The 230686-nt window shown below is 71.0% G+C and carries 195 protein-coding genes, 1 tRNA gene, 3 rRNA genes and 5 pseudogenes (2 of these 204 running past the window's edge); 83 read left to right on the top strand and 121 right to left on the bottom strand.

Annotated elements, in window-relative coordinates; genetic code table 11:
* From tatA to P8T65_RS38270, 9 genes are all read right to left on the bottom strand, one after another.
* Window positions 1–106: the beginning of a Sec-independent protein translocase subunit TatA gene (tatA, locus tag P8T65_RS38310; protein WP_316729909.1), read on the bottom strand. 185 nt of this gene lie to the left of the window's left edge; the window shows 106 of its 291 coding nt (coding positions 1–106); it begins with the start codon at window positions 104–106; its stop codon lies beyond the left edge, outside the window.
* A gap of 247 nt (window positions 107–353) precedes the next feature.
* Window positions 354–548, bottom strand: coding sequence for a hypothetical protein (locus P8T65_RS38305; RefSeq protein ID WP_316729908.1), 195 nt, complete (start codon window positions 546–548; stop codon window positions 354–356).
* Between the two features lie 22 nt (window positions 549–570).
* Window positions 571–831 carry a hypothetical protein gene (locus P8T65_RS38300; RefSeq protein WP_316731857.1) on the bottom strand — a complete coding sequence of 87 codons (261 nt, stop codon included), beginning with the start codon at window positions 829–831 and terminating at the stop codon, window positions 571–573.
* 192 nt (window positions 832–1023) lie between these two features.
* Window positions 1024–2022, bottom strand: coding sequence for a WYL domain-containing protein (locus P8T65_RS38295; RefSeq protein WP_316729907.1), 999 nt, complete (start codon window positions 2020–2022; stop codon window positions 1024–1026).
* A gap of 15 nt (window positions 2023–2037) precedes the next feature.
* Window positions 2038–2991, bottom strand: a complete 954-nt coding sequence (locus P8T65_RS38290) for a WYL domain-containing protein (protein ID WP_316729905.1) — start codon at window positions 2989–2991, stop codon at window positions 2038–2040.
* A 150-nt stretch (window positions 2992–3141) separates the two neighbouring features.
* Window positions 3142–3513 carry an FKBP-type peptidyl-prolyl cis-trans isomerase gene (locus P8T65_RS38285; protein WP_230218976.1) on the bottom strand — a complete coding sequence of 124 codons (372 nt, stop codon included), beginning with the start codon at window positions 3511–3513 and terminating at the stop codon, window positions 3142–3144.
* Between the two features lie 62 nt (window positions 3514–3575).
* Window positions 3576–4520: an FKBP-type peptidyl-prolyl cis-trans isomerase gene (locus P8T65_RS38280; protein WP_316729902.1), complete on the bottom strand. Its 945-nt coding sequence runs from the start codon at window positions 4518–4520 to the stop codon at window positions 3576–3578.
* A gap of 109 nt (window positions 4521–4629) precedes the next feature.
* On the bottom strand, window positions 4630–5991 hold the full coding sequence (pafA, locus tag P8T65_RS38275) for a Pup--protein ligase (protein ID WP_013004876.1): 1362 nt from the start codon (window positions 5989–5991) through the stop codon (window positions 4630–4632).
* Window positions 5992–6000: 9 nt separating this feature from the next.
* Window positions 6001–7260, bottom strand: a complete 1260-nt coding sequence (locus P8T65_RS38270) for an MFS transporter (protein WP_316729899.1) — start codon at window positions 7258–7260, stop codon at window positions 6001–6003.
* 66 nt (window positions 7261–7326) lie between these two features.
* Here P8T65_RS38270 and P8T65_RS38265 point away from each other — a divergent pair, with 66 nt between their 5' ends.
* Complete coding sequence (locus P8T65_RS38265) at window positions 7327–8394, top strand: LacI family DNA-binding transcriptional regulator (RefSeq protein ID WP_316729897.1); 1068 nt, start codon at window positions 7327–7329, stop codon at window positions 8392–8394.
* 99 nt (window positions 8395–8493) lie between these two features.
* Here the strand turns inward: P8T65_RS38265 and prcA are convergent, their stop codons facing one another.
* The 6 genes from prcA to arc form a co-directional block, all read right to left on the bottom strand.
* Window positions 8494–9237, bottom strand: a complete 744-nt coding sequence (prcA, locus tag P8T65_RS38260) for a proteasome subunit alpha (protein ID WP_316729895.1) — start codon at window positions 9235–9237, stop codon at window positions 8494–8496.
* A gap of 71 nt (window positions 9238–9308) precedes the next feature.
* The gene (prcB, locus tag P8T65_RS38255; protein WP_045557093.1) at window positions 9309–10154 is read right to left on the bottom strand and encodes a proteasome subunit beta; all 846 of its coding nucleotides are present in this window, start codon (window positions 10152–10154) and stop codon (window positions 9309–9311) included.
* Complete coding sequence (locus tag P8T65_RS38250) at window positions 10106–10684, bottom strand: endonuclease VII domain-containing protein (protein WP_316729894.1); 579 nt, start codon at window positions 10682–10684, stop codon at window positions 10106–10108. Before P8T65_RS38250 ends, prcB begins: the two co-directional genes overlap by 49 nt.
* 33 nt (window positions 10685–10717) lie before the next feature.
* On the bottom strand, window positions 10718–10933 hold the full coding sequence (locus P8T65_RS38245; RefSeq protein WP_005485230.1) for a ubiquitin-like protein Pup: 216 nt from the start codon (window positions 10931–10933) through the stop codon (window positions 10718–10720).
* A 188-nt stretch (window positions 10934–11121) separates the two neighbouring features.
* On the bottom strand, window positions 11122–12633 hold the full coding sequence (dop, locus tag P8T65_RS38240) for a depupylase/deamidase Dop (RefSeq protein ID WP_399101929.1): 1512 nt from the start codon (window positions 12631–12633) through the stop codon (window positions 11122–11124).
* A gap of 234 nt (window positions 12634–12867) precedes the next feature.
* On the bottom strand, window positions 12868–14634 hold the full coding sequence (arc, locus tag P8T65_RS38235) for a proteasome ATPase (RefSeq protein WP_033531660.1): 1767 nt from the start codon (window positions 14632–14634) through the stop codon (window positions 12868–12870).
* Window positions 14635–14903: 269 nt separating this feature from the next.
* Between arc and P8T65_RS38230 the strand changes: the two genes are divergently transcribed.
* The gene (locus P8T65_RS38230) at window positions 14904–15209 is read left to right on the top strand and encodes a ferredoxin (protein WP_184896119.1); all 306 of its coding nucleotides are present in this window, start codon (window positions 14904–14906) and stop codon (window positions 15207–15209) included.
* A gap of 90 nt (window positions 15210–15299) precedes the next feature.
* Here the strand turns inward: P8T65_RS38230 and P8T65_RS38225 are convergent, their stop codons facing one another.
* The 3 genes from P8T65_RS38225 to P8T65_RS38215 form a co-directional block, all read right to left on the bottom strand.
* The gene (locus tag P8T65_RS38225; RefSeq protein ID WP_316729890.1) at window positions 15300–15875 is read right to left on the bottom strand and encodes a hypothetical protein; all 576 of its coding nucleotides are present in this window, start codon (window positions 15873–15875) and stop codon (window positions 15300–15302) included.
* A 196-nt stretch (window positions 15876–16071) separates the two neighbouring features.
* The gene (locus P8T65_RS38220) at window positions 16072–16974 is read right to left on the bottom strand and encodes a tRNA (adenine-N1)-methyltransferase (RefSeq protein WP_045557089.1); all 903 of its coding nucleotides are present in this window, start codon (window positions 16972–16974) and stop codon (window positions 16072–16074) included.
* A gap of 59 nt (window positions 16975–17033) precedes the next feature.
* On the bottom strand, window positions 17034–18695 hold the full coding sequence (locus tag P8T65_RS38215; RefSeq protein ID WP_316729889.1) for a site-2 protease family protein: 1662 nt from the start codon (window positions 18693–18695) through the stop codon (window positions 17034–17036).
* 219 nt (window positions 18696–18914) lie between these two features.
* Between P8T65_RS38215 and P8T65_RS38210 the strand changes: the two genes are divergently transcribed.
* Both P8T65_RS38210 and P8T65_RS38205 read left to right on the top strand, forming a co-directional pair.
* The gene (locus P8T65_RS38210; protein WP_316729888.1) at window positions 18915–19838 is read left to right on the top strand and encodes a RecB family exonuclease; all 924 of its coding nucleotides are present in this window, start codon (window positions 18915–18917) and stop codon (window positions 19836–19838) included.
* 15 nt (window positions 19839–19853) lie between these two features.
* On the top strand, window positions 19854–20525 hold the full coding sequence (locus P8T65_RS38205; protein ID WP_184896114.1) for a response regulator: 672 nt from the start codon (window positions 19854–19856) through the stop codon (window positions 20523–20525).
* 97 nt (window positions 20526–20622) lie between these two features.
* On the opposite strand, the gene P8T65_RS38200 is transcribed toward P8T65_RS38205, so the two are convergent.
* From P8T65_RS38200 to metH, 4 genes are all read right to left on the bottom strand, one after another.
* Window positions 20623–22206, bottom strand: coding sequence for an ABC transporter substrate-binding protein (locus tag P8T65_RS38200; RefSeq protein WP_316729887.1), 1584 nt, complete (start codon window positions 22204–22206; stop codon window positions 20623–20625).
* 91 nt (window positions 22207–22297) lie between these two features.
* Window positions 22298–23902: an ABC transporter substrate-binding protein gene (locus P8T65_RS38195; protein WP_316729886.1), complete on the bottom strand. Its 1605-nt coding sequence runs from the start codon at window positions 23900–23902 to the stop codon at window positions 22298–22300.
* Window positions 23903–24308: 406 nt separating this feature from the next.
* A complete protein-coding gene (locus P8T65_RS38190; protein WP_316729885.1) occupies window positions 24309–25013 on the bottom strand; it encodes an HAD family phosphatase in 705 nt (234 codons plus the stop codon).
* A gap of 128 nt (window positions 25014–25141) precedes the next feature.
* Window positions 25142–28669, bottom strand: coding sequence for a methionine synthase (gene metH / locus P8T65_RS38185; protein WP_316729883.1), 3528 nt, complete (start codon window positions 28667–28669; stop codon window positions 25142–25144).
* A gap of 393 nt (window positions 28670–29062) precedes the next feature.
* Here metH and P8T65_RS38180 point away from each other — a divergent pair, with 393 nt between their 5' ends.
* The 4 genes from P8T65_RS38180 (at window position 29063) to P8T65_RS38165 (ending at window position 34217) form a co-directional block, all read left to right on the top strand.
* Window positions 29063–29827, top strand: coding sequence for an IclR family transcriptional regulator (locus P8T65_RS38180; protein WP_316729882.1), 765 nt, complete (start codon window positions 29063–29065; stop codon window positions 29825–29827).
* A 282-nt stretch (window positions 29828–30109) separates the two neighbouring features.
* Complete coding sequence (locus tag P8T65_RS38175; RefSeq protein ID WP_316729880.1) at window positions 30110–30907, top strand: MIP/aquaporin family protein; 798 nt, start codon at window positions 30110–30112, stop codon at window positions 30905–30907.
* A gap of 99 nt (window positions 30908–31006) precedes the next feature.
* Window positions 31007–32545, top strand: a complete 1539-nt coding sequence (gene glpK, locus P8T65_RS38170) for a glycerol kinase GlpK (RefSeq protein WP_316729878.1) — start codon at window positions 31007–31009, stop codon at window positions 32543–32545.
* A 55-nt stretch (window positions 32546–32600) separates the two neighbouring features.
* Window positions 32601–34217: a glycerol-3-phosphate dehydrogenase/oxidase gene (locus P8T65_RS38165; RefSeq protein ID WP_316729877.1), complete on the top strand. Its 1617-nt coding sequence runs from the start codon at window positions 32601–32603 to the stop codon at window positions 34215–34217.
* A gap of 148 nt (window positions 34218–34365) precedes the next feature.
* Here P8T65_RS38165 and P8T65_RS38160 read toward each other — a convergent pair whose 3' ends face one another.
* Window positions 34366–34563, bottom strand: coding sequence for a hypothetical protein (locus P8T65_RS38160; RefSeq protein ID WP_316729876.1), 198 nt, complete (start codon window positions 34561–34563; stop codon window positions 34366–34368).
* A 123-nt stretch (window positions 34564–34686) separates the two neighbouring features.
* Here P8T65_RS38160 and P8T65_RS38155 point away from each other — a divergent pair, with 123 nt between their 5' ends.
* Both P8T65_RS38155 and P8T65_RS38150 read left to right on the top strand, forming a co-directional pair.
* A complete protein-coding gene (locus P8T65_RS38155) occupies window positions 34687–35358 on the top strand; it encodes a FadR/GntR family transcriptional regulator (RefSeq protein WP_184896099.1) in 672 nt (223 codons plus the stop codon).
* A 158-nt stretch (window positions 35359–35516) separates the two neighbouring features.
* Window positions 35517–36533: a PAC2 family protein gene (locus P8T65_RS38150; protein ID WP_316729873.1), complete on the top strand. Its 1017-nt coding sequence runs from the start codon at window positions 35517–35519 to the stop codon at window positions 36531–36533.
* Window positions 36534–36654: 121 nt separating this feature from the next.
* Here P8T65_RS38150 and P8T65_RS38145 read toward each other — a convergent pair whose 3' ends face one another.
* From P8T65_RS38145 to P8T65_RS38125, 5 genes are all read right to left on the bottom strand, one after another.
* On the bottom strand, window positions 36655–37656 hold the full coding sequence (locus tag P8T65_RS38145) for a superoxide dismutase (RefSeq protein WP_316729872.1): 1002 nt from the start codon (window positions 37654–37656) through the stop codon (window positions 36655–36657).
* 406 nt (window positions 37657–38062) lie between these two features.
* A complete protein-coding gene (gene mshC / locus P8T65_RS38140; RefSeq protein WP_316729871.1) occupies window positions 38063–39292 on the bottom strand; it encodes a cysteine--1-D-myo-inosityl 2-amino-2-deoxy-alpha-D-glucopyranoside ligase in 1230 nt (409 codons plus the stop codon).
* 147 nt (window positions 39293–39439) lie between these two features.
* A complete protein-coding gene (locus tag P8T65_RS38135; protein WP_316729870.1) occupies window positions 39440–40297 on the bottom strand; it encodes an SCO1664 family protein in 858 nt (285 codons plus the stop codon).
* Window positions 40261–40851: a DUF3090 domain-containing protein gene (locus P8T65_RS38130; RefSeq protein ID WP_033531640.1), complete on the bottom strand. Its 591-nt coding sequence runs from the start codon at window positions 40849–40851 to the stop codon at window positions 40261–40263. Before P8T65_RS38130 ends, P8T65_RS38135 begins: the two co-directional genes overlap by 37 nt.
* A 97-nt stretch (window positions 40852–40948) precedes the next feature.
* Complete coding sequence (locus tag P8T65_RS38125) at window positions 40949–41635, bottom strand: histidine phosphatase family protein (RefSeq protein WP_316729869.1); 687 nt, start codon at window positions 41633–41635, stop codon at window positions 40949–40951.
* Window positions 41636–41750: 115 nt separating this feature from the next.
* Between P8T65_RS38125 and P8T65_RS38120 the strand changes: the two genes are divergently transcribed.
* Window positions 41751–42734: a magnesium and cobalt transport protein CorA gene (locus P8T65_RS38120; protein WP_316729868.1), complete on the top strand. Its 984-nt coding sequence runs from the start codon at window positions 41751–41753 to the stop codon at window positions 42732–42734.
* 98 nt (window positions 42735–42832) lie between these two features.
* On the opposite strand, the gene P8T65_RS38115 is transcribed toward P8T65_RS38120, so the two are convergent.
* Window positions 42833–43621: a ferritin-like domain-containing protein gene (locus tag P8T65_RS38115; protein WP_316729866.1), complete on the bottom strand. Its 789-nt coding sequence runs from the start codon at window positions 43619–43621 to the stop codon at window positions 42833–42835.
* Between the two features lie 280 nt (window positions 43622–43901).
* Window positions 43902–44957, bottom strand: coding sequence for an LLM class F420-dependent oxidoreductase (locus P8T65_RS38110; RefSeq protein WP_316729864.1), 1056 nt, complete (start codon window positions 44955–44957; stop codon window positions 43902–43904).
* A gap of 200 nt (window positions 44958–45157) precedes the next feature.
* Between P8T65_RS38110 and P8T65_RS38105 the strand changes: the two genes are divergently transcribed.
* Window positions 45158–46141, top strand: coding sequence for an aldo/keto reductase (locus P8T65_RS38105; RefSeq protein ID WP_316729863.1), 984 nt, complete (start codon window positions 45158–45160; stop codon window positions 46139–46141).
* Window positions 46138–48429, top strand: coding sequence for a helix-hairpin-helix domain-containing protein (locus P8T65_RS38100; RefSeq protein ID WP_316729862.1), 2292 nt, complete (start codon window positions 46138–46140; stop codon window positions 48427–48429). Before P8T65_RS38105 ends, P8T65_RS38100 begins: the two co-directional genes overlap by 4 nt.
* Before the next feature lie 156 nt (window positions 48430–48585).
* Here the strand turns inward: P8T65_RS38100 and P8T65_RS38095 are convergent, their stop codons facing one another.
* Window positions 48586–49272 (bottom strand): hypothetical protein, encoded by a 687-nt coding sequence (locus P8T65_RS38095; RefSeq protein ID WP_316729861.1) that lies wholly within the window; start codon window positions 49270–49272, stop codon window positions 48586–48588.
* 48 nt (window positions 49273–49320) lie between these two features.
* Here P8T65_RS38095 and P8T65_RS38090 point away from each other — a divergent pair, with 48 nt between their 5' ends.
* Window positions 49321–49509: a DUF5703 family protein gene (locus P8T65_RS38090; RefSeq protein ID WP_005485166.1), complete on the top strand. Its 189-nt coding sequence runs from the start codon at window positions 49321–49323 to the stop codon at window positions 49507–49509.
* A 70-nt stretch (window positions 49510–49579) separates the two neighbouring features.
* On the opposite strand, the gene P8T65_RS38085 is transcribed toward P8T65_RS38090, so the two are convergent.
* From P8T65_RS38085 to P8T65_RS38075, 3 genes are all read right to left on the bottom strand, one after another.
* Window positions 49580–50536 carry a chaplin gene (locus P8T65_RS38085; RefSeq protein WP_316729856.1) on the bottom strand — a complete coding sequence of 319 codons (957 nt, stop codon included), beginning with the start codon at window positions 50534–50536 and terminating at the stop codon, window positions 49580–49582.
* Between the two features lie 133 nt (window positions 50537–50669).
* Window positions 50670–50903, bottom strand: coding sequence for a chaplin ChpH (gene chpH / locus P8T65_RS38080; protein WP_316729855.1), 234 nt, complete (start codon window positions 50901–50903; stop codon window positions 50670–50672).
* 144 nt (window positions 50904–51047) lie between these two features.
* Window positions 51048–52373 (bottom strand): M20/M25/M40 family metallo-hydrolase, encoded by a 1326-nt coding sequence (locus P8T65_RS38075; protein ID WP_316729853.1) that lies wholly within the window; start codon window positions 52371–52373, stop codon window positions 51048–51050.
* Window positions 52374–52573: 200 nt separating this feature from the next.
* Between P8T65_RS38075 and P8T65_RS38070 the strand changes: the two genes are divergently transcribed.
* The 4 genes from P8T65_RS38070 (at window position 52574) to P8T65_RS38055 (ending at window position 58742) form a co-directional block, all read left to right on the top strand.
* A tRNA-Leu gene (locus tag P8T65_RS38070) sits at window positions 52574–52658 on the top strand.
* A gap of 282 nt (window positions 52659–52940) precedes the next feature.
* Window positions 52941–56816 carry a Pls/PosA family non-ribosomal peptide synthetase gene (locus P8T65_RS38065; RefSeq protein ID WP_316729852.1) on the top strand — a complete coding sequence of 1292 codons (3876 nt, stop codon included), beginning with the start codon at window positions 52941–52943 and terminating at the stop codon, window positions 56814–56816.
* Window positions 56817–56893: 77 nt separating this feature from the next.
* Window positions 56894–58276, top strand: a complete 1383-nt coding sequence (locus P8T65_RS38060; RefSeq protein WP_316729850.1) for a M1 family metallopeptidase — start codon at window positions 56894–56896, stop codon at window positions 58274–58276.
* Window positions 58277–58295: 19 nt separating this feature from the next.
* On the top strand, window positions 58296–58742 hold the full coding sequence (locus P8T65_RS38055; RefSeq protein ID WP_316729849.1) for a YchJ family metal-binding protein: 447 nt from the start codon (window positions 58296–58298) through the stop codon (window positions 58740–58742).
* 22 nt (window positions 58743–58764) lie between these two features.
* Here the strand turns inward: P8T65_RS38055 and P8T65_RS38050 are convergent, their stop codons facing one another.
* Window positions 58765–59490 carry a FadR/GntR family transcriptional regulator gene (locus P8T65_RS38050; protein WP_316729848.1) on the bottom strand — a complete coding sequence of 242 codons (726 nt, stop codon included), beginning with the start codon at window positions 59488–59490 and terminating at the stop codon, window positions 58765–58767.
* Between the two features lie 143 nt (window positions 59491–59633).
* On the opposite strand from P8T65_RS38050, the gene P8T65_RS38045 reads away from it, so the two are divergent.
* Together P8T65_RS38045 and P8T65_RS38040 are read left to right on the top strand one after the other, a co-directional pair.
* Window positions 59634–60152, top strand: coding sequence for a gluconokinase (locus P8T65_RS38045; RefSeq protein ID WP_316729847.1), 519 nt, complete (start codon window positions 59634–59636; stop codon window positions 60150–60152).
* A gap of 126 nt (window positions 60153–60278) precedes the next feature.
* Entirely contained in the window at window positions 60279–61676 is a 1398-nt protein-coding gene (locus P8T65_RS38040) for a GntP family permease (RefSeq protein ID WP_184896058.1), read from the top strand.
* 110 nt (window positions 61677–61786) lie between these two features.
* Here P8T65_RS38040 and P8T65_RS38035 read toward each other — a convergent pair whose 3' ends face one another.
* From P8T65_RS38035 to P8T65_RS38025, 3 genes are all read right to left on the bottom strand, one after another.
* Window positions 61787–62410 carry a cytochrome b/b6 domain-containing protein gene (locus tag P8T65_RS38035; RefSeq protein WP_316729845.1) on the bottom strand — a complete coding sequence of 208 codons (624 nt, stop codon included), beginning with the start codon at window positions 62408–62410 and terminating at the stop codon, window positions 61787–61789.
* Window positions 62394–63185: a molybdopterin-dependent oxidoreductase gene (locus P8T65_RS38030; protein WP_316729844.1), complete on the bottom strand. Its 792-nt coding sequence runs from the start codon at window positions 63183–63185 to the stop codon at window positions 62394–62396. The genes P8T65_RS38035 and P8T65_RS38030 overlap by 17 nt, the downstream gene beginning before the upstream one ends.
* A gap of 148 nt (window positions 63186–63333) precedes the next feature.
* Window positions 63334–64989: an FAD-binding dehydrogenase gene (locus tag P8T65_RS38025; RefSeq protein WP_316729843.1), complete on the bottom strand. Its 1656-nt coding sequence runs from the start codon at window positions 64987–64989 to the stop codon at window positions 63334–63336.
* 266 nt (window positions 64990–65255) lie between these two features.
* Here P8T65_RS38025 and P8T65_RS38020 point away from each other — a divergent pair, with 266 nt between their 5' ends.
* The 7 genes from P8T65_RS38020 to P8T65_RS37990 all read left to right on the top strand — a co-directional run bounded on the left by P8T65_RS38020 (window position 65256) and on the right by P8T65_RS37990 (window position 70348).
* Window positions 65256–65768 carry an NUDIX domain-containing protein gene (locus tag P8T65_RS38020; RefSeq protein WP_316729841.1) on the top strand — a complete coding sequence of 171 codons (513 nt, stop codon included), beginning with the start codon at window positions 65256–65258 and terminating at the stop codon, window positions 65766–65768.
* A gap of 30 nt (window positions 65769–65798) precedes the next feature.
* Window positions 65799–66191 (top strand): YidH family protein, encoded by a 393-nt coding sequence (locus tag P8T65_RS38015; RefSeq protein ID WP_184896047.1) that lies wholly within the window; start codon window positions 65799–65801, stop codon window positions 66189–66191.
* Window positions 66188–66520: a DUF202 domain-containing protein gene (locus tag P8T65_RS38010; protein ID WP_316729840.1), complete on the top strand. Its 333-nt coding sequence runs from the start codon at window positions 66188–66190 to the stop codon at window positions 66518–66520. The genes P8T65_RS38015 and P8T65_RS38010 overlap by 4 nt, the downstream gene beginning before the upstream one ends.
* Before the next feature lie 102 nt (window positions 66521–66622).
* Window positions 66623–66919 (top strand): hypothetical protein, encoded by a 297-nt coding sequence (locus P8T65_RS38005; RefSeq protein ID WP_316729839.1) that lies wholly within the window; start codon window positions 66623–66625, stop codon window positions 66917–66919.
* Window positions 66920–67019: 100 nt separating this feature from the next.
* Complete coding sequence (locus P8T65_RS38000; protein WP_316729838.1) at window positions 67020–67931, top strand: MBL fold metallo-hydrolase; 912 nt, start codon at window positions 67020–67022, stop codon at window positions 67929–67931.
* A gap of 150 nt (window positions 67932–68081) precedes the next feature.
* The gene (locus P8T65_RS37995; protein WP_316731855.1) at window positions 68082–69128 is read left to right on the top strand and encodes a phosphotransferase family protein; all 1047 of its coding nucleotides are present in this window, start codon (window positions 68082–68084) and stop codon (window positions 69126–69128) included.
* A gap of 5 nt (window positions 69129–69133) precedes the next feature.
* Window positions 69134–70348 carry an acyl-CoA dehydrogenase family protein gene (locus P8T65_RS37990; protein WP_184896037.1) on the top strand — a complete coding sequence of 405 codons (1215 nt, stop codon included), beginning with the start codon at window positions 69134–69136 and terminating at the stop codon, window positions 70346–70348.
* Window positions 70349–70639: 291 nt separating this feature from the next.
* On the opposite strand, the gene P8T65_RS37985 is transcribed toward P8T65_RS37990, so the two are convergent.
* Both P8T65_RS37985 and P8T65_RS37980 read right to left on the bottom strand, forming a co-directional pair.
* A complete protein-coding gene (locus P8T65_RS37985) occupies window positions 70640–71233 on the bottom strand; it encodes a TetR/AcrR family transcriptional regulator (RefSeq protein ID WP_184896035.1) in 594 nt (197 codons plus the stop codon).
* Window positions 71234–71373: 140 nt separating this feature from the next.
* Window positions 71374–72138, bottom strand: a complete 765-nt coding sequence (locus P8T65_RS37980) for an SDR family oxidoreductase (protein WP_316731854.1) — start codon at window positions 72136–72138, stop codon at window positions 71374–71376.
* A 239-nt stretch (window positions 72139–72377) separates the two neighbouring features.
* On the opposite strand from P8T65_RS37980, the gene P8T65_RS37975 reads away from it, so the two are divergent.
* A complete protein-coding gene (locus P8T65_RS37975; protein WP_316729837.1) occupies window positions 72378–73634 on the top strand; it encodes a DUF1343 domain-containing protein in 1257 nt (418 codons plus the stop codon).
* Between the two features lie 323 nt (window positions 73635–73957).
* On the top strand, window positions 73958–75277 hold the full coding sequence (locus P8T65_RS37970) for a serine-threonine protein kinase (RefSeq protein ID WP_316729835.1): 1320 nt from the start codon (window positions 73958–73960) through the stop codon (window positions 75275–75277).
* Window positions 75278–75362: 85 nt separating this feature from the next.
* Here the strand turns inward: P8T65_RS37970 and P8T65_RS37965 are convergent, their stop codons facing one another.
* Window positions 75363–78176 carry a penicillin acylase family protein gene (locus tag P8T65_RS37965; protein WP_316729833.1) on the bottom strand — a complete coding sequence of 938 codons (2814 nt, stop codon included), beginning with the start codon at window positions 78174–78176 and terminating at the stop codon, window positions 75363–75365.
* A gap of 355 nt (window positions 78177–78531) precedes the next feature.
* Between P8T65_RS37965 and P8T65_RS37960 the strand changes: the two genes are divergently transcribed.
* Window positions 78532–79134 carry a hypothetical protein gene (locus tag P8T65_RS37960; protein ID WP_316729831.1) on the top strand — a complete coding sequence of 201 codons (603 nt, stop codon included), beginning with the start codon at window positions 78532–78534 and terminating at the stop codon, window positions 79132–79134.
* Between the two features lie 73 nt (window positions 79135–79207).
* Here P8T65_RS37960 and P8T65_RS37955 read toward each other — a convergent pair.
* Window positions 79208–79730, bottom strand: a pseudogene (locus P8T65_RS37955) (hypothetical protein).
* A 264-nt stretch (window positions 79731–79994) separates the two neighbouring features.
* Between P8T65_RS37955 and P8T65_RS37950 the strand changes: the two are divergent.
* Window positions 79995–81071: an RNA ligase (ATP) gene (locus P8T65_RS37950; RefSeq protein ID WP_316729829.1), complete on the top strand. Its 1077-nt coding sequence runs from the start codon at window positions 79995–79997 to the stop codon at window positions 81069–81071.
* Between the two features lie 29 nt (window positions 81072–81100).
* On the opposite strand, the gene soxR is transcribed toward P8T65_RS37950, so the two are convergent.
* Complete coding sequence (gene soxR / locus P8T65_RS37945) at window positions 81101–81586, bottom strand: redox-sensitive transcriptional activator SoxR (protein ID WP_316729828.1); 486 nt, start codon at window positions 81584–81586, stop codon at window positions 81101–81103.
* 107 nt (window positions 81587–81693) lie between these two features.
* Between soxR and P8T65_RS37940 the strand changes: the two genes are divergently transcribed.
* Window positions 81694–82155 carry a MaoC family dehydratase gene (locus tag P8T65_RS37940; RefSeq protein WP_316729827.1) on the top strand — a complete coding sequence of 154 codons (462 nt, stop codon included), beginning with the start codon at window positions 81694–81696 and terminating at the stop codon, window positions 82153–82155.
* Between the two features lie 288 nt (window positions 82156–82443).
* Here P8T65_RS37940 and P8T65_RS37935 read toward each other — a convergent pair whose 3' ends face one another.
* The 5 genes from P8T65_RS37935 to P8T65_RS37915 form a co-directional block, all read right to left on the bottom strand.
* On the bottom strand, window positions 82444–83148 hold the full coding sequence (locus P8T65_RS37935; RefSeq protein WP_316729825.1) for a polysaccharide deacetylase family protein: 705 nt from the start codon (window positions 83146–83148) through the stop codon (window positions 82444–82446).
* On the bottom strand, window positions 83145–83843 hold the full coding sequence (locus tag P8T65_RS37930; RefSeq protein ID WP_316729824.1) for a glycoside hydrolase family 11 protein: 699 nt from the start codon (window positions 83841–83843) through the stop codon (window positions 83145–83147). The genes P8T65_RS37935 and P8T65_RS37930 overlap by 4 nt, the downstream gene beginning before the upstream one ends.
* 203 nt (window positions 83844–84046) lie before the next feature.
* Window positions 84047–84673 carry a TetR/AcrR family transcriptional regulator gene (locus tag P8T65_RS37925; protein ID WP_316729823.1) on the bottom strand — a complete coding sequence of 209 codons (627 nt, stop codon included), beginning with the start codon at window positions 84671–84673 and terminating at the stop codon, window positions 84047–84049.
* Between the two features lie 127 nt (window positions 84674–84800).
* Window positions 84801–85088, bottom strand: a complete 288-nt coding sequence (locus P8T65_RS37920) for a YiaA/YiaB family inner membrane protein (RefSeq protein WP_184896013.1) — start codon at window positions 85086–85088, stop codon at window positions 84801–84803.
* A 121-nt stretch (window positions 85089–85209) separates the two neighbouring features.
* Window positions 85210–86361 (bottom strand): acyl-CoA dehydrogenase family protein, encoded by a 1152-nt coding sequence (locus P8T65_RS37915; protein WP_316729822.1) that lies wholly within the window; start codon window positions 86359–86361, stop codon window positions 85210–85212.
* 73 nt (window positions 86362–86434) lie between these two features.
* Here P8T65_RS37915 and P8T65_RS37910 point away from each other — a divergent pair, with 73 nt between their 5' ends.
* Window positions 86435–87073 (top strand): TetR/AcrR family transcriptional regulator, encoded by a 639-nt coding sequence (locus P8T65_RS37910; protein WP_230218871.1) that lies wholly within the window; start codon window positions 86435–86437, stop codon window positions 87071–87073.
* Between the two features lie 97 nt (window positions 87074–87170).
* Here the strand turns inward: P8T65_RS37910 and P8T65_RS37905 are convergent, their stop codons facing one another.
* The 10 genes from P8T65_RS37905 to P8T65_RS37860 form a co-directional block, all read right to left on the bottom strand.
* The gene (locus P8T65_RS37905; protein WP_316729820.1) at window positions 87171–88496 is read right to left on the bottom strand and encodes an MFS transporter; all 1326 of its coding nucleotides are present in this window, start codon (window positions 88494–88496) and stop codon (window positions 87171–87173) included.
* Between the two features lie 237 nt (window positions 88497–88733).
* On the bottom strand, window positions 88734–89819 hold the full coding sequence (locus P8T65_RS37900) for a Zn-dependent alcohol dehydrogenase (RefSeq protein WP_316729818.1): 1086 nt from the start codon (window positions 89817–89819) through the stop codon (window positions 88734–88736).
* Between the two features lie 66 nt (window positions 89820–89885).
* Window positions 89886–91274, bottom strand: a complete 1389-nt coding sequence (locus P8T65_RS37895) for an aldehyde dehydrogenase family protein (protein WP_316729816.1) — start codon at window positions 91272–91274, stop codon at window positions 89886–89888.
* A gap of 193 nt (window positions 91275–91467) precedes the next feature.
* Window positions 91468–92001, bottom strand: coding sequence for a DUF3574 domain-containing protein (locus P8T65_RS37890; protein ID WP_316729815.1), 534 nt, complete (start codon window positions 91999–92001; stop codon window positions 91468–91470).
* A gap of 488 nt (window positions 92002–92489) precedes the next feature.
* Window positions 92490–93416, bottom strand: a complete 927-nt coding sequence (locus P8T65_RS37885; protein WP_316729814.1) for a class F sortase — start codon at window positions 93414–93416, stop codon at window positions 92490–92492.
* A 58-nt stretch (window positions 93417–93474) separates the two neighbouring features.
* Entirely contained in the window at window positions 93475–94101 is a 627-nt protein-coding gene (locus P8T65_RS37880; protein ID WP_316729813.1) for a hypothetical protein, read from the bottom strand.
* A gap of 100 nt (window positions 94102–94201) precedes the next feature.
* Complete coding sequence (locus P8T65_RS37875; protein ID WP_316729812.1) at window positions 94202–95485, bottom strand: MFS transporter; 1284 nt, start codon at window positions 95483–95485, stop codon at window positions 94202–94204.
* 78 nt (window positions 95486–95563) lie between these two features.
* Window positions 95564–97024: a CitMHS family transporter gene (locus tag P8T65_RS37870; RefSeq protein ID WP_399101878.1), complete on the bottom strand. Its 1461-nt coding sequence runs from the start codon at window positions 97022–97024 to the stop codon at window positions 95564–95566.
* A gap of 121 nt (window positions 97025–97145) precedes the next feature.
* Complete coding sequence (locus tag P8T65_RS37865; RefSeq protein ID WP_316729810.1) at window positions 97146–99401, bottom strand: molybdopterin oxidoreductase family protein; 2256 nt, start codon at window positions 99399–99401, stop codon at window positions 97146–97148.
* A 227-nt stretch (window positions 99402–99628) separates the two neighbouring features.
* Window positions 99629–100246 carry a TetR/AcrR family transcriptional regulator gene (locus tag P8T65_RS37860; RefSeq protein ID WP_316729808.1) on the bottom strand — a complete coding sequence of 206 codons (618 nt, stop codon included), beginning with the start codon at window positions 100244–100246 and terminating at the stop codon, window positions 99629–99631.
* A 381-nt stretch (window positions 100247–100627) separates the two neighbouring features.
* On the opposite strand from P8T65_RS37860, the gene hmgA reads away from it, so the two are divergent.
* Genes hmgA through P8T65_RS37845 form a run of 3 tightly spaced genes read left to right on the top strand, consistent with a single transcriptional unit; the run spans window position 100628 to window position 103946 of the window.
* Window positions 100628–101953, top strand: coding sequence for a homogentisate 1,2-dioxygenase (gene hmgA / locus P8T65_RS37855; protein WP_316729806.1), 1326 nt, complete (start codon window positions 100628–100630; stop codon window positions 101951–101953).
* Between the two features lie 28 nt (window positions 101954–101981).
* On the top strand, window positions 101982–102731 hold the full coding sequence (locus P8T65_RS37850; protein ID WP_316729804.1) for a GntR family transcriptional regulator: 750 nt from the start codon (window positions 101982–101984) through the stop codon (window positions 102729–102731).
* A gap of 12 nt (window positions 102732–102743) precedes the next feature.
* Window positions 102744–103946 (top strand): type ISP restriction/modification enzyme, encoded by a 1203-nt coding sequence (locus tag P8T65_RS37845; RefSeq protein ID WP_316729803.1) that lies wholly within the window; start codon window positions 102744–102746, stop codon window positions 103944–103946.
* Between the two features lie 27 nt (window positions 103947–103973).
* Here P8T65_RS37845 and P8T65_RS37840 read toward each other — a convergent pair whose 3' ends face one another.
* Window positions 103974–104681 carry a TetR/AcrR family transcriptional regulator gene (locus P8T65_RS37840; RefSeq protein ID WP_230218850.1) on the bottom strand — a complete coding sequence of 236 codons (708 nt, stop codon included), beginning with the start codon at window positions 104679–104681 and terminating at the stop codon, window positions 103974–103976.
* A gap of 63 nt (window positions 104682–104744) precedes the next feature.
* Here P8T65_RS37840 and P8T65_RS37835 point away from each other — a divergent pair, with 63 nt between their 5' ends.
* From P8T65_RS37835 to P8T65_RS37825, 3 genes are all read left to right on the top strand, one after another.
* Window positions 104745–105785 (top strand): ATP-binding cassette domain-containing protein, encoded by a 1041-nt coding sequence (locus P8T65_RS37835; protein WP_316729801.1) that lies wholly within the window; start codon window positions 104745–104747, stop codon window positions 105783–105785.
* Window positions 105782–106564, top strand: coding sequence for an ABC transporter permease (locus P8T65_RS37830; RefSeq protein WP_316729799.1), 783 nt, complete (start codon window positions 105782–105784; stop codon window positions 106562–106564). The genes P8T65_RS37835 and P8T65_RS37830 overlap by 4 nt, the downstream gene beginning before the upstream one ends.
* Window positions 106565–106671: 107 nt before the next feature.
* Window positions 106672–107895 (top strand): CaiB/BaiF CoA-transferase family protein, encoded by a 1224-nt coding sequence (locus P8T65_RS37825; RefSeq protein WP_316729798.1) that lies wholly within the window; start codon window positions 106672–106674, stop codon window positions 107893–107895.
* Between the two features lie 40 nt (window positions 107896–107935).
* Here P8T65_RS37825 and P8T65_RS37820 read toward each other — a convergent pair whose 3' ends face one another.
* The 3 genes from P8T65_RS37820 to P8T65_RS37810 form a co-directional block, all read right to left on the bottom strand.
* Window positions 107936–108202, bottom strand: coding sequence for a hypothetical protein (locus P8T65_RS37820; RefSeq protein ID WP_316729797.1), 267 nt, complete (start codon window positions 108200–108202; stop codon window positions 107936–107938).
* A 115-nt stretch (window positions 108203–108317) separates the two neighbouring features.
* Window positions 108318–109148, bottom strand: a complete 831-nt coding sequence (locus tag P8T65_RS37815) for an anti-sigma factor (protein ID WP_316729796.1) — start codon at window positions 109146–109148, stop codon at window positions 108318–108320.
* Window positions 109149–109182: 34 nt separating this feature from the next.
* Window positions 109183–109725: a sigma-70 family RNA polymerase sigma factor gene (locus tag P8T65_RS37810; protein WP_316729795.1), complete on the bottom strand. Its 543-nt coding sequence runs from the start codon at window positions 109723–109725 to the stop codon at window positions 109183–109185.
* Window positions 109726–109958: 233 nt separating this feature from the next.
* Here P8T65_RS37810 and P8T65_RS37805 point away from each other — a divergent pair, with 233 nt between their 5' ends.
* The 4 genes from P8T65_RS37805 (at window position 109959) to P8T65_RS37790 (ending at window position 117251) form a co-directional block, all read left to right on the top strand.
* Window positions 109959–111482 carry a DUF4331 domain-containing protein gene (locus P8T65_RS37805; protein ID WP_316729794.1) on the top strand — a complete coding sequence of 508 codons (1524 nt, stop codon included), beginning with the start codon at window positions 109959–109961 and terminating at the stop codon, window positions 111480–111482.
* A 139-nt stretch (window positions 111483–111621) separates the two neighbouring features.
* Complete coding sequence (locus P8T65_RS37800; protein ID WP_399101865.1) at window positions 111622–113631, top strand: tetratricopeptide repeat protein; 2010 nt, start codon at window positions 111622–111624, stop codon at window positions 113629–113631.
* Window positions 113628–115451, top strand: a complete 1824-nt coding sequence (locus P8T65_RS37795) for a nickel transporter (RefSeq protein WP_316729791.1) — start codon at window positions 113628–113630, stop codon at window positions 115449–115451. The genes P8T65_RS37800 and P8T65_RS37795 overlap by 4 nt, the downstream gene beginning before the upstream one ends.
* A 72-nt stretch (window positions 115452–115523) precedes the next feature.
* Window positions 115524–117251, top strand: a complete 1728-nt coding sequence (locus tag P8T65_RS37790; protein WP_316729790.1) for a serine/threonine-protein kinase — start codon at window positions 115524–115526, stop codon at window positions 117249–117251.
* Window positions 117252–117290: 39 nt separating this feature from the next.
* Here the strand turns inward: P8T65_RS37790 and P8T65_RS37785 are convergent, their stop codons facing one another.
* Window positions 117291–118097, bottom strand: a complete 807-nt coding sequence (locus P8T65_RS37785; protein WP_316729789.1) for an SGNH/GDSL hydrolase family protein — start codon at window positions 118095–118097, stop codon at window positions 117291–117293.
* A 315-nt stretch (window positions 118098–118412) separates the two neighbouring features.
* Between P8T65_RS37785 and P8T65_RS37780 the strand changes: the two genes are divergently transcribed.
* The 7 genes from P8T65_RS37780 to P8T65_RS37750 all read left to right on the top strand — a co-directional run bounded on the left by P8T65_RS37780 (window position 118413) and on the right by P8T65_RS37750 (window position 128250).
* Window positions 118413–119618 (top strand): S8 family peptidase, encoded by a 1206-nt coding sequence (locus tag P8T65_RS37780; protein ID WP_316729787.1) that lies wholly within the window; start codon window positions 118413–118415, stop codon window positions 119616–119618.
* Between the two features lie 205 nt (window positions 119619–119823).
* A complete protein-coding gene (locus P8T65_RS37775; protein WP_316729786.1) occupies window positions 119824–120213 on the top strand; it encodes a hypothetical protein in 390 nt (129 codons plus the stop codon).
* 3 nt (window positions 120214–120216) lie between these two features.
* Window positions 120217–121338 (top strand): GNAT family N-acetyltransferase, encoded by a 1122-nt coding sequence (locus P8T65_RS37770; protein WP_316729785.1) that lies wholly within the window; start codon window positions 120217–120219, stop codon window positions 121336–121338.
* A 352-nt stretch (window positions 121339–121690) separates the two neighbouring features.
* Complete coding sequence (locus tag P8T65_RS37765) at window positions 121691–122524, top strand: glycosyltransferase family 2 protein (protein ID WP_316729784.1); 834 nt, start codon at window positions 121691–121693, stop codon at window positions 122522–122524.
* Window positions 122521–123570: a glycosyltransferase family 2 protein gene (locus P8T65_RS37760; protein ID WP_316729783.1), complete on the top strand. Its 1050-nt coding sequence runs from the start codon at window positions 122521–122523 to the stop codon at window positions 123568–123570. The genes P8T65_RS37765 and P8T65_RS37760 overlap by 4 nt, the downstream gene beginning before the upstream one ends.
* Window positions 123567–124382: a polysaccharide deacetylase family protein gene (locus P8T65_RS37755; RefSeq protein WP_316729781.1), complete on the top strand. Its 816-nt coding sequence runs from the start codon at window positions 123567–123569 to the stop codon at window positions 124380–124382. Before P8T65_RS37760 ends, P8T65_RS37755 begins: the two co-directional genes overlap by 4 nt.
* Window positions 124375–128250 (top strand): lipopolysaccharide biosynthesis protein, encoded by a 3876-nt coding sequence (locus tag P8T65_RS37750; RefSeq protein WP_316729779.1) that lies wholly within the window; start codon window positions 124375–124377, stop codon window positions 128248–128250. Before P8T65_RS37755 ends, P8T65_RS37750 begins: the two co-directional genes overlap by 8 nt.
* A gap of 29 nt (window positions 128251–128279) precedes the next feature.
* Here the strand turns inward: P8T65_RS37750 and P8T65_RS37745 are convergent, their stop codons facing one another.
* On the bottom strand, window positions 128280–129695 hold the full coding sequence (locus tag P8T65_RS37745; protein WP_316731852.1) for a GH39 family glycosyl hydrolase: 1416 nt from the start codon (window positions 129693–129695) through the stop codon (window positions 128280–128282).
* A gap of 135 nt (window positions 129696–129830) precedes the next feature.
* Between P8T65_RS37745 and P8T65_RS37740 the strand changes: the two genes are divergently transcribed.
* Both P8T65_RS37740 and P8T65_RS37735 read left to right on the top strand, forming a co-directional pair.
* On the top strand, window positions 129831–130925 hold the full coding sequence (locus tag P8T65_RS37740; protein ID WP_184895950.1) for a DUF5925 domain-containing protein: 1095 nt from the start codon (window positions 129831–129833) through the stop codon (window positions 130923–130925).
* Window positions 130926–130973: 48 nt separating this feature from the next.
* Window positions 130974–131744 carry a DUF72 domain-containing protein gene (locus P8T65_RS37735; protein ID WP_316729776.1) on the top strand — a complete coding sequence of 257 codons (771 nt, stop codon included), beginning with the start codon at window positions 130974–130976 and terminating at the stop codon, window positions 131742–131744.
* Between the two features lie 221 nt (window positions 131745–131965).
* Here the strand turns inward: P8T65_RS37735 and P8T65_RS47480 are convergent, their stop codons facing one another.
* The gene (locus P8T65_RS47480; RefSeq protein WP_399101854.1) at window positions 131966–132121 is read right to left on the bottom strand and encodes a hypothetical protein; all 156 of its coding nucleotides are present in this window, start codon (window positions 132119–132121) and stop codon (window positions 131966–131968) included.
* Between the two features lie 76 nt (window positions 132122–132197).
* Entirely contained in the window at window positions 132198–132566 is a 369-nt protein-coding gene (locus P8T65_RS37725; RefSeq protein ID WP_316729775.1) for a GntR family transcriptional regulator, read from the bottom strand.
* A gap of 71 nt (window positions 132567–132637) precedes the next feature.
* On the opposite strand from P8T65_RS37725, the gene P8T65_RS37720 reads away from it, so the two are divergent.
* Both P8T65_RS37720 and P8T65_RS37715 read left to right on the top strand, forming a co-directional pair.
* Window positions 132638–133567 carry a GNAT family N-acetyltransferase gene (locus P8T65_RS37720; RefSeq protein ID WP_316729774.1) on the top strand — a complete coding sequence of 310 codons (930 nt, stop codon included), beginning with the start codon at window positions 132638–132640 and terminating at the stop codon, window positions 133565–133567.
* Complete coding sequence (locus P8T65_RS37715; RefSeq protein WP_316729773.1) at window positions 133548–134060, top strand: DUF402 domain-containing protein; 513 nt, start codon at window positions 133548–133550, stop codon at window positions 134058–134060. Before P8T65_RS37720 ends, P8T65_RS37715 begins: the two co-directional genes overlap by 20 nt.
* 20 nt (window positions 134061–134080) lie before the next feature.
* On the opposite strand, the gene P8T65_RS37710 is transcribed toward P8T65_RS37715, so the two are convergent.
* Entirely contained in the window at window positions 134081–134740 is a 660-nt protein-coding gene (locus P8T65_RS37710) for a class I SAM-dependent methyltransferase (protein ID WP_316729772.1), read from the bottom strand.
* A 137-nt stretch (window positions 134741–134877) separates the two neighbouring features.
* On the opposite strand from P8T65_RS37710, the gene P8T65_RS37705 reads away from it, so the two are divergent.
* Complete coding sequence (locus tag P8T65_RS37705) at window positions 134878–135012, top strand: hypothetical protein (RefSeq protein ID WP_268269884.1); 135 nt, start codon at window positions 134878–134880, stop codon at window positions 135010–135012.
* A gap of 107 nt (window positions 135013–135119) precedes the next feature.
* On the opposite strand, the gene P8T65_RS37700 is transcribed toward P8T65_RS37705, so the two are convergent.
* Entirely contained in the window at window positions 135120–135890 is a 771-nt protein-coding gene (locus P8T65_RS37700) for a dienelactone hydrolase family protein (RefSeq protein WP_316729770.1), read from the bottom strand.
* Window positions 135891–136144: 254 nt separating this feature from the next.
* On the opposite strand from P8T65_RS37700, the gene P8T65_RS37695 reads away from it, so the two are divergent.
* Window positions 136145–137191 (top strand): lytic polysaccharide monooxygenase, encoded by a 1047-nt coding sequence (locus P8T65_RS37695; protein ID WP_316729768.1) that lies wholly within the window; start codon window positions 136145–136147, stop codon window positions 137189–137191.
* Window positions 137192–137255: 64 nt separating this feature from the next.
* Here the strand turns inward: P8T65_RS37695 and P8T65_RS37690 are convergent, their stop codons facing one another.
* The 3 genes from P8T65_RS37690 to P8T65_RS37680 all read right to left on the bottom strand — a co-directional run bounded on the left by P8T65_RS37690 (window position 137256) and on the right by P8T65_RS37680 (window position 142827).
* Entirely contained in the window at window positions 137256–138125 is an 870-nt protein-coding gene (locus P8T65_RS37690; RefSeq protein WP_316729766.1) for an alpha/beta fold hydrolase, read from the bottom strand.
* A gap of 209 nt (window positions 138126–138334) precedes the next feature.
* A complete protein-coding gene (locus P8T65_RS37685) occupies window positions 138335–139303 on the bottom strand; it encodes a DNA polymerase thumb domain-containing protein (RefSeq protein WP_316729765.1) in 969 nt (322 codons plus the stop codon).
* Window positions 139300–142827 carry a DNA polymerase III subunit alpha gene (locus P8T65_RS37680; RefSeq protein ID WP_316729763.1) on the bottom strand — a complete coding sequence of 1176 codons (3528 nt, stop codon included), beginning with the start codon at window positions 142825–142827 and terminating at the stop codon, window positions 139300–139302. Before P8T65_RS37680 ends, P8T65_RS37685 begins: the two co-directional genes overlap by 4 nt.
* Before the next feature lie 175 nt (window positions 142828–143002).
* Here P8T65_RS37680 and P8T65_RS37675 point away from each other — a divergent pair, with 175 nt between their 5' ends.
* Window positions 143003–144070: a DUF3533 domain-containing protein gene (locus tag P8T65_RS37675; RefSeq protein ID WP_316729761.1), complete on the top strand. Its 1068-nt coding sequence runs from the start codon at window positions 143003–143005 to the stop codon at window positions 144068–144070.
* Between the two features lie 27 nt (window positions 144071–144097).
* Here the strand turns inward: P8T65_RS37675 and P8T65_RS37670 are convergent, their stop codons facing one another.
* The 5 genes and pseudogenes from P8T65_RS37670 to P8T65_RS37650 all read right to left on the bottom strand — a co-directional run bounded on the left by P8T65_RS37670 (window position 144098) and on the right by P8T65_RS37650 (window position 150165).
* Window positions 144098–145177 carry a S1 family peptidase gene (locus tag P8T65_RS37670; RefSeq protein WP_316729760.1) on the bottom strand — a complete coding sequence of 360 codons (1080 nt, stop codon included), beginning with the start codon at window positions 145175–145177 and terminating at the stop codon, window positions 144098–144100.
* A gap of 441 nt (window positions 145178–145618) precedes the next feature.
* On the bottom strand, window positions 145619–146458 hold the full coding sequence (locus tag P8T65_RS37665; RefSeq protein ID WP_316731851.1) for a slipin family protein: 840 nt from the start codon (window positions 146456–146458) through the stop codon (window positions 145619–145621).
* Window positions 146459–146656: 198 nt separating this feature from the next.
* Window positions 146657–147559 (bottom strand): S1 family peptidase, encoded by a 903-nt coding sequence (locus P8T65_RS37660; protein ID WP_316729759.1) that lies wholly within the window; start codon window positions 147557–147559, stop codon window positions 146657–146659.
* Window positions 147560–148148: 589 nt separating this feature from the next.
* Window positions 148149–148872, bottom strand: a pseudogene (locus P8T65_RS37655) (FMNH2-dependent monooxygenase); the annotation flags it as partial.
* Between the two features lie 42 nt (window positions 148873–148914).
* Window positions 148915–150165, bottom strand: a complete 1251-nt coding sequence (locus P8T65_RS37650; RefSeq protein ID WP_316729758.1) for a DUF5685 family protein — start codon at window positions 150163–150165, stop codon at window positions 148915–148917.
* Window positions 150166–150468: 303 nt separating this feature from the next.
* Here P8T65_RS37650 and P8T65_RS37645 point away from each other — a divergent pair, with 303 nt between their 5' ends.
* Window positions 150469–150912: a cell division protein SepF gene (locus P8T65_RS37645; protein WP_184895921.1), complete on the top strand. Its 444-nt coding sequence runs from the start codon at window positions 150469–150471 to the stop codon at window positions 150910–150912.
* A gap of 53 nt (window positions 150913–150965) precedes the next feature.
* Here the strand turns inward: P8T65_RS37645 and P8T65_RS37640 are convergent, their stop codons facing one another.
* Entirely contained in the window at window positions 150966–152135 is a 1170-nt protein-coding gene (locus tag P8T65_RS37640) for an acyl-CoA dehydrogenase family protein (RefSeq protein WP_316729757.1), read from the bottom strand.
* Between the two features lie 95 nt (window positions 152136–152230).
* Complete coding sequence (locus P8T65_RS37635; protein ID WP_316729756.1) at window positions 152231–153841, bottom strand: MFS transporter; 1611 nt, start codon at window positions 153839–153841, stop codon at window positions 152231–152233.
* A 325-nt stretch (window positions 153842–154166) separates the two neighbouring features.
* Here P8T65_RS37635 and P8T65_RS37630 point away from each other — a divergent pair, with 325 nt between their 5' ends.
* Window positions 154167–155384: a glycosyltransferase family 39 protein gene (locus P8T65_RS37630; protein ID WP_316729754.1), complete on the top strand. Its 1218-nt coding sequence runs from the start codon at window positions 154167–154169 to the stop codon at window positions 155382–155384.
* A 228-nt stretch (window positions 155385–155612) separates the two neighbouring features.
* Window positions 155613–156650: a phosphatase PAP2 family protein gene (locus tag P8T65_RS37625; protein ID WP_316729752.1), complete on the top strand. Its 1038-nt coding sequence runs from the start codon at window positions 155613–155615 to the stop codon at window positions 156648–156650.
* A 104-nt stretch (window positions 156651–156754) separates the two neighbouring features.
* Here the strand turns inward: P8T65_RS37625 and P8T65_RS37620 are convergent, their stop codons facing one another.
* Entirely contained in the window at window positions 156755–156970 is a 216-nt protein-coding gene (locus P8T65_RS37620) for an I78 family peptidase inhibitor (RefSeq protein WP_230218798.1), read from the bottom strand.
* Between the two features lie 384 nt (window positions 156971–157354).
* Between P8T65_RS37620 and ctaD the strand changes: the two genes are divergently transcribed.
* On the top strand, window positions 157355–159085 hold the full coding sequence (gene ctaD / locus P8T65_RS37615; protein WP_316729749.1) for a cytochrome c oxidase subunit I: 1731 nt from the start codon (window positions 157355–157357) through the stop codon (window positions 159083–159085).
* On the opposite strand, the gene P8T65_RS37610 is transcribed toward ctaD, so the two are convergent.
* The 5 genes from P8T65_RS37610 to P8T65_RS37590 form a co-directional block, all read right to left on the bottom strand.
* Window positions 158994–160004: a YafY family protein gene (locus P8T65_RS37610; RefSeq protein WP_316729748.1), complete on the bottom strand. Its 1011-nt coding sequence runs from the start codon at window positions 160002–160004 to the stop codon at window positions 158994–158996. The two genes, ctaD and P8T65_RS37610, sit on opposite strands and share 92 nt — an antisense overlap.
* A 56-nt stretch (window positions 160005–160060) precedes the next feature.
* Window positions 160061–160900 (bottom strand): hypothetical protein, encoded by an 840-nt coding sequence (locus P8T65_RS37605; protein ID WP_316729747.1) that lies wholly within the window; start codon window positions 160898–160900, stop codon window positions 160061–160063.
* Complete coding sequence (locus tag P8T65_RS37600; protein WP_316729746.1) at window positions 160897–162156, bottom strand: glycosyltransferase family 4 protein; 1260 nt, start codon at window positions 162154–162156, stop codon at window positions 160897–160899. Before P8T65_RS37600 ends, P8T65_RS37605 begins: the two co-directional genes overlap by 4 nt.
* A 172-nt stretch (window positions 162157–162328) precedes the next feature.
* Entirely contained in the window at window positions 162329–163621 is a 1293-nt protein-coding gene (locus P8T65_RS37595; protein ID WP_316729745.1) for an ABC transporter substrate-binding protein, read from the bottom strand.
* The gene (locus P8T65_RS37590) at window positions 163596–164174 is read right to left on the bottom strand and encodes a hypothetical protein (protein WP_316729744.1); all 579 of its coding nucleotides are present in this window, start codon (window positions 164172–164174) and stop codon (window positions 163596–163598) included. The genes P8T65_RS37595 and P8T65_RS37590 overlap by 26 nt, the downstream gene beginning before the upstream one ends.
* 131 nt (window positions 164175–164305) lie before the next feature.
* On the opposite strand from P8T65_RS37590, the gene P8T65_RS37585 reads away from it, so the two are divergent.
* From P8T65_RS37585 to P8T65_RS37575, 3 genes are read left to right on the top strand one after another with little or no spacing between them, the layout of a single operon-like run.
* Window positions 164306–164791 (top strand): hypothetical protein, encoded by a 486-nt coding sequence (locus P8T65_RS37585; RefSeq protein WP_316729743.1) that lies wholly within the window; start codon window positions 164306–164308, stop codon window positions 164789–164791.
* Window positions 164791–167604: a branched-chain amino acid ABC transporter permease/ATP-binding protein gene (locus P8T65_RS37580; protein WP_316729742.1), complete on the top strand. Its 2814-nt coding sequence runs from the start codon at window positions 164791–164793 to the stop codon at window positions 167602–167604. Before P8T65_RS37585 ends, P8T65_RS37580 begins: the two co-directional genes overlap by 1 nt.
* Window positions 167601–168242 carry an ATP-binding cassette domain-containing protein gene (locus P8T65_RS37575; RefSeq protein WP_316729741.1) on the top strand — a complete coding sequence of 214 codons (642 nt, stop codon included), beginning with the start codon at window positions 167601–167603 and terminating at the stop codon, window positions 168240–168242. The genes P8T65_RS37580 and P8T65_RS37575 overlap by 4 nt, the downstream gene beginning before the upstream one ends.
* An 80-nt stretch (window positions 168243–168322) precedes the next feature.
* Here the strand turns inward: P8T65_RS37575 and P8T65_RS37570 are convergent, their stop codons facing one another.
* A complete protein-coding gene (locus tag P8T65_RS37570) occupies window positions 168323–168991 on the bottom strand; it encodes a transglycosylase family protein (protein ID WP_316729739.1) in 669 nt (222 codons plus the stop codon).
* A 535-nt stretch (window positions 168992–169526) separates the two neighbouring features.
* Between P8T65_RS37570 and P8T65_RS37565 the strand changes: the two genes are divergently transcribed.
* Window positions 169527–170297, top strand: a complete 771-nt coding sequence (locus tag P8T65_RS37565; RefSeq protein WP_184895891.1) for a hypothetical protein — start codon at window positions 169527–169529, stop codon at window positions 170295–170297.
* A gap of 226 nt (window positions 170298–170523) precedes the next feature.
* A complete protein-coding gene (locus P8T65_RS37560) occupies window positions 170524–170892 on the top strand; it encodes a hypothetical protein (protein WP_316729738.1) in 369 nt (122 codons plus the stop codon).
* 95 nt (window positions 170893–170987) lie between these two features.
* Here the strand turns inward: P8T65_RS37560 and der are convergent, their stop codons facing one another.
* The 6 genes and pseudogenes from der to aroH all read right to left on the bottom strand — a co-directional run bounded on the left by der (window position 170988) and on the right by aroH (window position 175948).
* Window positions 170988–172448, bottom strand: a complete 1461-nt coding sequence (gene der, locus P8T65_RS37555; RefSeq protein WP_184895888.1) for a ribosome biogenesis GTPase Der — start codon at window positions 172446–172448, stop codon at window positions 170988–170990.
* Window positions 172449–172555: 107 nt separating this feature from the next.
* Window positions 172556–173305, bottom strand: coding sequence for a lysophospholipid acyltransferase family protein (locus P8T65_RS37550; RefSeq protein ID WP_399101826.1), 750 nt, complete (start codon window positions 173303–173305; stop codon window positions 172556–172558).
* Entirely contained in the window at window positions 173263–173940 is a 678-nt protein-coding gene (cmk, locus tag P8T65_RS37545) for a (d)CMP kinase (protein ID WP_316729737.1), read from the bottom strand. Before cmk ends, P8T65_RS37550 begins: the two co-directional genes overlap by 43 nt.
* 344 nt (window positions 173941–174284) lie before the next feature.
* Window positions 174285–174401, bottom strand: a pseudogene (locus P8T65_RS37540) (prephenate dehydrogenase); the annotation flags it as partial.
* A gap of 102 nt (window positions 174402–174503) precedes the next feature.
* The gene (locus tag P8T65_RS37535; RefSeq protein ID WP_316729735.1) at window positions 174504–175589 is read right to left on the bottom strand and encodes a prephenate dehydrogenase; all 1086 of its coding nucleotides are present in this window, start codon (window positions 175587–175589) and stop codon (window positions 174504–174506) included.
* Complete coding sequence (gene aroH / locus P8T65_RS37530; RefSeq protein WP_316729734.1) at window positions 175586–175948, bottom strand: chorismate mutase; 363 nt, start codon at window positions 175946–175948, stop codon at window positions 175586–175588. The genes P8T65_RS37535 and aroH overlap by 4 nt, the downstream gene beginning before the upstream one ends.
* 234 nt (window positions 175949–176182) lie before the next feature.
* Between aroH and P8T65_RS37525 the strand changes: the two genes are divergently transcribed.
* Window positions 176183–176611 carry a Rieske (2Fe-2S) protein gene (locus P8T65_RS37525; protein ID WP_316729733.1) on the top strand — a complete coding sequence of 143 codons (429 nt, stop codon included), beginning with the start codon at window positions 176183–176185 and terminating at the stop codon, window positions 176609–176611.
* A 22-nt stretch (window positions 176612–176633) separates the two neighbouring features.
* The gene (locus P8T65_RS37520) at window positions 176634–177374 is read left to right on the top strand and encodes a DNA polymerase beta superfamily protein (RefSeq protein WP_316729732.1); all 741 of its coding nucleotides are present in this window, start codon (window positions 176634–176636) and stop codon (window positions 177372–177374) included.
* A gap of 81 nt (window positions 177375–177455) precedes the next feature.
* Here the strand turns inward: P8T65_RS37520 and P8T65_RS37515 are convergent, their stop codons facing one another.
* The 12 genes and pseudogenes from P8T65_RS37515 to P8T65_RS37460 all read right to left on the bottom strand — a co-directional run bounded on the left by P8T65_RS37515 (window position 177456) and on the right by P8T65_RS37460 (window position 192078).
* The gene (locus P8T65_RS37515; protein ID WP_316729731.1) at window positions 177456–178229 is read right to left on the bottom strand and encodes a DNA polymerase beta superfamily protein; all 774 of its coding nucleotides are present in this window, start codon (window positions 178227–178229) and stop codon (window positions 177456–177458) included.
* A gap of 3 nt (window positions 178230–178232) precedes the next feature.
* Window positions 178233–179255, bottom strand: a complete 1023-nt coding sequence (locus tag P8T65_RS37510) for an ADP-ribosylglycohydrolase family protein (RefSeq protein WP_184895882.1) — start codon at window positions 179253–179255, stop codon at window positions 178233–178235.
* Entirely contained in the window at window positions 179255–179980 is a 726-nt protein-coding gene (locus P8T65_RS37505) for an NUDIX domain-containing protein (RefSeq protein WP_316729730.1), read from the bottom strand. The genes P8T65_RS37510 and P8T65_RS37505 overlap by 1 nt, the downstream gene beginning before the upstream one ends.
* A 240-nt stretch (window positions 179981–180220) precedes the next feature.
* The gene (locus P8T65_RS37500; protein ID WP_184895880.1) at window positions 180221–181369 is read right to left on the bottom strand and encodes a pseudouridine synthase; all 1149 of its coding nucleotides are present in this window, start codon (window positions 181367–181369) and stop codon (window positions 180221–180223) included.
* Entirely contained in the window at window positions 181369–182034 is a 666-nt protein-coding gene (gene scpB / locus P8T65_RS37495; protein ID WP_316729729.1) for an SMC-Scp complex subunit ScpB, read from the bottom strand. Before scpB ends, P8T65_RS37500 begins: the two co-directional genes overlap by 1 nt.
* Window positions 182031–182837: pseudogene (locus P8T65_RS37490) on the bottom strand (segregation and condensation protein A); the annotation flags it as partial. The gene scpB and the pseudogene P8T65_RS37490, both read right to left, overlap by 4 nt.
* Window positions 182838–183932: 1095 nt before the next feature.
* On the bottom strand, window positions 183933–184505 hold the full coding sequence (locus P8T65_RS37485; RefSeq protein ID WP_184895874.1) for a hypothetical protein: 573 nt from the start codon (window positions 184503–184505) through the stop codon (window positions 183933–183935).
* Window positions 184490–185626: a ParA family protein gene (locus P8T65_RS37480; protein ID WP_316729728.1), complete on the bottom strand. Its 1137-nt coding sequence runs from the start codon at window positions 185624–185626 to the stop codon at window positions 184490–184492. Before P8T65_RS37480 ends, P8T65_RS37485 begins: the two co-directional genes overlap by 16 nt.
* Window positions 185627–186028: 402 nt before the next feature.
* Complete coding sequence (gene ald / locus P8T65_RS37475; RefSeq protein ID WP_316729727.1) at window positions 186029–187153, bottom strand: alanine dehydrogenase; 1125 nt, start codon at window positions 187151–187153, stop codon at window positions 186029–186031.
* A 166-nt stretch (window positions 187154–187319) separates the two neighbouring features.
* Complete coding sequence (locus tag P8T65_RS37470) at window positions 187320–189419, bottom strand: tetratricopeptide repeat protein (RefSeq protein ID WP_316729726.1); 2100 nt, start codon at window positions 189417–189419, stop codon at window positions 187320–187322.
* Window positions 189420–189696: 277 nt separating this feature from the next.
* Window positions 189697–190323, bottom strand: a complete 627-nt coding sequence (locus P8T65_RS37465) for an NUDIX hydrolase (protein ID WP_316729725.1) — start codon at window positions 190321–190323, stop codon at window positions 189697–189699.
* A gap of 96 nt (window positions 190324–190419) precedes the next feature.
* Entirely contained in the window at window positions 190420–192078 is a 1659-nt protein-coding gene (locus P8T65_RS37460) for a CTP synthase (protein WP_184895866.1), read from the bottom strand.
* 575 nt (window positions 192079–192653) lie between these two features.
* On the opposite strand from P8T65_RS37460, the gene P8T65_RS37455 reads away from it, so the two are divergent.
* From P8T65_RS37455 to P8T65_RS37445, 3 genes are all read left to right on the top strand, one after another.
* Entirely contained in the window at window positions 192654–194456 is a 1803-nt protein-coding gene (locus tag P8T65_RS37455; RefSeq protein WP_316731850.1) for a glycoside hydrolase family 15 protein, read from the top strand.
* Between the two features lie 252 nt (window positions 194457–194708).
* Window positions 194709–196091: an FAD-binding oxidoreductase gene (locus tag P8T65_RS37450; RefSeq protein WP_316729724.1), complete on the top strand. Its 1383-nt coding sequence runs from the start codon at window positions 194709–194711 to the stop codon at window positions 196089–196091.
* A gap of 21 nt (window positions 196092–196112) precedes the next feature.
* Window positions 196113–197762, top strand: a complete 1650-nt coding sequence (locus P8T65_RS37445) for a PucR family transcriptional regulator (RefSeq protein WP_316729723.1) — start codon at window positions 196113–196115, stop codon at window positions 197760–197762.
* 23 nt (window positions 197763–197785) lie between these two features.
* Here the strand turns inward: P8T65_RS37445 and P8T65_RS37440 are convergent, their stop codons facing one another.
* From P8T65_RS37440 to P8T65_RS37420, 5 genes are all read right to left on the bottom strand, one after another.
* The gene (locus P8T65_RS37440) at window positions 197786–198922 is read right to left on the bottom strand and encodes a glycosyltransferase family 4 protein (protein WP_316729722.1); all 1137 of its coding nucleotides are present in this window, start codon (window positions 198920–198922) and stop codon (window positions 197786–197788) included.
* A gap of 269 nt (window positions 198923–199191) precedes the next feature.
* Complete coding sequence (recN, locus tag P8T65_RS37435; protein WP_316731849.1) at window positions 199192–200919, bottom strand: DNA repair protein RecN; 1728 nt, start codon at window positions 200917–200919, stop codon at window positions 199192–199194.
* Window positions 200920–201091: 172 nt separating this feature from the next.
* Window positions 201092–201997, bottom strand: coding sequence for an NAD kinase (locus P8T65_RS37430; protein WP_033528902.1), 906 nt, complete (start codon window positions 201995–201997; stop codon window positions 201092–201094).
* Window positions 201994–202809: a TlyA family RNA methyltransferase gene (locus P8T65_RS37425; RefSeq protein ID WP_316729721.1), complete on the bottom strand. Its 816-nt coding sequence runs from the start codon at window positions 202807–202809 to the stop codon at window positions 201994–201996. The genes P8T65_RS37430 and P8T65_RS37425 overlap by 4 nt, the downstream gene beginning before the upstream one ends.
* Window positions 202810–202864: 55 nt before the next feature.
* The gene (locus P8T65_RS37420; protein ID WP_316729720.1) at window positions 202865–203170 is read right to left on the bottom strand and encodes a hypothetical protein; all 306 of its coding nucleotides are present in this window, start codon (window positions 203168–203170) and stop codon (window positions 202865–202867) included.
* 42 nt (window positions 203171–203212) lie between these two features.
* Here P8T65_RS37420 and P8T65_RS37415 point away from each other — a divergent pair, with 42 nt between their 5' ends.
* The gene (locus tag P8T65_RS37415; protein WP_316729719.1) at window positions 203213–203560 is read left to right on the top strand and encodes an SCP2 sterol-binding domain-containing protein; all 348 of its coding nucleotides are present in this window, start codon (window positions 203213–203215) and stop codon (window positions 203558–203560) included.
* On the opposite strand, the gene P8T65_RS37410 is transcribed toward P8T65_RS37415, so the two are convergent.
* From P8T65_RS37410 to P8T65_RS37395, 4 genes are all read right to left on the bottom strand, one after another.
* On the bottom strand, window positions 203544–204431 hold the full coding sequence (locus tag P8T65_RS37410; RefSeq protein ID WP_316729718.1) for an ABC transporter ATP-binding protein: 888 nt from the start codon (window positions 204429–204431) through the stop codon (window positions 203544–203546). The two genes, P8T65_RS37415 and P8T65_RS37410, sit on opposite strands and share 17 nt — an antisense overlap.
* A 13-nt stretch (window positions 204432–204444) precedes the next feature.
* On the bottom strand, window positions 204445–205494 hold the full coding sequence (locus P8T65_RS37405) for an iron chelate uptake ABC transporter family permease subunit (protein WP_316729716.1): 1050 nt from the start codon (window positions 205492–205494) through the stop codon (window positions 204445–204447).
* A gap of 29 nt (window positions 205495–205523) precedes the next feature.
* Window positions 205524–206567 carry an iron chelate uptake ABC transporter family permease subunit gene (locus P8T65_RS37400; RefSeq protein WP_316729714.1) on the bottom strand — a complete coding sequence of 348 codons (1044 nt, stop codon included), beginning with the start codon at window positions 206565–206567 and terminating at the stop codon, window positions 205524–205526.
* A gap of 142 nt (window positions 206568–206709) precedes the next feature.
* The gene (locus tag P8T65_RS37395) at window positions 206710–207738 is read right to left on the bottom strand and encodes an HAD hydrolase-like protein (RefSeq protein ID WP_316729713.1); all 1029 of its coding nucleotides are present in this window, start codon (window positions 207736–207738) and stop codon (window positions 206710–206712) included.
* Window positions 207739–207865: 127 nt separating this feature from the next.
* Here P8T65_RS37395 and P8T65_RS37390 point away from each other — a divergent pair, with 127 nt between their 5' ends.
* The gene (locus tag P8T65_RS37390; RefSeq protein WP_316729711.1) at window positions 207866–209158 is read left to right on the top strand and encodes a DUF1015 domain-containing protein; all 1293 of its coding nucleotides are present in this window, start codon (window positions 207866–207868) and stop codon (window positions 209156–209158) included.
* Between the two features lie 101 nt (window positions 209159–209259).
* Here P8T65_RS37390 and P8T65_RS37385 read toward each other — a convergent pair whose 3' ends face one another.
* The 5 genes and pseudogenes from P8T65_RS37385 to P8T65_RS37365 all read right to left on the bottom strand — a co-directional run.
* The gene (locus P8T65_RS37385) at window positions 209260–210093 is read right to left on the bottom strand and encodes a tetratricopeptide repeat protein (protein WP_316731848.1); all 834 of its coding nucleotides are present in this window, start codon (window positions 210091–210093) and stop codon (window positions 209260–209262) included.
* Window positions 210094–211417: 1324 nt separating this feature from the next.
* Window positions 211418–211534 (bottom strand): 5S ribosomal RNA (rrf, locus tag P8T65_RS37380).
* A 95-nt stretch (window positions 211535–211629) separates the two neighbouring features.
* A 23S ribosomal RNA gene (locus tag P8T65_RS37375) occupies window positions 211630–214753 on the bottom strand.
* A 308-nt stretch (window positions 214754–215061) separates the two neighbouring features.
* A 16S ribosomal RNA gene (locus P8T65_RS37370) occupies window positions 215062–216587 on the bottom strand.
* Together the 16S, 23S and 5S rRNA genes form the textbook arrangement of a ribosomal RNA operon.
* 547 nt (window positions 216588–217134) lie before the next feature.
* Window positions 217135–217530: pseudogene (locus P8T65_RS37365) on the bottom strand (DNA-3-methyladenine glycosylase); the annotation flags it as partial.
* Window positions 217531–217597: 67 nt separating this feature from the next.
* Here P8T65_RS37365 and P8T65_RS37360 point away from each other — a divergent pair.
* Window positions 217598–217963 (top strand): recombinase family protein, encoded by a 366-nt coding sequence (locus P8T65_RS37360; protein WP_316729710.1) that lies wholly within the window; start codon window positions 217598–217600, stop codon window positions 217961–217963.
* Between the two features lie 143 nt (window positions 217964–218106).
* On the opposite strand, the gene P8T65_RS37355 is transcribed toward P8T65_RS37360, so the two are convergent.
* From P8T65_RS37355 to P8T65_RS37345, 3 genes are all read right to left on the bottom strand, one after another.
* The gene (locus P8T65_RS37355) at window positions 218107–219780 is read right to left on the bottom strand and encodes an IS1182 family transposase (protein ID WP_399101804.1); all 1674 of its coding nucleotides are present in this window, start codon (window positions 219778–219780) and stop codon (window positions 218107–218109) included.
* A 97-nt stretch (window positions 219781–219877) separates the two neighbouring features.
* A complete protein-coding gene (locus P8T65_RS37350) occupies window positions 219878–220327 on the bottom strand; it encodes a DDE-type integrase/transposase/recombinase (protein WP_316729709.1) in 450 nt (149 codons plus the stop codon).
* A gap of 104 nt (window positions 220328–220431) precedes the next feature.
* Window positions 220432–221103, bottom strand: a complete 672-nt coding sequence (locus P8T65_RS37345; RefSeq protein WP_316729708.1) for a TetR/AcrR family transcriptional regulator — start codon at window positions 221101–221103, stop codon at window positions 220432–220434.
* A gap of 86 nt (window positions 221104–221189) precedes the next feature.
* On the opposite strand from P8T65_RS37345, the gene P8T65_RS37340 reads away from it, so the two are divergent.
* Complete coding sequence (locus P8T65_RS37340) at window positions 221190–222632, top strand: amidase (RefSeq protein ID WP_316729707.1); 1443 nt, start codon at window positions 221190–221192, stop codon at window positions 222630–222632.
* Window positions 222633–222855: 223 nt separating this feature from the next.
* Window positions 222856–223458, top strand: a complete 603-nt coding sequence (locus P8T65_RS37335) for a recombinase family protein (protein WP_316729705.1) — start codon at window positions 222856–222858, stop codon at window positions 223456–223458.
* 52 nt (window positions 223459–223510) lie between these two features.
* On the opposite strand, the gene P8T65_RS37330 is transcribed toward P8T65_RS37335, so the two are convergent.
* A complete protein-coding gene (locus tag P8T65_RS37330; protein ID WP_399101798.1) occupies window positions 223511–223735 on the bottom strand; it encodes a recombinase family protein in 225 nt (74 codons plus the stop codon).
* A gap of 14 nt (window positions 223736–223749) precedes the next feature.
* On the opposite strand from P8T65_RS37330, the gene P8T65_RS37325 reads away from it, so the two are divergent.
* From P8T65_RS37325 to P8T65_RS37295, 7 genes are all read left to right on the top strand, one after another.
* Complete coding sequence (locus tag P8T65_RS37325; protein WP_316729704.1) at window positions 223750–225171, top strand: site-specific integrase; 1422 nt, start codon at window positions 223750–223752, stop codon at window positions 225169–225171.
* A gap of 65 nt (window positions 225172–225236) precedes the next feature.
* Window positions 225237–226340, top strand: coding sequence for a tyrosine-type recombinase/integrase (locus P8T65_RS37320; protein ID WP_316728604.1), 1104 nt, complete (start codon window positions 225237–225239; stop codon window positions 226338–226340).
* Between the two features lie 17 nt (window positions 226341–226357).
* Complete coding sequence (locus P8T65_RS37315) at window positions 226358–226708, top strand: helix-turn-helix transcriptional regulator (protein WP_316723386.1); 351 nt, start codon at window positions 226358–226360, stop codon at window positions 226706–226708.
* Window positions 226705–229134 (top strand): site-specific integrase, encoded by a 2430-nt coding sequence (locus P8T65_RS37310; RefSeq protein WP_316723387.1) that lies wholly within the window; start codon window positions 226705–226707, stop codon window positions 229132–229134. Before P8T65_RS37315 ends, P8T65_RS37310 begins: the two co-directional genes overlap by 4 nt.
* The gene (locus P8T65_RS37305) at window positions 229131–229739 is read left to right on the top strand and encodes an AAA family ATPase (protein WP_316723388.1); all 609 of its coding nucleotides are present in this window, start codon (window positions 229131–229133) and stop codon (window positions 229737–229739) included. The genes P8T65_RS37310 and P8T65_RS37305 overlap by 4 nt, the downstream gene beginning before the upstream one ends.
* On the top strand, window positions 229736–229888 hold the full coding sequence (locus P8T65_RS37300) for a hypothetical protein (protein ID WP_316729702.1): 153 nt from the start codon (window positions 229736–229738) through the stop codon (window positions 229886–229888). The genes P8T65_RS37305 and P8T65_RS37300 overlap by 4 nt, the downstream gene beginning before the upstream one ends.
* On the top strand, window positions 229888–230686 hold the beginning of the coding sequence (locus P8T65_RS37295; RefSeq protein WP_316729701.1) for a hypothetical protein. The gene runs 899 nt beyond the window's last position; 799 of the gene's 1698 nt are visible here — the first part of the coding sequence; it begins with the start codon at window positions 229888–229890; its stop codon lies off the right edge, out of view. Before P8T65_RS37300 ends, P8T65_RS37295 begins: the two co-directional genes overlap by 1 nt.

The raw sequence follows: 230686 nt of genomic DNA, 5'->3' as shown, positions 1-230686 counted from the left end.
ACTTGCCCAGCGAGCGAGCCATGTCAGGAAGCTTCTTGGCACCGAACAGCAGCAGAATGACGGCGATGATCAGAACGATCTCAAGGGGCTTCAGGTTGCCGATCATGTTGGACTCCTTCTGACGGCGTGGTCGGGGGTGGGTTTCCGACCGTCCAGCCGGACATACATCCGAGCAGTGCGATCGTAACCCGCAGCAGTAAACGTCTGGCAATGCCTGCGCATACTCCGCGTTCGGCCCGCGCCTAGCCCCTGGGCCTCGCCCACGAGCCTACCTGCCCATGGTGAGAAATCGGCAAGGGCGAAGTTGCGCAAAACGCACACGCCGGGCAAGACGCGAGGGCCTCGACCGGAAGTCACAGAGCGTCCACAGAGCGGGCCGCGCTCGCCGTCGCCCGCTCCAGATCGTCCGCCGCCCGGCTGATCCTCCGCGCCGACTCCGCGACCTGCGCTCCCAGCCGCCGGGCCTCCAGAAAGACCCGCACGGCCAGCACCCCGAGCACGACCAGCCCGACAAAACCCACAGCCACCGCGAACATCGCCCAGAACATGAGCCGACCCTAGCCCCTGGCCCTATCCCGCCGAATGCAGCCTGAGGGTCCGCACACCGCCACCGGTCAGCAGCTCGACGATGCGCTCACCGGCCGGCTTGCGGACGGCGGTGCCGCACTCGGGGCAGGTGAAGGAGTAGAACGTGGTCTTGCTGGTGGCGCCGATGGCCAGCCGCAGCGCGCCCGCCCCCAGCTCGAAGTTGGCCCGGCAGTCGGGGCAGCCGGCCCTGAACACCACGTCGACCGCCTTCTTCATCCCCGCGAAGGCGACCGCGACGGTCATCTCCCGGATCTCCTGGATCTCCTGCACCCCGGACTTCACACCCGACTTCACACCCGACACAACCGACCCGCCGCTCACAGCCCTCGTATCTCCCTATTCCGGTCGTACGCCGTCGTCGTCACGCCGTCGTCGTCACGTCCCGCCGCCCCCGGTGCCGCCGTCACGCGGTGCCGTGGTGTTGCGGCGCCGCGGTCACGGTCTGGTCGGTTCGGCCTCGTCGTAGGCCGCCAGCGCCTCGCGGGCCGCCCGGCGGGCGCTGTCGGCGAGGTCCTTCGGGGAGACGATCCGGCCGTCGCGCCCCAGCCGCAGCGCCAGGCGCCGCAGCGAGGCGGGGTCGGGGGTGCGCAGACTGATGCGCAGCCCGCCGTCCGGCAGCTCCTCGGCGCTGTCGTGCGGGTAGTACTCGGCGACCCAGCGCCCGCCGGGACCCACCTCGACCACCACCTCGGGATCCTCGGCGGCCGGCTGCACCAGCGCCTCCGACAGGTCCCGCAGCTCGATCTCGGGCGGCGCGGACGGCTCGTCGAGGATCTTGATCTCGGCGACCCGGTCCAGCCGGAACGTACGCCGGGCCTCGGAACGGCGGCACCATGCCTCGACATAGGTGTGACCCACGCTGACCAGGCGGATCGGGTCGATCTCGCGCTCGGTGACCTCGTCCCGGGCGGGCGAGTAGTAGCGGATCCACAGCCGCCGGCGCTCCGAGATCGCCCGGTCGACGTCCGCGAAGACCCCGCCCTCGGCCTCGAACGTGACCGACAGGCGTGAGCTGGCGCCCGCCGCGTCGCCGGCCGCGCCCTCGACCTTGGCGGTGGCCCGCAGCAGGGCCTGCCGGTCGCTCTCCCGCAGCCCGGGCAGGGTGGCCACCGCCCGAGCGGCCACCAGCAGCGCGGTGGCCTCGTCGGCGGCCAGCCTCAGCGGCTCGGCGGCCTCCGCGCCGAGGGCGGCCGGATTGTGCCACCAGATACGTTCGCCGTCGGTGTCGATGTCCAGCAGGTCACCGCCGCGGAAGCTGGTCCCGCACATGGGCAGCACATCGAGGTCCGACACCAGCTCGTCCTCGGTGATCCCGAAGGCACGGGCGACGTCCTCGATCCGGGCGCCGGGCCGCTCCCGCAGATACGTCACCAGGGAGAGCATCCGCCGGGTCTGGTCGATGGCGTTCGCCGGCCTGGCCGGTTTTCCCACCACGTTCTTACGTCCCCCTCAACCCTTGGCCACGGCACGCAGCCGGTCCACCACGTCGGCCCGCAGCTCGGCGGGCTCCAGGACCACCACGTCGGGCCCGAACTCCACCAGCCAGGCATCCAGACCGTGCCCGTACGGAATCTCCAACTCGTCCCAGCCGTCCCCGAGTTCCCGAACGCGGGAGGCCTTCGCGCGCAGCGGGTAGCCGGCGCCGGAGCGCAGCCGGATCAGCGCGGAACGGTCGGCGGTCTCCCCGGCCCAACTCGCGACCGTCTCCCGCACGGTGACGACGTCGGGGACCTCGGCGGTGAACGCGGCACCCCGGCTGCGGACCTTGCCGGTGATCCGGGAGAGCCGGAAGACCCGCTCGGCACCCCGGTCCCGGTCGAAGCCGGCCAGGTACCAGTGACCGCGCCAGCACTCCAGCGCCCACGGCTCCACATGACGGGGCTCGGGGCGCGCGGCGGTCGCCTTGCGGTACTCGAACACAACGGGGCGCCGGTCACGGCAGGCCAGCATCAGCGGCTCGAAGGCGGCCTCGTGCACCGGGATGCGCGGCTCCAGGGCCCCATGGACCTCGTACGGGTCGACATCCTCGGGCAGCCCGGCCGCCCGCAGCTTCTGCAGGGCGCCGCTCGCGGCCCCGGCGAGACGGGCCTGCTGCCAGACCTTCGCGGCGAGCCCGAGGGCAGCGGCCTCCTCGGCGTCGAGGGTGATCGGCGGGAGGCTGTTGCTGTCGCGTCGGGCCAGATAGCCGACCTCGCCGTCGAGGTTCTCCACCGTCTCGATGACCAGGCCGAGTTCACGCAGATCGTCCTTGTCGCGCTCGAACATGCGGTTGAAGGAGTCGTCGGAGCCGGCTTCCAGATAGGCCTCGATGGACTCCCGCAGCTCGCGCTTGCTGAGCGGCCGCCGCGTCCCCAGCAGACACAGCGCCAGGTTCATCAACCGCTCGGCCTTGGCAATGGCCATCGACGCCCTTCCTCCGGGTGTTTCCGCGGCACGACCGTACCGCTACGAAGCGTCGCGGCAAAAGCCGAGGGCCCATGCCCGAAAAGGCATGGACCCCAGACAGTCGGGACCGGTCACGGCGTGATCGCCGCGGAACCGGGATCCGACGGATCAGACCCCGAGGAGGTCGACCACGAAGATCAGCGTCTCACCGGGCTTGATCGCCGGAGTCGGGCTCTGGTTCCCGTAGGCGAGGTGGGCCGGAATGGTCAGCTGGCGACGGCCACCGACCTTCATGCCCTGCACACCCTGGTCCCAGCCCTTGATGACACGACCGCCACCGAGCGGGAAACGGAACGGCGTCCCGCGGTTCCAGCTGGCGTCGAACTCCTCGCCGGTGGAGAAGGACACACCCACGTAGTGCACGGTGACGGTCTGGCCCGCCTGGGCCACCTCGCCGTCGCCCTCCCAGATGTCCTTGATCTCCAGGTCCGCCGGCGGCTCGCCCTCGGGAAAGTCGATCTCGGGCTTCTCGATGCTCACTGCACTGGCTCCTCTGTCGTACGAACGTCATGCGCGATGCCTGATGGGCAACCTGCCCAGTCTTACATCACGGCCAGGATGTCTACGGCGAAGACCAGCGTGGAGTTCTTCGGGATGCCCTGCTGCTCCTTGTCACCGAAGGCCTGGTCGGGCGGCAGGACGAGAAGCACCCGGCTGCCCGCCTTCTTGCCCACGAGACCGTCCTTCAGACCCTTGAGCGTCACCTGGTCCAGTGGGAGCGTCGCCGTCTTGCCCGTCTTGTACGTACTGTCGAAGTTCTTGCCCCCCTCCCACAGGAGGGCGACATAGTTCACGACCACGCTGTCCGTGTCCTTCACGACGGCACCGTCGCTCTCCAGGACGTAGTTCGAGACGAGCTTCGTCGGTGGGTCGGCGTCCTTCGGCATGGTCACCGTCGGCTCCTTGCCGTCGGTGTTCGTGCCGACCTTCGGCAGGTCGATATTGTCCTGGGCGACCTCCGTGCCCTTCGCCGAGGCGGGAATCGTCGTGCCCTTCACGATGTCCACGACGAAGACCAGCGTGGCATTGGCCTTGATGTCGCCCTGCCCCTGCGCCCCGTACCCGAGATCCGGGGGGATCACCAGCTCCACCCGACTGCCGACCTTCTGGCCCTCCAGGCCCTTCTCCCAGCCCTGGATGACACCACCCGCACCCAGCGTGACCGGGAAGGTCTGCTTCTTGTCGTAGCTGTTGTCGAAGGGCTCCGACTCGTCGTACTCCTGGCCGAGGTAGTTCACCTCGGCGACGTCGCCCTTCTTCAGCTTCGCGCCGTCACCCTCGCTGATGACCTCGACCTTCAACTCCTTCGGCGGGTCACCCTCCCCCTTCGCGAGGGTCGGCTTCTCCCCGAACTCGGCGCCCTTGGTGATCGCGGGCACTCCGTTCTTCGTGGAGGTGGAGTCGGAGCCCTTGTCGTCGTCGCTGCCGCAGGCCGCTACGGAGAGCAGCAGCAGCGGCACGACGAGAAGGCCGGCAATTCGGCGCACGTGTTCCTCAGATCTCAGACGGCACTCTGGTCGCCCGCCACTCTAAGGCGTGCGACGGGCCCCGTACGAGGACGTACGGGGCCCGAGGGCCGGTTTCCTCAACCGGAGGTCACATTCCCGCGATCAGCTTCTCCACCCGGTCGTCCACCGAGCGGAACGGGTCCTTGCACAACACCGTCCGCTGCGCCTGGTCGTTGAGCTTGAGATGCACCCAGTCGACCGTGAAATCCCGGCGCTGTTCCTGCGCGCGCCGGATGAAGTCACCGCGCAACCGGGCCCGAGTGGTCTGCGGCGGAACCGACTTGCCCTCGAAGATCTTCAAGTCATTGCAGATGCGGGTGGCTTGACCTTTCCTCTCCAGCAGGTAGTAGAGGCCACGACGGCGGTGGATGTCGTGATACGCGAGGTCTATCTGCGCGACCCGCGGATGCGACATGGTCATGTTGTGCTTGGCCCGGTACCGCTCGATGAGCTTGTACTTCATCACCCAGTCGATTTCGGTACCGATCCGGTCGAGGTCCTCCGCCTCGATCGCGTCCAGCGTGCGGCCCCACAGCTCCAGCACCTGCTCGACGGTGCCCGTACGGATACCGCGGCGCTCCACGAAGTCCACGGCCTTCTCGTAGTACTCGCGCTGCACCTCCAGCGCGGAGGCCTCGCGGCCACTGGCCAGCCGCACCTTGCGACGGCCGGTGATGTCATGGCTGACCTCGCGGATCGCCCGGATCGGGTTCTCCAGGGTGAGGTCGCGCATGACGGTGCCCGCCTCGATCATGCGCAGCACCAGGTCGGTGGCCCCGACCTTGAGCAGCATGGTCGTCTCGGACATGTTCGAGTCACCCACGATGACGTGGAGACGGCGGTACCGCTCGGCGTCCGCGTGCGGTTCGTCACGGGTGTTGATGATGGGCCGGGAGCGGGTGGTCGCCGAGCTGACGCCCTCCCAGATGTGCTCCGCGCGCTGGCTCACGCAGTACACCGCACCACGCGGGGTCTGCAGAACCTTGCCCGCGCCGCAGAGCAGCTGCCGGGTGACGAGGAACGGAATCAGGATGTCCGCGAGACGGGAGAACTCCCCGTGCCGCGCCACCAGATAGTTCTCATGGCAACCGTATGAGTTGCCGGCGGAGTCCGTGTTGTTCTTGAAGAGGTAGACGTCGCCCGCGATTCCCTCCTCGTGCAGGCGACGTTCGGCGTCGACCAGCAGTCCTTCGAGAATGCGCTCGCCGGCCTTGTCGTGAGTGACGAGTTCGGTCACGTTGTCACATTCGGGTGTCGCGTATTCCGGATGTGAGCCCACGTCGAGATAGAGGCGGGCCCCGTTCCGCAGAAACACATTGCTGCTGCGGCCCCATGACACGACACGGCGGAAGAGGTACCGCGCCACCTCGTCAGGAGACAGACGGCGCTGTCCCCTGAACGTGCACGTGACGCCGTACTCGTTCTCCAGCCCGAAAATGCGGCGGTCCATGACTGAACATTACGCCCGATCCACCGAGCTGAAACGGGGTTCGGCAGCACGGTTTGGATCATTTTCCCGTGAGACCGCAACCACCGCACCCCCGGAAGGAACAGCGAGAACCCGCCCCGTGGCCAGCAGAACCAGCAACGCCACGGCCCCCGCCGCACCCGGCACGACGAAACCCCACAGCGTCCCGCCCCACTCGACGACCGGCCCGGCGACGGCCGTTCCGACCGACTGGCCCACCGTGAACGTCGTCACGATCCAGGAGAACGCCTCGGTGACCGTGCCCCGCGGCGCGTGCCGATCGACCAGGACGAACACACATGCGATCGCCGGCGCGAGGAACACCCCGGCGAGGGTCGTCAGACCCGTCATCCCCACCGGACCCGGCATCAGCGTCAGCGGCACGTAACACACCGCCAGAAGCGCCACCAGCACCTGCAGCCGCCGCTCGGGCGCCCCGGTCCACTGCCGCGCGCCGTACGCCGAGCCGCCCACCAGCGCACCCAGGCCGACACCCGCCATCAGCCAGCCGTACACCGCGTCCCCGCCGCGGCCGTCCGCGTACGACAGGGCGGCGACGGTGATCGAGCCGAGCGCGACACCGACGAAGAGGAAGGCGGCGAGGAGGGACAGCAGCCCGGGCGAACGCAACGCGCCCAGCCAGTGCGCCTCACGCGGGGCGGACCGCCAGGCCCTCGAAGGCGGCGAGGCGACCACCCACAGCACCCCCAGCACCCCGATGACACTCAGCACCACCAGCGCGGCCGACGCCGACCACAGCGCCACGCACAGCGTCACCAGCAGCGGCCCGGCGGTGAACATGAGCTCCTGGGCCACGGCGTCCATCGCGTACGCCGTGTGCACCTGCTCCTCCCTGCGCAGCACCGAGGACCACAGGGCCCGCAGCCCGCCCTCCAGCGGCGGCGTGCACAGCCCCGCGACCGCCATCGCGAGATACGCCGGCCCCAGCGGATCCAACCCGGACAGCGCGAAGACGACCATGGCGAGGGCGGAGACGACCGCCGCGGGGAACTGCACCCGCGGCTGCCCGTACAGGTCCACCAACCGCCCCAGCAGCGGCTGCCCGACGGCGTTGGCCAGGCCGTACACCGCCGCGAGCACGCCCGCGAGGCTGTAGGTGCCGCCCTCCGCGCGGACGAAGAGCACGATCGCGACGGCGGCGGTGGCGTTCGGCAGCCGGCCCACCAGCGTTCCGGCGAGCAGTCGCGCGGCGTGCCGCGTCCTGAGGATCTCGAGATATCCGGCGGCCATGTCCTGCCTCTCGACGGGCTCTCGCGAGCGACGTGTTACGTATAACGTCTCCGGGTCATACGTACCATGTGCCCTGACCGCGAGTCCAGACGAGGGAGCAGGCCGACGGTGGCACGAGGTAGTACCCGGCCCACGAGCCGTGACGTCGCCCAGGCCGCCGGCGTCTCCCAGGCCGCCGTCTCCCTCGTCCTCGGCGACAAATGGCGCGGCCGCGTCGCCGAGACCACCGCGGAACGCGTGCGCCAGGCCGCACGCGAACTCGGCTACCGACCCAACCTCGCCGCCCGCAACCTCCGCCTCGGCCGCACCCGCACCGTCCTGCTGGTGGTCCCCGCCCTCACCACCGAGTTCTTCGCCGGCGTCTACACGGGAGCCGCACGCGTCGCCGCACGCCAGGGCTTCGGCGTGGTCCTCTACCCCTCCCCCGAGGGCGTCGGCCCCGCCCGCGACCCCTTCGCCTCCGCCCAGGCCGCCCTCGACGGCGTGATCGCCTCCTCCATGGCCGCGGACGCGCTCACCGCCATCCGCGGCGACCAACTGCCCCTCGTCATGCTCGACAGCGACCCCGACGGCAGCCTCGGAGCCGCGACCGTCAACCTCGACATCCGCGACGGCATCCGCCAGGTCACCGAACACCTGCTCGCCCTGGGACACCGCGACTTCCTGCACCTCGCCGCGGACATCCCCTCCTGGACCTTCCACGTCCGCGCACGGGAACTCGCGGCACACGTGGCCTCGGTGCCAGGCGCGTCGCTGCGGACGGCCGCGGCGCCGATCTCCATCGAAGGAGCACGGGCCGCGGCGGAGGCGGCCCTGACCGGCACCAGCACCGGCACCGGCAGACGCCCCACGGCCGTGGTGTGCGACGACGACAAGCTGGCCGCCGGGGTCTACAAGGCCGTACGGCGCCTCGGGCTGCGGATCCCCGAGGACGTGTCCGTCACCGGGCTCGACGACCTCGCCCTCGCCACCGCCCTCGACCCCGAGCTGACCACCGTACGGCTGGACGCGGAGCTGTTCGGGGAGCGCGGGATGGAGGCCCTGCTGGCCGTCCTGGAGGGCCGCACACCGACGGAGGGGGACATCCCGGTGGAGCTGGTGGTGCGGCGGTCCACGGCACGGGCAGGAGGCTGAGCCCGCCCCTCAGGGCGCGCTGCCACCGGCACCGAACGCCGCGCGCCCCGGCCTGTGCCGGCCGGGGCGCACTACGGGCGGGTCCTGCGGACGCCGGTGCTACTCGTCCTCTTCCTCGGAGCTCTCGGCCTCCGTGGAGGCACCGTCCGCCTCCAGCAGACGGTCGAGCTGACGGCCCACGATGCGCTTGAACTTGCGCTGCTGCGGACGCGTGCGGTCCAGAACCGCCACCTCCAGTCGCTCCGCGGGGATCTCCCGCTGCGTGCCGTTGGTGTCGCGTGACAGGGCCTGGACGGCGAGCTTCAACGCCTCCGCCAGGGACATGCCGTCCTGGTGCCGCTGGTCCAGATAGCTGCTGATCTGCTCGGCGTTGCCACCGACCGCGACCGAACCGTGCTCGTCCACGATCGACCCGTCATGCGGCAGCCGATAGATCTGATCACCGTCCGGGGTCTCCCCCACCTCCGCCACGACCAGCTCCACCTCGTACGGCTTCTCGGCCGCGGAGGAGAAGATCGTGCCCAGGGTCTGGGCGTAGACGTTGGCGAGACCTCGGGCGGTCACGTCGTCACGGTCGTAGGTGTAACCACGCAGGTCGGCGTAGCGCACACCACCGATCCGCAGGTTCTCGTACTCGTTGTACTTGCCGGCGGCCGCGAAGCCGATCCGGTCGTAGATCTCGCTGAACTTGTGCAGCGCGCGGGACGGGTTCTCGCCGACGAACACGATGCCGTCGGCGTACTGCAGCACGACCAGGCTGCGGCCACGGGCGATGCCCTTACGGGCGTACTCCGCCCGGTCGGCCATCGCCTGCTGGGGTGAGACATAGAACGGCGTCGACACCGGTTATCCGTCCCTTTCTGTCGAAGTCACTGGATCACCTTGATAAAGAGGGGCCGTCGAGGCCGGACCGGCTAGAGCAGCGCGGCCCGGGGGCCGTCCGGCTGCTCCAGACGCCGCTCCAGGATCGAGCGGGCGATCTCGGAGGACTCCTCGTCGGTGAGCCGACGGAAGCCGTCCTCGGTGATCACGGTGACGATGGGGTAGATCCGGCGGGCGACATCGGGACCACCGGTCGCCGAGTCGTCGTCTGCCGCGTCGTAGAGGGCCTGGATGACGAGGGTCGTCGCCTCGTCCTCGGAGAGGTCGGCCCGGAACAGCTTCTTCATGGCACCGCGCGCGAAGATCGAGCCCGAGCCGGTGGCCGCGTACCCGCTCTCCTCGGAACGGCCGCCCGTCACGTCGTACGAGAAGATGCGGCCCTTCTCCCGGTCCACGTCGTAACCCGCGAAGAGCGGGACCACGGCCAAGCCCTGCATGGCCATGCCCAGGTTGGAACGGATCATGGTGGAGAGCCGGTTCGCCTTGCCCTCCAGGGAGAGCTGCGCGCCCTCCACCTTCTCGAAGTGCTCCAGCTCCAGCTGGAACAGCTTCACCATCTCCACGGCCAGACCGGCCGTGCCGGCGATCCCGACGGCCGAATACTCGTCGGCCGGGAACACCTTCTCGATGTCCCGCTGGGCGATCATGTTCCCCATCGTGGCCCGGCGGTCACCGGCGAGCACCACACCACCGGGGAACGTCACGGCCACGATCGTCGTGCCGTGCGGAGCTTCGATGACGCCCTGGGTCGGCGGCAACTGCCGCTTGCCGGGAAGCAGCTCCGGCTGGTGGTCCGACAGGAAGTCCATGAAGGACGACGACCCAGGCGTCAGGAAGGCAGCTGGTAGACGCCCGGTGCTACGAGTGTTGGCTTCCACGCGTTTCCTTCCAGATAGTCGGCAGCTCGGTTCATCGCGTCAGGGTCGTCCCTCAACAGACCGAGGCCAGCATTGCAGTTGAAGCACAGTACGCCTCGGACCCTACCCGTCTTATGGCAGTGATCCACATGCGCGGCCAGGGCCGACAAACAGATACAGCAGACGCCCCCTTGAAAGGCGATCAACTCGTCGCGGTCGGCTTCGGTGAGACCGTACTTACGCCGAAGATGCTCTGCAGGTCGCGCCGCCGCCCTGCACGCCCTACAGCGGCCGGCGAAGCCCCCGCGCTTTCGATGCCACTCACTGTGCGGCTTCACCTGACCACACCCGCGACAGCGCTTGTGCCCCTCAGGCACGCAATCGGCGGGGCCGAGCACCGGAGACTCCACGTCTCTGCTGGAGACGCTGGTCGCGCAGTTCCGGCAATGGCGCTGCAAGCCGTCTAGATTCGACCGCTTGCGAGCGAACGCTGCATACGGCTTGAACTCCCCACACCGTACGCAACGCTTCGCGCCTTCTTCACTTGCCATCCGAGGCCACTCCAGCAACCTTCGATTCGAAGGTTACTCGCCACCCTTCTGAACGAATGACCGAACGAAGTCCTCCGCGTTCTCTTCGAGCACATCATCGATTTCGTCGAGCACAGAGTCGACGTCGTCGCTCAGCTTCTCCTGGCGTTCCTTGAGGTCCTCCGAGGCCTGTGCCTCCGGGGCCGCCTCGGTCTCCTCGGTGGAACGGGTGGCCTTCTGCTGGCCGCCGCCGGTGTCCTTGGTCGCCATAACCCTCACCCCGCTCTGTTGCCCGACATGGTCGGCAGGTCGGCATTCCTGCCGATCGGTGATGATCAGACCCTACAAGCCGGGTCTGACATTGGCCCTGTTGTTTCCACAACGTCCGGGGACCACCTCGATGATTCCCGGACGCCGCTGTTTCCACCCTGCCCCGCTGATCACGATTGAAGCGCGGTTCAGTGACCGGAAAGCACCCTGACCAGGTCTTCTGCCGTGCGGCAGCGGTCCAGCAGCTCCTTGACGTGATTTCGCGTTCCGCGAAGCGGTTCGAGGGTTGGAACGCGCTGGAGCGAGTCCCGGCCCGGGAGGTCGAAGATCACAGAGTCCCAGGAGGCGGCCGCGACGTCGTCCGCGTACTGCTCCAGACAGCGACCGCGGAAGTACGCACGGGTGTCCTCCGGCGGCTTCGTACGGGCCTCGTCGACCCCCTGCTCGGTCAGCAGCCGCTTCATCTTGCCGCGGGCCACCAGACGGTTGTAGAGGCCCTTCTCGGCGCGTACGTCGGCGTACTGGAGGTCGACCAGGTGGAGCCGGGCGGCGTCCCAGTCGAGGCCGTCACGGCGCCGGTAGCCCTCCATCAGCTCCCGCTTGGCGACCCAGTCCAGCTCTCCGGAGAGGCTCATGGGGTCGTTCTCCAAGCGGTTGAGGGTGTCCTCCCACCGGGACAGGACGTCCTTGGTCTGGTCGTCGGCGTCGGCCCCGAAGCGCTCCTCCACGTACTTGCGTGACAGCTCGTAGTACTCCATCTGGAGCTGTACGGCGGTCAGGGTGCGCCCGCTGCGCAGCGTGATGAGGCGTTGCAGGGACGGGTCGTGCGAGACCTGGTGGAGGGTGCGTACGGGCTGGTCGACGGCCAGGTCGACGGCGATGAAGCCGTCCTCGATCATCGAGAGCACCAGGGCCGTCGTGCCCAGCTTCAGATAGGTCGAGATCTCCGAGAGGTTCGCGTCGCCGATGATCACGTGGAGGCGGCGGTACTTCTCCGCGTCGGCGTGGGGTTCGTCGCGGGTGTTGATGATGGGGCGCTTGAGGGTGGTCTCCAGGCCGACTTCCACCTCGAAGTAGTCGGCGCGCTGACTGAGCTGGAAGCCGTGTTCGTGGCCGTCCTGGCCGATGCCCACGCGGCCTGCGCCGGCGAAGACCTGGCGGGAGACGAAGAAGGGGGTCAGGTGGCGCACGATGTCCGAGAAGGCGGTCTCCCGCTTCATCAGGTAGTTCTCGTGCGTGCCGTAGGAGGCGCCCTTGTTGTCGGTGTTGTTCTTGTAGAGGTGGATCGGCTGGGCGCCGGGAAGCTGTGCCGCGCGTTCGGCGGCTTCGGCCATGATGCGCTCGCCGGCCTTGTCCCACAGGACGGCGTCCAGCGGGTTGGTGACCTCGGGGGCGCTGTATTCGGGGTGGGCGTGGTCGACGTAGAGCCGCGCGCCGTTGGTGAGGATGACATTGGCGAGGCCGATGTCCTCGTCGGTGAGCTGGCTGGAGTCGGCGGCCTCGCGGGCGAGGTCGAAGCCTCGCGCGTCCCGCAGCGGGTTCTCCTCCTCGAAGTCCCAGCGGGCCCGGCGGGCCCGGTGCATCGCCGCTGCGTAGGCGTTGACGATCTGGGACGAGGTGAGCATGGCATTGGCATTGGGGTGACCGGGGACGGAGATCCCGTACTCCGTCTCGATGCCCATTACTCGCCGTACGGTCATGCGGCCCTCCTTGCCCGGCGGCGCCCTCGGTCGGGGGCGCTGCTCAAGTACCGCTGGCGCTCCGGTGCGTGTGCGGTGCCCGTCCCCGCACTGCGCGACTCGGCGGTACGAAAGAGCCTAGAACGGCTCTGCGCTGGTGGGGAGATCATTTGCGTCATTGCCTTGCTCCGGCCTTCACCTGGAAAACAGTCGGCTGCGGGTACCCACTGAGGGCACCCGCAGCCGCCCTGCGTTTTACAGGTACTGTCCGGTGTTCGCCACCGTGTCGATGGAGCGCCCGGTGTCAGCGCCCTGCTTTCCGGTGATCAGCGTACGGATGTAGACGATCCGCTCGCCCTTCTTTCCGGAGATTCGGGCCCAGTCGTCCGGGTTGGTGGTGTTGGGCAGGTCCTCGTTCTCCTTGAACTCGTCCACGCAGGCCTGGAGCAGGTGGGAGACGCGGAGGCCCTTCTGGTTCTTGTCGAGGAAGTCCTTGATCGCCATCTTCTTGGCGCGGCCGACGATGTTCTCGATCATGGCGCCGGAGTTGAAGTCCTTGAAGTAGAGGACTTCCTTGTCGCCGTTGGCGTAGGTGACCTCCAAGAAGCGGTTCTCCTCGGACTCGGCGTACATGTGTTCCACTGCCGTCTGGATCATGCTCTGGACGGTGGTGGTCTTGGAGCCGCCGTGTTCGCCGAGGTCGTCCGTGTGCAGCGGGAGACGCTCGGTGAGGTACTTCTGGAAGATGTCCTTGGCCGCTTCGGCGTCCGGACGCTCGATCTTGATCTTCACGTCGAGGCGCCCGGGGCGCAGGATGGCGGGGTCGATCATGTCCTCGCGGTTGGAGGCGCCGATGACCACGACGTTCTGCAGGCCTTCCACACCATCGATCTCGGCGAGCAGCTGCGGGACGATGGTGTTCTCCACGTCCGAGCTGACGCCGGATCCGCGGGTGCGGAAGAGGGACTCCATCTCGTCGAAGAAGACGATGACGGGGGTGCCCTCGCTGGCCTTCTCCCTCGCACGCTGGAAGACGAGGCGGATCTGTCGCTCGGTCTCGCCGACGTACTTGTTGAGGAGCTCGGGGCCCTTGATGTTGAGGAAGAAGCTCTTGCCCTGGGCCTGCCCGGTGACCTCGGCGACCTTCTTGGCCAGCGAGTTGGCGACTGCCTTGGCGATGAGCGTCTTGCCGCATCCGGGTGGGCCGTAGAGCAGGACACCCTTGGGCGGGCGCAGTTCGTGCTCCTTGAACAGGTCCGGATAGAGATAGGGGAGCTCGACCGCGTCGCGGATCATCTCGATCTGGTTGCCGAGGCCACCGATCTGCTCGTACCCGATGTCGGGGACCTCTTCGAGGACGAGTTCCTCGACCTCGCTCTTGGGCACGACCTCGTAGACATAGCCGGAGCGGGGTTCGAGCAGGAGGGCGTCGCCGGGGCGGATGGTGATGTCCAGCAGTGGCTCGGCGAGCCGCACCACCCGTTCCTCGTCGGTGTGCCCCTGCACGAGGGCGCGCTCGCCGTCCTCGAGGATCTCCTTGAGGGTGACGATGTCGCCGACGCTCTCGTACTCCATGGCCTCGACCACGTTGAGAGCTTCGTTGAGCATCACTTCCTGGCCTCGCCGGAGCTCTTCCAGGTCGACGCTGGGGCTGACGTTCACCCGGAGCTTTCGGCCTCCGGTGAAGATGTCGGCCGTGCCGTCCTCGTTCGCCGTGAGGAAGACACCGAAGCCGGCCGGCGGCTGTGCGAGCCGGTCGACTTCCTCCTTGAGGGCCACGATCTGGTCGCGGGCCTCACGGAGCGTGTTGGCGAGCCGCTCGTTCTGCGCGGACACGCCGGCCAGATTGGTCTGCAGCTCGACGATCCGCTCTTCGAGAATCCTCGTGTGTCGCGGAGAGTCGGCGAGCTTGCGTCGCAGGACGGCGATCTCCTGCTCAAGGTAGGCAATCTGCCCGGCCGGGTCGTCGGACCCTCGTCCCGGGCGGATGCCGCGGTTCATGTCGTCGTCGTGGGCTGCCACGGTCCTCACCTCCTCCAAGGGGAGCTGGACGCTTCCAGACCCTACCTGGGTGGGTGTCGATTGAAACCCCTAGATCACAAAGACGGTCGGGGTGTGTCCGATCTTCACCCTTGCGCTCTCCCTCACGTCAAGGGGATACCCACCGAACATGATGGGGAAGCCGCCCCGGGTAGGGTCGAAGCGTTCAACACCCGTCAGAGCCTGCATCGTTCCCGACCGGCTCGGCGGATGACTCGACGGATGACCCGACGCATGAGGCGGCAGGAGAGATGAGCGTGCAGCAGGAGGCCACGGCCGCGGGCGAGGCGCTCGAGGTCTGGATCGACCAGGACCTCTGCACCGGTGACGGCATCTGCGTGCAGTACGCGCCCGAGGTGTTCGAGCTGGACATCGACGGACTGGCCTATGTGAAGAGTCCGGGCGACGAGTTGCTGCAGGCCCCGGGGGCGACAACGCCCGTTCCGCTGCCGCTTCTCACGGATGTGGTGGACTCCGCCAAGGAGTGTCCGGGCGAGTGCATCCATGTACGTCGCGTTTCGGACAGGGTCGAGGTCTTCGGGCCTGACGCGGAGTGACCCTACCGGCACGCCGCGTCGCCCTGTGTCTGCTTTCTCACACCGTGTTTGCCGGGTGATCACGTCCCGTTCGCCCGGAGGCGACCGGCGTCAGACGCTCTGCACCCCGGCGGGGGTGGAGCGGACGAACGCCCCGTTCTTCCACTGCCACTTGACGGGGTTCGTGATGTCCGGGCAGCAGTTGGGGACCTCGGCCGACGAGTAGCCGTGCAGGGTGGCGGTGACGGTGGCGTCACGGACGGCGAAGTCGGAGACGGTGGTGCGGTCCTTGGGGTTCACCAGGGTGGCGACGACCCGGGGCTGCGCCGCGTCGGTGGAGCGGGTGAGCACGTACACGCCGTCGGGCGGGGTGCCCATGCTGGCGTCGCAGTGCACGACGGCCACGGTCTCGGGCCGGCCGTCCCCGTCGAGGTCCCCGGAGCCCTGCTTCTTCACGACGACGCCGACGGGTCCGCAGTCGAGCGGGAGGTCCACCTCGGCGGGGTCGGGGGGCGCCACGGCGGCGGGGGCCGGGGCTGTCGCGGGGGCCGGCTGGGCCGCTCTCGCCGCGTCGGGCTGGAGGGCGGACGACAGGGCGACGACGCCGGCGAGAGCGGTGGCCGTGGCGAGCCAGTGGATGGGGCGGGTGTGCGCGTGTGCCAGTTCCGGGACGGCGGATTGCTGCACTAGGAGCGTCTCCTGAGGGTGCTGTGCCGGTTGGGATGACCCGCATGGTGCCACACGTCACAGTGGGGTGGAACGGCGGGGTACGTGGTTCCCGCAGCTTTTCGGGTGGTGCGTCAACGGGAGAGCGCCGTGGCCGAGTTCCCGGGCGCTGCGGGGAACTCGGCCACGGCGGGGGCGCGTTCGTCGTGCGTCGCGGTCAGCGGCCGGAGCCACCGTCGGCGTTGGGTCCGGCGTAGTCCTCGCCGTAGGCGCCCTTGGCGGGGCGGCGGCGGCGCATGGGGGGCTCGACGCCGTCGGCGAGACGGCGGGCGGTGAGCAGGAAGCCGGTGTGGCCGATCATCCGGTGGTCGGGGCGGACGGCGAGGCCCTCGATGTGCCAGTTGCGGATCATCGATTCCCAGGCGCTCGGCTCGTTGAAGCAGCCGATCTCGCGGATGGACTCGACGGTCCGGGCGAGCTGGGTGGTGGTCGCCACGTAGCAGCAGACGATGCCGCCGGGGACGAGGGCCTTGGAGACGGCTTCCAGGCACTCCCAGGGGGCGAGCATGTCGAGGATGACGCGGTCGACCTCGGTGTCGCTGAGGTTGTCCTGGAGGTCGCCGACGGTGAGCTGCCAGGCGGGGTGGGGGCCGCCGAAGTAACGCTCCACGTTGGCCTGGGCGATCTCGGCGAAGTCGGCGCGGCGCTCGTAGCTGTGCAGCATGCCCTGGTCGCCGATGGCGCGCAGCAGGAAGCTGCTGAGCGAGCCGGAGCCGACGCCGGCCTCGACGACGCGAGCGCCGGGGAAGATGTCGGCGAAGGCGAGGATCTGCCCCGCGTCCTTGGGGTAGACCACGGCGGCGCCGCGGGGCATGGACAGGACGTAGTCGGGGAGCAGGGGGCGGAGCGCCAGGTAGGCGACGTTCCCCGTGGTGCGGACAACACTGCCCTCGGGAGCGCCGATCAGCTCGTCGTGCGGGAAGGAACCCTTGTGGGTGTGGAAGTTCTTTCCCTCTTCGAGCGTGAACGTGTAGTGGCGTCCCTTGGGGTCGGTGAGCTGGACCTGGTCCCCGACCTTGAAGGGCCCGCGACGGCGGGCGGCACCGGTCGGTTCGGACATGTGACCCAGCGTACCGGTCCCCGGAGGGCGCGCCGACCATGGTCCGGGGAGGGGCTGTCTCAGCTGGGCCTGGCCATCGCCTTCACGAAGGCCCGTTCCACGTCGGCCGCGGACAGGACGCCGTAGATCTCCCCGGAATCCTCCACGACGAGGTACTCCGTGGCCGGGGCGGCGCGGAGGGCCTCGAGGAGTTCTTCGCCGGCGAGTTCGGCGGAGACGCGCATGCCGTCGGTGAGGTCCTGGGCGAGGCCGCTGACGGCGACCCAGGGGCGGCGGTGTTCGGGGACGCCGACGATGGCGGCCTCGCGGACGAGGGAGAGGGGTTCGCCGTCGGGGTCGACGACGACGAGGGCGCGGGCGCCGGCCTCGTTGGCGCGGCGCAGGGCCTCGGAGAGGGGGGTGTCGGTCTCGACGGGGACGGCGCGGCGGGTGAGGGCGCGGGCCTGGAGTTCGGGCAGGTGTTCGCGCAGGCGGGCCATGCGGAGGCTGTTGCCGGCGCCGGTCCAGATGATGGCGGCGAGGATCGCGGCGAGCAAGGCGTCGAGGACGGTGTCCATGCCGACGCTGTCCTCGGCGGCGGAGCCGAGCACGCCGGACTGGGTGAGCAGCGGCAGGCCGATGAGGACGGAGACGGCGAGGGCCCGGCCGACCCAGGCGGCGGCGATGGTGCCGCTCATGGGCTTGCCGGTGATCTTCCAGACGACGGCGCGGAGCATGCGGCCGCCGTCGAGGGGGAGGCCGGGGAGGAGGTTGAACGCGGCCACGATCAGGTTGGAGATCATCAGGCCGGCGAGCAGGACGCCGGGGACGGTGCCCGGTTCGACGGCGAGCAGGGCGAGGTAGAAGACGCCGGCGAGGATCAGGGAGAGGAGGGGGCCCACGAAGGCGAGGACGAACTCGCGGCCCGGGGTCTCGGACTCCTTCTCGATCTCGGAGACACCGCCGAAGAACTGCAGCTGGATGCGGCGCACGGGCAGCTTGTAGCGCAGGGCGGCGATGGTGTGGGCGAGTTCGTGAACGAGTACGGAGCCGTAGAAGGCGACCGCGAAGAAGAGGGCGACGAGGTAGCGGAGGGCGCCGAGTTCGGGCAGGACGCGGTCGAGTTGGCCGCCGAAGACCCAGGTGATCAGGGCGGCGACCAGGAACCAGCTGGGCGCGACGTACACGGGCACGCCGAAGGGACGGCCCATGAGGATGCCGCCACCGGGCTCCTTGGGGCGCTCGGGGGGCTTGGGGGCGGCGTCCGAGTGGGCGTAGGGGCGCGCGGAGGTGGCGGTGCGCCCCGGCTCGTCCGCCGGGGTGGGCGCCTTGGTCAGGTCGGTGGGGGACGCCTTCTCGGGGGCGGCGGGTGCGGGTGTTCTCGCCGGGTCGGTGGGCGGGCGGTCAGCGGAGGCCTCGGCGCTCTCGGACGGCACGCGGTCGTCGGGCGTCTCGGCGGTGTCCGGGGTCTCGGCGCTGTCGGGCGTCTCGCCGGTGTCAGGCGTCTCGCCCTTGTCGGCCGGCTCGTCGTCGGCGGGGGTCGCGGCAGTGGACTTCTCGGCGTCGTCCGTCGCGTGGGTGGCGGGGGCCGGTGCGGAGCTGTCTTCGGGCCGGTCGGCGGGGTGGGGGTCGGGCGGAGTGGGGGCGTCCTGGTTCGCCGCCCCGGTCGCGTCGCCGTGGGCGCCCTCGGGCGCCTGCTCGCTGTCGGACCGCGGCTGCCCGCTCCCGCCGCTCGTCTCCACGATGTCCCCTCGTTCGAAGCGTCTTCCGCACCCGGTGGCCGGGCGGAAGGGTCTGTCGTCGATGCTATGCCGTCACCGGGGCGCGTTCCGCCCCGGCACCCCCTCTGTTTTCCCCCGCGTCGCACGAGGCACACGGGTGTCGGCGGGGGCGGTGTCGGCCGGCGGTCGTACGGGCCCCGTGGCGGTCACTGTCAGTGGTGGGCCGTATGGTCTGTGGTCATGGAAACCAGCACCGACGGCACCCCCGCCGTTCCCGTGGGTGGCGAGGGCGACCGTCCTGTCGTGCGCGCCGCCGTGCCGCCTGCCTCGCTGTCGCCGTCGCGCGCCGGCGACTTCATGCAGTGTCCGCTGCTGTACCGGTTCCGGGTGATCGACCGGCTGCCGGAGAAGCCGAGCGAGGCGGCGACCCGCGGCACGCTGGTGCACGCGGTGCTGGAGAGACTCTTCGACGCGCCGGCGGCCGAGCGGACGGCGCCGCGGGCCAGGTCGCTGGTGCCGGGGCAGTGGGACCGGCTGCGGGAGACCAGGCCGGAGGTCGCGGAACTGTTCGCGGACGACGCGGAGGGTGAGCGGCTGGCGAACTGGCTGGCGGAGGCCGAGCGGCTGGTGGAGCGCTGGTTCACGCTGGAGGACCCGACGCGGCTGGAGCCCGCCGAGCGGGAGTTGTTCGTCGAGGCGGAGCTTGAGTCGGGGCTCAGGCTGCGCGGGATCATCGACCGGGTCGATGTGGCGCCCACCGGCGAGGTGCGGATCGTCGACTACAAGACGGGCAAGGCGCCGCGACCGGAGTACGCCGAGGGCGCGCTGTTCCAGATGAAGTTCTACGCGCTGGTGGTGTGGCGGCTGAAGCAGGTGGTGCCACGTCGGCTTCAGCTGGTCTACCTGGGCAGTGGGGACGTGCTGACGTACGACCCGGTGGTCGCCGATCTGGAGCGGGTGGAGCGCAAGCTGCTGGCGCTGTGGGAGGCGATCCGGCTGGCCACGGAGACCGGTGACTGGCGGCCCCGGCCGACGAAGCTGTGCGGCTGGTGCGACCACCGCTCGGTGTGCCCGGAGTTCGGTGGGACTCCCCCGCCGTACCCCCTCCAGGTGAGGTCACCGGAGTCGGCCGGCGAGGGGCAGGGCAGAATGGGGCCGGACTAGCCGAAGGAGATTTTCGTGGCCATCCGCGTCCTACTGGTCGACGACCAGCCGCTGCTGCGTACCGGGTTCCGGATGATTCTGGAGGCGGAGCAGGATCTCGCGGTCGTCGGGGAGGCCGGGGACGGCCTCCAGGCGCTCGACCAGGTGCGGGCGCTGCAGCCCGATGTGGTGCTGATGGACATTCGGATGCCCCGGATGGACGGGGTGGAGGCGACCCGTCAGATCACCGGTCCCGGGCGGGACGGTCCGGCCAAGGTGCTGGTGCTGACCACGTTCGATCTGGACGAGTACGTGGTGGAGGCGCTGCGGGCGGGGGCCAGCGGGTTCCTGCTGAAGGACGCGCCGGCCAATGAACTGGTGCAGGCGATCCGGGTGGTGGCCAATGGGGAGGCGATGCTCGCGCCGAGCATCACGCGCCGGCTGCTGGACAAGTACGCGGTGCATCTGCCGTCGGGCGAGGAGCCGGTGCCGGACACGCTGCACACACTGACGGACCGTGAGGTCGAGGTGCTGAAGCTGGTGGCCCGGGGGCTGTCGAACGCGGAGATCGCCGCCGATCTGTTCGTCAGCGAGACCACGGTGAAGACGCATGTGGGCCATGTGCTGACGAAGTTGGGGCTGCGGGACCGGGTGCAGGCGGCGGTGTACGCGTACGAGAGCGGGCTGGTGCGCCCCGGCGCGCAGTAGTCGTCGGCAACCTGCGCAACGCCCCGAGGGCGCTCCCTTTCTTGTGGAAGGGAGCGCCCTCGGTCGTACGGGGCCGTGGTGTCGGCCCGTGCTCGTGTCAGTCCTTGCTGATCTCCCAGAAGCGGAAGACGGTGGAGGCGTCCAGGCAGTACTCCAGGCCGTAGACGTCGTCGCGGACGACGGCGTACTGCTTCGCCTGCCAGATGGGGATGAGCGGGACGTCGTCGGCGACGATGTTCTGGAGTTCGGCGTACTCCTTCTCCGTGGAGGAGCGCTCGCTCTCGGCGGCGGTCTGCGTGAGGAGTTCACCGGTGATGGTGGAGTTGTCGTAGTTGTTGCCCAGCACGTTGCCCTTGCCGAAGAAGGGGCCGGTGAAGTTGTCGGGATCCGGGTAGTCGGGGACCCAGCCCTTGACGTACACGCCGTACTTGCCGGCGGCGATGTCCTTCTCGTACCGGTCGAAGGCGACGGACTTCACGTCGGCGTCGAACAGGCCGCTGTCGTTGAGCTGCTTGGCGACGGCCTCCAACTCCTGGTCGGTGGAGGGGCCGTAGCGCGACGGGGTGGACCAGAGGGTCAGTTCGACCTTGTCGTTGATGCCGTCGGCGCGGAGCGCGGCCTCGGCCTTGGCCTTGGAGGGGCGGGCGCCGTAGGTGTCGAAGAAGGCCGTGTTGTGGCCCGTGATGCCGGCCGGGATGATCGAGTACAGCGGGGTGGCGGTGCCCTGGTAGACCTCGTCGACGAGGGCCTCGCGGTCGAGGAGGTAGGCGATGGCCTGGCGGACACCGAGCTTGCCGGTGACCGGGTCGTCCATGTTGAAGACGAGGTGCTGGACCTCGGCGCCGGTGCCGTCGACGATCTCGACGCCGCTGGCGGTGGAGGTGTCGGTCTCGATGTCGGAGATGTCGGAGGCGCTGAGGCCGCGGTAGGTGACGTCGAGGTCGTCCTCCAGCAGGGCCTTCTTCAGGGCGTCCTGGTCGCCGTGGAAGAACCTGAGGGTGACGCCGCTGTTCTCGATGTCGGCGGGGCCCTTGTAGTTCTCGTTGACCGTGAAGACGGCCTCGTCCTTGCCGAAGGACTGCAGCTTGTAGGGGCCGGAGCCGACGGCCTCGCCGTCCTCGCGGAGTCCGTCGGCGTCGTAGGAGCTCTCGTCGACGATCGAGCCGGCGCCGGAGGCGATCTTGCTGGGGAAGGTGGCGTCGGCGTACTTCAGCTCGAAGCGGACGGTCTTTTCGTCCGGGGTGTCGATCTTGTCGAGCATGGGGAACATGATCGCGGGGCCGGCGTCGTCGTTGATCTTCAGCATGCGGTCGAAGGAGAACTTGACGTCCTTCGCGGTGAGCGCCTCGCCGTTGCTGAACTTCAGGCCCTCCTTGAGGGTGCACTCGTAGACCGTGGTGCCGCCCGCCTCGAAGGAGCACTCCTTGGCAAGGTCCGGTTCGGGCTCGGTGGCGCCGTTGGGGAAGCTCAGCAACGACTGGAAGACGTTGTTGAAGAGCAGCCAGGAGCCGGGGTCGTAGCCGGAGGCGGGGTCGGTGGCGAGGACGTCGTCGGACATTCCCACCACGACGTTGGAACCGGAGCCCCCGGATCCCCCCGAGTCGGAGCCGCAACCGGTCAGCAGGCCGGCGGCAAGCCCTGTCGCGATGGTCAGGACGGGCCACTGGGTGCGTATGTTCACGTATGGATGCCTTGTGTCGTCGGTGCATTGCGGGCACTCCGGGCTCCCCCGGGGCCGAACGGCCCCTGCCTGGAGGGATGGTGAGGTCCGGTCAGTCGCTTCTGCCGCGGCCCAGCTCCCAGAGCTGGAGGGTGGAGGCGGCGTTGAGGGCGTACTCGGCGCCGGTGACGTCGTCGCGGGTGGCGACATACTGCTTGCCCTGCCACAGCGGCAGGATCGGCACGTCGTCGGCGACGATGTCCTGGATGCCGGCGAGGCTCTCGGCGGCGGAGAGACGGTCGGCCGCGCGGCGGGACTCGGGGATCAGCTTGCCGCGGATCTCGCTGTTCGCGTAGGGCGAGCCGAGGAAGTTGTCCTTGTCGAGGAAGGGCGCGAGGTAGTTGTCGGCGTCGGGGAAGTCCGGGAACCACCCCATGCCGTAGACCGCGTACTCGCCCTCCTGCTCGGCGGGGCGGAACGTGGACCAGGGGGTGCCCTTGATGGTGACGTCGAACAGGCCGCTGTCGTCGAGCTGCTTCCTCAGCACCTCGAACTCCTTCTTCGTGGCGGCGCCGTAGTGGTCGGTCGTGTAGTGGAGGGTCAGCTTCACCGGGGCGGTGACGCCGGCCGTCTCCAGGGTCGACTTCGCCTTGGCGACGTCCGGGTCGCCGTACTTGTTGAAGAAGGAGTTGGAGTGGCCGGTGATGCCGGCGGGGACCAGGGAGAAGAGGGGTTCGGCCTGGGAGCCGTAGACCTTGGCGACGAGTTCGCCGCGGTCGATGACCTCGGCCATGGCCCGGCGGACGGCGGTGCTCCTGACCGGCGAGGCGTCGGTGTTGAAGGCGAGGTAGCGGATCTCCAGGCCGGCGGACTCGACGACGTCGATGTCGCTGTCGGCCGTGTCGGAGAGCTTGGTGATCTGCTCCGGGGTCATGGTGCGGGTCATCAGGTCGATGTCGCCGTTCTTCAGGGCGGTGCCCATGGCGTCGGCGCCGTCGAAGGAGCGCAGCTCGACCTTGTCGCTCTTCGGGTCCAACTGGCCCCTGTAGTTGGGGTTCTTGGTGAACACCGCTCGGACCAGCTCGTTGTTCTCGACCTCGGCGTCCAGGGTGTACGGGCCGGAGCCGTCGACCTGGAAGCCGTCACGCAGCTTGTCCTTGTCATAGTCGTCCGGGTTGACGATGCCGGCGACAGGTGTGGACAGCTTGTACGGGAGGGTCGCGTCGGGGCCGTTGAGGTGGAAGATCACCTCGTTGTCGCCCTTGGTCTCGACGAGGTCGATGGTGGACAGCAGGGCGAAGACACCGCTGTCGGCCTTGAGGGAGCGGGCCCGGTCGATGGAGAACTTCACGTCCTCGGCGGTGATCGGGTCACCGTCGGCGAACTTCAGACCGTCGCGCAGGGTGCAGGCGTAGCGCTCGTTGCCGGTGTCGGTGAAGGAGCAGCTGGAGGCGGCCTCGGGCTCCGGTTCGCCGTCGCCACGCGGCTGGACCAGGAGGGTCTGGACGGTCTGGCGGAGGATGTTCCAGGTGCCGACGTCGTACGCGTAGGCCGGGTCGATCGGGGCCGGGGCCTGCTTGGAGGCGGTGAACCGGTCGGTGGTGCCGACGACGATCGCGTCCCCGCTGCCGCCCGCGCTCTCGGTGGCACCGCAGGCGGCGAGTACCGGGGTGAGCAGACCGATCACGGCCGGCAGCACCAAGGTCTTGCGGTTCATGCGCGCTTGTTCTCCACAACTGGGTTCCAGGACGGGTGCTGGCGGGGTGGTGCGAGCGCGCCCTGGGAAGTACGGCGATGTTCTCGCGTCGAGATTAGCCCGCACGGCCAGAGGGGCTCGCGCACACCGGAGTTGAGTTCCCATCACGCTGCGGAACCGCGTGTGGACACAAACGATGTAGTACTCACGGAATGTTTGGGGCACCGATCGTCAATCAGGACACAAAGACGCGCCGAGCGTCCCCGAACCGGGGGCTCGGGGACGTCGGGCGACCATTTCAGCGACTCCGGGAAGTGGTCAACGTCACAGGTGGAAAGGTATTCCCCTGAGTGGGAATTCAGTCATCGCGGCCGAGTGAATTCCCTGTCCCGAGCAGTGTCGTGCGATCTTGGAATTCGTTGCGCTTTCAATTGGCCGTGATCGCCATCAGGCCGCGCAGAAATGGCAGGTCCACCTCTTCCAGCGAGGTCACGACGGTGCGCCGGACGGCGGGGGCGATGGGGGCCACGGACGGGACGGCGACCACATGACAGCCCGCGGCCTCCGCGGCGGCGACACCGGTGGCCGTGTCCTCGATGACCGCGCACCGGGCCGGGTCCGCGCCGAGACCGGAGGCCGCGAGCAGATAGGGGTCGGGGAACGGTTTGGTCCGCTCGACCTCGTCGCCGGCGACGGTCAGCGCGAAGTGCTGGGGGCCGAGCGAGGTCAGGACGCGGTCGATGATCCGCCGGTGCGAGGCGGAGACCAGAGCGGCGGGGACGTCGTGGGCGGCGAGTTCGGCGAGGAGTCTGGAGGCGCCGGGCATCAGCGGTAGCGTGCGCTCGATGCGGGCCTCGAAACCGTCGTTGAGCAGCACCGCGAGCTCGGCGAGCGTGATGTCGGCGCCGGTGGCCTCGATGAGGAAGCCCGCGCTGCGGGTCATGGGTCCGCCGACCACGACATGCCGCCAGGAGTCGTCGAGGGTGTGCCCGAGGCCGGCGAAGACCTCGACCTCCACGTCCCACCAGAAGCCCTCGGTGTCCACCAGGGTGCCGTCCATGTCGAGGAGCACGGCCTGGAGGGCCGAGCCTTCGGCCGTACGGGTTCCTGGCGCGGGAATCGTCGTGGTCATCCGGCGCACCTCCTTGGGGGACGAGCAGGCCGGTTCCCGGGTGGGGAACCGGCCTGCGGTGGACCGACCAGTCTACGACGCCGCGCGCGGAAGCGCCTTTCGCCAGGGTCGAGCCCCTGGCCGGGGCCTTATCGCGCGTTGAAGTACTTGGCTTCGGGGTGGTGGATGACGATGGCGTCGGTGGACTGCTCGGGGTGGAGCTGGAACTCCTCCGAGAGCTGGACGCCGATCCGCTCGGGCTCGAGGAGCTGCGCGATCTTGGCGCGGTCCTCCAGATCGGGGCAGGCGCCGTAGCCGAGGGAGAAGCGGGCGCCCCGGTACTTGAGGTCGAACATGTCTTCGATCGCGGCCGGGTCCTCGCCGGCGAAGCCGAGCTCGGAGCGGACGCGGGCGTGCCAGCACTCGGCGAGGGCTTCGGCCAACTGCACGGACAGGCCGTGGAGTTCGAGGTAGTCGCGGTAGGAGTTGGCCTCGAAGAGCTTGGCGGTCTCCTCGCCGATGCGGGAGCCGACGGTGACGACCTGCAGGCCCACCACGTCGATCTCGCCGGACTCTTCGGGGCGGAAGAAGTCGGCCAGGCAGAGCCTGCGGCCGCGGCGCTGGCGCGGGAAGGAGAACCGGGTCCGCTCGTTGCCGTCGTCGTCCAGGATGATCAGGTCGTCGTCCTTGGACACGCAGGGGAAGTAGCCGTAGACGACGGCCGCCTCCAACAGGTTCTCGGTCTGGAGCCGGTCCAGCAGACCGCGCAGCCGGGGCCGGCCCTCGGTCTCCACGAGCTGCTCGTAGGTGGGGCCCTCGCCGGTGCGAGCCTGCTTCAGGCCCCACTGGCCCTTGAACAGGGCGCCCTCGTCCAGCCAGCTCGCGTACTCCTTGAGCTGGATGCCCTTGACCACACGCGTGCCGCGGAACGGCGGGGTGGGCACGGGGTTGTCGGTGGCGACGTCGGAGCGGACGTGGCCCTCCTCGGGACGGTCCTCCACGACGGTGGCCGCGGCCACGGGGCGCACCCGGCGCTGCCGCAGCTCGGGCAACTGAGCGCCCGGGACCCCGCGCTTGACGCCGATGAGGGCGTCCATCAGACGCAGGCCCTCGAAGGCGTCACGGGCGTAGCGGACCTCGCCCTCGTAGATCTCGTGCAGGTCCTGCTCGACATACGCCCTGGTCAGCGCGGCGCCACCGAGGATGACGGGGTAGTCGGCGGCCAGGCCGCGCTGGTTGAGCTCCTCCAGGTTCTCCTTCATGATCACCGTGGACTTGACCAGCAGGCCGGACATGCCGATGACGTCGGCGCGGTGCTCGGCGGCGGCGTCCAGGATCGCGGAGACCGGCTGCTTGATGCCGAGGTTGACGACGTTGTAGCCGTTGTTGGACAGGATGATGTCGACGAGGTTCTTGCCGATGTCGTGGACGTCGCCGCGGACGGTCGCCAGGACGATGGTGCCCTTGCCCTCGGCGTCCGACTTCTCCATGTGCGGTTCGAGGTGGGCCACGGCGGACTTCATGACCTCGGCGGACTGCAGCACGAACGGCAGCTGCATCTGGCCGGAGCCGAAGAGCTCACCGACGACCTTCATGCCGTCCAACAGCGTGTCATTGACGATGTCGAGGGCGGCGCGGGTCTGAAGCGCCTCGTCGAGGTCGGCCTCCAGACCGTTCTTCTCGCCGTCGATGATGCGGCGCTTGAGGCGCTCCTCCAGCGGCAGGGCGGCCAGCTCCTCGGCCTTGCCCGCCTTCAGGGACTTGGCGGTGGCGCCCTCGAACAGCGCCATCAGCTTCTGCAGTGGGTCGTAGCCCTCGGCACGGCGGTCGTGGATCAGGTCGAGCGCCGTCCGCACCTCCTCCTCGCTGAAGCGGGCGATGGGCAGGATCTTGGAGGCGTGGACGATGGCGGAGTCCAGGCCGGCCTTCACGCACTCGTCGAGGAAGACGGAGTTCAGCAGGATGCGGGCGGCCGGGTTCAGGCCGAAGGAGATGTTCGACAGGCCCAGGGTGGTCTGCACGTCCGGGTGGCGGCGCTTGAGCTCGCGGATCGCCTCGATGGTGGCGACGCCGTCCTTGCGGGACTCCTCCTGACCGGTACAGATGGTGAAGGTCAGGGTGTCGATGAGGATGTCCGACTCGTGGATGCCCCAGTTGCCGGTCAGGTCGTCGATGAGCCGTTCGGCGATCTCGACCTTCTTCTCCGGGCTGCGGGCCTGGCCCTCCTCGTCGATGGTCAGCGCGATCAGCGCGGCGCCGTGCTCCTGCGCCAGACGGGTCACCTTCGCGAAACGGGACTCGGGGCCGTCGCCGTCCTCGTAGTTGACCGAGTTGATCACGGCCCGGCCGCCGAGCTTCTCCAACCCGGCCCGGATGACGTCCACTTCGGTGGAGTCCAGGACGATGGGCAGGGTGGAGGCAGTGGCGAAGCGGCCGGCGAGTTCGGCCATGTCGGCCACCCCGTCGCGGCCCACGTAGTCGACGCAGAGGTCGAGCATGTGGGCGCCCTCGCGGATCTGGTCGCGGGCCATCTCCACGCAGTCGTCCCAGCGGGCCTCCAGCATGGCCTCGCGGAACTTCTTCGAACCGTTGGCGTTCGTCCGCTCACCGATCGCCATGTACGAGGTGTCCTGACGGAACGGCACGCTCTGGTAGAGGGAGGCCGCACCGGGCTCCGGGCGCGGGTCGCGGGCGGTGGGGGTGAGGTCCCGGACGCGCTCCACGACCTGGCGCAGGTGCTCGGGGGTGGTGCCGCAGCAGCCGCCGACGAGGGAGAGACCGTACTCGCGGACGAAGTTCTCCTGGGCGTCGGCCAGCTCCGGGGCGGTCAGCGGGTAGTGGGCGCCGTCCTTGGTCAGCACCGGCAGTCCGGCGTTGGGCATGCAGGACAGCTGGATGCGGGAGTGGCGGGCCAGATGGCGCAGGTGCTCGCTCATCTCGGCCGGGCCGGTGGCACAGTTCAGGCCGATCATGTCGATGCCGAGCGGCTCCAGGGCCGTCAGCGCGGCGCCGATCTCGGAGCCCAGGAGCATGGTGCCGGTGGTCTCGACCGTCACCGAGACGATCAGGGGGACCTCGTATCCGGCGGTCTCCATGGCGCGGCGGGCGGCGATGACGGAGGCCTTGGTCTGCAGCAGGTCCTGGGTGGTCTCCACCAGGAGCGCGTCGGCGCCACCGGCCAGCAGGCCCTCGGCGTTCTGCTGGTAGGCGTCACGGATGGCGGTGAACGTGGTGTGGCCGAGGGTGGGCAGCTTGGTGCCGGGGCCGATGGAGCCGAGCACCCAGCGCTGCCGTCCGTCGCGGGCGGCGTACTCGTCGGCCGTCTCGCGGGCGATGCGGGCGCCGGCCTCGGACAGCTCGGCGGTGCGTTGGGGGATGTCGTACTCGCCCAGTGCGGTGAGGTTGGCGCCGAAGGTGTTGGTCTCCACGCAGTCGACGCCCGCGTCGAAGTACGCGGCGTGCACGGAGCGGACGATGTCGGGGCGGGTGACGTTGAGGACCTCGTTGCAGCCCTCCAGCTGCTGGAAGTCCTCCAGTGTGGGGTCCTGCGCCTGGAGCATCGTGCCCATCGCGCCGTCGGCGACCACCACACGGGTGGCGAGGACCTCCCGGAGGGCCTCGGATCGGGCCCGGCCTGCGGCGGCGGACGTGAGGGACGTGTTCGGCGACGAGGCCATGGAGCTGCTCCCTGGAGTGCGACGGCTGTCGGCTTTGCGGCTTCCCACGGAAGACGCACGCGGCAAGCCTAGCCCGGAGCGGCACGGATGGTCAGGGGCGTCCACGGGGCGGACCGGCGTGGCGCACCCGCTCGGGTGCGGTTTACTCCGACGACGAAACAACGACGGACACCGTTCCGGCACCCTTCGGACACCGCGCGAACGCATCAGGTACACCGCGGGCACCGGACGGACGCCTCGGGGGCACGAGAATGCCACCGCACGGTACGCGTGGCCGAAAAGCTAGTGACGGCCATTAGCGAGAGGTCGGCAACGACCGGTAGTGTTCGACATTGCCGAACGATGGAAGTTCAGTCGCGTACGGCGGCCGAAGGGGACGGAGGCAGGACGGCGATGGCACGGAACATCCAGTCGCTCGAACGGGCGGCCGCGATGCTGCGCCTGCTCGCGGGCGGCGAACGGCGGCTCGGCCTGTCGGACATCGCCTCGTCGCTGGGCCTCGCCAAGGGCACCGCCCACGGCATACTGCGCACGCTCCAGCAGGAGGGGTTCGTCGAGCAGGACGACGCCTCGGGGCGCTACCAGTTGGGGGCCGAGCTGCTGCGGCTCGGGACCACCTACCTCGACGTCCACGAGCTGCGGGCGCGCGCCCTGGTCTGGACGGACGACCTGGCCCGGTCCAGCGGCGAGAGCGTCCACCTCGGGGTGCTGCACCAGCAGGGCGTGCTGATCGTGCACCACGTCTTCCGGCCCGACGACAGCCGACAGGTCCTGGAGATAGGCGCCATGCAGCCCCTGCACTCCACGGCCCTGGGCAAGGTCCTGTCGGCCTACGACCCGGTGGCGCACAGCGAGGTGCTGGAGAGCGAGCGCAAGGCGTTCACCGACCGGACCGTGCACGCGCTGTCCGACTTCGAGGGCGTCCTGGACGTCACCCGCGCCCGCGGGTACGCGGCCGACGTCGAAGAGACCTGGGAGGGCGTGGCGTCCATCGCCGCCCCCATCCACGACCGGCGGCGGATGCCTGTCGGCGCGGTCGGCATCACCGGTGCCGTGGAGCGGCTGTGCCGCGACGGCGAGCTGCGCCCCGAGCTGATCGCGGCCGTACGGGACTGCGCCCGCGCGGTGTCGCGGGACCTGGGGGCCGGGCGGTTCTGACCCCTTCCGTACGACACGGCGAAGGCCGGGACACGTCACCGTGTCCCGGCCTTCGCCGTACCCCGCGTGCGCGCCTGTAGCAGCCACCCCAAGATCGACGGGCCTGTTCGATCAATAACGATCGCGTTTTCGACAACCCAGCTCTTGACGTGCCCGTAACGCCGGAGCAAGACTCCCGTCCATCGGTCGACATTGTCGAACACCTATCGGCAATACGCGCTAGAGTGTGACAGCGCCACGGGCCGAACTCTTTCCCCTGGACGAAGGACAAAGGAGTCGCGGGTGTCCAGCTCCGACATCTTCATCGGCGAGACCATCGGTACCGCCCTACTCATCCTGCTCGGCGGCGGCGTCTGCGCGGCCGTCACGCTGAAGGCCTCCAAGGCCCGTAACGCCGGTTGGCTCGCCATCACCTTCGGGTGGGGTTTTGCCGTTCTCACCGCCGTCTACACCTCCGCACCGCTCTCCGGCGCCCACATCAACCCGGCCGTCACCCTCGCGCTCGCGCTGAAGAAGGACGGCATCGAGTGGGGCGACGTCCCGATCTACTGGGGCGGGCAGCTGCTCGGCGCCATGATCGGTGCCGCTCTGGTCTGGATCGCCTACTACGGACAGTTCCACGCCCACCTCACCGACGAGGAGATCGTCGGTGACGCGGAGACGCAGGCCAAGGCCAAGTCGATCGAGGCCCGGGAGAAGGGCGCCGGCCCCGTGCTCGGCGTCTTCTCCACCGGCCCGGAGGTCCGCAACGCGGTCCTGAACATCGCCACCGAGGTCATCGGCACCGTCGTGCTGGTCCTGGCGGTGCTCACACAGGGTCTGAACGACTCGGGCAAGGGCCTCGGCACCCTCGGTGCCCTGATCACCTCCCTCGTCGTGGTCTCCATCGGTCTGTCCCTCGGTGGCCCGACCGGCTACGCGATCAACCCGGCCCGGGACCTCGGTCCGCGCATCGTGCACTCCCTGCTGCCCCTGCCCAACAAGGGCGGGTCGGACTGGAGCTACGCCTGGGTCCCGGTGGCCGGCCCCCTTATCGGTGCCGCCATCGCCGCAGGCCTCTACAACGTCGCATTCGCCTGAGAAACCCGTCGAGCCGCCGTTCCCCGGGCCCGTCCCGCGGAACGCTCAGCACGCGCCGTACGTACAGCCCGTTGACCAGTTGACCTTCAGGAGCACACCGTGACCGACGCCCACACCGCCGGCCCGTTCATCGCCGCGATCGACCAGGGCACGACCTCGTCCCGCTGCATCGTCTTCGACCGCGACGGACGCATCGTCTCCGTCGACCAGAAGGAGCACGAGCAGATCTTCCCGAAGCCGGGCTGGGTCGAGCACGACGCCACCGAGATCTGGACGAACGTCCAGGAGGTCGTCGCCGGGGCCATCGAGAAGGCCGGCATCACCCGTGACGACATCAAGGCCATCGGCATCACCAACCAGCGCGAGACCACGCTGCTCTGGGACAAGAACACCGGTGAGCCCGTCCACAACGCCATCGTCTGGCAGGACACCCGCACCGACGCCCTCTGCAAGGAACTCGGCCGCAACGTCGGCCAGGACCGGTTCCGCCGCGAGACCGGCCTGCCGCTGGCCTCGTACTTCGCCGGCCCCAAGGCCCGCTGGCTGCTCGACAACGTCGAGGGCCTGCGGGAGCGCGCCGAGGCCGGAGACATCCTCTTCGGCACCATGGACACCTGGGTCATCTGGAACCTGACGGGCGGTGTCGACGGCGGCAAGCACTACACCGACGTCACCAACGCCTCCCGCACCATGCTGATGAACCTGCACACCCTGGAGTGGGACGAGAAGATCGCCGAGTCCATCGGCGTCCCGCTGTCGATGCTCCCGGAGATCCGCTCCTCCGCCGAGGTCTACGGCGAGGTCACCGGCGGCCGCCTCGGCGACCTGCTCGGCGGCATCCCGGTCGCCTCCGCGCTCGGCGACCAGCAGGCTGCCCTGTTCGGCCAGACCTGCTTCGAGGAGGGCGAGGCCAAGTCCACGTACGGCACCGGCACGTTCATGCTGCTGAACACCGGTGAGAAGATCATCAACTCCTACAGCGGCCTGCTGACCACGGTCGGCTACCGGATCGGCGACCAGAAGCCGGTCTACGCCCTGGAGGGCTCGATCGCCGTCACCGGCTCGCTGGTGCAGTGGATGCGCGACCAGATGGGGCTCATCTCCACCGCCGCCGAGATCGAGACGCTCGCGCTCACGGTCGAGGACAACGGCGGCGCGTACTTCGTGCCGGCCTTCTCCGGTCTGTTCGCCCCGTACTGGCGCTCCGACGCCCGCGGTGTGATCGCCGGTCTCACCCGGTACGTCACCAAGGCGCACCTCGCGCGCGCCGTCCTGGAGGCCACCGCCTGGCAGACCCGTGAGATCACGGACGCCATGACCAAGGACTCGGGCGTGGAGCTCGCGGCCCTCAAGGTCGACGGCGGCATGACCTCCAACAACCTGCTGATGCAGACCCTCTCGGACTTCCTGGACGCCCCCGTGGTCCGTCCGATGGTCGCCGAGACCACCTGCCTCGGCGCCGCCTACGCCGCCGGTCTCGCCGTCGGCTTCTGGACCAGCACCGACGACCTGCGCGCCAACTGGCGCCGGGCCGCCGAGTGGACCCCCCGGATGGACGCGGAGACCCGCGACCGTGAGTACAAGAGCTGGCTCAAGGCCGTCGAGCGGACCATGGGCTGGATCGAGGACGAGAGCTGAGCGGGGCCCTCGAAGGCTCCGAACATCCGGCTCTGATGAGGAGTAAGAACCCGACATGACCAGTCAGACCACCCTGCAGACCCTGCCTGCCCTGGGGACGCGCCCGGCGTCCGGCTCGAACCCGAGCCGTGCCGAGACCCGGGAGCAGCTCGCCAAGGCGTCGTACGACCTCCTCGTGATCGGCGGCGGCATCCTGGGCATCTCCACCGCCTGGCACGCCGCGCAGTCCGGGCTCAGGGTGGCTCTGGTCGACGCCGGCGACTTCGCCGGCGCCACCTCCTCCGCCTCCTCCAAGCTGCTCCACGGCGGTCTGCGCTACCTGCAGACCGGCGCGGTGAAGCTGGTGGCGGAGAACCACTTCGAGCGCCGTGCGGTCTCCCGCCAGGTGGCCCCCCACCTGGCGAACCCGCTCACGTTCTACCTCCCCGTGTACAAGGGCGGGCCGCACGGCGCGGCGAAGCTCGGGGCGGGCGTCTTCGCCTACTCCGCGCTCTCCGCTTTCGGTGACGGCGTCGGCCACCTCCTCTCCCCCGCCAAGGCGGCGCAGGACGTGCCCGAGCTGCGCACCGACAACCTCAAGGCCGTGGCCGTGTACGGCGACGACCAGATGAACGACTCCCGGATGGCGCTGATGACGGTCCGCGCGGCCGTCGAGTCGGGCGCGGTGGTCCTGAACCACGCCGAGGTCACCGGGCTGCGTTTCACCAAGGGCCGGGTCACCGGCGCGGAGCTGCGCGACCGGCTGTCCGGGGACGAGTTCGGCGTCGACGCGCGGCTGGTGCTGAACGCGACCGGTCCGTGGGTCGACCACCTGCGCCGGATGGAGAACCCGAACGCGGCCCCCTCCATCCGTCTGTCCAAGGGCGCGCACCTGGTGCTGAAGCGGACGGCTCCCTGGAAGGCCGCGCTCGCCACCCCCATCGACAAGTACCGCATCACCTTCGCCCTCCCGTGGGAGGACATGCTGCTGCTCGGTACGACCGACGAGATGTACGAGGGCGACCCGGCGGACGTCGCGGTCACCGAGAAGGACATATCCCAGATCCTGGACGAGGCCGCGTTCTCCATCCGCGACCAGCAGCTCTCCCGCGACCTCATCACCTACTCCTTCGCCGGTCTGCGGGTGCTGCCGGGCGGGCCCGGTGACACCGCGAAGGCCAAGCGGGAGACGGTCGTCACCGAGGGTCGGGGCGGCATGCTGTCCGTCGCGGGCGGCAAGTGGACGACGTTCCGGCACATCGGCCGCACCATCATGAAGAAACTGGAGGCGCTGCCCGGGCACCCGCTGGGCGAGGACTTCGAACCGGTCTCCGCGCTGCCGAAGAAGCTGCCGCTGCCGGGTGTCGCCAACCCGCGCGCGGTCGCCCACCGGCTGCTGGTGGACCGTCCGGCCCCGGGCCCGCGGATGGGTGCCGACACGGCGCGGCACCTGGCCACGCACTACGGTTCCCTGGCCTTCGACATCGCCCGTCTGGCCAACGAGAACCCCGAGCTGGGCGAGCGCGTCCACCCCGACGCGCCCGAGATCTGGGCGCAGGTCGTCTACGCCCGCGACACCGAGTGGGCCGAGACGGCCGACGACGTCCTGCGGCGCCGGACGACGCTGACGATACGGGGCCTGGCCACGGACGAGATCCGCACGAAGGTCCAGGACGTGCTCGACAAGAAGTGACCGACTCTCGGCCCGGCCCCTCCCCTGACCGGGGCCGGCGCCGAGCGGGACGGCCCCCTCCGCTCTGGGGCCGGACCATGCGAAGGGGCGGCTCCCTCTCCTGGGAGCCGCCCCTTCGCGTCTGCCCGGACGATGCTCCTCCTGCCTGTCACCCGCGGACGACGAGGCGCTGGACGGCGGAGACCAGGGCGTCGACGTCACGTACCTCGACCGTCTCGGTGCGCTGCGGCATGACCTCGAAGAACCGCCCGGAATCATGATGGGCGGTGCCGCGGTCGTTCCCTCCGCCGTGCCGCTCGCGAGGCGGCGGCCCGGCCGACCTGAGGGGCTTTGGCCGAAGAGACACGCCGGAGCCCTCATAATGGCCTGATACATCGGATGTCTGAACGATCGAATCAGCCGTAGCGACCGGATCAGCCGGAACGGCCGGAACGATCGGAACGGCCTGACACGACGAGGAGGGGCCGCCATGGCAGTCACCGACGAGGCGATCGAGAAGATCAAGGGCATGATCATCTCCGGCGCGCTGCGCCCCGGCGACCGGCTGCCCAAGGAGAGCGAGCTCGCCGCCGACCTCGGGCTGTCCCGCAACTCCCTGCGCGAGGCCGTGCGCGCCCTGTCGTTGATCCGCATCCTGGACGTGCGGCAGGGCGACGGCACCTATGTGACCAGTCTCGATCCGCAACTCCTGCTGGAGGCGCTGAGCTTCGTCGTCGACTTCCACCGCGACGACACGGTCCTGGAGTTCCTCGCCGTACGCCGGATACTCGAACCGGCGGCGACGGCGATGGCCGCCTTGAAGATCAGCGAGCAGCAACTGGACGCATTGGGGGCCCAGTTGGACAAGCTCGGCACTGATCCGTCGGTGGAGGAGCTGGTCGCCGGCGACCTGGAGTTCCACCGGGGCATCGTGCAAGCCTCAGGGAACTCCGTGCTCTGCTCGCTGCTCGACGGCCTCTCGGGCCCCACCACACGGGCCCGCATCTGGCGCGGACTGACCCAGGAAGACGCCGTCAGCCGGACCCTGCACGAGCACCGGGCCATTCTGGCCGCCCTGCGCGACCGCGACGCCGACGCCGCGCGCTCCTGGGCGACGGTGCACATCGCGAGCGTGGAACAGTGGCTGCGATCGTCGCTGTGAGAAGTTGATCACCTGATGCTCCGGCCGCCGACGCGTGTTTGAGCCGTGCGAACGGGGCAGTGATCCGTTCACTCCCCCGTGCAAGGGGGCTGCGGAGGCCCCCTCGGCACGCCGTAAGGTTGGGGCGTACGCGAGGGCACGTCGGAAGGAGGCGCTGGGTGATCGAGCTGGAGGGGGTTCCCGAGCTGATCGACCCAGTGATGGTGGCCGCGTTCGAAGGCTGGAACGACGCCGGCGACGCCGCCTCCACCGCGGTCGCGCATCTGGACCGGGAATGGAAGGGCGAGGTGTTCGCGGCGCTGGACGCCGAGGACTACTACGACTTCCAGGTGAACCGTCCCACGGTGTGGCTGGACGGCGGGGTACGGAAGATCACCTGGCCGACGACAAGGTTGTCGGTGGTCAGGGTGGGCGGCGACAAGCCCCGCGATCTCGTACTCGTCCGGGGCATCGAGCCGTCCATGCGCTGGCGCTCGTTCTGCAACGAGCTGCTGGGCTTCGCCCATGAGCTGGGCGTGGAGCTGGTGGTCGTGCTGGGCGCGCTGCTCGGCGACACCCCGCACACGCGTCCGGTCCCGGTCAGCGGTGTCACGTCCGACCCGGACCTGGCGCAGCGGATGGACCTGGAGGAGACCAAGTACGAGGGCCCCACGGGCATCGTCGGCATCCTCCAGGAGGCGTGCACGCACGCCGGTGTCCCCGCGGTCTCGCTCTGGGCGGCGGTGCCGCACTACGTGTCGCAGCCACCGAACCCCAAGGCGACGCTGGCCCTCCTGAACCGCCTGGAGGACCTCATCGACGTACGCATCCCGCTGGGTGAGCTGCCCGAGGACGCGCGCGCATGGCAGGTGGGCGTGGACCAGCTGGCGGCGGAGGACAGCGAGGTCGCCGAGTACGTGCAGACGCTGGAGGAGGCCCGGGACACGGCGGAGCTGCCGGAGGCGTCGGGCGAGGCGATCGCTCGCGAGTTCGAGCGGTATCTGCGGCGCCGTGACGGTGGGCCCGGCACCGCCGGTCCGTCCGGGGGGCATGTCACGGCTGACGGGGGTGACGCGGGGGCCGGTGCGTGGAACCCGAAGGAGAACCCCGGTGGCCGTACGCGGCCGCCGAAGCCGGCTCGGCCTGACGCCGCCGACGAGGGCGAGAGCGACGCCGAGGATTCGTCGGAGGAGTAGCACTCCGGGGGACGCCGTTGCTGTGACGCTGCGCGCGATCTGCGAGTTTGTCGTGGCTGGTCGCGCACTGTCCCGCGCCCCTTTCAGGGCGCGGGACAGTGCACCAGGAGTTGTCAGGCGCTCAGCATTTGATCGACACCACCGCGTACGTCGTCTCCGGGGTCGGAGTGGTCGTGAAGCGGGCGTTGGGTAGGTACAGGCGGTTCTTGTGGGCCGCGACCGTCGTCGGGACGTCGAAGTCGGCGTCGCTGAGGCGGCCCTCGAAGATGCCGCTGCGACCGTCGGCCGAGAGGTGGAACACGTCGATCGCGTTCTGCCGGTTCTGCACCACGTAGAGCCGCCGACCGAGCAGCAGCAGGCCGTCGCCGTTGGTGAGGGGGGCCGCGTCGCCCAGGTCGACGAGGGTCGTGACGCCCGTCCTCGGGTTGACCCGGTGGAGTCCGCCCACACCGGACTGGACGACCAGGAGGGCCTTGCCGTCCGGGGTGCGGGTGATGCCGTTGGCGTTGACCGTCTCGCCCGGCGTCTGGGTCCAGGCGCCGCTCAGGGATACCGTGACGACCTCGTCCGGACCCGGCAGCCGGCCGTCACGGCCGAGCGGCAGGGCGTAGAGGGCGGGCTGGAACGAGTCGGTGAACCAGGCCGCGCCCGGGGTGAGGAAGACGCCGTTGGCGAAGGTCGGCGTCCTGGTGGTGAGCGTGTACGAGGCGATGATCGCGCCGGTACGGACGTCCACCACCCGGGCGCCCTGACCGCGCCCGGCGACGAACAGCCGCCCCCTGCCGTCGAGTTTGAGCCCCACGGAGGGCGTACCGGGGCCCGCCGAGACGATGCGGCCCGCGCCGGTGCGCAGGTCGACGCGGTAGATCGAGCCCTCGCCCAGGGAGCCGAGGTAGGCGTAGGGGCCGGTGCCGATGGTGATGCCCTCGGGGCGGAAGCCGTTCGGCAGGGGGATGACGTCGGGCCACGGGTCCCCGGTGGCCGAGCCGGTGGCGGTGGACGCGGCGGAGGCACCGGCGAGTAGCGCGCCGGCGGTCGCGGCCGACGTCGTGAGCAGTCTTCGCCTACTGAGGTGGAGGGCGGGGCGAGCCGAGAGGGAGTGCGGGGGGAGCGGGGGTGCCACTGTGCGTCCCTTCCACGAAGGGACCGGCAGCTGGCCGGTCCGGCTTCAACTGACGTCTGTCACCCCATCACATGCCGACCGGCCCCGCAGCCCTTCGCCCGTCGACCGACAGCGCCTTGACAGCCCGGGGACGACGCGCGGCCGGGATGGTGACGGTCCGGTCGGCTCGGCCGATCAGCTCCTCCCCCGCCCCCCCGAACTGCTGTTCTGGCACCACGTCTTCGTGTCCGGCGCGGCGGGATCCCGCCGCCCGCCCCGCGAGCGGCCCTGCCGCATGGCGACGGGGCGCGTCCTCCGGTCGGAGGACGCGCCCCGTCGATGTCCCTCCGACGCGTGTGGCCTGGGCGACGCGTGCGCCGGGGTCGTTCTTCGGTGACGCCTGTGCAGAGTCGTTACTGCAACGGCTTCACAGGGCCACGCCGAGGAGCGCGTCCACGGCGCGCGACACCACACCGGGCGCGCCCTCGTCCGTGCCGCCCCGCTCCTGCTGGAGGGCGGCCCAGCGGTCGACCGCGGCGAGCGCGGTGGGCGCGTCCAGGTCGTTCGCGAGGGCCTCGCGCATCTCCTCGACCAGGGCCTCGGCGGGCGGCCCGTCGGGCCGGGAGACGGCGGCGCGCCACCGGTCGAGGCGGGCCACGGCGTCCTGGAGCACCTGATCGGTCCACTCCCAGTCGGAGCGGTAGTGGTGGGCGAGGAGCGCGAGCCGTATCGCGGCCGGGTCGACCCCGTCGCGGCGGAGCGCGGAGACGAAGACCAGGTTGCCCTTGGACTTCGACATCTTCTCGCCGTGCAGCGCGACCATCCCGGCGTGGACGTACGCCTTGGCCATGGGGAACTCGCCGGTCAGCGCCTGCGCGTGCGAGGCGCCCATCTCGTGGTGCGGGAAGGCGAGGTCGGAGCCGCCGCCCTGCACGTCGAAGCCCATGCCGAGGTGGTCGAGGGCGATGGCGACGCACTCGATGTGCCAGCCGGGCCTGCCGCGTCCGAGGGAGCCGCCGTCCCAGCTGGGCTCGCCCTCGCGTGCGGCCATCCAGAGCATGGGGTCGAGGGGGTTCTTCTTGCCCGGCCGGTCCGGATCGCCGCCGCGCTCGGCGGAGAGCAGCCGCATCGTGGCCGCGTCGAGGCGCGAGACCTTGCCGAAGTCCGGGTCGGACTCGACGGAGAAGTAGATGTCCCCTTCGAGTTCGTACGCGGCGCCGGAGTCACGGAGCCGTTCGACGAGCGGGACGATGCCGGGGATGGCCTCGACCGCGCCGATGTAGTGGCGGGGCGGGAGCATCCGCAGGGCGGTCATGTCCTCGCGGAAGAGGGCGGTCTCCTTCTCGGCGAGGGCCACCCAGTCGATGGCGTCGCGCTCGGCCCGCTCCAGCAGGGGGTCGTCGATGTCCGTCACGTTCTGGACGTAGTGAACCTGCCGCTTGGTGTCGAGCCACACGCGCTGAACGAGGTCGAACGCGTTGTAGGTCGCCGCGTGACCCATGTGGGTTGCGTCGTACGGGGTGATACCGCAGACGTAGATACGGGCGACGGGACCGGGGTCAAGGGTGATGAGCCCATCGGTCGCGGTGTCGTGGATCCGAAGGTCGCGGCCCTTGCCGGGCAGGGCGGGGACCTCAGAAGCGGGCCAGGCATGCATGCCACGAGCCTAACCCGATCGCTGAGCGGCTATGCCGGGCGCCTGAGCACTCGGGGGTACGCCCTGTTCTGCGACCGCGCCCAGGTAGGTGGCTGATCGCGCAGTTCTCCGCGCCCCTGACGGGGAGCGGGGCCGGCACGGGTGCCCTCAGACCGGGGGCCAGGGGATCGCCGGCCACTCGCCGCTCGGCTCCGGGTGGCGTCCGCTCTTCAGGAGCGCGGCCACCCGTTCGCGCGTGGCGTCCAGTTCGGCCGGTGTGATCAACGCGACGAGTTTCGCCGCCAGCGCCCCGCCCTCCCCGAGCGCGTCCCGCAGCCGCTCCAGGACGTCCACGGCCTCCTCGGTGAGCGTCTCCCCCGCCCAGCCCCACAGCAGCGTCCGCAGCTTGTTCTCGACGCTGAAGGTCACTCCGTGGTCGATGCCGTAGAGCCGTCCCTCCGCGGCGGGCAGGAGGTGCCCGCCCTTGCGGTCGGCGTTGTTGACGACCGCGTCGAGGACGGCGAGCCGCCGCAGCCGCTGGTCGTCGGCGTGCACGAGGAGCGCGGTCTCGCCGTCCCCGACCTCCGCGAAGCCGACGGCCTTCCAGCCTTCCCCGGCCTCCTCGCCGTCGACGAGGGCCAGCAGCTCGGTCCCGGGCACGCCCTCGATCCACAGCTGGCACATGCCCTGCCCGTACGGCCCCTCCCTCAGCACGGTGGGCGGGACGAGCCCCCAGCCGGTCGCCTCGGACACCTCGTACGCGGCGACCTCCCGCTGCGCGAGCGTCCCGTCGGGGAAGTCCCACAGGGGCCGCTCCCCGGCGACGGGCTTGTAGACACAGGCTGCCTCGCGGCCCTCGTGCGCGACCGTGCAGTACAGCACCGCGTTGGACGCCTCCCGCACCTGGCCGCGCACGGTCAGCTCGCCCTCGGCCAGCAAGGTGACCGACTGCTCGACCGACGGGGTGGGCGACGGCTCGGCGGAGGAGGTCACTCCCCGCGCCGGTATCCGTTCTGGCGCGGACATACGTGTCCTTCCGGGTCGAGCGGCAGACTGCACAGCGGGCACGGCGGGCGCCCCGCGTTGACGACGTCGAGCGCGCGCTTGGCGAAGGCGCGGGCCTGGGTGCCGGTGAGGCGGACACGGAGCATCGGCGGGCCGTTCTCCTCGTCCTGGAGCATCCGCTCCTCCGCCTCCGCGAGGTCCTCCTCGGAGTCGGCGTCCAGCTCGACCAGGGCCTGGGCCTCGACGATCATCCGCTCCTCGTCGCCGTCCCAGGCCAGTGCCATGGTGCCGACCCGGAACTCCTCCTCGACGGGGGTCTCCAGCGGTGCCGTGTCCGACACCTCGGTGGGAGCGACGGCCGGCACCGCGGCGCTGCCGCCGCTGCGCCGCACGACCTCGTCCAGCAGTTCGTCCATGCGCTCGGCGAGCGCGGCGACCTGGGTCTTCTCCAGGGCGACGCTGGTGACACGCTGCCCGGAGGAGGCCTGCAGGAAGAAGGTACGGCGCCCGGGCAGCCCGACCGTACCGGCCACGAAGCGGTCCGGGGGGTCGTAGAGGAACACCTGACGGGACACGTCCTGTCTCCATTGGAATCGACGTCGGGACCGACCGCGCCGGCTGCTGAGGGGGTTCAGTGCCGCCGCGACCGCTTCACCCTACTGCGGTTGACGATCACGGTGCCCCCGCACCGCCCCCCACGGTCGCGTCACCGCTCGGGGGCTCCTCGCGCGGCGCCAGGGACGAGAAGTCCCCGGTGTCGCCGAGACGGACGAGAAACGGCCTGAGTCGGGTGTAACGGATCGCGGTGATGGAACACGGTTCGACAGAGATCCGCTGGAAGAGGTCCAGATGAAGTCCGAGTGCGTCGGCGACGAGCGACTTGATGATGTCGCCGTGCGAGCACATCACGTACACGGCGTCGGCACCGTGCTCGCGCTCCACGCGCGCGTTCCACTCGCGGACCGCCTCCGCGGCCCGGTGCTGCATGGCCCGCATCGACTCCCCGCCGGGGAACGCGGCCGCCGTCGGATGCGCCTGGACGACCTCCATCAGCGGCTCGTCGTTCAACTCGGCGAGCTTGCGGCCGGACCAGTCGCCGTAGTCGCACTCGCCGATGCGCTCGTCGGTGTGCGCGGCGAGACCGGGCCGGGCGTCCAGCAGCGGCCGGACCGTCTCCTGGCAACGCTGGAGCGGGCTGGTGACGACCTCGGCGATCGGCAGCCCGGCGAGGCGGCCGGGCAGCGCCGCGGCCTGCGCGGCGCCTCGCTCGTCGAGCGCGACCCCGGGCGTCCACCCGGCGAGCACGCCCTCGGTGTTGGCGGTGGAACGTCCGTGCCGGACAAGGATCAACGTGGGCATGCGCCCCAGCCTAGACGCCCGCCCGACGCACGCCCCCGGCCCTGTGGACAACGCTCCGTGCACAAGGCTCCGTGCACAGGGCTCCGTGGACAAGGCCCTGCGAAAGGAACTCCCCGTGATCGTCGACTGCGCCGTCTACCGCGACGGGCACCGCACCGAGGGCCCCGACGACCTCTCCGACGCCCGTGCCTCGGGCGGCTTCGTGTGGATCGGCCTGCACGAGCCGTCGGAGAAGGAGTTCGCCCTGGTCACCGAGGAGTTCGCACTGCATCCGCTGGCCGTGGAGGACGCCCTGAAGGCCCACCAGCGGCCCAAGCTGGAGGTGTACGACGACTCGCTGTTCATGGTCCTCAAGCCGGTCGTGTACGAGCCGGCCAGTGACACCGTGACCAGCGGTGAGGTGATGGTCTTCCTCGGCCACGCCTTCGTCGTGACCGTCCGCCACGGCGACGGCTCCCCCCTGGGGGTCGTACGACGGCGCCTGGAGCAGGAGCCCGAACTGCTCGGGAAGGGGCCCACGTCCGTGCTGTACGCGATCACGGACGCCACGGTCGACCACTATCTGGAGGTGGCGACCGAGCTCCAGACCGACCTGGAGGAACTGGAGACGGAGGTCTTCTCCCCCGACGTCGGCGGCTCACGGAACACGGCGTCCCGGATCTACACCTTCAAACGCCAGGTCCTGGAGTTCCGCCGCGCCACCGGCCCGCTCGCCGCACCGCTCGTCCGGCTGTCGGGCACCGGCACCTCCACCCTCGCGGTGCCCTTCGTCGAGGAGAAGACCCAGCCCTTCTTCCGTGACGTCAACGACCACCTCACCCGCGTCAACGAGTCCGTCGAGGGCCTGGACCGGTTGGTCTCCGACATCCTCTCCGCCCATCTCGCGCAGATGAGCCTCCGCCAGAACGACGACATGCGGAAGATCTCGGCCTGGGCGGCGATGGCCGCGATCCCGACGATGGCCGCCGGTGTCTACGGCATGAACTTCGAGCACATGCCCGAACTGCGCTGGGTGTGGTCGTACCCGGCGCTGATGGCGCTGATGGTCATGACGGAGGTGCTGGTGTACCGGCTCTTCAAGCGGCGGGGCTGGCTGTAGCCCTGAGGACCCCACGCAGCCGTGTGCCGCTCCTCGTGCCGTACGCGCGCGTGGGCGAGCATCGGCGCCCCACGCGCGCGTACGGGTGCGCGAGGCGCTCAGGCGAACTCCGGGGCCGCGGTCGCCGGTCCGCCCAGGGCGTCACGGCGTTCCGGCATCGCCAGGGTCACCATGCGGCGCCAGCCGAAGGCCCGCTCGTAGGCGTACACGGCGTGGATGCCCGCCGCGAGGACGGCGGCCTTCGCCTTCGGCCAGCCGAGGACGCGCCCCATGCGGTCCATCACGGCGAGGCTGACGTCCCGGTACACGGCGATCTCGGCGAGGGCGCACTCGCGCAGGGTCCGCTGGATCAGGCGGCCGTGTCCGGCGGCCGCGTAGCGCAGCAGTTCCTCGTGGGTGTACGCGAGGTGGTTGTCCTCGTCGTCGGAGATCATCCGGACGGCCTTGCCGATCTCGGGGTGGTCCGCGAAGTGCTTGCGGAGCATCACCATCTGGTCGGCGGCTCGCTGTTCGGTGATCCGGCTGTGGGACAGGTAGACGATGATGTCGCGCAGCGTCAGGGCCTGGTCGGCCTTGAGCTTCTCGTGCGCGAGGCCGATGCCGCGGCGTTCGAGGAGCATCGTGTAGTCGGTCTCGGGCGGGACCTCCACCGGTCGGAGGCCGCGCTTCTTCATGAGGGCGTTGAAGATCCGCCCGTGTTTGTCCTCGTCCGCGCCGTGGCGGGTGATCTTCGGTGCGAGTGCGCGCTCGCTCTGCGGGACGAGCGCCGCGATGCGCGCGTTCTCCCAGCCGCCCTGTGTCTCGCCGCTGGCGGCGATCGAACAGAACAGCCGGAACGACTCGTCGTTGTCGACGATCTCCTGGAAGAGACTCTTGGCCGAAAGCATCTGAGGCACCTCTCTGCAGGGGTCCTGGCAGGGGTCCTGCAGAAAACGAGTCAAATGGGGTATCAGGAGCCGGGCAACAGCTGTGTCGGACAAATCCGCCGAACGAAGGATGCCGGGGCGGCGCGAACGCGTAACCGAGCGGGTCGCGCCGCGTTGTCCTCCGTGACGGCCGTGGCGGGGAAGACCCCCGAGCCCCCACCACGGCCGCGGAACTTTCCGAGCCCCCGGTCCGGCCGATTCCTGCCGGTTCCGGCGCGCGTCGGACGCTGCTCCGTTCGGGTTACGCGAGCCCGGCCAGCTCCATGGCCTCGGTGCCGGCCCGGAGCGAAGCGATCCGCTCGTCCAGGGTGAACCCCGCGGGGGCGAGGGTGAGGGTGGTGACCCCGGCCGCGGCGTAGGCCTTCATCCGGTCGGCGATGCGCTCCACCGACCCGAGCAGCGTGGTCTGGTCGATCAGCTCGTGCGGAATGGCCGCCGCGGCCCCGGTCTTGTCGCCCGCCAGGTACTTGTCCTGGATCTCGGCCGCCTCCTTCTCGTACCCCATGCGCTGGGCGAGCTGGTTGTAGAAGTTCTGCTTGCGGCTGCCCATGCCGCCGACGTACAGCGCGGTGTACGGGCGGAAGGTGTCGGCGAGCGTCGCCACATCCTTGTCGGCGCCGACGGCGAGAGGCAGGGTCGGGCAGACGTCGAACCCTTCGAGGGTCTTGCCGGCCTTCTCCCGTCCCGCCCGCAGGTACTTGATCGCCGTGTCCTCCAGGTGCGCGGCCGAGGGGAAGATCAGCAGGGCGCCGTCGGCGATCTCGCCGGTCTGCTCCAGGTTCTTCGGGCCGATCGCGGCGATGTACAGCGGGATGTGCTCACGGGTGGGGTGCACGGTCAGCTTCAGCGGCTTGCCGGGGCCGCCGGGCAGCGGCAGCGTCCAGTGCTCGCCGTCGTGCGACAGGCGCTCACGGGTCATCGCCTTGCGGACGATCTCCACGTACTCGCGGGTGCGGGCGAGCGGCTTGTCGAACTTGACCCCGTACCAGCCCTCCGAGACCTGCGGCCCGGAGACGCCGAGGCCGAGGCGGAAGCGGCCGCCGGAGAGCGAGTCCAGCGTCGCGGCGGTCATCGCGGTCATCGCGGGCTGGCGGGCCGGGATCTGGAAGATGGCGGAGCCCACGTCGATGCGGTCGGTCTTGGCGGCGACCCAGCTGAGCACCGTGGCGGCGTCCGAGCCGTAGGCCTCCGCCGCCCAGCAGACCGCGTACCCCAGGCGGTCGGCCTCCTGGGCCACGGCCAGGTTGTCCCCATCCATTCCGGCGCCCCAGTAGCCGAGGTTGATCCCGAGCTTCATATAGACCCGCCTTCCCTTACCGATCAGTAACGTCTTTGTCCCGCCGACCATACCGGGCTGTGCCGCGCCGGCGTTCGGGAGACGGAGGGTGTGTGGCGCGTGCGGGCGAGTGGGGCCTGTGGACAACCGAACGCTCCTTGGGGAAATCCGTTGTCCACAGGCCCCCACACGGCGAACCGTGGCCAGTAATCTCGGCGTTCATGGAGCAGAGGCATCTCGGCCGTACCGGCCTGCGCGTGTCCCGGATCGGGCTCGGCACCCTGACGTGGGGCCGCGACACGGACGAGCATGACGCCGCGGACATGTTGAAGGTGTTCTGGGAGGCGGGCGGCACCCTCGTGGACACGGCCGACGTCTACGGGGACGGCGAAGCCGAATATCTGCTCGGGCAGTTGATGGACGGGCTGGTGCCCCGCCGCGACCTGGTCATCTCCACGAAGGCCGGCAGCGTCCCTGACCCCGACCGCCGTTTCGACGGTTCCCGGGGCCATCTGCTCGCCGCCCTGGACGCCTCCCTCGCCCGCCTCGGCACGGACTACGTCGACCTCTGGCACATCCACGCCTACGACCCCGAGACACCGCTCGACGAGACGCTCCAGGCCCTCGACCTGGCCGTCAGCAGCGGCCGGGCCCGGTACGTCGGCGTCTCCAACTTCTGCGGCTGGCAGCTGGCGAAGGCGGCCACCTGGCAGCTCGCGGCCCCCGGCATACGCACCCGCCTGGCCAGTACGCAGCTGGAGTACTCCCTGCTGCAACGAGGCGTCGAGCGCGAGGTGCTGCCCGCCGCGCTGGACCTGGGCGTCGGCCTGCTCCCCTCGTCGCCGCTGGGGCGTGGGGTGCTGACCGCCAAATACCGCCACATCACGCCCCCCGACTCCCGGGGCGGCTCCGAGCACATGGCGCCGTTCGTCGCGCCCTACCTCGACGAGACGGCGACCAGCATCGTGGAGGCGGTGCAGACCGCCGCGGACGGTCTCGCCGTGACCCCGCTCCAGGTAGCCCTCGCCTGGGTGCGCGACCGGCCCGGCGTGGCCGCGCCCATCATCGGCGCGCGCAACGCGCTGCAGCTCTCGGGGTCATTGTCAGTGGAGACCCTTAGTCTTCCTGACGAGATCTGCCGGGCTCTCGACGATGTGTCGGCGCCCGTGCACCGCTATCCCGATCACGACTGGAGCACGCTGTGAGCACGGAGCCCGCGACCACGGGGACGGACGAGCCGGGGGGCCAGGGCGACACCACGCGCTCCGACGCACCCGACGACGCAACCGCCGGGAGCACTCCGGAAGGCTCCGCCGACACCGACGACTCGGGCGCACCCGAAAGCGCCTCCGAAGCCTCCGGAGACCCGTCCGAAGGCGCATCCGAGTCATCCGGAGACGCATCCGAAAGCGCCTCCGAAGTCTCCGAGGCGCAGGCCGAGTTGGCGGCCCAGCGGCTTGAGCGGGACCGGATCGAGCGGCGCAGGGCGGAGAAGAAGGAACCGATCACGAGCGGGGCCAAGCTCAGCGGGACGGCCGCCGATCTGCTGGCCGCCGTACGGGCCGTGGAGGGCGGCCGAAAGCCCACGGCCACCGTCTTCGACGAGCCGGAGCCCACGCCGCGTCGGCCCGCACCGGAACCGGCGCGGCGACCGCAGCCCGTGGCGCCCCCGGTCGGTGCGGCGGTTCCGTCGGGCGAGACCGTCGAGGCGGTGCGCGCGGTGCTGGCCGAGGGCGGTGCTCCTCAGGCGCTGGTGCCGCAGGTGGCCGAGGCGCTCGGCGAGGGCGCGGGCGCCCTGCTGCGCGAGGATCCCTGGCAATTGCTGCGCGTTCCGGGCGTACGGCCCGAGCAGGCGGACGGGTTCGCGCGGGCCCTGCTCGGCGCCGAGTGCGGCCCGGACGACGAGCGGCGGGGCCGGGCGGTCACCGTCTGGCTGCTGGAGCAGGCCGCCGTGGCCGGGCACACGGCGCTTGAGGCCCCGGCCCTGGTCGGCGCGCTCGGCCGGCGTTCCGTCCCCGACCCCGACGAGGCCGTCCAGAGCACCGTGGCCGAGGGCGAGGCCCTGGTGTTCCAGGACGCCCTGGACGACGCCCCGGCCGCGCAACGTTCCACACCGCCCCCCGGACCGGCCGCCGGCTCTCCGGCCGACGACGAGGGCGAGGACGACGAGGCCGAGGAGGAGCGCCCGGTCCGCGTCCTCATCGGGCTGGAGCGGTACGCCCTCGCCGAGGAGAGCCTCGCCGACGGCCTCGCCCGCGTCATGAACTCTCTGCCCAAGGACGATCCGGCCGACTGGTCCTCGGCGGCCGCGTCGGCGCCGCGTTCCGCCGCCGAGCTGATCCACGCCGTCGCGGGCCACGGACTCGTGCTGCACACCGGCGGCGAGGCGGCCCGCGCGGAACCGGCGGCGCTCGTCACGGCCGCCCGGTCGCTCGGACTGCGGGCGTACGCGGCGACGCACAGCGCGGACGGTGTGCGCCGCTTCGCCGCGCAGTTGGGCTCCGCCGACGGCGGGGACACCGCCGAGGGGGGCGACACCGCCGTGGCGACCCTCGCCGGGCTGCTGTCCGGCGCCGAGGGACCGGGCCGTGACGTGGAGGGCGCGCTCGACCTGGATCTGCTCGTGGTGCTGGACGCGCCCCAGTTGGACGTCGAGACCGCCGCGCTGCTCGTCGAGTCGTTGCCCGACGGTTCCCGGCTGGTGCTCAGCGGCGACCCGGGAGTGCTCTGGTCCGCCGGGCCCGGCCGGGTCTTCGCCGATCTGCTCGCCGCCCGGACCTGCCCGCAGGTGGCCTCGCGGACACCCGACCCCGGGCCGATCGGTGAACTGGTCTCCGGCATCGGCATCGGCGAGCTGAACCAGGTCGACACGCCCGGCAAGGAGGTCGTGATCGTGCCGGTGCGGGACGCCGGTGAGGCCGTGCACCGGACCGCGCAGCTCGTCGTGGACTCGGTGCCGAGGGCGTTCGGGATCCCGGCCGAACAGGTCCAGGTGATCACCCCCGGGCACGGGGGCGCCGCCGGTACGCGTGCGCTGAACGCCGCGCTCAAGGAGCGGCTGAACCCCGGTCCGGGCCGTTTCGGCGGCTTCGACCCGGGCGACCGTGTGGCCCACTCCCCTGCGCCGGGTCGTACGACCCCCGGCCGGGTCGTGAAGGCCGACGCCGAGGGGCTGCACCTGGAGTGCGCGGGTGCGGCCGTGGTCGTCCCGAAGGAGCGGGTGGAGCAGACCGTGCGGCACGGGTGGGCGCTGACCGCGCACCAGGCCGTGGGTCACCGGTGGCCGGCGGCGGTGGTGGTGCTGCCGGGTGACGCGGCGCAGGCCCTCACGCGCCCCTGGGTCTACACGGCCTTCGGCCGCGCCGAGCGGCACCTGTCCGTCGTGCACGGGGTGGAGCAGGCCCTGCCCCGCGCGGTCGCCGAGATCCCCGCGAAGCCACGCACCACCCGGCTGCCGGCACTGCTCAAGACCCAGGTGCCGTCGGCCGATTGACAACGCGTGTCCCCAGGGCGGCCCGCGCGGGGCCGCCTTCAGGGGCGCGGGGCCGACCTTCAATGGGCGCGGGGAACTGCGCGAGCGACCCCGCGCGGCCCGAGGCCGCCCGACGGCGGACGCCCCGAGCTCCGAGGCGCCCCGCCCCCTGGGCCCCTACCGGTCCACGTCCAGCGGTTCCAGATCCTCGTCCTCGTCCAGCTCCGCCGCGAGCGTGACGTCGTCGAGGTCGTCGTCGTCCGGCTCGTCGTCGAAGACCGCGCTGACGTCGAAGCGGCAGACGACCTGCTGCCCGTCGACCCCTTCGAAGGGTGCCTCCAGCCACTCACCGGGCTCGGCGGCGTCGTCCGCGGCGGTCACCCAGAGCGTGGAGTCCCCTTCCTCCAGACCGAACTCCTTGTGCCGGGAGGCGATCTCGTCCGGTTCGAACTCCCCGAACAGCACGCCGAGGGCGCCGAGCACCGTGCTCGCCGCCCCGCCGGTGCCGGCCGGCTCCTCCGCCGCCTCCACGCGTTGCGCCTGCGCCAGCAGCCGCTGCGGCTCGCCCACCGTGTAGTCCCGGCGGATCAGCACACTGAGCGCGCCGGGCTCGTCGGGGCCGATGTACGGCGGCCTGTCCTCGGTGCCGGGGATCTCGAAGGGAGTGACCTCGTCATAGCGGTCGTAGAGCAGTTCGTCGTACTCCTCGGCGGCCGCGGCCAGCTCGTTGAACGCCTCGTAGACGGCCGGGTCGTCCTCCCCCGACCGGCGTTCGACCGCCGCCAGGTGGCGGTCGAGCGCGGTCTTGACCGCCTCGGCGGCGGCGCGTACCTCGGCAGCGGTGGGCTGCGCAGCATCAGACATAGTGCAGACGCTATCCGTACCGGGCCCCAGCCCGCACAATAGATACCGATGCCGGAATACGAATTTGTCGACGTGTACGTACCGCGCGGGGTCTCCCGCAAGGACGCCACACGCCTGCTGACGGACCATGCCGAGTACGGACACTGGGAGTTGGACCGACTGAGCCTGCTGCGTGACGGCAGCCGCAGGGTGCGGTTGCGCCGACGGATCATCCGCCAGGTGCGCGCCACATGGTGACTGGGCGCAACGAAACGGAGCGGGCCCCGCTGGTGCGGGGCCCGCTCCGTTCGGTGGACGCCGGGTCCCGTTACAGCGCGGCGGCCCGTGACTTGCGGTAGATCAGGGCGCCCCCGATCAGTGCGCCCGCGCCCACCGGGAGCATCAGCCCCAGCGGCAGGTCTCCGCCGGTCTGGGCGAGCTGGGCCGCACCGTCGGGCTGGGTGACGGTCTGCGTACCCGGGGTGTTGGTGTCACCGCCGGGGACCTCGCCGCCGGGCCTGCCCGGACCGCCCGGCTCACCGGGCTTGCTCGGCGTCTGCGGGGACGCCTCCTCGGAGTCGCCCGGCGGGTTCTGCGAGCCGCCCGGGTTCTCGTGCGCCCCTCCGCCGCCCGAGTTCCCGCAGTCGTCGTTCGCGACCCCGTTGCCGACGCCGACCACGCTGACGCTGTTGCCGCACGCGTTGACCGGTGCGTGCACCGGAACCTGGATGTGGTTCCCAGAAGCCACACCGGGCGAGCCACCGGTATGACCGTCGGCGTGGGATCCGCCGCCGTACGACGGGCCGTGGCCGTCGTCGCCGTATCCGCCGCCGCCCGAGCCGTTGGAGCAGTCGTTGCCGACGGCCGTGTTGCCGACGCCGACCGCGTTGACGCTGTTGCCGCACACGTTGACCGGTGCATGCACCGGGGCCTGCACGACGTTGCCGGAGGCCACGCCCGGCGAGTCACTGGCGTGTCCCCGGGCCTGGGAGCCACCGTGCGAGGAGCCGTGGCCCTGGTCGCCGCGTGCGTGCTTGCCGCCTCCGCCGTTGGAACACTTGTTGCCGGCCGCCGGGTTGAGCAGTCCGACCACGTTCACCGTGTTGCCGCAGACGTTGACCTCGGCCTCCACCGGCGCCTGCACGGTGTTGCCGGAGAGCACGCCCGGCGAGTTGGTGGCGGTGCCCTGCGCGCCGGAGTCGGCGTGGGCCATGCCTCCGGCCGCGGCGAAGACTCCGGACGCGGCCGCCACCGTCATGAGGCCCTTGCGGGTGACCTGTCGCATAGCTGAATTACCTGCCTTAAGCCCTATGTTGTGATCTTGTAGACCTTGTCGGGAGACCGAACGGCCCCGGAGTGCATGGCGCGCACTCCGGGGCCGACGGTTTGTTCAGACCCTCACCGGGTGAGGCACAACGTCACTTGTTGATGCAGGTGTTGCCGAAGGCGGGGTTCAGCAGCCCGATCACCGAGATCGTGTTGCCGCACACGTTCACGGGGACGTGAACCGGCACCTGGACGACGTTGCCGGACGCGACGCCCGGGGAGCCGACGGCGGCACCCTGGGCCCCGGCGTCGGCGACGGCCAGACCCGCGCCCGCGAGAACCAGACCACCGGTGGCAGTCGCAGCGGCGACGACCTTCTTGAGCATTGTTCCTCCTTGTTGGCAAAGCGACTCCAAGTAGCGAGTCACATCACCTGTAACGAGGAAGGAGTAATGGAGCTACGAGCTTATGGTCGGATTCACCCGCCACGGTCGATCTTCGTACGCGCGGCCGAATCTTGTGCCGAACGGTCAGGACGCGTCGACGAAACGGTCGAGTACGCGCACACCGAACTTCAGGCCCTCCACCGGCACCCTCTCGTCGACACCGTGGAACATGCCCGCGAAGTCCAGCTCCGGGGGCAGCTTCAGCGGCGCGAAGCCGAAGCCCCGGATACCGAGGTCGTCGAAGGACTTGGCGTCCGTACCGCCGGAGAGCATGTACGGGACCGCCTTCGCGGCCGGGTCCTCGGCGAGCAGGGCGGACTGCATGGCGTCCACGATCGCGCCGTCGAAGGAGGTCTCCAGCGCCTTGTCGGAATGCACGTCCTCGCGCCGCACCTTGGGGCCGAGGATCTTGTCGAGATCGGCGAGGAACTCCTCCTCGAACCCGGGCAGGAACCGTCCGTCGACGTGCGCGGTGGCCTCGCCCGGGATGACGTTGACCTTGTAACCGGCGCCGAGCTGGGTGGGGTTGGCGGTGTTGCGCAGGGTCGCGCCGATGAGCTTGGCGATACCGCCCAGCTTGGCGAGGGTGCCCTCCATGTCCTCCGGGTCGAGCGTGGTGCCGAGCGCGTCGCCGAGTTCGTCGAGGAAAGCGCGGGTGGTCTTGGTGACCCGTACCGGGAACTGGTGGCGGCCGAGGCGCGCGACCGCCTCCGACAGCTCGGTGATGGCGTTGTCGCGGTGGATCATCGAGCCGTGGCCCGCCGTTCCGGCCACGGTCAGCTTCATCCAGTGCATGCCCTTCTCGGCCGTCTGGATCAGATAGAGCCGCCGCTGCTCGCTCACCGTGAACGAGAACCCGCCGACCTCGCTGATCGCCTCGGTGACGCCCTCGAAGAGATCGGCGTGGTTCTTGACGAGGTGCTTCGCCCCGTACGTGCCGCCGGCCTCCTCGTCCGCGAGGAAGGCGAGCACGATGTCGCGCGGGGGCTTGCGGCCGCTGCGCAGCCGGTCGCGGACGACCGCCAGCGTCATGGCGTCCATGTCCTTCATGTCGACCGCGCCCCGGCCCCACACACAGCCGTCGGCGACCTCGCCGGAGAAGGGGTGGTGGGTCCAGTCCGCCGCGTTGGCCGGTACGACGTCGGTGTGGCCGTGGATGAGCAGCGCGGGCCGGGACGGGTCCTCGCCCTCGATCCGGGCCACCGTGGAGGCGCGGCCCGGGTGCGACTCGAAGATCTTCGGTTCCAGCCCCACCTCGGCGAGCTTCTCGGCGACGTACTCGGCGGCCGCGCGCTCACCCGGGCCCGAGTGGTCACCGAAGTTGCTGGTGTCGATCCGGATCAGCTCGCTGCAGAGGTCGACGACCTCGTCCTCACCGGTCACGCGCCTGCCTGTGGCCGTCTCACTCACGCTGGTTCCTCCCGCTGTCGCTGCTGGTGGTTCCCCCACATCCTCCTCCTGCCCCTGGGCCCGCCCCAAGACCGGGACCGGCCCGTCACACGCCGTTCACGCCCGGCCGTCCCCGGGGACGGGGTGTGATCGGGGGCCCTCGAAAGCCTGGTAATGTTTCCCTCGTCGCCGCGAGGGAGACCCCGCGCGACAGACACCTTGTCCGGGTGGCGGAATGGCAGACGCGCTAGCTTGAGGTGCTAGTGCCCTTTATCGGGCGTGGGGGTTCAAGTCCCCCCTCGGACACACAGTGGCGAAGGCCGCGACCCTCGGGTCGCGGCCTTCGTGCGTTGCCGGCGGCGAAATGTGGGACATATCTCGCCACGTTCGAGAAAGCCCAGGTCACAGCCGTACGGTCGGCCCTCGCGGGCCGCCCTCCGGATGCCTCCGCTTGGCCGACACGACAGGCAGTAGTCACCCGAGCACTAGAGTATGGGGCTTGTTCGGCACCGGTACGGAAATATCCCCAGGCAGACCTGCGGCCCTCCGGCGCCCCCGGATGGTCCGGGTTCGAGAGGCGAGGATCCGATGGCCGCCGTGTACGAGAGTCCCGACCTGACGCTGCTCGACGAGGAGATGGCAGAGGAAGCCGGGCGGTTCGGCGGGGCGGCGCGCTTCTCGGCCGGTCCCGCGGCCTCCCCCCGCACGCTGGTCGACGTCTTCGAAGCGTCCGCGCGGTCGTACCCGGACGAGCCCGCCCTGGACGACGGGAAGCGGCGGCTGACCTATCGCGCGCTGGCCGTCGAGGTGGAGAACCTGCGGCGACGACTGGGAGCCGCCGGGGTCGGACTCGGGGACCGGGTCGGGGTGCGGGTGCCGTCGGGCACGAACGAGCTGTACGTCGCCATCCTCGCCGTGCTCGCCGCCGGAGCCGCCTATGTGCCCGTGGACGCCGAGGACCCCGACGAGCGGGCCGAACTGGTGTTCGGCGAGGCGGAGGTGCGGGCGGTCGTCGGGGCCGGACACGAACTGACCGTGCACGGCGCGTCCGACTCCCCCGCCGCACGCCCCGGGGTCGAGCACGACGCATGGATCATCTTCACCTCCGGGTCGACGGGCAGGCCCAAGGGGGTGGCCGTCAGCCATCGCAGCGCCGCAGCGTTCGTGGACGCCGAGGCGGCTCTCTTCCTGACCGAGGAGCCGATCGGGCCCGGGGACCGGGTGATGGCCGGCCTCTCGGTGGCCTTCGACGCGTCCTGCGAGGAGATGTGGCTGGCCTGGCGGTACGGCGCCTGTCTGGTGCCGGTGCCGCGCGCACAGGTCAGGAGCGGCGCGGATCTGGGGCCCTGGCTGGTCGAGCAGGAGATCACGGCGGTGTCGACCGTGCCGACGCTGGCCGCGCTCTGGGAGCCCGAGACGCTGAGCGACGTACGGCTGCTGATCTTCGGCGGTGAGGCGTGCCCGCCGGAGCTGGCGCAGCGGCTGGTGACGGAGGGGCGGGAGGTCTGGAACACGTACGGGCCGACCGAGGCCACCGTCGTCGCCTGCGCCTCGCTGATGACCGGCGCGGAGCCGATCCGGATCGGGCTGCCGCTCGACGGGTGGGAGCTGGCCGTCGTGGACGAGAGCGGGGAGCCCGTGCCGATGGGTGGCAGCGGGCAGCTGGTGATCGGCGGCGTGGGGCTCGCGCGGTATCTCGACGCCGAGAAGGACGCGGAGAAGTACGCGCCGCTGGAGTCGCTGGGCTGGGAGCGCGCCTATCGCAGTGGTGACCTGGTGAGGGCCGAGCCCGAGGGGCTGGTCTTCCTCGGGCGGGCCGACGAGCAGATCAAGCTCGGCGGGCGGCGGATCGAGCTGGGCGAGGTGGACGCCGCGTTGCAGGCCCTGCCGGGGGTGGCGGGCGCCGCGGCGGCCGTACGGACCGCGCGGAGCGGCAACCAGCTGCTGGTCGGGTACGTGGTCACCCAGGAAGGGTGGGACCACGCGAGGGCCGTGGCGAAGCTGCGGGCAGAGCTGCCGGCCGCGCTGGTGCCGCTGCTGGCACCGGTGGCGGAACTGCCGACCCGGACGTCCGGGAAGGTCGACCGGAACGCCCTGCCGTGGCCGCTGGCAGAGCTGGAGACGGCCGGTCCGGCCGAGGAGCTGTACGGGACCGAGGCGTGGCTCGCCGAACAGTGGGCGGAGGTGCTGGGGATCCCGGTCGGTGGCGCGGGCGACGACTTCTTCGCGATCGGCGGGGGGAGTCTGGCCGCCGCGCAGCTGACGACACGGCTGCGGACCAGGTATCCGAGCGTCGCGGTGGTGGACGTCTACCAGCGGCCCACGCTCAGGAAGCTGGCCCGGTATCTGGAGGAGTCCGGCGGGCAGGAAGGCCCCCGGCGCGTGGTGGCACCCGTGCCCGTGCGGGCGCGGCTGGTCCAGTCGCTGCTGCTGGTGCCGCTGTTCACGCTGCTCGCTCTGCGGTGGGTCGTCCCGCTGGCCGCGCTCGGGAATCTGCTCGGGCCGTACGCCTGGCTGCCGACCGCGCCCTGGTGGTCCGTGGGGGCCGGGGCGGTGCTGCTCTTCACCCCGCCGGGGCGGCTGGCGATCGCGGCGGGCGGCGCGCGGCTGCTGCTGCGCGGCGTCGGGCCGGGCCGGTACGCGCGCGGCGGAAGCGTGCACCTGCGGCTGTGGGCGGCCGAGCGGTTGGCCGAGTTCAGCGGGGCCACCTCGCTGACCGGGGTCTGGCTGGAGCGGTACGCGCGCGTCCTGGGCGCCAAGGTCGGCGCCGATGTCGATCTGCACGCGCTGCCGCCGGTGACCGGGATGCTCAAGCTCGGGCGGGGCGCGGCCGTGGAGTCCGAGGTGGACCTCTCCGGGTACTGGCTCGACGGGGATGTGCTGGAGATCGGGCCGGTCAAAGTGGGCGCCGGCGCGGTCGTCGGGACGCGGAGCATGCTGCTGCCGGGGGCCAGGGTCGGCAAGCGGGCCGAGGTGGCGCCCGGGTCGGCCGTGGCCGGGCAGGTCCCCACCGGACAGCGCTGGGCCGGGGCGCCCGCGGTCAAGCTGGGCAAGGCGAAGCGGAACTGGCCGAGGGAACGGCCGCGGCGGGGCCTGTTCTGGCGGGCGTCGTACGGGGTGACCGGGTTCGGGCTGACCGCGCTGCCGGTGCTCGCCGGGCTCGCCGCGCTGGCGGGCTTGAGTCTGTTCGTGGATCCGGGGGCGGGGCTGGGCGGTGCCCTGCGGGGCGCGGTGCTCGGGCTGGTGCCGGCCACGCTCGCGTTCGGGGCGGCGTACGCGCTGCTCCTGCTGGTCGCCGTGCGGCTGCTGAGCCTCGGGCTGCGGGAGGGCACGCATCCCACGCACAGCCGGGTCGGCTGGCAGGCGTGGACGGTCACGCAGCTGATGGACCGGTCGCGGGAGACGCTGTTCCCGCTGTACGCGGGGCTGGTCACGCCGGTGTGGCTGCGACTGCTCGGGATGCGGATCGGCCGGGGCGCGGAGGTGTCGACGGTGCTGGCGCTGCCCAGTCTGACGACGGTCGGGGACGGGGCGTTCCTCGCGGACGACACGCTGACCGCGCCGTACGAGCTGGGCGGGGGCTGGATGCGGATCGGGCGGGCGGAGATCGGGCGACGGGCGTTCCTGGGGAACTCCGGGATGACCGCGCCGGGGCGTTCGGTGCCGGACGGCGGTCTGGTGGGGGTGCTGTCCGCGACGCCGAAGAAGGCGAAGAAGGGCAGCTCGTACCTGGGGCTGCCGCCGGTCAGGCTGCCCCGGGCGGTGGCGGACGGTGACCAGAGCCTGACGTACGAGCCGCCGGCGCGGTTGCTGTGGGCGCGGGCGCTGGTGGAGCTGTGCCGGGTCGTGCCCGTGTTCTGCTCTGCGGGGATCGCGCTGCTGACGGTGGCGGCGCTGAGCGCACTGGGCGACTGGGCGTGGCCTGCGGGCGGTCTCGTGCTGCTGGTGGCGGGTGTGCTGGCGGGCCTGGTGTCCGTCGTCGCGAAGTGGCTGCTCGTGGGGCGGCACCGCGGCGGGGAGCATCCGCTGTGGAGCGGGTTCGTGTGGCGCAACGAGCTGGCGGACACCTTCGTGGAGGTCCTGGCCGTGCCGTGGCTGGCCGGGGCGGTGCCCGGGACCGCGGTGCTGAACGTGTGGCTGCGCGGGCTGGGGGCGCGGATCGGCAAGGGGGTGTGGATCGAGAGTTACTGGCTACCCGAGACCGACCTCGTGACGCTCGGCGACGGGGCCACGGTGAACCGGGGATGCGTCCTGCAGACCCACCTCTTCCACGACCGGATCTTGCGGACGGATACTGTTGAGCTCCGTGAGGGCGCCACGTTGGGCCCGGGCGGAATCGTCCTGCCCGGCAGCGTGGTCGGGGCCCGTACCACGCTGGGTCCGGCGTCGCTGGTCATGGCCGCGGAGTCCGTTCCCGACGACACCCGGTGGCTGGGCAACCCGATCGAGTCATGGCGCCGCTGAACGCGGCTCGTGCGGCTTCGGGGGACTCGGGGGACGATGGACGTCGTACCAGAGCGGAGCGGGGAGCAGAAGCGGCAGTGGCGGTTCAGCAGTCAGTGGGTCCGGACCCGTACTTCCCGGCGAACGGTGATGCCCGTTACCGGGTGCATCGGTACGAGCTGGCTGTGGACTACCGACCAGGGCCGAACCGGCTGTCGGGCACCGCGCGGCTCAACGCCATAGCGGGCCGGGCCCCGCTCGCCGAGTTCCAGCTGAACCTCGCCGACTTCAAGATCGGGCGGGTGCGGGTCGACGGGCGGGCGCCGCACTACTCGCACCGGGGCGGCAGGCTGCGGATCCGGCCGGCCAAGCCGATCCGGCCCGGGGCCGCGTTCACGGTCGAGGTGCACTGGTCGGGCAATCCCAAGCCGGTGAACAGCCCCTGGGGCGGGCTCGGTTGGGAGGAGCTGACCGACGGGGCGCTGGTGGCGAGCCAGCCGGTCGGGGCACCGTCCTGGTATCCGTGCAACGACCGGCCCGCCGACAAGGCCTCGTACCAGATCTCGGTGACGACACCGTCGGCGTACCAGGTGGTGGCGGGCGGGCGGCTGCTCACCCGTACGGCGAAGGCGTCCACGACGACCTGGGTGTACGAGCAGTCGGCGCCGACGTCGAGCTATCTGGTGGGGCTGTCGATCGGCAGGTACCAGACGGTGCTGCTGGGCGATCCGCGGCCGGGTGGGGTGCCGCAGCACGGGCACATCCCGGCGCACCTGCTCACCGAGTTCTCGCGGGACTTCGCGCGGCAGCCGGCGATGATGGAGCTGTTCGAGGAGCTCTTCGGGCCGTACCCGTTCGGGGAGTACGCGGTGGTGGTGACCGAGGAGGAGCTCGATGTCCCGGTCGAGGCACAGGGGTTGTCGCTGTTCGGCGCCAACCACGTGGACGGGGCGCGGGGTTCGGAGCGGCTGGTGGCCCACGAGCTGGCGCACCAGTGGTTCGGCAACAGCGTGTCCATCGCCGACTGGCGGCACATCTGGCTGAACGAGGGGTTCGCCAAGTACGCAGAGTGGCTGTGGTCGGAGCGTTCCGGCGGGCGCAGCGCGCAGCAACTGGCCGCCGCCGCGCACCAGAAGCTCGCCGCGCTGTCGCAGGATCTGCGGCTGGCCGACCCGGGCCGCAAGCTGATGTTCGACGACCGGCTCTACGAGCGCGGCGGGCTGACCGTCCACGCCGTGCGCTGTGCCCTCGGTGACGAGGCGTTCTTCCGGATGCTGCGCGGTTGGGCGACCGTCCACCGCGGCGGCGCGGTGACCACGGCCGGTTTCACCGCGCACGCCGGGCGCTACGCCGACGGGCCCCTGGACGCCCTGTTCCGGGCCTGGTTGCAGGAGCCGGCGCTGCCGCCGCTGCCGTCCCCGAGGGGTTCCGGGGTGCCGGCACGGCCGCCGTATCCGCCGACGAACGCGGGCTCGGCGTAGAGCGGGCACAATGACTGCCATGTCGTCGCGCCGCAGTGGTTCCCGGGCCAGGTCGAAGAGTGCCTCACGTGCTTCTTCGCCGGCTCCTCGTACGTGCCCCTGCGGACTGCCGCAGGCCTACGAGGACTGCTGCGGCCGCTACCACTCCGGGGGCGCCGCCGCGCCGACAGCCGAGGCCCTGATGCGGTCCCGCTACAGCGCGTTCGTGGTGCGCGACGAGGCGTACCTGCTGCGCAGCTGGCATCCCCGCACCCGGCCCGCCGACGTGGCCTTCGACACGACGATGCGCTGGACCGGCCTGGAGATCCTGGAGACCCGCGACGGCTCCCCCTTCCACACCACCGGCACCGTCACGTTCCGCGCCTCGTACCGCGGTGGCTCGATGCTCGAACGGAGCCGCTTCGAGCGGGTGGCGGGGGCCTGGGTGTACGTGGACGGGGAGTTCCCCGCGGACGACGGGGCCTAGGCCCGCCCGTCCGAGCCGCGGGTCAACCGGCGCTCGGCGCCTGGCCGTTGGGGGCCAGTATGTCCAGTTCCTGGAGGGCACCCACGGTGATTTCCCTGGTGAGTCGTTCGGCCCGGGGGGCGTCGTGCTCGCGGATGGCTTCGGCGACCTGGACGTGGAGGGTGACGGCGGCGGGGTCGGGGTCGGGGAACATCACGGCGTGGTGGGTGCGGCCGGCGAGGACCTCCTCGACGACGTCGCCGAGGCGGGCGAACATCTCGTTGCCGGAGGCGTCGAGGATCAGGCGGTGGAAGAGGACGTCGTGCCGGAGGTAGCCCTCCAGTTTGTGGCCACGTGAGTTGGCGACCATGCCGATGGCGCACTCGGTGAGCGCGGCGCACTGCTCGGCGGTGGCGTTGCGCGCGGCCAGGCCCGCGGCGATCGGCTCGACGGCGGAGCGCAGGACCGTGAGGGAGCGCAGCTGGCGGGGGCGGTCCGCGCCGGCCAGCCGCCAGCGGATGACCTGCGGGTCGTAGACGTTCCACTCGGCGGGCGGACGGACGATCACGCCGACCCGGCGGCGGGACTCGACCAGGTGCATGGACTCCAGCACGCGCACCGCCTCGCGCATCACGGAGCGGGAGACCTCGAAGGTCTGGGCGAGTTCGTCCGTGCGCAGCACGCTGCCCGGCGGGTACTCACCCGCCGTGATCGCCGGTCCGAGGGTCTCCAGAACTCGGCCGTGCAGCCCCCGGCCCGGTGTGGTCATGGGGATCAGGGTACGAGGAGGGGGGAGTGAAGAAAAAGTCAGACTTATTTGTGTCGAGGGCTTGAATTCGTCGTATCTAATGGGTTTCAGTGTCGTCGACGTCGGGTGACGTCCCAGATGTCGACGAAGACAGCGAGGTAGTGATGCGTACCCCTCATGTCGTCGTGGTGATGGGCGTGGCAGGGACCGGGAAGACCACGATCGGTCCCCTGCTCGCGGCACGGCTCGGCGTTCCCTACGCCGAGGGCGACGACTTCCACCCCGCGGCCAACATCGCCAAGATGTCGGCCGGGACACCGCTGGACGACGCGGACCGAGGTCCGTGGCTGGACGCCATCGGCGCCTGGGCGCACGACCGGGCCGGGCTCGGCGGGGTGGTCAGCTGTTCCGCGTTGAAGCGGTCCTACCGGGACCGGCTGCGGGCGGCGGCGCCCGGTGTCGTCTTCGTGCATCTCACCGGTGACCGGGCGCTCATCGAGGACCGGATGTCCCACCGGCAGGGCCACTTCATGCCCACCGCGCTGCTCGACTCGCAGTTCGCCACACTGCAGCCCCTGGAGGCGGACGAGGCGGGCGTCGCTGTCGATGTGGCGGGCGCGCCCGAGGAGATCGCCGAGCGGGCGGTCACGGCGCTGTGGGAGTTCGATCCGGCGTCGTCGTAGGCCCCCCTCGGCCGCCGACTCCTCTTCCGCCGGCTCCTGCTTCCGCCGGCTCCTGCTTCGGCCCGACGCCGGCCTCCTCCCCCACCCCCCACCTCCCCCTGACACCTCCCCAACCAAGGAATCACCGTGACCAGACTCAACGTCGAGTTGCTGGCAGCGGACCCCGTCGAGCCGATCACCTCGGCGGGGCACGCGCAGTTGGGCATCGCCGTCCTGGCGGGCATAGCCGTGATCGTCGTGCTCATCACCAGGTTCAAGGTGCACGCCTTCCTGGCGCTGACCATCGGCTCGCTCGCGCTGGGCGCGTTCGCCGGGGCGCCGCTGGACAAGGCGATCGCCAGCTTCACCACCGGGCTCGGGACGACCGTGGCCGGCGTCGGCGTGCTCATCGCGTTGGGCGCGATCCTCGGCAAGCTGCTCGCGGACTCCGGGGGCGCCGACGAGATCGTCGACACCATCCTCGCCAAGGCCCAGGGGCGGGCGATGCCGTGGGCGATGGTGCTGATCGCCTCGGTGATCGGGCTGCCGTTGTTCTTCGAGGTCGGGATCGTGCTGCTGATCCCGGTGGTGCTGATGGTCGCCAAGCGCGGCAACTACTCGCTGATGCGCATCGGCATCCCGGCCCTCGCGGGTCTGTCCGTGATGCACGGGCTGATCCCGCCGCATCCCGGCCCGCTGGTCGCGATCGACGCGGTGCAGGCCAACCTGGGTGTGACACTGGCGCTGGGGCTGGTGGTCGCGATACCGACGGTGATCATCGCCGGACCGCTGTTCTCGAAGTACGCGGCGCGGTGGGTGGACGTACCGGTGCCCGAGCGCATGATCCAGGCGAGGCCGTCGGAGGAGCTGGAGAAGCGGCCCGCGTTCGGCGCGACCGTGGCGACCGTCCTCCTGCCGGTGGTGCTGATGCTGGCCAAGGCGCTCGTGGACATCGTCGTGGACGACCCCGAGAACATGGTGCAGCGGGTCTTCGACGTGGTCGGCTCACCGCTGATCGCGCTGCTCGCGGCCGTGATCGTGGGCATGTTCACGCTGGGGCGGGCCGCCGGGTTCACCAAGGAGCGGCTGGGGTCGACCGTCGAGAAGTCCCTCGCGCCGATCGCGGGCATCCTGCTCATCGTCGGCGCGGGCGGCGGGTTCAAGCAGACGCTCATCGACTCCGGGGTCGGGCAGATGATCCTGGAGATCTCCGAGGACTGGTCGATTCCCGCGCTCGTCCTGGCCTGGCTGATCGCGGTGGCGATCCGGCTGGCGACCGGGTCGGCCACGGTCGCCACGATCTCGGCGGCGGGCCTGGTGGCACCGCTGGCCGCGGACATGTCGACGGCCCACACCGCCCTGCTCGTCCTCGCCATCGGCGCGGGCTCCCTCTTCTTCAGCCATGTCAACGACGCCGGCTTCTGGATGGTGAAGGAGTACTTCGGGATGAGCGTCGGCCAGACCATCAAGACCTGGTCGGTGATGGAGACCATCATCTCGGTGGTGGCGGGGGCGATCGTGCTGCTGCTGTCGCTGATCATCTAGGGGCGCGGGCCGGAGCGGAGCGCTGGTCGTTCAGGGGGCGGGGAGCCGGAGGTCCGGCTCCCCGCCCCCTGTCGCGACCGACGGCCTACGCACGGCTTACCGTCTACGGTCTACGGCCGCCACAGCGGGTGCTCGCTGTCCGCCCACTCCCGGCTCACCGAGCCCGTACGCAGGCCGCGCCGGGCCTCCGGGTCGCCCAGGGCCATGCCGATGTGGCCGGCGAGGACGATGCCGATGGTCAGGGCCAGCCAGTCGTGGACGAAGGTCGCGCTGGTCCGCCACATCAGGGGGGTGAGGTGGGTGAACCACATCATCAGGCCCGTGGCGAGCATGACGAGGGTGGCGCCGGCGATCCAGGCCGCGTAGAGCTTCTGGCCGGCGTTGAACTTCGCGGCGGGGCGCGGGCCGGGAAGCCGACGGCGGGCGGCGCGGAGCCAGAGGCGGTCGTGCGGGCCCCAGCGGTTGAGGCGGCCGAGGTCCGCGCGGAACGCGCGGGAGACCAGGCCCGCCAGGACCGGGAGGGGCAGGAGGAGGCCCGTCCACTGGTGGACCATGACCACCAGTGCCCGGCGGCCGACCAGTTCGGCGAGGGAGGGGAGGTAGAGGCAGGCCGCCGTCACCACACAGACGCCCATCAGGGCCGCGGTCGTCCGGTGGATCCAGCGTTCGACGGCGGTGAAGCGCGGGACGCGGGAGGCCGTGACGACCGGCCGCTCCTCAAGTCGTCGGTTCATCGTCCCGCCCGTTCGATCGGCCGACCCACGCATCGATGTCGTAGCCCCGCTCCTCCCAGTAGCCGGGCTCGACCTCCTCGGTGACCTCGATGCCGGAGAGCCACTTCGCCGACTTGTAGAAGTACATGGGGGCGACGTACAGGCGGACCGGGCCGCCGTGGTTGTGGCTGAGGTCCTTGTCCTGCATCCGCAGCGCCACCAGGACGTCCGCGCGGCGCGCCTGCTCCAGGGTGAGGCTCTCGCTGTACGCCCCGTCGAAGCAGGTGAAGCGGACCGCCCCCGCCGAGGAGCGCACCCCGGCCGCGTCCAGCAGCGCGGAGAGCCGTACGCCCTCGAACGGGGTGTCCGGCACGCGCCAGCCGGTGACGCACTGGACGTCCTTCACCATCCGGGTCTGCGGAAGGGCCCGCAGGTCGGCGAGGGTGTAGGAACCGGGCTTGTCGACAAGGCCGTCGACGGTGAGGCGGTAGTTCTTCGCGGTCCTGCGGGGTACGGACGACGTCACGGAGTAGTAGCGGAAGCCGCCGCCGTTGGGGAGCAGGCCGGTCAGGCCGGTGGGGTCCTTCTCGGCCGCCTCACCGAGGAACGCCTCCATGCCGCGCTGGAGGACCGGCGCGGAGACGACGCCGAGGGCGCCGAGGCCGAGGGTGCCGAGGAGGACCCGGCGGCCGATGGGTGCGCCCCGGCCCTCGGAGGTGTCCGCCCGGTCGGTGGGGGCCGCCGGGTTCGGGGGCTCCGGTGGCGCTTCCCGTGCTTCGGGGTGTTCAGGGTTCACGTATCGATTCGAACACCCGCCACCCCGGCTGGGCCAGCGGCGGCGGGTATTCGTCAGAATTCCGTCATGAGTGCGGCGCCGCACTCAGCCTCGCCGCCGTACGGCCCGTTGCCCTCGCCGCCGTACGGCCCGTCGCCCTCGCCGCCGCTCAGCCCGTCGCCTTGGCTGCCGCCCGGCCCGCCGTGCGGCCCGAGAACAGGCAGCCGCCGAGGAACGTGCCCTCCAGGGAGCGGTAGCCGTGGACGCCGCCGCCGCCGAAGCCCGCCGCCTCGCCCGCCGCGTACACGCCCTCCAGCGGGTCGCCGCCCTCGGTGAGGACCCGGGAGGAGAGGTCGGTCTCCAGGCCGCCGAGGGTCTTGCGGGTCAGGATGTTCAGACGGACGGCGATCAGCGGGCCCGCCTTGGGGTCGAGGATGCGGTGCGGGGCTGCGGTGCGGATGAGCTTGTCGCCGAGGTAGTTGCGGGCCCCCCGGATCGCCATGACCTGGAGGTCCTTGGTGAAGGGGTTGGCGACCTCACGGTCCCGGGAGACGATCTCGCGGCGCAGCTCGGCCTCGTCGATCAGCGGATCCTTGGTGAGCGCGTTCATCCCGCGGACCAGGGCGCCGAGGTCCTTCTCGACGACGAAGTCCACGCCGTGGTCCATGAACGCCTTCACCGGGCCGGGGACGTCCGCGCGGGCCCGGATGAGGACGTCCTTGATGGACTTGCCCGTCAGGTCGGGGTTCTGCTCGGAGCCGGAGAGGGCGAACTCCTTGCCGATGATCTTCTGGTCGAGCACGAACCACGTGTAGTCGTACCCGGTCTTCATGATGTGTTCGAGGGTGCCGAGGGTGTCGAACCCCGGAAAGAGCGGCACGGGCAGGCGCTTGCCGCGGGCGTCCAGCCAGAGCGAGGACGGCCCGGGCAGGACACGGATGCCGTGGTTGTCCCAGATGGGGTTCCAGTTCTGGACGCCCTCGGTGTAGTGCCACATCCGGTCGCGGTTGATGAGGCGCGCGCCTGTCTCCTCGGCGATGCCGAGCATCCGGCCGTCGACGTGCGCGGGCACACCGGAGATCATCTTCTCCGGGGGGTTGCCGAGGCGCTCGGGCCAGTTGGCGCGGACCAGGTCGTGGTTGCCGCCGATGCCGCCGGAGGTGACGATCACGGCCTGGGCCTTCAGTTCGAAGGCGCCGGTGACCTCGCGGCTGCTCGGCCGGCCGCGTTCGGTCGTCGAGGCTTCCAGGATCTCGCCGGTGACGGTGTCGACGGAGCCCGCGCTGCGCGACAGTCCGGTGACCCGGTGCCGGAACTTCAGCTGGACCAGTCCCCGGCGTACGCCTTCCCGCACCCGCCGCTCGAAGGGCGCGACGAGGCCGGGGCCGGTGCCCCAGGTGATGTGGAAGCGGGGGACGGAGTTGCCGTGGCCGCCTGCGTCGTAGCCGCCGCGCTCGGCCCAGCCGACCACCGGGAAGAACCGGACGCCCTGCTGGTACAGCCAGGACCGCTTCTCCCCGGCCGCGAAGTCCACGTATGCCTCGGCCCACTTGCGCGGCCAGTGGTCCTCCTCGCGGTCGAAGGCGGCCGTGCCCATCCAGTCCTGGAGGGCGAGGGCGTGGCTGTCCTTGATCCGCAGACGGCGCTGCTCGGGCGAGTCGACGAAGAAGAGCCCGCCGAATGACCAGTGCGCCTGGCCGCCGATCGACTGCTCCGGCTCCTGGTCGAGGAGGATCACCTTGCGGCCCGCGTCGACGAGCTCCGCGGTCGCCGCGAGCCCGGCGAGGCCCGCCCCGATCACGATCACATCTGCGTCGTACGACATGGAGGACGTCCTCTCGGGAACGGGTGAGGCAACCGGGGGCACGCCGAAACGGGCCGGGCACGGCCCCGCGCGTTGTTACCGGCCGGTCAGCAGCTTGGGGATCAGATCCTTCGGCAGAAGACGTGACCTAGTCAACTGCCGAGATGGTTCTCCTCCTTCATCGGCCCCCAGGGCCGTGCGTTTCGGGGCGCGGGGAACCGCACGAGAAGCCCCACCGGTCGGCAGCCGAAAGCCGCGGTCGTCCCACCCCCTGCTTGGATGGGGCCATGAGCGCAGCCGACGAGATTCTCGACATCGTGGACGAGGACGACCAGGTCATCGGGCAGGCACCGCGGGGGGAGGTGTATGCGCGGGGGATGCGGCATCGGGCCGTGTTCGTGCTGGCCAGGGACGCCGAGGGGCGGATCTTCGTGCACCGGCGGACGGCGACGAAGCTGGTCTACCCGTCGCTGTACGACATGTTCGTCGGCGGGGTCGTCGGGGCGGGCGAGTCCTACGACGACGCGGCGCTGCGCGAGGCCGAGGAGGAGCTGGGGGTCACCGGGCTGCCGCGCCCCGAGCCGCTGTTCAAGTTCCTGTACGACGACGGCGCGGGACGCAGCTGGTGGTCGGCCGTGTACGAGGTCCGCTGCGCGTCGCCGGTGAGCCCGCAGGTCGAGGAGGTGGCCTGGCACGGGTTCCTCACGGAGGCCGAGCTGGAGCGGCGGCTGGGCGAGTGGGAGTGGGTGCCGGACGGGGCGGCGGCGTACGAGCGGCTCATGGAGGACCGGGGCGACTGACGCTCGAAGTCGACCGGTAGTGTCCGGCATGTGATCGAATTTGTACGGAACGTCCGACTCTGGTTCGTCCCCGAGGACGTCCGTAAGGACGGCAGGACCCCGGACTACCGGTTCTCCCTGGCCAATGAGCGGACATTCCTGGCCTGGCTGCGCACCGCGCTCGCGCTCATCGGCGGCGGCTTCGCGGTGGACCAGTTCCTGCCGGACCTGCGCTGGGGCTGGCGGGTCGGGCTCGCGCTCGCCCTCCTGGCGGCCGGGGTGCTGTGCGCGCTGCGGGCCGTCAACCACTGGGTGCGCTGCGAACGGGCGATGCGGCGCGGGGAGGATCTGCCGGTGTCGCGTTTCCCCGCGCTGCTCGGCGTCGTCGTCGCCGTGGTCGCCGTCGCGATGGTCGTCGTCGTGCTGCTCGGGTGGGAGGGGTGAGCCCGGCGCCCGCTCCCCCGGCCGCCCCCGACCGCGACCCCGGCCTCCAGCCCGAACGGACCCGGCTCGCCTGGCGCCGTACGACCCTCACGGGAGCCGTGATCGCCGTGCTCGCGGCGAAGTCCGCGCTGCGCGGTGGGCCGTCGACGGCGGGCGTGCTGGCCGCGGCCCTGTGCGCGGCGCTGTGGCTGGCCCTCCTGGCGCTCGCCCATCGGCGTATCGCCGCCCTGGCCGCCGTCCGCCCTCCCGCCCTCGCACCTCCGGCCGCCACGACGGCCGCCCTGTGCGTGATCGCCCTCGCGGTGTGCGGGGTGGCACTGGTGTTCTGAAGGGGAACTCTTGGTGTGTGCATGGAGTTTCGGAAAGGAAGAATTGAGACTTCTGTGCCTAGCCTGGACAAATCACCCCTCGTACCAGCGAAGGCGAGCACCATGACCACCCTTCACCAGGAGCACCCCGTCCACGACCACGACCACGGTCCGACCTGCGGGCACACCGCCGTGACGCACGGTGACCACACCGACTACGCGCACGACGGGCATCTGCACCGCGAGCACTCCGGCCACTGGGACGAGTGCGAGCCGAGCGGGCACACCGCGCACGACAGTCACGCCCACGAGCACGGCGAGGACTGCGGGCACCAGGCGGTCACCCACGGGGACCACGTGGACTATGTGCACGACGGACACCGGCACGCCGCCCACGACGGGCACTGGGACGACCACTGACCCGGCGCGTTCCCGGACCCCCGGGTGCCACCGGATCGTGGCCGACTGACAGGCTCTGACCGCCAGTTGGCGACGGTCCGGGGGGATGAAGGGGGTCACTGTGACCGCGGAAGAGCCGTACACCGTCGAACTCGCGAGCGACGTGTACGCGTATGTGCAGCCGGACGGCGGATGGTGTCTGAACAACTCGGGTTTCGTCAGTGACGGCACCTCGACCCTGCTCGTGGACACCGCGGCGACGGAGCGCCGGACCCGCGCGCTGGGCGCCGCGCTCGACGCCACCGGGGTCCCGAGGCCCCGTCTCCTGGTCAACACCCACCACCACGGGGACCACACCTACGGCAACGGCTTCTTCACGCCGGCCGCCACCCTCGTCTCGCACTCGGCCTGCCGCCGCGAGGCCCTCGCGAGCGGACAGCACCTGCATCTGCTCTGGCCGCGGACCGACTTCGGGGACGTGAGCGTCCAGGGCGCGGACCTGACGTACGACGACCGGGTGACGCTGCACGTCGGGGACATCGAGGCGCAGGTCATCCATCCGGGCGTCTCGCACACCGTCGGCGACTCGGTGGTGTGGCTGCCGCACCGCCGGGTGCTCTTCGCGGGGGACCTGGTCTTCGAGGGCGGGACGCCGTTCTTCCTCATGGGATCGCTGAGCGGTTCGCTGCGGGCGCTGGCGCTGCTGCGCGAGCTGGGCGCCGAGACCGTCGTCCCCGGGCACGGGCCGGTGACCGACCCGTCGGCGTTCGACCGGGCCGAGCGGTACACGCGGTTCGTGGCCGAGGTCGCCGAGACGTCGCACGCGGCCGGACTCACCCCGCTGGAGGCCGCGCGGAGCACGGATCTCGGGGAGTACGCCGCGCTGCCCGAGAGCGAGCGGCTGGTGGCGAACCTGCGGCGGGCGTACGCCGAGCTGGACGGGGAGCCGGAGGGCGAGGGCGTCGACCCGTTCGCCGGGTTCATGGACATGGCGACCCTCAACGGCGGGGAGATGATGACCTGCCACGCGTGAGGGCCGCGCGGCTCGCTCCGGGATCCGGCCCTTTCCGGCCGGATCCCGTGGAGACGCCGATCACTTTCGTGCCGCCCACTGGACGACATACCGACCGGTCGGCATCATGAGACGGGTCCCGGTAGAACGCGTTCGCGTGTAGGAGCGATGATGCACCCAGACCACCCGCCAGGTCTCGACCCCGACCGCCTCCGCGCCCTGCTCGACGCCGAGCGGCCCGGACTCGTGAGCGGCCCGCTCACCGGCCGGCTCATCGAGGGCGGGCGGTCGAACCTGACGTACGAGGTCACGGACGGCACCGCGAAGTGGGTCGTCCGGCGGCCGCCGCTGGGCCATGTGCTGGCGACCGCGCACGACATGAAGCGCGAGCACCGTGTGATCAGCGCGCTGCACCCGACCGACGTGCCCGTGCCGCGGCCCGTGCTGCTCTGCGAGGACGAGGAGGTGCTCGGCGCGCCCTTCTACGTCATGGACTTCGTCGAGGGCACCCCGTACCGCACCGCCGAGCAGCTGGCCCCGCTCGGGCCGGAGCGCACCCGGGCCGCCGTGCTGGGCCTGGTCGACACCCTGGTCGAACTGCACGCGGTGGACCCGGCCGAGGTGGGCCTCGCCGACTTCGGGCGCCCGGAAGGCTTCCTGGACCGGCAGCTGCGGCGCTGGGGCAAGCAGCTGGACGCGTCCCGCAACCGCGAGCTGGCCGGCATCGACGAACTCCACGCGACACTGGGCCGCCGACTCCCCCGCTCCCCCGCCGCGACGGTCATCCACGGCGACTACCGCCTCGACAACGTGCTGCTCGGCGACGACGACGCGATCAAGGCCATCCTCGACTGGGAGATGTCCACGCTCGGCGATCCCCTCACCGACCTGGGCCTGCTGGTGATGTACAGCGTGCCGCTGGCCACGCCCGACTCCCCCGTCTCGACGACCGCGGCGGCCGCAGGTCACCCGGATCCGAGCGAGATCGTCGAACGGTACGCGGCGCGCTCGGGCCGCGATGTCTCCTCGGTGTCCTGGTACACGGCGTTCGCGTGGTTCAAGCTCGCCGTGATCCTGGAGGGCATCCACTACCGGTACACCCTCGGCCAGACGGTCGGCCGCGGCTTCGACCGCATCGGCGACCTGGTCCCCGTCTTCATCGAACACGGCCTGACGACTCTTCGTACCGGCTCCGGTTCCGGCTCCCAGGAGGGCTGATCCCCATGGACTTCGCATTCGACGCGCGTACGGAGGAGCTGCGCGCCAAGCTCCTCGCCTTCATGGACGAGTACGTGTACCCGGCGGAAGCCGTGGCCGAGGAGCAGCGGGCCGAGCTGGCCTCGCCGTGGGACACACCGGCCGTGGTGGAGGAGCTCAAGGCCGAGGCCCGCAGGCAGGGCCTGTGGAACCTCTTCCTGCCCGACTCCGAGTACGGCGCGGGGCTCACCAACCTCCAGTACGCGCCGCTCGCCGAGATCACCGGGCGGTCCCCGCAGCTGGCGCCGACCGCGCTGAACTGCGCCGCGCCCGACACCGGCAACATGGAGGTGCTCAGCCAGTTCGGTGACGAGGCCCAGCGCAAGCAGTGGCTGGAGCCGCTGCTCGCCGGTGAGATCCGGTCGGCGTTCGCCATGACCGAGCCCGAGGTGGCCTCCTCGGACGCCACCAACATCACCACGCTGATCGAGCGCGACGGCGACGACTACGTCGTCACCGGACGCAAGTGGTACATCTCCGGGGCCATGAACCCCGACTGCCAGATCTTCATCGTGATGGGCAAGACGGACCCGGACGGGGCCGACGTCCGGCGACAGCAGTCCATGATCCTGGTCCCGCGCGACACCCCGGGTGTCACCGTGAAGCGGGCGATGCGGGTCTTCGGGTACGAGGACCACTACCACGGCGGCCACGCCGAGGTGATCTTCGAGGGTGCACGGGTGCCGGCGTCGAACCTGATCGGCGAGGAGGGCGGCGGGTTCGCCATCGCGCAGGCTCGGCTGGGTCCAGGGCGCATCCACCACTGCATGCGGCTCATCGGGATGGCCGAGCGGGCGATCGAGCTGATGTGCCGGCGGGCGGTGGCCCGGGAGGCCTTCGGCAAGGCGCTGGCCCAGCAGGGCGTCGTGCACAACTGGATCGCCGACGCGCGGGTCGCCGTCGAGCAGCTGCGGCTGCTGGTGCTGAAGACGGCCTGGATGATGGACACGGTGGGCAACAAGGGGGCCCACACGGAGATCCAGGCGATCAAGATCGCCACGCCTCGGACGGTGGTGGACATCATCGACCGGGCGATCCAGCTGCACGGTGCGGGAGGTGTCAGCCAGGACTTCCCGCTGGCCGAGCTGTACGCGGGGGCACGGACGCTGATGATCGCGGACGGGCCGGACGAGGTGCATCAGCGGTCGCTGGCTCGGCGGGAGCTGAAGCGGTACGTGTGAGGCCGGGGCGCCTTGTAGCTCGGGGGTGCGGGTTTCGTGGGCGGGTGCGGGTGAGTGGGGGCTGGTCACGCAGTTCCCCGCGCCCCTGAAAAGCAGGGGCTGCGCCCCGTGCTTTTCAACCCGCGGACCCGTCGCCTTTCAGGCCCGCCGGGCCCCGGTCTTCCAGGCCCGCAGGGCCTGGTGTTTCAGGGGCGCGGGGCCTGGTGTTTCAGAGGCGCGGGGAACTGCGCGAGAAGCCCCACCGGGCCCGCGGTCGCCGACGAACCCGCACCCCCCGAGCCATGAGGCGCTCTACGGCCGCAGCGCCCTGAGCAGCAGGTCGGCCAGGTGGTCCGCGACCTCCTGTGGGGTCATCGGGCCGTCGGGGCGGTACCACGTCGACAGGTGGTGGACCGAGCCGAAGTGGTAGTCGACGACCAGGTCCGCCGGGGTCGCCTTGGAGAAGACCCCGGTCTCCTGGCCCTCTTCCACGAGAGCCCGGAAGCGCTCGTGGTAGCGGCGGCGCTCCGCGCGGACCTGCTTGTTCTTCTCGGGGCTCAGGTGGTGCATCGAGCGGAAGAAGATCATCGCATCGTCGAGGTTGTCGATGGTGGTGACCACGACGTCCGCCGCGGCCCCCCGCAACCGCTCCTCCACCGGCGCGTCGGCCCCCGCGAACGCGTCCAGCCGTTCCTGCTGGATCCGCAGCACGCGCGCGTACACCTCGTGCAGCAGGTCGTCCTTGGAGCCGAAGTAGTGGTAGAGCGCACCCTTGGTGACACCCGCGGCCTCGACGATCTCCTGCACGGAGGTGCGGTCGTATCCCCGCTCGGCGAAGAGCCGGGTGGCGGCGGCCAGCAGCCGCTGCGGGACGGGCGTACCGTCTCCGTCCGTCGTCCTGGGCACTGCCGCCACCTGCCTTCCGAGGTTCTGTCGTCGCCTACTGGTCGCCCAGCCGGGCTCGATCGGTTCCCGACCGGGCGGAATCGGGCGCTCCCGCCGGAGGATCATCCCATTCCCCGGCGCCCGCCCGCCGGGCAGGGCGGTCAGCCCGTCGTCTCCCACTTCTGCTGGATGTGGTTCATGTTCGTCAGCCAGCGGTCCGGGTCTGCCGCCCTGGCCTGGTAGTAGGCGGCCACCTCGGGGTGCGGCAGGATCAGGAAGCGGTCCTTCTCGATGCCCTCGAACAACGCGTCGGCCACGTCCTCGGGCTCGATCGCGGTCGGCGCGAGCACCAGGTCGCCCGCGCTGCCGGAGGCCGTCAACATGTCGGTGCGCACCCCCTGCGGGCAGATCGCGTGCACCTTGATGCCCCGGTGGCGGTAGGTGAGGGACAACCACTCGGCGAAGGCGTACGCCCCGTGCTTGGTGACGCTGTAGGGCGCCGCGCCGATCATCGTCAGCAGGCCCGCCGCCGAGACCGTGGACACGAAACGCCCGCTGCCGCGCTCCAGCCACGCCGGCAGCAGGTCGTGGGCCGCCCGGACGTGCGCCATCACGTTGACGTCCCAGGCGAGCGCCCACACCTTCTCGTCGGCGGCTTCGGTCCCCCCGGAGGCGAGCCCGGCGTTGGCGCAGTACACGTCCACGGTCCCGCCGAGCGCGTCACGCGCCGCCGGAACGATCGCCGAGGCGTCCCCGGGCACCGCGATCCCGCCGATCTCCTCTGCCACGGCCTTCGCCCGGTCCCCGTCCAGGTCGTTCACGACGACCCGGGCCCCCTCCGCGGCGAACCGCCGGGCCAGCGCGGCCCCGATCCCGCCACCGGCTCCCGTGACGACCACACCAGCACCCTGCACGGCTCCCACGATCGGTCTCCTTCGACGCGACGCATCAGCAACGACCCACCTACGGGCTCAGACTAACCGGTCGGTATGTACTCGAGAAGGGGTGCCACCACCCCCGCCCCAAAGGAGCGCGGGGCTGTGACATTTGCGGCTCCGCCACGTGGGCGCGAGAAGCCCCACCGGACCCGCAGACGACAAACCACCCCCGGAAGCGCTTAGCTTTCACCAAACACCGCTCACCGCGATGACGGAGGTCACCCCACATGCACCTCTCCCGCCGCACCTTCCTCGCCGCCTCCACGGCCACGGCGGCCACGGCCACCGCCTCCACCGCCGGCCTCACCACCGCAGCCCCGGCCGAGGCAGCCCGCCCAGGGCTGCGCACCGGCTTCGAGCGCCTGGCCGGAGACGGCTACAAGATCCTCGGCGGCCAGAAGGTCGGCATCGTCACCAACCCGACCGGCGTCACCCGCGACGCCCGCCACATCGTCGACGTGATGCACGCCGACGACCGCGTGGACCTCAGGGCCGTCTTCGGCCCCGAGCACGGCTTTCGCGGCACCGCCCAGGCCGGCGGCTCCGAGGGCCGCCACGACGACCCGGCGACCGGACTGCCCGTGTACGACACGTACCAGAAGAGCGGCCGCCCCCTCGCGGACATCTTCACCGCCTCCGGCGTGGACACGGTCGTCTTCGACATCCAGGACGTCGGCGCCCGCTTCTACACGTACATCTGGACGCTGTACGACTGCATGGAGGCGGCCCAGCTGGCCGGGAAACGTTTCGTGGTGCTGGACCGGCCGAACCCGGTGACCGGGCGCAGCGCCCAAGGGCCCGTGCTGCACAAGGAGTTCGCGACGTTCGTCGGGCGGCAGCCCATCGCGCAGGCGCACGGGATGACGGTGGCGGAGCTGGCCCGGCTGTTCAACGGCGAGTTCCTCACAGCGCCGGTACCGCTGGAGACCGTACTGATGTCGGGGTGGAAGCGGTCACGGTTCCACGACGCGTCCGGGCTGCCGTGGGTGCCGCCGAGCCCGAACATGCCGACGCCGGACACCGCGCTCGTGTACTCCGGGACGTGTCTGTTCGAGGGGACGAACCTGTCCGAGGGGCGAGGCACCACCCGGCCGTTCGAGCTGCTCGGCGCGGAGGGGATCGACCGGCGGTGGGCGGCGGCCGCCAACGAACTCAGTCTGCCCGGCGCGCACTTCAGGGAGGCGTACTTCGCGCCGACGTTCTCCAAGTTCCAGGGGAAGACCATCGGGGGTGTGCAGGTCCATGTCCACGACCGGGCCGCGTACGACCCGGTGCGCACGGGGATCGGCCTTCTCGTGACCGCCAGGGAGGTGTGGAGCGGCTTCGCCTGGCGACCGGACAACTGGATCGACAAGCTGACCGGTTCGGCGCGGGTGCGGACGATGATCGACGCGGGCGCGGACACGGACGAGGTCGTGGCCGGCTGGCAGGAGGAACTGGCAGCGTTCCGCAGGGTTCGCAAGGAGTATCTGCTGTACCGCTAAGGCCCTGTCGTCACATTCCCGCCTGCCCCGCGACGCCATGCACGCGCTCTCGACGCACCGGGCACCGACCCGAGTACGTCCGGTACGCGGGTCAGTGCCCGGCACGCCGAGAGCACGCTCCCCCGGTCTCGGCTGCGCTCGACCGGGAGGTACCCCCACGACGCCGCCAGGCCGCCCTTCGGGCGACGACGGGAATGTGACGACAGGGCCTAACCGGACGTTCGGATCGCGAGTCCGGCCGTACGTGACGTATGGCCATCTCTCGCCGTTGGCAGGACCATGCGCCTGAGCGCACCACCAACGGGGGCCGAAGGGGACTCGTCATGGCGGTTGTGGAAATGAGCGTGACTCCCTACTGGGAACTGACCTTCGACGCGGACGGGGACGTGGACACCGGTCGGCGGGACCGGCTGCTCGCCGGGGTCGGCGGGCGCGGGGTGGCGGATCTGGTCGTCTTCGCGCACGGCTGGAACAGCGACCGGTCCGGCGCGACCGGGCTCTACAGCCGCTTCTTCGAGCCGTTCCCGGTACTCGCGCCGACCGCGAGGCTGGGGTACGTCGGCGTGCTGTGGCCCTCGATGCGGTTCTCGGACGAGCCGATCCCGGACTTCAGGCCGGTGCCCGCCCTCGCGCCCGGTCGCCCGGCGCTCGACAAGAACACCCGGCACGCGCTGGCGGAGGTCTTCCCCGGGCGGTCCACCGTCGTCGAGCAGCTCGCCCGGCTGCTGGAGCGACGACCGGACGAGGGCGCGTCGTTGGAGGAGTTCGGGCGGCTCGTACGGCTGCTGGTCGAGGTGGAGTCACAGGCGCCGCAGGGCGCGTTCACGGCGGACACCGCGGTGGCGGGTGCGCCGGAGGGCACACCCGGGATGCTGTGCGGGGACACGGCGTCGGTGTGCGCGGACTTCGCGGCGGCGCTGGCGGAGGTCGAGACCCCGGGTGTGCCGACCGGGGCCGCCGTCACCCCTCCCCAGGCGTGGGACGGCGCGCACGAACTGCTGCGCCAAGCAACCTACTTCGCGATGAAGCGGCGGGCCGGAACGGTCGGTGAGCGAGGGCTCGGGCGGCTGCTCGGACAGCTCGCGGAGACCTCGCCGGACGTGCGGGTGCACCTCGTCGGGCACAGCTTCGGCGCCCGTCTGGTGTCGTTCGCGCTGCGCGGGCTGCCGGAGGGTGTGCGGTGCGTGAAGTCGGTGACGCTCCTTCAGGCGGCCTTCTCGCACTACGCGTTCGCGGCCCGGCTGCCGCACGACGAACGGGCGAGCGGGGTGCTGAACGGGCAGCACAGGCGGATCGACGGCCCGTTGGTGTGCTGCCACTCCAGGCACGACTCGGCGCTCGGCACGATCTACCCGCTGGCCTCCCGGATGGCGGGCGACGCGCGCACGGTGCTGGGTCTGAGCGTGAACAGCGTGCTGGGCAGGAAGTGGGGCGCCCTCGGCTACGGCGGGGTGCAGGCGGTCAAGGGGACGCGGTCGTTCGAGCTGGCCGACGCGCTCAAGGCACGGCTGCCGGCGACGGGGTGCGTGAACGTCGACGCCTCGGCCGTGGTGCGGCGTGGCGGCGCGCCGTCCGGGGCCCACAGCGACATCTGCCACCGTGAGCTGGCCCGGGTGGTGCTGGCGGCGGGCCGTATCGCCTGATCCGGGCCCGCCGCCGTCACGCGTTCACCGGTTCTCACCGGCGTTCACACCGCCCCGCACCGGTGGCACCGGTGCGGGGCGCCGCTCACCGGTGCGAGGTGAACTCCACGACCTGCTGGTAGGTCGGCCGGTTCTGCCAGCTGATCTTGTTGTGCTTGATGCCGCCCAGGGTCCGCTGGATGATCGAGTCGGCGCACCACTGGTCGCCGGCCGAGCAGTTCGCGTCGCCGGGGTAGACCTGCGCGGCGGTCTTGCCGGCCGCCTCCTTGAGGGTGTTGATCAGGAGGGTGCGGCAGGCGCCGAGGTTGCCGCCGCCGCAGTACTTGTTCGCGAGCGGGCCCCGCACCGTCTCGCCCAGCACCGAGCGGATGTCCTTGTCGACGTAGCTCCACCAGCCGTACTGGAAGGAGCTGCCGGCGTGGGAGCCGGTGGGGCCGTGCGCGGCGGAAGGGGACTCGTCGACGGGCAGGTTGGCGGTGATGGCGCTGTACAGGTCAGTGCCGAGGCCGGGTTCGAACTGGGCCTTCACCAGCAGGGGCCACCAGGCGTCCAGGATGCGGATCGCCTCGGCGTTGGCGTAGGTCTTCGAACCGGCGGAGGTCTCCGTGCGTTTCGAGCCGGACGTGACCCAGGTCTGGAGCTTGGTGACCGCCGCGGCGGCCGCGGAGTCCGTGACCGTGCTGCTGTTGATGACCTTGAGCAGGTCGGGGACGACGTCCTCGGCCCGCAGGTCGGCGAGGCCCGCCTCGGCCATGGCCTTCGTCAGCGAGGCTCGGGTGACCCCGCCCGCGTCGACCAGCTTCTTGACCCGGTCGTCGAGGAGGTTGCCCCGGTGGACGGAGCCGTTGCCCCAGGGGGCGGTGGTGTAGTCGGCGGCCTGCTTGTTGTTCCAGGAGATGTAGTAGTCCTGGTCGATGGAGTTGGGGTGCTGGGAGGGCGGGGTGTAGTCGGCGGTGTTGGTGGTCGGGTTCCAGCCGCGCCACTCGTACGCGGACCGGGCCCAGGCCGGGAACTCGGGGTCGACGCTCGTGGCGCGCACGGGGTTGTCACCGCTGTTGTAGTACGCGGTGTGGGTGGAGTCGGCGTAGAACCAGTTGAAGGTGTAGTTGATGTTCTGGACGGCCTTCTGGAAGCTCTCGGGACCCTTGACGTAGTCCGGGTCGTTCAGCATCTGGAAGCCGATGATCGACTCGGCCTCGTTCAGGTACGAGGAGCGCAGGGTGGTGTAGGCGACCTTCTTGCCGTCGACCGTGGCGCGGTGCGTCACGGGGCCGTACTTGGTGCGCCAGACCTGCATGCGGTACGAGCCCGCCGGGGTGGAGTCGGCGGTGGTGGGCTTCCAGGCGTTGGTCTGCTCCACCTTCTCCATCGCCGTGCAGGTGCCGTGGTAGAGGTAGTGGACGTCGTCCTGGCACAGCTCGACCGCGTACGCGTCGATGATGTCCTGGCCGGAGGTGGTGGCGCTCCAGGCGTAGTCCTGCCCCCGGCCGAGTTCGACGTACATGCTCAGACCCGCGAAGGAGGCGCCCCGGGCACTGATGCCCGGGCCCTGTATCTCCTGGAGCATGAGCAGCTGCGGGGCGAAGTAACCGGTCTGCGGGCCGAAGACGGCGACGGGGTGTCCGCTCGCGGTGTGCTCGCCACTGACGACGAGGGCGTTGGACATGCCACGCCGGGCGGAGCTCAGGGCGCTGTCGGTGGCCTTGTCGGACAGGCTCGTGGAGGCCGGGGTGGCCGCGCTGCCGGTGCGGTCGTACACGAGGGGTTCCTCGGCGACCGTGCCGTCGTCGGGGAGGGCCATGCCCTGCGGGTCCGCGGGCTTGGTGGCGTACGGGAAGCTGCCGTCGTGGACGGTGAGGGCGGCCTCGGGATCGTTGCGCTCGCGGAAGGACTCCCAGACCTTGGTGCCCTCGGTGACGCCGTACTTCTCCTGGGCGGCCAGCAGGGAGAGGGCGTTGTTGACCTCGCCGCCGCCCCCGGAGCCGAACAGGGCGCCGATGACGGAGGCCAGGGCGACCAGGTCGGTGGGCTTGAACTTCTCTATGGTGCCGGCGTTGGTGATGGAGTCCTTGTGGCCGGTCAGGACGTACTCGCCGGGGAAGTAACGGCCGCTGTCGGAGGCGTCGATGTAGGCGTTGATGCCGGCGACGTAGGCGTTGACGTCGGCCAGGGCCAGCTGCCCGCGCTCGCCGTTGGCGGCCACCGCCTTGTCGATCTGGGCCTGCAGATCGGCCTCGGTGTAGGGGGCGTGGCGCCAGAACTCCTGTTCCAGGCCCTGGTTGGACGGGGCGCCGCCCGCGAACGGGGTCAGCTTGCCGCGGCCGACGTGGCGGAAGACGTCCATCAGCCACAGCCGGTCCTGGGCGGCGGCGTAGCCCGCGCCGAACTCGGTGCCGTAGCGGGTGGTGCCCGTGATGTGCGGCACGCCGGTCTTCTTGTCGCGGACGATCGTGACGTCGGTGCGGCCGGCCGGCTTCAGGGTGGAGGCGACCTGGTCGGAGGCGACGCCGAAGGAGGCATCGTTGAAGAAGGTGTTGATCGTGGAGTTGGTGAGGCCGGGGTAACCGGTGGCCAGGTTGTTGTAGGGGCCGAGTTGGTTGCTCGCGTTCTCCGGCATGGAGCCGAACACCTGGTTGAGGAGGATCTGGGCGAGGGTGGCGTTGCCGTTCTGGCCGGGCGGCAGGATGTCGGAGCACTGTCCGCCGCAGTGGTCGGTCACGGCTGCCGCCTGCACGGACCCGGTGTCGGCGGCCGCCGCCGGGGAAGTCGGGGAAAGAGGCGACAAAAGACCGGCAACGAGTGCGCATAGGGAGGCGGCCTTGAGGAACTCCGGGAATCTGCGGGGAGTTCTCAGTCCGTCCGGTGCGTTGCGTGAAGTGCGTGGGGTGCGCCAGGGCATGGCAGCTCCTCCTGACAGGGGTGGGCCGGATGTTACCGCCGGTATCCCCGACTTTGAACATGAACATGCGTCACGTTTTCTGGATCACCGCGGACACACAGGTGACGGACAGCGTGAACAGGTACTCAGAAGTAGTCGTAAGCCCAAGAAGAAGCGCAACAAAAGCGCAAGAAGAAGTCAGAGGCAGTCAGGCGTAGGCAGGAACGGTCCGTGAACGGCTCAGCAGACGACTTAGGGAGGTCATCGGAAATCGGATGGAGCCGAATCGCGTGTCGATACGTCTATTCGGCGACGTCCCGACGACGACGCCGAAGTGACCGAAGTTCAGGTGCAGGTGTGACGGAGGTGCAGGGCGATGGCCGGTTTCCGGAGTCTGGCAAGACAGGTGCGAGATCCCAGGTGCGATCTGGCACTGCGGCGGTATTCACTGCGCAAGTGCCTTGAGAGGTTCGCCCCCTACGGGCATCGGGCGACGTGGGACCACTTGTGCTCGCGGGCCGGCTTCGGCCCCGAGGACCGCAACCCCGACCCGGCGCGGCTCGTGGCCGCACTGGAGGAGTTGGAAGAGGCCCGCTCCGTCTGGCTCGACTACGAGGTGCAGTTCGCGCGGCGCCGCAAGAAGGAGAAGTACGACGGGCTGCGCAGGCCGGGCAGTGTCGACGACTGGCACCGGCTGACCTGGGGCGGTTTCGGTGTCGCATGGTGCGACGACCCGAAGGTCCACCCCCGTGAACCACTGGCGGAGGTGCTGCGCCGGCTCATCGCCGCGCTGGAGCGCGAACCGGGCTCGTCCTGCCCGGTGTGCGAGGGCGAGCTCCTCGTCTGGATGTACGACCTGGCCCATGAGCCGTCCTCGGGTCCGGTCTGCACGGAGTGCGGAATCGTGGTGCCACGACCGGTACTCACCCCCGAGGCCCTGGCGGAGTCCAGGCGCGGGCGACTGCTGGTCTCGGCCTAGCGCGGCGGGGGTGCGCCGGGGATGCCGCACCCCCGTGCATGTGTGTCGACGAGGTTCCGGTACGGCGTGACGGCTACGGCTTCTCGACGTCCGTGTGGATGGCGAGCTTGAACTCGGCGAGGCTGATCGCCGTGGCCCGCCGCGTGTCCCCCGCCCCCCCGCGCGGATATCTTCAGGCCCAGCGGCATGCCCTTGTGCACGAACATCTGCCACACGCAGGTCCGGTACTGACCGCCCCGGGTGCGCACACTGTCCGTCGTGCCCGTGGAGTCGTACTTCTTCTTGGTCAGGTTCAGGGGATCGCGCACGAAGCGGGTGCGGTACTCCAGCGTCCTGGCGTCCGCCTCCCAGAACACCATCGCCGACAGCACGCCCCAGCCGTCGCGGCTGGGCCAGATCAGTCCGGAGCGCGGGTCGGGGAACTTCGAGGCGGTGCCACCGCCGCTCTCCGGGTCGTGCATCTTCCAGGGGTCGTACGACTCCTCGGTCGCCTCGTACGGGAAGCGCACCAGGTGGTAACCGTCCGAGTCGTAGGTGATCCGCTGCGTCCCCGAGTGGGCCTTCTCCCACTTCAGCGAACAGATGACGACGCTCATCGGCGCTCCCTGCCGTGCTGTGCCTTCGCTGTGCCCTTGCCGTGTCAATGCCCGGGGGACGCGCCACGCCACCCCTCCGCGTCCATGACACCGATGGCACGAAAGCGGTTGCACCCCGTGGCGTGCGCGCGGCACGGCACGGGGTGCGCCCGGCGCGTCCGGGGCGCGCTCTTACCAGGGCGAAATCCACTCGCTCCACCCCTTTCCCGTGCGGAGAGTTGGGGGCGATGAGACAGCCCTGAGTCCCAGAGCGAGGAGAGGCCGATGTCGACGCTGCGCGTCACCGCCGAAGTGCTGACGATCCACGAACACCCGAACGCCGACGCGCTCGAACTGGCCCAGGTGGGCCTGTACCGAGCCGTCGTGGCGAAGGGGGCGTACCGCACCGGTGACACCGCCGTGTACATCCCGGAGCAGTCCGTGCTCCCCGCGCCGCTTATCGAGGAACTGGGGCTCACCGGCCGGCTGGCGGGAGGCAACTCGGACCGGGTGAAGGCGGTACGGCTGCGGGGCGAGCTGTCGCAGGGCATCGTCTGCCGCCCACGGGCCCTCGCGGGCATCGATCTGACGGCCGCCGTCACCGACGGCACGGACTTCGCGGAGCAGCTCGGCATCGTCAAATGGGTGCCGCCGATCCCGCCCACGATGAGCGGCGAGGTCGAGTCGGCGCCGGATCTGCTGCCCTGGGTCGACATCGAGAACATCCGGCGCCACCCCGGCATCTTCCCGCCCGGTGAGCCGGTCGTCCTGACGGAGAAGCTGCACGGCACGGCCTGCCTGGTCACGTACCTGGCCGAGGACGGCCGGGTGCTGGTGTCCTCGAAGGGCTTCGGCTCGAAGTCCCTGGCCCTCAAGGAGGATCCGCGCAATCTGTACTGGCGGGCCGTCCACGGCCACCGGGTGGGCGAGGTCGCCGCCCGGCTCGCCGAGCGGCTCGGCGCGCGACGGGTCGGGATTTTCGGCGAGGTCTACGGCGCCGGGGTGCAGGACCTGACGTACGGCGCGGACGGCCGCCGCGACACCCTCGGGTACGCCGTGTTCGACGTCTCCGCGGACATCGACGGCCGGGTCCGCTGGCTGGACTCCGCGGAGCTGTCCACGCTGCTCGACGGCGAACTGCCGCTGGTGCCACGGCTGTACGAGGGTCCGTACGCCGCGGACCTCGTCCTGGAGGTGGCCGAAGGACGGGAGACCGTCTCCGGGCGCGAACTGCACCTGCGCGAGGGGGTCGTGATCCGGCCGGTCATCGAGCGGTACAGCCCCGTGACCGGCGGGCGGGCCGTCGCCAAGGCGGTCAGCCCGGCGTACCTGACCCGTAAGGGCGGCACGGAGTACGAGTGACGCCCGGCGCGAACCTGGGAGCCGCCCTGTCAGCTCCCGGGTTCGCGCCGTTCGGTCCTGCGGCGCTCGACCAGGAGGCGGGAGCCGCTCTGCCGCTCGCCGAAGACGTCGTCGGGGTTGGAGAGCACACAGCTGTCCAGGGACAGACAACCGCAGCCGATGCAGTCGGTGAGGTGGTCGCGCAGCCGGTTCAGCTGCTTGATCCGTTCGTCCAGTTCGGACCGCCAGGCCTCGGAGAGGTGGGCCCAGTCCTCACGGTTCGGCGTGCGCTCCTCGGGCAGTTCGGCGAGTGCCTCGCGGATCGTGGCGAGCGGGATGCCGACGCGTTGCGCGGCCCGGACGAAGGCCACCCGGCGCAGGGTGTCCCGGCTGTAGCGGCGCTGGTTGCCCGAGGTGCGGCGGCTGCTGATCAGCCCTTTGGACTCGTAGAAGTGCAGGGCGGAGACGGCGGCACCACTACGGGCCGACAGCTGGCCGACGGTCAACTCGTGGATCTTCTCAGGGATCTGGGGCACCCCTCCGAGCCTACCCATACCCGAAAGGGCCACGGTCCGTTGACAGGGGTCGCGCGGCCGACCATGCTAAGCAGTCGCTTAGACAATGGGACCAGGGAGGCCGAGACATGGCAGAGCCGAGGATCTTCACGTCCGCCGAGGAGCTGACGGCGGCGGTGGGCGAGTCGCTGGGGTACAGCGACTGGCTGGAGGTCGACCAGAAGCGGATCGATCTCTTCGCCGAGGCCACCGGTGACCACCAGTGGATCCACGTGGACCCGGAGAAGGCGGCGGCCGGGCCCTTCGGGACGACCATCGCCCACGGCTACCTGACCCTGTCCCTGCTGCCGTTGCTCGTACCGCAGATCCTCAAGGTCGACAACGTCAGGATGGGCGTCAACTACGGCACGAACAAGGTCCGCTTCCCGGCGCCGGTCCCGGTCGGTTCCCGGCTGCGCGCCACCGCGACCCTCCAGGACGTCACGGAGGTCGGCGGCGGCGTCCAGGTCACGGCCGCGGTCGTCGTGGAGCGCGAGGGCGGGGAGAAGCCGGTGTGCGTGGCGGAGTCGGTGTCCCGGTACTACTTCTGAGCGCGTGGGGCGCGCGGTGGCGCGGCGTTCGCGACCGCCGTGCCACGTTTTCGTCCCAGCCCGGCGCCACGCTCCTGCCTCAGCGGGGCGCCGCGCCCCGCCTGGGGCCTGTCGTTTGGATCACGCCTGGGCCGCGGGGCTTGGTGCGCACATCTGCGGCGTTGTCGTCGGTCGCCGACGCTCCGCGTTGACGCCCTCCTCCGCCTTGCAGCTGCACGCACCAAGCCCCGCTCACCGGCAGCTGTCAGGTGCCGTCGCCCGAAGCCGCCGTGATCCAAACGACAGGCCCTACCCGGGCGCCACGGCGCGGCCGGTCTGCGGCGAGATCATCCCCGCGCACAGACCTCGGGCGGACAGCCCCTGCGCGATGCGCGGGAGCGCCGCGCGCGAGTTCGCGGACCAGTCGTGCAGGAGCATGACCTGGCCGTTGGTGAGCCGGGCGGCGGCCTGCACGATCGCGTCGGTGCTCGCCCCGTTCCAGTCCTGCGAGTCGACGTTCCACAGGATCTCGGTCAGGCCGTACCTGGCCGCCACCGACCTCACCGTCGCGTTGGTCTCGCCGTACGGCGGCCGGAACAGCTTCGGCGTGCCGCCGCCCGCTTGGGCGATGGCCTGCTGGGTGCGGGAGATCTCCGCGTCGATCTGCGCCTGGCCCAACTGGGTCAGATGCGGGTGGGTGTAGCTGTGGTTGGCCACCCACATGCCGGCGCCGACCTGCGCCCGGACCAGGGCGGGGTTGGCGGCGGCGTACTGGCCCTGGTTGAACATGGTCGCCCGGAGCCCGGTCTGCCGGAGCGTGTTCAGCAGGGCCGACGTACTGCCGGACGGGCCGTCGTCGAACGTGAGCCCGACATAGCCGGTGCAGGCGGCGGCCCGCTCCGGCGCGGCCTCGGCGGCGCCGAGCGTCAGGGGGACGACACTCGCCAGCGCCGTCGCGACGACGGCCAGCCGCCGCACCGGTCGGCGCGGCGAGCGGCATGGTCCGGCGTTCACGGGGACACCGTGATGCTGGAGCTGCCGCTGCTCCGGTATCCCTCGGTGGCCATGATCATGTAGTACCGGAAACTGCCGAGGGGCATCCCGGCACGGGCCCAGGCGTCGAAGTGGTTGCCGGTGGTGATGTTCCCACCGGTCCTCTTCGACTGGCGCACGCTCCAGTACTGGTCGAAGGTGCGGGTGCCCTCGACGGAGGGGGCGTTGTAGCGCGTGGTCCGGTAGATGTCGTACGTGCCGCCGTCGCTGGTGACCGTGCCCTTGTACGCGCCCGTGGGCCGGTAGGTGCCCCAGTTGTCGACGATGTAGTACTCGACGAGCGGACTGGCCGTCCAGCCGTAGAGGGTCAGATAGGCGTTGCCGGACGGGCTGAAGGAGCCCGAGTAGGTCACCGTCCTGCGGGAGCCGTTGCTCCAGCCCTTGCCGGCGACGAAGTTGCCGGTGTTGCGCCAGGAGGTGCGGTAGGCGCCGCCGGAGGCCAGGGTCATGGAGACCGTGCCCGGGGCGTCGGTCCAGAAGGAGTAGTAGAAGCCGTTGTTGCTGCCGGTCTGATTGCTGGTGACCACCGTGTCCGCGCGGGCCGTGCCGGGCAGGGCCAGCGTGGTCGCCGCCGCCATCGCGGTCGCGCAGACACCGCTCATGAAGAGCCTGCGGCTCGGGGGCGGGGTGGGAGTGGGTGCGGGTGCGTCGTCCATACGCTCGCGTCCTCCTCGGGCTCGTGGGTTGCCCTGTCACCCCGGGAGTGTTGGCCTGCCCCTGCCAACTGTCAATACATTCGGCACCAACCCCGAAACATTCGCGCTCCGCACCAGCGACAATCCGCCAAGAGGCCAGTGGCTGGGACAAGAGCAACGGCCCCGGCTTTCGAATGTTTCGAAGTCAGGGCCGATCGTGGGAGTTACCTCTTCGCGCCCACCATGCGCAGGACGAGGTCCGCGTAGAGCGCGCCGACCTCGTCGGGGGTGCGGGGGCCGTTGACGTTGAACCAGCGCGCCACGTCGATACAGAGGGAGAGGATGGCGACGGTCGTCCCGCGGACGTCGGGGACGTCGAAGTCGCCCGACGCGACGCCGTCCTCGATGATGCCGCGCACGGCGGCGTCGTTCTCGCGGCGCAGGGTGACGATCTCGGCGCGGGCCTCGGGGCCGAGGGCGTCGAGCTCGTACTGCACGACACGAGCGACGGTGTGCTGCCCCGCGTGCCAGCGGACGAAGGAGCGCACGGCCTCGGCGAGCCGGTCGGCCGGGCCGCCCTCGGAGCTGGCCGCCGTCCGCAGGACGGCGAGGGCCTTCTCGTGACCGATGCGGCTGATCCGGTGGAGCAGCTCTTCCTTGGTCTTGTAGTGGATGTACAGCGCGGCGGGGCTCATCCCCGCGCGGCCCGCGATGTCCCGGGTCGTCGTCGCGTGGTAGCCACGCTCGGCGAAGGCCTCCACGGCGGCCATCAGCAGCCGCCGGGCCGCCTCCGGATTGACCTCGCCCCACGGCTGCGGCTCGCCGCCCGCCGTCTCCTCCGCCGTACTCATCGCTCGTTCGTCCCTTCGGTGGCTGGGCACCACCATACCGCCGAAGGTGAGCGGGCGCTTAGAAGGCCCGCTCAGGGCTGTGCCGCACGGCGGCGGGGGTCACGCGCCGGGGGTCGCGCGCCCGGCCTCAGAGCTTCTCGAAGGGGTCGTGCTCGGCGAGGAGTTTCTCCAGCCGGGCCTGGTCGACCCGGCTGACGATCCGCCCGGCCTCCTGGCGGTCACGGATCACCTTGGCCAGGGTGAAGGACGAGGTCACCAGGTAGAGGACCGCGATGGCCAGGAAGGCGCGGACCCAGGTGTCGGCGTCGAGGTTGTAGATGCCGACGGTGGTGGCCGCCATGGCGACGGCGAACGAAACGACGGCCTGGCCGTAGAAGGCCGCCGTGTTCTGCTGCTTGACCGGTGTCTCACTCATGGGGACATGGTTCGACGGATGTGGCCCGAACCACATCCGTCGGGATACTCAGTCGGCGGTGTCGCATACTCAGAGCCGCGCTCTGACGCGCACCGGGGCCGCGGCGAGCGCGGAGCCGGGATCAGAACGCCGAAACGCCCGTCAGCGCCCGCCCGATGAGCAGTTTCTGTATCTGGCTGGTGCCCTCGTAGAGGGTCATCACCCGGGCGTCGCGCAGGAGCTTTCCGGCCGGGTACTCGTCGAGGTAGCCGTAACCGCCGAAGACCTGGAGGGCGTTGTTCGCGGCGCGGACGGCGGCCTCGGAGGCGAAGAGCTTCGCCTTGCTGGCCTCGGTGGCGAAGGGCCGGCCCCGGTCGACGAGATCGGCGACCCGCCAGGTCAGCAGCCGGGCCGCGTCGACGTCCACCGCGATGTCGCTGATGAGCTCCTGGACGAGCTGGTGGTGGGCGATGGGCCTGCCGAACTGCTCGCGCTCGCCCGCGTACCGGACCGCCGCGTCCAGCGCGGCCTGGGCGATGCCGACACAGCCGGCGGCCACCGACATCCGCCCCTTGGCGAGCGCGGACATGGCGAGAGTGAACCCCTTGCCCTCGGGGCCGAGCATCGCGGAGGCGGGGACGCGGACGTCCTCCAGGACCAGTTCGGCGGTGGCCTGGCCGCGCAGGCCGAGCTTGCCGTGGATGGTGCGCCGGGTCAGGCCGGGGGTGTCGGTGGGGACGAGGAAGGCGGAGACGCCCCGGTGGCCGGGGGCGTCGGTGGAGCGTGCGAAGAGCAGGACGACGTCGGCCCAGGTGCCGTTGGTGATGAACATCTTGGTGCCGTTGATGACGTAGTCGTCGCCGTCGCGCACGGCCCGGCCGGCGAGGTTGCCCGCGTCCGAGCCGGTGCCGGGTTCGGTGAGACCGAAGCAGCCGACGTACTCCCCCGCCGTGAGTCCCGGCAGCCAGCGCCGCTTCTGCTCCTCGTCGCCCCAGGCCGCGATCGTCTTCGCGACCAGCCCCAGGGAGACGGAGACGATGCCGCGCACGGAGGAATCGCCGCGGCCGAGCTCCTCGGTGACCAGGCAGTACGTCAGGTGGTCGCCGCCGGAACCGCCGTACTCCTCGTCGACGGTGAGCCCCAGGAAGCCGACCTCGCCGAGCTTCTTCACGATCGCCCGGTCGACGTTCTCCGCGCGGTCCCACTCGATGACGTGCGGGGCGATCTCGCGCTCCACGAAGTCGCTCGCGAGCCGGCGCGCGGCGGTCTGCTCCTCGCTGAGCTCCAGGTTCACGCGGTCCGCCTCTCGTCAGTCCCCCATTAAATTACCACTGCTAGTTTTAAGGTGCAGCCCTACTATGTGCGCCATGGCCCGACCACGCAAGCCCCTGTTGAGCACCGACCGCATCGTGGAGACGGCGCGGGCGCTGGTGGACGCGGAGGGGCTGGCGGCGGTCTCCACCCGGCGGCTCGCCGCGGAGCTCGGAGTGAGCGGGCCCTCCCTCTACAACCACTTCCGCACCATGGACCAGATCCTGGAGGCGGTCGCCGACTCGGTGAGCGCGCAGGTCGACCTGTCGATGTTCCGGGACGGGCGGGACTGGCGGACCGCGCTGCACGACTGGGCCGTGTCCTACCGGGCGGCACTGCGCGACCACCCCAACATCGTGCCGATCCTCGCGCGGGGACCCGGGCGCCGGCCGGCGGGACTACGGGTCGCCGACGTCGTGTTCGGGGCGATGGTCGAGGCGGGGTGGCCGGCGGCCCAGGCCACGTCCATCGGGGCGCTGATGCGGTACTTCATCATGGGGTCCGCGATCGGGTCGTTCGCCGGGGGGTTCGTGGACGACGAGAGCGCCTACGACCCCGCCGACTACCCGCATCTCGGGCAGGCCCACCTGCTGGCGGAGCAACAGCAGAAGGTCGACGAGCGGGCGTTCGAGGTGGGACTGCGGGCGCTGCTGGACGGGTTGGAGCAGCAGTACGGGCAGGGCGGGACCCGATAGGCGGCGGGGAACCGCCCGCACGGGCACGAACGCCTCGGGATCGCGGCCCCGGATGGGGTTCCGGAGCCGCGACCCGGGCCGCCGACGAGGAGCCTGCCTAATCCTCCGTTCGTGAACTCGCCCTCCCCGCGAGGATCTTGATCGAGACGAGGGCGATCACCGAGAGCCCGATGATGTACGCGGACACCGCCATGGACGTGCCCGTGGCCTCCAGGAGGAGGACCATCAGGAACGGGGCGAGGCCGCCGCCGAGCACCGCGGCGATCTGGTATCCGAGGGAGGCACCCGTGTAGCGCATCTCGGGGGTGAACAGCTCGGCGAACAGGGCGGCCTGGGGCCCGTACATGATGCTGAGGAAGCAACTGGCGACGAAGGTGCCGACGGCGAGCCACAGCAGGGAGCCGGTGTCGATGAGCAGGAACAGCGGAACCGCCCACAGGGCGATGCCGGCCGCGCCGATCGCGTAGATCCGGATCCTGCCGACGCGGTCGGAGAGGGCCGCGGCGGCGGGGATCAGCACCAGCTGGGTGAGGCTGACGCACAGGGAGACCGCGAGGACGGCGCTGCGCTTCATGTCGAGTTCTCGGGTGGTGTAGTCGAGGACGCCGGTGATGAGGATGTAGAAGGTCGCGGTGTTCACGGCGAAGGAGCCGCCGGCCAGGAAGACCGTGCCGAGATGGCCACGCAGGATCGTCCTGAGCGGGGAGCTCTTCTCGCCCTTCTCCTTCTCCGTCAACTCCCTTTCCGCTGCCTGGAATTCGGGGGTCTCCTCGACATGGCGGTGGATGTACCAGGCGAGGCCGAGGACGAAGAGCCCGACCAGGAAGGGCACGCGCCAGCCCCAGGCGGCGAAGGCCGAGTCGCTGGTGGCCGCACCCACGACCAGGAACATCGTGTTGGCACTCACCACGCCGATGGGGACGCCGAGCTGGACGAAGCTGCCGTACACCCCGCGCTTGCCCTCGGGGGCGTACTCGGTGGCCAACAGCATCGCGCCGCCCCACTGGGCGCCGACGGCGACGCCCTGGGCGACACGGAGGAGGACGAGCAGGACCGGGGCGGCGATCCCGATCGTCTCGTACGTGGGCAGGAGGCCGATGCCGGTGGTGGCGAGGCCCATCAGGGTCAGCGCCAGCACCAGCATCGGCTTGCGGCCCCGCTTGTCACCGAGGTGACCTGCGACGACGCCACCGAGGGGGCGGGCGAGGAAGCCGACGGCGAAGGTGGCGAACGCGGCGAGGACTCCCGCGGAGGAGCTGCCGGCCGGGAAGTAGAGGTCGCCCAGAACGAGGGCGGCGGCTATGCCGAAGACGAAGTAGTCGTACCACTCCACCGCCGAGGCGAGGGCCGCGGCGGTGGCCACCTTGCGGTGGCTCTGGGGAGGGGAAGTGGTGACGGGGGCCGAAACGGGAGCGGTGTCCATACGAGCACACTCCGGTGGGTGCGGGGACGTTCCCGGGAACGTACTGACCGGACGGTATGGAGGTCAACGGTCGTGCGGGTATCAGTTCGGGGAGGGGTTTTTGCCTGCGGGCGGGTGGGGGTTGCTCGCGCAGTTCCCCGCGCCCCTTACAAGCGCGGGGCGCGTCCGGGGTCTTTCAGGGGTGCGGGGAACTGCGCGACCAGCCCCCGCGCACCCGCAGCCGCAGCCGCAGCCGGATCAGAACGTCACCAAAGCCCGGCCGCCCTTGCCGGCTCGCATGTTGTCGAAGGCCACCGGGATGTCGTCCAAGGAGATGCGGTCGGTCACCAGGGCGGACAGGTCCAGGCGGCCGGCGTGGATGTGATCCGCGAGGACCGGCACGTCGCGCGCCGGGTCGGAGTTGCCGTAGACGCACCCGGAGAGGGTGCGGCCCCAGTGGAAGATCTCCAGCGCGTTGAAGGTGACCTGCTGGTCCTTGCCGCCGATGCCGACGACGGTCGTACGGCCGCCGCGCCGGGTCGACTCCCAGGCCGTCCGGATGGTGACCGCGCGGCCGACGCACTCCACGGCGACGTCCACCCCCTGCTTGTCGGTGAGCGCGCGGATCTCGCGGGCGGTGTTCTCGGACGCGACCACGTACTCCGTGGCCCCCGCCGCGCGGGCCAGTCCCTCCTTCGCCGGGGAGACGTCCACGGCGACGATCCGGGACGCGCCGGCGATCCGCGCGGCCTGGAGCGCCGCCAGCCCGACGCCGCCCACGCCGAACACGGCGACGGTCTCGCCCTCCCGGACCCGCGCCGAATGGTGGACCGCGCCGTAGCCGGTGAGGACGGCGCAGCCGAGCAGCGCCGCGTCGGTGAGCGGAACCCCGTCCGGCGCGGGCAGCACACACCCGGCGGCCACGACCGTCTCCTCCGCGAAGGCGGCCACGTTCAGCCCGGGGTGGAGGTCGGCGCCGTCCGAGGCACGTCGGGCGTGGACGTTCCCGGCGCCGAGCAGCGCGTTCGCGCACAGCCAGACCTCGCCGAGCGAGCAGGCATGACAACTCCCGCAGGAAGGAGCCCAGTTGAGGACGACACCGTCGCCGGGCGAGACATGGGTGACCCCGTCGCCGACGGCCAGGACGGTGCCCGCCCCCTCGTGGCCGAGCACGGCGGGCACCGGCACGCGCATGGTGCCGTCGGACAGCGACAGGTCGGAGTGACAGACCCCGGCGGCGGCGAGCCGCACCCGGACCTGGCCGGGCCCGGGGTCCGGCAGCTCGATCTCGGTGATCTCCAACGGGGCACCGACGGCGGGCAGTACGGCGGCTCGAACGGCCATGGGACGACTCTCCTACTGGTTCGCCTGGAACCCGGTCGGAACGGTGGGACTCGGAAAGCAGGTGGCTCAGAACTGCAGGGACTTGGTCTGGAGGTACTCCGCCAAGCCGTGCGTGCCCAGCTCGCGGCCCACTCCCGACTGCTTGTAACCCCCGAACGGGGCCCGCGGGTTGAAGCGGCCGCCGTTGATGTCGACCTGGCCGGTGTCCATCCGGCGGGCGAAGGCCACGGCCTCACTCTCGTCACCGGCCCAGACCGCGCCGGCCAGCCCGTACACCGTGCCGTTGGCGATCCGCAGGGCGTCGGACTCGTCCTCGTAGCGGAGGATCGACAGGACCGGGCCGAAGATCTCCTCCTGGGCGATCGTCATCTCGGGGGTGACGTCGGCGAAGACGGTCGGGCTGACGAAGTAGCCCCGCTCGCGCGGGGATTCGGGGCCGCCCGCGACCAGACGGGCGCCCTCGGCGACGCCCTTGTCGATGTAACCCCGCACCCGCGCCTGCTGCTTGGCGTTGACCAGCGGGCCGATGCGGTCCCCGTACTTCGCGGCGGCCCCCGCCGCCAGTTCGACGGCCTCGTCGTACTGGGAGGTGTGGACGATCATCCGGGTCCAGGCGCTGCACGTCTGACCGGAGTTGGACATCACGTTGGCGACACCGACACCGACCGCCTTGGTCAGGTCGGCGCTCGGGAGGATCACGTTGGCGGACTTGCCGCCGAGTTCCAGGGCCACCTTCTTGACCGCGGCGCCGGCGGTCGCGGCGATCCGCCGGCCCACCGCCGTGGAGCCGGTGAAGGAGACCAGGTCGACGCCGTCGTGCTCGGCGAGCGCCTGACCGGCGACCGGGCCCAGCCCCGTGACCAGGTTGAACACTCCGGCGGGCACGCCCGCGTCATGCACGGCCTCGGCGAAGAGCTGGGCGGTCAGCGGGGTGTCCTCGGCGGGCTTCAGGACCACGGTGCAACCGGCGGCGAGGGCGGGGGCGACCTTGGCGACGATCTGGTGCAGCGGGTAGTTCCAGGGGGTGATGGCACCGACGACGCCGATGGGCTCGTGGTACACGGTGGAGTTGCCCACCTTCTCCTCGAAGGCGTGCTCGGCGGCCAGTTCGGCGTAGGAGCCGGCGACCGCGACCGGCAGGTCCGCGTGCACCTTCTGGGAGAACGGCAGCGGCGAGCCGAGCTCCGCCGTCACCGTCTCGGCGACCTCCTCCCGGCGCGCGGCGAGCGCGTCGCGCAGCGCGCCGATGATCGCGCCCCGCTCGGCGGGCGGGGTCGCGGCCCAGCCGGGAAGAGCGGCGCGGGCGGCGCCCACGGCGGCGTCGACGTCCTCGGCGGTGCCCGCCGGGACACGGTCGATCACCTGCTCGTCGACCGGGTTCACGACCTCGATCGTGTCGGTCCCGGCGGCAGGGCGCCAGGTACCGCCGATGTACATGCCGTCGTGTGCCTTCATCGTGCTGCCTCCGGGGCGGGCGTCGTCGTTCCGCCCCAAAAACTAGCCCTGATAGTTTTCCGGCACCAGGTCTCCGGGGAGTGAGGCAGGACTCGTCGGCCACGAGGCAGAATGTGTCGGCCACGGGGCGGCCGGAAGTGTCACCGACGACGACGCCGGCGGCTCTCCCCGCCGGGCTCGGAGCCGCCTCGTCTCAGAAGTCGACCCGCTTCCTGTCGTCGACGCGCGCCACGGCCTCCTGTGCGAACTCCTCGCGGTGGTCGCCGCGGATCTCCTCGATCCTCCGGTCGCTCACGGCGGCCGACGACACCGGATACAGCAGGATCAGCTCGTACGACCGCTCCTTCTCGATCGTCCCGCTCGCGTCCCGCCGCTGCCCGCGCCCCTCCTGCACGGTCAGCCCGTCGGGGAACCCGGGGGTGACCGCGCGGTCGACGAAGGCCGTGAACTGCGCGTCGGTGACGGCCGGGCCGCCGTCGGGCCGCTCGGTGCCGAACAGGAGCCGCGTCTCGATGTAGGGCGTGCCACGTGCCGGGGCGATCACGGTACCGGCGGGGGCGTCCTCGGCGAGGGTCGCGTACGCGGTCGGGGCGCCCACGACCAGCAGACAGGCGGTGAGCGCGAGGGCGCCCCGGGAACGAAGGGAGCGCAGGGAGGCGTGTGAGTGGGGGCGCGTGTGGGTCCGGGTGGTCGCGGAAGCGCTCGGCCGTGGGGGGTGCGAGGTCATGGGTCCAGCTCTAGGAGACCGCTGAAGATCTTGCTCTGGCCGCCCGACTCACCCTGGATTGCCGGTAAATGTCAATCGCCATCAAGTAGGGCAAGCCGGGCGCATTTTCAAGATCTTCAGGACGCTTCTAGGCCCTGTCGTCGCATTCCCGTCGTCGCCCGAAGGGCGGCCCCGCGGCGTCGTGGGGGTACCTCCCGGTCGAGCGCAGCCGAGACCGGGGGAGCGTGCTCTGGGCGTGCCGGGCACTGACTCGCGTACCGGACGTACTCGGGTCGGTGCCCGGTGCGTCGAGAGCGCGTGCATGGCGTCGCGGGGCAGGCGGGAATGTGACGCCAGGGCCTAGCGGGATCGCCGCTTCCGGATCCCTCGGCCGCGCCGGGACCGGGCCGTGCGTGCGCCCGTACGCCCCCGGGGCTCGTCGAGGCGGGCTGCGCGCGCCCTGCGCGCTGGTTCAGGGCTTGCGTGCCCGTGCAGGGGCTGCGACCGGTTCAGGGACCGCGCGCCGGTTCCCGGGTCGCGGTGAGGTGGGCGAAGACGACCACGTTGCTCGCGTAGCCCTTCCGCCGGTCGTACGTCCCCCCGCAGGTGATCAGGCGCAGTTCGGGACGCCCGCGATGGCCGTACACCTTCTTGCTGGGGAAGCGGTCCTTCTCGTACGACTTCACGGCGTCCACGGTGTAGACGGCGGTACGGCCGTCCGCCCGCAGGACCTCGACGAGTCGGCCGGGCTTGATCACGTCCAGCGCGGCGAAGACGGCGGGGCCCGTCCTGGTGTCCTTGTGACCGACGACGACCGCCGTGCCGGGTCCGCCGGGCGCGGGCCCCTCCGCGTACCAGCCGACCAGCTTCGGCTGGTCGTCCGGCGGCGCGGGGAGGCGTCGACCGGCGTCGAGGCGGAGAGCGGTCACCGGTGCCTCGATGCCCAGGTAGGGGATGGTGACGGTCTTCGCCGGGGAGGGCGGCAGCGTACGGGGGCGGGCCGGTTTCCTCGGCTCGGCGGGCCCGGACGTGGACGCGGGCCGCACGGGCGCGGTGGTGGCGGGCTGGACGGGTGTCTGTCCGGCGGGCGCGGCGGCCGTCGGCGTCGTGGGTGCGGCGGACGCCGGTCCCGTCGGCGCGGTCGCGGGGGTGGGCACGGTCGGGCGGGCGGGTGCCTGGCTGACCGGCCGCGTCGGCTCGGTGGGCGCGGCCGGTCCGGCGCCCGCCGCCCGTCGGTCGGGTGCCGCTGTCGGGGGCGGTGTGGGTACGGGCTCCTCGGGCGGCGGGGGCGTGAAGTACAGGGACTCCCGGGCGCGCGGGTCCTCCGCGCCGCGCGCCCCGGAGTCGGCCCAGACGGCGCCGGCCTCGGTGGTCCCGGTCCGCTGCTCCCTGTTCTCCGCGATGTGGACGCCGCCCACCACCAGCGCGGTGGCCATGACGACCGTCCGCGTCAGGCGGTAGGCGCGCGTCCGGTGCCAGGGCCTGCGCCGTCGTCTACGCGGCGCCATCGGCGCGGCGACGGCGCAGCCGCAGATAGGCCACGCCACCGACCGCGGCGAGTCCCACGGCGGCCGCGCCGACGACCGGCGAGAAGTTCTGGGTGAGGGCGAGGCCGCCGCCACCGGCCGGAACCGCGCCCTCGGGCCCGGCGAGTCCGTTGAGCGGGCAGTTGACGTTGATGTCCCGGCGGCCCTCCTCCAGCGTCCCGCCGATGGTCCGCCAGGTCAGCACGTAGTTGCCGTTGGGCAGGCGCGCCGCGTTCGGGGGCGCCACGGGGGTGCTGTGTCCGGTGCCGTCGGCCGCGAGGGTGATCTCGCCCGTGGCGACGGGGTCGGTGCGCGGCGCGGGGGGCTGGCGGTCGATGGTCCAGCTGATGCGCTGCGACGGCGTGGGGTCCTCGGGGAAGTTGAAGGCGGAGAGGTAGAAGTCGCAGACCAGCGGCTGGTTGCGCTGGTTGTCGAACGGGAAGCCCACCCTGTGGATCACGACGTCGGGGTCGCCCGGGGCGGCGACGGCGGCCGGTGCCGTGATCAGGCTGGCTCCCGTGACGGTGAGGGCCGCGAGGACGGCGGCGGCACTCGCGCGCACTCCGGCGGGGCGCGGGCGGGACGAGGTGGACATGCAGAACCTCCGAGTCAGACGATTTTCACACAAATCGCTCTTTCGCCTGACCCTCTGTCACATCACACCGGGCGTGGGGGGAGCCGCGCCCGACGACCCGTCAGATGTCCCCCTTACGGCTCAGGGACTCGTCCGACGCGGCCGACCGCGAGCCGTTCTCCCTCCGCTTCGCCGAGGTGCCACGCCTCCGGTCCCGTCCCGCCCTCCCCACCCGCCCCGGCTCCGCCGGTGAGCGCAGGGCGATGGCCGACGACACCAGCAGCAGCGCGCCCAGCATCACGAACGGCGCGGCCACGCCCGCGACCCCGGCGATCAGACCCGCGGCGGCCGGTGCCCCGGCCTGCCCCAGCCGGTTCCCCGTCAGGCGCAGCGCGAGGGCGGTGGAGCGGGCGTCGTCCGGCACGGCCTGCACCACCGTCGTCATGGACAGCGGCTGCCCGGCCCCGAGGCAGAACCCGAGGGCGGCGAGGATCAGGGCGAGCGCCCACACCGGCACGGGCAGCGCGATCCCGGCGCACAGCACGGCCCCCAGCACACAGGTGACCGTGAGCAGCGCGGTCCGGCCGAGCAGGCGGAGCATGGGTGTCATCACCAGACGGCACGCGATGGTCGCCGCCGCCCGCAGGCTCAGCAAGGCGCCGATCACCGAGGGCGCGATGCCCCGGTGTTCACCGACCACCGGCAGATACGCGGTGAGGATGTCCGTCGCCGACAGCACGGCGAGGCTGATGAAGATGCCGCCCGGCACGCCACGGGTGCGCAGGATGCGGTGCACGGGCACGCGTCCGCCCTGCCCCGCACGGGACTTGGGTCCGACGGGACGCTCTATCCGCCACAGCGAGGTGAACGCGACCGCCGCCCCGGCGCCCGCGACCACCAGCGCCAGGGCGCTGGTCCGGGCCATGTCCGGGCCGCCGATCAGGGTGCCCGCCGCGATCGGGCCGACCAACTGGCCGAGGGAGGCGCCGATGGTGAAGTGGCCGAAGTTGCGGTCGTGTTCGTGCGGCGCGGACTGGCGGGCCACCAGGGACTGGGCGCCGATGACGAAGGAGAGGTGACCGAGGCCCATCACCCCGCTCCAGACGGCCATCGCAGCCAGGGAGTTCGCCAGACCGCTCAGGACGCAGCCGCCGGATATGAGGACGACACCGACCGGCAGCAGGGGCGCGCACCGGCCCTGGTCGGTCCTGCGGCCGAGCGGGACGGCGGCGAACAGCGGGAGCAGGGCGTAGACCCCCGCGATCACACCGATCGCCCGCTCGTCGGCGCCCAACGCGAGGGCCCGGTAGGACACGGCGGGCCGCGCCATCGACACCGCCCCCTGCGCGAAGCTGAAGGCGATGACGAGGCGGAGCAGCCAGCCGCGGTTCCTACCGGGCCTCACGATGCGGGTCCTCCTGGGGGAAGTTCACGCCGGTGCGAGCGAACTCCGCTCCGGTGCCGGGGAGTCGGGTTCCCTGGTTCAGATGATGCCGAACAGCACACCGGCACCGAGGATGATCAGCGAGGTCGCCGCCGCCCACTTCACCACGAACCTGGTGTGGTCGCCGAACTCGACCCTCGCCATGCCCACGAGCACGTAGACGGCCGGGACCAGCGGGCTGGACATGTGCAGCGGCTGGCCGACGAGGGAGGCGCGGGCGATCTCCAGCGGCGAGACCCCGTGGGCGGCACCGGCCTCGGCGAGGACCGGGAGGACGCCGAAGTAGAAGCCGTCGTTGGACATGAAGTAGGTGAGCGGCAGGCTCAGGAAGCCGGTGACCAGGGCCATGTGCGGGCCCATGCCGCCGGGGATGCCGTCGACGATCCACTTGGCCATCGAGTCGACCATGCCGGTGCCCTGGAGGACGCCGGTGAAGACGGCGGCGGCGAAGACCATGCCGGAGACGTTGAGGACGTTGTCCGCGTGCGCGGCGAGCCGGTCCTTCTGGTCGGGGATGTGGGGGAAGTTGACCGTCAGCGCGAGCGCGGCGCCGAGCAGGAAGAGCACCGGGATCGGCAGCCACTCCATGATCATGGCGGTCAGCAGCGTGACCGTGAGCAGCGCGTTGAACCAGTACAGCTTGGGGCGCAGCGTCGGGCGGTTGGGGTCCAGGCCCTGGAGGCGGACGTCCTCGACGTCGTCGTCCTCGGAGTCGGCGTCGGTGCCGGAGCCCGCGCCGCCGGTGGCCTTCGTCGTACGGACCTTGTCGTCGCCGGAGCCGGCGGCCGACGCGGCGCCCGCGCCCACGAGCACGGTCTCCTCGGAGCCGGACTTCTCCTCGTCCTTGACGATCTTCTCCTGCTCCAGGACCTCGTCGAGGCTCAGCACACCGAGGCGCTTGCGCTCGCGCAGACCGAGGAAGTAGGCGAGGACGAAGACGAAGAGCAGGCCGACGAGGAGCGCCGGGATCATCGGGACGAAGATGTCGCCGGCGTCGAGCTTGAGCGCGGTGGCGGCGCGGGCGGTCGGGCCGCCCCAGGGCAGCGTGTTCATCACGCCGTTGGCGGTGGCGGCGACGCCGGTCATCACGACCAGGCTCATCTTCAGGCGCTTGTACAGCGGGTACATGGCCGAGACGGTGATCATGAAGGTGGTCGAGCCGTCGCCGTCCAGCGAGACGATCGCGGCGAGCAGGGCCGTGCCCACGACGATGCGCAGCGGGTCGGCCTTGCAGAACTTCAGGATGCCTCGGACGATCGGGTCGAAGAGCCCGACGTCGATCATGAGGCCGAAGTAGACGATGGCGAACATCAGCATCGCGGCGGTGGGCGCGAGATTGCCCACCCCCTCGATGACGTAGTCGCCGAGATGGGCTCCCTTTCCGACGAACACGCAGAAGAGTGCCGGGATCAGCACGAGCGCCGCGATCGGCGACATCTTCTTCATCATGATCAGGACCAGGAAGGTCGCGATCATGGCGAAGCCGAGGATGGTCAACATGTGGATACCTAACGTTCGCCCTTGAACTCCCACCAGGGCACCGGCGGTGCGACGACGTTAGGGCGGGTCCACAAGCGTTAACAAGACGTTGACATGCGAGCAATAAGCGCAGAACTCCAGGTCACAGCGTTGCGCCTGCTCGGGCGAGTTCCACGGGCACTCCGTTGAGGACCGCGTTGCCCGACAGCGGGTCGAGCTGGGAGCCGTCGAGGAGCTGGTTGACGTTGACCCCGGGGTCGATCGCCGCGTGGCTCATGCGGGTGCCCGGACGGTCGTGTCCCCAGCCGTGCGGAAGGCTCACGACACCCCGTCGTACGACGTCGGTGACCTCGACGGGAGCGGTGACCTCTCCCCCGGCGCCCTTGATCCGTACGGCGTCGCCGTCGGCGAGGCCGAGGCGGTCGGCGTCGGCGGGGTGGATGTGGAGGGTGCAGCGGTTGGTGCCGCCGGTGAGGGCGGGGATGTTGTGCAGCCAGCTGTTGTTGGAGCGCAGATGGCGGCGGCCGATGAGGACCAGCCCGTCCGGGCGCTCGCGCAGGGCGGTGCGGAGCCTGGGCAGATCGTCGACGATCGGTCGCGGCAGCAGCTCCACCTTTCCGCTGACCGTCTTCAGCGGCTGCGGCAGTCGGGGCTTCAGCGGACCGAGGTCGATGCCGTGCGGGTGGGCGAGGAGCCTGTCCAGCGTCAGTCCGTCCGGCTCCGCGCCGAAGCCCTCGCCGTACGGGCCGAGGCGCAGCATCATGTCGAGGCGGCGCTCGGGGCCGGTGTCGCCGGTGAGCAGGCCGGCGAGTTCCTTCGGGTCGCGGCCGTGGACGGGCGAGTGGGCCTCCTTGACGGCCTTGCCCAGGGTCTGGCCGATGACCAGGTCGTCCACGACGGACGGGTCGGCGCCGTGCATCCCGGTGGCGGCGAGGGTGAGGCGGGCGAGGATCTCGGTCTCGGCCATGCGGCCGTCCTCCAGCGGGACGGCGGCGCGGTTGTAGCGGACCTGGTTGCGCACGGCGAAGGCGTTGAACGCGAAGTCGAAGTGCGGGGCCTGCGAGGGCGGGGGCGGCGGCAGGACCACGTCGGCGTGGCGGGCCGTCTCGCCGAGGTAGGGGTCGACGCTGACCATGAAGTCCAGCGAGTCGAGCGCCTTGTCGAGGCGGTCGCCGTCGGGCGCGGAGAGCACCGGGTTGGCGGCGACCGTGATGAGGGCGCGGACGGGGCTGCCCTCGGGGGTGGCGGTGTCGATCTCCTCGGCGAGCGCGGACAGCGGCAGTTCGCCCTTGGCCTCGGGGTGGCCGCTGACCCGGCTGTGCCAGCGGCCGAGGCCGAAGCCCCGGCCGGGTCCGGCGGGCCGGGGGGTCTTGTCGGTCGCGGAGTGCGGGAAGAGCGCGCCGCCGGGCCGGTCGAGGTTGCCGGTGAGGATGTTGAGGACGTCGACCAGCCAGCTGGCGAGGGTGCCGTGCGGGACGGTGCAGCTGCCGATGCGGCCGTAGACGGCGGCGGTGGGCGCGGCGGCCAGTTCGCGGGCGAGCTCGCGGATGGTCCCGGCGTCGACGTCGCAGGAGCCGGCGACGGCCTCCGGGGTGAACTCCCTCATGGCCGCGGCGAGTTCGTCGGCCCCCTGCACATGCGGTGCGAGGTCCCCGAGGTCGGTGAGCCCCTCCTCGAACAGCACCTGGGCCATCGCAGCCAGCAGCAGCGCGTCCGTGCCCGGCCGGATCGCGATGTGCCGGTCCGCGAGCTTGGCCGTCCGGGTCAGACGGGGGTCCACGACGGTGAGGGTGCCGCCGCGCGCCTTGAGCGCCTTGAGCTTGCCGGGAAAGTCGGGGGCGGTGCACAGACTGCCGTTGGACTCCAGCGGGTTGGCGCCGAGGAGCAGCAGATGGTCGGTGCGGTCCAGGTCGGGGACGGGGATCGCGTGGGCGTCGCCGTACAGGAGCCCGCTGGAGACGTGCTTGGGCATCTGGTCGACGGTGGAGGCGGTGAACAGGCTGCGGGTGCCGAGCCCGGCGAGCAGGAGCGGCGGGTAGAGGGCGCCGGCCATGGTGTGGACGTTCGGGTTGCCGAGGACGACACCGACGGAGTTCGGGCCGTGCGCCTCGACAACGGGCCGCAGTCCGGCGGCGACGGCGTCGAAGGCCTCCGCCCAGGTGGCTTCCCGCAGCTCCCCGTCCTTGCGGACCAGCGGGGTGCGCAGCCGGTCGGGGTCGCCGTCGGCCGCCCCGAAAGAGGCGCCCTTCGGGCAGATGAAGCCCTTGCTGAAGACGTCGTCCCGGTCGCCGCGGGCCCTGGTCACCCGGCTGCCCTCGATGGTGAGGGTGAGTCCGCAGGTCGCCTCGCAGAGCGGGCAGACGCGCAGGGCGGTGCGGGAGTCGGTGGTGGTGGACACGGGTCCTCCCGGAGGGGGCGGCGGCGACGGTGACGCTCGGACGAGGGCCGCGTGCGGACACGCGACACCGAGCCGAGCATACCGACCGGTATGCATCACGGGGAGGGGCTGCCGCGGGTCTTGTCGGGAAACAGCGAGAACGAGGGGGCGGCCGCACGGGCACGGTCGGCGCACGGAGGCGGTCGGCGCGGGGGCCCGGCGGGACGCTCCGGACCCCCGGGCGGGGCTCAGTCCAGCACGCGCGCGAGATAGGCCCGCAGCAGCTCCCGCATCTCCTGGATGATCCGCTCGTCACCCTCCGGGGAGACCCGGAAGGCCAGGTGCACCAAGGTGTCGGCGGTCTCGACGGCGATCAGGAAGGTGCGGCGCAGGTCCTCGTCGGGGGTGCGGCCGATGAACGCGGAGAGCAGGTCGGACAGACGGTCGGCGACCCGGTGGTTGGGCTCCTGCCGGCTGCCGCCGACCGGGATCTGGTTGCCGAAGTCGATGAGGGCGAAGCCCGGGGCGTTGCGCTTCATGTCGAGGTACTCGTCGAGCACGGCGTCCATCGCGGTGCGCCAGTCCCGGCCGCCCGTCCCCTGGAGGCGGCGGGTGACCCGGTCGGTGAAACGGTCCAGGTTGCGTTCGGCCAGCGCGTCGGCCATCGCGCGCTTGTTGCCGAAGAAGCGGTAGACGGAGCCGATGGGCACACCCGCGCGCAGCGCCACGGCGCGGGTGCTCAGCGCGTCGTAGCCGACCTCGTCGAGGAGGTCGGCGCAGGCGTCGAGGATCCTGGTCAGTCGTTCGGCACTGCGCCGTTGCACGGGGGCACGGCGCAGGGAGGTCGCCTGGGACACGGGCTTCATGATGCCTTTCCGCCTAGGTCCGATGAGCTGTCCGAATATCAGTACGGCCGGTACCGCAGCTCCCGCTCAGCGCTGGACCGTGCGAACACCGAACATCCGCACACCCTCAGCCTGCCGGGAGACTAGAGCACCGCACTGACAGGACGGATCTCCTCGCGGTCCGGTTCTCCCCCTCCGCCCGATGCACCCGAGCTGCGGACGCCCCGCCGACGTCCGGTTGTCGCACGTCTGCGCCCCGCCGACGTCCGGTTGTCGCACGTCTGCGCCCCGCCGACGTCCGGTTGTCGCCCGTCGGCGCCCCGCCGCCGCCTCGTCCCCTTGCACCCACCCCGGCCGAATCCTACGGTGAAGCACAGGAATCGGGATCGCGAGGGAGCGGGCATGAACGGGGACGCGAGGAAGACGGCCGAGGGACTGGAGTACCTCACCGGCTTCGGCAACGAACACGCCTCGGAGGCAGTCCCGGGCGCGCTGCCGCACGGCCGCAACTCCCCGCAGCGCGCCCCGCTCGGCCTGTACGCGGAGCAGCTCAGCGGCACCGCGTTCACCGAACCGAGGCCGCACAACCGCCGCTCCTGGCTGTACCGGATCCGCCCGTCCGCCGCGCACCCCGCGTTCACGCGCACGGACAACGGCGCGCTGCGCACGGCCCCCTTCACCGAGACCGTCCCCGACCCCAACCGCCTGCGCTGGAACCCCCTGCCGGAGCCCCCGGCGGGCACCGACTTCCTCTCGGGCCTGTGGACCCTCGGCGGCAACGGGGACGCGGCGCGGCGCTCGGGCATGACCGTGCACCTGTATCACGCCAATTCCGCCATGGAGCGGGTCTTCGGCGACGCGGACGGCGAACTTCTGATCGTCCCGGAGCGGGGCGGCCTCCTGCTGCGCACGGAGTTCGGCCTGCTGCGCGCCGAACCTGGTGAGGTCGCCCTGATCCCCCGGGGCGTCCGCTTCCGCGTCGACCTCCTCGACGCCTCCGCCCGCGGCTACGTCTGCGAGAACTACGGCGCCCCCTTCCGCCTCCCCGACCTCGGCCCGATCGGCGCCAACGGCCTTGCCAACGCCCGTGACTTCCGGGCGCCGGTGGCCGCGTACGAGGACGTCGAGGGCCCGGTGGAGGTGGTGAACAAGTTCTGCGGCAACCTCTGGACGGCCATCTACGACCACTCCCCGCTCGACGTCGTCGCCTGGCACGGCAACCACACCCCGTACGTCTACGACCTGCGCCGTTTCAATGTCATCGGGACGATCTCGTACGACCACCCGGACCCGTCGATCTTCACGGTGCTGACCTCGCCGAGCGACACCCCGGGGCTCGCGGCGGTGGACTTCGTGGTGTTCGCGCCGCGCTGGCTGGTGGGCGAGGACACGTTCCGGCCGCCCTACTTCCACCGGAACGTGATGAGCGAGTACATGGGCCTGATCGAGGGCGCGTACGACGCGAAGACCGCCGGAGAAGGGGGATTCGTGCCCGGGGGCGGCTCGCTGCACAACATGATGTCGGCGCACGGCCCGGACCGGGAGACCTTCGACCGGGCGAGCGCGGCGGAGCTGAAGCCGCAGCGGGTGGACGACGGGCTCGCGTTCATGTTCGAGACGCGCTGGCCCGTCCTCACCACCGAGCAGGCGGCCCGCTCGGAGCGGCTGCAGCGCGGGTACGACGACGTGTGGTCCGGGCTCCGGCGCCACTTCGGCCCGTTGCACTGAGGGCCTGGGGCCGGGTACGGATACCGTCGTGACCTCATTCGCTCCGGACTCGATCGTCCTGAACCGCAAACTGCCGCTCTGGTATCAGGTGTCGCAGTCGCTGCGCGCCTCGATACTCGGCCGGTCGCCGCAGGAGTCGCTGCGGCTGCCGACCGAGGAACAGCTGGCCGGGCACTACGGCGTGAGTGTGCTGACCATGCGGCAGGCGCTGAAGGAGCTGGAGGACGAGGGGCTGATCAGCCGGCACCGCCGGCGCGGTACGTTCATCGAGCCGAGCGCCCAGCGGGGCTCCCCGGTGCGGCTGCTCGGTTCCGTGGACGCGATCGTGGCCCAGCAGTCGGGGATGACGACCGAGCTGTTGGACCACGGCAGCACCCCCCTGTCGGGTGAACTCGCGCAGTACTTCCCGGACTTGACCGAGGTGGCCACCTACCACCGGCTGCGCGGCGACGAGCGGACGGGCGAGCCCACCAACCACGCCCGCAACTACGTCCGCCCCGAGCTGGTTGAACGCATCGACCGTGACGACCTGCTCCGCTGGCCGATGACCAAGGTGCTGCGCGATGTCGTGGGCGTGGGCATCGGCCGGATCACCGACACCGTCGAGGCCCGCATCGCCGACCCGGAGACCGCCCGCCTGCTCCAGGTCCCGCTGCTCAGCCCGATCCTGCACTACACGGGCGTCACCCGCGACGAGTCCGGCCGCGTCCTCGACGTGGCGGTCATCCACTACCGCGGCGACCGCTTCTCGTTCACCGTGACCCTCGACGCCCCCTGACGAGGCCGTACGATGCCCAGCGTGACGCCCGACGACGCTCCGCGACTCGCGGACCTCATGCCGTGGTCCGTCGCACCGCCACGGCTGGGCCGGGGGTGGCCGACGGCCCCCGACGCCGTGTCCCTGAAGGCCCGCTGGGACGCCCTGGTGAAGGCGGAGGGCCCGGACCGCGAGACCCTGTTCGTCCCCACGCGTTCCCGCACGCTCACCTCGGCGGTGGCGCAGCTGCCGGGCCGGTCCACCGGTACCGGCCGGCTGGTCCGGGAGTCGGGCCCCTGCCCGGAGCCGGTCCGCGTCCTGGCCGCCCCCTTCGACGAGCAATGGGTCATCCCCGACCACCGCCTCATCGACTCGGCCCGTCCCGAGCTGTGGCGGGTGGCGGACGAGCGGCAGGTCTTCGTGGTCGAGCAGACGTCGGCCCCGGAGCCCTCCGGACCCCTGCTCCTCGCGTCGTCCGTCCTCCCGCTCGCGCCGCTCCACGGCCCCCGCATCGGCGGCGTCCACCCGCTGTACCGCCGCCCCGGGGCCGCCGAACCGAACCTCGCGCCGGGGCTGACGGCGTACCTCGGCGAGCACCTCCGCACCGGCCCCGTCGATCCGGTCGATCCCGTCGACGTCCTCGCCTGGATCCTGGTGGCCGCGCGCCCCGGCCCCGACGGTGTCGAAGTGCCCCTGGCCGCCGACCCGGACGTCTGGTCGCGCGGCGTCGAGCTGGGCCGCCGCGCCCTGTGGCTCATGCGCCGCGACGGCGACCGGCCCAAGCTCCCCGGCGGCCGTCGCCCGTACGTGCGCGCCCCGCTCCCCTCCCGCCCGGTCGACGTCCGCTACGACCGCGACGCGGAGAGCCTCGTCGTCGACGAGGGCCGCATCTCCCCCGTCCCGGCCGAGGCCTGGGACTTCCACGTCGGCGGTGTCCGTGTGCTGGAGGAGTGGTTCACCCGCAGAACGGAACCGGCGGAGCCGGGCACCCTGGAGGCGATCCGCCCGACGACCTGGCCGCAGGCCTGGACGTCGGAGCTGCTCGAACTGATCACCGTCCTGGCGTTGCTGGCCGAACTACGGCCGCGACAGGCCGAGTTGACGGTCGAGAACGCGATCACGACAGCGGACCTGCGCCGGGCGGGAGTACTCCCGGTCCCGGACTCCTCCCGCCGGCCCGCCTCGGTCCTGGACCACCGGGAGGAGGGCCCGGAGGGCCAGTTCACCCTGCTGTAGGGCCCCAGGCGTGTTCCGGGGCATCCCCTACGGCGCGAACGAGTCCAGGACCCTGTCCAGCATCCACTCGAACACGGCCTCCAGATCGATCGGCCCGGAGTCCTCCGTGAAGGCCGCGGCCAGCCGCGGATACGCCCCGCTCGCGATCTGCCCGCCGAGGTACGCGATCCGGACCTCGTTCTCACGCTCCTCCGACCACGGCAGTGAGCGCACCCGCTCGGCGGTCGCCAGCTCGTTCGCGACGTAGGTCGTCACGCACCCGTTCAGCATCCCCAGGAGCTGCATCTTCGTCCCGTACGGCGCGTCGAGCGAGTCCATGCAGGCCATGCAGTGCTCCAGAAACCGCAGGCTGTTGGGACTGAACCCGTAGACCGGCGACATCAGCCGGGGCATCCAGGGATGCCGGCGCAGCAGGTCACGCGTCTGGTGGGCCACCCGGCGCAGATCGGCCCGCCAGTCCCCGCCCGGCTCCCACAGCTCGTGCTCCCCGGCGACCACGTCGACCATCAGCTCGTACAGGTCCTCCTTGCGCGGCACGTAGTTGTAGAGCGACATCGTGCCGCAGCCCAGCTCGGCGGCCACGTGGCGCATGGACGCGGCGTCGAGGCCGCCCGCGTCGGCGAGGCGCACGGCCGCCGCCGCGATGTCGGCGCGGCTGAACGCGGGCCTCGGGCCCCGGCCGGTGCGCTCGGGACGCGCCCAGATCACTTCGGGTCGGGCCGCTCGGCCAGCCATCGATCATCACCTCGGCCACCATCCTAGTTACGTACAGCGTACGTAATGCGCTATGGTCCACCCATGACTACTACGTACGCTGTACTTAGTCAGGGTCTGGAGAAGAGCTTCGGCGACGTTCGTGCCGTGCGCGGTCTCGATCTGGCCGTGGAGGAGGGCACGGTGGTCGGGATGCTCGGCCCGAACGGCGCGGGCAAGACGACAGCCGTACGGCTGCTGGCGACCCTGCTGCGGCCGGACGCCGGGTCGGCCCGGATCGCGGGCCACGACCTCGTGCGGGAGCCGGCCGCCGTCCGGCGGGTGATCGGGGTGACCGGGCAGTACGCGTCGGTCGACGGCGACCTCACCGGACGGCAGAACCTGCGACTGTTCGCCCGGCTGCACCGGGTCCGCGACACGGCGGCCCGCGCGGCCGAACTCCTCGACCGCTTCGGTCTGACCGAGGCCGCCGACCGGCCGGCCTCCACCTACTCGGGGGGTATGCGCCGTCGGCTCGACCTCGCGGCCAGTCTCATCCGGCACCCGGCGGTGCTCTTCCTGGACGAGCCCACCACCGGCCTCGACCCGGTCAGCCGCAGCCGGACCTGGGACGCCGTGCGGGCCCTGAAGGAGGAGGGGACGACCGTGCTGCTGACCACGCAGTATCTGGAGGAGGCCGACCAACTCGCCGACCGGATCGTGCTGATGGATCGGGGCCGGATCGCCCACAGCGGCTCGCCGCCCCAACTCAAGGCACTCATCGGCTCGTTCGCGGAGGTCGTCGTCGCCCACCCGGACGCGATGACGGCGGCGGCGGGTGTCCTCGACCAACTGACCGGCGCGGAGCCCTCGTTCGACCACGACCGGCACGCCGTCGGTGCGATCGCGCTCGATCCCACGCTCACGCTCCCCCGACTGGTGCGGGAACTCGACGCGGCGGGCGTGCCGTTGCTCGACGCGAGCCTGCGCCCGCCCACGCTCGACGACGTGTTCCTCCGTCTCACCGACAGCGCGCCGACGGGTCTCCGCGACCCACACGACCGACTCGACCGACACGAGCGACACGACCGACACGAGCGACACGAGCGACACGACGGGCGCGACCTCAAGGGACGTGCGGCGTGAGCTCGTTGGCGTACGACGGCACGGCGATGCTGGGCCGGCAGCTGCGGCGGGTCCGCAACAACCCGGGCCTGCTGATCCTCACCCAGATCATGCCCATCTCGATGCTGCTGTTCTTCGGGTACGTCTTCGGCAGCGCCCTCGCCGTGCCCGGCGAGGAGTACCGGCGGTTCCTGGTGCCCGGTCTGCTGGTGGCGACCGCCTCCGGCGGGATCATGACCGGGATGTTCCAGGCCGCCCAGGACACCCACCGAGGCGTGATGGACCGCTTCCGGACGCTGCCCATGAGCCGGGCCGCCGTGCCCCTGGGCCAGGCGCTGGCGGACGTGGTGGTCACGGTCGCGGGGACGGTGCTGTTCCTGCTGGTCGGGCTGGCGGTGGGCTGGCGGATCGAGGGGGGCGCGCTCGCGGCGGCCGGCGGGTTCGGGCTGTTGCTGCTGTTCCGGTTCGCGTGCGTGTGGATCGGCATCTTCCTGGGGCTGCTCACCCGCAACGAGGAGGCGTCCGGACAGCTGGGCGGTGCCGCCTTCCTCCTGCCGCTGCTCTCCAGCGCGTACATCCCGACCGAGGGTCTGCCTGGCTGGCTGCGCACCGCCGCCGAGTGGAACCCGATCAGCGCCCTCGCCACGGCCCTGCGCGACCTCTTCGGGAACGCGGCCGTGCCGGAGGGCGCCGCATGGCCGGTGACGCATCCCGTCGCCGGGTCGCTGCTCTGGTGCGCGCTGCTGCTCGCGGTGTTCGTACCGCTCGCGGTCCGCACCTACGCGGCGGGGCCCAGGTGACCTCCGGCCCGTTCGGGGGACGGGCCGGAGGCCGCCGACCCCGGGGCGCGTCGCCTGGGCACGTGACACGCGGCACTCCCTGGTGACAACCGCGCCCCGGCGGGGACATGATCCACGGCATGTCTCCACTCCCCCGCGCCGGTGACCCCCTGCCCCTCGACGGCATCACCGTCGTCGCCGTAGAGCAGGCCGTCGCGGCCCCCTTCGCCACCCGGCAGCTCGCCGACCTCGGCGCCCGGGTCATCAAGGTCGAGCGGGTGGACGGCGGTGACTTCGCCCGCGGCTACGACACCGCGGCCCGGGGCCTGGCCTCGCACTTCGTGTGGTGCAACCGGGGCAAGGAGTCCCTCGCGCTGGACCTGAAGGACCCGCGCGGACTGGCCGTCGTACGCCGGCTGGTGGCGGACGCGGACGTGTTCGTGCAGAACCTCGCGCACGGCGCGGCGGCCCGGCTCGGCCTGGACGCGGCCTCGCTGTGCGCAGCGCACCCCCGGCTGATCGCCGTGGACATCTCCGGCTACGGGGCGTCGGGCCCGTACGCGCGCAAGCGGGCGTACGACATGCTCGTGCAGTGCGAGGCCGGGCTGGTGTCGGTGACGGGGACACCGGAGCGGCCCGTGAAGGCGGGCATCCCGGCGGCGGACATCGCCGCCGGGATGTACGCGTTCTCGGGGGTTCTCGCGGCGCTCGTCCGGCGGGGTACGACCGGGCGGGGCGGGCCGGTGGAGGTGTCGATGCTGGAGGCGCTGGCGGAGTGGATGGGGCATCCGCTGCACCACGCGATGCACGGCGGGAGCGCGCCGGCCCGCACGGGCCTCGGCCACGCGGTGATCGCGCCGTACGACGCCTATCCGACGGCGGACGGCGGGCGGGTGCTGCTGTCGGTGCAGAACGACCGGGAGTGGCGGCGGCTCGCCGAACAGGTGCTGGGGCGCCCGGAGTTGGCGGACGACCCGGCGTTCGCGACGAATCCGGCGCGGGTCGAGCGCCGGGACCGTACGGACGAGCTCGTCGCGGAGGCACTGGGGCTGCTGGACACCGACGAGGCGCTGGCGCGGCTGGAGGCGGCGGGGATCGCCTGCGCGCGGCTACGGGATGTGACGGAGGTGGCGGAGCACCCGCAGTTGGCGGCCCGGGACCGATGGCGGGAAGTGGACTCACCGGTGGGGCCGCTCAGGGCGCTGCTGCCGCCCATCACGCTGCCGGGCGGGGACGAGGCGCGGATGGGTGCGGTGCCCGCGCTCGGGGAGCACACCGGGTCGCTGCTGCGTGCCGCGGGGATGACGGACGACGAGATCGCAGCGTTGCGCCGGGACGGCGTGGTGGCCTGAGCGCGGGCCTCCCGCGGGGAAAGCCCTTGGTGCGGTGGTGCTAGCGGCTGCCGAACAGCGAGCGGCGCAGCCTCTTCAGGGGGGCGAACAGCGAGACCCGGCCGACGCGCGTGTCCTTGCGGCTACTGCGCTCCTGCGGGGAACGTGACGTTATCTCGCGCATCAGCGAGGTCGCCTCGGCGGCCTCGCGCTGTGGCACGGCGGGGCCGCTCAGCACCGAGAGATGTCGGTCGAGGCGCGAGCTGGCCGCGCTGCTCCCGCACGTGATCGCAGGGACTCGCGCCCTGCGCACTGTTATCTGTTCCATGTCACTCCCCACCCGTACGAGTCCACCCGGCCCGGGCAGCGTAACCATATCGCCCCGCCCGAGCACTCGGGAATCACGGTCCCGGTATTCACCTACCCCGTATCGATGTTGCTGATTACTCTCCGAATCCGACCGATTCCAGGGCGAGTTGGACAACTGGCTGGCTGGTGGGCTGCGGTGACCCCCCGTCGGGTTCGACGGTCACGGCGAGTGACGTCGCGTCGGTGTTCATTCCGCTCGTGACCAAGGGCGTGTCGCCGTCGAAGAGACCCAGGGAGCGTGGTTGCACATCGGGGCGCATGAGCCAGAGCTGGTGCACCCGGTTCTTCGGGAGGTCCTCGAATCCGCTGAGGGTCACGATCGCGCTCCCCTCCTCCGCAGAAGCGATCACTCCGATTCTGTGGCCCTCCGCGTCCCGGTCGCTGGTCGCACGGGCGTCCGGCGCGGTGAGAACGTGGGCGATCTCACTCGCCTGCGCGCGCTCGGTGGCCAGTTGGTCGCGGCTGCGGTCGGCCTGGACGGCGAAGAGGGAGGCCACCACGAGCGCGGCGGCCGCCGTGACGGTGGACAGCGGGACGAGCCAAGAGCGCAACCGGGGCGCACGGGCGCGCGACCTCGGCGGCGGCTCGGTCCCCCACACATGCCGCGGCAGATGCTGGGACCGCGGCGGCTGGGCGCTCCAGGACTGGTTCTCCTGGGGCGCGCCGCTCTCCTGAGGTGTGTTGCGTACGGCGGCGAAGACCCGGTCGCGCATCGCGGCGGGGGCCGGCGCGGCCGTCGACCAGGCGAGCCGGACCGCGTCCTCGGACAGGGCGCGCACCTCGGCCGGACAGCGGTCGCAGCTCTCCAGATGCTGCTCGAAGCGGCGCCGTTCGTCGGGCTCCAGGGCGTCCAGCGCGTAGGGAGCGGCGAGCGAGTGGAGGTCCTCGCGGCGGAACAGGCTCACTCGGCACCTCCCCCGGGCCGGCCGTACAGGGCGCTCATGCGACTCCTCCCAGGCATTCGCGCAGCCGTGTGAGTCCGTCGCGCATACGGGTCTTGACCGTCCCGAGCGGCAGGGAGAGCCGCTCGGCCACTTCACGGTAGGTGTAGCCGTCGTAGTAGGCGAGGGTGACGGACTCGCGCTGGAGCGTGGTGAGCTTCTCCAGGCAGTGGCGCACCCACTGGCGTTCGAGGCCGGCCTCGACCTCCTCGGCGACCTGGTCGAAGGCGGTGTGGTGGTTGCGCCGTCCCTCGCGCTGCTCGCGCTCGGTGGCGGCGCGGGCGCTGCGCACCCGGTCCACCGCGCGACGGTGCGCGAGGGTGAGTATCCAGGACATCGCACTGCCCCGCCCCGGGTCGAACCGGCCCGCGGAACGCCAGAGTTCGAGCAGCACCTCCTGGGCCACCTCCTCCGACTGCGCGGGGTCCCGTACGACCCGGCGCACCAGCCCGAACACCGGGCCGGACACCAGGGCGTACAACTCCTCGAACGCCCGTTGGTCGCCCCCGGCCACCCGGACCAGCAACCTGTCCGCCTCCACTCGCTCCCCCTCGCCTCCGGCCGAGCACGGCCATCCTCGCGCGTAAGGCATTCGCAACCAACCCACCTCCGGATGGGGTTACGGATCCGGAGGAGATCCGGATCAACAAATCCCGCTCTCCGCTGAAACAACCTTTCAAACGCGCCGTAAGAACGTTTGGGATTCGACCAATCCACCCTGCCGACCGCTCCGAATGGCGTTCGTCAGGCAAGTTGGGACAGAGGACGGACGGCATGACGACACCTACTTCCAGGAGCGGCGCGGGACGGCGGAGCATCGCGTCCCTCATCTGTGCTTCGCTGGCCGCCGGAGGACTCGCGGCCGCCGGAGTCACCGTGCTGGAGCCGGGGGCGGCTTCCGCCTCCAGCCACCGGGAGGCCCCGCTCATCTCGGGGGAGCCCCAGTTCGACAACACCGACGTGTACGCGTTCGTCAGCCCCGACAAGCCGGACACGACGACGGTGATCGCGAACTGGATCCCCTTCGAGGAGCCCGCGGGCGGCCCGAACTTCTTCACCTTCTCCGAGGACGCGGAGTACGACATTCGCGTCGACCAGGACGGCGACGCCCAGGAAGACCTGATCTTCCGGTACACGTTCAAGACGAAGACGAAGAACGACAGGACCTTCCTGTACAACACGGGCGTCGTGGAGAGCCTCGACGACCCGGACCTGAACATCACGCAGACGTACGACATCGACCTCATCAAGCTGAAGAACCGTCGGGCGGTCTCCAAGACGAAGCTCGCGGACGACGTGTGGGTGGCGCCGTCGAACGTCGGCAAGGCGTCGATGCCGGACTTCAAGAAGCTGCGCGACGAGGCCGTCTACAAGACGGCGAGCGGAGTGACCACGTACGCCGGGCAGGCCGACGACCCGTTCTTCCTGGACCTGCGCGTCTTCGACCTGCTGTACGGCGGCGACCTCTCCGAGGTCGGGCGGGACACGCTGAAGGGCTACAACGTCAACTCGATCGCCCTGCAGATCCCGAGCGAGGCGCTCGTCCAGTCCAAGGACCAGCCGATCGTCGGCATCTGGTCCACCACGCAGCGCCAGGGCGCCGACGGCCGGTACCACCAGGTCTCGCGCCTCGGGATGCCGCTGGTGAACGAGGTCGTCAACCCCATCGGCGACAAGGACAAGTTCAACGCGTCCTCGCCGGTGGACGACGGGCAGTTCCTGAAGAACGTCACCGAGCCCGAGCTGCCCAAGCTCATCGAGGCGATCTACAAGATCCCGGCGCCCAAGGAGCCGCGCAACGACCTCGTCGACGTCTTCCTCAAGGGCGTCGAGGGGCTCAACCAGCCCCCGCACGTGACGCCTTCGGAGCAGCTGCGGCTCAACACCTCCATCGCGCCCACCAAGAAGCCGAAGCGGCTGGGCGTGCTGGACGGTGACAACCAGGGCTTCCCGAACGGGCGCCGGCTCACCGACGACGTGATCGACATCGCACTCCAGGTCGTCGAGGGCGAACTGGTCGACGCGCCGAACGACCTGGGTGACGCGGTCGACAAGAACGACAAGAAGTTCGGCAAGTCCTTCCCCTACGTCGGTCTGCCGACGGCCGGGTCGCGGGGCAAGACGGTCAAGGGCAACACCACGAACAGCGTCCGCAGCGCACTGGGCGGCAGTGTAGAGAGCGGCACCGACGACACCACGCTGATCGCCGCCTCGGCCGGCGCCGGCGCGGCCGGTGTCCTGCTGATCGGCTCGGGTCTGCTGTGGTGGCGCCGTCGCAACGACCGCGCGTACTACTAGCAGATCCCCTCGTCCGGGCCCTTCCCCATGGGGCCCGGCCGACGTGACCGGCGCGGCCCGCTCGTATCCATCCCCCACGGCGCGGGCCGCGCCCCACGACCACGAACACCGCACTCGGCAAGGATGTTGAGGAGAGGGCATGTCCCCGCGTACGACCGACAGCGCGCCCCGAAGCGGGCGTCCGCGTCCCGACGGGGGGGCTCCCGACCAGGACCGACCCCAACTCACCACATCCACCGGGCCGACGCGCACCGGGCCCACCGAATCCGCTCGCCCGACGGACCCCGGCTCCGCAGCATCCGCTCGGCCGACCGACGCCGGGTCCGCCACGGTGGCGGAGCGAGGGGCCGACACCGGGTCTGCCCCGGTGCCCGGTCCGGCATCGGACGGCGGGTCCCGGCCCAGTCCGGCGACCGGGTCCGGGGCCGACGCTCGCCCCGACTCGGCTTCCGCTGCGGAGCCGAGCCCGGCGTCCGGCGCAGCGGCCGAGGCCGGGTCCACGCCCGATGCCGAGGCCGAACCCGCGTCCCGCTTCGTGTCGGACACGGAGGCCGACTCCGGCGCCGACTCTGGCACCGGGTCCGGATCAGCGTCCGACGCCGGACCCGACGCGAAGGCCGGCTCCGCGTCCGACACCGAAAGCAGACCCACGCCCGACACCGAGACCGGTTCCGCGCCCGGCGTCGACCTGGACGCCGGCTCAGACGCGATGCCCGTGTCCGGGGCCGCGTCACAAGGCGAAGGGGCCCCGGCTCCCGCGCCGGTGGCCGGTCGTGGGTCGGCGTCCCGGTCCGGGCGGAGGCCCGTGGCCGAGTCGGGCGGGCGGCGGCTGGTGCGGGTCGGAGCTTGTGCGGTGGCGCTGGCCGTCGCGTTCACCGGGTTCGCGGTGGCGCTCGGCGCCGGGGACGACGACCGGACGGTGGCCATGTCCTCCTCGCCGGGTGTGTCCGCGGCCCAGCTCGCCGGCGGTGACCTCGACACGGCGGTCGAACGGCTCCAGGCCCATCTCAAGGAACAGCCCAAGGACTTCGGCTCCTGGTCCACGCTCGGCCTCGCCTATGTCGAGCAGGCCCGGGTCAAGGGCGACCCCTCCCGCTACCCGCAGGCCGAGAAGGCCCTGCAGCGCTCGCTGGAGCTGCGCCCGGACAACGACCCGGCGCTCGCGGGCCTCGCCGCCCTCGCCGCCGCCCGCCACGAGTTCGAGGACGCCCTGCGGTTCGCCGACCGGGCGTTGAAGGAGAACCCGTACAGCGAGCGGGCGCTGTGCAGCCGCGTCGACGCCCTCGTCGAACTCGGCCGCTACGACGACGCGTTGGCGGCGGTCCGCCTCGCCGACACCCGCCGCCCCGGCATCCCCGTCTTCACCCGCTACGCCTACGTGTACGAGCTGCGCGGCGACGTGAAGACCGCCCGACGCGTGCTGGAGCAGGCCCTGGACTCGGCGGCCACCCGCGGCGACATCGCCTACGTGGCCACCCAGCTCGGCCAACTCGCCTGGAAGCAGGGCGATCACAGGACCGCGCTCGACCACTACGCCCGCGCCCTCGGCGCCGACGACACCTACCTCCCCGCCCTTGAGGGCCGCGCCCGCGCCCAGGCCGCGAGCGGCGACGGCGCGGAGGCGATCCGCGGCCTGGAGCAGGTGGTCTCCTCCTACCCGCTGCCGGGACCGCTCGTCGTACTCGGCGAGCTGTACGAGGCCGAGGGCGACAGGACCAAGGCGAACGACCAGTACGCGCTGGTGGACGCCTACACCGCCATCGCTCGCGCCAACGGCGTCAACGCCGACCTCGACACCGCGCTGGCCGCCGCCGACCACGGCGACACCAAGGCCGCGCTGCGGGCCGCGGAGGCCGAGTTCAAGCGCCGCGAGACGGTGCACACGGCGGACGCCCTCGCCTGGGCGCTGCACGTCAACGGCCGCGACGAGGAGGCCCTGCCGTACGCGCGCCGGGCCACCGCCACCGGCTACAAGGACGCGACCTTCCTGTACCACCGTGGCATGGTCGAGTACGCGGCCGGCGACAAGAAGGACGCCCGCACGACCCTGAAGGCGGCGCTCGACCTCAACGCCGGCTTCTCGCCGCTCGGCGCGGCCGAGGCCCGCGAGACCCTGAAGGCACTGCAGGCTCTGGAGACCGCCAAGTGATTTCTCCCCGGCGCGTGTTCGCCTCCGGCACGGCGGTCCTGGCGGCCGCCTGCGCGCTCGTCCTCGGCCCCGCCGAAGCCGCGAGCGCCCACCCGCTCGGCAACTTCACCGTCAACCGGTACGACGGCCTGGTCGCCGCCCCAGAGCAGCTGAGGATCCTCCACGTCGAGGACCTGGCGGAGATCCCGGCGACCCAGGCCGCACCCGCCATCAAGCGGCAGGGCGTGGAGAGTTGGGCCCGGGAGCGGTGCGAGAAGGCCGCCGAGGGCAGTGAGGTCACCGTCGACGGGAGCGCCGCCGAGGTGGCCCTGAAGTCGAGCCGCGCCGAGGAGCGGCCGGGCCAGGCGGGGCTGAAGACGCTGCGGGTGGAGTGCCGGCTGACGGCCGCACTGCCGGACCGGGCCGCCGACGTACGCTTTCACGCCGCCGTGGACTCCGGCCCCGGCTGGCGCGAGGTCACCGCCCAGGGCGACCGGATGACCCTGGCCGGGTCGGATGTGCCCGAGGAGTCGGTGTCGAAGCGACTCACCGACTACCCCGCGGAGTTGTTGCAGTCGCCGGAGGACACGGCCACGGCCTCGCTCCAGGTGCGGCCGGGCGGTCCCGCGCTGGCCGAGCGGGAGAGCGCCGCGCCCGGCGCCTCGATCCTCCCGCGCGGCGCTGACCGCTGGACCAGGGCCCTCGACGACCTGGTCTCCAGCCAGGACCTCACCTTCGGGTTCGGCGCCCTGGCCTTCGGCATCGCCCTGTTCCTGGGCGCCATGCACGCGCTCGGCCCGGGTCACGGCAAGACCCTGATGGCCGCGACGGCCGCCGCGCGCGACCGGGCCCGGATGCGGGACGTGCTGCCCATGGCCGCGTCCGTGACGGTCACCCACACCCTGGGCGTCGTCGCCCTCGGCCTGCTCGTCCTGGCCGGTTCCGCCGCCGCCCCGTCCGTGATCACCTGGCTGGGCATCGCCAGCGGCCTGTTCGTGATGGGCGCGGGCGTCGCCCTCGCCCGCCGCGCATGGCTCAACCGCAAACTGGCCCTCACCCACGCGAGCGCACACGGGCACGGCCACGGGCACTCACACGACCATGGGCACGATCACGATCACGATCACGGCCACGGCCACGGCCACGGCCACGGCCACGGCGATGACCACAACCACGAGCACGACCATGGCCACGACCACAGCCACACGCACGGGCACACCCACGCGCACGACCACGAGCCGGAGCCCAGCCGGGAGCTCGTACTCGCCCAGGCCGCTCCTTCACACGCCCACGCGCACGGCGAGCCCCACACGCACACCCACGCGCCGGTCACCCCCCACACCCACGACCACCAACACGGCGACAAGCACGACCACGGCCATGACCACCACGGCCACCCGCACAGCCACGACGACGCGCCCCAAGAGAAGCGCTCCCTCTTCGGCGGCGGAATCACGCACACCCACGGCGGCTTCACCCACACCCACCCCACCGCGCCCACCCTGCGCGGCACGATCCTGCTCGGTTTCGCGGGCGGCATGGTGCCGAGCCCGTCCGCCGTGGTCGTCCTGGTCGGCGCGGCGGCACTGGGGAAGGCGTGGTTCGGACTGCTGCTCGTGCTGGCGTACGGCATCGGCCTCGCGCTCACGCTGACCGCGGCCGGCTACGCCGTCGTGAAGGCGGGCGGCTGGGTGACACGGGTGATGGACCGGGGCGAGGGCCGGCTCGGCGGGCCGACGGCCGCGCTGGTGCGCAGGACCGTACCGCTGGCGTCGGCTCTGCTGGTCGTCACGCTCGGGGCCGTTCTGGTGTTCAGGGGGGCAACATCCGCACTCGGCTGAGCTACTTTTGGGAAGAAATAGCACGGAGTGGAGATTCCGGGCCGATGCGCGTGCGGATGCGAGTGACGGGGGATGGCCGTGTCCGAAGAACCGGGCGGTGAACGGGTGATCGCGGGCCGCTACCGGCTGCTGACCCCGCTGGGCGAGGGCGGCATGGGAACCGTGTGGCGGGCCCGCGACGAGGTGCTGCACCGTGAGGTCGCCGTCAAGGAGGTGCGGGCGCCGGGCGGTATCGCGGTCTCCGACGTCGAGCGGATGTACGCCCGTCTGGAGCGGGAGGCGTGGGCGGCTGCCCGGGTCGCCAACCGCAATGTCGTCACGGTGTACGACGTGGCGATGGAGGACGGCCGCCCGTGGATCGTGATGGAGCTGGTGCGCGGTCTGTCGCTCGCCGACCTCCTGGACGGCGAGGGGCCTCTGTCCCCGCAGCGCGCCGCTCACATCGGCGCCGAGGTGCTGTCCGCGCTGCGCGCCGCGCACGAGGCCGGGGTGCTGCACCGTGACGTGAAACCGGCCAACGTGCTCATCTCCAACGACAACCGGGTCGTGCTCACCGACTTCGGCATCGCCACGGTCGAGGGCAGCTCCGCGCTGACCATGACCGGTGAGGTCATCGGTTCCCCGGAGTTCCTCGCCCCCGAGCGGGCGCTCGGCCGGGCGTTCGGCCCCGAGTCGGACCTGTGGTCGCTCGGGGTGCTGCTGTACGCGGCGGTCGAGGGCAACTCGCCGTTCCGGCAGAACACTCCGCTGAGCACCCTGCGCGCGGTCGTCGACGAGGAGCTTCCGCCGCCGCGCCGGGCCGGGCCGCTGGCTCCGGTGATCGAGGGGCTGCTGCGAAAGGATCCGGCCGAACGGATCTCCGCCGAGCAGGCCGAGCGGGACCTGCGGATCATCGGCGCCGGAGGCACCCCGCACACGGACGCGACGACTCCGTACAGCCCCACGGTGGCCGCCTTCCCGGTCGCGGGCGCGAGCACGAACACGGAACCGGACTCGAACCGGTACGGGCCGCCGACCCCGCCGCACCCCACCCCGGCCGCCACCCACCCCTCCCCGGTGCCCGCCCGCGAGCCGGACCGCAACCGCCGGGCCCTCGTCTTCCTGGTGGCGGGGATCGCGGCGATCGCCTTCGCCATCGCCGGCCTGACGTACGCGCTGGTCAACCGGGACGACGGCGGGAAGGACGGCAGTCCGACCAACGGGGCGGGCACGGTGGGCGGCACCAACGACCAGACGGACGACGGCGGTACGGGCGAGGAGCCCGGCGGGGGCGACGAGACGAGCGCCGACGAATCGCCCTCGGACACGCCCACCGAGGACAAGCCGACCACCAGGCCGCCCGCGCAGTCGGTCGAGGTGACCGTCGAGGGCGTGAACACCGACTACTCCGGCACCTGTCCGCCGCAGGACGCCGACGCGCCCACCTTCACGGCGACGTTCACCGTGGGCAGCGTCCCCGTGGACGTCGACTACCGGTGGGTGGCGAGGAGCGGCGAGGTGGAGGACGAGGGTTGGAAGACCCTGTCGTTCGCGTCCGGCGGCGGGAAGACCAAGCAGGACCGGGTCGTCGTCTCGACGAACGCGAGCCACTCGGACGAGATCGGCGTCGAGGTGCGCGGTCCGGTGAAGACGGAGTCGAACAAGGTCGCGTTCTCGGTGACGTGCGAGTCGGAGGCCCCGACCACGGGCGGGACCTCCCCCTCCGACGACTCGGAGAACCCGGACGGCTACAGCGACTCCGACGCCGACTACGACGCCGAGGCCGGAGCCCTGAACGGGGCCGTCAGGCCGCGTTCCTGACCTGAGGCCGTCCTGGCCGCCCCCAGACCGTTCCTGGCCTCAGGCCGCGTTCCTGAACACCGGCAGATACCCGCCCGACTGGCCCGCGGCCTTCGGGTGGTACGACTCGCCGATGTTCAGCAGGTTGAGGCTGTGCAGCCACGCGCTGCCCGAGCACAGTTCGTGCCCGGTGAACGCGGAGCGGACGTCGCCGAAAGTGAACCCGTGGTCGGCGGCGCGTTTGGCGATCGCGGTGTTCAGGTAGTCGGATGCGTTGTTGATGGCGGTCCGCTTGACCTGGGACAGGCCGGGGCAGATGCCGCCCAGCTGGTAGAAGCGGGGGTAGCCGAGCACCACCACATGGGCGGACGGTGCCTTCGCGCTGATCGCCGAGTAGACCTTGTCGAGTTGGCCGGGGAGCGTCGAGTCGACGTACGCCTTCGCCGTGTCGATGCGCGAGACGCAGGCGCTGTCGGACTGCAGGACGCAGGTGGTCATGACGTCGGCGAAGCCGGCGTCGTTGCCGCCGACGGAGACGGAGACCAGCCCCGTGCCCGCGCCGAGCGGCCCCAGTTGACTCGCCAGAACGTCACCCGTTCGGGCGCCCGAGCAGGCTGTGAAGGCGAAGGACGAGGGAGCATTGGCGGCCGCCCAGAGATACGGGTAGGCCCTCGTGCTGCGCTTGCAGTCGCCGCTGGAGGAGAGGTAGCTCCCCGCGCCGACACCCGAGGAGTAGGAGTCGCCGAGCGCCACATAGCCGGTGGCGGCGGCCTGTTGGGACGCCTGCGCCGTCGCGGCCCCGGTCAGGCCCGCGCCGACGGCGAGGAGGAGTGAGGTCATGTATGCCGCAAGTCGGGAACGTCTCATGGAACCTCCCTTTAGCAGGATCTCTGCCTCAACCGTCGTAGCAACTACGCGTGTTGATCGGAAGTGTTCATGTCAATACTTTCCCTCCCGCAAGCAGCTGTATCCACCACGCTCCCACCCTTGTTCGATTTCAGATGTGTGACAGAAACATGACAACGCTTCAACTCTCTTGAGCTACACCCGTAGATCACCCAGTCTGCTTACAGCCGCGAACGGAACGCGACGTTCCCGGCCGTGCGCGCGATCCCGCACGCACCCCCCACGGACGCGCGCCCCACCCAGGCACGCGTCGCCTATGAGGAGGAAACCCTCGTAATGGCACACCTGCGTATCAAGAACATCCGCGTCGCCGCCGTCACCACCCTGGCGACCACCGCCCTGCTCGGCGGTCTGACCGCGCTCCCCGCCCAGGCCGCCCCGGCCGAGGGCAAGGTGCTCGCGGCGGACTCCCCCACCGCCATCAAGGGCAGCTACATCGTCACGCTCAAGAAGAGCGCGGGCCTCAAGGCCGCGTCGAGCGCCGGCAAGGACCTGGTCGAGGAGTACGGCGGCACGGTGAAGCGGACCTTCAAGTCCGCGCTCAACGGCTACTCGGCCGAGCTCTCCGCCACCGAGGCGAAGAGACTGGCCGGCGACCCGGCGGTCGCCTCCGTCGAGCAGAACCAGATCTTCACGGCCGACGCCACCCAGACCAACGCCCCCTGGGGCCTGGACCGCTCCGACCAGGCGTCACTGCCGCTGTCCGGTACCTACACCTACCCGGACAGCGCGGGCAGCGGAGTGACCGCGTACGTCATCGACACCGGCGTACGCATCTCGCACACGCAGTTCGGCGGCCGGGCGGTCAACGGCTACGACGCCGTCGACGGCGACACCGTGGCCCAGGACGGCAACGGCCACGGCACGCACGTCGCCTCCACCATCGCGGGCTCGACCTACGGCATCGCCAAGTCGGCGAAGATCGTGGCCGTGCGGGTGCTCAACAACTCCGGCTCGGGCACCACTGCCGGTGTCGTCGCGGGCATCGACTGGGTGACCGCGAACCACAGCGGCCCCTCCGTCGCCAACATGTCCCTCGGCGGCGGCGCCTCCACCGCGCTCGACACGGCCGTCCGCAACTCCATAGCCAGCGGCGTGACCTACGCCGTCGCGGCCGGCAACAGCAGGGCCAACGCCTCCTCGTACTCCCCGGCCCGCGTCACCGAGGCGATCACCGTCGGCGCCACCACCAGCACGGACGCGCGGGCGAGCTACTCCAACTACGGGTCGATCCTGGACATCTTCGCCCCGGGTTCGTCGATCACGGCGGGCTGGCACACCAGCGACACCGCGACCAACACCATCTCGGGCACCTCGATGGCCACGCCGCACGTCGCGGGCGCGGCCGCGATCTACCTGGCCGGCCACACCTCGGCCACCCCGGCCCAGGTCGCCTCGGCCCTGACCGCCGGCGCCGTCACCGGCAAGGTCACCAGCCCCGGCACCGGTTCCCCGAACCGTCTGCTGCAGATCGTCCCGTAAGGGTGGCCGCCACGCCCTGAAGAGATGTTTCCCCGGAGGCGCGGGTCGCCTCCGGGGATTCTCGTGTGCGACCGCGCACTCCCCCGCCGCCGTATGACAATTGGACGTACGGTCGGGCGTGGCGGGTCTCGACGTATTGACTCCCCCGCGCCGACTGAGCGACATTGAAGCCCGGCATCCGGCGCTTCAGGGGGCAAAGTCGCCAATGCAGACCTTGCGTATCAAGCCATCGTCGTCAGGCAGTGGGGGGCCGCTGCTGGCGGGTGTGGCCGCGGCCGTGGCGGGGGTCGGCGCGGTGCTCGCGTTCGCCGGCTCCGACTCGGTGCTGCGCGGCCCGTTCGCTCTGTTCTTCCTCCTCGTCGCGCCAGGAGCCGCCATCGGGGCCGCGCTGCACGGGCTGGAGCCGTTCGGCCGGGTCGTGACGTCTCTCGCGGGCGCGATCGCGGTGAACCTCCTCGTCGCCCAGGGCATGATCGCCACCCACTCGTGGTCGGTGACCGGTGGGATCACGGCCGTGACCGTGATCAGCTCGCTCGTCATTCTGCCGAGTCTGGTACGGCTCCTGCGCGGCCGTACGGAGAGAAGACGGACCTGAGACGTGGACATCAGTGTGTACCGCCCAGGCGAGCTGACGGCCGCCGACCGGGCGGCCTGGACCGCTTTGCAGTCGAAGGCCCATCTCCACGGCGCTCCCGAGCTGGCCAATCCGTTCCTGTCCCCGGAGTTCGCCCTCGCGGTGGGCAGCTGCCGACGCGGCGTACGGATCGCGGTCATACGGGAGGGTGGCGAACCGGCGGCCTTCTTCCCGTACCAGAGATCAACCGTCGGGGTGGGCAGAGCCGTCGGTCTCGGCCTCTCCGACTGCCAGGGTGTGGTCCACCGCCCCGGCTTCACCTGGGACGCCCAGGAGCTGCTGCGGGCCTGCGGGCTCGCGGTGTGGGAGTTCGACCACCTGGCGGAGGGCCAGACGCCGTTCGCCGCGCACGTCACCGAAAGCTTTCCGTCGCCGGTCATGGACCTGGAGCAGGGCTACGAGGCCTATCTCGGCCAGTTGCGCGCCCGCTCGCCGAAGTTCGTCCGCTCGACGTTCGCCAAGGAGCGCAGGCTCGGCCGCGCGGTGGACGAGGTGCGCTACGTGCACGACGAGCGCGACCCGGCGGCCCTGCGCACCCTGATGGCCTGGAAGTCTGCGCAGTACCGCAGGACGGGCCGCAGCGACCGCTTCGCGCACCCGTGGATCACCCGCCTGGTGCACCGCCTCTTCCACACCCGCTCCGCCTCCTTCGCCGGCCAGCTGTCCGTGCTGTACACGGACGGCAAGCCGGCCGCGGCTCATTTCGGACTGCGCTCAGAGCGGGTGCTGACCTGTTGGTTCCCGGCGTACGACCCGGCGTTCGCGAGGTTCTCGCCGGGCCTGCTCCTGCATCTGCACATGGCCGAGGAGGGAGCCGCCGACGGCATCGCCTATCTGGATCTGGGCCGGGGGCAGAAGCAGTACAAGGATTCCCTGAAGACCCGGGAGATCTCCGTGTCGGAGGGGTGGGTCACCCGACGCCATCCGGTGGCGCTCGGGCACCGGGCTCGACGGGCACCGGTCCGGGCCTTGCGCAACACGGTCCTGGCGCGACCGGAACTGTTCGAGCAAGCCGATAAATTGTTGAAACGGATGGGGAAATTCCGGTCGGGGGGCCAGGTAACGGACACATCATCAAAAACGTGAGTCCTCGTACGAGGTCTTGCCATATGGTCGCAATCATCAATACCGTCTTGCATCGTTGTACTTACACCCGCATCGGTCCGTCGGCACATGCTCCTAGGGGAGGGCTCAAGGAGCGCGGCGGCCCCGGCGCGGGGCGCGGTAGGGGGGTGCCGTGCTCGGTGACCGCACCGATTACCGAGTCGTGCCGCGCGACCGACTGCCGAGTCGCGACAGTCGGCCGGCTTTGCCAGCTCACCAGGCATGCACGGAGATCGACTTCGCCGTGCCCTGAGTGAGAACCCCCCTTTCGAACCGGACAACATTCCGGACCACCCAGGGGCGGGTGGTTCACCGGACGAGAGGGACCAGACTCATGAGCTCAGTTCTGCGCCCGGCGATATCCGAATCCGATACCGGCGGCGCCGGGACGCCGGCGCTCGCGAAGTACCGGCCGATCTCCGACCACCTGGCCATCGCACCACCGGTGAGCGTGGTGATCCCCGCCATGAACGAGGCGGAGAACCTTCCGTACGTCTTCAAGACGCTGCCGGGCTGGATCCACGAGGTGGTCCTGGTCGACGGCAACTCCACCGACGACACCGTCGAGGTGGCCCGCGAACTGTGGCCGGACGTCAAGGTCGTCCCGCAGCGGGGCAAGGGCAAGGGGGACGCCCTGATCACCGGCTTCGCGGCGTGCACCGGTGACATCGTCGTGATGGTCGACGCCGACGGCTCGGCCGACGGCCACGAGATCGTCTCGTACGTGTCCGCCCTCGTCTCGGGCGCCGACTTCGCCAAGGGATCCCGCTTCGCCAACGGCGGCGGCACCGACGACATGACCCTGATCCGCAAGCTCGGCAACTGGGCGCTGTGCACCACCGTGAACCGCAAGTTCGGCGCCCGCTACACCGACCTGTGCTACGGCTACAACGCGTTCTGGCGGCACTGCCTCGACAAGATCGACCTCGACTGCACCGGCTTCGAGGTGGAGACCCTGATGAACATCCGGGTCGTCAAGGCAGGCCTGAAGGTGCAGGAGATCCCCAGCCACGAGTACCTGCGCATCCACGGCGCGAGCAACCTGCGTGCCGTCCGCGACGGACTGCGGGTGCTGAAGGTGATCCTGGAGGAACGCTCCAACCGGCGTGCCCTGCGCCGCCGTTCGCACGCCACGATGCTCACCGCGGGGCGGGGAGAGGCGTCTTGAACGAGCCGACCGTCTCGGTCGTGATCTGTGTGTACACCGAGGACCGCTGGGAGGACATCCTCGCGGCGGTCTCCTCGGTGCGCGCGCAGTCCCGGCCAGCCCTGGAGACGCTCCTGGTGGTGGACCACAACCGGACCCTGCTGGAGCGTCTGACCAGGGAATACAAGGAACACCAGGAGAGCGGCGAGGTCCGGGTGCTGGCCAACGCGGGCCCCCGGGGGCTGTCCGCGGGCCGCAACACGGGCATCGCCGCCTCGCACGGGGAGATCATCGCCTTCCTCGACGACGACGCCGTGGCCGAGCGCGACTGGCTGCGGTACTTCGTCCAGGGGTACGCCGACCCCGACGTCATGGCCGTCGGCGGCCGTACGGTGCCCGTGTGGGCGTCCGGCCGCCGCCCGGCCTGGTTCCCCGAGGAGTTCGACTGGGTGGTGGGCTGCGCCTACAAGGGGCTGCCCGGCGGGGTCGCCGAGGTCCGCAACGTCCTCGGCGGCAACGCCTCGTTCCGCCGCGCCGCCTTCGACGCGGCCGGAGGCTTCGCCACCGGTATCGGCCGGGACGGGGACAAACGCCCGCTGGGCTGCGAGGAGACGGAGCTGTGCATCCGGCTCTCCCGGGCCCTGCCGGGGGCGGTGCTGCTGCTCGACGACCGGGCGGTGATCCACCACCGGGTACCCGACGCACGGGAGCGCCTGGCGTACTTCCGGACGCGCACCTACGCCGAAGGCCTGTCGAAGGCGCTGGTGGCGCGGAGCGTCGGAGCGGACAAGGGGCTGGAGTCGGAACGCCGGTACACCACCCGGGTGCTGCCCGCCGGGGTCGCGCGCGGGCTGCGGGACGCCCTGCTCGGGCGCGTGGGGGGCGCGGGCCGTGCGGGCGCGATCGTCCTGGGGGTGGCGGCGGCCGCCGGGGGGTACGTTGTCGGGAGCGTCCGGGCCCGCAGGGGCGAGGTCACGTTCTCGGTCGGCGCACTCCCAGACAGCACGGACCGCACGGTCGGCCCGGTCGGCCCGGTCGGCAAGGGGGGCGAGGGGGGCTCGTCATGACGGAGACGACGGCGACGGCGGGGACGGCCGTGCCGATCCTGATGTACCACGCGGTGTCCACCACGCCGAACGACGCCACCAGGGACCTGTCGGTGACCCCGGAGGCCTTCGCGGAACAGATGGCGGTCATCGACGACCTGGGTCTCACCCCGGTCGACACCGCGGCCCTGGCCGCGAGTTGGCGGGACGGCCGCCCGCTCCCCGCCCGGCCCGTGCTGATCACCTTCGACGACGGCTACGCGGGCGTCCACCGGCACGCCCTGCCCGCCCTCGCCAAACACGGCTTCACGGCCTCGCTGTTCGTCACCACGGGCTGGATCGAGGGCCCCCACGACAACGGCGAGGCCCTCGACACCATGCTCGGCTGGGACCAGGTCCGCGAACTCGCCGCGGGCGGCGTGGAGATCGGCGGGCACAGCCACACCCACCCGCAGCTCGACATGCTCGACGACGACCGGCTCCGGTCCGAGCTGCGGCGCTGCCGGAGCATCGTCGCCGACGAGCTGGGCACGCCGCCCGTCTCGTTCGCCTACCCGTACGGCTACTCCAGCCGCCGGGTGCGCGTCGCGGTGCGGGAGACGGGCTTCGCCCAGTCGCTCGCCGTCGGCAACGCGCTGGCCCGGCGCGCGCAGGGCCCGTACGCGCTGCGCCGGGTGACCGTGCGGCGCTCCACGGGCATCGCGGAGTTCGAGCGGCTCGTCGAGGGCCGCGCGATCGCCCGAACCTTCGCCAGGGACCGTGCCCTCACCAAGGGGTACGCCATGGTCCGAAGAGCACGACAGGTCCGGAAGGCCATCCGTTCCCGTGTCTGACACGACGACCACCACGGCGCACGAGGCCGAGAGCACCCCGGCCGCGGAGACCGGGCCCTCGCCCGGCCCCGGCCGCAGGCTGCGCCTGCCCGGGCTGGGCCGGGGCGCGGGGGGCGACCAGCTGTTCCGCAACGCCTACGCCCTGATGCTGAACACCGGTATCTCGGCCGTGCTCGGTCTCGGCTTCTGGCTGGCCGCCGCCCGCTACTACACCGAGGCCTCGGTCGGTCAGGGCTCCGCCGCGATCGCCGCGATGAAGCTCCTCGCCGGGCTCACCGCGCTCACGCTGACGGGCGCCCTGGCCCGGTTCATCCCGGTCGCGGGGCGCGACACCGGACGGCTGATCTTCCGCACGTACGCGGGCAGTGCGGTGGTCGTGGCGCTCGCGGCGGGGGTGTTCCTGCTGACGCTGGGCCTGTGGGGGTCGTCGTACAGCTTTCTGCACGATCCGCTCTACGCCGTGTTCTTCGTGCTCGCGGTGGTCGCCTGGTCGACGCTGACGCTCCAGGACGGGGTGCTCACCGGGCTGCGCAGCGCGGTGTGGGTGCCGGTCGGCAACACCGTGTTCTCGGCGGTGAAGCTGGTGCTCCTGGTGGTGTTCGCAGCCGCGGTCCCGACCATGGGCGTCTTCGTCTCCTGGGTCGCGGCGATCGCGATGTCCGTGCTGCCGCTGGGCTGGCTGGTGTTCCGGCGGCTGATCCCGAGGCACGTCGAGGCCACCGCCGAGCGCGCGCACCCCCCGTCGTGGCGGGAGATCGGCCGCTTCCTCGCCGGCGACTACACGGGGTCCCTCTTCTCCCTCGCGGTCGTCTACGCGGTCCCGGTGATCGTCGCCGCCCAGGTCGGCTCCGCCGACAACGCGTACTTCTACATCACCACCACCATCGGCGGCACGGTCAATCTGCTCGCCATCAACATGGGCGCCTCGCTGACCGTCGAGGGCGCCCACGACCCGGGGCGCCTGGCCGCCAACACCCGGGCCGCGCTGAAGCGGATGGCCCGGATCATGCTGCCGGTGTGCGCGGTGCTGTTCTTCGGGGCGCCCTGGATCCTGGCCGTCTTCGGGCAGGGCTACGCGGACGCGGCGACCCCGCTGCTGCGCTGGTTCGCGGTCGGCGCGGTCCTGCGGGTGGTGATGGAGACGTACTTCGCGGTGCTGCGCGCGCAGAGCCGCACGGCCGGACTCGCCTGGCTGCAGGGCCTGTTGTGCGCCCTGGTCCTCGGCCTGACGCTGGCCCTGCTCCCCCGGATGGGCCTGACCGGCGCGGGCGTCGCCGAGATCTCCAGCCTCGCGGTGATCGTGCTGATCGCCGCGCCACGGCTGTACCGGATCCTGCGGACCGCCGGGCCCGCCGAGGTGCCCGCCGACGCGGCACCCGACGGTGATCTCGCCGACCTGGGCCGGGTGGCCACCGCCGCGAAGAAGCAGAGCGGCGCCTGGTCCCGCCGCCTGGACTCCGACACCCTCGCCCTCGGCGTCCACGTCGACTTCGACCATCTGGAGCGCCGCCCGGACGTACGGCCCGGCCCCGGCACCCCGCCCGCCGGAACCGCGGTGCCGCGCAGGGACCACCGGCCGGCCTGGGCCCAGGACCGGCCGACGCGTCCGCTGCTGCCTCCGTCCGGGCTGGGCCTGCCGGTGGAGTCCCGCGAGCCGGGCTCGGAGTCCTCCCTGGGCCCGGCGCCGTCCCCGGAGGTGGACGCCCCGTTCGAGGAGGCCGCGGGGGAACCGGACGCGGCAGGAGAGGCCGAGACGCTGGAGAAGTCCGTACGGGAGCCGGTGAGTCCCGGGGCCGAGGAGACGCCGTCCGCGCAGGACGCACCTCGGGCGCCCCTCCGCGAACGACTGCCGCACCCCACGACCACCGGGATCGTCCTCGGCTTCCTGCTGCTCGCCGCGCTGCTGCTGTACTGGGTGCCCGCGCTGGCGCTGGACGACTCCGACCTGGACCGCATGGGCGGCCTCGGCCTGATCTCCGTGCTGCCCACGCCGACGCTGATCGGGGCGGCCCTGCTGGCCGTCGTGTTCGCCTCGCTGCTGTGGCCGGCCCGGGAGCACCGCGCACTGCTGCTGATCACCCTGCTGGCCACCGTGTTCTCGCTGCACGCGCTGCCGGCCGTGATCGAGGCCGAACCCCGGTTCGCGACGGCCTGGCAGCATTTGGGCTTCATCGACTACATCGACCGCACCGGCTCCGCCGTACCCGACCTGGACGCCCGCTGGAGCTGGCCGGGGTTCTTCGCGGCGGCCGCGTTCGTCGCCGAGGCCTGCGGGGTCACCGATTTCACCGAGATCATCCGCTGGTGGCCAACGGCCGTCCAACTCCTGTACCTGGCACCGATGTTCCTCCTCGCCCGCCATATGCGGGCGAGCTGGCGCGCCAGGTGGACGGGCGTCTGGATCTTCGTCCTGAGCGGCTGGGTGGGCCAGGACTACTTCTCCCCCCAGGGCTTCACCTATCTCCTCTATCTGGTCTTCGTCGCGATCCTGCTGGTCTGGTTCCGCGCCCCGCACATGCTGTGGGGCACGGTGCGCCCCGGCGAGGCGGAGGTGGAACCCGCCGACCGCCGGCAGCGGGCGGTCCTCCTCGCGGTCCTGATCGCGCTGTACGCGGCGACGGTCCCGGCCCACCAGCTCACCCCGTTCGTGATGCTGGGCGTCCTCGCGGCCCTCGTCCTGATCGGCCGCTCGGAACTGCGGGGGCTGCCCATCCTGTTCGCCGTGCTGGTCGCCGTCTGGGTGGGCTTCCTCGCCGAGCCGTACTGGTCGGGCCACTTCGACGAACTCTTCGGCGGGGTCGGCGGTGTGGGCGGGAACGTCACGTCCTCGGTCTCCGGCCGGATCGGCGAGGGCAGTTCGACGCACAAGCTCGTGCTGTACGCGCGCGTGGCCCTCGCCGGCACTGTCATGCTCCTGGCCTGCTACGGCTTCTGGCGCCGCCGCGCGAACAGGTACCGCGAACGCTCCCTGCTCGTCCTGACGTTCGTGCCGTTCCTGGGCTTCGGCATGCAGTCGTACGGCGGTGAGATGGCCCTGCGGGTCTTCATGTTCGCCCTGCCGGGCGCCGCGCTGCTGGCCGCGCTCGCCCTCTTCCCGCGCACCGGCGTCACCGACGGGGAACGCGACAAGGACCGGGTGAGCCTCGCCCCGCTGGCCGCCCTCATGGCCGGTCTCGTCCTGATCGGCGGCTTCCTGGTGGCCCGCTGGGGCAACGAGCCCTTCGAGCGCGTCCGCCCGGGGGAGGTCGCCGCCATGGAGTACGTCTACGCCCACGACGATCCGACGGTACGGCTGCTCTGGCTCAGCGACGACCCGGTGAACAACGTGACACCCGCGATGCCGTGGGGCGCCCAGGACATGGAGAAGGTCGAGTACGTGCCGACGCTCGCGCCGATCGACCCGGTCCTGGTGTCCGGTGTGGCCAAGGCGCTGAAGGACGCGGGCGCGGGCTCCTTCCTGATCGTCAACCGCAGCCAGGTCACCAACCTCCAGATGGACGCCGGTTACTCCGCGAACTGGGAGTCCCGGCTCATCCGGAACCTCGACGAGCGCGCCGACATCGAGAAGGTCTTCTCCAACAGGGACGCCACGATCTTCGCCCTGCGCGACCAGACCGGGAAGGCCCCGGAGCCCGATCCCGGCCCGATCGGCCCGCAGGTCACCTGGACCCCGTGGTCCGTGGTGGGCGGCCTGGCCGCGATCGCCCTGATCGTGCTGCTGAGCGTCCGCGAGATGGTCCGGGTGGCGGTCCGCCCCGGCGTCCGGCAACTCCGCTGGCTCCAGAGCAGCTTCTGGTTCAGCCTGCCTCTGCTGGCTCTCCTGCTGGCCTCACTGGTGCAGCGCTTCCTGACGATGGGCGCGCCCTGACCCCCACCTCTCTGGGCGCGCCCTGCCCCTCACCTCTGAAGCCACTTCACCTCGTAGGCGGCCATGTCGAACTTCTGGCCGTCGATGTCGGCGCTGATCTTCCGGTCGAGGGTGTTGACCACGAGCACCGCCTTGTCGTCGGCGAGCACCCGCACGTTGGGCTTGTCGTCGTCGGCGACGGCCACCGACTCGTACCTGGTCCCCGGCGGGAACTCCTCGTCGAACCGGGACAGCAACCCGTACATGGGGAGCTCCTCGCCCCCGTCCTTCTTGTCGGTCGGCGTCCACAGGCACCCGGGGCACTCCCCGGTCTTCTCCTCCGGATTCCAGTAGAAGCCGGAGGTGGCACCGCCCTTGGCCATGGCCATCAGCCCGGAGGCCTGGACGGCGACGCGGCGGTTCTCGGACCAGCCGTGCCGGTTGTCGTCGACGTCGGCGGGCTCGACGTAGTACTCGGCCCACCACAGCGGCAGATCACCGGACCGCTCCCGCACCCACCGGCTGACGGCCGTGAACTTGTCGCTCGCGGCGAACTCGTCGGGGACCAGCTCGTCGTCCCGGGTGTAGCTGGAGCCGTCCACCACCACGAAGTCGGCGCCGGCCTTGTTCTCGTTCCAGTAGTCGAAGGCGTCGAGGACCCGCTGGTCCAGGGAGCCCCACGGCCCCTTCAGGGAGGTCGACGCGTCCTGTTTCTGCCGTGGATCGACACTGTCCATGACCAGATAGGGCCCGCCGACCATGATGTCCTTGTCGACCTTCTTCAGGGCCTGGTGGACGAGGTTGTACAGCTCGGTGTACCCCTCGTAGTCCCAGCGGGCCTCCGCGTCGTTCCAGAAGCCCTTGAACTCGTTCCAGACGATGAAGTGTCGTACGTCCGGGTAGCGCTTGGCGACGGTCGCGGCGAGCGCGGCGTAGTCCGCGAAGTGCTCGGGCTCGGGCGCGGTCTCCAGCGCGGCCTGGCTCCAGTCGGTCCGGTCGGCGCCCGGTCTGCCGCCCTTCATCCAGTCGGGCGCGCAGCACAGGGTGACGACGGGGGTTCCGCCGGTGGCGCGGACGAAGTCGATGCGCCGGTCCATCTCCTCGAAGTCGTAACGCCCCTCGACGGGTTCGGGGTTGCCCGCGCCCCAGCCCATGATGTGCTGGATCTGCGGCAGGGGCCGCTCACCGAGCCACTCCTCGACGCGCTCGACGGCCGTCCCGCTGCCCACGTCCGCGCTGTACTGGGTGTGGGTGAAACCCCAGCCCACACTGGGCCCGACGTCCCCCGGCGGGGTCGCGGGCGTGCCGTGCACCTTGTCGCCGTCGGGCGTGGTGCCGGCGGTGCTGCCGCCCCCGGGCAGTGTGCTGAGCAAGGTCACGACGAGGGCGAGCGCCGCCACCCCCACGCCCACGAGCGCGGTGAGCCGCCATCGCCGGTCCCCCGCAATCCACCCATGACGTCCCATCATGGGCAACAGTAACCGCGCGAACCCCTGCCGGGGGAGCTTCCGTCCGTGAACTCCCGGGCAATCGCGCCGACACCACCGGCACGCCACGCAAAGCGGATGCACGGGGAGCCCTCGGTGACGGATCATGGCGACATGTCTGCCAACCCACACGACGCACTGCCGATCCGGCTCAACGTCGACGACAGCGACTCCCCGTCCGATGTCGTCGACGCGCTGTTCCTCGGCCGTTTCGCGACGGGCGAGCAGCCGTACGCGCACGCGGCGAACATCGACCGGGTACGGTCCGGGGCCACCCTGCTGCCGCCGGGCGCCCGGGTGCTGCGCTCCGCGCGGGACGACGACCGCAGCGCGACCCTCGCGGAGGGCGACGGCTGGACGGTGCTGATCTCCCGCTGGAACCGGGGCGCGGACGTCACGGTGACCGCGACCACCGCCGAGCTGGCGGAGAAGGTCCTCGGCCAGGCCACCGACGGCGCGGCCGACGAACCCGAGCCGCAGCCGGAGAACGTGACGATGGGCTTCTGGTACGTCTCGCCGCGCCGGGGCCCGCACCGCACCACCCGGCAGATCTCGGCGGGCACCTGGGAGGAGGTGCGGCCGAACTACACGGCCCCCGTGGCGGATGCGATGGACCGCCTGATGAAGACGACCCCGGAGGACATCGCGGGCCGTCTTCTGCTGCTGCACGGCCCGCCCGGCACCGGCAAGACCTCCGCACTGCGCACGCTGGCGCGCTCCTGGCGGGACTGGTGCCAGGTCGACTGCGTCCTGGACCCCGAGCGGCTCTTCTCCGACGTCGGCTATCTCATGGACATCGCGATCGGCGAGGAGGACGCGGCGGGCAAGGGCCGCTGGCGGCTGCTCCTGCTGGAGGACTGCGACGAGCTGATCCGGGGTGAGGCCAAGCACACAGCGGGCCAGGCGCTCTCCCGGCTGCTGAACCTGACGGACGGCCTGCTCGGGCAGGGCCGCAACGTCCTGGTGGGCGTGACCACCAACGAGGACCTGGAGCGCCTCCACCCGGCCGTGGTCCGCCCCGGCCGCTGTCTCGCCCGGATCGAGGTGGGCGCGCTGACCCGCGCGGAAGCGGTGGGCTGGCTCGGCACGGACGAGGGGGTGGGCCGCGAGGGGGCGACCCTGGCCGAGCTGTACGCGCTGCGCCGCGGCACGTCACCGACGTCGCTGCCGGAGCCGCGGGGCGGGGCCGACGCGGGCCTGTACCTGTAGGGCTGGGGCCCTTCTGTGACATGAGACCGACGGTGCTTTGATGGATGTATGACCCTGTTCGTCGGTACGTCGGGGTGGCAGTACAAGGACTGGCGGGGCGCCTTCTACCCGGAGGGATGCCCCACCCGGTCGTGGCTGGAGGAGTACGCGGCTCACTTCGCGACGGTCGAGCTCAACAACGCGTTCTACCGGCTGCCGACGCGGGAGAACTTCGAGGCGTGGCGGGACCGGGTGCCGGGGGACTTCGTGGTCGCGGTGAAGGCGAGCCGGTACCTGACCCACATCAAACGGCTGCGGGATCCCGAGGAGCCGGTGCGGCGTCTGATGACCCATGCGGAGGGCCTGGGCGACCGCCTGGGCCCGGTCCTGCTCCAGCTCCCCCCGACGCTGAGAGCCGACGCCGCTCTCCTGGACGCCTGCCTGGGCTGCTTCCCCTCCGGCACCCGGGTCGCGGTCGAGCCCCGGCACGACTCGTGGTGGACCCCCGAGGTCCGCGAGGTCCTGGAGTCCCGGGGCGCCGCCCTGTGCTGGGCGGACAGCCACTCCCGCCCGGCCACCCCGCTCTGGCGCACCACCGATTGGTGCTACCTCCGCCTCCACCAGGGCCGGGCCCACCCCTGGCCCCACTACGGCAGCCGCTCCCTGACGACCTGGGCCCACCGCCTGGCGGACACCTGGCCCGCCACGGCCGACGCATACGTCTACTTCAACAACGACCCCCACGCGGCGGCGGTGCAGGACGCGACGACGTTCGCGAAAGCGGCCGGAAGAGCAGGCCTGCACCCCACCCGGACACCGGGTCGCCTGGCACGGACGTAGCGGGCTTGCCCACGGCGACCTCTCGACGGACGCGTCGCAGCCCGCGCGCGGTCTCCCCCGCCACCACACACGATCCGCGCCGCGGCCCCACCCCTCCGCCACAGCCTTGCCGTGCGGTCCCCTGCACCTTCCCTGCCGCCGCACACAATTTCCGCCGCGGCGGCGCTCAGCCACGGCGGTCGATCTCGGCGGTGCCGAACCGGCCTCGCGCCCCGCCGGCCCTACTCCACGTACGCGGCCCGCAGGGCGTCCCGGGCCGCCGCCAACGCCTCCGGCTCACTCAGCCCCAGTCGGCGTACGCGCTCCGCGTACAACCCCCGCCGCAGCCCCGCCTCTCCGTCACAGCCCGTCCGCTCGGCCTTCCCACGCCGCCACACATGATCCCGCCGCGGCGGCACTCAGCCACGGCGGTCGATCTCGGCGGTGCCGAACCGGCCTCGCGCCCCGCCGGCCCTACTCCACGTACGCGGCCCGCAGGGCGTCCCGGGCCGCCGCCAGTGCTTCCGTCTCGCTCAGGCCCAGGCGGCGCGCCCGCTCCGCGAACGCCCCAGCCGCCACGGCGGCCTCCCGTTCCGCGGCGGAGCCGGCCGCGGCCACGAACGTCCCGTTGCGCCCCCGCGTCTCGATCACCCCGTCGGTCTCCAGCGCCCGGTACGCCTTGGCGACGGTGTTGGCCGCGAGCCCGAGCTGCTCGGCGAGCCCGCGTACGGTCGGCAGCCGGTACCCCACGGGCAGCGCTCCGGAGCGGGCCTGTTCCGAGATCTGGGCGCGCACCTGCTCGTAGGGCGCGCCCCCCTCCACGATGCGAATCTTCAAGGTCACGCGGCGATTGTCCCGTACCCACCGGAAAATCGGAGGCGACGCCCGGCGACGCCCGCGTAGCGTGCGCTCACATGACTCTGATCGTGCGCGACCTCCGCGCCGCCGACCCGGCGGACGCCGAGGCCTTCGCCGACGTACGACGGCGCGCCCTGCCCTTCATGGTCAGCACCGCCGCGTCCCTGCTCCACGACGCGACGCTCGCGCCTCCCGAGGCCCACCACCAGCAGCTGGTCGCCGAGGCCGACGGCGAGGTGATCGGCACCGCGCAACTGTCCATCGCCCACGACAGCCCCGAACCCGGCCAGGGCGACATCACCGTGTACGTCCACCCGGCGCACCTGCGCCGGGGCGCGGGCGCCCTGCTGGCGCGCACCGCCGAGGAGCGGCTGACGGCGGTGGGCGCGCGGCGCCTGCTGTCCTGGGTGCTGGACACCCCGGACAACCGCGCGTTCGCCGAGCGACGCGGCTACACACCGAGCCGCTTCGCGCACTTCCTGCGCCTGGACCTGGCCCACGGCACCCTCCCCCCGCTCTCCTCGCCGCCCCCGGGCGTGGAACTGCGTACGGCCGCCGACTTCGCCGACGACCCGCGCCCCCTGTTCGACCTGGACGCGGAGACCACGGCCGACGAACCAGGCGACGTCGACGCCGAGTTGGACGACTACGGGCAGTGGGCCGAGGAGATCTACGGCCACCCCCTGCTGGACCACGCCCTGAGCACGGTGGTCGTCGTGGACGGCACCCCCGCCGCGTTCACCGCGGTCCACACGGACGGCCGGGACCGCTACTTCACCGTGATGACGGGCACGGCCCGCGCCTTCCGCGGTCGCGGCCTCGCCAAGCTCGCCAAGAACGACTCCCTGCACCGCGCCCGCGCCGCCGGCTGCACGGAGGCGTTCACGGGCAACGACGCCGGCAACGGGCCGATGCTCGCGGTCAACAAGTGGTTCGGGTACGAGGTCTGCGCGACGGAGGCGCGGTATGTCCGTGAACTCGGCTGAGCCCCGGGAGGAGGGGCGCGAGGTGGACGTCGTCCTGCTCAAGGCGGGCCGTACGAAGATCCGTTACCCCGCACGGCTGGTGAGCGACGACGGCACCCGGATCGTGGTCCGGGCCGACTGGGCGACCGAGAGCGTACGGGACTTCGGCTTCGTACGCTTCGGGCCGGGTGACGTGTTCACCGAGTACTACTGGCGCGACCGGTGGTACGCGGTGAAGGAGGTCCGGGATCCCCGGGGCGTGCTGAAGGGCTGGTACTGCGACATCACCAGGCCGGCCGTCTTCTCGGGTGGGGAGGTCGTCGTCGAGGATCTCGACCTGGACCTGTGGCGGTCGGCCGACGGCGGAACCGTACTGCGGCTGGACGAGGACGAGTTCGAGGAGAGCGGGCTCGCGCGGAGCGACCCGGCGGCTGCGGCCGCCGCGGTCGCCGCCCTCGACACGCTGGAGGCGCTCGCCACCACCGAGGGCGGCCTGGAGTCGCTGCTGGCCTAGCCGGCACCGGCTGGGGGGGGTCAGAGGCGGCCCACGATGGCGTACCGGTCGTCCTCGACCTCCCTCCCCCACAGCGACGGGTCGTCCCCCAGCCGCACCAGCTCCGCGTCGGACACGAGGGGCACGAGCAGCCCGTACAGCTGCTCGGCGGGGATGCCGACCGGGCTGACCGTGCCCCACACGCCCTCGACCAGCACGAGTTGGCCGCCGGGCCGCAGCAGTCCGCACCAGCGGCGCAGCACACGGCCCGGGTCGGGCAGGGTCCACAGCACATGGCGGGCGAGGACCACGTCGAACCGCTCCTCGCCCACGGGCGGGACCGCCGCGTCGCCGACGAGGAACACGGCGGGCCGCTCGGCGAGCTTGGCGCGGGCCAGGGCGACCATGGCGGTGGAGGAGTCCACTCCGGTCACCCGGTGCCCCTGTTCGGTCGCGAGGAGTGACAGGCTGCCGGTGCCGCAGCCGACGTCGAGCACGTCGCCGGCGCGCCCCGGCAGCCAGTCCCGCAGCCTGGCCGCCCAGGCCTCCCGGACGGCGGGTTCCCGCAGGCCATGATCGGGTTCGTCGTCGAAGGAGGGGGCTTCCGCGTCCCAGTCGACGGCCCCGGGAGGGTCATCTGCCGCCGGGTTGTTCGGTGTTCGCGGGGCCGGGGAGGTTTCGCCGTCGTCGATGTTGGTCATGCCGCCATAGTGACACCTGCCACTGACAGTCCAGATGGTGACAGCCGCCACTGACAGAGCACGAACGATGAGTAACGCTCCCGGAAAAGGTCTACCTCCGTGAAAACGCGGAACCCGGTAGACGCAAGGAGGCAGCCATGCGCCGTACGACCGTGCAGAAGCCCCTGAGGAAGTCCCCGTCCCGCCGGGTGCGGGACGAGGCCGACGAACGCCCCGTCGAGCGCCGGGAAGTGCGAAAGGACATCGCGCGCACGTGGTGGCCGGACGGCTGAGCGTTCCGCGCTCCCGCCCCGCCGACCACCCGCGCCCCGCCACCCGTCCACCCGACCGCCAGACCTTCAGACCGTCCGAACGGCAACCGCCCCGGCCGACCGGACCGTCATGACCTCGGCCGCTTCAGGGCGCGGTCCAACAGGTCCAGCAGCGCCGTCCAGTGGCGTTCCGTCGCGTCGGCGTCGTACGCGGCCGTGTCGGCCTGGGTGTAGCCGTGCGCGGCGCCCGGGTAGACCTCGGTGCGGTGGCGGACGCCGGCCTCGGTCAGCGTCCTGTCCAGCAGGTCCATCTGCTCCGGGGGCAGGGAGGGGTCCCCGTCGGCGTGGCCGAAGTAGACCTCACCGGTGATCCGTGCCACCGCCAGATGCGGACTGTCCGGGGCGTCGGTCGCCAGGCCTCCCCCGTGGAAGCCGGCTGCGGCGGCGACCCGTTCGGGGAAGGCGCCGGCGGTACGCAGGGCCAGCCGGGCGCCCATGCAGTACCCGGTGGTCCCGACGGGCCCGTCGGCGGCCCGGGGGCTGTCGGCCAGCCATCCCAGATACGCGGCCGCGTCCCGCAGGGCGAGGTCCGGCGTCAGCGCCAGCATGACCGGCAGGATCTGGTCCCATATCTCCGGACGCGCGGCCGGGTCGATGAACTCGGGCAGGCCGAACACCGGGGTCCGCCCCGACCGATGGAAGACGTTGGGCACGAGGACCGTGTATCCGGCACCGGCCAGCCGGTCGGCCATCGCCCTCAGATGCGGCCGCAGCCCGAACGCGTCCATGTAGAACAGGACCGCCGGATGCGCAGCGTCGTCGTCGGGGTGGACGAAGTAGGCGTCGACGGTGCCGTCCTCGATGGCGATGTCCACGGATGTTCCGCGTACGGCGGTCATGCGCGGGTCCCTTCTCTACGACGGATACGAACGGGCCCAGTGTCACGCACCGAGGTAAGAATCGGATCTTCGGCGGACTTCCCGACGGGCTTTCCTGAGCCCTCGATTAGCCCATCCTTAACGCCACCATAAGGATCGCGCGCGCCCGCCCTCAGCAGGCGATTTCACGGTTCCTCGGGGCTAGCTTGCTGATCACCCCGGCAACCGGGCCCCACCCGGGAGCCGTTCAGGACCGTTTCGAGGAGCGCCCCGCCATGCCCGCTGCCCGCCGCAAGGCCACCGCGTCCGCCACCGCACGTGTCGTCGGTGCGATGGGCGCGGCCGGGGTCGCCCCGCTCGCCCTGACCCTGTGCGCCGCCGGGCCGGCCGCGGCGCACGGCTCGCTGGGCGACCCGGTGAGCCGGGTGGCGCAGTGCTACGCGGAGGGCCCCGAGAGCCCGAGGTCGGCGGCCTGCCGGGCGGCGGTCACGGCCGGCGGCACCCAGGCGTTCTACGACTGGAACGGCGTACGGATCGGCGACGCGGCCGGCCGCCATCGGGAGCTGATCCCGGACGGCGAGCTGTGCAGCGCGGGCAGCGAGGCGTTCAAGGGCCTCGACCTGGCCCGTAGCGACTGGCCGGCGACGAGCGTGCGCGCCGGGTCGTACACCTTCAAGTACCGGGTCACGGCCCCGCACAAGGGGACGTTCAGGGTGTACCTCACCAAGGGCGGCTACGACCCGTCCCGGCCGCTCGCCTGGGACGACCTCGACCTGGCGAACCCGGTGGCGACGGCCACCGACCCGGCCGCGTCGGGCGGCTTCTACACGTTCTCCGGCTCCCTCCCACAGCGCTCCGGCAAGCACCTGCTGTACGCGGTCTGGCAGCGTTCGGACAGCCCGGAGGCGTTCTACTCATGCTCGGACGTCTCGTTCGGCGACGACGACGCGAGCACGACGACCGACCCGACGCCGAAGACCTCGGCGAAGGCGACGGAACGGACCTCGGCCGAGAAGGACGAGAAGGGCGAGAAGGGCGAGAAGGCCGGGGGCACAGCGGACACCGGGGACACCGGGGACACCGCCTCCGACGACACGTCACCGACCGCCATGTCCACGACCGACGAGAGGTCGGCCGTGGAGGCCGCTTCCGCCGGCCTCGCGGAACCCGTCGGCGGCAAGGACGGCCTCGCCGACACCGGCGGCGAGGGCGTGACCCCGTATCTGGCCCTCGGCGGTGCCGCCGTCCTGGCGGCGGGCTCCTCCCTCCTCTTCGCCGCGGCCCGCCGCCGCGCGACGGCCCGTGGCCGGCACGGCCGCTGACGACTTCCGGGGCCTGTCGGGCGGCTCAGGCCGGACAGGCCCCGGCGGAACGTGACGGCACGTGTCAGCCGACGACCGACAGACAGGTCGTCGGGGTGGCGTGGGCCGGGTCCAGGGCGTTGACGACCTCGTGGAACGCGATCCGGTCGAGGAGCCCGATCGCCGCGTGCTCGGAGAGGTCGAGCGCGCAGAGGTCCTGGATGACGATGTTGCGTACGTTCGGCCCGTCGAGGAACTGGGACCGGTACGGCGTGACCACCTCGTCGTACCGGGTGGCGAGAACCGTGTAGGTGACACCGGGGACGGTGTCGCCGCCCCCGTTGAGCTTGGTCAGGAAGGGGGACCCGACCACCTGGTCGGCGAGGGCCGGGGTGGCGGTGGAGAGCAGGTCGCCGGCGCCGGGGAAGTGGTCGAGGAGCTGGGTGAGGCCGTTCAGGGTGGTGCCGTGGTTGGAGGGCGCGATGCCGACGAGCGCGTTCACCTCGGCAGCGCCACCGAGGAACTTGAGGTAGTAGCGGGGCATCATGCCGCCCTGCGAGTGGCCGACGAGGTCGGCCTCGGCGGCGCCGGTCGCGGCGAGCACCCGGTCGACGAAGGCGTCGAGTTGCTCCGCCGACTTCTCGATGGGTCCCAGGCCGTGGAAGAAGGCGACGCCGGGGAGTTGGCCGTAGTCGAGGGAGTAGACGCAGTAGCCGCGGTTCACGAGGTACGGCGCGAGACCCAGCCAGTTGTCGACGTAGTTCGCGAACGTCCCGTGGACGAGGACGACGGGGCGCGGGTGGGCGTCGGAGGGTTTGCAGGTGTAGTCGTTCCAGCCACGGCTGGTGGCGGCGGCCGAGTCGGCGGCCTCCGCGGCGGTGACCGGCACGAGGGTCGCGGCGGCGGCCAGGCACAGGGCGGCCAACGGTCTGATCAGGCGTTTCCAGGGCAGCATCGGGTGATCTCCTTGCGGCTCAAGGGACGTGCGACGACGTTCGCCCTGTGATCCGGATCACGAGGATGCTGTTCTTATTCGCCAAGTTACGGGCGGGTAGAAAAAGTGGGAAGTTACGCGTCAGTAAAAACTTCAAGTGATGATCGGGGCCACTGACACGTGACGTCGGACCGTCACCGGACGGGGGCGGCGGGACCGGCGGGGGCGGCTCACGCGGCCAGCGTCCCCGGCATCACCGCGTGCGGGCCGAACTTGGCACGGGCCAGGTCGGCGACCTCCTCGATACGGCGGACCTTCTCGTCGACGGGGTCGAAGGCGAGCTGGCGCGAGGCCTGGTCGGCGGGGGTGAGACCCTCGGCGCGCAGGGCGACCGCGCGGACGCGGGCGCGCTGGAGGCCGAGGGTCTCGTACAGGGCGTAGGCGGCCGCGGTCAGCGCCGGGGAGTGCGCGGTCGGCTCCTTGAGCGTGCGGGTGCGGGTTGTCGAGGATCGGTCGGCGTAGCGGACGGTGAGGGTCAGGGTGCGGCAGATCTTCTCCAGGGCGCGCAGCCGCGAGCCCAGCTCCTCGGTGCCGGCGAGCAGGGCGCGGCGGTGCCGGTCGGGGTTCAACTCGTCGTACGGGAAGGTCTGTTCGGTGGCGAGAGAGCGGGCGGCGGCGTTCGGTACGACCCGGCCCCGGTCGATGCCGTTGGCCTTCTCGTGCAGGTCACGGCCGGTCCGCGCGCCGACCAGCCGCTGCAGCGTGGACAGCGGCGCGCAGGCGACCCCGCCGAGGGTTTCGAGGCCGTACTCCCGCAGGGTGCGGGCGGTCGCGGTACCGACGCCGGGCAGCGCTCCGACGGGCAGTTCGGCGAGGAAGTCCACGACGAGGCCCTCGGGCACCGCGCACGGCGACCCGGGCGCCGCCGCCCCCAGCGCCAGCCGCGCCGTCAGCGGTCCGGGCCCGGCGCCGATCACGCAGTCGACGCCGTACAGCGCGAGGGCGCGGATCCGGATCAGCCGGGCCAGCTCCTCGGCGTCCCGGCCGAAGTACCGTTCGGCACCCCGCAGATCGGCGAGCACGCCGTCCGGCGGCAGCGCCTGAACGACCGGGGTGAAGTCCTCGACCAGACCGAGGAGACCGGGCAGGGCCGCCTCGTACCCCGACGGCAGCTGGAATCGTACGCAGAGGATGGTCATCCCGCACTCCCTGGACTCTGGTGCCACAACTTCCGTATCCGAGAAGGACCTTGTGAGGGCTCTTCGCCCGCGGGCCGCAGATCGGCCCATGGATGCATCTCGTAACCGGTGGGCATCCGGATCCGCCGCCCGGTGTCGCCCCCGGTGCCCATGGGCTCCGGCTCCGGCTCCGCCAGCCGAGGTGCCACCGCGTCGAGGCCGCCCTCGCGCCGCAGCTCCACCAGTTCGGCGAGGTTCCAGGCGGCGGCGCCCACCACGCTGAGGCTGCGCGGTCCGCGCCGCTGCACCACTCCGCGCACCAGCAGCAGCCAGGAGTGGAAGACGGTGTGGGCGCAGGTGTCGTGGGAGTCGTCGAAGAAGGCGAGGTCGACCAGGCCGGTGCCGTCGTCGAGGGTGGTGAAGACGACCCGCTTGCCGGAGCGGATCGGCGGGGTCTGGGTCGCCGCCTTGGCGCCCGCGACCAGCACCGTCTCGCCGTGCCGCGCCGTGCGCAGCCGCCGCGCCGACACCACGCCGAGTTCGTCGAGGAACGCCCGCTGGTCGTCCATCAGGTTGCGGGAGACGTCCATCGACAGCACGCCCAGTTCGGCGCTGAGCCGCTCGGCGGAGGACAGGTCCGGCAGGCCGGCCGAGGCGGTCCGCCGCCCGCCGGACAACGGGAGCTGGCCGCCGCCCGCGCCCCGGCCGCCCCGGTGCAGCTCGGTCAGGTGCAGTTGCAGGTCACGCCGGTTGGCGCCGAACGCGTCCAACGCGCCGACCTGGGCGAGCCTTTGAGCCAGCGGTCGGCTCGGCCGCGCCCGCTCCCAGAAGTCCAGCAGCGAGGCGTAGGGCTGCCCGTCCGCGATCCGCGCCGCCTCGGCCTCGCTGATGCCGTGCACGTCGGAGAGCGCGAGCCGGATCCCCCATACCTTCTCCCCGGCCGGGCCCTTCGGCCCCCGCGTCCCCTCGGCCTCCTCCGCCTTCCCCGACTCCTTTGAATCGGACACCAGTTCGATACGGTGAGCGACCGCGGACCGGTTCACGTCCACCGGCAGGATCGGCACCCCGCGCCGCCGCGCGTCCGCCAGCAGCAGGCGCTTGGGGTACATCCCGGGATCGTGGGTGAGCAGCCCGGTGTAGAAGGCCGCCGGATGATGCGTCTTCAGCCATGCCGACTGGTACGTCGGCACCGCGAAGGCCACCGCGTGCGCCTTGCAGAAACCGTACGACCCGAAGGCCTCCACGATCTCCCAGGTCCGCCGAATCGTCTCGGCGTCGTACCCCCTCGCCGCCGCGTGCTGCGCGAACCAGACCCGGATCCGCCCCTGCGACTCGGGGTCCGACAGCCCGCGTCGCACCCGGTCGGCCTCGTCCCGGCCGCAGCCGGTCATGCGGTGCACGATGTCGATGACCTGCTCGTGGAAGACGACCACGCCGTACGTCTCCCGCAGCGGCTCCGCCAGATCCTCGTGCGGGTAGCGGACCGGCGCCCGCCCGTGCCGGGCCGCGATGAACGGCCGCACCATGTCGGCGGCGACCGGCCCCGGCCGGAACAGCGAGATGTCCACCACGAGGTCGTGGAAGGTGGCCGGCTGGAGCCGCCCCACCAGGTCCCGCTGGCCGGGCGACTCGATCTGGAAGCAGCCCAAGGTCTCGGTGGAGCGGATGAGTTCGTACGTCGCCGGGTCGCCCGCGCCCCGTTCGAAGTCGAGCGCGTCCAGGTCGACCCGCTCCCCCGTCGCCCGCGCCACCTCCGCCACCGCGTGTGCCATCGCCGACTGCATCCGCACCCCCAGCACGTCGAGCTTGAGCAGCCCGAGGTCCTCGACGTCGTCCTTGTCGAACTGGGACATGGGCAACCCCTCACCGCTGGTCGGCATCACCGGCGTACGGCTCAGCAGGGACGCGTCGGAGAGGAGCACCCCGCACGGGTGCATGGCGACTCCGCGCGGGAGGGCGTCCAACGCCTCGACCAGCTCCCACAGTCGGCCGTACTTCTCCTTCTCCCCCGCCAACTGCCTGAGTTCGGGCAGCTCTTCGAGCGCCGCCCGCGCGTCCCGGGCCCTGATGTGCGGGAAGGACTTGGCGATCCGGTCGATGTCGGCGGGGTCCAGGGAGAGGGCCGCCCCCACGTCCCGGACGGCGTGGCGGACGCGGTAGGTCTCGGGCATCGCGACGGTCGCGACCCGCTCGGTGCCGAAGCGGTCGATGATCGCGCGGTAGACCTCCAGACGGCGCGCGGACTCCACGTCGATGTCGATGTCGGGCAGCACGACCCGCCGTTTGGACAGGAACCGCTCCATCAGCAGACCGTGTTCGACGGGATCGGCGTGCGCGATGTCCAGCAGGTGGTTCACCAGGGAGCCCGCGCCGGAGCCGCGTGCGGCGACCCGGATCCCCATCTTCCGTACGTCGTCGACGACCTGGGCGACCGTCAGGAAGTAGGAGGCGAAGCCGTGGTGGGCGATGACGTCCAGCTCCCGGTGCATCCGCTCCCAGTATGCGCGCCGGGTGGCGTAGCCGTGCCGCACCATCCCGGCCGCCGCCCGCGAGGCCAGCACCCGCTGGGCGGTGCGGCGGCCCGCGCCGACGAGGTGCGGTTCGGGGAAGTGGACGGTACCGAGGCCGAGATCGTCCTCCGGGTCGACCAGGCACTCGGCGGCCGTGGCCCGGGTCTGCTCCAGCAGTCGGTACGCGGTGTCGCGGCGGTACCCGGCGGCCTCCACGACCCGCTCGGCGACGCCCAGCATGGCGTCCGCGCCCTTGAGCCAGGCCTCGCCGGAGTCCAGTTCGCCCCGGGGGTCGACGGGGACGAGCCGCCGGGCCGCGTCCAGCACGTCGGCGACCGGGCCCATGCCGGGGTCGGTGTACCGGACAGCGTTGCTGAGCACGGGCCGTACCCGCTGCTCCGCGGCGAAGCCGACGGTCCGGGCGGCCAGCCGCAGCGAGCCGGGGCCGGTGCCCTCGCGGCCGTGCCACATCGCTTCGAGGCGCAGGGCGTCGCCGTACGTCTCCCGCCAGGGCAGCAGGAGCTTCGCGGCGCGGTCGGGGCGCCCCGCGGCCAGTGCCCGCCCCACGTCCGAGGCGGGGCCGAGGAGCACGGTCAGGCCCTCGGCGGCGCACTCCGACCAGGGCAGCAGGGGCGGGACCTCGCTCCTGTTCCCCTCCGGACCACCGCCCGCATGCGCCGCCGAAACGATTCTGCACAGCTCGGCCCAGCCCTTGGCCCCCTCCCGGGCGAGGAACGTCACCCGGGGGGTCGACTCGTCGAGGAAGGCGCCGCCTCGCACGGGGGCCCGTCGCCGCGCCTGCCGTCCGGAAGGAGCGGGCGCCCCCACCGCCAGCTCCACCCCGAACAGCGGGCGGACCCCGGCCCCGGCGCAGGCCTTGGCGAACCGGACGGCGCCCGCGAGGGTGTCCCGGTCGGTGAGCGCGAGGGCGTCCATGCCCCGTTCGGAGGCGCGCTCGGCCAGCCGCTCCGGGTGCGAGGCCCCGTACCGCAGGGAGAACCCGGAGACGGTGTGCAGATGCGTGAACCCCGGCACACGCACCTCCCGCACTCGACCCACCAGTCGCTCAGCCACTCGATCAGCCACTCGGCTCGAACATCAGTTCACAGCCCCCTCGCCTCCACCATAGACCACTTTTCGAACTTCTGTACGACAACCGTTCGGCCCCGCCCCACCTGCGCAAACACCACCCGGCTCCGACCGTGGGGACATGACACAGACGGCCGCACCCGGCCCCGGCCCCGGCACCGCCACCGGCACCGACCCCGCCCCCAGGTCCTTCCTCGGCGAGCTCAAGGACGGGGTCACCCCACGGGCCACCCTGCTCGTCGTCGGGGTGCTCGCCCTGCAGCTGCTCTTCATCGCCTCGTACGTGGGGGCACTGCACCACCCGAAGCTCAGGGACGTGCCGTTCGGTGTGGTCGCGCCACGGGCGGCGGCCGAGCAGGCGGTGGCCCGGCTGGAGGGCCTGCCGGGCGAGCCGCTGGACCCGCGGACGGTGGCCGACCGGGCGGCGGCGCGCGAGCAGATCATGGACCGGGAGATCGACGGCGCCCTGCTGATCGACCCGGCCGGCACCACCGACACCCTGCTGGTCGCCTCCGGCGGCGGGCGCACCCTGGCCAACGCCCTGACCACTCTGGTCACCGCGCTGGAGCGGTCCGAGGGTCGCACGGTGCGAACGGTGGACGTGGCCCCGGCCGACCTCGGGGACGCAAGCGGGCTCACGTCCTTCTACCTGGTCGTGGGCTGGTGCGTGGGCGGCTATCTGTGCGCGTCGGCGCTGGCGATGAGCGCCGGGGCACGGCCCACCAACATCCGGCGCGGGATCATCCGGCTGTGCGCCCTGGCCCTGTTCGCGATCGTCGGCGGGCTCGGCGGCGCGGTCATCGCCGGCCCCGTCCTGGGCGCCCTGCCGGGCAGCGTGGCGGCGCTGTGGGGGCTGGGTGCGCTGGTCGTCTTCGCGGTGGGCGCGGCCACCCTGGCGCTCCAGTGCGTCTTCGGGATCGCCGGCATCGGCGTGGCCGTCCTGCTGGTGGTGGTCGCGGGCAACCCGAGCGCGGGCGGCGCGCTGCCGCCGCCGCTGCTCCCGCCGTTCTGGGCGGCGATCGGCCCGGCACTGCCACCGGGAGCGGGCGTCTGGGTGGCCCGCTCGATCGCGTACTACGAGAGCAACGACGTCACCGGCCCGCTGCTGGTGCTCTCCGCCTGGGCAGTGGCGGGGGCCGCCATCACCGTGGTGATGGCGGCTCTGAAAAAGAAACCGGCGGCCGGTTGACTGATCGGCCGATCAGCTGACCGGCTGTCAGCCGATCTGCGTGCCGGTCGCCGAGAGCGCCTCGGTGACGGGCTGGAAGAACGTCTCGCCGCCCGAGGTGCAGTCGCCGCTGCCGCCGGAGGTGAGGCCGATGGCCTTGTCCCCCGAGAAGAGCGAGCCGCCGCTGTCGCCGGGCTCGGCGCAGACGTCGGTCTGGACGAGGCCGTTGACGATGTCGCCGTTGCCGTAGTTCACGGTGGCGTCGAGGCCGGTGACCGTGCCGCTGTGGACCTGCGTGGTCGAGCCGCTGCGGGTGACCTTCATGCCCACGGTCGCCTCGGCGGCCCCGGAGACGGCCTGAGTGGAGCCGTTGTAGAGGTTGACCTCGCTGGGGTGGTCGACCTCGGCGGTGTACTTCACCAGGCCGTAGTCGTCGCCCGGGAAGCTGGAGTCCGCGTTCTCGCCGATGACCTGGCCGCCGGCCGACCAGGTGGAGATGCCCTCGGTGCAGTGACCGGCCGTCAGGAAGAACGGCTCGCCGCCCTTGACCACGTTGAAGCCGAGGGAGCAGCGGCCGCTGCCGCCGGTGATGGCGTCGCCGCCCGCGACGAAGGGCTTGTACTCGCCCTTGGTGCGCTTGAGTTCCGCCTTGGCCCCGAGACCGTCGACGACCTTGGCGAGTCTCGCCAGTTCGGCCTTGGAGACGGTGCGGTCCGCGGTGACGACGACCTTGTTGGTGGTCGGGTCGGTGACCCAGGCGGTACCGGGGATGGTGGCGTCCGCCTTGAGGGTCGTCCGGGCGCTCTTCAGCTCGGCGAGGGAGTTCTCCACGATGCGGGCCTTGGCGCCGGCCGCCTCGACGGTCTCGGCGGCGGCCTCGTCGAGCACGTTCACGACGAGGAGCTTGCTCTTCGCGTCGTAGTACGTGCCGGCCGCGTCGGCGCCGAGGTCCGCGTCGAGGGTCAGGGCGAGCTTTCCGGCCGCCGCGATGGACAGCGCTTTCGGCTCGGGGGTCGGTGCGGTCTCACTCGCGTTCGCAGTCTGGAAGGTCACTCCCGCGGCGACCAGCGCGGCGATACCCGCACCCGTCACGACGGCACGGCGCCTGAGTATGCGTCGGTGCTTCAACTCGCGTCCTCCTGTGGGGGGGTTGACCGAGAAGGGCGTGGGGGCCCCGCTCGGCCGGAAGGTGTACGGGCAAGGAGGCAGCAGACGGTAAAAACGCCGCGTCCATGCCAACTGTGCGGCGACAACTATTCCTAGGCGCACAGGGAGCACACAAGGTCGACTTCTGGCCGAGCGCGCACCGAGGGCGCACGCCCCGTATGTCATTACCGTCCGGTAACGCCCCACCTGCCGGTCACAGGAATTCGCACTGCAAACACGCGAAGCAACGACCTCGTCCACAACGGGTGAGGTCTAGTCCTGGCTGAAAATCATCTACAGCTGGAGGGGGCTTCTCGCGTGGGCCGACGAAAAGCACGGGGCGAAGCCCCTGCTTTTCAGGGGCGCGGGGAACTGCGCGAGAACCCCCACCGACCCGCGGCCGCCCCCCAACCGCCCCACTCCCTACGGCACGACCGGCGGCTCCGACACCCCAGGCCCACCCGTCGCCCCCTGAACCGTCGGCGTCCCCTGCACCGGCGGAGCCACCTGCGCCCGCTCCAGGAACCGCAGCAACTCCACCGGGAACGGCAGGACGAGCGTGGAGTTCTTCTCGGCGGCCACCGCCACCACCGTCTGCAGCAGCCGCAGTTGCAGCGCGGCAGGCTGCTCGGACATCTGCTGGGCCGCCTCCGCCAGCTTCTTGGACGCCTGCAACTCCGCGTCGGCGTTGATGACCCGCGCCCGCCGTTCCCGGTCGGCCTCGGCCTGCCGCGCCATGGACCGCTTCATGGTCTCGGGCAGCGAGACGTCCTTGATCTCGACCCGGTCGATGGTGACGCCCCACTCGACCGCCGGGCTGTCGATCATCAGCTCCAGCCCCTGGTTGAGCTTCTCCCTATTGGAGAGCAGATCGTCCAGCTCGCTCTTGCCGATGATGGACCTGAGCGAGGTCTGCGCCATCTGGGAGACGGCGAAACGGTAGTCCTCCACGCGCACGATCGCGTCCGCCGCCGAAGTCACCTTGAAGTACACGACGGCGTCCACCCGCACGGTGACGTTGTCACGGGTGATGCCCTCCTGCGCAGGCACCGGCATCGTGACGATCTGCAGGTTGACCTTCTGGAGCCGGTCGACGAACGGCACGATCATCGTGAAGCCGGGCTCCCGCACCTGTGGCCTCAGCCGGCCGAGCCGGAAGACCACCCCCCGCTCGTACTGCTTCACGACCCGGGCCGCCGACATCACATAGACCGCGCCGACGGACGCGAGGGCCACCCCCGCCGTCACCAGCTCCTCGACCATCACGGCCCCCCAGGGTCCGAAGTGGGCGTATGAGAGGGAGTACAGGTCGACGGTAACCCCGCCGCCGGAACGAGGGCGAGCCCCCGCACACCATGTGTGCGAGGGCTCGCCTGCTGCCGACTGCGGCTGGGTGGGGGGTCGGCGCCGGGCGGAAGAGCGCCGGCTCCGTTCAGCCTGTCGATCCGCCGGTCTGCCGGCCTAGTAGACCGAGACGCCGTAGGCGCTCAGGGCCTCGGTGACCGGCTGGAAGAAGGTCGTGCCGCCGGAGCTGCAGTTGCCGCTGCCGCCGGAGGTCAGACCGTACGCCACACCGTTGCTGCCGTAGAGCGGGCCGCCGGAGTCGCCGGGCTCGGCACAGACCGTGGTCTGGATCATGCCGTAGACGATGTCGCCGCCGCCGTAGTTCACGGTCGCGTTGAGAGCGGTCACGCGTCCGGTGCGGGTACCGGTGGTGGAGCCGGTGCGAATGACGTTCGTGCCCACGCTCGGGGTGGCCGCGCTGGTGATGTCCACGTTGCCCGCCGTGCCGTCCTTGGCGATGGACGTGTTGCTGTAGCGCACGAGACCGTAGTCGTTGATCGGGAAGCTCGACCCGGCGGTCGGGCCGAGGACCGTGGTGCGGCCGGAGTTGGAGTACCAGGTGCCCGCGCCGTCGGTGCAGTGACCGGCGGTCACGAAGTAGTACGTACTCCCGCTGCGGACGTTGAAGCCCAGGGAGCAGCGCCAGCTACTCGCATAGATGGCGTCGCCGCCCTTGATCAACTTGTTGAACTTGCCCGGGGTCCGCTTGATCGTCAGGGCGTCGGCGTTCTCGCCCGCCGCCTTCTTGATCTTCGCGAGCTCGCCCTGGGAGACGGTGCTGTCGATGGTGACGACGAGCCTGTCCGTCGCCGGGTCGATCGCCCAGGCGGTGCCCGGGACATCGGCCTTGAGCACCGATGAGCTGGCGCTCTTGAGCTCGGAGGCGCTGAACGTCTGGGTGCCTGCCGCGTTGGCGGTGGGGACCGTGACGGCGGCTGCGGCCGCGAGTCCGGCGGTCACGGCGATCAGCCGGGTCCGTCTCGCTATGCCGCTGCGGGGGGTCGTGCGCTTGATCCTCACTGTTCGTTCCCTCCAAAGGGAAGTCGGGGGCCCGCGTGGGGTCGGGGCCCGTGAGGCGCAGATCAGGGGCATCGGTCCGGATTCCGGACACGCCGTGCCCCTGACAAGGCGCTGGGGGGAAGTATTCGGCCGTACCGCCGACCCACGCAAGGGTGCCTTTCGGCCTCTCGGAACCCAACCGGCGCGCCCTCCATGCCAGTTGATCCCACCAGGCCATATGTACGGGTTCTATGTGAATCCTTGTCGGCTCCCGGAGGGATCGGCTGACGGGTCGTCGGAGCAGGCCGCAGGGCCCGGAAGCGTTGATCACCACTATCGTCGGCCGCGGTGGAGGCCACCGCCCGAGGCGCCCGGTCGGAGTACCCGGGTCCACCGCCCGGGGGTGTCCGGAACTGATGGGTTGGGCCGTTCAGCCGCTCGGTTCCGCCACCCGGGGTTCCGGGACGGCGGATCGCCCCCCGCCGGACCGCCCGGACACATGGCCGCGCGGCTGCCCGAATGCCACGGGAGGGGACCGGCCCCCGATCCATGACCTGCAAGCCCCCCTGATCACGGACCCACTTGGCGAGCCGCATGCGTCGGCCGTCCGTCATGACGCTCCCCCTGCCACGACGTGCCGGTGGGCGGGCCGGGCGAGGCCCAGGTGCTCGCGCAGCGTGCTGCCCGGGGAGAAGGTGCGGAACAGTCCACGGTGCTGGAGCAGCACCACCGTCCCGTTGACGAGTCGCTCCAGGTCACGGCGCGGCTCGACGGGCACGAGATGGAACCCGTCCGTGGCCCCGGCCCGGTGCCCAGTCGGCGATGAGCTCGGCGAGGGCGACGGGGCCGCCCCGGTACAGGCGGACCGTCCGTGGTCCGGCGCGGCCCTCCCCCGCCGTGGCCCGGCTCGGCCGCGTGCTCCCCGCCACCGAGATCCACGCGCAGACTCACCAGCACCCGCAGCTCGCCGGGGTCCCGCCCGGCCCCGGCCGCCCCGTCCCGCAGCTCCGTCCGTACGGCGTGGGCGTGGGCCGGGTCGGCGAGCCGCAGAAGTGCCACGTCCGCGTAGCGGGCGGCGGCCCCACGACTCTCCGCCTCGGTCGCGTCGACGATCCCGCACGGGCTGCCCCTGCGGCGGCGCGCCCCACGTCGAAGCCCGCTGTGCCGGGACCCCAGGACCCTCGGCATCCGCGGCATCCGCGGCACCCCCGGAGCCGACGTGACACGTCTTCACCAGCCCGCTCTCCTCCTCCATGTCATCCGCGCCCCGGCGCCTCGATCCACCACCCGGCCCGCCCCCGGCTGACCCGGTCGAGCGCCGCCACGACCGCCTCCCCTCGCGTTCCCCTCTTTACCGGTCCCGCGCGGCTGCCCTCTCAGCAGTCACAGCCACAGCACTCGCACGCGTCACAGCAGTCGCAGTCCCGGCAGATGCCTTCGCGCTTCTTCCGGGACCAGGGACCCTCGTACTCCTTCGCACAACACATCTGGCAGGTGCAGCACAGCAGCGTGAACATCCCGCACCCCGCCCAGAAGCCCCGCCGCCTCGGTGGCTGGGGCGCCGGCCCACCACCCCCGCCACCGCCGGGGCCCGCGCCACCTCCGCCGAACGGATTCCCACCACCACCGGCATACGGATGCCCGCCGTCCCCCGCGTACGGATTGCCCCCGCCCCCGGCATAGGGGGCACCGGCGCCGCCCGCGTACGGATTGCCCGGCACCGCCCCGCCCTGCTGGTGCGCCCCGCCCGGCCGATGCGCGGAGCACGTCGGCACGGCCCCGAACGCCCGGTCCACCGACCTGCGCAGCTCGTGCACCAGGAGCAGATGGGCGAGCTTGCCGTCGACGAACTCGGCCTCGCGCAGGGCGAGGCGGATGCCGTGCAGGGCGTCGTCGGCGAGCCTTCGGGCCTCGGTGAGGGAGGTGCCGGTGGCGGTCAGCGGGTTCCACGCGCCGGCGGCGGCGTCGGCGGCCCGGTCCTCCACCGCGTCCAGCAGATGGGCGAGCCGCCCGAAGAGGCGTCCGGCCTCGGCGAGCGGTTCGGCGTTGCCCGGCCGTCCGGCCAGGATCGCGGTGTGCGCGAACGCCGCCGCGGTCGCCGTCTCGGTCGGTTCGGTGACCGTCAGCAGCGGGGTGCCGGGGCCGACGAGCGCCTCGATCCCGAGCTGCCGGTCCACGGAGTCGACCAGCACCGCCGTGTCGAACCCGATGTCCGCTGCCGTACGCGCCCCCGCGCGCCCCCAGTTGGTCGCGATCCGGCGCGCGGCGTGCGCCACCGGCTTGCGCGCGAGCAGTCCATCCCCATCGGCGACATGGTCACGGACCTTGGCCGAGGCGAGCACCAGCGAGACGGCGGCGGCGAGCCGCGCGCCCTCACCCCGCGCCACGGAGGCGGTGCGCATCCCGCGCAGCGGACAGGGTCCGGCGGTACGCCGCCGGTCGGTGGTGCGCTCGGCCTGAGCCTCCGTCAGAACCGAGACCAGCAAACCGTCGTAATTGGTGACGATCCGAGCGAACTGTCCATGGTCTCCGCGCAGTGCGAGGCAGAGCCCGCACAGATGCGCCATCCATTGCGTCCGCAGCCCCTCGCCCAGCCGATGGCTACAGGGCCTCACGATTCCGAACACGACACTCCCCCGTGTCTCCCGGCGCCTTCGCGCGCCCGTCGGCGTCGCCGCATCGTAGCCGCCGGAACGTTCACCCGGACGCAGCAGGACTCACCCAGACACCGCGAACAATATTATTTCACTCCCTGTCAGCAGGTGTGTACAGCGGAGCCCTTGGGGCACATGGACTCTCGACGAATTCGTTCTGCACCAGTACCGTCACGAAACCCCCGTGCGGCGTCTATCCACTTGGCGAGACATCCGCATCATGGACGACGATAGGGATGCGGAAAGCACGAAAGACCGCTGCGAGAGGAGGCGTCCATGGGATCGGTGCGCAAGGCGAGTGCCTGGCTTGGCCTCGTCGACGACAACGATGACGAGCGTTACTACGACGACGACTACGCCGATGAGCGGGAGTCCGGCTCCGGCGAGGCCTGGGTCACCGACCCTCGTGTCAAGGTCGCGTCCGAGTCCGCGCAGGAGCACGGCCGCCGGATCGGTACGGTCACGCCGGACAGCTTCCGTGACGCCCGGCACATCGGCGAGCTCTTCCGGGACGGCGTCCCGGTCATCATGAACCTCACGAACATGGAGCCCGCCGACGCCAAGCGTGTCGTCGACTTCGCGGCCGGCCTGATCTTCGGTCTGCGCGGGTCGATCGAGCGCGTGTCGAACCGTGTGTTCCTGCTGACCCCCGCCGACACGGAGATCGTCAGCGGCGAGGTCGCGAGCCGTCCGGTGGACGGCTTCTTCAACCAGAGCTGAGGCAGGGCCGCTCGCCGGCCCGTCCTTGCGGTGCCCGGGTCACCGGACGCGGCTCACCGGAAGGCGTCGAGTCCGGTGAGCGCCTTGCCCAGCACCAGTTGGTGCATCTCGACGGTGCCCTCGTAGGTGAGCACGGACTCGAGATTCGTCGCGTGCCGCATGATCGGGTACTCCAGGGAGATCCCGTTCGCGCCGAGAATCGTCCGGGCGGTACGGCAGATCTCGATCGCCTCGCGTACGTTGTTCAGCTTGCCGAAGCTGATCTGCTCGGGACGGAGCCGTCCCGCGTCCATCCGCCGCCCCAGATGGTGGGCGAGCAGAATCCCCTTGTGCAACTCGACCGCCATATCGGCGAGTTTGGCCTGGGTGAGCTGGAACGCCCCGATCGGCTTCCCGAACTGCTCCCGCGTCTTCGCATATTCGACGGCCGACTCGAAACAGGATCGCGCGGCGCCCATCGAGCCCCACACGATTCCGTAGCGGGCGTGCGAGAGACAACTCAGCGGGCCCTTCAGCCCCGTCACCTCCGGCAGCACGGCACCAGCGGGCAACCGCACGCCGTCCAGGACGAGTTCACTGGTGACCGACGCGCGCAGGGACCACTTGTGCTTGATCTCCGGCGCGGAGAACCCGGCCGTGTCGGTGGGCACGACGAAACCCCGCACACCCTCCTCGGTCCGCGCCCACACCACGGCGACCCCGGCGACGGACCCGTTGGTGATCCACATCTTCCGCCCGTCGAGGACCCAGTCGGAGCCGTCCCGCTTGGCGTAGGTACGCATCGACGCCGGATCGGAGCCGTGGTCGGGCTCGGTCAGCCCGAAGCAGCCGATGACCTCACCGGAGGCCATGCGCGGCAGCCAGGTCCGCTTCTGCTCCTCGCTGCCGAACCGGTGGATCGCGTACATCGCGAGCGACCCCTGCACGGAGACGAGCGAGCGGATCCCCGAGTCCGCGGCCTCCAGCTCCAGACAGGCGAGCCCGTACTGCACGGCGCTCGCCCCCGCGCACCCGTAGCCCTCCAGCGACATCCCGAGGGCGCCGATCGCCCCCAACTCCCGCGCCAGCCCCCGGATCTCCGGCAGTTCCCCCCGCTCGTACCATTCGGCCACGTACGGCAGCACCCGGTCCCCTGCCCAGCTGCGCACGGTGTCCCGCACGGCGAGTTCCTCGGGGTCGAGCAGATCGTCGAGGCCGAGGAGATCGGCGGGGTCGAAGCTCATGGGTGCACCTCCGGCTCAAAAACTAGCGACGCTAACCACCGTACCCGTCCGCATGCGCGGCCCACCCAGCATCGGCAGAGGGTGCCGGACGCGACTCAGCGCATCGACTCCGCGCGTACGGGCGCAGCCGGCTTCGCCTCCCGCTGCCCCGGCACCTCCGCGGATTTCCCGCACTCCATGCCCCGGGGCAGCCGCAGGGCCATCACCGCGCCGAGGACGAGCAGCGCGGCGCTCACCAGCAGTGTCACGTGCAGCCCGTGGACGAAGGAGTCGCGGGCGGCGTGCCGCAGGGCCTCACCCGAGGGCCCGCCCAGCCGGTCGGCGACCTCGTACGCCTCGCCCAGCGAGTGCCCGGCGGCGTGGGAGGCTGAGCTGGGCACCCCCGGCACGGACGACAGTCCGGGCGCGTACGCCGCGTTCATCACACTGCCGAGGAGTGCGATCCCGATTCCGGCGCCCAGTTGGTAGGAGGTCTCACCGATCGCCGCCGCCCCGCCCGCCGAGGACGCGGGCGCCTCGCTCAGCATCGACTCGTACGCCCCGAACAGGGTCGTCTCCAGGCCGAAGCCCAGCAGCACGAACCCGGCGAGCAGCAGCCCCGCGTTGTCGTGGCGTCCCATCGCGGTCAGCAGGACGACCGCGAAGGCGGTGAGGCAGAAGCCGAGGGACACCATGCGGCGGGGTCCGAAGCGGTGCAGCATGTGGGAGCCGACGAGCCCCGCGGCCATCGCGGCGACGGTCAGCGGCAGCAGGCGCAGCCCCGTCTCCAGCGGGGACAGGCCGAGGACCAGCTGCAGATACTGCGCGGCGATCAGTTCGAGTCCCACCAGCGCGAGCATGGCGAGGACGATGCAGCCGACGGAGGTGCTGAACGCGGGCCGCGCAAACATCCGCAGGTCGACCAGCGGATGCCTCCGGCGCCGCTGCCGTCGCACGAACACGATCAGCAGGGCGGCGCCGCCGAGGAGGGCGAGCGCGGTGCCCGGGTCGAACGGCGGGTGGCCGCCGCCGAGCCGCTTGACGCCGAGGACGACGCCGAAGAGCCCGAGCGCGGCCATCAGGGCGCCGATCACGTCCCAGGGGCCGTCGCGGTCGCCCGTCGACTCGGGCAGCAACAGCCGTCCGATCGGCAGACTGACCAGCATCAGCGGGATGTTGACGAGGAAGACCGAACCCCACCGGAAGTGTTCCAGCAGGAAGCCGCCGAGAAGGGGTCCGACGGCCGCGCCCACGGCGGCGACCGCGCTCCAGACGCCGATCGCGAGCGCCCGTTCGCGGCGGTCGGGGAAGACCTGCCGCAGGATCGACAGCGTCGCGGGCATGATCATCGCGCCGCCGCCGCCGAGCAGGGCGCGGGCCGCGATCAGCACGTGCGGGGTGTCCGCGAAGGCGGCGAGGGCGGAGGCGACGCCGAAGAGGGCGTAGCCGAGGAGGAGGATCCGTCTGCGGCCGACCCGGTCGCCGAGCGTGCCGAAGAGGATCAGCAGCGAGGCGCAGACCAGCGGGTAGACATCGACGATCCAGAGCAGCTCCATGGCGCTCGGCTTGATGTCCTCGGTGACCGCGGGCACCGCCACGTGCAGCACGGTGGCGTCGACGGCGACGAGCAGCAGGCTGACGCAGAGGACGACGAGGACGACCCAGCGGTTTGCACCGGCCCCGGTGCCCCGACGGCGTCGCGAAACGGCCGTGGGTGTCCCGGACATGTACGTACCTCCCAGATGCTCTCGCGTTCGGCGGAACCGGCGGGGCGGGGACTCCCCGGTGGTCACGGCCCGGGCGGAGCGGGGTCCCGGGCCCGCGCAACGAAAGGCGAGCGAGCCGTCAGCGTACGCGAGTTCCCGCCGGCGGAACGTGGTGGGTGTCTCATGGAACCCTCATGTGACGTGTGGCATACGCCACGCCCCGGGCCGCCCACGGGTCCTCCAGGGCTCCTTCATCACTCGTCCGTGGTCCCTCGGTCACGGTCCATCACGGACCACCACGTGACGGCGTCCCGGCCGGTTCCTGGCACCGTCGATAATCGAGCGCGTGACCGATCTAGCCACGCGCCCGGCGGCGCCCCTCCTGAGGCGGGCCGCCCCCGCGCTTCTCGGGTACGCGGCCGTGCGCGCCCTGGGCCTCGTCGTCCTCGCCGTCTGGAGCGCGGCACGCGACAAGAGCGCCCTGACGCTGCTGTCGGCCCGCTGGGACTCGCTCTGGTACACCCGCGTCGCCGAGCTCGGGTACGGCTACGAGGTGCGGCTGCCGAACGGCGACGTCCACTCGAACCTGGCCTTCTTCCCGCTGCTGCCCTGGCTGGAGCGGGCGGTGTCCGCGGTGACCCCGCTGTCGTACGCCCACGCCGGTCTCGCCGTCGGCACCCTCGCCTCGCTCGCCGCTGCCTGGGGGATCTTCGCGGTCGCGGACCGGGTGTACGGGCGCCGGGTCGGTGTGTGCGCGGTGCTGCTGTGGGCGGTGCTGCCGGTCGGCGTCGTGCAGTCGATGGCGTACACGGAGTCCCTGTTCACCGCGCTGGCCGCATGGTCGCTGTACGCCGTCCTCACCGGCCGCTGGGTGACGGCGGGCGTCCTCGCGGCGCTCGCCGGGCTGACCCGCCCGGTGGGGCTCGCGGTGGTGGCGGCGGTGTGGGCGGCGGCGATCGCGTCGTACGTGGAGGAGCGCCGACGCACCCTCCCGCGCGCCGGGGACCCCGGCCCCACTCCCCCGTTCGTACGAAACCGGAGTACCGAATCATCAGGAAGCGCTCGTCCAGGGGTGCGCGCCCCCGGGATGCTCCTCGCGCCTCTGGGTGCCCTCGGGTACGTCCTGTGGGTCGGCCACCGCACGGGCGGGGGCCCGCTCGGCTACCTGGACGTGCAGGCGGGGTGGCGCAACGGCTTCGACGGCGGCTACGCCTTCGCCCGTTTCGTCGCCGACAAGTTCACGTCGTTCCCGTCGGCCCTGGCGGGGGTCGCGCTGATCATCGGAGTGGCGTTGATCATTTGGCTGTACGCGGTCTGTGTACGTCAGGGGCAGCCGCTCCCGCTGCTGGTCTACGCGGGGGTCGTCACCGCGCTGGCGCTGTGCGCGTCGAGCTACTTCGGCTCGAAGCCCCGGCTGCTGATGCCGGCCTTCCCCCTGCTGCTGCCTCTCGCGCGCGCTCTCGCCGACGCGCGTACCTCCAGGTCAGCGGCGATCCTCGGGGGCGTCGCGGCGGTGTCGGCCGTCTACGGGGCGTTCTGGCTGAATGGCTCCGGTCCGCCGTGACGGACGGCGAGCGGACGGGTAATTCCGCGCGAGCAATCGGTGAACGAATTCAAAAGCGCCGCAAAACGACTGCTCAGTATTGGGCCATGGAATTGAAGGCCGAGTGGCGCAACGATTCGCCATTCGGCAGAAATAAACATCATTCTGAGAGGAATCCCACATCACGGCGTCATCACAAAGCCGGTGATTCACGCCGCGTCGGAGCTCACTCGCTGTAACGTCGATTGAGTGCGTACCGAACTAAAGCCGACCCGTCTGGACCGGGTCCTCTCCAGGCTGGACCGTGAGCCGGAACGACCGGCCCACATCGATGTACCGGTGATGACCCGCCACCGGGTGGTGCTGTTCGCCTCCACCCTGGCCTTCTACGTCGCCATCGTGTGGGCCGTCGTCGTCACCTCCTGGCTGGTCCGGCTCGACTGGCAGATCATGTTCTTCCGGCCGTACCAGCAGTGGCAGCAGATCCATGCCTTCCTGGACTACTACGTCGTCCTGGGCCAGCGCGGCCCCACCGCCGTGATGGTCGCCGCTTGGCTGGGCTGGCGCTCCTGGAGACAGCACACCCTGCGGCCGATGCTCGCGCTCGGCGTCTCGCTGCTGCTGCTCAACATCACCGTCGGCGCCGCCAAGCTGGGCATGGGCCGGCTCGGCCCGCACTACGCCACCGAGATCGGCTCCAACGAGATGTGGCTGGGCGGCGACATATTTCCTTCGGGACACACCGCCAACGCCGTGGTGACCTGGGGCATCCTGGCCTATCTGGCGTCCACGCCGAGAGCCAGGCGCTGGCTGTCGGCGCTGTCCGCCGTGATCTCGCTCGGCGTCGGTCTCACCACCGTCTACCTCGGTACGCACTGGTTGAGCGACGTCCTGCTGGGCTGGGCGGCCGGCCTGCTGATCATGCTGGCGCTGCCCTGGTTCGAGCCGCTGATCGCCCGCGCCGAGGTGTGGCTCTTCTCGCTGCGGGACACCTGGCGCGACCGTCGTGCGACACCCGCCCCGGCACCCGCCCCGGTGTCCGCGCCGACGCCCGCCGTGGGCCCGGCCCCGCTGCGGGCGTCCACCGAGGAGCCGGCGAGCGCCCGGGAGACCGGCATCGCGGCCCGTGCCGCCCATCCCCCGATCGTGCCGCTGCATCTGGCCCCCGGCCCACATCTGACCAGGTCGGAGCGGACCCCGGTGACTCCGCTCGGCACCCGGCGGCCGCCCCACGCGGACCGGGTGGGCCGCAACGCGGCCTCGGCCCGACCGGTCGCGGGCGGCTGACACGAGACAGCGGGACCCGGTACGCACAGCCCATGCCCCGCACGGCGAAGGCCCGGCTCCGAGGGGAGCCGGGCCTTCGCCCGTCCTCGGCCTGACGCTCGGGTTCAGCCCTTCCAGGCTCGCTTCACCCGGCCCTCCTCGACCTCCAGGTTCAGTCGGCCGAAGCGGTACTCCATGGTGATGATCGCGCCCGGCGGCAGCTTTCTGACCGTGGACCAGCCGCGGTCGGCGGCGCGGCGCTCGGCCTGCGACGCCTCCAGACCGACGTAGGCGTCGGGGTCGTCCCGGGGCTCTTCGGAAGGGGTGGGAAAGGGTGCCATGACCGCCACGGTAGGCGGCCCGGGGCCCCGCTGTCCCCCCGCAGTCACGCTTCTGTCACAGAACCACGACACCCGTTTCGGCCCAACGCAGTCACACGTACGAGCGGTTCCTTACGCCTACCGCGTGCTGTCGAACGTAATTCCCGGGCGCTTCGACACCATCGCGAATAGCCCGTCGGAAAGCATGTCCGGGGCCGTGTGTGTCCGGTGCATGTCCAGCCTTTTCCCACCGATTCCCGGACGGCTCCCGGAAGCCCCCACCTCATGGGAAATACACGGTTCCCACACACTTCCGCCGTACGCCCCCTGTCGGAGCGACCGGGGCACGCGCATCATGGCGTGCGTGCATCACGGGCCCAGGACGCGGCAGCGAAGGGGCGAGCGATGGGGACCGAGACCGCACAGGCGCCGGCGCGACCCGCGGGGGCGAAGACGCCGGGGCGGCTGGTGGTCGACTGGCTGACCACGACCGACCACAAGAAGATCGGCCACCTCTACCTGGTGACGTCCTTCCTGTTCTTCCTGGCGGCCGGTCTGATGGCGCTGGTGATGCGTGCCGAGCTGGCCCGGCCGGGCACCCAGATCGTGGACAACGAGCAGTTCAACCAGTTGTTCACCCTGCACGGCACGATCATGCTGCTGCTCTTCGCGACCCCGACCTTCGCCGGGTTCGCCAACGAGATCATGCCGCTCCAGATCGGTGCGCCCGATGTCGCCTTCCCCCGGCTGAACATGCTGTCGTACTGGCTGTTCCTGTTCGGCGGACTGATCGTGCTGGGCTCGCTGCTGGTGCCCACGGGGCCCGCCGACTTCGGGTGGTTCGCCTACGCGCCGCTGAACAGCGCGGAACGGTCGCCGGGGATCGGGGCCGACATGTGGATCATGGGGCTGGCGCTGTCCGGGTTCGGGACGATCCTCGGCGCGGTGAACTTCCTGACCACGATCATCGGGATGCGTGCCCCCGGGATGACGATGTTCCGGATGCCGATCTTCACCTGGAACACGCTGTTCACGTCGATCCTGATCCTGATGGCGTTCCCGGTGCTCGCCGCCGCGTTGCTGGTCCTGGAGGCGGACCGGCGGTTCGGCTCGCAGGTCTTCGACGCGGCCAACGGCGGCGCGCTGCTGTGGCAGCACCTCTTCTGGTTCTTCGGGCACCCGGAGGTCTACATCATCGCCCTGCCCTTCTTCGGGATCATCACTGAGATCATCCCGGTCTTCAGCCGCAAGCCGATCTTCGGCTATCTGACGCTGGTCGGGGCGACGATGGCGATCACCGGGCTGTCGGTGGTGGTGTGGGCGCACCACATGTTCGCCACGGGCGCGGTGCTGCTGCCGTTCTTCTCGTTCATGAGCTTCCTGATCGCCGTGCCGACGGGGGTGAAGTTCTTCAACTGGACGGGGACGATGCTGAAGGGCTCGCTGTCCTTCGAGACACCGATGCTGTGGGCGACCGGCTTCCTGGTGTCGTTCCTCCTCGGCGGGCTGACCGGGGTCATCCTGGCCTCGCCGCCCATGGACTTCCACGTCACCGACTCGTACTTCGTGGTCGCGCACTTCCACTACGTCGTCTTCGGCACGGTCGTCTTCGCCACCTTCGCGGGGTTCTCCTTCTGGTGGCCGAAGTTCACCGGGAAGCTGCTCGACGAACGGCTCGGCAAGATCCAGTTCTGGACACTCTTCGTCGGGTTCCACACCACGTTCCTGGTGCAGCACTGGCTGGGCGCCGAGGGCATGCCCCGGCGGTACGCGGACTATCTGGCCGCCGACGGGTTCACGGCCCTCAACACGGTCTCGACGATCGGCTCCTTCCTGCTGGGCCTGTCCACGCTGCCGTTCCTCTACAACGTCTGGAAGACCTCCCGGTACGGCGTGAAGGTCGACGTGGACGACCCGTGGGGCTACGGCCGGTCGCTGGAGTGGGCGACCTCGTGTCCGCCGCCGCGCCACAACTTCGTGACGCTGCCCCGGGTGCGTTCCGAGTCCCCGGCGTTCGACCTGCACCATCCGAGGTTCGCGGCGATCACCCCGCCGCAGACCCGGAGGGGCCAGGAGCGGACACCGCACCCCCGGTTCGGTCAAGAGCGGCCGACAGGCGGTCCCGAAGGGTCCTGACGGTCTCGGTCAGCCCCTCCGGTTCGACGACCTCGAAGTCGACGCCGGTCATCATCACGTGGATGGCCATCACGTCGAGGCTGGGGGCACCGGTGCGCAGCAGACAGCTGTGCTCGTCGTAGGGCTCCAGGGTGCCCGCCGAGGGCGAGATCCGCTCGGCGGCCTCGTGGAGGGGCACCAGCAGCCGTACGACGGCCTGCGAGGCGTACGCGCCCCGGGAGACGCCTTTGGAGACGTACGCGGCGAGGTCCTCGGCCGGTGGCTCGCGGGGCGGGAAGCGCGGCCCGTGGGGCGGCTTGGGCGTGACGCGGTCGACGCGGAAGGTGCGCCAGTCGGCGCGGTCGACGTCCCAGGCGACCAGGTACCAGCGGCGCTCGGTGCACACCAGACGGTGCGGCTCGACGGTCCGGCGGGTGGCGGTGCCCCCGTGGTCGCGGTACTCGAACCGCAGCCGCTCGGCGTCCCGGCAGGCGTTCGCGAGCTCGGTGAGGACCGCCGGGTCGACGGCGGAGAGCTGCGGGCCGCGCATCAGCGGGACGGTGAAGGCGTTCAGGGCGCCCACCCTGCGGCGCAGCCGGCTCGGCAGCACCTGTTCGAGCTTGGCGAGGGCGCGTACGGAGGACTCGCCGATGCCGTCGATGCCCTGGCCGGCGGCCGAGCGCAGCCCGACGGCCACCGCGACCGCTTCCTCGTCGTCGAGGAGCAGCGGCGGCAGTTCGGCGCCGGCGCCGAGTTGGTAGCCGCCGCCGGTGCCGGGGCTGGCGTTGACCGGGTAGCCCAGTTCGCGCAGCCGGTCGACGTCCCTGCGGACCGTGCGCGCGGTGACGCCGAGCCGGTCGGCGAGTTCCGGGCCGGACCATTCGCGGTGGGCCTGCAGCAGCGAGAGCAGCCTCAGGAGCCGTGCCGATGTCTCCAACATGGGGGCGAGTCTGCCAGCGGTCGAGGACAGGGAGTGTCCTCGACCGCCGGCCGGTTTCACGGGGCGGCGACGACCGTCACGGAGAGGTCGTTGCGGGCCGTGTAGTACGGCTCGCCCTCCACCGGGCCCTGCGCCGACTCGGCACGGGTCCTGGGGTAGACGAAGACCGGGTGCTTGTCGACGACGTCGTCGAGCAGCCGTGCGACGCGCGCCTTCGGGCCGTCCCCGCCCCGGGGCCGTAGCCACAGGTCCCAGTGGCCGGGGCGCAGGTCGCCGTAGGTCACGGTGAAGCGGACCTCTCCCCGGTCGTCGTGCGCGGTGAGGTCGGTCCGTACGGCGGCCAGCACGCCGTTCTGGTCGGTGAGCTCGGCGTACCCGTCGGCCGTGGCCTCGGTGCCGTACAGCCGGGCGGTCACCTCCAGACGTCCGTCGCCGATGTGCAGTGCGCCGGCCTCGGCGTGCGGGGAGCGCTCCCAGCTGCGGATGCTGAGGTTGCCGTGCTTGGTGCCGTACGGAATGCGGACGACGATCCCCTCCGCCGAGGCGGCCGGTGCGCGGTCGACGAGGGAGCGCAGGTCGTTGACGCCCGGGGCCAGGCGCCGGGGCTCGCCCTCGGCCGCCTCCAGGTAGACGTCCCACAAGCCCTCGGGGACGTGCACGCTGCTCGGCAGCGCGGCCCTCAGCCGGCCGTCGCCGGCCGGGGTGAGGGGCAGCCGCACCCGCTGGTCGTCGTCGCGACGGACGAGGAGCAGCTGGGCGGGGCCGGACGCAGTGTGGTCGGGGACCTCGAAGGTCAGGCCGCCCGCGAAGTCGGCCACGCAGTCGGTGCGGCGGGTCGTGGCCCTGTCCTCCTGGTCGTCGCTGTGCGTGGGCGGCTGCGGAGCCAGCGTCATCATGCGGTGCGCCCCTTCTTGAGGGCGCGTCCGGCATCCCGAACGGCGTACGCCCCACCGAGCAGAGCGCCACGGGTGCGGTGCAGTGAGCCGCGCATCCGGCCCGCCGAGGAGGCACCGCCGCGGGCGACGAGGTCGCCGAAGAGCGTCTCGTAACGCTCGGCGATACGGGACGGGTCGAAGCGCTCGGAGTCCTTGAGCGCGGCGTGCGCCATCTGCTGACGCCGGTCGTCGTCGTTGATGAGCTCCAGGAGACCGTCGGCGATGGCCTTGACGCTGCCGACCTTGACCAGGCGGCCGTCGACGCCGTCGTCGATGATCTCGCCGGGGCCGTGCGGGCAGTTGGTGGAGACCACCGGGAGCCCGCAGCGCATGGCCTCGACGATCGTCATGCCGAACGACTCCAGGCTGGAGGTGACGGCGGCGACGGAGCCCTTGGCCCACTCGGGCTCGATGGGGTTGGCGGGACCCATCAGGTAGACGTGGTTGTAGAGGCCCAACTTGTCGACGAGGGCGCGGAGTTTGTCCTTCTGCTTGCCGCCGCCGTAGATCCTGAGGCGCCAGTCGGGCCGCTCCTCGCACACCTTGTCGAAGGCCTTGATCAGCAGGTCGTACCGCTTGACCGGGGCGAGCCGTCCGGCGGCGACGACCCACTTGCCGGTGCCGTCCGCCGGGTCGATGCCGGGTGCGGGCACCGGGTTGGGCACGGCCTGGACGCGGACGCCGGGCAGCCGCATCTTCGAGCCGTAGGCGCGCGCGTCGGCCTCGGTGGTCGTGGTGAGGGCGTCGAGCCTCGGGTAGACGCCGCGCAGGGTGGCGCGCAGGGCCGGTGAGTGACTGTCGAGCGTGAGGTGTTCCTGGCCGACGCGGATGGGGCCACGACGGGCCTGCTTCGCCATGTGCACGTTCAGTCCGGGCCGGGTGCCGACCAGGACGTCGGCGTCGACCGAGGCGAGGTGCTCGGCGATGCGCCGGTCGGTCATGACGCTGTACTGCCCGTAGCGGCCCTCGGCGCGCGGGAAGGCCTTGGCGGGGCGGTCCAGGTCGGCGTGGCCCTCGTCGGCGCCGCCCTCCCGGATGTCGACGAGCCCGCGCAGCCGCACCCGCGGATCGACGTCGAACACCGGCTCGTCACGGTGGCGGAAGACGGAGACGATCTCCACGTCGTGCTGTTCGGCCAGGGTGTTCGCCAGGTTGTACGTCGTGCGGATCGTTCCCCCGATCCCGTACGCGTTGTGTATCAGGAAAGAAATGTGCATGCGTCCCCCGAACCCCCTGCTTTACCTGGTCATCCGTCAATGGTGCTGCTGGTCCAGCGCCGTACGGTTAGACCCGGCCTCCCCGGGAACGGTTGGACGTCATCATCAACTTGTTTTTGAACGGTTGTCCGATCGATAGCCGGAAGAGGCAACCCGTTCGCCTCATCACGCATCAGGGGCTGTAGGGAAGTTGGGGAACGTCGAAGCAGGTGTCGTTCATGTCGCCCTGGCTCACCCACCCCTCGCCGTCCCGCCAGCGGGCCACCGACACACAGGTCCGGCGCGTCGTCGGCGGCTCGGCGAGCCGCTCGAAACGGACGGGGACGAGCAGCCCGTCGGCGCTGTAGGGCTCGTCGCGGTTCATGAACCGGTCGACGCACGCGCGGGTGACGCCCTCCGCGCTCCCCGCGCACGATCTCGCCGCGTCCGTGAACCACATCGCGGCAGCCCAGCCCTCCAACTGCCACTGGGAGTGCGTCTTCAGGTCCTTCGTCGCGTCCTGGAACTCCCGTACGGCCGGGTCGCCGACGTCCGCGTGGTTGCGGCTGGAGCCGGTGGCCCACAGGGCGTTGCGGCAGCGCGGGGCGTCCTTGTACTCCTCGGCGACCGCGGAGGTCCAGTTCTGGACGTTGGTGACCTTGGCGGTGGCCTCGGCCCCCACCTCGTCCATCGCCTGGCAGAGCCGGGCGTTGCCGTGGCCGTCGATGGCGTCGAAGACCAGGTCGGCGCCCCGCTCCTTGATGTCGGCGGCGGCCGCCCGGAAGTTGGGCAGCGCGAAGTCGACCTGCTCGGTGACCACTTGGTACCCCTCGGCCTTCAACCCCTGGACGATCAGACGGGCGTAGGCGGCCGACGCCGACTGGTTGTAGGAGACGACGGCGGCGGTGCGGGCGCCGTGCTCACGCTTGAAATAGCGGTAGACCTCGGTGCCGCCGTACTGCTTCCCGTCCCAGCCGGTCGTGCCGTCCCGGGGCGCGAGGCTGCCGTAGACGCTGTACAGATACGGGTACGTGTCGTACGCCGGTCCGATGGGCTGGCCCCCGATGTCCGGCACGCGCGCGCGTGCGACCCGGGCGGCGCCCGCGTAGTCGAGGGCGGTGGTGGCGACCAGCGCCACCACTCCGTCCTCCTCGACGAGCCGGTGCACGCACTCGTTGTTGCCGACACCGCTGCCCCCGTCGTCGCACTCCCGCACCTCGACGCGGCGGCCGTCGATGCCGCCGCGCGCGTTGAGCGCGGCGAACCAGGCCTTCGCGCCGTCGCGCGGCCCGGTGAACGCCGTGCCGCCGACCGGGCTGGTGACGCTGGTGATGATCCCGACGCGCAGCGGCTCACGGCTCGACGGGGCGGACGTGGCGCTCCCCCGCTCGAAGTCGCTCTCCGGGAGCCGGCTGCCGCAGGCCGTGGCCAGCAGGAGCAGCAGGCCGGCGGCGGCCGTCTCAGCAGCCCGGGCCCGGTGTCGCATTGCCGCTCAGCGCGACCAGCCCGCACAGGGTCTTGACGGACACCTTCCAGGTGCCGTCCTGCTCGACGGCCGTGCCCGCCGCGTCCGGCAGCGCCGTGGCGCCCTCCAGCAGCAGGGTGTACGTGACGTCGGCGCCGGTCGCGGAGGTGAACTCGACCTTCTTGACCTCCGCCTCGACCTGCCCGCCCCGCTCGTCACCGCTGAACGCCGCGAGGACCGGGCCCATCTTCTCGCCGTTCTCCAGAACGGCCTGCTTCTCCTCCGTCGAGGTGCCCGGGTCGAAGAACGCCTTCCAGTTCTTCTTGATCTCCTTCTCGGCCGCCGCCGGGTCCGCGGGTCCGCTCGCGCTCGTGGTCTCCTCGGCGGGTTCGCTCGCCGTCCGTTCCACCGTGGGGGTCGGCGGGGCGCTGCCACCGCCGCCACCGCTGTCGTCGCTGCACGCCGCGAGGGCCGGGGCGAGGAGGAGGACCAGGGCGGCCGCCAGGGCCGTTCCCCGTCCCGCCGCCCCGGATCCGCGTCCGTTCGCCCGCCTGAGGTCGCTCCCGAGAACCATCTGGCTCACCACCGGGTGTCGGTCCGGGCGGCATGCGCCCGGTTCTTTCAGGGTCAGCTTGCAGAAGGCATAGTGCAAGCCATCGGCTGCGATGGACAGACACACGACGTGTGGGAGCCCGGATGCCCCGGATGCGGACAGCCCGACCACGGACCGCCCACCCCGTCCTCTGGGCCGGCTGGGCCGCGCTCGCCGGCGGCGCGGTGCTGTGCGTCGTCGGCTGGTACGGCGTCTCCGGTGAGCGCTTCGCCGAACGGCAGCTCCCGTATCTGGCGTCCTGCACGGTCCCCGGCGCCGCGCTGATCGTCGCGGGCGCGGTCCTCCTCTCGCACGGAGGCAACGCCCAGGCCGCCTCGCGGGTCGAGGAGTTGTACGGCCTCCTGGTCGCCGCCGAGCCCGACGACGACGGGTCCGCGCGGGCTCCGGCCGGCCCCCTCGCCACCAGCGGCACCCTGCTGATGGTGCCGGGCGGCACGCTCTGGCACCGCGCCGACTGCCCGCTGGTGGCCGGGAAGGCGGAGGCGGTCCCGGCGGACTCCCGGGTGCTGACGAGCGGCGCCCTGCGACCGTGCCCGATCTGCGAGGCACCCTCCCGGGGCGACTCCGCGGAGGGCTGATGGCGTCGCTGACGTACGACCTCACGCTGGCGGGGCTGTCGGTCGGCAGCGCGGCGGCCCTCACCGGGATCGGCCTGATCGTGACCTACCGGGCCACCGGCGTGCTCAACTTCGCGCACGGGGCGATCGCCGTGGTGTGCGCGTATCTGCTGCGCCAGTTCACCGTGGAGTGGGGATGGCCCCTGTGGCCGGCCGCGGCGGTGACCCTGCTGGTCGTGGCCCCCTCGATCGGTCTGGTCCTGGAACGCCTCGTCTTCCGCCCGCTCGCCGTGCTCGGCGGTGACCCGGCGCGCACCCTCGTCGCGTCCATCGGCGTCTTCGTCCTCCTCGTCGGCGTGACCGCGCTGCTGTGGGGGCTGGGCGCGCGGGACGACGCGCCGACGCTGATCTCCGCCGATCCGTGGGGCCAGCTGGCCGTGGCGCTCACTGTCGCGGCGGCCGTGGGGGCGCTCACCCGCTGGACGCGGTTCGGCCGGGAGCTGCGGGCCGTCGTCGACGACCGCTCCCTCGCCGTGCTCGGCGGCATCGACGCGGACCGGGTCGCCGCCGCGGGCTGGGCGTTCGGCTCCTTCACGGCGGGCCTGACGGGCGTCCTGCTGGCGCCGTACGTACGCCTCGACCCGTACGGCATGCCGCTGCTGGTGATGGAGGTGGTGGCCGTGGCGGTCGCCGCCCGGATGCGGAGCCTGCCGGTGGCCGTGCTGGTCGCGCTGGGCGTCGCGGTCGCGCAGGCCCAGCTGACCCGGTTCCATCCCTCGGGCTGGGCGGAGCCGTTGCTCCAGGCCGTGGGCGCCAACCTCTTCGTGGTCGCCCTCCTCGTGGCGGCCCTGGTCCTGCCGGGGGTGGGCGATCGCGACGCGCTGCCCCGCACGGCGACCGTGCGGGGCGGCCCACCCGCCGCCGCGTGGCTCGTGGCGCTCCTGCTGTTCCTGATCCCGCTGGGCTTCGCGGGCCAGGACCTGCACACGGCCGTCCAGGTGCCGGCGCTGGGCGTGGTCCTGCTCTCCCTGGTGGTGGTGACGGGCCGAGGCGGCCAGATCTCCCTGGGCCAGGCGGCCTACGCGGGTCTGGGCGCCCTGTTCACGGCCCTCCTCGCGGCCGGCCGTTTCCCGTTCCTCCCCGGCCTGCCCGAACCGGCCGCGCTCCTGGTGGCCGTCCTCCTGGTGGCCCCCCTCGGCCTGCTCACCGGCCGGCCCGCCATCCGCCGTCACGGCCTGGCGCTGGCACTGGCCACGTTCGCCGTGGGCGTCGGCGTGAGCCGCTTCGTCTTCGCCCAGCCGTACGCGACCTCGGGCCTCACGGTCTCCCGGCCCCCGGGCTTCGAGGGAGACCGCGCCTACTACGTCCTGGAGTTGGGCCTCCTCTGCCTCGCCCTGCTCGCCACCCACGCCCTGCGCCGGGGCCGCACGGGCAGAGCGCTCGCCGCCGTGCGGGACCACGAGCCGGGCGCGTCGGCGGCGGGCGTGCGCGTCCCGTCGCTGAAACTCACGGCGTTCGTCGCGGGCGCCGCCCTCGCCGCGCTCGGCGGCGGCATGCTCGCGATGGGGGTCCGCGCCTTCGACCCCGTCGCCTACGACCCCGTCCGCAGCCTCCTCTGGTTCGCCGCGGTCGTCGTCCTCGGGGCCGACAGTTCCCTCGGCGCCCTCGCGGCGGCCGCCCTGCTGGTCGGTCTGGACGCGGGCACCGAGGGCGGCGTGGCCGTCGCGGTCATCGGCGTCCTGGCCGTCCTGGTCGGCCGCTTCCCCGGCGGCCCGTACGAGGCGGTGCGGGACGGGTTCGCCCGCCTGCGGCCGGGGAGACGCGCGCTCACCGCGACGGGGCTGCGCGCTCGGGATCGGGTGCGTGCGGGGGCGGCGGCCGGGGTACGGCGGAGGGGGCTGGTGGTTGGGGCACGCCCCGTGGGCCGCGGCGGGGAGCCGTCCGGTGCCGCGCACCAGCCGCCCGGGGCCGACGCGGGCACCGCCAACGCGGGCACCGCCGACACCTGCACGGGCACCGGCCACACGCCCGGCGGTCGCGCGGGCGCCCCTCCCCTCCCTGCTGCCCTCGGTCGGCGCGGTCCCGCCCAGGCCGCCCGCACCCCCATCGGTCACGCCCCGCGTCCCTCCCGTCCCGCCGCCTCCCCCGCTCCCTCCCTCCGAGCCCGCCGGCTCCGGCTCCGCTACGGCGAGTTCACCGCGCTCGACGGCGTCGACCTCGACGTCCTGCCGGGGCGGGTCAGCGCGGTCGTGGGTCCCAACGGTGCCGGGAAGAGCACCCTCTTCCACTGTCTCGCCGGCACGCTGCGGCCGGACAGCGGGCGGGTGAGACTCGGCGAGCGGGACATCACCCGGCTGCCCGCGCACGCCCGTACCCGCCTCGGCATCGCTCGGACGTTCCAACAGCTCGCGGTCTTCCCGTCGTTGAGCGTGGCGGACAACGTACGCGTGGGCGCCGAGCAGGGGAGGGTCGCCGATCCCGGGGCCGTGGAGCGGGCGTTGCGCCTGTTCGGGCTGGACGGGGCGGTGCGGACGGCACCGGCGGCCGGGCTGCCGACCGGCACGCTGCGACGGGTCGAGCTGGCGCGTGCGCTCGCCGGCAGCCCCCGCGTGCTGCTGCTCGACGAGCCCGCCGCCGGCCTCGACTCGGCCGAGGTGGCCTCCCTCGCCCGCGTCCTGCGCGCCCTCGCCGACGACGGCACGGCCCTGCTCGTCGTCGAGCACGACCTCGACCTCGTCATGGAACTCGCGGACGTCGTCCACGTCATGGCGGCGGGCCGGATCGTCACCTCCGGCCCGGCCGACCACGTCCTCGCCCCGGAGGCCGGACGATGACCCTCGTCTCCCTCCGCCGCGCCCGCGTCCGCTACGGCCCGCTGGAGGTCCTGCACGGGCTCACCCTCGCCGCCCCGGGCCCCGGCCTCACCGTGCTGCTCGGCCGCAACGGCTCCGGTCGTACGACCGCGTTGCGGGCGCTCGCCGGGACGGTCCCGCTCTCCGCGGGTGCCGTGGTGTGGGACGGTGCCGACATCACCAGGACACCCGCGTACGAGCGGGCCCGGCGGGGCCTGGTCCTCGTACCGGAACGACGGGCCGTCTTCGGCTCGCTCACCGTGCGCGAGAACCTCGAACTCACCGAGCCCGACCTCTCCGACGCCCTGCGCGCCTACCCGGAGCTCGAAGCCCTGCTCCCCCGTCGCGCGGGCACCCTCTCCGGCGGCGAGCAGCGGATGCTCGCCCTCTCCCGGGTCCTGTCGGCCCGGGCGCGTGTGGTGCTCGTCGACGAACCCGCCCAGGGCATGTCACCCACGGTCGCGGCCCGCACGTACGAGCTGCTGGGCGGCCTCGACGCCTGCGTGATCGTGGCCGAGCAGCGCCTGCCGCCGGGGCTGCGCGCGGTACCGGGCGTCCTCGTGTACGAACTCCGGCGCGGGGCACTGGCGTTCGGCGGGGAGGCGACCGAACTGCCCTGACGCCGCACGGCGGTCAGCCGGCGGCGCTCAGCCGACAGGACTCGGCCGACAGGGCAGGCTCGGCCGACAGGGCTCAGCGGTCACAGATCGAGGCGCTGCCCGGGGACGATGAGGTTGGGGTTGCCACCGATCACGTCCCTGTTGGCGGCGTAGACCTGCCGCCAGGTGGTCCCGTGCCGGGCGGCGATGCCGCTCAGGGAGTCGCCCTGCCGGACGGTGTAGTCACCGTGCGACGCGCTGCGGTCCGGGTGACCGACGGAGCGCGACGGCGTCGTCGCGGGAGCCGACTCGACGGACTTCCCGGCCCCGGAGGAGGCGGCCTTGCCGGACGACCCGGTGGAGGCCGACCCGGTGGAGGGGGCGGCGGGCGCGCTGCCGGAGGCCCCGGCGCGGCCGGAACAGGTGGGCCACGCTCCCCAGCCCTGGGCGCGCTGGACCTTGGTCGCGATCGCGATCTGCTGGGCCTTGGAGGCCTTGTCGGCGGTGGCCGCGTAGGCGGTGCCGCCGTAGGCACGCCACGTGGAGGCGGCGAACTGCAGACCGCCGTAGTAGCCGTTGCCGGTGTTGATGTGCCAGTTGCCGCCGCTCTCGCACTTGGCGATGCGGTCCCACACGCCGCTGTCGGCCGCCGAGGCGCTGCCGGTGACGGCCAGAAGCCCGAGCGGGGCGAGCAGTGCCGCCCCGGCGAGAACCGCCGTCGTACGGGTCTTGCGGGCGCTGCCGCGCGTGGTATCAGCACATTCGGACATGAAGATCCCTCTCCACGGACCCGGGGTCCCCCCGAGCGGGGCGCTTCCCGCGCATGGACGCGGGTGTCGCGCTCCGCCCCGTCCGCCGGAGGTGGTGCTGCGCGCTGTCTGGCTCTGCGCGGCCGGCGGACGTACCCGAGCGGTGCTCGCTGCACACGGCCGGGAATGTAGGGAGGTTGACGGGTTGTCAGCAAGGGATGGCCTGTCGTGCGAGGCCAGTTCACCGTTACCCGAAGTAGCCACCATTTCCGGTCACCCATTTCATTCCCTGATTTCCCGATATGTCGGCCAGTGACCTCGACGAGCTGTGACCCACTTCACCGGATCAACTTCGCCGGACCCTCGGGAAGTTGGCGCGGAGTAACCGATTCCGCCCAGGGATTCACCCTGCGCTCCGGTTGGTTCGATTCCGTTCGCCCTCGGGCGTGACCCCCGCCACAGATCGCCCGTTGTCTTCTGCATGAGCCGGAACCTCCGTGCTCATGGGCCGGGCGCCACCCGGCACCGACACCGCACCGCATCCCGAGGAGCCACCGTGCCGCGCATGCTCGACGTCAGCGACGAGGTACGCGCCGAGATCGGCGACGTAGAAGCCGACCGGCTGCTCGCCGGAGAGAACGCCCCCGGCGGCTACGACTGCACGTCGTGCCGCACCCCCGGCGACTCCGAGCAGGAGCGCACCAGCACCGTCCTCTTCGTCGGCGACGAGACAGCCGTGCTCGCCTTCGCCCACGCCACCTGTCTGCCCTCCCAGGTCGTCCAGGTCACCGAGGAGCAGCTGCAGGGCGCCGCCCGTTCCATCGCCGGGGACAACCCGGTCCAGGCCGCGCCCGAGCAGGCCGTGCTCGGTGTCACCAGCGGACTGATCCTGCTCAGCGGCGAGTTGCACCCGGCGCTCGTCGTCGAGCCGACCGCCCCCATCGCACGCCCGGGCACGACCGGCGCGGGCGACGACTTCCTGCCGCTGCTCATCGAGCAGGGCTTCATGCCGCTCCCCCAGATCGACTCCGTGCCCCCCGTGCTGCACGGCTGGTCCGTGCTGCTCGCCATGGGACAGCTGCACGCCATCCTGCAGCCGGGTACCGCCGGTGGTTCGCCGGTCGCGTGGTGGCAGGCCCATCAGGCGCTGCAGGTCGCCGACGCCTGGCGGGCGGCCGCGAACAAGCACCAGCAGGTGCTGATGTTCGCGGCACCGGTGGGTTCCATCGGGCGGCAGCCGCGGGAGGACCTGCTGCGGGACGCGCTCGACAAGGCCGCGGCGAACGGGAAGTTGGTGGCGGCGACGCTGCCGCTGGCCGGTACGTGATCGCTCCGCTCGGCGAGCCGTGAGACAACCCGCCGTAGCAATGCGGCTGATCAGTCGGCTGCGAGTCGGGGGGCCTGTCGCGCAGTTCCCCGCGCCCCTTCAGGGCGCTTCCCTGACCGGAGGCTGAATGGTTGAGGGGGCGCATCTCTTCTCCCGTGGGGTCGTTGGCACAGACGTGCACGCATACGACGTACCTCGCCGCCAGTCCTATCAGTCGATCCCGTCCATGCGGCCGACTCAGGATTCGTCGGGCGGGCCATCGGCCACGCCCATCTACGACTCGCTCTACGCGGAGTGGGTCAGGACCTACCGGACCCTGCCGGGCGACCGGCACGGGGAGGAGGAGCTGGGGTTCACGGGTTTCGGGAGCCTGACGCACGGCTCCGGCGGCCAGTGCGCCACCGGGTCGTACGTCTCCGGCTCGTACGGGGCCCGGCACGCCGCAGGCCATCTCGCCACCCAGCGCGAGCCCCAGCCCGGTCACACGACCACGACGACCGCCGTGTGGCAGCCCGTGGGGCGGATCCCCACCGGACACACCGGGATGCACCACATCCCGTCGCCGCTGCCCCCGGGCCCACGCCGAGGTCTTTGAAGCGGAGCGCAGCACACGAGGAGGCGGCCACCCGGACATCAGGGTGGCCGCCTCCTCGTGCCGTGGGACCGCTGCCCACTTCTTCGTGCCGCTGCCTACTTCTTCTTGCCGCGCTTCTCACGCACCCGCACCGAGATGTGGATCGGGGTGCCCTCGAAGCCGAACTCCTCGCGCAGACGCCGCTCGATGAAGCGGCGGTAGCCCGCCTCGATGAACCCGGAGGCGAAGAGGACGAAGCGCGGGGGCTTGGTGCCGGCCTGGGTGCCGAAGAGGATGCGGGGCTGCTTGCCGCCCCGGATCGGGTGCGGGTGGGCGGCGACCAGCTCGCCGAGGAAGGCGTTCAGCCGGCCCGTCGGGACACGGGTCTCCCAGCCGGCGAGGGCCGTCTCGATCGCGGGGACCAGCTTCTCCATGTGCCGGCCGGTCCGCGCCGAGACGTTGACCCGGGGCGCCCAGGCGACCTGACCGAACTCGGTCTCGATCTCCCGCTCCAAGTAGTAGCGGCGCTCCTCGTCGAGGGTGTCCCATTTGTTGTAGGCGATGACCATCGCGCGGCCGGCCTCGACGGCCATCGTGACGATGCGCTGGTCCTGCACGGAGATGGACTCGGAGGCGTCGATGAGGATGACCGCCACCTCCGCCTTCTCCACGGCGGCCGCGGTGCGCAGCGAGGCGTAGTAGTCGGCGCCCTGCTGGAGGTGGACGCGCTTGCGGATGCCGGCGGTGTCGACGAACTTCCAGGTGACGCCGCCGAGTTCGATCAGCTCGTCGACCGGGTCACGGGTGGTGCCCGCGAGCTCGTTGACGACGACGCGCTCCTCGTTCGCCACCTTGTTGAGGAGCGAGGACTTGCCGACGTTCGGACGGCCGATCAGGGCGATACGGCGAGGACCGCCGACGGCCGTGCCGAAGCTCTGCGCGGGTGCCTCCGGCAGGGCCTCCAGGACGGCGTCCAGCATGTCGCCGGTGCCACGGCCGTGCAGCGAGGAGACCGGGTGCGGCTCGCCGATGCCGAGGGACCACAGAGCGGTCGCATCGGCCTCGCCGCTCGGGCCGTCGACCTTGTTGGCACAGAGGACCACGGGCTTCTTGGCCTTGCGGAGCAGCCGGACGACGGCCTCGTCGGTGTCGGTGACACCGACCTTGGCGTCGACGACGAAGACGACCGCGTCGGCGGCCTCGATGGCGTACTCGGCCTGGGCGGCGACGGAGGCGTCGATGCCGAGGACGTCCTGCTCCCAACCGCCGGTGTCGACGACCTTGAAGCGGCGGCCCGCCCACTCGGCCTCGTAGGTGACACGGTCGCGGGTGACGCCGGGCTTGTCCTCGACGACCGCCTCACGGCGGCCGATGATGCGGTTCACCAGGGTCGACTTGCCCACGTTCGGGCGGCCGACGACGGCGAGGACGGGCAGCGGGCCGTGGCCCGCCTCCTCGATCGCGCCCTCGACGTCCTCGACGTCGAAGCCCTCTTCCGCGGCGAGCTCCATGAACTCCGCGTACTCGGCGTCGCCAAGCTCTCCGTGCTCGTGCTCGGAGGGAAAGTGGTCGTTCATGAAGTCCGTACCTCGTAGTTCATCGTGGTGATCGGTGGAGCACCCGGCCTTGGACCGGCTGATCCACTACTCAGTGTCGCCCAGCGCCCGATCGGACGCCCGGCGTTTTACCGGCGGCCGGTGAGCCGCCGGGCGTTGTCCAGGTGCGCGCCCAGCTGCTTCTGGATGCGCACGGTCGCCTCGTCCAGTGCCTTGCGGGTCCGCCGCCCGGTGCCGTCGCCCGCCTCGAACGGGTCGCCGAAGACGACGTCGACGCGCGAGCGCAGCGGGGGCAGCCCCTTGACCAACCGTCCGCGCCGCTCGGTGCTTCCCAGGACGGCTACCGGGACGATCGGCGCTCCGCTGCGCACGGCGAAGTAGGAGAGCCCGGCGCGCAGCGAGGCGAAGTCGCCCTCGCCCCGGGTGCCCTCCGGAAAGATGCCCAGCACACCGCCGCCCGCCAGGACGGCGAGCGCCTGGGTGATGGCGGTGCGGTCGGCGGTCGACCGGTCCACCTTGACCTGCCCGATGCCGAGCAGGAAGGGGTCGAGGGGACCGATGAACGCCTCCTTCTTGATCAGGAAGTGCGTCGGGCGGGGCGCCACACCCATGACCATCGGGCCGTCGATGTTGTGGGAGTGGTTGACCGCGAGGATGACCGGGCCGGCCGTGGGGACCCGCCAGGCGCCCAGCACCCGCGGCTTCCACAAGCCGTACATCAGGCCGACGCCGATGCGCCGGCCGACCTCGGCACCGCGCAAGGAGGGCGCCGCGGCCGCGGGGTTCCCGGCGGAGGCAGCCCCGGCCGAGGCCCCCCGGTCCGTCGACGCCCCGCTCACTTCCCGGCCCGCTTCTCCTCGACGAGGGTCACCACGCACTCGATGACCTGCTGGAGGGTGAGGTCGGAGGTGTCCACCTCGACCGCGTCGTCGGCCTTGGCGAGCGGGGAGGTCTTGCGGCTGGAGTCGGCCGCGTCCCGCTTGAGGAGCGCCTCGCGGGTCGCCTGCACGTCGGAGCCCTTCAGCTCGCCGCTGCGGCGGGCCGCGCGGGCCTCCGGGGAAGCTGTGAGGAAGATCTTCAGGTCGGCGTCCGGCAGGACGGTCGTGCCGATGTCCCGGCCCTCGACGACGATGCCTTTCTCGGCGCCCGACGCGATGGAGCGCTGCAGCTCGGTGATCCGGGCCCGTACCTCGGGGACGGCGCTCACCGCGCTGACCTTGGAGGTGACCTCCTGGGTGCGGATCGGCCCGGCGACGTCCGTGCCGTCGACGGTGATGGTCGGCCCGGACGGGTCGGTCCCCGAGATGATCTCCGGCTTGCCCGCCACGGCGGCGATCGCCGAGGGGTCGTCTATGTCGATGCCGTTGTTGACCATCCACCACGTGATCGCCCGGTACTGGGCGCCCGTGTCCAGGTAGCTCAGCCCGAGCTGCGCGGCCACGGCCTTCGAGGTGCTCGACTTGCCCGTGCCGGAGGGGCCGTCGATGGCAACGATCACTGTGGCGCGTTCCACTGGGGAGCACCTTTCCTGGTCCGAGATGGTGGGGCGGGACGGAAAGCGCCCCGGACAAGGGTACTGGTTGCCCGTACCCCATCCGGCCGCCGCTTCGACGGCGCTCCCACCGCCCCTGCGGCCACCGTCACGCAACACCCTCTTCCACCGTCCCACCGCACTCCCGGCCCCCCCGCCGACCCTTCAGCCGTCCGGCGTTCGAGGACGAGCCCGTCCAGGCCGAAAGGGGGCACGGGGGCACAGCCCTCGACGGGGATCCGGGGCGCACCCCGGGGATGGGACGGGGTAGGGGCGGCGGGGGCGAGAAGACCCCTGGGCCACGCCACACAGCACGCCCGCTCCTACTACCGAAGCGCCCAACCCCGCTCCCGCAAGGCCCCCGTCAGCACCACCGCCGCCTTCGGCTCCACCAGCAGCTGCACCAGACCCGCCTGCTGCCCGGTCGCGTGCTCGATGCGCACGACCCCTCCCCGACGCCGCCCTCACACCACTCGGCGCCAAGACGCCTCCCGGGCATCGGGACGGCTGCGGCGGCCTCCGACCACCGACCCCACGCACCCCCGCTACTGCCGGATCGCCCAACCCCGCTCCCGCAAGGCCCCCGTCAGCACCACCGCCGCCTTCGGCTCCACCAGCAGCTGCACCAGACCCGCCTGCTGCCCGGTCGCGTGCTCGATGCGGACGTCCTCGATGTTGACGCCGGCGGCGCCCGCGTCGGCGAAGATGCGGGCCAGCTGGCCCGGCTGGTCGTCGATCAGGACCGCCACCACCTCGTAGCGCCGCGGAGCGGACCCGTGCTTGCCGGGGACGCGGATCTGGCCGGCGTTGCCGCGGCGCAGGACGTCCTCGATGCCGGTGACGCCCTCGCGGCGCTTGGCCTCGTCGGATGCCTGGAGGGCGCGCAGTGCCTGGACGGTCTCGTCGAGGTCGGCGGAGACATCGGCGAGGAGGTCGGCCACCGGGCCGGGGTTGGCGGAGAGGATGTCGATCCACATGCCGGGGTCGGAGGCGGCGATCCGGGTCACGTCCCGGATGCCCTGCCCACACAGCCGTACGGCCGACTCCTCGGCGTGCTCCAGCCGCGCGGCGACCAGGCTCGACACCAGGTGCGGCATGTGCGAGACCAGGGCCACGGCTCGGTCATGGGCGTCCGCGTCCATGACGACCGGGACGGCCCGACAGTGCGAGACCAGCTCCAGGGCGAGGTTCAGGACCTCGGTGTCGGTGTCCCGGGTCGGGGTGAGCACCCAGGGCCGGCCCTCGAAGAGGTCGCCGGTTGCGGCCAGCGGCCCCGACTTCTCGCGGCCCGACATGGGGTGGGTGCCGATGTAGCAGGAGAGGTCGAGGCCCAGCGCCTCCAACTCCCGGCGGGGGCCGCCCTTCACGGAGGCCACGTCGAGGTAGCCGCGCGCGAGCCCTCGGCGCATGGCGTCGGCGAGGGTCACGGCCACGTGCGCGGGCGGGGCGGCGACGATCGCGAGATCGACCGGACCGCTTGGCGCCTCGTCGCTGCCGGCGCCGAGCGCGGCGGCCGTACGGGCCTGCTCCGGGTCGTGGTCGGCGAGGTGGACGACCACCCCGCGCTGGGCGAGGGCGAGGGCGGCGGAGGTGCCGATCAGCCCGGTGCCGATGACGAGTGCGGTTCTCACTGGGCGATGTCCTTGCGGAGCGCGGCCGCGGCGCCCAGGTAGACGTGCGCGATCTCGGAGCGCGGCCGGTCGGACTCGATGTGCGCGAGGATCCGTACGACCCGGGGCATGGCGCCCTCGATGTCCAGTTCCTGCGCGCAGATCAGGGGGACCTCGACGATGCCGAGCTTGCGCGCCGCGGCGGCCGGGAAGTCGCTGTGCAGGTCGGGGGTGGCCGTGAACCAGATGCTGATCAGGTCGTCCGGACCGAGCCCGTTGCGCTCCAGGACCGCGGTGAGCAGTTCGCCCACCTGCTCGTCCATGTGCCCCGCCTCGTCCCGTTCGAGCTGGACGGCGCCCCGGACCGCTCGTACCGCCACGACTCTGCTCCTCGCTGATGTACATGCCGACTCGTTGGCCGGCTCGTTGTACGACCAGCCTAGTCAGGCCGCCCCCGGCCGGTGCGCGGCGCCCGCCTGCCGAGACGCCCGCGGGGGGGGAAGGCCGGCGGCGGAACGACTGTCCCGAATGCCGTGGGCCACCAGACATGCGAGTCGCACGTTTTGTGGCACTCTCTCCTGGGTTGGGTTCTTCCGCACGTTCGGAGCGACGACATGGCGATGGGTTCGACGCGGCGCACGGTGCTCACGACCGGCGCGGCAGGCACGGCGGCGCTCCTGGTGGGGTGCGGCGGCGACAGCGACGGCGGTTCCCAGGAGGAGACCTCACCCGGGGACGCGGGCACGGGCGGTGGCGATGAGGAGCTGGCCACCACGGCCGACATCCCGGTGGGCGGCGGCAGGATCTTCAAGGATCGGAAGATCGTCGTGACGCAGCCGCAGGAGGGCGAGTTCAAGGCCTTCTCGGCGGTCTGCACGCACCAGGGCTGCATCGTCAGCAGCGTCTCGGACGGGACGATCGACTGCGCCTGCCACGGCAGCAAGTTCAAGATCACGGACGGCGCGGTGGTGCGGGGCCCGGCCACCCAGCCCCTGCCCGCCGAGGAGATCGAGGTCTCGGGAAATTCGATTCAGTCGGTCTGAGCCACCACGTACGCTCCCGGGCATGCAGCCCCCGCACCCGCACAGCCTGGTCCGTGATCACACGATCTACGCCTGTGTGATGGGGTCGCGGGCCTTCGGTCTCGCGACGGACGACAGCGACACCGACCGGCGGGGCGTCTTCCTGGCCCCGACCGAGCTGTTCTGGCGCTTCGAGAAGCCGCCGACCCATGTGGAGGGTCCCGCGGAGGAGCAGTTCGGCTGGGAGCTGGAGCGCTTCTGCAGTCTGGCCCTGCGCGCCAACCCGAACATCCTGGAGTGCCTGCACTCCCCCCTGGTGGAGCACGTCGACGCCACCGGCCGGGAACTGCTCGCGCTGCGCGGGGCGTTCCTGTCCCGGCAGACCCATGAGACCTTCGCCCGCTACGCCCTCGGCCAGCGCAAGAAGCTCGACGCCGACATCCGTACGCACGGCGCCCCGCGCTGGAAGCACGCCATGCATCTCCTCCGCCTCCTGATGAGCTGCCGCGATCTGCTGCGCACGGGCACGCTCACCGTCGACGTGGGCGATCAGCGCGAGCCTCTGCTGGCGGTGAAGCACGGCGAGGTGGCGTGGCCCCAGGTCGAGTCCTGGATGGCCCGGCTGGCGACGGAGGCCGAGGAGGCGGTGCACCGCAGCCCGCTGCCGGCGGAGCCGGACCGGGCCCGGGTCGAGGACTTCGTCGTACGCACCCGGCACGCGTCGGCCCTGCGCGCCCGCCCGACCTCGGCGCCGGTCAAAACCTGGGGAACGGCCCGGGCGTAGCGACCGGCCCGGGCCCTGGAATCACCCCAGACCCCCGGAACGGGCTCGGCCCGCGGAACCGGCCCGGACCCCGCAGCCGGCTCAGCCCTTCACACCGTCCACGCGGACCCGGACGACGAAATCGTGCAGGGCGTCGTACGCGGACGGGCTCTCCGGGAGCGCCGAAAGCGCCTGCTCCTGTTCCAGCACCTCTTGGAGCCGCTCGACGTCCTCCGCCACGCGCTCCCGGTCGACGTCGGCCTTGCCGTGCTCCAGGTCCGCCTTCGCCGCGACGAGGTCCGGCAGATAGCGGGGCGCCTCGTCCACCTGCGGCACCAGGGTGGGCAGATGGGCCTGCACCTCGCCGCTGCGCATGAGGTGGATGCCGGTGAGCAGCACACGGAACGTGTAGAGCAGCGGCTTGAGTTCGCCGGTCTTCTCGAAGAGCCGCCACTGAGTGATGGCGAACCCCCGGTAGTGGTGGGCGTGGTGCCGGGTGAGGACCCCGGGGGCGAGCGCGATCAGTTCGCGGTGCGCCTCGCCGGTGTGCACGACGAGCGGGGAGAGCAGCTGCTCCAGCACATAGCCGTTGCGGCGCAGCATCAGCCGGGCGAACTTGCGCAGGTCGTGCGTGACGAGGTCCATCTCGACGCCGTCCCGGTCCCACATCCGCGACCGGGTCTCCTCCGGCTCCCGCAGCCCGACCAGTTCGGCCGTGGGCAGCAGGTGCACACCGCGCAGGTCCACGTCCGAGTCACGCGACGGGAAGCCGTACAGGTGGGCGCCGGAGACGGTCGCGAACAGCACCTGGTCGGGCTGTTCGGCGACCACGGGGGCCAGGTCGATGTCGAGGGCGTCGGTGAGCGCGTCGGTCATCCCTCAAGCGTCCCAGAGGGCTCCCAGCGAGACGAGGTCGCCCTGGTACTCGATCCGGTCGGCCCACTCGGCGGGCCAGACGTCCGGGCCGTGGTAGGCGCCCGCGAAGGCACCGGCGAGGCAGGCGATGGAGTCGGAGTCGCCCGAGGTGCAGGCGGCGCGGCGCAGCGCGGTGACGGGCTCGTCGACGAAGAGCAGGAAGCACAGCAGCCCGGTCGCGAGGGCCTCCTCGGCGATCCAGCCCTCGCCCGTGGCCAGGCAGGGGTCGGTCTCGGGCGACGGCAGCCGCAGGGCCGCCTGCACCCGGTCCAGGGCCTCCAGGCAGTCGTCCCAGCCCCGCGCGATGTAGTGCTCGGGCGAGGGGTCCTGGCTGTAGGTCCACAGGTCGCCGAGCCAGCGTGCGTGGTAGCGGGAGCGGTTCTCGTACGCGTACGAGCGCAGCCGGCCGATCAGCCCCATCGGTTCGGCGCCCTGGGAGAGCAGCCGTATCGCGTGGGCGGTGAGGTCGGAGGCGGCGAGCGCGGTGGGGTGGCCGTGGGTGAGGGCGGCCTGCAACTGGGCGGCGCCCGCGCGCTGTTCGTCGCTGAGCGGGCCGATCAGGCCGAGCGGGGCGACCCGCATGTTGGCGCCGCAGCCCTTGGAGTGGATCTGGCTGGCGAACTGCCAGGGGTGGCGCTCGACGGCGAGGAGGTCGCAGGCGACCAGGCAGGTGTTGCCGGGGGCGCGGTTGTTCTCCGGGGAGCGGGACCAGTCCACGAACTCCTTGCGGACGGCGCGCACCAGGGCGTCGGGGCCGAGCGATCCCCGGTCCATGGCGGCCCGCAGCCCGTGCCCCAGGGCCAGCGTCATCTGGGTGTCGTCGGTGACGATAGCCGGCTTCGGCAGCCCCATCTTCCGCCAGGGGCCGCACTTGGCGAGGATCGACGGGACGTCGTTGAACTCCGTCGGGAAGCCGAGGGCGTCTCCGAGGGCGAGTCCGATCAGGGAGCCGGTGGCGGAGCGCTTCGTGCGGAGCGTCATGGTCATCAGGACCGTCCTTCCGTGGTGGGTCGCAGCAGCGGCGGGTGCAGGGCGGTGGCCCCACCCGCGCGGTACAGCGCGGCGGGCTTGCCGCGACCGCCGGTCAGGCGGGCGGCGCCGGGCACCTGTTCGACGAAGCCCGGCGTGGCCAGCACCTTGCGCCGGAAGTTGGGCCGGTCGAGCGGTGTGCCCCACACGGTCTCGTAGACCTGCCGCAGCTCGCCGAGGGTGAACTCGGGCGGGCAGAAGGAGGTGGCGAGACAGGTGTATTCGAGCTTGGCGCCGACGCGTTCGTGGGCGTCGGCGAGGATGCGGTCGTGGTCGAAGGCGAGCGGCCCGACGGCGTTGAAGCGCAGCCACTGGGCCTGTACGGCGTCGCCTCCGCCGTGCGGGACGGGCGGGTCCGGGAGCAGCGCGGCGAACGCGACGGTGACGACCCGCATCCTGGGATCCCTGCCGGGCTCGCTGTACGTCCGCAACTGCTCCAGGTGGAGCCCGGAGTCGTCCTTGAGGCCGGTCTCCTCGGCGAGTTCCCGCCAGGCGGCCTCCTCCGCGGACTCGTCCGGCAGCACGAACCCGCCGGGCAGCGCCCAGCGGCCCGCGTACGGCTCCTGGCCGCGCTCGACGAGCAGCACCTGGAGGGTGCCCGCGCGGACGGTGAAGACGGCCAGGTCGACGGTGACGGCGAAGGGTTCGAAGGCGTATTTGTCGTAGCCCTCGGGTGAGGTCATGCCCGTCGCCTCCTTAATGGTCACCGTGACTAATAGTCATGACGACTATAAAGCCGCGCGCGCCGGGCGCACAACCCCTTTACGAGGAAAGGAACGCCAAGAACGGGGTCAAGGGCGGCGCCGGGAACGGCAAAGAGCCGGCCCCGACAGCAAACCCGGGGCCGGCTCGTGCTCGAACGCGCCGCGCGCACGCGGCTGAGCCCGAAGGCTCCATGACCTACAGCCCGAAGGCTCCACGACCTACAGGTCGACCTCCTGCATCAGCATCCCGACCTCGGTGTTCGACAGCCGGCGCAGCCAGCCGGACTTCTGGTCGCCGAGGGAGATCGGCCCGAAGGCGGTGCGGACGAGCTTGTCGACGGGGAAGCCGGCCTCGGCCAGCATCCGGCGCACGATGTGCTTGCGTCCCTCGTGGAGGGTGACCTCCACGAGGTAGTTCTTGCCGGTCTGCTGCACCACGCGGAAGTGGTCCGCACGCGCGTACCCGTCCTCCAGCTGGATACCGTCCTTGAGCTGCTTGCCCAGGTCGCGCGGGATCGGGCCCACGATGTGCGCGACGTACGTCTTCTTGACGCCGTACTTGGGGTGGGTCAGCCGGTGCGCCAGCTCGCCGTGGTTGGTGAGCAGGATGACGCCCTCGGTCTCGGTGTCGAGCCGACCGACGTGGAACAGCCGCGTCTCACGGTTGGTCACGTAGTCGCCGAGGCACTGCCGGCCCTCGGGGTCCTCCATGGTGGAGACGACTCCGGCGGGCTTGTTCAGCGCGAAGAACTGGTACGACTGCGTGGCCACGGTCAGACCGTCGACCTTGACCTCGTCCTTCTCCGGGTCGACGCGCTTGCCCTGCTCCAGGACGATCTCGCCGTTGACCTCGACCCGCGCCTGCTCGATCAGCTCCTCGCAGGCCCGCCGCGAGCCGTAGCCCGCGCGCGCGAGGACCTTCTGCAGCCGCTCGCCCTCCTGCTCGGCGCCCGGGAAGGTCTTGGGCAGCTTGACGTCCTTCTTGCCCGCGTAGCGCTCCCGGTTGCGCTCCTCGGCGCGCGCGTCGTACTCGCGCGAGGTCGCCGGGGCCCACCGCCCGCGCTGCTGCTGGGACTGCTTCGGTCCGCCCTTGGCCCCGCCGCGCGCCGAGGCGCCGCGCCCGGACTTGGGACCGTCCGGGGAGCCGCCGGGGCCCACGTCGTAACGGCGCTCCTCGGGGCGGGGCTTCTTCGGCCGACCGCCCTGCCTGTCGTCGCGGTCGTTCCCCGCACCGCGGTAGTTGCCACGGCCCCCGCCGCCACCACCGCTCCCGCCGCGTGCACCACCGCTTCCGCCGCGGCCGCCGCTGTTGCCACCACGGCTCCCGCCGTTGTTTCCGCTGCTGTTCCTGCCGCTGCTGCTTCGCATCAAAGTTCCGTCTTGTCGTCTGTGTCCTCGGAATCCGGAGCATCCGGATCGAACGACGGTACGGCTTCCTGGGTCTCGGCCTCGATCGCCTCCGCCTCCGGGAGGAAGGGCGCGAGCTCCGGGAGCTCGTCCAGACCGCGCAGGCCCATCCGCTCCAGGAAGTAGTTCGTCGTCCTGTACAGGATCGCACCTGTTTCGGGTTCCGCGCCCGCCTCCTCGACCAGACCCCGCTGCAGCAGGGTGCGCATGACCCCGTCGCAGTTGACCCCTCGTACGGCCGAGACCCTGCTCCGGCTCACCGGCTGCCGGTACGCGACCACGGCCAGCGTCTCCAGCGCGGCCTGGGTCAGCCGGGCCTGCTGCCCGTCGAGCACGAACCGCTCGACGGCGGCGGCGTACTCGGGCCGGGTGTAGAACCGCCAGCCCCCGGCGATCAGCCGCAGCTCGAAGCCGCGCCCCTGGAGCGCGTACTCGTCGGCCAGCTCACGCAGCGCCTTGGAGATCTGCCGCTTCGGCCGCTCCAGGATCTTGCTCAGGTGCTCGGCCGTCGCGGGCTCGTCCACGACCATGAGGACGGCCTCCAGGGCGGGCTTGAGACCGAGGTCGGCGACGGTACGCGACCCCGCGGGCGCCCCGGTCGCCCCCTCGGGCGTCTCCTCGCTCATGCCTTGGTCTCCTCCTTCGGCGGTTCGGGCGGCCGGTCGAACTCGTCCGTGACCACGGGCTCGGCGTCCCCGTCCCCGCCCGTCCAGCGCACGATCAGGTCCCCGAGGGCGGTGTCCTGGTCCAGCGCCACGGCCTTCTCCCGGTAGAGCTCCAGCAGTGCCAGGAAGCGGGCGACGACGGTCAGGGTGTCGTCGGTGTCCTCGACGAGCACGCGGAAGGACACCTCCCCCAGCTCGCGCAGCCGAGCGACGACGATCCCGGCCTGCTCCTGCACGCTCACCAGCGGCGCGTGGATGTGATCGACGTACACCTGGGGCTTCGGCTTCGGCTGCATCGCCTTGACCGCGAGCTTGGCGAATCCTTCCGCCCCGATGCTGATGACCACCTCGGGCAGCAGCTCGGCGTGGTGCGGCTCCAGACCGACGGTCCGGGGGTAGCGCCGGGCCTCCTCGTCCAGCCGGCGGTTGAAGATGTCCGCGATCTGTTTGTACGCGCGGTACTGGAGCAGCCGCGCGAACAGCAGATCCCGGGCTTCGAGGAGCGCGAGGTCGGCCTCGTCCTCGACCTCGGCGGCGGGCAGCAGCCGCGCGGCCTTCAGGTCCAGCAGCGTCGCGGCGACGACGAGGAACTCGGTCGTCTCGTCGAGGTCCCAGTCCGGCCCCATGGCCCGGATGTGCGCCATGAACTCGTCGGTGACCTTGGACAGCGCCACCTCGGTGACGTCCATCTTGTGCTTCGAGATCAACTGAAGCAGCAGATCGAACGGCCCCTCGAAGTTCGCGAGCCGAACCTTGAACCCCCCACCGGCGCCGACTTCGGCCTCGCCTGCGGCACCGGGCCTGGGCTCGCGCTCGGGGCGCGGCTCTGGCTCTGGTCGAGGCTGGGGCTCGGGTCGAGGTTCCGGCTCGGCCTCGGCCTCGGCACGGACGCCGGTTCCGGACTCGGCCGGGGCGCCGGGCCTGGGCTCGCGCTCGGGGCGCCGCTCTGGCTCTGGTCGAGGCTGGGGCTCGGGTCGAGGTTCCGGCTCGGCCTCGGCCTCGGCACGGACGCCGGTTCCGGACTCGGCCGGGGCGCCGGGCCTGGGCTCGCGCTCGGGGCGCCGCTCTGGCTCTGGAGCCTCGGGCTGCGGCTCCGGCTCGGGTTGCGGTTCGCACTCGGGGCGGGGCTCTGGCTCTGGCTCTGGCTGAGGCTGGGGCTCGGGTCGAGGTGCCGGCTCGGCCTCGGCCTCGGCACGGACGCCGGTTCCGGACCCGGCCGGGGCGCCGGGCCTGGGCTCGCGCTCGGGGCGCCGCTCTGGCTCTGGAGCCTCGGGCTGCGGCTCCGGCTCGGGTTGCGGTTCGCACTCGGGGCGGGGCTCTGGCTCTGGCTCTGGCTCTGGCTCTGGCTCTGGCTCTGGCTCTGGTTGAGGCTGGGGCTCGGGTCGAGGTTCCGGCTCGGCCTCGGCCTCGGCACGGACGCCGGTTCCGGACTCGGCCGGGGCGCCGGACTCGGCTCCGACTCCGGGCTCGGCTCCGGCCTCAGCCGTGCCCCCGGACTCGGTCTCAGCCATGACCCCGACCACAGCTCTCGGATCGACCTCGACCGGCACTCCGGCTTCAGCCCTCGCTCCGAACGCCACATCGGCTGCGGCGGCTTCGGCTTCGGCTTCGGCTTCGGCTTCGGCTTCGGCTACAGGCTCGGCCCCGTCGGCTGCGGCTTCCGAAGCGGGGTCGGCCCCGGCCAGGGCGGCAGCCGACGGCTTCTCGTCACCACCGCCCGCGGACTCACCCTCGACCCGCGCCACCGGCTCGGCCGACGGAGCCAGCGGCCCCCTCCCCAGCGCACGGCGACGGCCCCCGGAACCACCGGAAGCCGAGCCAGAGGAGTCGTACGAGGTCATAGCCCTGGCAGGCTACCCCTACCGCCCCCGCAGCCGACGTACGAGGATGCTCGCGTCTCCACGGGACTCCAGATCCGCCAGCACCACGGCGACGGCCTCCCGCACGATCCGCCCCCGGTCGACCGCCAGCCCATGCTCCCCACGCAGCACCAGCCGCGCGTGTTCGAGATCCATGAGCTCCTCGGCGGAGACATACACGGTGATCTTCTCGTCGTGCCGCTCCCGGCCGCTGGGCCGGCGCCCGGAGGCCCGCCCCCGCTTGCGGGGCGCCGCGGCAGAACCTTCCTGCGGCTTCGGCTGCCGCCCGGCGGCAGCCCGCTCGGCCCCCGCCGCGGCGCCACGGCTGCGCGGCTGTTCGCCGTCGGACTCGGCGTCGGCGGCGACATGCTCGGACCCCTCGCCGTCACCGCCCTGCACGGGCACGGACGGCGGCGCGTCCTCCGCGCCGGCGGCCCCGTCGCTCTCCCCGGCGGGAGCGGGCACACGGGCTTCTCCGTTGGCCCCCCGCCGGGGAGTGGACGGCTGCAGCGCCATTCCCCCTGTCGTACGGAAGAGTTCGTCGGCCCCCGGCAGACTCACTCGGCGTGACACCGGGCGAGCACCTCCCTGGCGAGCTGACGGTAGGCGGCGGCGCCGACGGAGTTGGAGGCGTACGTGGTGATCGGCTCACCGGCGACCGTGGTCTCCGGGAACCGGACCGTGCGCCCGATGACCGTGTGGTAGACGTGGTCGTCGAACGCCTCGACGACCCGCGCGAGAACCTCACGGCTGTGCACGGTGCGCGAGTCGTACATCGTGGCGAGGATGCCGTCGAGCTCCAGCTCGGGGTTGAGCCGCTCCTGGACCTTCTCGATGGTCTCGGTCAGCAGCGCGACACCACGGAGAGCGAAGAACTCACACTCCAGAGGCACTATCACCTTGTGCGCGGCGGTCAACGCGTTGACCGTGAGCAGGCCGAGCGAGGGCTGACAGTCGATCACGATGTAGTCGTAGTCGGCCATGAGCGGCTTCAGGGCGCGCTGGAGCGTCGACTCGCGCGCGACCTCGGAGACGAGCTGGACCTCGGCCGCGGACAGGTCGATGTTGCTCGGCAGCAGGTCCATGTTGGGGACCGCCGTCTTCAGCAGCACCTCGTCGGCCGACATGCCCCGCTCCATGAGCAGGTTGTAGACCGTGAGGTCGAGCTCCATCGGGTTCACCCCGAGGCCCACCGAGAGGGCGCCCTGCGGGTCGAAGTCGACGAGCAGGACCCGGCGGCCGTACTCCGCGAGCGCGGCACCCAGGTTGATGGTCGACGTCGTCTTGCCGACGCCGCCCTTCTGGTTGCACATCGCGATGATCTTCGCGGGACCATGGTCGGTCAGCGGGCCCGGGATCGGGAAGTAGGGCAGCGGGCGACCGGTGGGACCGATCCGCTCGCGGCGCTGACGGGCCGCGTCGGGCGCGAGCGTCGCCGCGTACTCCGGATCGGGCTCGTACTCGGCGTCGGGGTCGTAGAAGTGCCCGTCGGGCAGCTCGTCGTAGTCGGCGAAGTGGTTGTGGACCCCGCCACTTCCGTCGCCGGCCATGGCGTTCACGTGTTGGCCATCCATGCTCTGGTGTGCTGGCGGAGTTGGGCCGGCTGGCTGCTGACTCTGGTGGGCTGCGAAGGTGCGGACAGCGACGGAGCCGACAGCCGCGAACCCCGTGGGGCCCGAGACCGGCGCAGGCATTCCTGGTTGACCACCCCCGGGAGTAAATGTCGACTCATTCACAAGTCGTCTTACCTCCTTGGTGACCAGGAAACTTCTAGATAGGTCAGCGTGGCACCATGCCGACGGTTGGCGACTCTATGGCGTGTCGGCGGTCCGCAGCAACACAATCCGCCGGACCCGGCCCGATGTGTCGGCAATGAAACATGCGGCTGTCAAGGGCGTAGGGCCGTCGCACGGCAGGTTTCACCGATGCGCGAAACATCCGAACGGTTACGTTCGAGGCGAGTTGCGCGAGTGTCACAAAGTGACCATACACACATCCGGCCGGACCTTGTCGGGCAAGATCCGGCCGGGAAGGTGCTGTTGACGACCTGTGTTGACGTATCGCCTTTTACCGAAAGGTGACTTAAAAACAGCCGGTCAGCCGAGCAGTGACGCCAACTCGACGTGCTCCAGGCCGTGCGCCTCGGCCACCTCGCGGTAAACGACCCTGCCCTCATGGGTGTTGAGCCCCCGGGCCAGCGCCGGGTCGCGGCGCGAGGCCTCGGCCCAGCCGTGGTCGGCGAGTTCCACGATGTACGGCAGCGTGGCGTTGGTCAGCGCGTAGGTCGAGGTGTTGGGCACCGCGCCGGGCATGTTGGCGACGCAGTAGAAGACCGACGCATGGACCGGGAAGGTCGGCTCCGCGTGAGTGGTGGGCCGGGAGTCCTCGAAGCAGCCGCCCTGGTCGATCGCAATGTCGACAAGAACACTTCCCGGCTTCATCCGCGACACCAGCTCGTTGGTGACCAGCTTCGGGGCCTTCGCGCCCGGGATGAGGACGGCGCCGATGACGAGGTCGGCCTCCAGGCAGGCCTTCTCCAGCTCGAAGGCGTTGGAGACGACGGTCTGGATCCTCGTGCCGAAGATCTTGTCGGCTTCCTTGAGCTTGTTGATGTCCTTGTCGAGCAGGGTCACATGGAAACCCATGCCGATGGCGATCTGCGCCGCGTTCCAGCCCGAGACGCCACCGCCGATGACGACGGCCCGCCCGGCCAGCACGCCCGGCACACCGCCGGGCAGAACCCCGCGCCCGCCGTTGGCCCGCATCAGGTGGTACGCGCCGACCTGGGGGGCGAGCCGGCCCGCGACCTCGGACATGGGCGCGAGCAGCGGCAGCGCGCGGTTCGGCAGCTCGACGGTCTCGTACGCGATCGCGGTCGTGCCCGACTCGACGAGGGCGTCCGTGCACTCCTTGGAGGCGGCCAGGTGCAGGTAGGTGAAGAGCGTCTGGTCCTTGCGCAGGCGGTGGTACTCCTCGGCGATCGGTTCCTTGACCTTGAGCAGCAGGTCGGCCGCGGCCCACACCTCGTCGGCCGTGGCCAGGATCTCGGCGCCGGCGGCGACGTACTCGGCGTCCGGGATCGAGGAGCCGACTCCGGCGCCCTGCTCGATGACGACCTGGTGGCCGTGGCGCACGAGCTCGTGCACACCGGCGGGGGTGATCGCCACCCGGAACTCGTTGTTCTTGACCTCGCGGGGGATGCCGACCTTCACGTCGATCACGGTCCTTGGCTCGGAGGGGTGTGGGGGCTCGCACGCACAGGCGGAACATGCCCACGCAATGCAGGACATACCCGTACGCATCTGAGCGCACCGGGAGACACCGCAGGAGAACCGGCGGCGCAGCCAGTCTAATGAAGGTATCCCCGCTGTCTAGCCTTTCAATGCATCAATCTTTCGCGGATGTACTACGGATTTCGCAGGCGTTAGCACCTTGTTCCGGCTCGATCTCGCGGGTTTGGGGGGCCGGGACCCCGTCGTCGAGGTCGTCGAGCAGTCGCTCGGCGGCTCTCCGGTGCAGCCGGGCCGCCGCGGGGTCGCCGAGCCGCTCCAGGGTGTCGGCGATCCGCAGCTGGATCGCGGCCTGCAGCCGGACGTCGTCGGCCCGCCGCGCCCACTCCGCCGCCTCCTGGCAGGTGCGCAGCGCCTCCTCGGGCCGGCCCGCGTACTCCTGGACACGTGCCATCTCGCTCAACGCCCTTGCCTGACCGGCCACATCGCCCAGCCGACGGTGGCCGGTGAGCGCCGAGCTCCAGTTGCGCAGCGCCTCGCCGTACCGGCCCGCGAAGGTGTGCACGGCGGCGATCCGGCCGTACAGCCGGGCGGCGTCCTCGCGCTCGTCGCGGGCGAGCCGCTGGGCGAGCGCCCTGCCGTACCAGTCCGCGGCCCGGTCGTAGTCCTCCAGCTCCTGGTGGGCGGCGCCTACGGATTCCGTCGCGCGGCCGGTCGCGTACGGGTCGTTCGCCCGGCGTCCGGCGTCGAGCGCGGCCCTGTAGCGGGCCAGTGCCGCCGTCGTACGGCCGGTCCGGGCGTCCAGGTCGCCGAGGTTCAGCAGCGCGGCCGCCTGCTCCCGGGGCAGAGCACGGCGCTCGGCGACATCGAGGACCAGCCCGTGCAGGTCGTACAGGTCGGGGGCCGCGGCCTGTGCACCGAAGTGCGCCACCAGGGCCCGCACGAGCTGGGACATCAGACGCCGGGCGAGGGTGTCCAGCTCGCCGTCGGCGACCGCGAGCCGGGCCGCGGCGAGCAGCGCGGGCCGGCGCACGCGCAGCCACTCCTCGGCGGCCCGGGGCGTCGGGAACCGCAGCGCCTTGGGCATCGCGAGGAGCTTCTCGCGGGCCAGCGGGCTGTCGGTCTCGGTGATGGCACGGCAGGACTGCAGCAGCCGTACCGTCCGCTCCAGCATTCGCGCGCGGGCCAGCTGCAGCTCGCCCGGCCGCTCCTGGCTCTCGGCGAGTGTCCGCAGCAGCGGCTGCAGACAGCCGGGGACCTCGTACTGCGGCAGCGGCGAGTCCACCTCGTGCAGGAAACCCAGGGCCGCGAGGTCGTCCAGTGTGCTGCGTGCCGTGTCGACCGAGCAGCCGGCGAGACCGGAGGCGACGTGCGGATCGACCAGGCCGGCGGGGGCCAGGGCGAGGAGGGGCAGCATCCGGGCGGCGGTGGTCGGCAGCGAGGCGTACGACAGCTTGAAGATCCTGGTGAGCGGCGGGCCGTCGTCCTCGTCGGCGCGCAGCTGTTTGGCCAGGTCGGAGACGGCGGCGGAGGGCCGGGCGGCCAGCCAGCCCCCGGCGAGCCGCAGCGCGGCGGGCTGGGCCCCGCACACCTCGGCGAGCCCCTCGGCCGAGCACGGGTCCACGGTGATGCGCACCGAGCCGCTGAAGCGTTCCAGCAGCTCCACGGCGGACTTGGTGTCCAATCCGCCCAGGGTGCACGGGCGGACGTCGGAGATGCCGGTCAGCGGCCCTCCGGAGACCGCGACGACCAGGGAGTCGGGGGTGTCCGGCAGCAGCGCGTCGACCTGCTCGGCGTCGGCGGCGTCGTCGAGCAGGAGCACCACCCGGCGGTCGGCCAGCGCCTCGCGCAATGTCTCGCTGAGGTCGTCCTCGTCGGCCCCGGCCGGCGCCGGCAGCCCCAGCTCCCCGAGCAGTTCCCGCGCCGCGCGCTCGACCGGGACCCGAGTGCCGTCGGGCTCGGTGAGCCGGGTCCGCAGCACCCCGTCGGGGTAACCATCGGTAACCTGCCGTACGAGTTCCTCGGCTAGCGCGGTGCGGCCGTAGCCGGGGCGGCCGGCGACGAGCAGCACGCGCGCGTGGGGGGCCTTGCGGCCCGCGAGGGTGTTGAGCCCGGCCCGGTCGATGTCGGCCCGAAGCTCCTTCAACTCTCTTGCACGGCCCAGGAACTGACTGTCCGTGGGGGCGGCCTCGACAGCCGGGGGCCGCCCCGTTCCGGACACCCGGGCGCCCCCGAGGTCCACCGCCTGATCCGCCACGGGCCACACTCCCGTCCCACCGCACGAGCAAGCCCGCCGGGACTCCGGTTCGGGCGCTTCCCGAGCCTAGTTCACGCTCTGCGACGATCCGGGCGGAGCGGGGCGGTGAGATCGCTCGATCGGATCAGCAGATCGTACGACTGGTGCGGTGAGGGCAACGTGAAGGAGAGCCGAGCCTGGGTTTTCAGGGGCGCGGGGCTGTATCGACATGAGGCTCCGCCGCGTGGGCGCGACAAGCCACGACGGACCCGCGGCTCACCCACGACCTGAATCGCCCCTAGACCTCGAACGGCCGCGCAGGCCACGGCGCCTCAGCCGCACGCAGCGACTCCACCCCGTCACCACCGCGCGCGGCCACCAGCGAAAGCACCCCCACCACAAGGCAGTTGTTGTGCAGCTCCCCGGCGAGCACCCCCCGCACCAGCTCGTCCAGCGGCACCCGGGCCAACTCCATGTCGGCCTCCTCGTCCTCCACCTCGAACCGGTGCCCCTCGGCCTCGGAGAGATCCCGGGCCAGGAAGATCCGCACCGCCTCGTCGCAACCGCCGGGCGTGGTGTAGACGTCGGTGAGCACCCGCCACTCCTCCGCCTTGACGTGCGCCTCCTCGTACAGCTCGCGCTGGGCGGCGTGCAGCGGGTTCTCGCCGGGCACGTCGAGGAGGCCCGCCGGGATCTCCCAGAGCCGCTCGCGGACCGGGTGGCGGTACTGGCGGATGACCAGCACCCGGTCCTGGTCGTCGACGGCGAGGACGGCGACGGAACCGGGGTGGACCTGGTAGTCGCGGCGGACGACCGACCCGTCGGGCATGACCACGTCGTCCGTGCGCACGGAGGTCTTCTTGCCGACGAACGGGGTCTCGCTCGCCCGGACCTCCCACTCCTCGGCGGTGTCCTTGATCGTCATGTCGACTCGCCCTCCCACACATGCAAAAAGAAACCGGGGCACACATCCCGAAAGACGCGCACCCCGGTCACCGTACAGCTCTCGCGCCGCTCGGATTTACTTGCCGGTCTTCCGCTCCACGGCGGCCTTCACCAGCCCCGCGAACAGCGGGTGCGGGCGGGTCGGACGGGAGCGCAGCTCGGGGTGCGCCTGGGTCGCGACCAGGTACGGGTGGACCTCGCGCGGGTACTCGACGTACTCGACGAGCTTGCCGTCGGGCGAGGTGCCGGTGAACTGCAGACCGGCCTTCTTCTCCAGTTCCGCGCGGTAGGCGTTGTTCACCTCGTAGCGGTGACGGTGGCGCTCCTCGACGTACTCCTTGCCGTCGTACACCTCGCGCACGATCGATCCCTCGGCGAGCTTGGCCGGGTACATGCCCAGCCGCATGGTGCCGCCCATGTCGCCCTCACCGGCGACGATGTCCAGCTGCTCGGCCATGGTGGAGACGACCGGGTGCGCGGTGGCGGAGTCGAACTCGGTGGAGTTGGCGTCCGGGATGTCGGCCAGATTGCGCGCGGCCTCGATCACGATGCACTGCAGGCCCAGGCAGAGCCCGAGCAGCGGGATCCGGTTCTCGCGGGCGTACCGGATGGCGCCGACCTTGCCGGAGACGCCCCGGTCGCCGAAGCCGCCGGGGATGCAGATGGCGTCGACGTCGGCGAGCTGGGCCGCGGCGCCGGCCGGGGTCCTGCAGTCGTCGGAGGTGACCCACTTGATCTTCACCCGGGCCTTGTTGGCGAAGCCGCCCGCGCGCAGCGCCTCGGTGACCGAGAGGTAGGCGTCGGGCAGGTCGATGTACTTGCCGACGAGCGCCAGGTTGATCTCGTGGAGCGGGTTGTGGACGCGGTCGAGCAGGTCGTCCCAGGTCGTCCAGTCCACGTCACGGAACGGCAGGTCCAGCTTGCGGACCACGTAGGCGTCCAGGCCCTCGCCGTGCACGGTCTTCGGGATGTCGTAGATCGAGCGCGCGTCGGGACACGCGACCACGGCGGCCTCGTCGACGTCGCACATCAGGGAGATCTTGCGCTTGATCGCGGCGGGAACTTCACGATCACAGCGCAGAACGATCGCGTCTGGCTGAATACCGATGTTGCGCAGAGCCGCAACCGAGTGCTGCGTCGGCTTCGTCTTCAGCTCCCCCGAGGGCCCGATGTACGGCAGGAGCGAGATGTGGACGACGAAGACATTGTCGCGGCCGACCTCGTGACGGACCTGGCGGACGGTCTCCAGGAAGGGCAGCGACTCGATGTCGCCGACGGTGCCGCCGACCTCGGTGATGACGACGTCGACCTCGTCGGAGGCCATGCGCCGGATGCGGTGCTTGATCTCGTTGGTGATGTGCGGGATGACCTGGACGGTGTCGCCCAGGTACTCGCCGCGCCGCTCCTTGGCGATGACCGTGTTGTAGACCTGGCCTGTAGTGACATTGGCGGAGCCGTCCAAGTCACGGTCGAGGAAGCGCTCGTAGTGTCCGATGTCCAGGTCGGTCTCGGCTCCGTCGTTGGTGACGAACACCTCACCGTGCTGGAAGGGATTCATCGTGCCGGGGTCGACGTTCAAGTAGGGGTCGAGCTTCTGCATCACGACGCGCAGGCCGCGGGCCTTGAGCAGCATGCCGAGGCTGGAGGCGGTCAGACCCTTGCCGAGAGAGGAGGCGACACCCCCGGTGACGAAGATGTGCTTTGTCGTCGAGTTTCGAAATGCAGCGGGCGGCATGGCCAAGAGGGGGCTCCCGTGGTCGCGGTTCGGTGTGCGGGTCGGCCGCCGCCCGAGCTCATCCGTCGGGGGTGCCTTCGCTGCGGTTCGGGGGTCCCTCTTGCGAGTTTTCGACTGGGGCGCCCACCGGTCCACGGGCTACCAGGGTATCAGCGACGGGACACGATCGCTTCCGGCCACGCTCCGCGCACGGGCCGACACGGACCTCGCACGACTGTCGGCGAATCCCGCCCGACCTTCACCATTAGCTCACCCGTTCGGCCCACCCGTGTTGCCCGGAGCGGCACGCGGAGCCCTCCGGTGCGTCGTATCCTCTTCGGACACTCGCTGCCGAGCGCGGCCGGCGCGACGGCACCACCCCCGCCCGTCTCCGGTAATCATGAGAGCTCGTCAGTGCGTTGAGCAACGATCGCCTCATTTGCGTTGAGGATCGTTGAGCGATATCGCATGACACCGTCCCTTGGATCACTCTGGAAACATGGTTCCTTTGTCGATCCCTTGGGTCCCTTGACCGCACACCGCACAGCGACCGCCCCTCGGGGGGCGACGACGTGGCCGTTCGACTGGAGTTGCACGTGGCCGGGCGCATCGAAGACTACGCACTCATCGGAGACATGCAGACCGCCGCGCTGGTCTGCCGGGACGGCACGGTCGACTGGCTGTGCCTGCCCCGCTTCGACTCCCACGCCGTCTTCGCGGGACTGCTCGGCACCGAGGAACACGGGTTCTGGAGACTGGGTCCCGCGCACGCTGCCGACGCCGAGCCGCCCACGGCCTCCCGACGCCGGTACCGCGGCGACTCGCTGATCCTGGAATCCGAGTGGGACACCCCGCGCGGCACGGTCCGTGTGACGGACTTCATGCCGCCGCGTGACGGCGCCCCGCAGCTGATCCGCATCGTGGAGGGCGTCAGCGGCCGGGTGCCGATGCGCTCGGCCCTGCGGATGCGTTTCTCGTACGGCCGGGTCGTGCCCTGGGTGCACAAGCACGAGGGGCGCACGGTCGCCGTCGCCGGGCCGGACTCGGTGTGGTTCGACACCGAGTGCGAGACCTACGGCAAGGCTCTGACCACCTACGCCGACTTCACCGTGACACCGGGCGACCGGATCGCGTTCACGGTCTCCTGGGAGCCCTCGCACAAGCAGCCCCCGGCGCTGCCGGAGCCCGAGCCCTCGCTGCGGGCCACGGAGGAGTTCTGGCGCGACTGGGTGGACCAGTGCACGTACCACGGCCCCTACCGCGAGGCCGTGGTCCGCTCGCTGATCACGCTCAAGGCCCTGACGTACGCCCCGACCGGCGGCATCGTCGCCGCCCCGACGACCTCCCTCCCGGAGCACATCGGCGGCGTCCGCAACTGGGACTACCGCTACACCTGGCTCCGCGACGCGGCCATCACCCTCTCCTCGCTACTGCGCACCGGCTACCGCGACGAGGCCCGCGCCTGGCGCGAGTGGCTGCTCCGCGCGGTCGCCGGCGACCCGGAGAACCTGCAGATCATGTACGGCATCGCCGGTGAGCGGGAGCTGGGCGAGGCCGAGCTGGAGTGGCTGCCCGGGTACGAGAACTCCGCGCCGGTCCGGGTCGGCAACGGCGCCGCGCACCAGCTCCAGCTGGACGTCTACGGCGAGGTCACCGAGGCACTGCACCTGGCCCACATGACCGGGCTGGCCCGCAACGACTACGCCTCGCTCCTCCAGCTGAAGCTGATCCGCTACCTGGAGGACCACTGGGACGAGCCGGACGAGGGCATCTGGGAGGTGCGCGGACCGCGCCGCCACTTCGTGCACTCCAAGGTCATGGCCTGGGTCGCGGTGGACCGGACGATCAAGCTCATCGAGTCCGGTGACGCGGACGGCCCGCTGGAGAAGTGGCGCGAGCTGCGCGACGACATCCACCGGGACGTGTGTGAGAAGGGTTACGACAAGGAGCGCAACACCTTCACCCAGTCGTACGGCTCGAAGGAACTGGACGCCTCGCTGCTGCTGATCCCGCAGATGGGCTTCCTGCCGCCGGACGACAAGCGGGTCATCGGCACCATCGAGGCGATCCAGCGCGAGCTGTCGACCCCGGACGGCTTCATCCTGCGCTACCCGACCTCCGGCGAGGAGGAGGGGGTGGACGGGCTGCCGGGCGACGAGGGCGCGTTCCTCGCCTGCTCGTTCTGGATGGCCGACGACCTGGCGATGATCGGCCGGGTCGACGAGGCCCGCAAGCTCTTCGAGAAGCTGCTCTCCCTCCGCAACGACCTGGGCCTCCTCGCCGAGGAGTGGGACCCGGTGCTCAAGCGCCAGGTCGGCAACTTCCCGCAGGCGTTCAGCCACGTCCCCCTCATCGACACGGCCCTGCGGCTGACCGCGTCGGGGGCGTACGGCGGCTGACCGCGTCCGAGGCGTGCGGCGGCTGAGCGCGTCTGGGCCCATGGAGGCCGAGCGCCGGGGCCGTACGGCCCGCCGTGCGCGCCCTCCGGTCCGGCGCGCACGGCGGCGGACCGGTGCGCGTGCTCGCGCCGACCCGCCTCCCGGTCTCCGGCCCCGCCGCCGGGTGCGCACGAGCCCCGAACAGGCCCCGTCCGCCGCCCCCGCCTAGCCTGGAAGGAGCCCTGTCCCCCGACCGAAAGGGGGCGGCTCACCATGGCTCCCCTCTCGAAGGCGCGGGCGGCCCTCGCCGCACTGCGCGAGGATCTGACCGGCGAGGTGTACACGCCGGACGACCCGGGTTATGACGACGCCCGCACGGTCTTCAACGCCATGATCGACCGACGTCCGGCCGTGATCGCGGAGTGCGCCGACGAGACCGACGTCGTCCGTTCGGTGCGCTTCGCCCGCGACCTCGACCTGCCGATCGCGGTACGCGGCGGCGGCCACAGCGTGGCCGGAATGGCACTCAACGACAACGGGCTCGTCATCGACCTCCGCCGGATGCACGGGGTCACGGTCGATCCCGCGTCCAGGACCGCACGCGTCGGGGGCGGCGCCACCATGAGCCACCTCGACCGCGCCACCGAGCCCCACCGCCTCGCGACCACCGGCGGCCGCGCCTCGACCACGGGGGTGGGCGGCTTCGTCCTCGGCGGCGGCAGCGGCTGGCTGGACCGCACCTTCGGGCTCGCCGTCGACAACCTGCTCGGCGTCGACCTGGTGACCGCCGACGGACACACCGTCCGCGCGAACTCCGAGGAGAACCCGGACCTGTTCTGGGCGCTGCACGGCGGCGGCGGGAACTTCGGCGTGGCCACCGCGCTCACCCTCCGGCTGCACGAGCTGCCCGCCTTCGCCGTCGCCCTGCTCCTCTACCGTCCCGAGCACGGCCCCGAGGTGATCCGCGTGTACCGCGACGTCATCGAGACCGGTCCTCGGGAGGCAGGCGGCGGCGTCCTCTATCTCACCGCCCCGCCCGAGGAGTTCGTCCCCGAGCATCTGGTCGGCGGGCTCACCTGCGCGGTCCTCCTGACGTACGCGGGCACCGAGGACGACATGCGCAAGGTCGCCCAGCCGCTCCTGGCGATGCCGCACGAGGCCGAGATCGTCGGCGCGATGCCGTACGCCGATGTGCAGTGCATGATCGACGACCCGCCGGGGATGCGGAACTACTGGTCGGCGGAGTACCTGACCGGACTGCCGGACGAGCTGGTGGACGTATTCGCCAACCGCGCCTGGTCGATGCCCGTGCCGACCGGCACCCAGCACGTGCTCTTCCCGCTCGCCGGCGCAATACCGGAGGGCCCCGCCCACTACCCCGTGCCCTACCGGGACTCCCCCTGGGTCGTGCATCCCTTCGGCGTCTGGGCCGACCCCGAGGACGACGACCGGTGCGTACGGTGGGTACGGGACGTGCGCGCCGATGCCCGGCCCTGGAGCACCGGCGACGTCTATCTCAACTTCGTCGGCGACGAGGGCGCCGACCGGGTCGTCGCCGGACTCGGCATCGACAACTACCGGCGGCTGACGGCGGTGAAGACCGCCTACGACCCCGACAACGTCTTCCGCTTCAACCACAACATCCCACCGGCCTGACGACCGGGTACCGTCCGCTCCATGGACACCCGTGGAGGCCGCGAACCAGGTGACGGCCGTGAGGCGCAGGGCGGCATCACCGTCCGGCGGGCGCTGGAGCTGCCCGGACTGCGCGGTGGGCTGCCGGAGATCCTCGCGGGCGCCGACCGGCTGCACCGCACCGTGCGCTGGGTGCACGCGGGCGAGGTCCCGAACATCGCCTCGCTCCTCAAGGGCGGCGAGCTGCTGCTGACCACCGGGTACGGGCTCGGCACCCGCCCCGCCGACCAGCGCGCGTTCGTCCGGACCCTCGCCGAACGCGGTATCTCGGCCCTGGTGGTCGAACTGGGCCCGCGCTTCGCCCGGCTCCCGGCGGCCCTCGTCGAGACGGCGCGCTCGGCCGGGCTCCCGCTCGTCCAACTGCACCGCGAGGTGGCCTTCGTGACGGTCACCGAGGAGATCCACACCGAGATCGTCAACGGCCACTACGCGCTCCTCCAGCAGGCCGAGGAGGTGCACCGCCGCTGCACCGAGGCCCTGCTCGGCGGGGGCGGGGTCCCGCAGGTCCTCGGCATCCTGGCCGACTTCAGCGGCAACCCGGTCTTCCTGGAGACCCCCGACGGACAGCTCCTCTACGCCGCCGGGAGCGGGCCCGCGGACACCGATCCCCTCCAGGTGTGGGAGGGGCTGCGCGGCCGGCACCAGGACGATCCGCCAGCCGGGTCGACCCTCGTCGACGTACCGGGCGGCGGCCCCGGCACCGGCGCGGTACGGGCCCGGCTGGTCCTCCTGCCCGTCCTCGCCCCCCTGGCGCCCGTCCACCGGATGGCGGCCGAACGCGCGGCCGGCATCCTCGCCGTCGTCCTGATGCAGGCCCGGCAGGAGGAGGAGCTGGCCGCGCGGGGGCGCGGCGACTTCCTCACCGACCTCGCCGAGGGCCGCGTCCAGGCCGAGGACGCCCCCGCGCAGGCCCGCGTCCTCGGTTTCAAGCCGGGCTCCGGCCCCCTGCTGCCCGTCGTGATGCGGCTCGCCGACGGCCTCTCCCCCGGCGGCGGCTGGGCCGTCCTGGCCCGCGCGGTGGCCGAGGAGCTGGCCTCCGTGGGCGTACCCGCGCTGCTCGGCGTGCGCCCCGTCGAGGGCCGTGTACCGCTGCTGCTGGCCCTGCGCGCGGATTCGGAGCGCACCGCGGTGGCCGACAAGGCAGCGGCGGCGCTGCGGGCCGGCGTGGAGCGTGCCGGGATGCGGCGGCCGGGCGGGCGGCCCCCTGTGGTGGTCGTCGGGGTGCCCGGCGGCTGGGCGGCCGCCTCGGCGGGCCTCAGGCACGCGGCGGAGGCGGCGACGGCCGCACAGGGCCTGGCCGACCGTCCCTGGTACGACGCCCGGCGCCTGGATATCGACCTGCTGCTGTGGCGGCTGCGCGACCACCCCGACCTGGCCGCCTTCGTGGAGCGCGCGATCGGCCCCCTGCGCGACCACGACGACCGGGCCAAGCCCTCGCTGCTGCCCACCCTGGAGACGTATCTCGCGCACGCGGGCCGCAAGGCGGAGACCGCCCGCGAACTGCATCTCAACCGCCAGACCCTCTACAACCGCCTCGCGCGGATCGGCGAACTGCTCGGCACCGATCTGGACGACCCCCAGGCGGTGCTGGCCCTGAGCCTGGCCCTGCGGGCACGCAGACACGTCGGCTGACGCCCTGCCCCCGCGCGCGGCCCTCAGGTCAGGGGCCTGAGCCGCGTCAACTCGTCGTACACACTGAGCACCTGGGCCACCGTCTCGTCCTCGGTCGGCCAGGTGGCCGCCTGCCGGGTGCCGCGCTCCCGCAGCGCCTCGCACCTGGCGGGGTCGCCGAGGAGGCTCTCGACGGCCCCGGCCAGCGCCTCGGCGTCGCCGTACGGGACGAGTTCCGCGCCGTCGCCGACCAGATCGGGCACCGATCCGACGGCGGCGGCGACCAGCGGCACGCGTGCGTGGAGCGCCTCCTGAGCGAGGACCGAGCGGCCCTCGGCACCGCCGGCCAGCAGCGCGAGGTCGGCCGCCGCGATCAGTTCGGAGACGTCGTCGCGCCGCCCGACGAGCCGAACGGGCAGCTCCTCGTCCTCGATACGCCGCTGCAGCGTGCCCCGCAGCGGCCCCTCGCCCACGACGACGACCAGCGGCGCCGGGTCGAGACCTCGCCACCGACGGGCGGCGTCGAGCAGGGTGTCGTACCCCCGCAGGCGGTCGAGCGTGCCGACGGCCATGAGCAACGGGCGTTCCGTGGCGCCCAGTTCGGCCCTGACCTTGGACGCGGGCCGGTCCGGATCCCCACCGGGGACGGCCGGGCGCGGCACCGGCAGTGCGACGGCGGCGAGCCGTGCGTCGCGCGCGCCCCGGCTGCGGGCCCGGTCGACCAGGTCGGGGGAGGTGCCGAGCACCACGGCGGCGGCCTTGGCCACCCGCCGCTCCAGCAGCCGCAGCAGATGCGCCCGCGCGCCCTCGGCGTACGACCGCCTGTGCAGGGTGACGACGAGCGGGGTGGTGCGCCGGCCGAGCGCGAGGGTGGCGCGGAAGCCGGCGTGAAGTCCGTGCGCGTGCACCAGGTCGGCGTCCGCGAACGCGCCGCGCAGACTGGCCACCGAGGCGGGGTCGCTGCTGCGGGGCACATGGACGTGGTGGGCGCCGACGCCGGTGAAGTCGTACTGCCCGTCCGTGTCACTGGGGGCGCAGACGGTGACCCGCACGCCCCTGGCGACCAGCCCCGAGGCCAGCGACCGCACATGCGCGCTGCTCACCGCGCTGCCGCCGCCGAGCACTTGCACGGTCCGCAGCGGCGACTGGCCGTGTGGTGAGTGGCTGCTCACGTGGCTCACGTGGCCGGGGCTCCTGGTTCGGGGTCGGACGGTCACGAAGGAACGTGCAGAAGGGTCCCGCGGTGGGGGTGGACCGTACGAGGTGCTTCCGCACGGTCCAAGCAGCACGTCCCGCTACGTCGTTCCTGTCCAAGGATGCCAGGCCGCAAGGGTGTTCCGGGACAGCCGGACGGGGCACGAGCCGGAGGGGCGGGCAACCCCGGACCCAGCGTCACCCACACGAGTGAACTCCCGCACGAGGTTGCCCCTCCACACGACTCGCGTCCCGCCTAGGCGTCCGCGCGGGCCGCCGCCAGCAGTTCCTCCGCGTGGGCCCGGGCCGTCTCCGAGTCCTCCTGGCCGGCGAGCATGCGCGACAGCTCGCGCACCCGCTCCTCGCCCTCCAGGACCTTCACACCGGACCGGGTCACCGAACCGTCGTTGGTCTTCTCCACCAGCAACTGCCGGTCCGCGAAGGCCGCCACCTGCGGCAGGTGCGTGACCACCACGACCTGCGCCGATCTGGCGAGACGAGCGAGCCGTCGGCCGATCTCGACCGCGGCCTTGCCGCCGACACCGGCGTCGACCTCGTCGAAGAGATACGTCGGCACGGGGTCCGTCCCCGCGAACACCACCTCCACGGCCAGCATCACCCGCGACAGCTCACCACCGGACGCGCCCTTGGCGATGGGCCTCGGCGGCGCCCCCGGATGCGGCGCGAGCAGCAGCTCGACCTCGTCCGCGCCGGAGGGTCCGTACGCGACCGTACGCCCGCCCACCTCGACGCCCTCGGGGTCGTCCGTCTGTCGGATCTCGAACGACACTCGCGCGTGCGGCATGGCGAGCGAGGCCAGCTCGGCGGTGACGGCCGCGGCGAACCGCTCGGCGGCCTCGGCACGGGCGTCCGTCAACGCCTGGGCGAGGCCACCCAACTCGGCCCGCAGCGCGTCCCGCTCGGCGGTCAGCTCCTCGATGCGCTCGTCGTCGCCGTCGAGTTCGGTGAGCCGCTGGGCGCCCTCCTCGGCCCACGTCAGGACCGAGGCGATGTCCTCACCGTACCGGCCGTACTTCCGCGTCAGCGCCGTCAGCGCGGCCCGCCGCTCCTCGACGGCCGCCAGCCGCAGCGGGTCGGCGTCCAGGTCGTCGGCGTATCCGGCGAGCTCCCCGGCCACGTCGCCCAGCAGGATCCCGACCTCCCCGATCCGCTCGGCAAGCACGGAGAGCGCCGGGTCGTGCGACCGCACGGCCGCCAGCGCACGGTGCGCGCCCGCGACGAGGGTGGTGGCGTCCACGCCCTCCGGGTCCTCGGGATTGCCCGCGAGAGCGACGTGCGCGGCCGTCGCCGCCGAGGCCAGCGCCTCCGCGTGCCCGAGCCGCTCGGCCTCCTCGGCCAGTTCCACGTCCTCGCCGGCCCGGGGTTCGACGCCGGCGATCTCGTCCAGGCCGTACCGCAGCATGTCGGCTTCCTGGGCCCGCTCCCGCGCGCGGGTGACGATCTCGTCGAGTTCGGTCGTCACGGCCCGCAGCCGCCGGTAGGCCTCGCCGTACTTGGTGAGCGGTACGGCCACCGCGTCGCCCGCGTACCGGTCGAGCGCCGCCCGCTGCCGGGACAGCTTCAGCAGCCCCTGCTGGTCGGTCTGCCCGTGCACGGCGACGAGTTCGTCGGCCAGCTCGGCGAGCATGCCCACGGGGACGGACCGCCCGCCCAGATGTGCCCGGGACCGTCCCTCGGCGGACACGGTACGGCTGATCAGCAGCGCCCCGTCGTCGAGTTCGGCCCCGGCCTCCTCGGCCCGGACCACCGCCGCCGCGCCCTCGGGCACGGCGATCCGGCCCTCCACGACGGCGCTCTTCGCACCGATCCGCACGAGCGCCGGGTCCGCCCGCCCGCCGAGCAGCAGGCCGAGGCTGGTGACCACCATGGTCTTGCCCGCACCCGTCTCACCCGTCACGGCGGTGAAGCCGGGCGACAACTCGACGACAGCGTCGTCGATGACTCCGAGCGACCGTATCCGCATCTCCTCCAACACGGACACGACCTTACGAGGTCGAGGATGCCGACCGCGACGCCCCCCGGCACCTATGTCACTCCCGGGGGTTACAGCGCGCCCCCAAGGGGCTCGGGGAACCGCGCGAGCACCCACATCGAACGAGCAGCCGCCGACGGCCCCCGCCCTCCCCCACATGGTGCTAGTGCCGAGCCCCCCGCCACCCCGAAACCGGCAGCGCGAACTTCGCCACCAGCCGATCCGTGAACGACGCGTGGTGCAACCGAGCCAGCCGCACCGGCACAGCCCCCCGCCGCACCTCCACCCGCGCCCCCGGCGGCAGCTCGACGGTCCGCCGCCCGTCGCACCACAGCACGCCCGGCGGAATGTGCGGCAGCACCTCCACCGCCAGCACCGAGTTCGGCGACGTCACCAACGGCTTGGCGAACAGCGCGTGCGCGGAGATCGGCACCATCAGCAGCGCCTCGACCTCGGGCCACACCACGGGCCCGCCCGCCGAGAACGCGTACGCCGTCGACCCCGTCGGAGTCGACAGCACGATGCCGTCGCACCCGAACCCGGTCACCGGCCGCCCGTCGATCTCCAGGACGACTTCGAGCAGCTTCTCGGCGCCGGCCTTCTGCACGGCCGCCTCGTTGAGCGCCCAGTCCGTGTGGACGATGTCCCCGTTCTGGTGAACGACGACATCGACGGTCATCCGCTCCTCGACCTCGTAGGACTTGGTCACCACGCGGTCGACGACCTTGTCGAGGTCGTCCCGCTCGGCCTCCGCGAGGAAGCCGACGCTGCCGAGGTTGACGCCGAGCATCGGCACCCCGGACGCGCGGGCGAACTCGGCGCCGCGCAGCAGCGTGCCGTCACCGCCGAGGACGATGAGCAGCTCGCACCCGTCGAGGCACTGCGGGGTGGCCTCCTTGACGAGCTCCACCTCCTCCGGCAGCGGGATGTCCTCGGCCTCGTACTCCAGGACGCGCACGACGATGCCGTGGTGCAGCAGCCCCTTGACGACGAGTTCGGCACTGCGGATCGCCGCCGGCCGCCCGGTGTGGGTGAGCAGGAAGACAGTTCGAGATCGGTCCTGAGTCACCGCGGCCCCTCCGCCACTGCTCGGTCGACGTCGGCCGGGTCCAGCGCGGGTGCCCCGGCACGCAGCCACAGAAAGTATTCGACATTGCCCGAGGGACCGGGCAGCGGACTGGCCGTCACACCCTTCACCCCGAGCCCCAGTTCCCCGGCCCGCCGGGCCACCTCGCGCACCGCCTCGGCGCGCAGCTCCGGACTCCGTACGACTCCCCCACTGCCCAGCCGCTCCTTCCCCACCTCGAACTGCGGCTTGACCATCATCACCAGATCGGCGTCCGGTTTCACGCACCGCACCAGGGCGGGCAGTACCAGGCCGAGCGGGATGAAGGACAAATCCCCCACGACAAGATCCACAGGCTCCCCATCGATCGCTTCGAGCGTCAACTCGCGTACGTTCGTACGGTCCTTGACGGTGACGCGTTCATCGCTCTGCAAGGTCCAGGCGAGTTGTCCGTATCCCACGTCCACGGCGACGACGTGCGCGACCCCGGCCCGCAGCAGTACGTCGGTGAACCCGCCGGTGGAGGCTCCGGCGTCCAGCGCCCGCCGCCCCTCGACGGCCAGCCCCTGCGGGCCGAAGACCTCAAGGGCGCCCGCGAGCTTGTGGCCGCCCCGGGACACGTACTCGGGGTCGCTGTCGTCGCTCACGACCACGATCGCGGCGGCGGTCTCCACCTGGGTGGCGGACTTGGTCGCGACGGTCCTGCCGACGGTGACCCGACCGGCGGCGATCAGCTGGCTCGCGTGCTCACGCGACCGCGCGAGCTTGCGCCGGACCAGTTCGGCGTCCAGACGACGGCGTGCGACTCCTGCCACGTTCGGTTCAGCTCCTGCTTTCGTAAGGCGATCGATAGGTGTGACCCGAAGGGTCTCATTGAGGGGCGGTGGTCGGGTGACGGGTGGGAACCGGCGGTCCCGGGCGGGCGTCGAGCGCGGTGAGCGCGTCGCGCAGCCCCCCGTGTACATCCTCGTACACCTCCACATGGCCGTCGGTGGCGAGGTGGTCGGCGTCGGCCAGCCGGTCGAGGGCCGTGTCGACCTCGGGGTGGCCGGTGGCGGTACGGGGCACGTCCAACGGGGCCGGGGCGGCGGGGTCGTCCTCGGGTCCGACCTCGGCCGGCGGCACCGGAACCGCCGCGTCCGCCTCCGCCACGACCTCGGGCAAAGAGTCGCTCATGCCCAGACGCTACCGCGAAGCTCTGGGGTACCGTCGGTCGCGATGGCAACGATCGATGAGTGCCGCGCCGCGCTCGAAAAGCTCTCGGACAACATGGCAGGCGCCGATGGACACGTGCGCGAGGCGACGGCCCTCGACCGTTCGGTGAGCTGCCACATCAAGGATCTCGACGTCACCTTCGTGGGCCGGATGCGGGAGGGCCGGATCGAGGTGCACGACACCCTTCAGGGGCCGCCCGTCGAGAAGGCGCAGATCCGCCTCGCGATGACGGGCGTCGACCTGGTGGCCCTGGTCGACGGGGAACTGAACTTCGCCAAGGCCTGGGGTTCGGGCCGGGTGAAGCTGGAGGCGGGCTTCCGCGACCTGCTCCAGCTCAGGAAGCTCCTCTAGCAGCCGTCACCTTCTCGGCCCTCGCCTCGCCGGACCGTGCCTTGCGCGCTGCCGGTACCACCAGGGGGGTGCCCGTCTCCGGGTCGTCGATGACCTGGCAGCGCAGCCCGAACACCTCCTCGACCAGATCGGCGGTGACGATCTCGGAGGGGGCGCCCTCGGCGATCACCGATCCGTCGCGCAGGGCGATGAGGTGGGTGGCGTAGCGGGCGGCGTGGTTGAGGTCGTGCAGTACGGCGACCAGCGTGCGTCCCTGCTCCTCGTGGAGTTCGGCGCACAGGTCGAGCACGTCGATCTGGTGCTGGATGTCGAGGAAGGTGGTCGGCTCGTCGAGCAGCAGCAGCGGGGTCTGCTGGGCGAGTGCCATGGCGATCCAGACCCGCTGGCGCTGGCCGCCGGACAGCTCGTCGACGTAGCGGTCGGCCAGCTCGGCGACCCCGGTCGACTCCATGGACTCCCGGACGATCCGCTCGTCCTCCGCCGACCACTGCCGCAGCAGCCCCTGGTGCGGGTAGCGGCCGCGGCCCACGAGATCGCCGACGGTGATCCCGTCGGGCGCGATCGACGACTGCGGCAGCAGGCCGAGCGACCGGGCGACCTTCTTCGCGGGGATCGACTGGATGACCTGCCCGTCGAGCAGCACCCGCCCCTGGGACGGCTTCAGCATCCGGGAGAGGGCTCGCAGCAGCGTGGACTTGCCGCAGGCGTTGGGGCCGACGATCACTGTGAATGAGTTGTCGGGAATCTCCACCGACAGCCGTTCGGCGATGACCCGCTGGTCGTAGGCGAGAGTGACCTTCTCGGCGGACAGGCGGTTCACGGTGCTCCTCTTGTCGTTCGCGTGCGCCGACGCGCTGTCGTTGTCGTTCATGTCCGCCCGGGCTTCATATCCGCCCGGCCTTCCGCTCGGTGACCAGCAGCCACAGCAGATAGACGCCACCGAGTACGCCGGTGACCACGCCGACCGGCAGCCGGTCGGCCCCGAAGGCCCGCTGCGAGGCCAGGTCGGCGACGACCAGCAGGGTCGCGCCCATGCACATCGCGGGCACCAGGTTCGGGCCCGGGGAACGGGTCAGCCGCTTGGCGAGCTGGGGCGCGGTGAGGGCGACGAAACTGACCGGCCCTGCGGCGGCGGTGGCCCCGGCCGTGAGCAGCACGGCCGACACCATCAGCAGCAGCCGTACACGCTCGACGCTCACCCCGAGGGCGTACGACACGTCGTCGCCCATCTCCGTCATCCGCAGCCCGCGCGCGTTGCCGAGCACCAGCGGGACGAGGATCGCGCACATGATCAGCAGCGGCCCGACCTGGGCCCAGTCACGGCCGTCGAGGGAACCGGTCATCCAGACCACCGCGCGGCCCGCGTCGACGAGGTCGGCCTTGGTGATCAGATAGCCGTTGACCGCCGTGACGATCGCGGAGACACCGATGCCGACCAGCACCAGCCGGTAGCCCTGCACGCCCCGCTTCCAGGCCAGCACATAGATCGCGATGCCGGTGACCAGACCGCCGCCGAGCGCCCCGAGGGCGACCTGGTTCGCGCTGCCGGAGAACAGCACGATCACGACCAGGGCCCCGGCGGTGGCGCCCTGGGAGAGACCGAGCACATCCGGACTGCCCAGCGGGTTGCGGGAGACGGACTGAAACAGCGCCCCGCCGAGCCCGAGCGAGGCCCCGACGAGGAGTCCGACCAGAACCCTCGGCAGCCGCAGCTCGTTGACGATGAACTCCTGGCCCGCGTCCCCGTCGCCCAGCAGCGTCCTCAGGACGTCGCCGGCCGGGATCGGGAAGTCGCCGGTCCCGATCAGCACGACGCTCGCGGTCAGCGCCGCCAACAGCAGCAGGACGACGACCGTGAACGCCCGCACGTCGAGCCGGACGGACAGCCCGCCGGGCGTGCGGAGCGCGCGGTCGCGCCCGGCGGGCTCGTTCATGACGTGGGTCTCCCTCGTGGCCTGCGTCTTCACAGCTGGGCCGTCCTCCGCCGTCGTACGAGAAAGATGAAGACCGGACCGCCCAGGATCGCGGTGACGATGCCGACCTGGAGTTCCGCGGGCCGCGCCACCATGCGACCGAGCACGTCGGCGCCGAGCAGCAGCACGGGCGACAGGACGGTCGCGTACGGCAGGATCCAGCGCAGGTCGGGCCCGGTGAAGGACCGCACGACGTGCGGGACCATCAGCCCGACGAAGACGATCGGCCCGCAGGCCGCCGTCGCGGCGCCGCACAGCACGGTGGCGGCGGCCATGGAGAGCGCGCGGGTGCGGTTGAGGTTGGCGCCGAGCGCGCGGGCGGTGTCGTCGCCCATGGCCATCGCGTTCAGCGGGCGAGCGAGCAGCAGCGCGACGACCGTACCGACGGCCAGGAACGGCAGCACCTGGGTGATGGTCTCGTCGGTCGCCGAGGCCAGCGAACCGACCGTCCAGAAACGCATCTTGGAGAGCGCCGCGTCGTCCATGATCATCACGGCCTGGAGGTAGCCGTAGAGCGCGGCGCTGATGGCCGTACCCGCGAGCGCCAGCCGCACCGGCGTCGCCCCGCGGCTGCCGCCGAGGAACCAGACCAGCGCCCCGACCAGGGCGGCGCCGGCGAACGCGAACCACACATACCCGCTCAGCGACGTGACGCCGAAGTAGGTGATGGCGGTGACCACGGCCGCGGACGCGCCCGCGTTGATGCCGAGCAGGCCCGGGTCGGCCAGCGGGTTGCGGGTGAGCGCCTGCAGGACGGCACCGGCCAGCCCGAGCGCGGCTCCCGCGAGCAGTCCGAGGAGCGTGCGCGAGATCCGCTCCCCGACCACGGCGTCGCCGTACGTCCCCGTGTCCTCGAACAGGCCGTGCCAGACCTGCTCCAGGGAGAGTTCTTTCGCGCCGATCGCGATACTCGCCAGGGCGACCAGGGCGAGGATCACGAGGGCCACGAGAAGCCCGACGGCTCGTACCGCCCGGCGTTTCGGTGGCGCGGGGGCGGTCTCCGCGCTCGGTTCAGGAGGACTGTCGACCAACACCCAGTTAGGTTAGCCTACCCTCCCCTTCTGGCTCGATTGCGTCCACGAACACCGCACGCGCCGCAGAAGGCGGATTGCGGAATGCGGCGCTCACCAGCGAACTGCGGTGCGGAATGCGGAATGCGGAGGACGATCCGAACCCTCACAGTCCCAGTCGGGCCAACGCCTTCTCCCCGTCCAGCTCGCACGAGCCCTCGCCGGCCGCAGTCCAGGCCGCCGCACACAGCGCCCGCAGCCCGTCCAGTGCCCCACCCTCACCGTCGAGTTCCAGCCGCTCAGGTCCCGCCGTGGCCGTCCAGCCACCGCAGCGGAAACCGGTGCCCGCCTCGACGACCTTCGGCTGCCCGGTGAGCATGCCCCGCAGATCGGCGTCGACGTACGTGGGCCGGTGCTGCGGAAGCGCGGCCAGCAACTGCGCCCCGTCGGTGACACCGGTCAGCACGAGCAGCGAGTCGACAACACCGTTGAACGCCCCCTCGATGTCCGTGTCCAGCCGGTCCCCGACCACCAACGGCCGCTCGGCACCGGTCCGCAGGATCGTCTCGCGGTGCATCGGCGGCAGCGGCTTGCCCGCCACCTGCGGCTCGGCGCCCGTCGCGATCCGGACCACCTGCACCGCCGCCCCGTTGCCCGGCGCGATCCCGCGTGCGCTCGGGATCGTCAGGTCGGTGTTGGACGCGAACCACGGCACCCCGCGCGCGATGGCGTAGCAGGCCTCCGCGAACCGCCCCCAGGGCAGGTCGGGGCCGCCGTACCCCTGCACCACCGCCGCCGGATCGTCGTCCGCCGACTCGACCGGCTCCAGACCCCGCTCGCGCAGCGCCACGCGCAGCCCCTCACCACCGATGACCAGCACCCGCGCCCCGGCGGGCAGCTGCTCGCTGATCAGCCGGGCCACGGCCTGCGCCGAGGTGATGACGTCACCGGCCTCGGTCGGTATCCCGAGGGCCGTCAGATGCGCGGCCACCGTGTCGGGCGTCCGCAGCGCGTTGTTGGTGACGTACGCGAGGTGCATACCACCGGCGCGCGCCGTGCTCAGGGACTCCACGGCGTACGCGATCGCGCTCCCTCCCGCGTACACCACACCGTCCAGATCGAGCAGAGCCGTGTCGTACGCCTCGCTCAGGGCCTGCCCACTGCCGTCGGGCCGCGTCCTGACTGCCTGGCTCATCGTGCTCCGCTCCTCGCTCGGTCCGACGGTCGCCCCGGCGGCCGGGTCGGACGGCCATGGGTCGACAATCGGTCAGGTCACTTTCCCCGATCATCCCTCACGGCACCGACACCCATACGATGCATCAATGAACTACGCAGGTCCCGCGGAGGAGACCCCGGCGCGCAGCGGCCTGGAACTGACCCCGTTCCAGGGGCTTCGCTACGACCCCGACCGGGTCGGCAGCCTGGCCGCCGTGACATCACCGCCGTACGACGTCGTCGTACGGCCGGACGGTCTGCTCCACCTCGAATCCGCCGACCCCCACAACATCGTCCGCCTGATACTCCCCCAGGCCAGTACCCCCGGCGCCCGTGACGAACAGGCGGCCGACACACTGCGCCGCTGGCTCGCCGACGGTGTCCTCGCCGCCGACGCCGAACCCGGACTCTACGTCTACGAGCAGGCGGACGGCACCATCCTCCAGCGCGGTCTCATAGGCGCCCTGCGCCTCTCCGAGCCCTCCGCCGGCGTGGTCCTCCCCCACGAGGACGTCATCCCCCACGTCATCGCGGACCGCGCGGCCCTGATGCGCGCGACCGGCACCAACATGGAGCCTCTGCTGCTCACGTACCGGGGGGACGGCGCCGGGACCGGAGCGACAGCCGTGGTCGAACGCACCACGGGACGCGCCCCGCTCCTCGCCACGACCACGGAGGACGGCTTCAGCCATCGCCTCTGGGCGGTCACCGACCCCGCCGACCTCGCCGAGATCCAGTCGGATCTGGCCCGCCACCAGGCCCTGATAGCCGACGGCCACCACCGCTGGGCCACCTACCTCCGGCTCCGCAAGGAACACCCGTCCCCCAGCCCCTGGGACTACGGCCTGGTCCTCCTGGTGGACACCGCCCGCTACCCCCTGCGTGTGCGCGCGATCCACCGCCTCCTCCATCAACTCCCGCTCCCGGACGCCCTCACCGCCCTGGACGGCCTGTTCCGCGTACGCCGTCTCGACGTCCCGCTCCCCGAGGCCCTCGAAGCCCTGGCGGACGCGGCAGCCACCGGCAACGCCTTCGTCCTCGCGGGTGACGGCTCCTTCCACCTCGTCGACCGCCCGAACCCGGACCTCCTCGCCCGTACGATCCCCGCCGACCGTCCACCGGCCTGGCGCACCTTGGACGCGACGGTCCTGCACGCCACCCTCCTCGACCACGTCTGGCGCATCCCCGAGGACTCCCCGGCGCATGTCGCCTACATCCACGACACGGCGGCGACGGTGGAGAAGGCCGAACGCGACGGCGGCACGGCCGTCCTCATGCACCCGGTCCGCGAGGAGGTCGTACGCGAGCTGGCCCGCCAGGGGGTCACGATGCCCCGCAAGTCCACGTCGTTCGGCCCCAAGCCGGCGTCGGGGCTGGTCCTGCGCGCGCTGGAGTTCTGAAGCGGCGGATTCCGGGGCGGCCGGGCAGCCGGGCGATCGGACACACGAAAGGGCGGGACCCCTGCACGGGATCCCGCCCTTCACTGTGTCTTCCCAGGACGTCAGTCCTTGCCGTCGACGCCGGCGTCCGCGTCCGTGTCCGCGTCCTTCACGTCGGCATCCCCGTCATCCTCGTGGTCCTTGAGGTCAGCGCGGTGGTCCTCGACGGCACTCTCGGCCTCGTCGACACTCTCGGCCTCGCTGTCGACCTCGTCCTCGACGAGTGCGTCCACGAACTCGACACCGTCCATCTCCGCCAGCCGGTCAGACGCGTCCGTGCTGCCGTCCTTGTCGGCCTCGACGGCCTTGGCGAACCACTCCCGGGCCTCGTCCTCACGCCCGGCCGCGAGCAACGCGTCGGCGTAGGCGTACCGCAGGCGCGCGGTCCACGGCTGTACGGAGTTGGAGGCCAGCTCGGGGCTCTGCAGCGTCACGATGGCCGCGTCGAGCTGGTCCATGTCGCGCCGAGCGCCGGCCGCGACGAGCCGCATCTCGACCTGACCCGCCTTGTCCAGCTTGTGCACCTCGGGCGCCCCGGCCATGTCCAGCGCCTTCTCGGGGCGCCCGAGACCACGCTCGCAGTCCGCCATGACGGGCCACAGCTCGACGTTGCCGGTCATCCGCCGGGCCGCCCGGAACTCCGCGAGCGCCTCGCTGTACTTCTGGTTCGCGTACGCGGCGAAACCGGCCGCCTCTCGCACGGCCGCCACACGCGAGGCCAGCCGCAGCGCGACCCTGGAGTAGCCGTACGCGCCCTCAGGGTCCTCGTCGATGAGCCGCGCGACCATCACCAGGTTCTTGGCGACGTCGTCCGCGAGCGTCTTCGGCAGGCTCTGGAGCTCCTGCCGTACGTCCTTGTCGATCTCCTCGCCGGTGACGTCCTCCGGGATCGGCAGCCGCTTGATCGGCTCACGGTCCCGGTCGCGCTCGTCGCGGAAACGCCCACCGCCACGCCGGTCGTCGCCGCCGCCGCGCCGGTCATCACGGCCACGGAAGCCACCGGGCCGACCTCCACGGTCGTCCCGACGGGGACCACGGCCACGGTCGTCCCGGCCGCGATCGTCACGCCCACGGAACCCGCCGGGGCGCTCACCTCCACGGCTGTCGTCGCGCCCACGGAAGCCGCCGCCGCGCTGGTCACCGCGGCTGTCGTCACGACGGAAACCACCGCGGTCGTCATCGCGACGGTACGAGGGACGATCACCCTCACGACGCTCCGGACGAGCCGGGCGGTCATCACGACGGTCGTCACGCGAGAACGTGGGGCGGTCGTCACGCCGGTCGTCACGGCGCTCGTCGCGGCGGAAGGCCGGACGGTCACCGCGGTCACTGTCCCGGCGGTCGTCACGCCGGAAGTCGTCGCGACGGTCGTCACGCCGGAAAGGCGGTCGGTCACCGTCGCGACGGTCGTCACGCCGGAAGGGCGGACGTCCGCCGCGGTCGTCTCCGCGGCGCTCGTCGCGGCCGCGTTCATCGCGCCCACGGAAGCCGCCGCCGCGCTGGTCACCGCGGCTGTCGTCACGACGGAAACCACCGCGGTCGTCATCGCGACGGTACGAGGGACGATCACCCTCACGACGCTCCGGACGAGCCGGGCGGTCGTCACGACGGAAGCCGCCACGATCACCACGGTCCCCGCTGTCCCGCCGGTCGTCACGGCGGTCGTCACGAGAGAACGCGGGACGGTCGTCACGGCGGTCGTCGCGACGGAAGGCCGGACGGTCACCGTCGCGGCGGAAGCCACGGTCTCGATCCCGATCGTCACGACGCGGCGCCCCGGGGCGGTCGTCGCGGCGGAACGCGGGGCGAGGCCCCCGGTCGCCCTCACGGCGGTCGTCCCGACGGTCGTCACGGCCACGGAACCCGCCACCACGGTTGTCGTCACGACGGAAACCACCACGGTCGTCGCGGCGGTCGTCGCGACGGAACCCGCCTCGGTCGTCACCCCGACGGTCATCACCACGGCGATCGTCGCCACGACGATCGTCACGCCGGCCGTAGCCACCACGGTCGTTGTCACGCCGGTCGTTGTCGCGGCGCGGTCCACCGCGATAGCCGCCACGGTCACCACTGTCCCGTCGTCGCTGGTCGCGCTCCGGTCGATCGTCGGGAGAGTTGGTGGACATGGTGACTCCTGTCTTCGGTACTGCAAGCATTCTAGAAACAAAAGGACCCCTGGTCCCAGCTGAACGCTGGGACCAGGGGTCCTTTCCAAAGATTGTTCGGCGGCGTCCTACTCTCCCACAGGGTCCCCCCTGCAGTACCATCGGCGCTGTAAGGCTTAGCTTCCGGGTTCGGAATGTAACCGGGCGTTTCCCTCACGCTATGACCACCGAAACACTATGAAACTATGAATACCGCACCATCCCTCATGACCATGAGAAATGGGGTTGTTCGTTGTCTCAGAACTAACACAGTGGACGCGAGCAACTGAGGACAAGCCCTCGGCCTATTAGTACCAGTCAACTCCACCCGTTACCAGGCTTCCATATCTGGCCTATCAACCCAGTCGTCTACTGGGAGCCTTAACCCCTCAAAGGGGGTGGGAGTCCTCATCTCGAAGCAGGCTTCCCGCTTAGATGCTTTCAGCGGTTATCCCTCCCGAACGTAGCCAACCAGCCATGCCCTTGGCAGAACAACTGGCACACCAGAGGTTCGTCCGTCCCGGTCCTCTCGTACTAGGGACAGCCCTTCTCAAGACTCCTACGCGCACAGCGGATAGGGACCGAACTGTCTCACGACGTTCTAAACCCAGCTCGCGTACCGCTTTAATGGGCGAACAGCCCAACCCTTGGGACCGACTCCAGCCCCAGGATGCGACGAGCCGACATCGAGGTGCCAAACCATCCCGTCGATATGGACTCTTGGGGAAGATCAGCCTGTTATCCCCGGGGTACCTTTTATCCGTTGAGCGACGGCGCTTCCACAAGCCACCGCCGGATCACTAGTCCCGACTTTCGTCCCTGCTCGACCCGTCGGTCTCACAGTCAAGCTCCCTTGTGCACTTACACTCACCACCTGATTGCCAACCAGGCTGAGGGAACCTTTGGGCGCCTCCGTTACCCTTTGGGAGGCAACCGCCCCAGTTAAACTACCCATCAGACACTGTCCCCGATCCGGATCACGGACCCGGGTTAGACATCCAGCACGACCAGACTGGTATTTCAACGACGACTCCACCCGAACTGGCGTCCGAGCTTCACAGTCTCCCAGCTATCCTACACAAGCCGAACCGAACACCAATATCAAACTGTAGTAAAGGTCCCGGGGTCTTTCCGTCCTGCTGCGCGAAACGAGCATCTTTACTCGTAGTGCAATTTCACCGGGCCTATGGTTGAGACAGTCGAGAAGTCGTTACGCCATTCGTGCAGGTCGGAACTTACCCGACAAGGAATTTCGCTACCTTAGGATGGTTATAGTTACCACCGCCGTTTACTGGCGCTTAAGTTCTCAGCTTCGCCACCCCGAAGAGTGACTAACCGGTCCCCTTAACGTTCCAGCACCGGGCAGGCGTCAGTCCGTATACATCGCCTTACGGCTTCGCACGGACCTGTGTTTTTAGTAAACAGTCGCTTCTCGCTGGTCTCTGCGGCCACCCCCAGCTCACCGAGTAAATCGGATCACCAGGTGTGGCCCCCCTTCTCCCGAAGTTACGGGGGCATTTTGCCGAGTTCCTTAACCATAGTTCACCCGAACGCCTCGGTATTCTCTACCAGACCACCTGAGTCGGTTTAGGGTACGGGCCGCCATGAAACTCGCTAGAGGCTTTTCTCGACAGCATAGGATCATCCACTTCACCACAATCGGCTCGGCATCAGGTCTCAGACTATGTGCCAGGCGGATTTACCTACCCGACGTCCTACACCCTTACCCCGGGACAACCACCGCCCGGGATGGACTACCTTCCTGCGTCACCCCATCACTCACCTACTGCAAGTCTGGTTCGTCGGCTCCACCACTCCCCTTCACCCGAAGGATCCGGGACGGCTTCACGGACTTAGCATCGCCTGGTTCAATGTTTGACGCTTCACAGCGGGTACCGGAATATCAACCGGTTATCCATCGACTACGCCTGTCGGCCTCGCCTTAGGTCCCGACTTACCCTGGGCAGATCAGCTTGACCCAGGAACCCTTGGTCAATCGGCGCAAACGTTTCTCACGTTTGTATCGCTACTCATGCCTGCATTCTCACTCGTGAACCGTCCACAACTCGCTTCCGCGGCTGCTTCACCCGGCACACGACGCTCCCCTACCCATCCCAGCGGGCGTTGGCCCTCATGCTGGAATGACACGACTTCGGCGGTACGCTTGAGCCCCGCTACATTGTCGGCGCGGAATCACTAGACCAGTGAGCTATTACGCACTCTTTCAAGGGTGGCTGCTTCTAAGCCAACCTCCTGGTTGTCTCTGCGACTCCACATCCTTTCCCACTTAGCGTACGCTTAGGGGCCTTAGTCGATGCTCTGGGCTGTTTCCCTCTCGACCATGGAGCTTATCCCCCACAGTCTCACTGCCGCGCTCTCACTTACCGGCATTCGGAGTTTGGCTAAGGTCAGTAACCCGGTAGGGCCCATCGCCTATCCAGTGCTCTACCTCCGGCAAGAAACACACGACGCTGCACCTAAATGCATTTCGGGGAGAACCAGCTATCACGGAGTTTGATTGGCCTTTCACCCCTAACCACAGGTCATCCCCCAGGTTTTCAACCCTGGTGGGTTCGGTCCTCCACGAAGTCTTACCTCCGCTTCAACCTGCCCATGGCTAGATCACTCCGCTTCGGGTCTTGAGCGTGCTACTGAGTCGCCCTGTTCGGACTCGCTTTCGCTACGGCTACCCCACCCGGGTTAACCTCGCAACACACCGCAAACTCGCAGGCTCATTCTTCAAAAGGCACGCAGTCACGACGCACTGAGTAAACTCAATGCGCGACGCTCCCACGGCTTGTAGGCACACGGTTTCAGGTACTATTTCACTCCGCTCCCGCGGTACTTTTCACCATTCCCTCACGGTACTATCCGCTATCGGTCACCAGGGAATATTTAGGCTTAGCGGGTGGTCCCGCCAGATTCACACGGGATTTCTCGGGCCCCGTGCTACTTGGGTGTCTCTCAAACGAGCCGCTGATGTTTCAGCTACGGGGGTCTTACCCTCTACGCCGGACCTTTCGCATGTCCTTCGCCTACATCAACGGTTTCTGACTCGTCCTGTTGCCGGCAGACAACAGAAGAGAGATCCCACAACCCCGTATACGCAACCCCTGCCGGGTCTCACACGCATACGGTTTGGCCTCATCCAGTTTCGCTCGCCACTACTCCCGGAATCACGGTTGTTTTCTCTTCCTGCGGGTACTGAGATGTTTCACTTCCCCGCGTTCCCTCCACACTGCCTATGTGTTCAGCAGCGGGTGACAGCCCATGACGACTGCCGGGTTTCCCCATTCGGAAACCCCCGGATCAAAGCCTGGTTGACGACTCCCCGGGGACTATCGTGGCCTCCCACGTCCTTCATCGGTTCCTGGTGCCAAGGCATCCACCGTGCGCCCTTAAAAACTTGGCCACAGATGCTCGCGTCCACTGTGCAGTTCTCAAACAACGACCAACCACCCATCACCCCGAACCAGTAGATTCGAGTGCACCGGGGCCGGCACTGAAGGCAGCCACACGGCCGTGCCCTCAGACACCCAACAGCGTGCCCGACCGGATTCCGTCCGGAGATCATGTTTTCCACGCTCTTGCGAGCAGTACTAACAGCCTCCGGCCCGTGAAACCGGCCGAATAATCAACGTTCCACCCATGAGCAACCACCGTCGGACGTTCGCCGACGTTGTGGCCCTGGATCTCTTGCGAGATCTAGATGCTCCTTAGAAAGGAGGTGATCCAGCCGCACCTTCCGGTACGGCTACCTTGTTACGACTTCGTCCCAATCGCCAGTCCCACCTTCGACAGCTCCCTCCCTTACGGGTTGGGCCACCGGCTTCGGGTGTTACCGACTTTCGTGACGTGACGGGCGGTGTGTACAAGGCCCGGGAACGTATTCACCGCAGCACTGCTGATCTGCGATTACTAGCAACTCCGACTTCATGGGGTCGAGTTGCAGACCCCAATCCGAACTGAGACAGGCTTTTTGAGATTCGCTCCGCCTCACGGCTTCGCAGCTCATTGTACCTGCCATTGTAGCACGTGTGCAGCCCAAGACATAAGGGGCATGATGACTTGACGTCGTCCCCACCTTCCTCCGAGTTGACCCCGGCAGTCTCCTGTGAGTCCCCATCACCCCGAAGGGCATGCTGGCAACACAGAACAAGGGTTGCGCTCGTTGCGGGACTTAACCCAACATCTCACGACACGAGCTGACGACAGCCATGCACCACCTGTACACCGACCACAAGGGGGCGACCATCTCTGGCCGTTTCCGGTGTATGTCAAGCCTTGGTAAGGTTCTTCGCGTTGCGTCGAATTAAGCCACATGCTCCGCTGCTTGTGCGGGCCCCCGTCAATTCCTTTGAGTTTTAGCCTTGCGGCCGTACTCCCCAGGCGGGGAACTTAATGCGTTAGCTGCGGCACCGACGACGTGGAATGTCGCCAACACCTAGTTCCCACCGTTTACGGCGTGGACTACCAGGGTATCTAATCCTGTTCGCTCCCCACGCTTTCGCTCCTCAGCGTCAGTAATGGCCCAGAGATCCGCCTTCGCCACCGGTGTTCCTCCTGATATCTGCGCATTTCACCGCTACACCAGGAATTCCGATCTCCCCTACCACACTCTAGTCTGCCCGTATCGAATGCAGACCCGGGGTTAAGCCCCGGGCTTTCACATCCGACGCGACAGACCGCCTACGAGCTCTTTACGCCCAATAATTCCGGACAACGCTCGCGCCCTACGTATTACCGCGGCTGCTGGCACGTAGTTAGCCGGCGCTTCTTCTGCAGGTACCGTCACTTTCGCTTCTTCCCTGCTGAAAGAGGTTTACAACCCGAAGGCCGTCATCCCTCACGCGGCGTCGCTGCATCAGGCTTTCGCCCATTGTGCAATATTCCCCACTGCTGCCTCCCGTAGGAGTCTGGGCCGTGTCTCAGTCCCAGTGTGGCCGGTCGCCCTCTCAGGCCGGCTACCCGTCGTCGCCTTGGTGAGCCGTTACCTCACCAACAAGCTGATAGGCCGCGGGCTCATCCTTCACCGCCGGAGCTTTCCACACTCATCGGATGCCCGAGAGTGTCGTATCCGGTATTAGACCCCGTTTCCAGGGCTTGTCCCAGAGTGAAGGGCAGATTGCCCACGTGTTACTCACCCGTTCGCCACTAATCCCCACCGAAGTGGTTCATCGTTCGACTTGCATGTGTTAAGCACGCCGCCAGCGTTCGTCCTGAGCCAGGATCAAACTCTCCGTGAATGTGTACCCGTAATCGGGTGCAAACCACGAGAGCGGAACCACCGGAGGAATAGTCCGATGGTTCACAGCATCCTCGCTGTGTTTGTTTCAAAGGAACCTCGCCCCAGCCGAGATCGGCCAGGAACGGGGTATCAACATATCTGGCGTTGATTTTTGGCACGCTGTTGAGTTCTCAAGGAACGGACGCTTCCTTTGTACTCACCCGAGCTGTTCTCAGGCTTTCCTCCGGGCAGTTTCCCTTCGGTCTTGCTGTCTTGCGTTTCCGACTCTATCAGATCATTTTCCGATCCGATTCCCTGTCGGCGGGATTTGCCTTTCGGCTGCCTTTTGACCTCACGGTTTCCCTTGCGGCCTTTCGACATTCACTACGTTAGCCGATTCCCTCGGCAACTCATAATTGAGTGGTGCGGGCTGGAATCAGGGCATGCCTAATTCGCCCCCGCCGAGGGGATGTCGTAGGTAGTGGGTTGGCCGCTCTCGGCTGCTGGCTGATCGCCGTAACCGGTTCAAGCGGCTCGGGCTACGTTACGGATCGCCCAGGGGCGAGTCAAGTTGAGCGTCGGCGGGGGACGTGGGCCCGATAAGGGCTGACCGTCGAGTCGTTGGCGATCCAGAAGCGCCAGGGGTGGACACCACCGTCGCCTGATACTCCGGTGCGGGGACCGCTCAGTACCTGGTCAGAGCTGACCGGAGTACCCGTCAGGACGGTCAGGGGCGTGGACTCGGGGGCGCAGGCGTCCGTGCCGTCCAGAGCTCGGTCCACCTCCAGGGCCGTGGCCAGCCGGGCAGGCCCTTTGGCCAGTTCCTTGTCATTTCGGGCTGAGATTCGACGTTTGCGAGTGAGGTCGGCGCCCTCGATGACCTCGCCGGCGCGCAGCAGGACCGCGCTCGCCCGGCCCTCCGGGCCGCAGACGAGGTTCATGCAGTGCCACATGCCGTAGGTAGCTCACTAGGCATGTATGTCGTTGGTCCGGCATCATCCGCAACCGACGACAAGCAGGAGACAGGCAGTGCGAGCGATCATCTACGCCAGACTCAGCCCCACTCCGAGGGGTGAGGAGTCCAAGGGTGGGAACCTGACACAACAGGTCAAGCTGAGTCAGGCGCTGTGCGACCGGAAAGGCTGGTCGGTCGTAGCCACGATCGTTGAGAAGGACACGTCGGCTTCGACGAAGCGGGGAACCAAGCGGAGCGCCGAGTGGGAGCGCGTCAAGGCTCTGGTGGAGGACGGCAAGGCAGACGCCATCGTGTCCCGCCACTACGACCGTATGTACCGCACCCCCTGGGACCTTGAGGATCTGGTGGACCTGGCCGAGGCGACCGGCGTCACGCTGGCCGCCGCACAGGCTCAGGGAGTGCTTGAAGTTTCCCCGTGATCTCGGACACTCGATGGTTATGCCGCGAGAGCGTGTTGATGCCGCTGCCGGGTCTCGGCCGGGGTGAGATAGCCGAAGATCTTGTGCTTGCGCAGGCGGCGGGGGTTGTAGAAGGTCTCCATGACCCTGTTGCCCAATTGATCTCACTCTGCGAGGTCGAGGGCTGCCAGTTGAGAGATGCGCGTGCGTGCGAGGGGGGTTTCGTTCCACCAGGCGTCGAGGCGGATCAAGTTGATGGCGGTTGCTGTGAGAATGTGCGCGAGCCGCGTCTTGGCCAGGCCGACGTAGCGGGTCCGGCGGACGCCGGCGGTCGCGACGGCCTGGTGGATGGTGCCTTCCACGCCGGCGCGGGCCGCGTAGCGGTCCTTCCACTCGTCGGTGGACTGCTCCGCTCGGACGCGTTCCAACACCGCGTCCTGTTCCTGGGGCCGGACGGTCAGCTGCCGCCCGTACTGGGTGGATCTGGTGCACTGATCGCGCACCGGGCAGGGCGCGCAGGTGGCGGTCGCGAAGCGGATGCGGATCGCGTCCCGGCCGTTGTTGTCCACACCCTCCGTCCAATACCTGCTGGTGGCGCCGGTCGGGCAAAGTGCGTGCTTGGCCTGCCAGTTGACGGTGAAGGCGGACTTGCCGAAGCCTCCGCCCGATGCCGACTGCCGGGTGTTGTTGGACCGGACCGGGCCGACGACGCTGACGCCACGGGTGGTCGGCGCGGTGAGCAGCAGTTCGGCCGAGGTGTAGCCAGCGTCCAGGAGATGCTCCCCTGGTAAGAGACCCTTGCTGGTGAGTCGGTCGTGGACCTCCTCGACGACCATGGCGTCGTTGACCGTGGCGTCGGTCGTGACAACGTGGGTGACCAAGTGGGGGCGCCTCGACGATCCAGGGTCGTCACAGCTCTCACTGAGATGGATCTTGTAGCCGACCCAGGCGGATCCGCGCTTCTTGGCGTACCGGGCCTCAGGATCGTAGGGCGAGGCGACCATTGCTCTGCTCGGCGGGAGATCGTCCTTCCCCCGCCAGGTCACCTCCTCTTCGCCGTCGGTGACGGTGCGCGTGAACTGCTGCACCCACACCGTGCGCAGGACGGTGACGGCAGGCACCTGTTGCAGCCATCCTGGCGCCGCCGGCGCGAAGACGGCTTCGAGCAGGCGGTATCCGTCAGTGGCGATCTGCCGGGCGAGGGTGCGCCGCTCCTGCTCGTCGGTGGGCAGTCGGTAGGCGTCGACCCGCGCCCCGTAGCGTTCCTGCCACGCCGGGTCCATCGACCCGCGCAGCCAATCCGGCGCGGCCGCGGCGAGTGCTTCCAGCACCGCCCGCAGCGTCTCGCCGATGAACTCCAGGCGGTTGAGGCTGCGGACCGCGGCCAGCACGTGTGTCGAGTCCGTGCGCTGCCTCCCGCCGGAGCCGACCAGCCCCAGCTCGGCGAGACGCTCCAGCAGCAGGTCCAGGACCCTCGCTTCCATGCCATGCGCCAGCAGCCGGTCCCGGAACCCGGTCAGCACTGTGTGGTCGAAGCCGGGGTCGGTCAGCTCCAGGCCCAGCAGGTACTTCACGTCGATCCTTGCCCGCACCGCGTGCGCGGTCTGGCGATCAGTCAGGTTCTCGGCGAACTGCAGGACGCTGACCAGGGCCAGCCGGCCGGGCGAGATCCCGGGCCGCCCCCTGACCCCGAAGGCCGCCTTGAAATCCTCATCCGAGAACAGCGGACCGAGGCCGTCCCGGATCCTCATGGCCAGACAGCCCTTGGGGAACGCCGCGCGAGCCACTTCCCTCGTCAGGGCAGGAACCTCCGCTCCCGAGTCCGAGCGCATCGACACCGCCGCACCCCCAGTTCCCCACGGCCGGACACCCAGCTCGTGCCCTTGAGACCGTCGCACAACACGCTCATGGCCCCGGGCGCCGCATGCCCCGTGATCACGCTTGCTTCACTCGAATTGGGCAACAGGGTCTCTCGATGAAGGTGAAGACCTCGGCGCGGGCGGTCGCCCGGTCGGGCCAGGTCCGGGTGCCTATCTCCTCCTTGAGCAGGGCCCAGAAGCTCTCCGCGGCGGCATTGTCGAAACCTGATCCAGTCCGTCCGCAGCTCTGCCGGAGCCCCAACTCGGCTATTCGGTCGCGGAATTGGGATGAGGTGTACTCGCTGCCGCGATCACTGTGGATCACACGTCCCGGCTCCAGGTTCCCCCGGCCATGGGCCATGTCCAGGGCGTCGACGACGAGCTCGGCACGGTGGTGATCGGCCATGGCATAGCCGACGACCTCGCGGGTGGCCAGGTCCAGCCGGCAGGCGAGGTAGAGCCAGCCCTCGGCGGTGGGCAGGGTGAAGTGGTCCACCACCCCGTCCAGACCCAGGTCCCGCCCCACAGCTCGGTCCCTTCCACAAGCCCCGTGATCGACCTTCGGGCTGGACGGTAGGGGCGCTGGTGTACGGCTGGCGCGGGTATCGGCGAAGTGGGGACCTGGTACAGCTACCGGCTTGCCGCAGGGACGGCGTCCACGTCGCCGGTGACGGCCTTTCGGGGGCGGGCGGCGCCGAGGCGTTCCCAGAGGCTGACCAGATGCGCGTGCAGGACTTCCTCGGCTTCCTCTGCGGTCAAGTGGCCTATGAGTACATGGGTGGTGAGGCCGTCGGCGAGGGCGAGCAGAGTGCAAGCCTCGTGCTGCGGGTCGGGCGGCATAGCGCCTTCGTCGGCCAACCCGCTCTCGGCGGCCTCCGTGATGAGGCGGACGAGGAGGTTCTGGAGGGCCGCGTAGCTGGTTTTCAGCGGGCCGGTGAGTGGCTCGCTGACAGCGGCCTGAGCGACGAACGCGAGCCAGATCCGTGCTTCGGCGCGGTGTTCTTCGCGGAGAAGGGCGATCTCGTTGGTCGCGTGGCCCAGGGCGGTGGCGGCCGACTGGGCCGGGCTTGCGGCCAGGCGTGCCCTCACACGTTCGGTGATGCGGTCGCCGACGTGGTCGACGGCGAAGAGGAGCATCTCCCCCTTGCTGCGGAAGCAGCGCTGAACGGCGCCCAGTGAGACCTGCGCGCGGGCGGCGACGTCGCGCATGCTCACTCCCTCCGGTCCGTGTTCGTCGGCGAGGAGGCAGACGGCCTCGGCGATCCGGCGGCGTCGGCTTTCGTAGTCCACCTGTTTGGGCATGCGCGGCCTCCTTATTCCGATACGAGCGTATCGCTTCCGGGCTAGGGTTCGGACACAAGCAGTTCGGCATGGGGATGGGAAGCACGATGATCAGGCACGACGCCCTGTGGGCAATGACGGCCTCCGCCCAAGCGGAGGCGGTCCGAGGCGGAGACATATCGGCCCTCGAACTGATCGAGAGCCACCTGGAACGTATCGCTGAGGTCAACCCGCAGGCCAACGCGGTCACGCAGCTGATGGCCGAGCGAGCCCGCGGGGCCGCGGCACACACGGACCAGCGGCGAGCAGCGGGCGAAGCACTCGGGCCGCTGGCCGGCGTGCCGTTCACGGTGAAGGAGTCCACCGCTGTCGAAGGGGTGCCGACCACGCTCGGAACGGCACGCTTCCGCGACCTGGTGGCTCCGGCCGACGCACCCCCTGTGGCCCGGCTCCGCACGGCAGGAGCCATACCGATCGGCCACAGCAACATGCCCACCCTGGTCCTGGCCGGGATGCACACCCGCAGCGAGTTGTTCGGCGACACCGTCAACCCGTGGAACCGGAGCCGGACCCCGGGCGGCAGCAGCGGCGGTGACGGAGTGGCCGTCGCCACTGGCATGGCCGCGCTCGGACTCGGCAATGATTCCGGCGGATCAGTACGGATCCCAGCCTCGTTCTGCGGCGTGACGGGGCTGAAGTCGACCACCGGGCGGTTCCCCGCCGACCACCGTGTCCTCGGCCCCGACGACCCGGGACCAGCCTCACAGATGCTGGTCACCGACGGACCCCTGGCCCGTACCGTCGCCGACCTGCGGCTGGCATACGAGGCACTGGCCGGGACCGACCCGCGGGACCCGCGGGCCGTACCCGTGCCCCTCTACGGCGAACCGCTGCCGGGACCGGTCAAGGTCGCGGTCGTGGCCGACCCCGGCGGCCACGGCGTTCATCCCACGGTCCGCGCGGCTGTCACGGCCGCGGCCGACGCGTTGCGCGACGCCGGGTACGACGTGCGAGAGCTGGCGGATGTTCCGCGGTTGGACGAGGCACTCGCGGCATACGGCCGGATCACCGTGACCGAATTCGCGCCGACCTGGCCAGCGGTGCGGAAACTGCTCGGCGAAGGCGGAGACCGCTACATCCAGATGGCCATGGAGAAGACTCCGCCTGCGAACGCCGCAGAGCTCACGAAGCTGATGGGGACCTGGCTCGGCATCCGCCGCTCCTGGGCGGAGTTCCTCGACGAGTTCCCGCTGCTGCTCGGACCGGTGTTCACCGAGCCGCCCGTCGAACCGGGACTGGAGTCACGCGACGAAGCGGGACGGGAACGGGTCTCCAAGAGCATGCGCCTGTGCACGGTGACCAGCTTTGTGGGCGTTCCCGCGGTCGCCGTGCCGACCGGAGTCAGCGACGGACTGCCGTCCGGCGTACAGATCATCGGGCGCGCGTTCCGGGAAGACCTGTGCCTGGCCGCTGCCCAGGAGATCGAGGACCGCCTCGGCGTGCTCACGCCGATCGACCCTCGCCCCGAAGTCCCGGCTGCCGCGCGGTAGGCGGAGCTACGACAGCGGGCAAAGAGACGGCCAGGGGTCGACGAGCGGCGCGGAGGAAGCAGCATCCGCGCCGTGCCGATCGCGGGTCCTTCCCGGTCGAAGTGTCGGCAAACGACCGTCTGTCGACACTCGGCGCGGTGATCACGAACCCGCAGGTGGGCAGTGTCGGCAACTCGCGTCGACAATCAATGTCGGTGAACGGTCCGGCCGGTAGATTCCGACGATGCTCATTGGCTACTGCCGCACATCGACGGCCGACCAGAACCCCGATCATCAGATCGACGCACTACTTCGCCACGGCGTCGACCGCGACAACATCCACGTCGACGTCGCCAGCGGTGCGAAGGCGTCCCGCCCGAAGCTCGATCTCGTCATGCAGCTGCTGCGCGAGGGCGACACCTTGAAAGTGACCCGGCTCGACCGGCTCTCCCGCTCCGTGCTGCACCTGGTGACTCTCGGCGCCGAGCTGCGCGAGCGGAGTATCGGGCTGCACGTCATCGAGCAGGGCATCGACACCGCCACGATGGAGGGGCGCGCGATGTTCGGGATGCTGTCCGTACTGGCAGAGCTCCAGCGGGAGCTGATCGTGGCGAACACAAACGACGGGCTTGCCTCCGCTCGGGCCCGCGGCCGGGTGGGCGGGCGCCGGCCGAAGCTGACCGAGGACCAGGCCGCGCTTGCCCAACGGCTCTACGACGAGCGGGAGAAGACCGTCCAGCAGATCGCCGACATGTTCAGCGTGCCGAGGTCGACGGTGTACGGGCACCTCGACAGAGCCAAGACCGTCCCCCGTCAGCCGAAGAAGACCAAGGTCACGAAGCCCTGAAAGCTACCGGCGGGTTACTTGTCACCTGGTTCGCCGCTCGTTAACGGCACCCCTAGTCCAGTACGGCCGTCAGTTCCGGCCGGTCGGTGTTCTTCCCGCTGACCTTGTCCTCGAAGATGCGGGCGCACCCTGCGGCCGTCAGTGCGTCGCGCTGCAACTGCGCCTCCCGGTCGTCGGTGGAGACGCGGGCGTTAGCTCTGCGGTTTGAGTGTGTCTCGTGAGGGTGAAGTTCTGTCCCTCGTACGAGGGTTAACTCTTGCTCTGTCTCGTGTCTCACTCCAGGTTCATTTCGTGATCCTGCACTACTTCAGTTCCGCCGGGTGGGAAGAGTGGGACCTGTACGAGCGGCCCGTCATCCGGGAGGCCATGCCCGTCCTCATCGACGAGGACCTCTGCTTCGAGGACGCCGCGGGACTTCGGCCGACGGTGGTGATGAACCTGTGGCTCCGGGAGTTACCGGTCAGCGGGGCGCCGTCGCCGAGGTCGTGGCGTACGTACGCCCAGGCGCTCAAGGGCTGGGCGGAGTTCCTCGGCGCTCGCCGGATCCCGGTCTTCGCTGATCGGCAGCGGCTTCGGGATGCGTTGTCGATGTACGCCGAGTACCGGCTGTCCGGGCCGCTGGAGGTGCGGCTGAGTCCGGCGAGCTGGAATCTGGCGGTGAAGACGCTTTCGTCCTTCTACCAGTGGGCGGCGGCCGAGGGGCATGCGTCGACGGTTCCGTTCTCCTACGTGCGGCAGTCGATGACCCGCCCGGATGGTGCGCGCGTGGAGGTGGCCAGGAATCCGGCGACGGTGCGTACGGGCAACGCGCACGCGACACGGAAGTACCTGGAGAAGCCGTACGCGGACTTGCTGATGCACGCCCTGGCGGGCAACGAGCCGGCGGGCGAGCGGGACGTCTCGTTCCGGGGGCGGGAGACGGGCCGCAACGCGGCCGTGATCGGCCTGGCGCTGTCCAGCGGGCTGCGGTCGCGGGAGTTCACGTGCCTGACGGTCTACGAGGTGCCGCCGCTGCCGCGCCGCCGCACGGCGGTGCCGGTGCCGCTGGTGCTGGCTCCGCCGACGGCGAAGGGCAGGAAGGGCCGGTCGACGTGGATCGGTTACGAGGATCTGGCCCGGGTCCACGGCTACATCGGCTGGGACCGGGCCGCGGTGGCGGAGGGCTCGCGCTGGCGACCCCGTGACCCGCTGTTCGTCGAGGGCCCGACTCACGACGGCGCCCTGATCAACGGGACGCGCCGCCGCTGGCACACCCTCTCCCCGGTCGAGCGGCTGCGGCTGGTGGCGCCCGGCGGGGGCAGCGCGCTTCTGGCGGTGCAGTCCGGCGGGAGGCCGTTCGTCGACTGGGCGACCGTTCTGCGCCGGACCGCGCAGCGGATCCGGGACCGCTTTGAGTCGTCCTTCCCGCATGTCCATCCCCATGTCACCAGGCACACCTTCGCGATGGCCACCTTGGAGCGGCTGGTACGCGGCTACTACCAGCAGGCCGCCCAGCTCGTCGTGGACACCGGCGGCGACGACGCCCTGGCGCTCTATCTCACCAAGGCCGATCCGCTCCTGGTGCTGCGCGATTTATTGGGCCATGCCAGCGCTGCCACCACTCAGACATATCTGAACCCTCGGGAATTGCATCAGGCGGGCGAGAAGCCGCAGGTCGCGTGGTCACGGCGGGAGACGGAAGGACTCCGTACCCTGTACGAACTGGCAGCCTGAACAGGTGTGTTGCCGAGATGATCCCTTCTGATGCATGATCTGCTCTCCAGAAGGGATGGTCTGGAGTGGTGCATCAGCGCATGGCGGCCCTGGCGGGGTCGGCTCATCTGGAGCTTGTCTCCGGCGTGGTCCAGTTGCGTCCGGAGGACGCGATGTTCGACGCGATGCTGAGGGGCTGGCGGGCTCAGCAGAAGTCGCGAGGGCTGAAGGACGAGACGATCGACCCGAGGGAACGGCTGATCCGCCGGTTTCTGGAGTTCGCGAACGAGTACCCGTGGCAGTGGACGCCGGCCCACCTGGACGAGTGGTCGGCATCTCTGACGAGCGAGAAGCATCTGGCGCCGTCCACGATCCGCAGCTACCAGGGTGACGTCCGCCTGTTCAGCGAGTTTCTCATCGACGCCCGATACGGCTGGGGTCCGGCATGTGAAGAAGCATTCGGCACTTATCCGGTGGCGATCTGTCACGAGTGGAATACCCTCCCTCACCTGCAGGATTACGAGGGCGAGCCGGAGGCACGGCCGTTCACAAGGGAAGAGCTGCAGCGGTTCCTCGACTATGCCGACGACCAGGTCGCACGCGCCGTGAAGGCCAAGCGCAAGGGTGCTCTCGCCGCCTACCGGGATGCCACCCTCTTCAAGGTCATCTACGGGTGGGGGCTTCGCCGGACCGAGACTTCCAAGCTCGATGTGGTCGACTTCGGACGCAATCCGCAGGCCCGGCAGTTCGGCCGGTACGGCACGCTCAACGTCCGCTACGGCAAGGCGAAGAAGGGCCAGCCGCCGCGGCGGCGGAACGTGCTGTCGGTGATGGACTGGGCCGTCGAGGCGGTCGCCGACTATGTCGAGAACGTCCGGCCGCGATTCGGATTCCCTGATCACCCGGCTCTGTGGATCACCGAGCGCGGGGGCCGTCTCCAGCCCGGCTCCATCAACGACCGGTTCGAGGCATACCGGGACGCCCTAAAGATCCCAAAAGATCTAACTCCCCACTCAATCCGGCATTCTTACGTCACGCATCTGACCGAGGACGGAGTCGACCGCCGGTTCATCCAGCAGCAGGTCGGCCATGAGTGCGACAGCTCCCTGGCCATCTACACGCACGTCAGCGACGACTTCATGAACACTTCCCTGCACAAGGCACTGGCTCCGGCGTTCGCCGGGGCCTGACAGGAGGGATCCCGGCGATGGCCGCCAAGCTCGATTACCACTGGCACCTGCGCAAAGTCATGGCGGACCGCGGGATGTTCTCTACCACCGACCTCATCCCTCCGCTCGCCGAACGCGCTATCAGCCTGTCGTCGAGCCAGGTCTACCGGCTCGTCGTCGAGCGACCGGAGCGACTGAGCCTGAAGATCCTCATGGCCCTGCTCGACATCCTCGACTGCACCATGGACGACCTCATCGAGCCCATCGCGGCGGCGGGCGCCGTGAAGAAGCCGAAGAAGGCAGCCTCCGGCGGCTCGGCACCCAATACGGAGGGACTTGGCGGGCTGCGGCCAAAGCGGGCCCGGATCAGGGGCGTTGACCGGTCATGACCACAGCGGACCAGCTCGATCGCGCCGTCACCGACCCGATCGGCCTGATCACCGACCTCGTCGCCGACGTCGAGAACGATCTCGACAGCGAGACCATCCGGACCGTGGTCACCTCGGTCGCGGGCGGCCGCGCGAAGTCGCGGAACGTGGCCAAGAACCTGGCGATACGGCCTGCCGTCCTGACCGACGGCCGCTCTCCGGCGCCCCGGGCCGTCGGCGATCTGCTCATCGAGCTCCGCAAGGCCGGGGCATCGGCGATCGCACCGCCGGTCTGCGCCGAGTGCGGCAAGAAGCTGCGAACCCTGCACCGCAAGGGCCAGGACTGGTACTGCTCAGTCTGCGGTCAGGAGAGGGCCGAGTGCACCACCTGCGGCAACATCCGACGCGTCGGCTTCCGGGACCGCAAGGGCCTGCCCCGCTGCTCGATGTGTCCCGACCACGACGACCGTGATCCCGTCACCGTCGTCCACGAACTGATCACCACGATCGCCCCGGGCGCCGACCGTGACGCGGTCGCCGAGGCCCTCCGCCGGACGGCACCCCACCGTCCCCACTATCGCCAGCGAGTGGTCTGGGCCCTGGAGGACAACCCGCGCCTGCTGACCGGGGAGGGACATCTTGCACCGCAGCGCGCCATCCTGAAGTTCATTGACCTGCTGCACGAGGCTGGTGTCGCCGGGATCGTCCGGCCCGCCTGCCCTCGCTGCCGCCGGGTGGTCCACATCGACAAGCCGCTGGACGGGCAGCGGGTCTGCCGCAACTGCATCGCCAAGTCCCGCTTCGAAGAATGCGTACGCTGTGGTGCCCGGCGCGAGCCGGCCACCCGCGACGCCGAGGGGCGCCCGCTGTGTCCGAGCTGCCTGGTCAGGGACCCGGCGAACCTGGAGACCTGCATCGTCTGCGGCGAGTCACGCATGGTCAACTCCCGCACCGCAAACGGGCCGATCTGTCCGAACTGCCGTCCCTTGCCCGAACTGCTCTGCTCGATCTGCGGCCGCACCGCACCCTGCATGCTCTCGAAGCTCACCGGCCTGCCCCGCTGCGGCGGCTGTGACAGGCGCCAAGCTCACTGCACTGTCTGCGGACGAATGCGTGGCATTCACTCCGGCACCGCCGACGCCCCCATCTGCGGCCCCTGCACCACACCGGACGCTGAACTCTGGCGTCCATGTCCGACCTGCAAACAAGCCGAGCGGCTGCACGCGCCGGGTCCGTGCCCTCGCTGCACACTCAAGCATCGGCTCCACGAGATCCTCAGCGACGGCACCGGCTCTATACCCCCGAAGCTGCAGCCCCTCCACGACGCCCTGGCCAGCGCTGAACGGGCCGGCACCGCGATGCGCTGGCTTTCCAAGGGCATTGTCTCCACGGTCCTGTCCGATCTCGGCTCCGGCCGCCGTCCCCTCACCCACGAGGCCCTGGACGAACTGCCTGAAGACAAGGTCGTCGAACACATCCGCAGTGTTCTCGTCGCCACCGGCGTCCTACCCAGTCGGGACGAGCAAATGGTCCGTCTCGAACGGCACGTGAAGAACCTCGTCGCCTCCCATACGACGGCCGAGGGACGGAAAGTCCTGCACCGGTACGCGACGTGGCACCTCCTGCGCCGGCTTCGCCGTCGCAGCCGCGGAAAAGAGATCACGCACTATCAGCTCACGGTCGCGCGACAACATCTGCGGGCGGCCGTCTATCTCCTGAACTGGCTCGAGGACCAGAACCTGACCCTTGCCGCCTGCCGACAGACCGACCTCGAACGCTGGATGACCAGCGACGACGTCCGCCTTCGCCAGGAGGCAGGCCACTTCGTGCGCTGGGCCCTCGCCCAGAAGATCGCCCGGGATCTCAGCTTCCCGGCCGAGCGATGGAACGGCCCCTCCCAGGCGATGGACAACGAAGCCCGCTGGGCCACCGCCCGACGCCTGCTGCACGACGACACCCTCAAGCCCGAAGACCGCCTCGCCGGCCTGCTGTTGCTCCTCTATGCCCAGTGGCCCGCGGCGATCTCCCGGCTCACCGTCGACCACATCGAGGAGACCGACGCAGCCGTCCGCATCCGCCTCGGCGCCGTCCCGGTCGAACTTCCGGCACCCGTTGCTGAACTCGCCCTCCAACAAGTCGCGGTCCGCCACAGCCATGCCGTCCTCGCCCGAACAGACTCACCCTGGCTCTTCCCCGGAGGCCAGCCCGGCCGCCCGATCAGCGCCTGGGCCATGGGCGAACGACTCCGCAAACTCGGCATCCGGCTGGCGGAAGCCCGCTCGACCGCACTCTTCCAGCTCGCCACCGAGCTGCCCGCCGCGGTCCTCGCCCGCACCCTCGGCATCGACATCACCGTCGCCGTCAAATGGCAGCGAGCCGCCGCCGGAGACTGGGCTGCCTACGCCGCTGATGTGAGCCAACGAACCAAGGAGCATCCGGCCCCATGATCCCGACCACTACCGACCAACCTGCGAACCGCAAGCAGCCCACGGCTACCGGACCGACCACGAGCCAGGAGATCTACCTCATCACCGGAATCCCCGCGGCGGGCAAATCGACGATCGCCCAACTGCTGGCCGAGCGGCTCCCGAGGTCAGTGCACGTGCGCGGAGATCTGTTCCGGCGCATGGTGATCAACGGCCGAGCCGAGATGACTGCCGACCCGTCCGAGGAAGCAGTACGACAACTCCGGCTGCGTCATCAGCTGACCGCACAGACCATCGACAGCTACTTCGAGACCGGCTTCACCGTGGTCGCCCAGGACGTCATCCTCGGAGAACACCTTGCCAGGATGATCGCGCAGATCCGCAGCCGCCCTCTCCACGTGATCGCCCTCACCCCACACCCGGACGCCATCGCCGCACGCGACACCGCCAGATCCAAGACCGCCTACGACGCGTGGACCATCGGCCCCCTCGATCACGCTCTGCGGCAGGAGACACCTCGCCGCGGACTCTGGATCGACACCTCCGAACAGACCCCCACCCAGACCGTCGACGAGATCCTCGCCAGAGCCCCGGGAGAGGCACGAATCGAGCTCCGCAACACGTGATCCGCCAGGCATTCGGACACTTCCAATACCCGACTCCACCGTTACATTTCCTCGACACCCAGCGGATCTACCGGGACGCCTACGCGACCGCCGGAGGAGCCTTGGCCGTGGATGCCGACGCGGCCGCCGAGTTCGAGGGCGAGGTCTGATGCCTGCCGAGGTCCAGCAGCCCCTGGCGGTGCTGTTCACGCTGCCGGAGGGCGTCATCCACCACGGTGTCCTGCACGATCTGCCGAATCAGCAGCTGACCGCGGACCTGGCCGTGGGGCTGGTGGCGGCCACGCATCCGCACGGGCCGATCCGGACCCGTTCGGTGGCACGGCAGTACATGACGACGATGCGCCGGACGGCACGCGACCTCGACGCCTGGGGAGTCACGGGCGGTCTTGCCGATCTGACCCCGGCCACACTGGTGCAGTACTGGCTGACCTGCGACTACCATCGCGAACGGCGCATCCGTGTGGTGCTGAACGCCTTCCAGGAGATAGCCGGAGGACTGGACCCGGGCATCTCCCGTCACCTGGCCGGGCGGCGGATCAACAAGGTGGAGAAGAGCCGACCCAACCAGCCCTACAGCGACGGTGAATGGCGGAGGCTTGAAGCCTCCTGCACCGATCGGATCGCGGCGGCCCGCCGCACACACCGTCAGGTGTTGGAGGCAGCCGGCCGGGGCGCCGATCCGTCCGTCCACGGCGTCGCCTTCGACAACCTCGCCTGGCTCTGGCTTCACGCGGGCCCTGCGGAGGCGAGAAGGGACGTCGAGCGGTTCAGCAGAGGCGCCGGTGTTGACCGGGCCCAGCTCACGGCAGTCGAAGCCACGCTGTTCCCGGCCTCGGAGACGGCGTTCGCCTACCTCACGCTGTTCGCGATGCGCACGGGCACCGTCCCTGACGGCATCGACGCCCTGCGACTCGACAACATCACCCGGACTTCGGCGAACACTGTCC

It is taken from the genome of Streptomyces sp. 11x1 (assembly GCF_032598905.1).
Taxonomy (GTDB): domain Bacteria; phylum Actinomycetota; class Actinomycetes; order Streptomycetales; family Streptomycetaceae; genus Streptomyces.
Note: the sequence above shows the minus strand (reverse complement) of the source record. Positions and strands in the feature narration are given on the sequence as shown.

Bases quoted from the DNA above. Each gene is read 5' to 3' on its own strand.
- P8T65_RS37765 (WP_316729784.1), top strand. From the start codon at position 121,691: ATGAGCTCAGTTCTGCGCCCGGCGATATCCGAATCCGATACCGGCGGC.
- P8T65_RS37665 (WP_316731851.1), bottom strand. From the start codon at position 146,458: ATGGTCGAGGAGCTGGTGACGGCGGGGGTGGCCCTCGCGTCCGTCGGC.
- P8T65_RS37575 (WP_316729741.1), top strand. From the start codon at position 167,601: ATGACCCTCGTCTCCCTCCGCCGCGCCCGCGTCCGCTACGGCCCGCTG.
- P8T65_RS37335 (WP_316729705.1), top strand. From the start codon at position 222,856: ATGCTCATTGGCTACTGCCGCACATCGACGGCCGACCAGAACCCCGAT.
- P8T65_RS37685 (WP_316729765.1), bottom strand. From the start codon at position 139,303: ATGACCATCCTCTGCGTACGATTCCAGCTGCCGTCGGGGTACGAGGCG.
- P8T65_RS38195 (WP_316729886.1), bottom strand. From the start codon at position 23,902: ATGAACCGCAAGACCTTGGTGCTGCCGGCCGTGATCGGTCTGCTCACC.
- P8T65_RS37735 (WP_316729776.1), top strand. From the start codon at position 130,974: ATGACCCTGTTCGTCGGTACGTCGGGGTGGCAGTACAAGGACTGGCGG.
- P8T65_RS37940 (WP_316729827.1), top strand. From the start codon at position 81,694: ATGGCAGAGCCGAGGATCTTCACGTCCGCCGAGGAGCTGACGGCGGCG.
- P8T65_RS37605 (WP_316729747.1), bottom strand. From the start codon at position 160,900: ATGATGACGCTGGCTCCGCAGCCGCCCACGCACAGCGACGACCAGGAG.
- hmgA (WP_316729806.1), top strand. From the start codon at position 100,628: ATGAACGGGGACGCGAGGAAGACGGCCGAGGGACTGGAGTACCTCACC.
- P8T65_RS37675 (WP_316729761.1), top strand. From the start codon at position 143,003: ATGACACAGACGGCCGCACCCGGCCCCGGCCCCGGCACCGCCACCGGC.
- P8T65_RS38055 (WP_316729849.1), top strand. From the start codon at position 58,296: ATGTCGTCGCGCCGCAGTGGTTCCCGGGCCAGGTCGAAGAGTGCCTCA.
- P8T65_RS37450 (WP_316729724.1), top strand. From the start codon at position 194,709: ATGGCTCCCCTCTCGAAGGCGCGGGCGGCCCTCGCCGCACTGCGCGAG.
- P8T65_RS38245 (WP_005485230.1), bottom strand. From the start codon at position 10,933: ATGGCGACCAAGGACACCGGCGGCGGCCAGCAGAAGGCCACCCGTTCC.
- P8T65_RS37410 (WP_316729718.1), bottom strand. From the start codon at position 204,431: ATGAACGACAACGACAGCGCGTCGGCGCACGCGAACGACAAGAGGAGC.
- P8T65_RS37900 (WP_316729818.1), bottom strand. From the start codon at position 89,819: ATGGCCGTTCGAGCCGCCGTACTGCCCGCCGTCGGTGCCCCGTTGGAG.
- P8T65_RS38290 (WP_316729905.1), bottom strand. From the start codon at position 2,991: ATGGCCATTGCCAAGGCCGAGCGGTTGATGAACCTGGCGCTGTGTCTG.
- P8T65_RS38115 (WP_316729866.1), bottom strand. From the start codon at position 43,621: ATGCTTTCGGCCAAGAGTCTCTTCCAGGAGATCGTCGACAACGACGAG.
- scpB (WP_316729729.1), bottom strand. From the start codon at position 182,034: ATGAGCGAGGAGACGCCCGAGGGGGCGACCGGGGCGCCCGCGGGGTCG.
- P8T65_RS37975 (WP_316729837.1), top strand. From the start codon at position 72,378: ATGCACCTCTCCCGCCGCACCTTCCTCGCCGCCTCCACGGCCACGGCG.
- mshC (WP_316729871.1), bottom strand. From the start codon at position 39,292: ATGCATGCCTGGCCCGCTTCTGAGGTCCCCGCCCTGCCCGGCAAGGGC.
- recN (WP_316731849.1), bottom strand. From the start codon at position 200,919: ATGCGGATACGGTCGCTCGGAGTCATCGACGACGCTGTCGTCGAGTTG.
- P8T65_RS37910 (WP_230218871.1), top strand. From the start codon at position 86,435: ATGGCCCGACCACGCAAGCCCCTGTTGAGCACCGACCGCATCGTGGAG.
- P8T65_RS37800 (WP_399101865.1), top strand. From the start codon at position 111,622: ATGTCCCCGCGTACGACCGACAGCGCGCCCCGAAGCGGGCGTCCGCGT.
- P8T65_RS37720 (WP_316729774.1), top strand. From the start codon at position 132,638: ATGACTCTGATCGTGCGCGACCTCCGCGCCGCCGACCCGGCGGACGCC.
- P8T65_RS38085 (WP_316729856.1), bottom strand. From the start codon at position 50,536: ATGCGACAGGTCACCCGCAAGGGCCTCATGACGGTGGCGGCCGCGTCC.
- P8T65_RS37315 (WP_316723386.1), top strand. From the start codon at position 226,358: ATGGCCGCCAAGCTCGATTACCACTGGCACCTGCGCAAAGTCATGGCG.
- P8T65_RS37505 (WP_316729730.1), bottom strand. From the start codon at position 179,980: ATGACCTCACCCGAGGGCTACGACAAATACGCCTTCGAACCCTTCGCC.
- P8T65_RS38165 (WP_316729877.1), top strand. From the start codon at position 32,601: ATGACCAGTCAGACCACCCTGCAGACCCTGCCTGCCCTGGGGACGCGC.
- P8T65_RS37745 (WP_316731852.1), bottom strand. From the start codon at position 129,695: ATGGGACGTCATGGGTGGATTGCGGGGGACCGGCGATGGCGGCTCACC.
- P8T65_RS37585 (WP_316729743.1), top strand. From the start codon at position 164,306: ATGCGGACAGCCCGACCACGGACCGCCCACCCCGTCCTCTGGGCCGGC.
- P8T65_RS37570 (WP_316729739.1), bottom strand. From the start codon at position 168,991: ATGTCCGAATGTGCTGATACCACGCGCGGCAGCGCCCGCAAGACCCGT.
- P8T65_RS37635 (WP_316729756.1), bottom strand. From the start codon at position 153,841: ATGTCCGGGACACCCACGGCCGTTTCGCGACGCCGTCGGGGCACCGGG.
- P8T65_RS38045 (WP_316729847.1), top strand. From the start codon at position 59,634: ATGCGTACCCCTCATGTCGTCGTGGTGATGGGCGTGGCAGGGACCGGG.
- P8T65_RS37775 (WP_316729786.1), top strand. From the start codon at position 119,824: ATGCAGACCTTGCGTATCAAGCCATCGTCGTCAGGCAGTGGGGGGCCG.
- P8T65_RS38250 (WP_316729894.1), bottom strand. From the start codon at position 10,684: ATGGCAAGTGAAGAAGGCGCGAAGCGTTGCGTACGGTGTGGGGAGTTC.
- P8T65_RS37710 (WP_316729772.1), bottom strand. From the start codon at position 134,740: ATGACCAACATCGACGACGGCGAAACCTCCCCGGCCCCGCGAACACCG.
- P8T65_RS37970 (WP_316729835.1), top strand. From the start codon at position 73,958: ATGGCGGTTGTGGAAATGAGCGTGACTCCCTACTGGGAACTGACCTTC.
- P8T65_RS38110 (WP_316729864.1), bottom strand. From the start codon at position 44,957: ATGAAGCTCGGGATCAACCTCGGCTACTGGGGCGCCGGAATGGATGGG.
- P8T65_RS37700 (WP_316729770.1), bottom strand. From the start codon at position 135,890: ATGACCGCCGTACGCGGAACATCCGTGGACATCGCCATCGAGGACGGC.
- P8T65_RS38180 (WP_316729882.1), top strand. From the start codon at position 29,063: ATGGCACGGAACATCCAGTCGCTCGAACGGGCGGCCGCGATGCTGCGC.
- P8T65_RS37995 (WP_316731855.1), top strand. From the start codon at position 68,082: ATGCACCCAGACCACCCGCCAGGTCTCGACCCCGACCGCCTCCGCGCC.
- P8T65_RS37415 (WP_316729719.1), top strand. From the start codon at position 203,213: ATGGCAACGATCGATGAGTGCCGCGCCGCGCTCGAAAAGCTCTCGGAC.
- P8T65_RS37340 (WP_316729707.1), top strand. From the start codon at position 221,190: ATGATCAGGCACGACGCCCTGTGGGCAATGACGGCCTCCGCCCAAGCG.
- P8T65_RS37500 (WP_184895880.1), bottom strand. From the start codon at position 181,369: ATGCGAAGCAGCAGCGGCAGGAACAGCAGCGGAAACAACGGCGGGAGC.
- P8T65_RS37445 (WP_316729723.1), top strand. From the start codon at position 196,113: ATGGACACCCGTGGAGGCCGCGAACCAGGTGACGGCCGTGAGGCGCAG.
- P8T65_RS37525 (WP_316729733.1), top strand. From the start codon at position 176,183: ATGGCGATGGGTTCGACGCGGCGCACGGTGCTCACGACCGGCGCGGCA.
- P8T65_RS38020 (WP_316729841.1), top strand. From the start codon at position 65,256: ATGAGCGCAGCCGACGAGATTCTCGACATCGTGGACGAGGACGACCAG.
- P8T65_RS37310 (WP_316723387.1), top strand. From the start codon at position 226,705: ATGACCACAGCGGACCAGCTCGATCGCGCCGTCACCGACCCGATCGGC.
- P8T65_RS38190 (WP_316729885.1), bottom strand. From the start codon at position 25,013: ATGACCACGACGATTCCCGCGCCAGGAACCCGTACGGCCGAAGGCTCG.
- P8T65_RS37610 (WP_316729748.1), bottom strand. From the start codon at position 160,004: ATGTTGGAGACATCGGCACGGCTCCTGAGGCTGCTCTCGCTGCTGCAG.
- P8T65_RS38230 (WP_184896119.1), top strand. From the start codon at position 14,904: ATGAGCGTGCAGCAGGAGGCCACGGCCGCGGGCGAGGCGCTCGAGGTC.
- P8T65_RS38270 (WP_316729899.1), bottom strand. From the start codon at position 7,260: ATGGCCGCCGGATATCTCGAGATCCTCAGGACGCGGCACGCCGCGCGA.
- P8T65_RS37515 (WP_316729731.1), bottom strand. From the start codon at position 178,229: ATGACCGACGCGCTCACCGACGCCCTCGACATCGACCTGGCCCCCGTG.
- P8T65_RS37895 (WP_316729816.1), bottom strand. From the start codon at position 91,274: ATGAAGGCACACGACGGCATGTACATCGGCGGTACCTGGCGCCCTGCC.
- ctaD (WP_316729749.1), top strand. From the start codon at position 157,355: ATGGGGACCGAGACCGCACAGGCGCCGGCGCGACCCGCGGGGGCGAAG.
- P8T65_RS38300 (WP_316731857.1), bottom strand. From the start codon at position 831: ATGACCGTCGCGGTCGCCTTCGCGGGGATGAAGAAGGCGGTCGACGTG.
- P8T65_RS37950 (WP_316729829.1), top strand. From the start codon at position 79,995: ATGTCGACGCTGCGCGTCACCGCCGAAGTGCTGACGATCCACGAACAC.
- P8T65_RS37920 (WP_184896013.1), bottom strand. From the start codon at position 85,088: ATGAGTGAGACACCGGTCAAGCAGCAGAACACGGCGGCCTTCTACGGC.
- P8T65_RS38220 (WP_045557089.1), bottom strand. From the start codon at position 16,974: ATGTCCGAACCGACCGGTGCCGCCCGCCGTCGCGGGCCCTTCAAGGTC.
- P8T65_RS37595 (WP_316729745.1), bottom strand. From the start codon at position 163,621: ATGCGACACCGGGCCCGGGCTGCTGAGACGGCCGCCGCCGGCCTGCTG.
- P8T65_RS37580 (WP_316729742.1), top strand. From the start codon at position 164,791: ATGGCGTCGCTGACGTACGACCTCACGCTGGCGGGGCTGTCGGTCGGC.
- P8T65_RS38155 (WP_184896099.1), top strand. From the start codon at position 34,687: ATGGCAGTCACCGACGAGGCGATCGAGAAGATCAAGGGCATGATCATC.
- dop (WP_399101929.1), bottom strand. From the start codon at position 12,633: ATGACCGTACGGCGAGTAATGGGCATCGAGACGGAGTACGGGATCTCC.
- P8T65_RS37480 (WP_316729728.1), bottom strand. From the start codon at position 185,626: ATGCCTGCGCCGGTCTCGGGCCCCACGGGGTTCGCGGCTGTCGGCTCC.
- P8T65_RS38005 (WP_316729839.1), top strand. From the start codon at position 66,623: ATGACCACCCTTCACCAGGAGCACCCCGTCCACGACCACGACCACGGT.
- P8T65_RS37805 (WP_316729794.1), top strand. From the start codon at position 109,959: ATGACGACACCTACTTCCAGGAGCGGCGCGGGACGGCGGAGCATCGCG.
- P8T65_RS37965 (WP_316729833.1), bottom strand. From the start codon at position 78,176: ATGCCCTGGCGCACCCCACGCACTTCACGCAACGCACCGGACGGACTG.
- P8T65_RS38135 (WP_316729870.1), bottom strand. From the start codon at position 40,297: ATGTCCGCGCCAGAACGGATACCGGCGCGGGGAGTGACCTCCTCCGCC.
- P8T65_RS37460 (WP_184895866.1), bottom strand. From the start codon at position 192,078: ATGCCGCCCGCTGCATTTCGAAACTCGACGACAAAGCACATCTTCGTC.
- P8T65_RS37790 (WP_316729790.1), top strand. From the start codon at position 115,524: ATGGCCGTGTCCGAAGAACCGGGCGGTGAACGGGTGATCGCGGGCCGC.
- P8T65_RS37695 (WP_316729768.1), top strand. From the start codon at position 136,145: ATGCCCGCTGCCCGCCGCAAGGCCACCGCGTCCGCCACCGCACGTGTC.
- P8T65_RS38105 (WP_316729863.1), top strand. From the start codon at position 45,158: ATGGAGCAGAGGCATCTCGGCCGTACCGGCCTGCGCGTGTCCCGGATC.
- P8T65_RS37590 (WP_316729744.1), bottom strand. From the start codon at position 164,174: ATGGTTCTCGGGAGCGACCTCAGGCGGGCGAACGGACGCGGATCCGGG.
- P8T65_RS38305 (WP_316729908.1), bottom strand. From the start codon at position 548: ATGTTCTGGGCGATGTTCGCGGTGGCTGTGGGTTTTGTCGGGCTGGTC.
- P8T65_RS37905 (WP_316729820.1), bottom strand. From the start codon at position 88,496: ATGGACACCGCTCCCGTTTCGGCCCCCGTCACCACTTCCCCTCCCCAG.
- P8T65_RS37860 (WP_316729808.1), bottom strand. From the start codon at position 100,246: ATGAAGCCCGTGTCCCAGGCGACCTCCCTGCGCCGTGCCCCCGTGCAA.
- chpH (WP_316729855.1), bottom strand. From the start codon at position 50,903: ATGCTCAAGAAGGTCGTCGCCGCTGCGACTGCCACCGGTGGTCTGGTT.
- P8T65_RS37465 (WP_316729725.1), bottom strand. From the start codon at position 190,323: ATGACGATCAAGGACACCGCCGAGGAGTGGGAGGTCCGGGCGAGCGAG.
- der (WP_184895888.1), bottom strand. From the start codon at position 172,448: ATGAACGACCACTTTCCCTCCGAGCACGAGCACGGAGAGCTTGGCGAC.
- P8T65_RS37395 (WP_316729713.1), bottom strand. From the start codon at position 207,738: ATGAGCCAGGCAGTCAGGACGCGGCCCGACGGCAGTGGGCAGGCCCTG.
- P8T65_RS37345 (WP_316729708.1), bottom strand. From the start codon at position 221,103: ATGCCCAAACAGGTGGACTACGAAAGCCGACGCCGCCGGATCGCCGAG.
- P8T65_RS37755 (WP_316729781.1), top strand. From the start codon at position 123,567: ATGACGGAGACGACGGCGACGGCGGGGACGGCCGTGCCGATCCTGATG.
- P8T65_RS37520 (WP_316729732.1), top strand. From the start codon at position 176,634: ATGCAGCCCCCGCACCCGCACAGCCTGGTCCGTGATCACACGATCTAC.
- P8T65_RS37785 (WP_316729789.1), bottom strand. From the start codon at position 118,097: ATGAGACGTTCCCGACTTGCGGCATACATGACCTCACTCCTCCTCGCC.
- P8T65_RS37510 (WP_184895882.1), bottom strand. From the start codon at position 179,255: ATGACCATGACGCTCCGCACGAAGCGCTCCGCCACCGGCTCCCTGATC.
- P8T65_RS37960 (WP_316729831.1), top strand. From the start codon at position 78,532: ATGGCCGGTTTCCGGAGTCTGGCAAGACAGGTGCGAGATCCCAGGTGC.
- P8T65_RS37835 (WP_316729801.1), top strand. From the start codon at position 104,745: ATGACTACTACGTACGCTGTACTTAGTCAGGGTCTGGAGAAGAGCTTC.
- P8T65_RS37305 (WP_316723388.1), top strand. From the start codon at position 229,131: ATGATCCCGACCACTACCGACCAACCTGCGAACCGCAAGCAGCCCACG.
- P8T65_RS38065 (WP_316729852.1), top strand. From the start codon at position 52,941: ATGGCCGCCGTGTACGAGAGTCCCGACCTGACGCTGCTCGACGAGGAG.
- P8T65_RS37740 (WP_184895950.1), top strand. From the start codon at position 129,831: ATGTCTGCCAACCCACACGACGCACTGCCGATCCGGCTCAACGTCGAC.
- P8T65_RS37885 (WP_316729814.1), bottom strand. From the start codon at position 93,416: ATGGCCACCGCGCTGGTGGTGGGCGGCGTCCACATCGCGGAGAACAGG.
- P8T65_RS37690 (WP_316729766.1), bottom strand. From the start codon at position 138,125: ATGCTGCCCTGGAAACGCCTGATCAGACCGTTGGCCGCCCTGTGCCTG.
- P8T65_RS37715 (WP_316729773.1), top strand. From the start codon at position 133,548: ATGTCCGTGAACTCGGCTGAGCCCCGGGAGGAGGGGCGCGAGGTGGAC.
- P8T65_RS38025 (WP_316729843.1), bottom strand. From the start codon at position 64,989: ATGTCGTACGACGCAGATGTGATCGTGATCGGGGCGGGCCTCGCCGGG.
- P8T65_RS38125 (WP_316729869.1), bottom strand. From the start codon at position 41,635: ATGCCCACGTTGATCCTTGTCCGGCACGGACGTTCCACCGCCAACACC.
- P8T65_RS37870 (WP_399101878.1), bottom strand. From the start codon at position 97,024: ATGTTGACCATCCTCGGCTTCGCCATGATCGCGACCTTCCTGGTCCTG.
- P8T65_RS37825 (WP_316729798.1), top strand. From the start codon at position 106,672: ATGATCCACGGCATGTCTCCACTCCCCCGCGCCGGTGACCCCCTGCCC.
- pafA (WP_013004876.1), bottom strand. From the start codon at position 5,991: ATGGACCGCCGCATTTTCGGGCTGGAGAACGAGTACGGCGTCACGTGC.
- P8T65_RS37640 (WP_316729757.1), bottom strand. From the start codon at position 152,135: ATGAGCTTCGACCCCGCCGATCTCCTCGGCCTCGACGATCTGCTCGAC.
- P8T65_RS37390 (WP_316729711.1), top strand. From the start codon at position 207,866: ATGAACTACGCAGGTCCCGCGGAGGAGACCCCGGCGCGCAGCGGCCTG.
- P8T65_RS37890 (WP_316729815.1), bottom strand. From the start codon at position 92,001: ATGACCTCGCACCCCCCACGGCCGAGCGCTTCCGCGACCACCCGGACC.
- P8T65_RS37620 (WP_230218798.1), bottom strand. From the start codon at position 156,970: ATGGCACCCTTTCCCACCCCTTCCGAAGAGCCCCGGGACGACCCCGAC.
- P8T65_RS37560 (WP_316729738.1), top strand. From the start codon at position 170,524: ATGCGGCCGACTCAGGATTCGTCGGGCGGGCCATCGGCCACGCCCATC.
- P8T65_RS37880 (WP_316729813.1), bottom strand. From the start codon at position 94,101: ATGTCCACCTCGTCCCGCCCGCGCCCCGCCGGAGTGCGCGCGAGTGCC.
- P8T65_RS37925 (WP_316729823.1), bottom strand. From the start codon at position 84,673: ATGAGTACGGCGGAGGAGACGGCGGGCGGCGAGCCGCAGCCGTGGGGC.
- P8T65_RS38210 (WP_316729888.1), top strand. From the start codon at position 18,915: ATGGAAACCAGCACCGACGGCACCCCCGCCGTTCCCGTGGGTGGCGAG.
- P8T65_RS38090 (WP_005485166.1), top strand. From the start codon at position 49,321: ATGCCGGAATACGAATTTGTCGACGTGTACGTACCGCGCGGGGTCTCC.
- P8T65_RS37990 (WP_184896037.1), top strand. From the start codon at position 69,134: ATGGACTTCGCATTCGACGCGCGTACGGAGGAGCTGCGCGCCAAGCTC.
- P8T65_RS37930 (WP_316729824.1), bottom strand. From the start codon at position 83,843: ATGGACGACGCACCCGCACCCACTCCCACCCCGCCCCCGAGCCGCAGG.
- P8T65_RS38050 (WP_316729848.1), bottom strand. From the start codon at position 59,490: ATGACCACACCGGGCCGGGGGCTGCACGGCCGAGTTCTGGAGACCCTC.
- P8T65_RS37600 (WP_316729746.1), bottom strand. From the start codon at position 162,156: ATGCACATTTCTTTCCTGATACACAACGCGTACGGGATCGGGGGAACG.
- P8T65_RS37645 (WP_184895921.1), top strand. From the start codon at position 150,469: ATGGGATCGGTGCGCAAGGCGAGTGCCTGGCTTGGCCTCGTCGACGAC.
- P8T65_RS37405 (WP_316729716.1), bottom strand. From the start codon at position 205,494: ATGAACGAGCCCGCCGGGCGCGACCGCGCGCTCCGCACGCCCGGCGGG.
- P8T65_RS38265 (WP_316729897.1), top strand. From the start codon at position 7,327: ATGTGCCCTGACCGCGAGTCCAGACGAGGGAGCAGGCCGACGGTGGCA.
- P8T65_RS38035 (WP_316729845.1), bottom strand. From the start codon at position 62,410: ATGAACCGACGACTTGAGGAGCGGCCGGTCGTCACGGCCTCCCGCGTC.
- P8T65_RS37845 (WP_316729803.1), top strand. From the start codon at position 102,744: ATGCCCAGCGTGACGCCCGACGACGCTCCGCGACTCGCGGACCTCATG.
- P8T65_RS37705 (WP_268269884.1), top strand. From the start codon at position 134,878: ATGCGCCGTACGACCGTGCAGAAGCCCCTGAGGAAGTCCCCGTCCCGC.
- P8T65_RS37780 (WP_316729787.1), top strand. From the start codon at position 118,413: ATGGCACACCTGCGTATCAAGAACATCCGCGTCGCCGCCGTCACCACC.
- P8T65_RS37840 (WP_230218850.1), bottom strand. From the start codon at position 104,681: ATGGCTGGCCGAGCGGCCCGACCCGAAGTGATCTGGGCGCGTCCCGAG.
- P8T65_RS38095 (WP_316729861.1), bottom strand. From the start codon at position 49,272: ATGTCTGATGCTGCGCAGCCCACCGCTGCCGAGGTACGCGCCGCCGCC.
- metH (WP_316729883.1), bottom strand. From the start codon at position 28,669: ATGGCCTCGTCGCCGAACACGTCCCTCACGTCCGCCGCCGCAGGCCGG.
- P8T65_RS37420 (WP_316729720.1), bottom strand. From the start codon at position 203,170: ATGAGCGACTCTTTGCCCGAGGTCGTGGCGGAGGCGGACGCGGCGGTT.
- P8T65_RS37820 (WP_316729797.1), bottom strand. From the start codon at position 108,202: ATGGAACAGATAACAGTGCGCAGGGCGCGAGTCCCTGCGATCACGTGC.